The sequence below is a fragment of the Pseudomonas sp. LF020 genome, assembly GCF_053456425.1.
In genome coordinates this window covers 102,310-332,995 of sequence record NZ_JBRFIX010000002.1, presented here as the reverse complement: position 1 = coordinate 332,995, position 230,686 = coordinate 102,310, and the positions used below count along the sequence as shown (strand labels likewise).

General features: G+C 60.4%; 197 protein-coding genes, 3 tRNA genes, 2 pseudogenes and 2 riboswitches (2 of these 204 running past the window's edge). Of the genes and pseudogenes, 110 read left to right on the top strand and 92 right to left on the bottom strand.

What is annotated here, in order from left to right:
- The 3 genes in view from ACU680_RS05630 to ACU680_RS05620 are tightly spaced (each overlapping or abutting the next) and all read right to left on the bottom strand, a layout consistent with a single transcriptional unit that may run on beyond the window.
- Positions 1–111: the 5' end (the start) of a chemotaxis protein CheB gene (locus tag ACU680_RS05630; RefSeq protein WP_400758169.1), read on the bottom strand. The gene continues 483 nt to the left of window position 1, outside the view; the window shows 111 of its 594 coding nt (coding positions 1–111); the start codon lies at positions 109–111; its stop codon lies beyond the left edge, outside the window.
- On the bottom strand, positions 108–941 hold the full coding sequence (locus ACU680_RS05625; RefSeq protein WP_007963561.1) for a CheR family methyltransferase: 834 nt from the start codon (positions 939–941) through the stop codon (positions 108–110). The genes ACU680_RS05630 and ACU680_RS05625 overlap by 4 nt, the downstream gene beginning before the upstream one ends.
- The gene (locus ACU680_RS05620; RefSeq protein WP_367084445.1) at positions 941–4,441 is read right to left on the bottom strand and encodes a response regulator; all 3,501 of its coding nucleotides are present in this window, start codon (positions 4,439–4,441) and stop codon (positions 941–943) included. Before ACU680_RS05620 ends, ACU680_RS05625 begins: the two co-directional genes overlap by 1 nt.
- A gap of 262 nt (positions 4,442–4,703) precedes the next feature.
- Here ACU680_RS05620 and ACU680_RS05615 point away from each other — a divergent pair, with 262 nt between their 5' ends.
- From ACU680_RS05615 to ACU680_RS05560, 12 genes are all read left to right on the top strand, one after another.
- A complete protein-coding gene (locus ACU680_RS05615) occupies positions 4,704–5,066 on the top strand; it encodes a response regulator (RefSeq protein WP_448178879.1) in 363 nt (120 codons plus the stop codon).
- A gap of 82 nt (positions 5,067–5,148) precedes the next feature.
- A complete protein-coding gene (locus ACU680_RS05610; RefSeq protein ID WP_448178878.1) occupies positions 5,149–6,441 on the top strand; it encodes a glycosyltransferase in 1,293 nt (430 codons plus the stop codon).
- Positions 6,442–6,586: 145 nt separating this feature from the next.
- Positions 6,587–7,456, top strand: coding sequence for a phosphatidylinositol-specific phospholipase C domain-containing protein (locus tag ACU680_RS05605; protein WP_448178877.1), 870 nt, complete (start codon positions 6,587–6,589; stop codon positions 7,454–7,456).
- A 68-nt stretch (positions 7,457–7,524) separates the two neighbouring features.
- Positions 7,525–8,430: an AraC family transcriptional regulator gene (locus ACU680_RS05600; protein ID WP_007963566.1), complete on the top strand. Its 906-nt coding sequence runs from the start codon at positions 7,525–7,527 to the stop codon at positions 8,428–8,430.
- A gap of 237 nt (positions 8,431–8,667) precedes the next feature.
- A complete protein-coding gene (locus ACU680_RS05595) occupies positions 8,668–9,978 on the top strand; it encodes an ABC transporter substrate-binding protein (protein WP_007963567.1) in 1,311 nt (436 codons plus the stop codon).
- Positions 9,979–10,164: 186 nt separating this feature from the next.
- Positions 10,165–11,091, top strand: a complete 927-nt coding sequence (locus tag ACU680_RS05590; protein WP_003225141.1) for a carbohydrate ABC transporter permease — start codon at positions 10,165–10,167, stop codon at positions 11,089–11,091.
- An 8-nt stretch (positions 11,092–11,099) separates the two neighbouring features.
- Positions 11,100–11,930, top strand: coding sequence for a carbohydrate ABC transporter permease (locus tag ACU680_RS05585; protein WP_448178876.1), 831 nt, complete (start codon positions 11,100–11,102; stop codon positions 11,928–11,930).
- 165 nt (positions 11,931–12,095) lie between these two features.
- Positions 12,096–13,199, top strand: coding sequence for an ABC transporter ATP-binding protein (locus ACU680_RS05580; protein ID WP_367084439.1), 1,104 nt, complete (start codon positions 12,096–12,098; stop codon positions 13,197–13,199).
- 17 nt (positions 13,200–13,216) lie between these two features.
- On the top strand, positions 13,217–14,689 hold the full coding sequence (locus ACU680_RS05575; protein WP_448178875.1) for a mannitol dehydrogenase family protein: 1,473 nt from the start codon (positions 13,217–13,219) through the stop codon (positions 14,687–14,689).
- Between the two features lie 205 nt (positions 14,690–14,894).
- A complete protein-coding gene (gene xylB, locus ACU680_RS05570) occupies positions 14,895–16,391 on the top strand; it encodes a xylulokinase (protein WP_448178874.1) in 1,497 nt (498 codons plus the stop codon).
- Between the two features lie 13 nt (positions 16,392–16,404).
- Positions 16,405–17,343, top strand: coding sequence for a carbohydrate kinase family protein (locus tag ACU680_RS05565; RefSeq protein WP_448178873.1), 939 nt, complete (start codon positions 16,405–16,407; stop codon positions 17,341–17,343).
- Positions 17,344–17,389: 46 nt separating this feature from the next.
- Positions 17,390–18,007, top strand: a complete 618-nt coding sequence (locus ACU680_RS05560) for a transglycosylase SLT domain-containing protein (protein WP_372241192.1) — start codon at positions 17,390–17,392, stop codon at positions 18,005–18,007.
- 125 nt (positions 18,008–18,132) lie between these two features.
- On the opposite strand, the gene ACU680_RS05555 is transcribed toward ACU680_RS05560, so the two are convergent.
- On the bottom strand, positions 18,133–19,434 hold the full coding sequence (locus tag ACU680_RS05555) for an OprD family porin (protein WP_096796571.1): 1,302 nt from the start codon (positions 19,432–19,434) through the stop codon (positions 18,133–18,135).
- Between the two features lie 374 nt (positions 19,435–19,808).
- Here ACU680_RS05555 and ACU680_RS05550 point away from each other — a divergent pair, with 374 nt between their 5' ends.
- The 5 genes from ACU680_RS05550 (at position 19,809) to ACU680_RS05530 (ending at position 25,687) form a co-directional block, all read left to right on the top strand.
- Entirely contained in the window at positions 19,809–21,902 is a 2,094-nt protein-coding gene (locus ACU680_RS05550; protein WP_448178872.1) for a type VI secretion system Vgr family protein, read from the top strand.
- Positions 21,848–22,741, top strand: a complete 894-nt coding sequence (locus ACU680_RS05545; RefSeq protein WP_448178871.1) for a DUF4123 domain-containing protein — start codon at positions 21,848–21,850, stop codon at positions 22,739–22,741. Before ACU680_RS05550 ends, ACU680_RS05545 begins: the two co-directional genes overlap by 55 nt.
- 91 nt (positions 22,742–22,832) lie before the next feature.
- Positions 22,833–23,321 (top strand): DUF3304 domain-containing protein, encoded by a 489-nt coding sequence (locus ACU680_RS05540; RefSeq protein ID WP_401280367.1) that lies wholly within the window; start codon positions 22,833–22,835, stop codon positions 23,319–23,321.
- A complete protein-coding gene (locus tag ACU680_RS05535) occupies positions 23,318–25,144 on the top strand; it encodes a T6SS phospholipase effector Tle1-like catalytic domain-containing protein (RefSeq protein WP_448178870.1) in 1,827 nt (608 codons plus the stop codon). The genes ACU680_RS05540 and ACU680_RS05535 overlap by 4 nt, the downstream gene beginning before the upstream one ends.
- 135 nt (positions 25,145–25,279) lie before the next feature.
- Positions 25,280–25,687: a DUF3304 domain-containing protein gene (locus tag ACU680_RS05530; RefSeq protein ID WP_448179130.1), complete on the top strand. Its 408-nt coding sequence runs from the start codon at positions 25,280–25,282 to the stop codon at positions 25,685–25,687.
- A gap of 71 nt (positions 25,688–25,758) precedes the next feature.
- On the opposite strand, the gene ACU680_RS05525 is transcribed toward ACU680_RS05530, so the two are convergent.
- Positions 25,759–26,058 (bottom strand): hypothetical protein, encoded by a 300-nt coding sequence (locus tag ACU680_RS05525; RefSeq protein ID WP_448178869.1) that lies wholly within the window; start codon positions 26,056–26,058, stop codon positions 25,759–25,761.
- Between the two features lie 490 nt (positions 26,059–26,548).
- Here ACU680_RS05525 and ACU680_RS05520 point away from each other — a divergent pair, with 490 nt between their 5' ends.
- Complete coding sequence (locus ACU680_RS05520) at positions 26,549–26,818, top strand: DUF2790 domain-containing protein (protein ID WP_258679698.1); 270 nt, start codon at positions 26,549–26,551, stop codon at positions 26,816–26,818.
- Positions 26,819–26,908: 90 nt separating this feature from the next.
- Positions 26,909–27,307, top strand: a complete 399-nt coding sequence (locus ACU680_RS05515) for a hypothetical protein (RefSeq protein WP_448178868.1) — start codon at positions 26,909–26,911, stop codon at positions 27,305–27,307.
- On the opposite strand, the gene ACU680_RS05510 is transcribed toward ACU680_RS05515, so the two are convergent.
- A complete protein-coding gene (locus tag ACU680_RS05510; RefSeq protein ID WP_007964586.1) occupies positions 27,304–27,573 on the bottom strand; it encodes a DUF1652 domain-containing protein in 270 nt (89 codons plus the stop codon). The two genes, ACU680_RS05515 and ACU680_RS05510, sit on opposite strands and share 4 nt — an antisense overlap.
- 370 nt (positions 27,574–27,943) lie before the next feature.
- Between ACU680_RS05510 and eco the strand changes: the two genes are divergently transcribed.
- Positions 27,944–28,429 (top strand): serine protease inhibitor ecotin, encoded by a 486-nt coding sequence (eco, locus tag ACU680_RS05505; RefSeq protein WP_367084426.1) that lies wholly within the window; start codon positions 27,944–27,946, stop codon positions 28,427–28,429.
- 21 nt (positions 28,430–28,450) lie between these two features.
- The gene (locus tag ACU680_RS05500) at positions 28,451–28,756 is read left to right on the top strand and encodes an NIPSNAP family protein (RefSeq protein WP_003225174.1); all 306 of its coding nucleotides are present in this window, start codon (positions 28,451–28,453) and stop codon (positions 28,754–28,756) included.
- Between the two features lie 30 nt (positions 28,757–28,786).
- Here the strand turns inward: ACU680_RS05500 and ilvA are convergent.
- Positions 28,787–29,782, bottom strand: a pseudogene (gene ilvA, locus ACU680_RS05495) (threonine ammonia-lyase, biosynthetic); the annotation flags it as partial.
- Between the two features lie 348 nt (positions 29,783–30,130).
- On the opposite strand from ilvA, the gene ACU680_RS05490 reads away from it, so the two are divergent.
- On the top strand, positions 30,131–30,466 hold the full coding sequence (locus ACU680_RS05490; protein ID WP_448178867.1) for a DUF2834 domain-containing protein: 336 nt from the start codon (positions 30,131–30,133) through the stop codon (positions 30,464–30,466).
- A gap of 138 nt (positions 30,467–30,604) precedes the next feature.
- Here the strand turns inward: ACU680_RS05490 and ACU680_RS05485 are convergent, their stop codons facing one another.
- Both ACU680_RS05485 and ACU680_RS05480 read right to left on the bottom strand, forming a co-directional pair.
- Entirely contained in the window at positions 30,605–31,528 is a 924-nt protein-coding gene (locus ACU680_RS05485; protein ID WP_047597123.1) for a magnesium transporter CorA family protein, read from the bottom strand.
- Between the two features lie 7 nt (positions 31,529–31,535).
- The gene (locus ACU680_RS05480) at positions 31,536–33,110 is read right to left on the bottom strand and encodes a RimK family ATP-grasp domain-containing protein (protein WP_047597122.1); all 1,575 of its coding nucleotides are present in this window, start codon (positions 33,108–33,110) and stop codon (positions 31,536–31,538) included.
- Positions 33,111–33,202: 92 nt separating this feature from the next.
- On the opposite strand from ACU680_RS05480, the gene rimI reads away from it, so the two are divergent.
- Positions 33,203–34,321, top strand: coding sequence for a ribosomal protein S18-alanine N-acetyltransferase (gene rimI / locus ACU680_RS05475; protein WP_448178866.1), 1,119 nt, complete (start codon positions 33,203–33,205; stop codon positions 34,319–34,321).
- Positions 34,322–34,451: 130 nt separating this feature from the next.
- Here rimI and ACU680_RS05470 read toward each other — a convergent pair whose 3' ends face one another.
- A complete protein-coding gene (locus ACU680_RS05470) occupies positions 34,452–35,597 on the bottom strand; it encodes a PQQ-dependent sugar dehydrogenase (RefSeq protein ID WP_367084422.1) in 1,146 nt (381 codons plus the stop codon).
- 52 nt (positions 35,598–35,649) lie between these two features.
- Positions 35,650–35,991 carry a hypothetical protein gene (locus tag ACU680_RS05465; RefSeq protein WP_367084421.1) on the bottom strand — a complete coding sequence of 114 codons (342 nt, stop codon included), beginning with the start codon at positions 35,989–35,991 and terminating at the stop codon, positions 35,650–35,652.
- 189 nt (positions 35,992–36,180) lie between these two features.
- Here ACU680_RS05465 and ku point away from each other — a divergent pair, with 189 nt between their 5' ends.
- On the top strand, positions 36,181–37,053 hold the full coding sequence (ku, locus tag ACU680_RS05460; RefSeq protein WP_400758127.1) for a non-homologous end joining protein Ku: 873 nt from the start codon (positions 36,181–36,183) through the stop codon (positions 37,051–37,053).
- Between the two features lie 157 nt (positions 37,054–37,210).
- On the opposite strand, the gene lpxO is transcribed toward ku, so the two are convergent.
- On the bottom strand, positions 37,211–38,110 hold the full coding sequence (lpxO, locus tag ACU680_RS05455; protein ID WP_400758125.1) for a lipid A hydroxylase LpxO: 900 nt from the start codon (positions 38,108–38,110) through the stop codon (positions 37,211–37,213).
- Positions 38,111–38,500: 390 nt separating this feature from the next.
- Here lpxO and ACU680_RS05450 point away from each other — a divergent pair, with 390 nt between their 5' ends.
- Positions 38,501–40,087: an ABC-F family ATPase gene (locus ACU680_RS05450; protein WP_096796556.1), complete on the top strand. Its 1,587-nt coding sequence runs from the start codon at positions 38,501–38,503 to the stop codon at positions 40,085–40,087.
- A 239-nt stretch (positions 40,088–40,326) separates the two neighbouring features.
- Positions 40,327–41,514: an MFS transporter gene (locus ACU680_RS05445; RefSeq protein ID WP_448178865.1), complete on the top strand. Its 1,188-nt coding sequence runs from the start codon at positions 40,327–40,329 to the stop codon at positions 41,512–41,514.
- A 107-nt stretch (positions 41,515–41,621) separates the two neighbouring features.
- On the opposite strand, the gene ACU680_RS05440 is transcribed toward ACU680_RS05445, so the two are convergent.
- Both ACU680_RS05440 and ACU680_RS05435 read right to left on the bottom strand, forming a co-directional pair.
- Positions 41,622–42,659 (bottom strand): alpha/beta hydrolase family protein, encoded by a 1,038-nt coding sequence (locus ACU680_RS05440; protein ID WP_367084418.1) that lies wholly within the window; start codon positions 42,657–42,659, stop codon positions 41,622–41,624.
- A 238-nt stretch (positions 42,660–42,897) separates the two neighbouring features.
- Positions 42,898–43,509: an FMN-dependent NADH-azoreductase gene (locus tag ACU680_RS05435; protein ID WP_448178864.1), complete on the bottom strand. Its 612-nt coding sequence runs from the start codon at positions 43,507–43,509 to the stop codon at positions 42,898–42,900.
- Positions 43,510–43,634: 125 nt separating this feature from the next.
- On the opposite strand from ACU680_RS05435, the gene ACU680_RS05430 reads away from it, so the two are divergent.
- Together ACU680_RS05430 and ACU680_RS05425 are read left to right on the top strand one after the other, a co-directional pair.
- Positions 43,635–44,543, top strand: a complete 909-nt coding sequence (locus ACU680_RS05430; protein ID WP_448178863.1) for a LysR substrate-binding domain-containing protein — start codon at positions 43,635–43,637, stop codon at positions 44,541–44,543.
- Complete coding sequence (locus ACU680_RS05425) at positions 44,540–44,899, top strand: MmcQ/YjbR family DNA-binding protein (protein ID WP_007964612.1); 360 nt, start codon at positions 44,540–44,542, stop codon at positions 44,897–44,899. The genes ACU680_RS05430 and ACU680_RS05425 overlap by 4 nt, the downstream gene beginning before the upstream one ends.
- 141 nt (positions 44,900–45,040) lie before the next feature.
- Here ACU680_RS05425 and ACU680_RS05420 read toward each other — a convergent pair whose 3' ends face one another.
- Together ACU680_RS05420 and ACU680_RS05415 are read right to left on the bottom strand one after the other, a co-directional pair.
- The gene (locus ACU680_RS05420) at positions 45,041–45,469 is read right to left on the bottom strand and encodes a DUF1294 domain-containing protein (protein WP_448178862.1); all 429 of its coding nucleotides are present in this window, start codon (positions 45,467–45,469) and stop codon (positions 45,041–45,043) included.
- Positions 45,466–46,296: an undecaprenyl-diphosphate phosphatase gene (locus tag ACU680_RS05415; RefSeq protein WP_448178861.1), complete on the bottom strand. Its 831-nt coding sequence runs from the start codon at positions 46,294–46,296 to the stop codon at positions 45,466–45,468. The genes ACU680_RS05420 and ACU680_RS05415 overlap by 4 nt, the downstream gene beginning before the upstream one ends.
- Positions 46,297–46,600: 304 nt before the next feature.
- Here ACU680_RS05415 and ACU680_RS05410 point away from each other — a divergent pair, with 304 nt between their 5' ends.
- From ACU680_RS05410 to fapF, 9 genes are all read left to right on the top strand, one after another.
- Positions 46,601–48,235, top strand: a complete 1,635-nt coding sequence (locus ACU680_RS05410) for a methyl-accepting chemotaxis protein (RefSeq protein ID WP_448178860.1) — start codon at positions 46,601–46,603, stop codon at positions 48,233–48,235.
- A gap of 194 nt (positions 48,236–48,429) precedes the next feature.
- Positions 48,430–48,993 (top strand): nicotinamide riboside transporter PnuC, encoded by a 564-nt coding sequence (gene pnuC, locus ACU680_RS05405; protein WP_448178859.1) that lies wholly within the window; start codon positions 48,430–48,432, stop codon positions 48,991–48,993.
- Positions 48,990–49,514, top strand: coding sequence for an AAA family ATPase (locus ACU680_RS05400; protein ID WP_448179129.1), 525 nt, complete (start codon positions 48,990–48,992; stop codon positions 49,512–49,514). The genes pnuC and ACU680_RS05400 overlap by 4 nt, the downstream gene beginning before the upstream one ends.
- A gap of 335 nt (positions 49,515–49,849) precedes the next feature.
- Positions 49,850–50,299, top strand: a complete 450-nt coding sequence (gene fapA / locus ACU680_RS05395; protein ID WP_098964142.1) for a functional amyloid chaperone FapA — start codon at positions 49,850–49,852, stop codon at positions 50,297–50,299.
- Between the two features lies 1 nt (position 50,300).
- On the top strand, positions 50,301–50,873 hold the full coding sequence (fapB, locus tag ACU680_RS05390; RefSeq protein WP_448178858.1) for a fibril amyloid subunit FapB: 573 nt from the start codon (positions 50,301–50,303) through the stop codon (positions 50,871–50,873).
- 73 nt (positions 50,874–50,946) lie between these two features.
- The gene (fapC, locus tag ACU680_RS05385; protein ID WP_367084412.1) at positions 50,947–51,945 is read left to right on the top strand and encodes an amyloid-like fimbrin subunit FapC; all 999 of its coding nucleotides are present in this window, start codon (positions 50,947–50,949) and stop codon (positions 51,943–51,945) included.
- A gap of 63 nt (positions 51,946–52,008) precedes the next feature.
- Positions 52,009–52,689 (top strand): fibril amyloid maturation endopeptidase FapD, encoded by a 681-nt coding sequence (gene fapD, locus ACU680_RS05380; RefSeq protein ID WP_448178857.1) that lies wholly within the window; start codon positions 52,009–52,011, stop codon positions 52,687–52,689.
- A gap of 44 nt (positions 52,690–52,733) precedes the next feature.
- Positions 52,734–53,480: a fibril amyloid subunit FapE gene (gene fapE / locus ACU680_RS05375; RefSeq protein ID WP_448178856.1), complete on the top strand. Its 747-nt coding sequence runs from the start codon at positions 52,734–52,736 to the stop codon at positions 53,478–53,480.
- 45 nt (positions 53,481–53,525) lie between these two features.
- Positions 53,526–54,848 carry a fibril amyloid transporter FapF gene (fapF, locus tag ACU680_RS05370; protein WP_448178855.1) on the top strand — a complete coding sequence of 441 codons (1,323 nt, stop codon included), beginning with the start codon at positions 53,526–53,528 and terminating at the stop codon, positions 54,846–54,848.
- An 85-nt stretch (positions 54,849–54,933) separates the two neighbouring features.
- Here the strand turns inward: fapF and ACU680_RS05365 are convergent, their stop codons facing one another.
- A complete protein-coding gene (locus ACU680_RS05365) occupies positions 54,934–56,259 on the bottom strand; it encodes a sigma-54 dependent transcriptional regulator (RefSeq protein ID WP_007964636.1) in 1,326 nt (441 codons plus the stop codon).
- Between the two features lie 346 nt (positions 56,260–56,605).
- Between ACU680_RS05365 and ACU680_RS05360 the strand changes: the two genes are divergently transcribed.
- From ACU680_RS05360 to nhaB, 3 genes are all read left to right on the top strand, one after another.
- A complete protein-coding gene (locus ACU680_RS05360; RefSeq protein WP_003225374.1) occupies positions 56,606–56,872 on the top strand; it encodes a hypothetical protein in 267 nt (88 codons plus the stop codon).
- 280 nt (positions 56,873–57,152) lie between these two features.
- Positions 57,153–58,442 carry an NHL repeat-containing protein gene (locus ACU680_RS05355; RefSeq protein ID WP_448178854.1) on the top strand — a complete coding sequence of 430 codons (1,290 nt, stop codon included), beginning with the start codon at positions 57,153–57,155 and terminating at the stop codon, positions 58,440–58,442.
- A 69-nt stretch (positions 58,443–58,511) separates the two neighbouring features.
- On the top strand, positions 58,512–60,014 hold the full coding sequence (gene nhaB / locus ACU680_RS05350; protein ID WP_448178853.1) for a sodium/proton antiporter NhaB: 1,503 nt from the start codon (positions 58,512–58,514) through the stop codon (positions 60,012–60,014).
- A 101-nt stretch (positions 60,015–60,115) separates the two neighbouring features.
- Here the strand turns inward: nhaB and ACU680_RS05345 are convergent, their stop codons facing one another.
- The 3 genes from ACU680_RS05345 to gnd are packed head-to-tail and all read right to left on the bottom strand — an operon-like array spanning position 60,116 to position 63,419.
- Entirely contained in the window at positions 60,116–60,922 is an 807-nt protein-coding gene (locus ACU680_RS05345; RefSeq protein WP_448178852.1) for an HAD family hydrolase, read from the bottom strand.
- Positions 60,919–62,442, bottom strand: coding sequence for a glucose-6-phosphate dehydrogenase (gene zwf, locus ACU680_RS05340; protein ID WP_448178851.1), 1,524 nt, complete (start codon positions 62,440–62,442; stop codon positions 60,919–60,921). The genes ACU680_RS05345 and zwf overlap by 4 nt, the downstream gene beginning before the upstream one ends.
- Positions 62,439–63,419: a phosphogluconate dehydrogenase (NAD(+)-dependent, decarboxylating) gene (gene gnd / locus ACU680_RS05335; protein ID WP_448178850.1), complete on the bottom strand. Its 981-nt coding sequence runs from the start codon at positions 63,417–63,419 to the stop codon at positions 62,439–62,441. Before gnd ends, zwf begins: the two co-directional genes overlap by 4 nt.
- A 274-nt stretch (positions 63,420–63,693) precedes the next feature.
- Between gnd and ACU680_RS05330 the strand changes: the two genes are divergently transcribed.
- Together ACU680_RS05330 and ACU680_RS05325 are read left to right on the top strand one after the other, a co-directional pair.
- Positions 63,694–63,876, top strand: coding sequence for a DUF6026 family protein (locus ACU680_RS05330; RefSeq protein ID WP_007964649.1), 183 nt, complete (start codon positions 63,694–63,696; stop codon positions 63,874–63,876).
- 199 nt (positions 63,877–64,075) lie between these two features.
- Positions 64,076–65,824, top strand: a complete 1,749-nt coding sequence (locus tag ACU680_RS05325; RefSeq protein WP_448178849.1) for a phosphoethanolamine transferase CptA — start codon at positions 64,076–64,078, stop codon at positions 65,822–65,824.
- Between the two features lie 340 nt (positions 65,825–66,164).
- On the opposite strand, the gene galU is transcribed toward ACU680_RS05325, so the two are convergent.
- Positions 66,165–67,004: a UTP--glucose-1-phosphate uridylyltransferase GalU gene (gene galU / locus ACU680_RS05320; protein WP_007912230.1), complete on the bottom strand. Its 840-nt coding sequence runs from the start codon at positions 67,002–67,004 to the stop codon at positions 66,165–66,167.
- A gap of 258 nt (positions 67,005–67,262) precedes the next feature.
- Between galU and ACU680_RS05315 the strand changes: the two genes are divergently transcribed.
- Positions 67,263–67,448 (top strand): hypothetical protein, encoded by a 186-nt coding sequence (locus ACU680_RS05315; protein ID WP_007964653.1) that lies wholly within the window; start codon positions 67,263–67,265, stop codon positions 67,446–67,448.
- A 151-nt stretch (positions 67,449–67,599) separates the two neighbouring features.
- On the top strand, positions 67,600–67,887 hold the full coding sequence (locus ACU680_RS05310) for a hypothetical protein (RefSeq protein WP_367084402.1): 288 nt from the start codon (positions 67,600–67,602) through the stop codon (positions 67,885–67,887).
- Positions 67,888–67,890: 3 nt separating this feature from the next.
- Here ACU680_RS05310 and ACU680_RS05305 read toward each other — a convergent pair whose 3' ends face one another.
- Both ACU680_RS05305 and ACU680_RS05300 read right to left on the bottom strand, forming a co-directional pair.
- Positions 67,891–68,121, bottom strand: coding sequence for a hypothetical protein (locus tag ACU680_RS05305; RefSeq protein WP_007964656.1), 231 nt, complete (start codon positions 68,119–68,121; stop codon positions 67,891–67,893).
- 72 nt (positions 68,122–68,193) lie between these two features.
- Positions 68,194–68,550 carry a hypothetical protein gene (locus ACU680_RS05300; protein WP_027612690.1) on the bottom strand — a complete coding sequence of 119 codons (357 nt, stop codon included), beginning with the start codon at positions 68,548–68,550 and terminating at the stop codon, positions 68,194–68,196.
- Positions 68,551–68,762: 212 nt separating this feature from the next.
- Between ACU680_RS05300 and ACU680_RS05295 the strand changes: the two genes are divergently transcribed.
- The 5 genes from ACU680_RS05295 (at position 68,763) to ada (ending at position 71,902) form a co-directional block, all read left to right on the top strand.
- Positions 68,763–69,065, top strand: coding sequence for a DUF1883 domain-containing protein (locus ACU680_RS05295; protein ID WP_024164475.1), 303 nt, complete (start codon positions 68,763–68,765; stop codon positions 69,063–69,065).
- Between the two features lie 35 nt (positions 69,066–69,100).
- Positions 69,101–69,271: a hypothetical protein gene (locus ACU680_RS05290; protein ID WP_448178848.1), complete on the top strand. Its 171-nt coding sequence runs from the start codon at positions 69,101–69,103 to the stop codon at positions 69,269–69,271.
- Between the two features lie 95 nt (positions 69,272–69,366).
- On the top strand, positions 69,367–70,077 hold the full coding sequence (locus ACU680_RS05285; protein ID WP_448178847.1) for a 2OG-Fe(II) oxygenase: 711 nt from the start codon (positions 69,367–69,369) through the stop codon (positions 70,075–70,077).
- Between the two features lie 5 nt (positions 70,078–70,082).
- Positions 70,083–70,748 carry a DNA oxidative demethylase AlkB gene (gene alkB, locus ACU680_RS05280; RefSeq protein ID WP_448179128.1) on the top strand — a complete coding sequence of 222 codons (666 nt, stop codon included), beginning with the start codon at positions 70,083–70,085 and terminating at the stop codon, positions 70,746–70,748.
- Between the two features lie 86 nt (positions 70,749–70,834).
- Positions 70,835–71,902 (top strand): bifunctional DNA-binding transcriptional regulator/O6-methylguanine-DNA methyltransferase Ada, encoded by a 1,068-nt coding sequence (ada, locus tag ACU680_RS05275; RefSeq protein WP_448178846.1) that lies wholly within the window; start codon positions 70,835–70,837, stop codon positions 71,900–71,902.
- On the opposite strand, the gene ACU680_RS05270 is transcribed toward ada, so the two are convergent.
- Complete coding sequence (locus ACU680_RS05270) at positions 71,899–72,357, bottom strand: GyrI-like domain-containing protein (protein ID WP_448178845.1); 459 nt, start codon at positions 72,355–72,357, stop codon at positions 71,899–71,901. The two genes, ada and ACU680_RS05270, sit on opposite strands and share 4 nt — an antisense overlap.
- Before the next feature lie 61 nt (positions 72,358–72,418).
- Entirely contained in the window at positions 72,419–73,402 is a 984-nt protein-coding gene (gene acuI, locus ACU680_RS05265) for an acrylyl-CoA reductase (NADPH) (protein WP_367084398.1), read from the bottom strand.
- A gap of 188 nt (positions 73,403–73,590) precedes the next feature.
- Here acuI and ACU680_RS05260 point away from each other — a divergent pair, with 188 nt between their 5' ends.
- From ACU680_RS05260 to msrA, 11 genes are all read left to right on the top strand, one after another.
- Positions 73,591–76,044 (top strand): autotransporter, encoded by a 2,454-nt coding sequence (locus ACU680_RS05260; protein WP_448178844.1) that lies wholly within the window; start codon positions 73,591–73,593, stop codon positions 76,042–76,044.
- A gap of 115 nt (positions 76,045–76,159) precedes the next feature.
- Complete coding sequence (locus ACU680_RS05255) at positions 76,160–77,224, top strand: NAD(P)H-dependent flavin oxidoreductase (RefSeq protein ID WP_448178843.1); 1,065 nt, start codon at positions 76,160–76,162, stop codon at positions 77,222–77,224.
- A 169-nt stretch (positions 77,225–77,393) separates the two neighbouring features.
- Positions 77,394–78,161 carry a molybdate ABC transporter substrate-binding protein gene (gene modA, locus ACU680_RS05250; RefSeq protein ID WP_448178842.1) on the top strand — a complete coding sequence of 256 codons (768 nt, stop codon included), beginning with the start codon at positions 77,394–77,396 and terminating at the stop codon, positions 78,159–78,161.
- Positions 78,162–78,842 carry a molybdate ABC transporter permease subunit gene (modB, locus tag ACU680_RS05245; protein WP_003225407.1) on the top strand — a complete coding sequence of 227 codons (681 nt, stop codon included), beginning with the start codon at positions 78,162–78,164 and terminating at the stop codon, positions 78,840–78,842.
- Positions 78,843–78,845: 3 nt separating this feature from the next.
- Positions 78,846–79,925 carry a molybdenum ABC transporter ATP-binding protein gene (gene modC / locus ACU680_RS05240; protein WP_448178841.1) on the top strand — a complete coding sequence of 360 codons (1,080 nt, stop codon included), beginning with the start codon at positions 78,846–78,848 and terminating at the stop codon, positions 79,923–79,925.
- Between the two features lie 69 nt (positions 79,926–79,994).
- The gene (locus tag ACU680_RS05235) at positions 79,995–81,023 is read left to right on the top strand and encodes a DNA topoisomerase IB (RefSeq protein WP_007964936.1); all 1,029 of its coding nucleotides are present in this window, start codon (positions 79,995–79,997) and stop codon (positions 81,021–81,023) included.
- Between the two features lie 145 nt (positions 81,024–81,168).
- Entirely contained in the window at positions 81,169–82,794 is a 1,626-nt protein-coding gene (locus ACU680_RS05230; RefSeq protein WP_448178840.1) for an ABC-F family ATP-binding cassette domain-containing protein, read from the top strand.
- Positions 82,795–82,864: 70 nt separating this feature from the next.
- Complete coding sequence (locus ACU680_RS05225; protein WP_007964938.1) at positions 82,865–83,095, top strand: hypothetical protein; 231 nt, start codon at positions 82,865–82,867, stop codon at positions 83,093–83,095.
- A gap of 122 nt (positions 83,096–83,217) precedes the next feature.
- Positions 83,218–83,448, top strand: a complete 231-nt coding sequence (locus tag ACU680_RS05220) for a hypothetical protein (protein WP_007964939.1) — start codon at positions 83,218–83,220, stop codon at positions 83,446–83,448.
- 107 nt (positions 83,449–83,555) lie between these two features.
- The gene (locus ACU680_RS05215) at positions 83,556–83,840 is read left to right on the top strand and encodes a hypothetical protein (RefSeq protein WP_047598549.1); all 285 of its coding nucleotides are present in this window, start codon (positions 83,556–83,558) and stop codon (positions 83,838–83,840) included.
- 208 nt (positions 83,841–84,048) lie between these two features.
- Positions 84,049–84,555, top strand: coding sequence for a peptide-methionine (S)-S-oxide reductase MsrA (msrA, locus tag ACU680_RS05210; RefSeq protein ID WP_448178839.1), 507 nt, complete (start codon positions 84,049–84,051; stop codon positions 84,553–84,555).
- Positions 84,556–84,977: 422 nt separating this feature from the next.
- Here the strand turns inward: msrA and ACU680_RS05205 are convergent, their stop codons facing one another.
- From ACU680_RS05205 to ACU680_RS05155, 11 genes and pseudogenes are all read right to left on the bottom strand, one after another.
- A complete protein-coding gene (locus ACU680_RS05205; protein ID WP_448178838.1) occupies positions 84,978–85,232 on the bottom strand; it encodes a hypothetical protein in 255 nt (84 codons plus the stop codon).
- Positions 85,233–85,533: 301 nt separating this feature from the next.
- Positions 85,534–85,620, bottom strand: a tRNA-Leu gene (locus ACU680_RS05200).
- 481 nt (positions 85,621–86,101) lie between these two features.
- Positions 86,102–86,224: pseudogene (locus tag ACU680_RS05195) on the bottom strand (transposase); the annotation flags it as partial.
- Positions 86,225–86,360: 136 nt separating this feature from the next.
- Entirely contained in the window at positions 86,361–87,842 is a 1,482-nt protein-coding gene (locus ACU680_RS05190; protein ID WP_448178837.1) for a carbohydrate binding domain-containing protein, read from the bottom strand.
- Between the two features lie 310 nt (positions 87,843–88,152).
- A tRNA-Cys gene (locus ACU680_RS05185) sits at positions 88,153–88,226 on the bottom strand.
- Positions 88,227–88,271: 45 nt separating this feature from the next.
- Positions 88,272–88,347 (bottom strand) — tRNA-Gly (locus ACU680_RS05180).
- A gap of 60 nt (positions 88,348–88,407) precedes the next feature.
- Positions 88,408–88,968, bottom strand: coding sequence for a CDP-diacylglycerol--glycerol-3-phosphate 3-phosphatidyltransferase (gene pgsA, locus ACU680_RS05175; RefSeq protein ID WP_007965084.1), 561 nt, complete (start codon positions 88,966–88,968; stop codon positions 88,408–88,410).
- Between the two features lie 32 nt (positions 88,969–89,000).
- Positions 89,001–90,824: an excinuclease ABC subunit UvrC gene (gene uvrC, locus ACU680_RS05170; protein ID WP_123586495.1), complete on the bottom strand. Its 1,824-nt coding sequence runs from the start codon at positions 90,822–90,824 to the stop codon at positions 89,001–89,003.
- Between the two features lie 2 nt (positions 90,825–90,826).
- On the bottom strand, positions 90,827–91,468 hold the full coding sequence (gene gacA / locus ACU680_RS05165; protein WP_024012761.1) for a response regulator transcription factor GacA: 642 nt from the start codon (positions 91,466–91,468) through the stop codon (positions 90,827–90,829).
- A 127-nt stretch (positions 91,469–91,595) separates the two neighbouring features.
- On the bottom strand, positions 91,596–92,039 hold the full coding sequence (locus ACU680_RS05160; RefSeq protein ID WP_448178836.1) for a GNAT family N-acetyltransferase: 444 nt from the start codon (positions 92,037–92,039) through the stop codon (positions 91,596–91,598).
- Entirely contained in the window at positions 92,036–92,797 is a 762-nt protein-coding gene (locus tag ACU680_RS05155; RefSeq protein ID WP_448178835.1) for a carbon-nitrogen hydrolase family protein, read from the bottom strand. The genes ACU680_RS05160 and ACU680_RS05155 overlap by 4 nt, the downstream gene beginning before the upstream one ends.
- A 616-nt stretch (positions 92,798–93,413) precedes the next feature.
- On the opposite strand from ACU680_RS05155, the gene ACU680_RS05150 reads away from it, so the two are divergent.
- Positions 93,414–94,478 carry a 3-deoxy-7-phosphoheptulonate synthase gene (locus ACU680_RS05150; protein ID WP_448178834.1) on the top strand — a complete coding sequence of 355 codons (1,065 nt, stop codon included), beginning with the start codon at positions 93,414–93,416 and terminating at the stop codon, positions 94,476–94,478.
- Between the two features lie 67 nt (positions 94,479–94,545).
- Here ACU680_RS05150 and ACU680_RS05145 read toward each other — a convergent pair whose 3' ends face one another.
- Positions 94,546–95,724 (bottom strand): hypothetical protein, encoded by a 1,179-nt coding sequence (locus ACU680_RS05145; protein ID WP_448178833.1) that lies wholly within the window; start codon positions 95,722–95,724, stop codon positions 94,546–94,548.
- Between the two features lie 337 nt (positions 95,725–96,061).
- Here ACU680_RS05145 and ACU680_RS05140 point away from each other — a divergent pair, with 337 nt between their 5' ends.
- The 10 genes from ACU680_RS05140 to ACU680_RS05095 all read left to right on the top strand — a co-directional run bounded on the left by ACU680_RS05140 (position 96,062) and on the right by ACU680_RS05095 (position 109,144).
- On the top strand, positions 96,062–96,931 hold the full coding sequence (locus ACU680_RS05140; protein WP_448178832.1) for a lipase family alpha/beta hydrolase: 870 nt from the start codon (positions 96,062–96,064) through the stop codon (positions 96,929–96,931).
- 96 nt (positions 96,932–97,027) lie between these two features.
- Complete coding sequence (locus ACU680_RS05135) at positions 97,028–97,309, top strand: peptidylprolyl isomerase (RefSeq protein ID WP_007912303.1); 282 nt, start codon at positions 97,028–97,030, stop codon at positions 97,307–97,309.
- Between the two features lie 135 nt (positions 97,310–97,444).
- Positions 97,445–99,313 carry an extracellular solute-binding protein gene (locus tag ACU680_RS05130; protein ID WP_007965096.1) on the top strand — a complete coding sequence of 623 codons (1,869 nt, stop codon included), beginning with the start codon at positions 97,445–97,447 and terminating at the stop codon, positions 99,311–99,313.
- Complete coding sequence (locus ACU680_RS05125; RefSeq protein ID WP_007965097.1) at positions 99,313–100,374, top strand: microcin C ABC transporter permease YejB; 1,062 nt, start codon at positions 99,313–99,315, stop codon at positions 100,372–100,374. Before ACU680_RS05130 ends, ACU680_RS05125 begins: the two co-directional genes overlap by 1 nt.
- Complete coding sequence (locus ACU680_RS05120; protein ID WP_448178831.1) at positions 100,374–101,396, top strand: ABC transporter permease; 1,023 nt, start codon at positions 100,374–100,376, stop codon at positions 101,394–101,396. The genes ACU680_RS05125 and ACU680_RS05120 overlap by 1 nt, the downstream gene beginning before the upstream one ends.
- Positions 101,397–101,405: 9 nt before the next feature.
- The gene (locus ACU680_RS05115; RefSeq protein ID WP_448178830.1) at positions 101,406–102,980 is read left to right on the top strand and encodes an ABC transporter ATP-binding protein; all 1,575 of its coding nucleotides are present in this window, start codon (positions 101,406–101,408) and stop codon (positions 102,978–102,980) included.
- Between the two features lie 169 nt (positions 102,981–103,149).
- Entirely contained in the window at positions 103,150–104,565 is a 1,416-nt protein-coding gene (locus ACU680_RS05110) for a sigma-54 interaction domain-containing protein (RefSeq protein WP_448178829.1), read from the top strand.
- A gap of 283 nt (positions 104,566–104,848) precedes the next feature.
- Positions 104,849–106,240, top strand: a complete 1,392-nt coding sequence (locus ACU680_RS05105; RefSeq protein WP_448178828.1) for a GntP family permease — start codon at positions 104,849–104,851, stop codon at positions 106,238–106,240.
- Positions 106,241–106,247: 7 nt separating this feature from the next.
- Entirely contained in the window at positions 106,248–107,021 is a 774-nt protein-coding gene (gene hbdH / locus ACU680_RS05100) for a 3-hydroxybutyrate dehydrogenase (protein WP_027612662.1), read from the top strand.
- Between the two features lie 167 nt (positions 107,022–107,188).
- Positions 107,189–109,144 (top strand): acetoacetate--CoA ligase, encoded by a 1,956-nt coding sequence (locus tag ACU680_RS05095; RefSeq protein WP_448178827.1) that lies wholly within the window; start codon positions 107,189–107,191, stop codon positions 109,142–109,144.
- A 112-nt stretch (positions 109,145–109,256) separates the two neighbouring features.
- On the opposite strand, the gene ACU680_RS05090 is transcribed toward ACU680_RS05095, so the two are convergent.
- Complete coding sequence (locus ACU680_RS05090; protein WP_448178826.1) at positions 109,257–110,369, bottom strand: PilT/PilU family type 4a pilus ATPase; 1,113 nt, start codon at positions 110,367–110,369, stop codon at positions 109,257–109,259.
- A gap of 133 nt (positions 110,370–110,502) precedes the next feature.
- On the opposite strand from ACU680_RS05090, the gene ACU680_RS05085 reads away from it, so the two are divergent.
- Positions 110,503–113,052 carry a hybrid sensor histidine kinase/response regulator gene (locus ACU680_RS05085; RefSeq protein WP_448178825.1) on the top strand — a complete coding sequence of 850 codons (2,550 nt, stop codon included), beginning with the start codon at positions 110,503–110,505 and terminating at the stop codon, positions 113,050–113,052.
- A 39-nt stretch (positions 113,053–113,091) separates the two neighbouring features.
- Positions 113,092–113,367: a peptidylprolyl isomerase gene (locus tag ACU680_RS05080; RefSeq protein WP_003225447.1), complete on the top strand. Its 276-nt coding sequence runs from the start codon at positions 113,092–113,094 to the stop codon at positions 113,365–113,367.
- Between the two features lie 123 nt (positions 113,368–113,490).
- On the opposite strand, the gene ACU680_RS05075 is transcribed toward ACU680_RS05080, so the two are convergent.
- From ACU680_RS05075 to ACU680_RS05040, 8 genes are all read right to left on the bottom strand, one after another.
- The gene (locus tag ACU680_RS05075; protein WP_448178824.1) at positions 113,491–114,426 is read right to left on the bottom strand and encodes a sugar kinase; all 936 of its coding nucleotides are present in this window, start codon (positions 114,424–114,426) and stop codon (positions 113,491–113,493) included.
- A gap of 139 nt (positions 114,427–114,565) precedes the next feature.
- Positions 114,566–115,780 carry an amino acid deaminase gene (locus ACU680_RS05070; protein WP_448178823.1) on the bottom strand — a complete coding sequence of 405 codons (1,215 nt, stop codon included), beginning with the start codon at positions 115,778–115,780 and terminating at the stop codon, positions 114,566–114,568.
- A gap of 40 nt (positions 115,781–115,820) precedes the next feature.
- Positions 115,821–116,585 (bottom strand): IclR family transcriptional regulator, encoded by a 765-nt coding sequence (locus tag ACU680_RS05065; protein WP_007965122.1) that lies wholly within the window; start codon positions 116,583–116,585, stop codon positions 115,821–115,823.
- A 210-nt stretch (positions 116,586–116,795) separates the two neighbouring features.
- Positions 116,796–117,185, bottom strand: a complete 390-nt coding sequence (locus ACU680_RS05060; protein ID WP_016984340.1) for a RidA family protein — start codon at positions 117,183–117,185, stop codon at positions 116,796–116,798.
- 29 nt (positions 117,186–117,214) lie between these two features.
- Positions 117,215–118,012, bottom strand: coding sequence for an amino acid ABC transporter ATP-binding protein (locus ACU680_RS05055; RefSeq protein ID WP_367084371.1), 798 nt, complete (start codon positions 118,010–118,012; stop codon positions 117,215–117,217).
- The gene (locus ACU680_RS05050; protein WP_007965124.1) at positions 118,009–118,671 is read right to left on the bottom strand and encodes an amino acid ABC transporter permease; all 663 of its coding nucleotides are present in this window, start codon (positions 118,669–118,671) and stop codon (positions 118,009–118,011) included. Before ACU680_RS05050 ends, ACU680_RS05055 begins: the two co-directional genes overlap by 4 nt.
- A 9-nt stretch (positions 118,672–118,680) precedes the next feature.
- Positions 118,681–119,343: an amino acid ABC transporter permease gene (locus ACU680_RS05045; protein WP_003225455.1), complete on the bottom strand. Its 663-nt coding sequence runs from the start codon at positions 119,341–119,343 to the stop codon at positions 118,681–118,683.
- Between the two features lie 50 nt (positions 119,344–119,393).
- Positions 119,394–120,242, bottom strand: a complete 849-nt coding sequence (locus tag ACU680_RS05040; RefSeq protein WP_401061931.1) for a transporter substrate-binding protein — start codon at positions 120,240–120,242, stop codon at positions 119,394–119,396.
- A gap of 485 nt (positions 120,243–120,727) precedes the next feature.
- Here ACU680_RS05040 and ACU680_RS05035 point away from each other — a divergent pair, with 485 nt between their 5' ends.
- The 6 genes from ACU680_RS05035 to ACU680_RS05010 all read left to right on the top strand — a co-directional run bounded on the left by ACU680_RS05035 (position 120,728) and on the right by ACU680_RS05010 (position 129,757).
- A complete protein-coding gene (locus ACU680_RS05035) occupies positions 120,728–121,159 on the top strand; it encodes a thioredoxin family protein (protein ID WP_448178822.1) in 432 nt (143 codons plus the stop codon).
- A gap of 176 nt (positions 121,160–121,335) precedes the next feature.
- Positions 121,336–122,490: a non-hydrolyzing UDP-N-acetylglucosamine 2-epimerase gene (wecB, locus tag ACU680_RS05030; RefSeq protein ID WP_448178821.1), complete on the top strand. Its 1,155-nt coding sequence runs from the start codon at positions 121,336–121,338 to the stop codon at positions 122,488–122,490.
- The gene (gene nfrB / locus ACU680_RS05025) at positions 122,487–124,661 is read left to right on the top strand and encodes a cyclic di-3',5'-guanylate-activated glycosyltransferase NfrB (protein ID WP_448178820.1); all 2,175 of its coding nucleotides are present in this window, start codon (positions 122,487–122,489) and stop codon (positions 124,659–124,661) included. Before wecB ends, nfrB begins: the two co-directional genes overlap by 4 nt.
- Positions 124,658–127,819 carry an NfrA family protein gene (locus ACU680_RS05020; RefSeq protein ID WP_448178819.1) on the top strand — a complete coding sequence of 1,054 codons (3,162 nt, stop codon included), beginning with the start codon at positions 124,658–124,660 and terminating at the stop codon, positions 127,817–127,819. The genes nfrB and ACU680_RS05020 overlap by 4 nt, the downstream gene beginning before the upstream one ends.
- On the top strand, positions 127,819–128,697 hold the full coding sequence (locus ACU680_RS05015) for a DUF4434 family protein (RefSeq protein ID WP_448178818.1): 879 nt from the start codon (positions 127,819–127,821) through the stop codon (positions 128,695–128,697). Before ACU680_RS05020 ends, ACU680_RS05015 begins: the two co-directional genes overlap by 1 nt.
- Positions 128,681–129,757, top strand: coding sequence for a GGDEF domain-containing protein (locus tag ACU680_RS05010; protein ID WP_448178817.1), 1,077 nt, complete (start codon positions 128,681–128,683; stop codon positions 129,755–129,757). The genes ACU680_RS05015 and ACU680_RS05010 overlap by 17 nt, the downstream gene beginning before the upstream one ends.
- Before the next feature lie 103 nt (positions 129,758–129,860).
- On the opposite strand, the gene ACU680_RS05005 is transcribed toward ACU680_RS05010, so the two are convergent.
- From ACU680_RS05005 to cobW, 6 genes are all read right to left on the bottom strand, one after another.
- Positions 129,861–131,420, bottom strand: coding sequence for a TerC family protein (locus ACU680_RS05005; protein ID WP_448178816.1), 1,560 nt, complete (start codon positions 131,418–131,420; stop codon positions 129,861–129,863).
- Positions 131,421–131,794: 374 nt separating this feature from the next.
- The gene (locus ACU680_RS05000; protein ID WP_448178815.1) at positions 131,795–133,441 is read right to left on the bottom strand and encodes a phospholipase D-like domain-containing protein; all 1,647 of its coding nucleotides are present in this window, start codon (positions 133,439–133,441) and stop codon (positions 131,795–131,797) included.
- 190 nt (positions 133,442–133,631) lie between these two features.
- The gene (locus tag ACU680_RS04995; RefSeq protein ID WP_448179127.1) at positions 133,632–134,306 is read right to left on the bottom strand and encodes a vWA domain-containing protein; all 675 of its coding nucleotides are present in this window, start codon (positions 134,304–134,306) and stop codon (positions 133,632–133,634) included.
- The gene (locus ACU680_RS04990; protein ID WP_448178814.1) at positions 134,291–135,289 is read right to left on the bottom strand and encodes a magnesium chelatase ATPase subunit I; all 999 of its coding nucleotides are present in this window, start codon (positions 135,287–135,289) and stop codon (positions 134,291–134,293) included. Before ACU680_RS04990 ends, ACU680_RS04995 begins: the two co-directional genes overlap by 16 nt.
- A gap of 143 nt (positions 135,290–135,432) precedes the next feature.
- Positions 135,433–139,296 (bottom strand): cobaltochelatase subunit CobN, encoded by a 3,864-nt coding sequence (cobN, locus tag ACU680_RS04985; RefSeq protein ID WP_448178813.1) that lies wholly within the window; start codon positions 139,294–139,296, stop codon positions 135,433–135,435.
- Positions 139,297–139,299: 3 nt separating this feature from the next.
- Positions 139,300–140,370, bottom strand: coding sequence for a cobalamin biosynthesis protein CobW (cobW, locus tag ACU680_RS04980; protein ID WP_329698231.1), 1,071 nt, complete (start codon positions 140,368–140,370; stop codon positions 139,300–139,302).
- Positions 140,371–140,468: 98 nt separating this feature from the next.
- A riboswitch (cobalamin riboswitch) is annotated at positions 140,469–140,681 on the bottom strand.
- 988 nt (positions 140,682–141,669) lie between these two features.
- A riboswitch (cobalamin riboswitch) is annotated at positions 141,670–141,891 on the top strand.
- A gap of 122 nt (positions 141,892–142,013) precedes the next feature.
- Between cobW and ACU680_RS04975 the strand changes: the two genes are divergently transcribed.
- The 4 genes from ACU680_RS04975 to cobM all read left to right on the top strand — a co-directional run bounded on the left by ACU680_RS04975 (position 142,014) and on the right by cobM (position 144,162).
- Positions 142,014–142,211: a CbtB domain-containing protein gene (locus ACU680_RS04975; RefSeq protein WP_367084357.1), complete on the top strand. Its 198-nt coding sequence runs from the start codon at positions 142,014–142,016 to the stop codon at positions 142,209–142,211.
- An 11-nt stretch (positions 142,212–142,222) separates the two neighbouring features.
- Positions 142,223–142,924, top strand: coding sequence for a CbtA family protein (locus ACU680_RS04970; protein ID WP_367084356.1), 702 nt, complete (start codon positions 142,223–142,225; stop codon positions 142,922–142,924).
- Positions 142,921–143,334: a cobalamin biosynthesis protein gene (locus tag ACU680_RS04965; protein ID WP_003225490.1), complete on the top strand. Its 414-nt coding sequence runs from the start codon at positions 142,921–142,923 to the stop codon at positions 143,332–143,334. Before ACU680_RS04970 ends, ACU680_RS04965 begins: the two co-directional genes overlap by 4 nt.
- Positions 143,335–143,415: 81 nt before the next feature.
- Positions 143,416–144,162, top strand: a complete 747-nt coding sequence (gene cobM, locus ACU680_RS04960; RefSeq protein ID WP_448178812.1) for a precorrin-4 C(11)-methyltransferase — start codon at positions 143,416–143,418, stop codon at positions 144,160–144,162.
- Between the two features lie 187 nt (positions 144,163–144,349).
- Here cobM and nfuA read toward each other — a convergent pair whose 3' ends face one another.
- From nfuA to ACU680_RS04945, 3 genes are all read right to left on the bottom strand, one after another.
- On the bottom strand, positions 144,350–144,934 hold the full coding sequence (gene nfuA, locus ACU680_RS04955; RefSeq protein WP_003225494.1) for a Fe-S biogenesis protein NfuA: 585 nt from the start codon (positions 144,932–144,934) through the stop codon (positions 144,350–144,352).
- A gap of 57 nt (positions 144,935–144,991) precedes the next feature.
- On the bottom strand, positions 144,992–146,017 hold the full coding sequence (locus tag ACU680_RS04950) for an acyltransferase family protein (protein ID WP_448178811.1): 1,026 nt from the start codon (positions 146,015–146,017) through the stop codon (positions 144,992–144,994).
- A 182-nt stretch (positions 146,018–146,199) separates the two neighbouring features.
- A complete protein-coding gene (locus ACU680_RS04945) occupies positions 146,200–148,482 on the bottom strand; it encodes a fatty acid cis/trans isomerase (protein ID WP_448178810.1) in 2,283 nt (760 codons plus the stop codon).
- 155 nt (positions 148,483–148,637) lie between these two features.
- Between ACU680_RS04945 and metH the strand changes: the two genes are divergently transcribed.
- On the top strand, positions 148,638–152,348 hold the full coding sequence (gene metH, locus ACU680_RS04940) for a methionine synthase (RefSeq protein WP_448178809.1): 3,711 nt from the start codon (positions 148,638–148,640) through the stop codon (positions 152,346–152,348).
- Between the two features lie 50 nt (positions 152,349–152,398).
- Here the strand turns inward: metH and ACU680_RS04935 are convergent, their stop codons facing one another.
- Positions 152,399–159,415 carry an NEL-type E3 ubiquitin ligase domain-containing protein gene (locus tag ACU680_RS04935; RefSeq protein WP_448178808.1) on the bottom strand — a complete coding sequence of 2,339 codons (7,017 nt, stop codon included), beginning with the start codon at positions 159,413–159,415 and terminating at the stop codon, positions 152,399–152,401.
- Between the two features lie 177 nt (positions 159,416–159,592).
- On the opposite strand from ACU680_RS04935, the gene ACU680_RS04930 reads away from it, so the two are divergent.
- Positions 159,593–159,811, top strand: coding sequence for a DUF2970 domain-containing protein (locus ACU680_RS04930; RefSeq protein WP_007967863.1), 219 nt, complete (start codon positions 159,593–159,595; stop codon positions 159,809–159,811).
- Positions 159,812–159,817: 6 nt separating this feature from the next.
- Here ACU680_RS04930 and ACU680_RS04925 read toward each other — a convergent pair whose 3' ends face one another.
- Complete coding sequence (locus ACU680_RS04925; protein ID WP_448178807.1) at positions 159,818–160,891, bottom strand: ABC transporter substrate-binding protein; 1,074 nt, start codon at positions 160,889–160,891, stop codon at positions 159,818–159,820.
- Between the two features lie 523 nt (positions 160,892–161,414).
- On the opposite strand from ACU680_RS04925, the gene ACU680_RS04920 reads away from it, so the two are divergent.
- A complete protein-coding gene (locus ACU680_RS04920) occupies positions 161,415–163,073 on the top strand; it encodes a nitrite/sulfite reductase (RefSeq protein ID WP_007967865.1) in 1,659 nt (552 codons plus the stop codon).
- Positions 163,057–163,551, top strand: coding sequence for a DUF934 domain-containing protein (locus ACU680_RS04915; RefSeq protein WP_007967866.1), 495 nt, complete (start codon positions 163,057–163,059; stop codon positions 163,549–163,551). Before ACU680_RS04920 ends, ACU680_RS04915 begins: the two co-directional genes overlap by 17 nt.
- Before the next feature lie 63 nt (positions 163,552–163,614).
- Here the strand turns inward: ACU680_RS04915 and sohB are convergent, their stop codons facing one another.
- Complete coding sequence (sohB, locus tag ACU680_RS04910; protein ID WP_400757948.1) at positions 163,615–164,646, bottom strand: protease SohB; 1,032 nt, start codon at positions 164,644–164,646, stop codon at positions 163,615–163,617.
- A 204-nt stretch (positions 164,647–164,850) separates the two neighbouring features.
- On the opposite strand from sohB, the gene ACU680_RS04905 reads away from it, so the two are divergent.
- Both ACU680_RS04905 and ACU680_RS04900 read left to right on the top strand, forming a co-directional pair.
- A complete protein-coding gene (locus ACU680_RS04905) occupies positions 164,851–165,561 on the top strand; it encodes a histidine phosphatase family protein (protein ID WP_400757947.1) in 711 nt (236 codons plus the stop codon).
- Between the two features lie 64 nt (positions 165,562–165,625).
- A complete protein-coding gene (locus ACU680_RS04900; protein ID WP_027613701.1) occupies positions 165,626–165,943 on the top strand; it encodes an SCP2 sterol-binding domain-containing protein in 318 nt (105 codons plus the stop codon).
- A 135-nt stretch (positions 165,944–166,078) separates the two neighbouring features.
- Here ACU680_RS04900 and ACU680_RS04895 read toward each other — a convergent pair whose 3' ends face one another.
- The 10 genes from ACU680_RS04895 to ACU680_RS04850 form a co-directional block, all read right to left on the bottom strand.
- Positions 166,079–167,674 carry an ABC transporter ATP-binding protein gene (locus tag ACU680_RS04895; RefSeq protein ID WP_448178806.1) on the bottom strand — a complete coding sequence of 532 codons (1,596 nt, stop codon included), beginning with the start codon at positions 167,672–167,674 and terminating at the stop codon, positions 166,079–166,081.
- Position 167,675: 1 nt separating this feature from the next.
- Positions 167,676–168,698 carry an ABC transporter permease gene (locus tag ACU680_RS04890; RefSeq protein WP_448178805.1) on the bottom strand — a complete coding sequence of 341 codons (1,023 nt, stop codon included), beginning with the start codon at positions 168,696–168,698 and terminating at the stop codon, positions 167,676–167,678.
- A complete protein-coding gene (locus ACU680_RS04885; RefSeq protein ID WP_448178804.1) occupies positions 168,698–169,762 on the bottom strand; it encodes a microcin C ABC transporter permease YejB in 1,065 nt (354 codons plus the stop codon). The genes ACU680_RS04890 and ACU680_RS04885 overlap by 1 nt, the downstream gene beginning before the upstream one ends.
- Positions 169,749–171,599, bottom strand: coding sequence for an extracellular solute-binding protein (locus ACU680_RS04880; RefSeq protein ID WP_448178803.1), 1,851 nt, complete (start codon positions 171,597–171,599; stop codon positions 169,749–169,751). Before ACU680_RS04880 ends, ACU680_RS04885 begins: the two co-directional genes overlap by 14 nt.
- Before the next feature lie 334 nt (positions 171,600–171,933).
- A complete protein-coding gene (locus tag ACU680_RS04875) occupies positions 171,934–174,576 on the bottom strand; it encodes a TonB-dependent receptor (protein WP_448178802.1) in 2,643 nt (880 codons plus the stop codon).
- Positions 174,577–174,693: 117 nt separating this feature from the next.
- A complete protein-coding gene (locus tag ACU680_RS04870; RefSeq protein ID WP_007967877.1) occupies positions 174,694–175,197 on the bottom strand; it encodes an RES family NAD+ phosphorylase in 504 nt (167 codons plus the stop codon).
- Entirely contained in the window at positions 175,194–175,670 is a 477-nt protein-coding gene (locus ACU680_RS04865) for an antitoxin Xre/MbcA/ParS toxin-binding domain-containing protein (RefSeq protein WP_448178801.1), read from the bottom strand. Before ACU680_RS04865 ends, ACU680_RS04870 begins: the two co-directional genes overlap by 4 nt.
- Before the next feature lie 269 nt (positions 175,671–175,939).
- Positions 175,940–178,861, bottom strand: a complete 2,922-nt coding sequence (locus ACU680_RS04860) for a TonB-dependent receptor domain-containing protein (protein WP_448178800.1) — start codon at positions 178,859–178,861, stop codon at positions 175,940–175,942.
- Between the two features lie 191 nt (positions 178,862–179,052).
- Positions 179,053–180,015, bottom strand: a complete 963-nt coding sequence (locus tag ACU680_RS04855; protein WP_448178799.1) for a FecR domain-containing protein — start codon at positions 180,013–180,015, stop codon at positions 179,053–179,055.
- Positions 180,012–180,521, bottom strand: a complete 510-nt coding sequence (locus tag ACU680_RS04850; RefSeq protein WP_448178798.1) for a sigma-70 family RNA polymerase sigma factor — start codon at positions 180,519–180,521, stop codon at positions 180,012–180,014. The genes ACU680_RS04855 and ACU680_RS04850 overlap by 4 nt, the downstream gene beginning before the upstream one ends.
- 295 nt (positions 180,522–180,816) lie before the next feature.
- Between ACU680_RS04850 and ACU680_RS04845 the strand changes: the two genes are divergently transcribed.
- The 4 genes from ACU680_RS04845 to ACU680_RS04830 all read left to right on the top strand — a co-directional run bounded on the left by ACU680_RS04845 (position 180,817) and on the right by ACU680_RS04830 (position 186,033).
- The gene (locus tag ACU680_RS04845; RefSeq protein WP_448178797.1) at positions 180,817–182,535 is read left to right on the top strand and encodes a hydrogenase maturation protein; all 1,719 of its coding nucleotides are present in this window, start codon (positions 180,817–180,819) and stop codon (positions 182,533–182,535) included.
- 309 nt (positions 182,536–182,844) lie between these two features.
- Positions 182,845–183,708 carry a LysR family transcriptional regulator gene (locus ACU680_RS04840; RefSeq protein ID WP_448178796.1) on the top strand — a complete coding sequence of 288 codons (864 nt, stop codon included), beginning with the start codon at positions 182,845–182,847 and terminating at the stop codon, positions 183,706–183,708.
- A gap of 112 nt (positions 183,709–183,820) precedes the next feature.
- Entirely contained in the window at positions 183,821–184,966 is a 1,146-nt protein-coding gene (locus ACU680_RS04835) for a sterol desaturase/SRPBCC family protein (protein ID WP_448178795.1), read from the top strand.
- Positions 184,963–186,033, top strand: a complete 1,071-nt coding sequence (locus ACU680_RS04830) for an SMP-30/gluconolactonase/LRE family protein (protein WP_448178794.1) — start codon at positions 184,963–184,965, stop codon at positions 186,031–186,033. The genes ACU680_RS04835 and ACU680_RS04830 overlap by 4 nt, the downstream gene beginning before the upstream one ends.
- Before the next feature lie 133 nt (positions 186,034–186,166).
- Here ACU680_RS04830 and ACU680_RS04825 read toward each other — a convergent pair whose 3' ends face one another.
- Entirely contained in the window at positions 186,167–186,331 is a 165-nt protein-coding gene (locus ACU680_RS04825; protein ID WP_448178793.1) for a hypothetical protein, read from the bottom strand.
- A 108-nt stretch (positions 186,332–186,439) separates the two neighbouring features.
- A complete protein-coding gene (locus ACU680_RS04820) occupies positions 186,440–186,682 on the bottom strand; it encodes an HP1242/YdcH family protein (protein WP_003225561.1) in 243 nt (80 codons plus the stop codon).
- Between the two features lie 205 nt (positions 186,683–186,887).
- On the opposite strand from ACU680_RS04820, the gene ACU680_RS04815 reads away from it, so the two are divergent.
- A complete protein-coding gene (locus tag ACU680_RS04815) occupies positions 186,888–187,409 on the top strand; it encodes a DUF4142 domain-containing protein (RefSeq protein ID WP_367084333.1) in 522 nt (173 codons plus the stop codon).
- 63 nt (positions 187,410–187,472) lie between these two features.
- On the opposite strand, the gene ACU680_RS04810 is transcribed toward ACU680_RS04815, so the two are convergent.
- Complete coding sequence (locus ACU680_RS04810; RefSeq protein ID WP_448178792.1) at positions 187,473–187,742, bottom strand: hypothetical protein; 270 nt, start codon at positions 187,740–187,742, stop codon at positions 187,473–187,475.
- Positions 187,743–187,992: 250 nt separating this feature from the next.
- On the opposite strand from ACU680_RS04810, the gene ACU680_RS04805 reads away from it, so the two are divergent.
- The 6 genes from ACU680_RS04805 to ACU680_RS04780 are packed head-to-tail and all read left to right on the top strand — an operon-like array spanning position 187,993 to position 193,420.
- Complete coding sequence (locus ACU680_RS04805; RefSeq protein ID WP_448178791.1) at positions 187,993–188,844, top strand: STAS domain-containing protein; 852 nt, start codon at positions 187,993–187,995, stop codon at positions 188,842–188,844.
- 4 nt (positions 188,845–188,848) lie between these two features.
- Complete coding sequence (locus tag ACU680_RS04800) at positions 188,849–189,211, top strand: STAS domain-containing protein (RefSeq protein WP_007912539.1); 363 nt, start codon at positions 188,849–188,851, stop codon at positions 189,209–189,211.
- Complete coding sequence (locus tag ACU680_RS04795) at positions 189,208–189,612, top strand: anti-sigma regulatory factor (protein WP_003225570.1); 405 nt, start codon at positions 189,208–189,210, stop codon at positions 189,610–189,612. Before ACU680_RS04800 ends, ACU680_RS04795 begins: the two co-directional genes overlap by 4 nt.
- Positions 189,609–190,619, top strand: a complete 1,011-nt coding sequence (locus tag ACU680_RS04790) for an ATP-binding protein (protein ID WP_448179126.1) — start codon at positions 189,609–189,611, stop codon at positions 190,617–190,619. The genes ACU680_RS04795 and ACU680_RS04790 overlap by 4 nt, the downstream gene beginning before the upstream one ends.
- Complete coding sequence (locus ACU680_RS04785) at positions 190,612–191,487, top strand: sensor histidine kinase (protein ID WP_367084328.1); 876 nt, start codon at positions 190,612–190,614, stop codon at positions 191,485–191,487. Before ACU680_RS04790 ends, ACU680_RS04785 begins: the two co-directional genes overlap by 8 nt.
- Positions 191,477–193,420: a response regulator gene (locus ACU680_RS04780; protein ID WP_448178790.1), complete on the top strand. Its 1,944-nt coding sequence runs from the start codon at positions 191,477–191,479 to the stop codon at positions 193,418–193,420. Before ACU680_RS04785 ends, ACU680_RS04780 begins: the two co-directional genes overlap by 11 nt.
- A 911-nt stretch (positions 193,421–194,331) precedes the next feature.
- Here the strand turns inward: ACU680_RS04780 and ACU680_RS04775 are convergent.
- From ACU680_RS04775 to ACU680_RS04765, 3 genes are all read right to left on the bottom strand, one after another.
- Positions 194,332–196,965 carry an excinuclease ABC subunit UvrA gene (locus tag ACU680_RS04775; protein WP_448178789.1) on the bottom strand — a complete coding sequence of 878 codons (2,634 nt, stop codon included), beginning with the start codon at positions 196,963–196,965 and terminating at the stop codon, positions 194,332–194,334.
- 179 nt (positions 196,966–197,144) lie between these two features.
- On the bottom strand, positions 197,145–199,256 hold the full coding sequence (locus ACU680_RS04770; RefSeq protein ID WP_448178788.1) for a hybrid sensor histidine kinase/response regulator: 2,112 nt from the start codon (positions 199,254–199,256) through the stop codon (positions 197,145–197,147).
- Between the two features lie 133 nt (positions 199,257–199,389).
- Complete coding sequence (locus ACU680_RS04765) at positions 199,390–200,079, bottom strand: GntR family transcriptional regulator (RefSeq protein WP_007969663.1); 690 nt, start codon at positions 200,077–200,079, stop codon at positions 199,390–199,392.
- A 140-nt stretch (positions 200,080–200,219) separates the two neighbouring features.
- Between ACU680_RS04765 and ACU680_RS04760 the strand changes: the two genes are divergently transcribed.
- The 7 genes from ACU680_RS04760 (at position 200,220) to ACU680_RS04730 (ending at position 207,717) form a co-directional block, all read left to right on the top strand.
- Entirely contained in the window at positions 200,220–201,305 is a 1,086-nt protein-coding gene (locus ACU680_RS04760) for an ABC transporter ATP-binding protein (protein ID WP_448178787.1), read from the top strand.
- A 1-nt stretch (position 201,306) separates the two neighbouring features.
- Positions 201,307–202,224, top strand: a complete 918-nt coding sequence (locus tag ACU680_RS04755; protein WP_448178786.1) for an ABC transporter permease — start codon at positions 201,307–201,309, stop codon at positions 202,222–202,224.
- Positions 202,221–203,009 carry an ABC transporter permease gene (locus ACU680_RS04750; RefSeq protein ID WP_007969667.1) on the top strand — a complete coding sequence of 263 codons (789 nt, stop codon included), beginning with the start codon at positions 202,221–202,223 and terminating at the stop codon, positions 203,007–203,009. The genes ACU680_RS04755 and ACU680_RS04750 overlap by 4 nt, the downstream gene beginning before the upstream one ends.
- Positions 203,010–203,024: 15 nt before the next feature.
- Positions 203,025–204,077, top strand: coding sequence for an extracellular solute-binding protein (locus ACU680_RS04745; RefSeq protein ID WP_329697473.1), 1,053 nt, complete (start codon positions 203,025–203,027; stop codon positions 204,075–204,077).
- Positions 204,078–204,362: 285 nt separating this feature from the next.
- Positions 204,363–205,559: an amidohydrolase family protein gene (locus ACU680_RS04740; RefSeq protein WP_448178785.1), complete on the top strand. Its 1,197-nt coding sequence runs from the start codon at positions 204,363–204,365 to the stop codon at positions 205,557–205,559.
- Positions 205,556–207,043, top strand: a complete 1,488-nt coding sequence (locus tag ACU680_RS04735; RefSeq protein ID WP_448178784.1) for an amidohydrolase family protein — start codon at positions 205,556–205,558, stop codon at positions 207,041–207,043. Before ACU680_RS04740 ends, ACU680_RS04735 begins: the two co-directional genes overlap by 4 nt.
- Before the next feature lie 11 nt (positions 207,044–207,054).
- Positions 207,055–207,717 carry a flavin reductase family protein gene (locus tag ACU680_RS04730; RefSeq protein ID WP_448178783.1) on the top strand — a complete coding sequence of 221 codons (663 nt, stop codon included), beginning with the start codon at positions 207,055–207,057 and terminating at the stop codon, positions 207,715–207,717.
- 171 nt (positions 207,718–207,888) lie between these two features.
- Here ACU680_RS04730 and ACU680_RS04725 read toward each other — a convergent pair whose 3' ends face one another.
- The 8 genes from ACU680_RS04725 to ACU680_RS04690 all read right to left on the bottom strand — a co-directional run bounded on the left by ACU680_RS04725 (position 207,889) and on the right by ACU680_RS04690 (position 216,750).
- Positions 207,889–208,548, bottom strand: a complete 660-nt coding sequence (locus ACU680_RS04725) for a DUF799 domain-containing protein (protein WP_131670302.1) — start codon at positions 208,546–208,548, stop codon at positions 207,889–207,891.
- Complete coding sequence (locus ACU680_RS04720) at positions 208,545–208,913, bottom strand: DUF4810 domain-containing protein (protein WP_007969675.1); 369 nt, start codon at positions 208,911–208,913, stop codon at positions 208,545–208,547. The genes ACU680_RS04725 and ACU680_RS04720 overlap by 4 nt, the downstream gene beginning before the upstream one ends.
- Positions 208,914–208,941: 28 nt before the next feature.
- Positions 208,942–209,628 (bottom strand): CsgG/HfaB family protein, encoded by a 687-nt coding sequence (locus ACU680_RS04715; RefSeq protein WP_177325722.1) that lies wholly within the window; start codon positions 209,626–209,628, stop codon positions 208,942–208,944.
- 255 nt (positions 209,629–209,883) lie between these two features.
- Positions 209,884–212,961, bottom strand: coding sequence for an error-prone DNA polymerase (locus ACU680_RS04710; protein WP_448178782.1), 3,078 nt, complete (start codon positions 212,959–212,961; stop codon positions 209,884–209,886).
- Positions 212,958–214,373 (bottom strand): Y-family DNA polymerase, encoded by a 1,416-nt coding sequence (locus tag ACU680_RS04705; protein WP_367084320.1) that lies wholly within the window; start codon positions 214,371–214,373, stop codon positions 212,958–212,960. Before ACU680_RS04705 ends, ACU680_RS04710 begins: the two co-directional genes overlap by 4 nt.
- A 7-nt stretch (positions 214,374–214,380) precedes the next feature.
- Entirely contained in the window at positions 214,381–214,998 is a 618-nt protein-coding gene (gene imuA, locus ACU680_RS04700; protein ID WP_085710132.1) for a translesion DNA synthesis-associated protein ImuA, read from the bottom strand.
- Positions 214,998–215,615, bottom strand: a complete 618-nt coding sequence (lexA, locus tag ACU680_RS04695) for a transcriptional repressor LexA (protein ID WP_448178781.1) — start codon at positions 215,613–215,615, stop codon at positions 214,998–215,000. Before lexA ends, imuA begins: the two co-directional genes overlap by 1 nt.
- Positions 215,616–215,832: 217 nt before the next feature.
- The gene (locus tag ACU680_RS04690) at positions 215,833–216,750 is read right to left on the bottom strand and encodes a LysR family transcriptional regulator (RefSeq protein WP_448178780.1); all 918 of its coding nucleotides are present in this window, start codon (positions 216,748–216,750) and stop codon (positions 215,833–215,835) included.
- Positions 216,751–216,853: 103 nt separating this feature from the next.
- Here ACU680_RS04690 and ACU680_RS04685 point away from each other — a divergent pair, with 103 nt between their 5' ends.
- The 3 genes from ACU680_RS04685 to ACU680_RS04675 all read left to right on the top strand — a co-directional run bounded on the left by ACU680_RS04685 (position 216,854) and on the right by ACU680_RS04675 (position 221,338).
- Positions 216,854–218,596 (top strand): amidohydrolase, encoded by a 1,743-nt coding sequence (locus ACU680_RS04685; protein WP_448178779.1) that lies wholly within the window; start codon positions 216,854–216,856, stop codon positions 218,594–218,596.
- A gap of 143 nt (positions 218,597–218,739) precedes the next feature.
- On the top strand, positions 218,740–219,477 hold the full coding sequence (locus ACU680_RS04680) for a TorF family putative porin (RefSeq protein ID WP_448178778.1): 738 nt from the start codon (positions 218,740–218,742) through the stop codon (positions 219,475–219,477).
- Positions 219,478–219,679: 202 nt separating this feature from the next.
- The gene (locus tag ACU680_RS04675) at positions 219,680–221,338 is read left to right on the top strand and encodes a phosphoethanolamine transferase (protein ID WP_448178777.1); all 1,659 of its coding nucleotides are present in this window, start codon (positions 219,680–219,682) and stop codon (positions 221,336–221,338) included.
- A 131-nt stretch (positions 221,339–221,469) separates the two neighbouring features.
- Here the strand turns inward: ACU680_RS04675 and ACU680_RS04670 are convergent, their stop codons facing one another.
- The 10 genes from ACU680_RS04670 to ACU680_RS04625 form a co-directional block, all read right to left on the bottom strand.
- Positions 221,470–221,748: a DUF971 domain-containing protein gene (locus ACU680_RS04670; protein WP_448178776.1), complete on the bottom strand. Its 279-nt coding sequence runs from the start codon at positions 221,746–221,748 to the stop codon at positions 221,470–221,472.
- Positions 221,745–222,707 (bottom strand): HEAT repeat domain-containing protein, encoded by a 963-nt coding sequence (locus tag ACU680_RS04665; RefSeq protein WP_448178775.1) that lies wholly within the window; start codon positions 222,705–222,707, stop codon positions 221,745–221,747. The genes ACU680_RS04670 and ACU680_RS04665 overlap by 4 nt, the downstream gene beginning before the upstream one ends.
- A complete protein-coding gene (locus ACU680_RS04660; RefSeq protein WP_448178774.1) occupies positions 222,704–223,552 on the bottom strand; it encodes an ABC transporter ATP-binding protein in 849 nt (282 codons plus the stop codon). Before ACU680_RS04660 ends, ACU680_RS04665 begins: the two co-directional genes overlap by 4 nt.
- Positions 223,552–224,334 (bottom strand): ABC transporter permease, encoded by a 783-nt coding sequence (locus tag ACU680_RS04655; protein WP_448178773.1) that lies wholly within the window; start codon positions 224,332–224,334, stop codon positions 223,552–223,554. The genes ACU680_RS04660 and ACU680_RS04655 overlap by 1 nt, the downstream gene beginning before the upstream one ends.
- Before the next feature lie 134 nt (positions 224,335–224,468).
- Positions 224,469–225,872, bottom strand: a complete 1,404-nt coding sequence (locus ACU680_RS04650; RefSeq protein ID WP_448178772.1) for an ABC transporter substrate-binding protein — start codon at positions 225,870–225,872, stop codon at positions 224,469–224,471.
- 240 nt (positions 225,873–226,112) lie between these two features.
- On the bottom strand, positions 226,113–226,358 hold the full coding sequence (locus ACU680_RS04645; RefSeq protein WP_003225615.1) for a 4Fe-4S dicluster domain-containing protein: 246 nt from the start codon (positions 226,356–226,358) through the stop codon (positions 226,113–226,115).
- A gap of 26 nt (positions 226,359–226,384) precedes the next feature.
- Positions 226,385–228,115: a fumarate reductase/succinate dehydrogenase flavoprotein subunit gene (locus ACU680_RS04640; RefSeq protein ID WP_448178771.1), complete on the bottom strand. Its 1,731-nt coding sequence runs from the start codon at positions 228,113–228,115 to the stop codon at positions 226,385–226,387.
- 1 nt (position 228,116) lies between these two features.
- Entirely contained in the window at positions 228,117–228,863 is a 747-nt protein-coding gene (locus ACU680_RS04635) for a GntR family transcriptional regulator (protein WP_448178770.1), read from the bottom strand.
- Between the two features lie 272 nt (positions 228,864–229,135).
- Positions 229,136–230,104, bottom strand: a complete 969-nt coding sequence (locus tag ACU680_RS04630) for a Gfo/Idh/MocA family protein (RefSeq protein ID WP_448178769.1) — start codon at positions 230,102–230,104, stop codon at positions 229,136–229,138.
- Between the two features lie 25 nt (positions 230,105–230,129).
- Positions 230,130–230,686, bottom strand: partial view of a Dyp-type peroxidase gene (locus ACU680_RS04625; protein ID WP_448178768.1) — the 3' portion only. The gene runs 331 nt beyond the window's last position; only the last 557 of its 888 coding nucleotides appear in the window; the start codon falls outside the window, past its right edge; its stop codon occupies positions 230,130–230,132.

Genomic DNA, 230,686 nt, shown 5'->3' with positions numbered 1-230,686 from the left:
CACGTAACCCTGGCGCAGCGGCGCGAGCAGGGTCAGCAGGGCTTCGACCCCACCGGCCGAAGCACCGACCACGATGGCCTCGACGCGAGGCAAATCCACGGCATCGTTCATAATTTGCGATAGATCCGTTCTTGTTTGACCAACGGTTCGAACTGATTCGAGTAGCCGGAAAAATCCAGCGTTTCCTTGCTGCCCAACACCAGAAAGCCACGGTGACACAGCGATTCGTGAAACAGACCGAAGGCACGGTCCTGAAGTTTCTTGTTGAAGTAAATCAATACGTTGCGGCAGGAAATCAGCTGCGTTTCGGAGAACACGCTGTCCGTCGCCAGGCTGTGGTCGGCGAAGGTCACGTTCTCGCACAGGCTCTTGTCGAAGATCGCGTAGCCATAGGCCGCGGTGTAGTAATCGGCAAAGGAGCGCTGGCCGCCGGCCTGCTGGTAATTGGCGGTATAGGCGCGCACGTTCTCCATCGAGAAAATCCCCTGCTTGGCCTTGTCCAGCGAGCGCGGGTTGATGTCGGTGGCGTAGATGATCGTACGGTCGAGCAAGCCTTCTTCGCGCAGCAGAATCGCCATCGAATACACCTCCTCCCCCGTGCTACACCCGGCGATCCAGATCTTCAGCGACGGATAGGTGCGCAGCAGCGGCACCACTTCCTTGCGGATTGCCAGGAAGTGCGACGGATCGCGGAACATCTCGCTGACCGGAATCGTCAGCAACTGCAGCAACTGCATGAACGCGGTGGGATCGTGCAGGACTTTCTCCTGCAACGCCGAAATGGTCGCGCATTCGAACTGGTTCAAGGCGTGCTGCACCCGACGCTTGATCGAAGCGCCCGAGTAATCGCGAAAATCGTAGCTGTACTTGAGGTAGATGGCCTCAATCAACAGGCGTAATTCGATTTCGCTGTTGCGCTCCGCGGAGTGACTGCTATCCACTAAATGCGTTCCATCTTCGGTAACCACACGCGAATCAACGAGAACAGGCGATCCAGATCAATGGGCTTGGCCAGATAATCGTTGGCGCCCGCCTGCAGGCAGCGCTCCTGATCGTCCTTCATGGCCTTGGCCGTCACGGCGATGATCGGCAGTTTGCGCCAGCGCGGATCCTTGCGGATTTCAATGGTGGCTTCAAAACCATCCATCTCCGGCATCATCACGTCCATCAGCACCAGATCGATGTCCTCGACTTCATTCAACTTATCAATCGCTTCGCGACCATTACGGCCGATCACCACGACTGCGCCCTTGTGCTCCAGCGCACTGGTCAGGGCGAAGATGTTGCGCACATCGTCGTCCACCAGCAGCACCTTGCGGCCTTCGAAGACCTTGTCGCGACTGCGCGCAGTCTTGAGCATCTTCTGCCGTTCATGGGACAACTGCGATTCGACTTTGTGCAGAAAGAGTGTCACCTCATCCAGCAGACGTTCCGGCGAGCGCGCGCCCTTGATAATGATCGAGCGTGAATACTTGCGCAGCTCGGCCTCTTCATCGCGGGTCAGGTTGCGTCCGGTATAGACGATCACCGGCGGGAACGAGCAGATGTCCTCGGTCGACATGCGCTTGAGCAGATCGTTGCCGAGCATGTCCGGCAATTTCAGGTCGATCACCATGCAGTCGTAAATCGTCGTGCGCAGTTTCTCCAGCGCGTCTTGCGCCAGACCGACGGCGGTGATTTCGATGTCCTCGTCACCGATCAGGCGGGCAATGCTTTCGCGTTGCAGATCGTCATCTTCGACCAGCAGCACGCGCTTGACCTTTTGGGTCAGCTTGGCTTCGAGACGGGCGAACACGTCCTTGAGTTCTTCGCGGGTGGTCGGCTTGACCGCATAACCGATCGCGCCCATGTGCATCGCCGCTTCGACACGGTCTTCGACCGAGATCACATGCACCGGAATGTGCCGGGTTTCGGCGTGTTCTTTCAGACGTTGCAGCACGGTCAACCCGGAATGGTCCGGCAGACGCATATCGAGCAGGATCGCGTCCGGCACGAACTCGCGGGCCAGGTCGTAACCTTCGTCGGCACCGTGGGCCACCAGGCACTGATAGCCCAGTTCGTGGGCCAGGTCGTAAAGGATGTGGGCGAAGTTCGGCTCGTCTTCCACCACCAGAATGCAGCGCGTGGCGAACGGCGCCTTGCCACGGTCATCGGCAAAACGCGGGATGTGCACCGGCGCCAATGGCGACACCGCGATCGATGGCGGCTGCACCACCGGCGCCGGAGCCGATACCGGCGCAGTGAAGGTCAGCGGGATCGCAGGGCTGTCACCCGGCTCGCTGTATTGCTGTGGCAACACCAGGGTAAACACACTGCCCTGCCCCGGTGCGCTGCTGACACTGATCGAGCCGCCCAGCAAGGCTGCCAGATCGCGCGAGATCGACAGGCCCAGACCGGTGCCACCGTACTTGCGGTTGGTGGTGCCGTCAGCCTGACGGAACGCTTCGAAGATGCTTTCCTGCTGATCTGCGGCGATACCGATCCCCGAATCGCGCACGATGAACGCAATGCGTTCGTTCGGCTGGCCGGCGATGGTCAGGCTGACCGCGCCGTGTTCGGTGAACTTCACGGCGTTGGACAACAGGTTCTTGACCACCTGCTCCAGACGCTGGCGGTCGGTGTACAGCATGATCGGCGCATCCGGCTGCAACTCGACGCTGAACGTCAGTTGCTTGTCCGCCGCCAGCGGTTCGAACACGCTGCGCAGGCCGTCGGCCAGCCGCGCGACACTGGTATTTTCCGGGATCACCTCGAGCTTGCCGGCCTCGACCTTGGAAATGTCGAGAATGTCGTTGATCAGATTCAGCAGATCGTTGCCCGCCGAATAGATCGACTCGGCGAATTTGACCTGCTCGGCCGTCAGATTGTCCTGCGGGTTCTCGGCCAGCAACTTGGCGAGGATCAGCGAACTGTTCAGCGGTGTTCGCAGTTCGTGGGACATGTTGGCGAGGAATTCGGACTTGTACTTGCTCGAACGCTGCAGCTCTTCGGCGCGTTCTTCAAGCTGCACCTGTGCCTGATTGAGTTCGGTGTTCTTCTGGTCCATGGCGTCGCGCTGCTCGGCCAGAGTCTGCGCCTGCTCGGCCAACTGCTCGTTGGTCTGCTCCAGCTCGACTTGCTGGGTTTCCAGATGCGCCTGGGATTCCTTGAGAATCCGCGACTGTTCTTCCAGCTCTTCGTTGGCGGTTTTCAGCTCTTCCTGCTGCACCTGCAACTCTTCGTTGAGCTGCTGGGTTTCGGCCAGCACTTCCTGCAGGCGCTGGCGATAACGTGCCGCTTCGATCGAGGTGCCGATGTTGCCGGCAATCAGTTCCAGCAATTCGACATCGCGCTGAGTCAGCGGGCGCAGGAAGCCCAGTTCGATCACGCCGTTGACCCGGTCATCATCACTGGTCGGCACCACCAGCACACTGTGCGGCAGGCCCGCGCCCAGGCCGGAGCTGACTTTGAAATAGTCGGCGGGTACTGAATCCAGACGAATCAGTTGTCCCTGCTGGGCAACCTGGCCGACGATGCCTTCGCCGCTGTAGATCTGCTGATCTTTTTCTTCCTGTTCACGGGAGAACCCATAGGACGCCACGCGTTTCAGGCCGCCGTGCTCTTCGCGCACGTACAGCGCCGCCACCGCAGTGCCGAGGTATTGCGCGCAGAACTGCAGAATATTGCGCCCCAGCAGGTTCAATGTCAGTTGACCCAGCACCTGCTCTGCCAGCTCGGTCTGGCCGCTGCGCATCCACGCCTGACGCTCCAGACGCTCGGCACTGGCCTGCTGCGCGGCGAGGTTGGCGCTGTAGCTGTCCGACAGGCTGACCAGATCGCGGCGACCGACATAGGCCAGCAAACCGCTGATCCCGGCTATAAACAGCAGGTACAGAGTGATGCTCCAGATCGTCGTGCGGCGCACGTCTTCGTTACGCGTGGTGCGCAACTGCTGCTCCATGTCGATCACGTCTTCGAACTGTTTGCGGATCTCATCGGTCAGGCGCTTGCCGCGCCCGGCCTTGACCGCCGCTCGATAGTCGCCGCTGGAGCGCTGCAGATCGATCATCGATTGCGCGTAGTTGCTCCACTCGGTCTGCAATGCCTGCAAACGACGCAGACGATCGGTCTGCACCGGGTTGTCGGCGGTCAGTTCGAGCAAGGTGTTGAGCGCCACGTTGATCCGCGGCTTGGCAGTCTCGTACGGGTCGAGGAAGTGCTCGTCGCCGCTGAGCAGGAAGCCGCGCATGCCGGTTTCCAGGTCCACGGTGAGTTTCACCGCTTCGTTGGCGTTGTTGATCACCCGGTCGGTGTGTTCCACCCACTGAATCACCGAGAGCAAATAGGTGATCAGCGAAATGAAAAACACCGCACTGATCGCGCCAACGCCCAAGGGCAGACTGATGTTGCGCGTCAGGAGTTTACGGAACCGTGCTTCGTCAACTGTAGACCGAGTGGACATGGGGCAGCCTTGTCGAACTGTCGAAACCCGGGAGTTTGCCCCAAAACGGTACTATGGATCCATTTTTCTCACTGCCATGATGGCAATTTCCTACATTTGCTGCACTTCCCGATCAGGCAACGGTTATCCTTGCCGCCCCGATTTGCGGCTAATCTTTTTGTACCCGCTCGGGAACTTGTGGCCATGCGCCACTTACTCATGCAAGAGCCCGGCATTTTCGACCGGTCGACATCCCCGAATTCTATTCTTGAGAGCCTTCACTATGTCCACCCCAGCGCCCACCATCCTAGTAGTCGAAGACGACAACATCGTGCGCATGCTCATCGTCGATGTGCTGGAGGAGCTGGAGTTCCAAGTGCTGGAGGCTGACGACGGCGAGTCTGCGCTGGAGATTCTCGGGAATCTGAGCAACGCTATCGACTTGATGATGACCGACTACGGCCTGCCGGGCATGACAGGTAAGGAACTGGCCGACAAGGCACGTGAACTGCGCGCCACCCTGCCGGTCCTGTTCGCCAGCGGTTACGCCGAAAACATCGACGTCCCCGCCGGCATGCATGTGATCGGCAAACCCTTCTCGATCGATCAACTGCGTGACAAGGTCAAGGGCATTCTGAACCAGTGATTGGCCTTGATTCGGCAGCGGCTGCAGATGTGCTCTAATTGCGCGCCATTTTCAGCCGCCTGCCTGCAAGGAACACCCGTCAATGACTGCATCACCCGCCACCAAAGTTCTGGTCATCGGTTACGTCTGGCCCGAACCGCGCTCTTCGGCAGCCAGCGGGCATGTGATGCAGATCCTCGATACGTTCCTGCAGCAAGGCTGGGACATCACTTTCAGCAGCCCGGCCGGCCCGGGCGAGCACAAGGCCGATCTGACGGCTCTGGGCATCCGCGAGGTGCCGATCGAACTCAACAACAGCAGCTTCGATAGTTTCATCAGTGAACTGGCCCCCGATATCGTGCTGTTCGACCAGTTCATGATGGAGGAGCAGTTCGGCTGGCGCGTCGAAAAGCAATGCCCGAATGCCTTGCGCGTACTGGAGACGTCCGACCTGCAGAGCCTGCGCCACGCCCGCCACCAACGGCTCAAGGAGCGCTTGAAAGACGACCCGGACAATCAGGATTTCAGCGCCCTGTTCGCACCGGCGCTGCGCGAAGAGTTCGCGTTGATGGCCGATACTGACCTGGCCAAACGGGAAATCGCCGCGTTGTATCGCTGCGATCTGAATCTGATGATTTCCGAAGTGGAAATCCGGTTGCTGGTCGAACAGTTTCAAGTCCCTGTGGATCTGCTGCACTGGTGCCCGCTGATGCTCGAACCACCGCGCGATTCGTTCGTGCCCTTTGAACAGCGCGCGCACTTTCTCAGTATTGGCAACTTCCGTCATGCGCCCAACTGGGACGCCGTCCTGTGGATGAAGACCGCCGTCTGGCCGCTGATCCGCCAGCAATTGCCCGGCGCTCAACTGCATGTCTACGGTGCCTATACGCCGCCCAAGGCCACAGCCCTGCACAACGCGGCGCAGGGGTTTCATGTGATGAACTGGGCAGAAGATGCGCTGCAAGTGATGTCGCAAGCCAGAGTTTGCCTGGCGCCTTTGCGTTTCGGTGCGGGGATCAAGGGCAAGATCGTCGATGCGATGCTCTGCGGCACGCCCAATGTCACGACGCCCATCGGCGCTGAAGGCATGGGCGGCGCAATGCCCTGGCCCGGTGCGGTGGCTCAGTCGGCCCAGGCCTTGGCCGATGCCGCTGTGGCACTGCACGAAGACAGATTGCGCTGGGTTGACGCACAGCAGGCCGGCGTCGCGTTGTTGAATGCGCGCTATCGGCAGGCTGATCACGGCCCGGCGCTGATCAATCGCCTGCAACATTGTCGCGACAACTTGTCAGCATTACGTCGCGCCAACTTTACTGGCAGCATGTTGCGTCACCACTTGCATAAAAGCACCCAATACATGGCGCAGTGGATCGAAGCAAAAAATCAGAAAAGTTGACAACCAAAGTACAAGAGCACATTACCAATACTTTGCAAAGAGTGCTGGCTTGTAGTTTTTCCGTTTGCACCAAAGAATAACTTCCAAACTGACCAAACAACTTGAACGGTCGAAAAATTAAACTTTATCTGCAACGGAATGCACCATGAACAATTACCCTTTCAAAAACTGGATGACGGCTACGCCGGATATGGACCGACTGACCCTTGGCGAAGTGGTCTGGCCCGGCTCGCATAACTCCGGGATGGACTTTGATTTCCCGTACCCGGCTTATCTCCAACCCGCCCAGAATTGGTTTGTCTGTCAGGACGGTCCATTCATTCAGCAACTTAATGAAGGCGTGCGCGCCTTCGACTTGCGTCTGCATGCCGATGAACACTGGCTGGGCATCAGGAAGTTCCATACGTTTCATGGCGTGGAACTGCTCCAGGGACGCTCCTTGAGCGAGCTGGTAAAAAGTCTCAATTTTTTCCTCAACGAGAATCCGAACGAGTTCATCGTGTTGGACTTGCATGAACTCAAGGGCACCAACGATCAGCCATTCGATTACAAGGGTTTTCATGAAGTCATCACCACGGAACTGGCTTCGCGGCTTATACCCCGGAGCAACAGTCACCTGACAATTGAGCAACTTAAAAGGACCAGTTCGCTGCAACGCGTGGTATTGGCAAGCGACTCGCACCCGGACTTCAGCTCACCCCTGTACTGGCCGAAAATCCGTCATGAATGGAGCGGCTCGGATATCACTTCTCCCGAGCAGCTCAAGCAACACATCACCCGAACCCTGGCCAACCCACCGGCATCCGGCAACCTCTGGTCGTTGTCGGCCACCAGCTACGGCGAACTGGCCGGCGTCAAACGGATCACCGACGAGCTCAATCAATGGTTTGGCCCGGACTCGGGATGGGCACCGAAGTGCAGCATCATCAATGCCGACTTCATCGGTGGCACTCCACTGATTGGCCATTGCCAGCAGGTCAACCAGTCCAAAGGTCTCAGAAAGACCCGAGGCTGAGGCGCTGGAACTGTCCTTGGCGCGCGTGCATGATGGGCATCTGAACACCACAACAAGACGCATCGGACATGACCCGGGCCACCAGAATCACTGATCCCTCCTACGAACTGATGGACGACCATAACGGGCTGTCCATCATCTACCGTCAGCATGGTTTTCCGTGCCCGCTGGTGCGTTGGCATTTCCACAAGGAATACGAACTGCATCTGATCGTCGCCAGTTCCGGCAAAGTGTTCATTGGCGACTACATTGGCAACTTTTACCCGCAGACACTGTTCCTCACCGGGCCCAATCTGCCACACAACTGGATCAGCCAGGTGGCCGAAGACGAAGTGGTGGAAAAGCGCGACATGCTGGTGAACTTCACCGATGAGTTGTTTGAAAGCGGCCATCAGGTATTTGCCGAACTCAAGACGCTGACACCGCTGCTGGAACGCGCGCAGTACGGCATCGAATTTCGCGACAAGGACACGATCCGCGAGGCGCTGAAACTGATGCAGCTGATTGCCGACAGTCGCGGCATCACTCGTCTCGGGCACTTTTTCATTCTGATGGAGCTGCTGGCGGCGACTGACGATTATCAACTGTTGTCCGGCGCCACCAACACGCAACTGGCCGACGAACACAACATCGACCGCACCAACCGCGCGGTCGATTACATCTTCAGCCACTACGCCCGCGAACTGACGCTGGAAGAAGTCGCCGAGCATTTGGGCATGAAGCCCACCTATTTCAGCCGCGTATTCAAACAAGCCACCGGGCGCAACTTCATCGAGTTCGTCAATCGCCTGCGCATCAGCAAATCTTGCGAACTGCTGGCCGATGGCGACAAACCGGTGACGGAGGTGTGTTTCGAGTCGGGGTTCAACAATATTTCCAATTTCAATCGACGCTTCCAGCAACTCAAGGGCATGACCCCGTCGCACTATCGACGCCTCGCGGTGCAGCGTCTGACCGAACAGAATCACGCTTAACCGCCACATCAAAAGATCGCAGCCTGCGGCAGCTCCTACAGAAATCGATGTAGGAGCTGCCGCAGGCTGCGATCTTTTGATTTTTAGCCAGTGCAAAAAAGTATCGGTTCAAGTGCGACGGATGATTTGTCAGTCTGTCGATTGAGGGCTGTAATCAACACACATTCTTCCTGCACCGGAAGACACAAAAACAATAACTGTCCTTCTGCCCCCAACGGCGCAGAAAAGGAGTGCACGATGCAACCCACTGCAAAAGCTCTGCTAGCCCTCACCTGCATGACCCTCAGCAGCGTCAGCCTTGGCGCCCAGACCCTGACCATCGCCACCGTCAACAACAGCGACATGATCCGCATGCAAAAGCTCTCGAAAACCTTCGAGTCCGAGCATCCGGAAATCAAGCTCAATTGGGTGGTGCTGGAAGAAAACGTCCTGCGCCAGCGTCTCACTACCGACATCGCCACCCAGGGCGGACAGTTCGATGTGTTGACCATTGGCATGTACGAAGCGGCACTCTGGGGCGCCAAAGGCTGGCTGGAACCGATGAAGGACCTGCCGGCTTCTTACGCCCTCGACGACGTGTTCCCGTCGGTGCGTGAAGGCCTGTCGGTCAAGGGTTCGCTGTACGCCCTGCCGTTCTACGCCGAAAGCTCGATCACCTATTACCGCACCGACCTGTTCAAGGACGCCGGCCTGAGCATGCCCGAGCGCCCGACCTGGGAACAGATCGCCGGCTTCGCGGAAAAACTCACCAACAAGGACAAAGAGCAGTACGGCATCTGCCTGCGCGGCAAGGCCGGCTGGGGCGAGAACATGGCATTGATCACCACCGTCGCCAACGCCTATGGCGCGCGCTGGTTCGATGAAAAATGGCAGCCGGAATTCAATGGCCCCGAGTGGAAAAACGCGCTGAATTTCTACGTCGACACCATGAAGAAATCCGGCCCGCCCGGCGCCTCCAGTAACGGTTTCAACGAAAACCTCGCACTTTTCAACAGCGGCAAATGCGCGATCTGGGTGGATGCGTCCGTCGCCGGCTCGTTCGTCACCGACAAGACCCAGAGCAAGGTTGCCGATCACGTCGGCTTTACCTTCGCCCCGCATCAGGTCACCGACAAAGGTTCGGCGTGGCTGTATTCGTGGGCACTGGCGATTCCCACCAGTTCCAAGGCCAAGGACGCCGCCAAGGCGTTTAGCGCTTGGGCCACGTCCAAGGAATACGGTGAGCTGGTGGCCAAAACCGACGGCATCGCCAACGTGCCACCGGGTACCCGCGCCTCGACCTACAGCGATGCTTACATGAGTGCGGCGCCGTTCGCCAAGGTCACGCTGGAATCGCTGAAAGCCGCAGATCCGAGCAAACCGACGTTGAAACCGGTGCCCTACATCGGCATTCAACTGGTGACCATTCCTGAATTCCAGGGCGTGGGCACCCAGGTCGGCAAACTGTTCTCGGCAGCGCTGATCGGCCAGACCACGGTGGATCAGGCTTTGGCAGCAGCGCAGCAAACCACCGAACGCGAGATGAAGCGCGCCGGTTATCCGAAGTAACCGCTGCCTACTTCAATTGTGGCGAGGGAGCTTGCTCCCGCTGGGCTGCGAAGCAGCCCCAGACACTGCCGACACGGTCAATCAGATAGACCGCGTTTGCCGGGTTCACGACTGCTACGCAGCCGAGCGGGAGCAAGCTCCCTCGCCACAGAGAACTCGCTGTATCTCGAGTAAGTGATCACTGTCATGAATACTTCAACTGCCAAAGCCCACCTCGACCTGTCGCAACCCCAGCGCAAAGTCCGCGTACGCAATCCCGGCTGGTTTCTGGTCAGCCCTTCAGTGGCCCTGTTGCTGCTGTGGATGATTGTGCCGCTGGGCATGACCATTTACTTCTCGATGATTCGTTACAACCTGCTCGATCCGGGAGTAAACGAATTCGTCGGGCTGGAGAACTTCACTTACTTCCTCACCGACTCCGGCTTCCTGCCCGGTGCCACCAACACCCTGTTGCTGGTGGGCAGCGTGCTGTTGATCAGCGTGGTGTTCGGTGTGCTGATCAGTGCGCTGCTCGAGGCCAGCGAATTTCTCGGCCGCGGCATCGTGCGGGTGATGCTGATCTCGCCGTTCTTCATCATGCCCACGGTCGGCGCGCTGATCTGGAAGAACCTGATTTTCCATCCGGTGTCGGGGATCCTCGCCTACGTCTGGCGGCTGTTCGGCGCCGAGCCGGTGGACTGGCTGGCGCACTACCCGCTGCTGTCGATCATCATCATTGTTTCGTGGCAATGGCTGCCCTTCGCGATTCTGATCCTGATGACCGCCATGCAGTCCCTCGACCAGGAGCAGAAAGAAGCCGCGCGTCTCGATGGTGCCGGCCCCGTCGCGATCTTCTGGCACCTGACCCTGCCGCACCTGGCGCGGCCGATTGCCGTGGTGGTGATGATCGAAACGATCTTCCTGCTGTCGGTGTTCGCCGAGATTTTCACCACCACCAACGGCGGCCCCGGCTACGCCTCGACCAACCTCGCCTACCTGATCTACAACCAGGCGCTGGTGCAGTTCGACGTCGGCATGGCTTCGGCGGGCGGCTTGATCGCCGTGGTCATCGCCAACATCGCCGCGATCATTCTGGTGCGGATGATCGGCAAAAACCTGACTGACAAAGCCTGAGGCCCGCCATGACTCTTCAACAATCCCGCCGGCTGCAAAGCCTGCTGCTCGGCACCCTGGCCTGGGCCATCGCGATCGTGATTTTCTTCCCGATCTTCTGGATGGTGATGACCAGTTTCAAGACCGAAATCGACGCCTTCGCCACGCCGCCGCAGTTCATCTTCACGCCAACGCTGGAGAACTACCTGCACATCAACGAGCGCAGCGACTACTTCAGTTTTGCCTGGAACTCGATGGTGATTTCCTTCAGTGCCACGGCCCTGTGCCTGCTGATCGCGGTGCCCGCCGCCTACTCGATGGCGTTCTACGAAACCCAGCGCACCAAGGGCACGCTGCTGTGGATGCTCTCGACCAAGATGCTGCCACCGGTGGGCGTGCTCATGCCGATCTACCTGCTGGCCAAGAGTTTCGGCCTGCTCGACACGCGCATCGCGTTGATCGTGATCTACACCCTGATCAACCTGCCGATCGTGGTCTGGATGATTTACACCTACTTCAAGGACATCCCCAAAGACATCCTCGAGGCCGCCCGCCTCGACGGCGCCACGCTGATGCAGGAAATGCTCCGGGTGCTGCTGCCGATCGCCAAGGGCGGTCTCGCCTCGACCGTGTTGCTGTCGCTGATTCTGTGCTGGAACGAAGCGTTCTGGTCGCTGAACCTGACCTCGTCGAAAGCCGCGCCACTGACCGCGCTGATCGCCTCATATTCCAGCCCCGAAGGCTTGTTCTGGGCCAAGTTGTCGGCGGTCTCGACCCTGGCCTGTGCGCCGATCCTGATTTTCGGCTGGATCAGCCAGAAACAACTGGTGCGCGGCCTCTCGTTCGGCGCCGTGAAATGAATATCTCTGACCCAACACAACCCCCTGTAGGAGTGAGCCTGCTCGCGATGAGGCCATGTCAGTCGACATCATCGCTGAATGACACTCCGCTATCGCGAGCAGGCTCACTCCTACAGAAAAGCTGATCCGGTTCAACTGAATAATTTATCGCGGAGGCCCACCATCATGGCCAACCTGAAAATCAAGAATCTGCAAAAAGGCTTCGAAGGTTTCTCCATCATCAAGGGCATCGACCTTGAGGTGAACGACAAGGAATTCGTGGTCTTCGTCGGCCCGTCCGGCTGCGGCAAATCCACGCTTCTGCGGCTGATCGCCGGTCTGGAAGAAGTCAGCGGCGGCACCATCGAACTCGATGGCCGCGACATCACCGAAGTCAGCCCGGCCAAGCGCGATCTGGCGATGGTGTTCCAGACCTACGCGCTGTACCCGCACATGACCGTGAAGAAGAACATGTCGTTCGCCCTCGATCTGGCGGGCGTGCCGAAAGCCGAAGTCGAGAAAAAGGTCGGCGAAGCGGCGCGGATTCTCGAGCTCGGGCCGATGCTCGAGCGCAAGCCGAAACAACTTTCCGGTGGCCAACGGCAACGGGTCGCCATCGGTCGCGCCATCGTGCGCAACCCGAAAATCTTCCTGTTCGACGAACCGCTGTCCAACCTCGACGCTGCCCTGCGAGTGCAGATGCGCCTGGAATTGCTGCGCCTGCACAAGGACCTGCAAGCGACCATGATCTACGTGACCCACGACCAGGTCGAAGCGATGACCATGGCCGACAAGGTCGTGGTGCTCAACGGCGGCAAAATCGAACAGGTCGGCTCGCCGCTGGACCTCTATCACAACCCGGCCAACCTGTTCGTCGCCGGGTTCCTCGGCACGCCGAAAATGGGCTTCCTCAAAGGCAAGATCGCCCGCGTCGATAGCCAGAGCTGCGAAGTTTCGCTGGACGCCGGCACGCGCATCACCCTGCCGTTCAACGCTGCCAACCTGAGCGTCGGCAGCGCGGTGACCCTGGGCATTCGCCCGGAACATCTGGAACTGGCGCAACCGGGCGACTGCACCCTGCAAGTCACCGCCGACGTCAGCGAACGTCTGGGCAGCGACACCTTCTGCCACGTCACCACCAACGCCGGCGAAGCCCTGACCATGCGCGTACGCGGTGACCTCGCGAGCCGCTACGGCGAACAACTGAACCTGCACCTGGACGCCAGCCATTGCCACCTGTTCGACGCCGATGGCGTGGCGCTGACCCGCCCGCTGCGCGCCGCGGCCTGAATTTCGAGACCTGCCCGATGAAACTGAATGAACAAAACCTGCATCGCCTCGCGCCCGAGGTGCAACTGCCGGCCTACAACCTCAGCGACACCCGTCAGGGCATCGCGCACATTGGCGTCGGCGGCTTCCACCGCGCGCATCAGGCTTACTACACCGATGCGCTGATGAACAGCGGCCAAGCGCTGGACTGGGCAATCTGCGGCGTCGGTCTGCGCGCGGAAGACCGCCGCGCCCGTGAGGACCTCAAGGAACAGGACTACCTGTTCACCCTGTTCGAACTCGGCGACAGCGACGACACCGAAGTGCGGGTGATCGGTGCGATTCGCGACATGCTCCTGGCCGAGGATGGTGCACAGGCGCTGATCGACAAACTCGCCGATCCGCAGATCCGCATCGTCTCGCTGACCATCACCGAGGGTGGCTACTGCATCGACGACAGCAACGGCGAATTCATGGCACATCTGCCGCAGATTCAGCACGATCTGGCCCATCCGCTGGCGCCAAAAACCGTGTTCGGTTTCCTCTGTGCAGCCCTGGAAAAGCGCCGTGACACGGGCACGCCAGCGTTCACGATCATGTCCTGCGATAACTTGCCGCACAATGGCGCGGTGACCCGCAAGGCGTTGCTGGCCTTCGCCACCCTGCGTGACCCAGGGCTGCGTGACTGGATCGAGCACAACGTCAGTTTCCCCAACGCCATGGTCGACCGCATCACGCCGATGACCAGCACCACGCATCGCCTGCAACTGGCCGACAAACACGCGGTCGACGATGCCTGGCCGGTGGTCTGCGAGCCGTTCGTGCAATGGGTGCTGGAAGACAAATTCGTCAACGGTCGCCCGGCCTGGGAACAGGTCGGCGTGCAGTTCACCGACGACGTTTCGCCCTACGAAGAAATGAAGATCAAACTGCTCAACGGCAGCCACCTGGCGCTGACGTATCTGGGCTTTTTGAAGGGCTATCGCTTCGTTCACGAAACCATGAACGATCCGCTGTTCGTGCGTTACATGCGCGCCTACATGGACCTCGACGTCACCCCGCAACTGGCACCAGTGCCGGGCATCGACCTGACCGACTACAAGAACACGCTGGTGGCGCGCTTTTCCAATCAGGCGATTGCCGATCAGCTGGAGCGGGTGTGTTCGGATGGCTCGTCGAAGTTTCCCAAATTCACTGTTCCGACGATCAATCGCTTGATTGCCGATGGTCAGGAGACCAGGCGTGCAGCGTTGGTGGTGGCAGCTTGGGCGTTGTATTTGAAGGGCGTGGACGAGAATGGCGATACCTATTCGATTCCTGATCCACGGGCGGAATTCTGTCAGGGACTGGTGGCCGATGATGCGTTGATCACCCAGCGGTTGTTGGCGGTTGAGGAGATCTTCGGCACGGCGATTCCGCGGTCGGCGGCGTTCGTGGCAGCATTTGAATGGTGCTGCAACAGCTTGCGTGAGGTGGGTGTGACGCGCACCTTGGAGCGGGTTCTGGCCTGAAAAGCCCCTCACCCTAGCCCTCTCCCGGAGGGAGAGGGAACTAACCGAGGTGCCTGCAGGAGAACCTTTGGCCAAAAAAACCGAGTCGAACTCAAGTGTTGGAAAAGTACCCAAATTGGCTCCCTTCCCCCCTCTCCCCCTTGGGGGAGAGGGTTGGGGTGAGGGGGTGGCTTTTGATCTTCAGCGCAAACCGACAGGCTCACACATGACCACCCGACAACTCTTCCTCGGCATCGACTGCGGCACCCAGGGCACCAAGGCGATCATTCTCGATGCCGCCAGCGGTCAGGTGCTCGGCGAAGGCGCTGCCACGCACACGATGATCAGCGGCGCCAACGGCCGTCGCGAGCAGGACACTCAACAATGGCTGGACGCCTTCGCCCTCGCCACCCGCCGCGCCTTGCTCGCAGCCAATGTCGACGGTCAGGCGATCCTCGGCATCGGCGTCTCCGGCCAGCAACACGGGCTGGTGCTGCTCGACGATCAGGGCCAGGTACTGCGCCCGGCCAAGCTGTGGTGCGACACCGAAACCACCGATGAAAACGACCGTTTGCTCAAACACCTCGGCGGCGAAAGAGGATCACTTGAGCGCCTCGGCGTAGTCATCGCGCCGGGCTACACCGTTTCGAAATTACTCTGGACTAAAGAACAGCATCCTGAGGTGTTCTCGCGCGTCGCACGCATCCTGCTGCCCCACGACTACCTGAACTTCTGGCTCACCGGCCGCGCCTGCAGCGAGTACGGCGACGCTTCCGGCACCGGTTATTTCAACGTGCGCAGCCGTCAGTGGGACTTGCAACTGTTGCGCGATATCGACGCCACCGGGCGCCTGCAAGCCGCGTTGCCGGAGCTGATCGACGCTCATCAGCGGGTCGGCACCCTGCTGCCGGCGATTGCCGAACAGCTCGGCCTCAACCCGCATGCGCTGGTCGCCAGCGGTGGTGGCGACAACATGATGGGCGCCATCGGCACCGGCAACATTCAGCCGGGAGCGATCACCATGAGCCTCGGTTCCTCCGGCACGGTGTACGCCTACGCCGAGGCACCGCAGATCAGCGCGGACGCTTCGGTTGCGACGTTCTGCTCGTCCAGTGGCGGCTGGCTGCCGCTGATCTGCACCATGAACCTGACCAACGCCACCGGTGCGATCCGCGAACTGTTCGACCTCGATCTGCAGCAGTTCAATCAACTCGTGGCCGAGGCGCCGATCGGTGCCGAAGGCGTGAGCATGTTGCCTTTCCTCAACGGTGAACGCGTCCCCGCCCTGCCCCATGCCACCGGCAGCCTGCACGGCCTGACCCTGAGCAACCTGACCCAGGCCAACCTGTGTCGTGCGGTGGTCGAAGGCACCACCTTCGGTTTGCGTTATGGACTGGATCTGTTGCGCCACAATGGTTTACAAAGCCGCAGCATTTGCCTGATCGGCGGCGGTTCGAAAAGCGCGGTGTGGCGGCAGATCGTCGCCGACGTCATGAACACCCCGGTGATCTGCACCGAACACAGCGAAGCCGCAGCCCTTGGCGCGGCGATTCAGGCGGCGTGGTGCAAGTCATGGTCGAACGGCCACGAGGACACTTTGGCCGACCTGTGCCAGCGCTGCGTGAAGCTCGATCTGCACAGTGAAACCCTGCCGGTTGCCGCCCATGTCGCGGCGTTCCAGCAGGCCTATGAACGCTATCAACAGCATGTCGCAACCCTATAAAGAGCAAACAATTATGTATCTGGTGTGTGGCGAAGCCCTGTTCGATTTCTTCAGCGAAGACGATGCCAGCGGTCTGGCGTCGAAGGTCAATTTCAAGGCGATTGCCGGCGGTTCGCCGTTCAACGTCGCGGTCGGCTTGCGCCGTTTGGGTGTGGATTCGGCGCTGTTTGCCGGGCTGTCCACCGACTATCTCGGCCGACGTCTGCAGCAGGTGCTGCAGGATGAAGGTGTGCGCCCGGACTTTCTGGTGGACTTCACGGCGCCGACGACTCTGGCGATGGTCGCGGTGGGCGCCAACGGTTCGCCGCATTACAGCTTTCGCGGTGAAGGCTGCGCGGATCGCCAGTTGAGCGATGCGCATCTGCCGCAACTCGGAGATGACGTGCGTGGTCTGCACATCGGCTCGTTCTCGCTGGTGGTGCAGCCGATTGCCGATACCCTGCTGACCCTTGTACAGCGCGAAAGCGGCAAGCGCCTGATCACCCTCGACCCCAACGTGCGCCTCAACCCGGAGCCGAACATCGACCTGTGGCGCGAGCGCGTGGCGACCCTGGTGCAACTGGCCGACATGATCAAGGTCAGCGACGAAGACCTGAGCCTGCTGTATCCCGAACAGGACCCGCAGCGCGTGATCGAAGGCTGGCTACAGCATCGCTGCCAGTTGGTGTTCCTGACCCGTGGCGGCGAAGGTGCGACAGTGTTCAGCCGCGCTCATGGTTCGTGGTCAGTACCGGCGTGCTCGGTGACGATCGCCGATACTGTCGGCGCCGGCGATACCTTTCAAGCGGCACTGATCACCTGGCTGACCGAACAAGGTCTGGACTCGGTTGAGGGCGTGCAACAGCTCAGCCGCGAGCAGATCGACGCGATGCTCAGGTTTGCCGTACAGGCGGCCGCCCTGACGTGCAGCAAGACCGGTCCGGATTTGCCCTATCGTCACCAGTTGAGCTGAGCGCGTAGACTGTCGGCCTTTTTGCGCGCATGGGGATGACGGTTTGATGTCGGGGCGGACGGCGGGACTTTTGATACTGGCGGGATTACTCAGCGGCTGCGGCACCTCGCCGCCGCGTTCGCCGGAAGACATCTGCGCGATCTTCCGCGAGAAAAGCGACTGGTACGACGCGGCGCAAGTCACGCAAAAGCGCTGGGGCGTGCCGATCCAGGTGCCTTTCGCGATCATGTATCAGGAGTCCGGCTACCGCTACGACGCCAAGACGCCGCGCAAATACCTGTTGTGGGTGATCCCGTGGGGCCGGGTCACCACGGCCTCGGGCTACGCCCAGGCCAAGGATGAAGTCTGGTCCGATTACCAGAAAAGCACCGGCCGACACGGCGCCGACCGCGAAGACTTCGACGACGCCATCGACTTCGTCGGCTGGTACATGGACAAGACCACCTCGATCAACGGCGTGTACAAGTACGACGCCTACAACCAGTACCTGAACTACCACGAAGGCTGGGGCGGTTTCCGCAACAAGACCTACGCCAGCAAAGCTTGGCTGATGCCCACCGCCCGCAAGGTGCAGGCGCGCTCCGACGTGTATGCGCGACAGTATGCCGGCTGCAAGGAAGACCTGAATCGCGGCTTTTGGAGCCGGTTCTGGCATTGGTTGTAGCCCACCGAAGCCCCCTGTAGGAGCTGCCGCAGGCTCGGGCCGCGATCGGACGATCTTTTGACCTTGTTTTTTACAATCAAGATCAAAAGATCGCAGCCTGCGGCAGCTCCTACAGGGGGTGAGGTTTAAAGGACGGAGAAGTTGTAACTCACAATCAACCGGGTCTCATCCACATCCCGCGCAAACTTTTCATAGTTGGTGCGGTACGTCGCATTGCGCAGGCGCAGGCTGACATCCTTGAACGTGCCTGTCTGGATCACGTACTTCAACTCGCTGTCGCGTTCCCACTCTTTGCCTTCCTGATCACTGCCCGGCACCTTGATGTGATCACCGTTGACATAACGGGTCAGGAAGCTCAAACCGTTGATGCCGATGGCCTTGAAGTCATAGTCATAACGCAGCTGCCAGGAACGCTCCTGCGCGGCGGCGAAGTCGTTGACCTGCACGTAGTTGACCAGATACGGATTGCTGCCATCGAGGTACGGCATCGAGTTGTCGCCGTTCATGCGCTGCCAGCCGGCGCTGAAAGTGTGGCCGCTGATGCCGTACGAGAGCATGCCGCTCAAGGCGCGGTTGTCGATGGAGCCGGCCTTGGCATCACCGCTGTCGGCGCTTTTCAGCAAACGCAGATCGGCCTTCAGCACACCGTCACCCAGCGGCTGATTGCCGAGCAAACCAATGAAGTGCTGGCGGTAGATGTCTTCCAGTTCCGCGTAGTGATACTGCGCGGTCAGGCGATCGTTGATCTTGTAGTCGAAGCCGTACATGTCGAAATGGTCGGCGGTGGTGTTGCAGGCGTAGCGCTTGTTCTTGCAGTGCACGCGGATGTCTTGCGAATCAGTGGAATCGCGCGCGGTGTACTTGTCCAGACGCGCGGCCATGAAGGTCAGATCCTTCACTTCCTTAGAGGTCAGCATGGCGCCGTTGAACATAGTCGGCAGCAAGCGGCCGTCGTTGTACTTGAGCAACGGCAGATCCGGCAGCAGCGCGCCGTACTTCAACACCGTGTCCGAGACCTTGACCTTGGCGGTCAGGCCCATCTTCGCGTACTGGCCCTTCGAGCCGCGCGGGTTCTCGCCGCTGGACGGCAGCAAGCCGCTGTTGCTGCGATCAGGGCTGGAATCGAGCTGAAAGCCGAGCATGCCCAGCGCATCGATGCCGAAGCCGACCGTGCCCTCGGTGTAACCCGACTGCAGATTGAGAATAAAGCCTTGCGCCGACTCTTCACGCTTGGAAGCGCCCTGGTCGCTGGAGGTGTGCCCATCACGGAAATCGCGGTTGAAATACACCGTGCGCGATTCGATTTTCGCCGTGGTGTCTTCGAGAAAACCGCTGGCCTGAACCTGCGCGGCAAAACCGGCGCACAGCACAACGGCTCCGAAGCCAAACGACTGGCGCGGGGTGATGAGAGGGAATGGGGGACGCATGAAAAACTCCAACAGTACAGCGTTTGCGCCAGAGCGCAGTCAGCCAGAAAAATAGCTCCCGTCCCGGGTCAAAAACAGCCGGGAAGAAGTGGACACGCAGGGGTGAGTTGCAATGATGGCAGATGGCTTTGACGGGCTGAAGGCGACTTTAGTCTGAAACTGACTGGCGATTCTTCGGTTTGCGATGGGCTCAAACCGCGTGCAGCCCTGTGACTCACGGCAGCGAAGCCCCCGTTTTCATTGGGTGTAAACGCTGTCATAGGGGTTTTCCCTATACCCCACGGCCCCCGTCCCTACGGCATTTGCGCCTTGAACGAGGCGGTTTAATCCTCCATCATCCGTCACCTGCTTATTCAATGGACGGAATTCAAGGCATGCTGGACGCCAACGCTACCCACATTACCCTTACCCTCGAAGGCGCTTCCGCCGACCTGCAAGTGCTCAGCTTCACCGGTCGCGAAGCCCTCAACGAGCCTTTCCGTTTCGACCTCGAACTGGTCAGCGCCCGCCCCGACCTGAAACTCGAAGAGCTGCTGCACAAGCCCGGCGTCCTGACCTTCGGCGCCACCGGCGAAGGCAAGATTCATGGCCTGGTGTATCGCATCGAACAAGGCGATTCCGGCAAGACCCTGACCCGCTACAGCATCAGCCTGGTGCCGCAACTGGCCTATCTGCGGCACAACCATGACCAGCAGATTTTCCAGAACCTCACGGTGCCAAAGATCATCGCCCAGGTGCTGGAAGATCGCGGCATCCTCGCCGACGCCTACAGCTTCCAGCTCAACGCCGAGTATCCGCAGCGCGATTACTGCGTGCAGTACGACGAGTCCGACCTGCACTTCATCCAGCGCCTGTGCGAAGAGGAAGGCATTCACTTCCACTTCCAGCACAGCAGCAGCGGGCACAAACTGGTGTTCGGCGACGACCAGACGGTGTTCCGCAAACTCAAGGCCGTGAGCTACCAGCAGGACTCCGGCATGAGCGCCGACAAACCGGTGATCAAGCGCTTCAACCTGCGCCTGGAAACCCGCACCACCCGCGTCAGCCGCCGCGACTACGACTTCGAAAAACCGAAGATCCTGCCCGAAGGCGCAGTCAAATCCGAGTTCGCCCCGGATCTTGAGGACTACGATTACCCCGGTCGTTTCACCACACGCGAGCGCGGCAAATTCCTCTCGACCCGCGCCCTCGAACGCCATCGCAGCGACTACAAACTCGCCGAAGGCAAAGGTGACGAACCGACCCTGACCAGCGGCCACTTCCTGACCCTGGCCGAACACCCGCGCGCTGAATGGAACGACCTGTGGCTGCTGCTGGAAGTCTTCCACGAAGGCAAACAACCGCAAGTGCTCGGTGAAAACGTCACCAGCGACGTCACCGACAACAAAAGCGATTTCCACCAGGGCTACCGCAACAGCTTCCTCGCCACCCCGTGGGACGCGCACTACCGCCCTGCCCTCGAACACCCGAAACCCAAAGTCCTCGGCAGCCAGACCGCGGTCGTCACCGGCCCGGCCGGCGAAGAGATCCACTGCGACCCGTACGGCCGCATCAAAGTCCAGTTCCACTGGGACCGCGACGGCCAGTCCGACGACAAAACCACCTGCTGGCTGCGCGTCGCCAGCGGCTGGGCCGGCGCCGCCTACGGCGGCATCGCCATCCCGCGCATCGGCATGGAAGTCCTCGTCACCTTCCTCGAAGGCGACCCCGACCAGCCACTCGTCACCGGCTGCCTGTACCACAAGGAAAACGTCGTCCCCTACGACCTACCGGCAAACAAGACCCGCAGCACCTTCAAAACCCTCAGCTCCCCGGGCGGCAAGGGCTATAACGAGTTTCGGATTGAAGACAAAAAGGGTGTGGAGCAGATCTACATCCATGCGCAGCGCGACTGGGACGAGAACATCGAGCACGACCAGAAGATCCGCGTGGGCAATGAGCGGCATGACACGGTTGAAGCCAACACCCTGAGCGAGTTCAAGGTTGAAGAACACCGGATAACCCATCTGGATCGTGTCAGTGAAATGCGCGCGGATGATCACCTGACGGTGGGCGTGACACAGCATGTGAAAGTCGGTACGGCGCAGTTTGTCGAGGCCGGGACCGAGATTCACTATCACGCGGGTGACAAGGTGGTGGTTGAGGGAGGTATGGAACTCACGGCCAAGGCGGGTGGGAGCTTTGTGAAAGTCGATGCGGGTGGGGTGACCATCAGCGGGGCTGAGGTCAAAGTGAATACCGGCGGTGCGCCTGGGGCCGGTACCGGCATCCAGATCCTCGCACCGTTCATTCCTGGGCTGGCCGCGATCGATAATGCCGGACGTTTGATGCAAACCCGCATCAATCAGATGATGCAGGCTGAATCGTTAGCGGTAACACCGAAGCTTCAAGCGCCCAAAGGCATTTGCGTTGAATGTTTGAAGAAAGCCATGCGAGAAAAACTGGCGCTGCAGTCGGGGGCCAATTGATGACGAAGAGTGATGCCGCGAACGCCTGGAGCGAAGCGCAAAAGAACGCTCAGTCGCTATTCGCCATCGTTGAAATCGGTCTGCTGGCAGAACCCGCCCGGTTGCAGTTTCTCAATCCCGATCCGTCACGCCGACCGTTGATGGTGCAACCGGAGTTCGCCGAACTGCGCAACTACGGCCCGTGGCTGGTCGACGTCAGCCACATGGAGTTCGAGGCCTTTCTCGCTCACGAATACTTCACCGGCTGTACCGCTATGGCTAGTTGGATTCGCACCGCATGTACCGCTGACAAACTCGCCGCTCATCTGAGTGATGCGTTATTGGCAAAAAATGAGGCGGGCGAAGTGCTGATGATCCGCAGTTACGCACCGGAAGTACTGCCGATGCTGTACGCCCGTGACGATCTTTCCTGGCATGCGTGGCTGTTTGGTCCACTGCAAGAATGGTGGGTGCCCGCAGAAGAGGATCAATGGGAGTGCCTGAAAGGACTCAACCTCGAACAACCCGGCAAATACGATCCGATCTTTCTGGATGGCAAGCTGTGGACGGACATGGAGATTGATCCCCTGCCCTACAGCCTCACCACCGAACTGGAAAAAGAAGCGCCGGAAGTATTCAGCAGCACCTGCCACGGTGCACGGCTGAAACAGGTCAAAGAAGCGTTGGACGCGGGCCGCGAAGAAGGTTTGACCGACCCGGAGGACGTCAGCCTGTTTGCCAGCCTGCAACTGATGGATCGCGAATTCCCAAGAAATTGGCCGATGTGGGAAAAGGCCAAAGCGCGAGCGGTTGGAGAGAAGCTGCCGCTTGGGGTGGTGATGAGAGAGTTGTCGGAGTGAGTTGGATGAGGAACCTGCAGATCAGCAGTTCGGCTTATCCCACATTTTTTTGAATGTTCAAGATGCATTGCTGGATGAAGGATTTTCGTAAATGACCATGGCCATGAATACCAAGCGGCAAAAAATCTGGCGACGCCGCAATCTTGCCATCGGGATATTCGTATTACTGATGCCTTTTATAGGTTCGTATCTTTATAACCAGTTTCGTACACCGGGCGCGATGTTGACGTCTGAAAACTATATGGATAGACCGATTTTCAGTTTTTGGGTGAATGATTTCTGGGGTGGAAATCTCATGGCAATGGGAGGCGGGGGAATCATGTGTTGTGCACGATTCGAAGGAGACACAATAAAAATAAAATGGATCCTGGACATGACTCGCCAACAGCAGCTGCAGGGCGCAGTGGAGGAGCATCATGAAGTAGATCTGACGCTGCCGAAACGTGCATCCGGCGATCAATACTTACACGTAAGATTTGACCCTGAAAACAAGGTGAGAGTGGGGTGGAGCCCCGACTTATATAGCCCCTTTGAGTCTCGCCCAGATCAAAAACTCACCGAACAAGGACGGACCCAATGAGCATGCCTGCTGGTCTAAATCGAGCACAATCGATAAGCGCGAAATCCAACACTTGTAAAGCTGACGCAAAAAATTCTGCTTTACCCTGCGACTCGGCGCTACGAATTGGATTCTTTTTTGATGGCTTTGGGCGAAACCTTAAAGACGATCTTGCAGAGGATCGATTAAGCAATGTCGCCCGCCTTTTTATGGCTTATCCCGACACCGATCTTTCAGCATCCTCCGAACCATTCTTGCAAAACAGGCGTTTTTACATATCTGGCTTGGCATCAGACTTTGATGCAACGCTTGGTGGTGGTGAATTAACCACTGGATCGGGGATGGATGGTGCTACAAGCAGAGCGAAAGACAGCATCATAAAATCTCCAGGAGATACTATTTCCAATAGTCCACTGGATGCAGTAAAGGATGTCATTACCGGAAAAAAATGGTGGGAAAGCTTCGTTAACAACTTTAAAGTCGGTAACGCTATAACTTCAGCCTTGAAGGCTGCAGCGCCTGCCGCATTGGATATTTCCAGCATTACCCGTGATAACCCTATTACAGCAACATTTTTCAAAACAGGCGTAGACACTCGCTTGGAGGCCGCAGTTAAAGCACTGGAAACAGCACTCGCAAAAGCCAAGGAAAAAAGTAAAGCGCCGTTAAAAAAAATGTCGATTTCAATTTTCGGCTTCGATTATGGTGCCAGCCTTGCGCGAGCATTTGCGCACAAGATCCTTGAAGAGTGCGATCCTGCATCGACCATATTCAAAGGGGTTAACATTGAAATAACATTCGTAGGACTTTTCGATGCCGTAGATCGCAGTGGAGAAGACTCAATTATTCTTGAGTACCTTATCCCTTTTGTGAACAAAGTTGACGACGGAGAATGCCTTCCTGGCCCGGTAAAGTCTGCGTTACACTTAGTCGCAGCACATGAATGTCAAGACTCTCGTAGGTCACGACTGATTGGTACTGGACCATCAACTCCTCGCTGGGAAGAACGACTTGTTCCCGGAACCAGTTATGACGTGGGCGGGGGATTAGCTACATCCGATGCTCCACGTAGTCGAGAGCTCCACTTGGCCAGCTTGCATGAAATGTATAATGCAGCTTACCGAGCCGGCGTGCCGTTCTATGCTATGGATGTGCTGCAAGACAAAGCCGTTTTAGTCTCGAAATACTTTCAATTAAACGACCACTTAAACGGTGTCACTGCCATTGGCGCAAGCAAAAACTACATGAGCAAAGCAGGAAATAAAAAAATTTCTGCTGAGGCTTTCCTTGCTCATCGTCGTTTGTATATCCAACGTTTGCGCGGTCTATGGGAACTATACCGGGGCCAACACAAAGCTTACGACGACGAGGAGGAGCGCCTTCAACGTCCCATTCTGGGCAAGCAAGGATCAATCGCCCGCGCGTTCGGGATGAGTAGCGAAAGCGAGGCGCAAGCAGCAAAACGCGATCAAACGCTCAAGCAAACCCAGCAAGGCAAGGCCGCCCTTCGTGCCGAACTCAGTTGGCTTGAAGACGTAGATCGGGAAGCCTGGAGGTTGAAAACCAGCTTTCCTTCCGCCCCGGTAAAAGCGCTATTGGACGAATGGTTCGCTCCCGTCCCCAAAGGCCTCAGCTTTGACGTGGAAGATCTGCTCGAATTTTACGTAAACGATCAATACATGATCCAACAGATACCTCGAGGCACAGGCGTTCCAATACCGAAGTATTTCCGCGTTCGAGAATTCGACATGCCGAGCCTGAATAAAACCAAAGGGATGGCCCCTGACTATCTGGAGCAGATGATGCGCAAACCTTCAGCAGAGTCTTCAGGTGCATCGACCTAAAGCAAGGCAAAACCCATTGCAACCTCAAAGTATGGACATAGCTCTCTTGATTGGGACTTCATTCGCTTGATAGATATTGCTGCGGACGCACGCCGGCGCAGAGCCTGGCGACGAAGACGGATAGTCCTGGCTTTGGTGGCTTTGATATTTATCTACGCCGCCCCGAAAATTCCGGGGTTATTTCGCACACCCGGCGCCATGCTGACATCGGAGAACCACACGGATCGGCCAATTCTTAGTTTTTGGGTCAATGATTTTTGGGGTGGCAATTTGGCTGCAATGGGCGGTGGCGGAATTATGTGCTGCCAGAAAATCGAAGGGAAAACGGTTCAGATCAAGTGGATACTCAGCCGTACAGGCGAACAGCTCAGGCAAGGAGTCAAGAAAGAAAATCATGAAGCAACCGTGCCTCTCCCTCGTCGGGAACGCGGTGATGATTATCTTCACGTCCGTTTTTTGCCCGGAAATGTTGTTGAACTGAAATGGAGCCCTGGCTTGATTAGTCCATTCGATCCTGTCCCAGATGAAGCTCCCCGTCTCTAAAAACCCTCGAATGGCATCCGCCTAATCACGGGCAGATAACGCGCCTGCCCGTGAATACTAAGCCTTATAAATCAGCATACCGGCGCCTTCCAATCCAGCATCTGCTGCTGAGCCACCTGCAGCAAATCATTGCCATCCTGCGCCAGCAGGTACAGCGCATGGGTAATGTGCGAAATGTCCTGAACATCGCCATGCCGGAAGCACATGCAGTGCAGGGTTTCGAGCAGGTCGCTGCAGGCGCGGATGCGCTGGACGGCGGACTCGAGGATGTCTTGGGGGTTGGCTTGGGTGTCGATGACCATTGGCGCGCTGCCGGTGACGCCGCTGTTGAGCGGGTGATAACGGCTTGGGAGCGGATTTGGTGTAAGCATATTGATTACTCGATTGTTTCGAAAGTAACCCGCCAGCACCGTGACCAAACGATGGGAGGCGGACCGTGTACAGGCTTGGTCAACCGAGAACAATCAACTCAGCTCGCCCGAAGGCGTCCTGCACACGGCCACCACAGCAATGCACTACACGGTCAAAGAACTCCGCGGTGCAAATGATGGCACATATGCAATCGATTATTCTCAGGTGACCAAACCCGAATCGCTGGATTTTGCAGCGACGCCAAACCATAACCGCCCCACTCCAAGCGCCGAAAGCAGACAAAGCATCCATCCTTGTAGGAATCGGCACCGCATTCCCGAGAAATCATCCCACTGCCAGACAGCCGGCGTTCAGCGAGGTTAACCATCGCTTAACGCCGCAGTCCAAGACTGTACTGAACCGCACACTTCAGCCCCTGGCTGACGCCGAGTGCGGCAGGTTCGGCCGTGTCGCGCCGAACGCTTATTCCGTCGCACGGGAGTCCGATTCATGAACATTCGCACGCTGCTGCTCACCTCCGCCCTCGCCTGCACCGCATTCGCCGGACTGGCTCAGGCCAATGACACCTCAACCACGTCCAAGGCCGTTCCCTATCAGTACGGCATGCCGTTGCATGTGAACAAAGTGATTTCCATGACCGAGCAACCCACGCGACAGTGCAAGGTCGTGAGCGCTGACATGAAGTACATCGACAATGCCGGCAAGCCAGCGGAAATCACCTACCGGAAAATGTCTGACGCTTGCAGCGAGCAGAACTGACAGAAGGCTCTGATTTGCGGCTTTGCGGTAGGCGGTGAAGGGCTCGCGGGTTATGCTCGGGATCACTTCTCACTGCCGCAAGGACTCGCCATGCAGTTGTCGTTTCGCACGTTGTCGATCATCACGTCTTTGTTGTGTTTCGTGCTGGCGCTGGCTTGGGGCTTTTTCCCGCAGGTGTTGCTGGCGATCTGGAGCATTGAGTATTCGAGCGCGGTGGGGTTTGTTGCGCAGCGCAGTGCGGTGCTGTTTGCGGCGTTGGGGGTGATGTTTTATCTGGTGCGCAGCGCACCGCCGTCGCTGGGTCGCAATGCCCTGAGCAACGGGTTTATCGTCGGTTGTTTTGGTCTGGCGGTACTGGGTTTTGGCGAATGGCTGAACGGCCATGCCGGCCCCGGGATTCTGCTCGCGGTGCTGGTCGAGTTCGCGCTGGGCCTTGGCTTTGTGCAGGCCCGGCGCGTGACGGTCGAACTGGGTGAAACGGTGAGTTAAAGCGCTCTGGAGCGAGGACTGTAATGCTGTGGTGTGGTTTGTTGCGCCAGATCCGAACGCAGGCCGGCAATCAGTTCATTGATCTCGCGACAGCCGTTGAGATGGCTGGCGTCGATTCCGCTGACGTGCAGATCAACCTGGTCAGTCTGGTGGTCGCCGAAGACCTTGACGGTCATCGACAGGTCTGGCGACAGCGTGCACTGGCAGCGTTTAGGCAGAAAACTGCTTTCAATGATATTGCGTAGTTCCAAGGCAGACAGAAACATGGTGAACCTCTCCTTATTGATGAAACTGCCAATCAACTCTTCACGTTGACCGCTTTTGCTGCCCCTGCACGGGTGTGTCCCCGCTGGTTCCCTGGTGCGGCAAACGGTTGTACTGCGAAATGCCCATTGGAGTGTAGGCGCCCGAAGCCGGTGCGCTGCACCAAAGCGACGCATAAAACGTGCCTTTCATCGGGTCATTTCGACCCTCATGAAATCAAGCACTTGGCGCGGTGGCCAGTAGTTGGCCAGTTGCAAAATGCAAGATCGACCCTCCTGGGCACTGCAATTTGCAAGTCGACGCCGGTTTGCATTCATCGCTGATGACAGTGAGAATGCCCGACATCCACCCTACACCCGCCAGGAGGCTTTCATGGGTTCTTTACGCGCTCGCGCGACAATCGGTCTGCTCGTTGCCGGCCTGTCCACCCTCGCCCACGCGGCCAGACTCGAAGACGTCGCGCCGTATCCCAAGGCGGAAAACGGCTTCACCCGCCAAGTCATCTACCTGCCCAAACAGGATCAGGAAGAGAACTTCCAGGTCGAAGTCCTCGCCGGCAAAACCCTGGAAGTCGACTGCAATCGCCAGCGTCTGGGCGGCGCTCTGGACGAGAAAAACCTCGAAGGCTGGGGCTATCCCTTCTACCGCCTGGAAAAAGTCATTGGCCCGATGAGCACGCTGATGGCCTGCCCACCCGGCACCGCCAAGAAACGCGCCTTTGTCCCGGTCGTCGGTGACGGCTTCATGCTGCGCTACAACAGCAAGCTGCCGCTGGTGATCTACGCCCCGAAAGATGTCGAGGTGCGCTATCGCATCTGGTCGGCTTCGGACAAGGTCGGCACCGCCATTGCGGAATGACCTGAACAGGGAGCGCCAAACGTGATTACCTGCCATGTGCGATACGTGATCGATCCATACCAATTGACCGAGTTCGAGGCCTACGCCAAGGCCTGGCTGGGCATTGTCGAGCGCTTGGGCGGCACGCATCACGGCTATTTCCTGCCCTCCGAGGGCGCGAGCAACATCGCTTATTGCCTGTTCAGCTTTCCTTCGCTGGCCGATTACGAAAGCTACCGGCACATCGCGCTGACCGACCCGGAAAGCACGGCGCTGGTGGAATCACTGGTGCAGAAGAAATTCATCGTCAGCTACGAGCGCAGTTTCCTGCGCCCGTTGCTGCCCTGAGCGGTATCACGCCGGGACGCCGCACACCGCGGCGCGCTCGGCGACGTGGCGCAGGCTGTCGAAGTTGATATTGGCGCCGGAGTCGATCGCGACGAAGGTCTGCTCGCGAACACCACTGCGCGCCACGTACTGCTTGATGCCGGCCACCGCCAACGCCCCGGAAGGCTCGGTGATCGAGCGGGTATCGTCGTAGATGTTCTTGATCGCCGCGCACAGTTCGTCATTGCTGACGGTGACCACCTCGTCCACACAAAACCGGCACACCTCAAAACCATAAGCGCCGATCTGCGCCACCGCCACGCCATCGGCGAACGTTCCTACACTGGGCAGCACCACTCGTGCGTCCGCTTGCAGCGCCGCCTTCAGGCAGGCCGAGTGCTCCGATTCGACACCGATGATCCGTACCTCCGGCCGCAGGAATTTGACATACGCTGCGATGCCGGCGATCAGGCCGCCACCGCCCACCGGAACGAAGATCGCATCCAGCGAGCCCTGATGCTGACGCAGGATTTCAATGGCCACCGTGCCTTGGCCGGCGATCACGTCCGGGTCGTCGAACGGAGAGACAAAGGTGCACCCGGTTTGCTCCGCGAGTTGCAGCGCATGGGCCAGGGCAAACGGAAAACTCCCGCCGTGCAGCAGCGCCTCGGCACCCCGACTTCGTACCCCAAGCACCTTGAGTTCGGGCGTGGTCGAGGGCATGACGATGGTCGCCGCGATTCCCAGCTCCCGCGCCGCCAGCGCTACGCCTTGGGCATGATTGCCCGCCGAAGCGGTGATCACCCCGCGCGATTTCTGCGCATCGCTCAGTTGCACCAGCTTGTTGTAGGCGCCACGAATCTTGAAGGAGAACGTCGGTTGCAGGTCTTCGCGCTTGAGCAGGATCCGGTTGCCCAGCGCTTCGGACAGCGCCGGCGCCGCTTGCAATGGCGTACGCACGGCAATGTCGTAGACCGGCGCGGCGAGGATCTTTTTCACGTACTGCTCAAGCAGGGCTTGCTGGTCGGGGCTGTATTTCATCGTCATCTCCGGGCGCTGTGTAGGAGCTGCCGAAGGCTGCGATCTCTTGATCTTGTTTTTGATTCGAGTAAAACAAAGTCAAAAAATCGCAGCCTTCGGCAGCTCCTACAGGGAGCCATCGTTGTTAAAACCCTGGAGACAGAAAATGAAAACCCGCCTCTAGGGCGGGTTGGGTGCTGCAGTCGTGAGCTAGCCCGCCAAATGAGGAATGGCGGTAATAATGCTTGGCTGGCAGCGCAATACAGTGGAAGTCATGGGCCTGAAATTAGCCCGGCGGCGACCGGCGAGTCAATGGCTTATTTGCGGACGCCAAGGTAGGCTGGCGATTCTGCTCATCACCCAAGGAAGGAATGCATGATGTCTGTCGCCCTGCCCCTCACTGCGTTGATCGCGTTTACCGGCTACACCGTATCGGTGATGCTCCAGGCCGAACAGTCGCTGATCGACTTCGGTATCAGCCTGATGTCGCGTCCGGACACGGCGCAGGTGGTGATTGATCTGTATCTGCTGGCGACGCTGGCCGGGGTATGGATGGTCAAGGATGCCCGCTCGCGAGGGATGTCGGTCTGGTCGGTGGTGCCGTATCTGTTGCTGACGGCGGTGTTTGTGTCGATCGGGCCGTTGTTGTATCTGGTGGTGCGTGGGGTTCGGGAAAAGAGGAAGTCTGCTGAGGAGGCTCAAGCGAGCTAAGCCGGATTTTGCTGCTGAAATAGCTATCGCTGGCAAGCCAGCTCCCACAAAGTCTGGAGTTGCCCGCGAGGTTTGCGGCACGCCCAAAACCTGTGGGAGCTGGCTTGCCAGCGATGGCGTCGGCCAAGTCACCACTGATTATTTGGCCAACCGCCGCAACCCGAACAACATCCCCCCTGCCCCCAACAACATCACCAGCAGAAACACCGGGTAGGAAATCCACCACGGCGTACCCGCCGTCATCATGCTGAATTCCGACATCCCGCCAATGCTCGCAATCAGGTTCAACGGCAGAAACACCACGTTGATCAACGTCAGTTTGCGCAGCAGGTTGTTCATGCTGTTATTCATCAAGTTGCCGCGCGCATCGATCAGCCCCGAGAACACCGTGGAGTAGATCTCCGCCTGCTTGTAGCACTGGTTATTTTCGATGATCAGGTCGTCGATCAGCCCGATCGCCTCACTGCCGAAATGCTGCTTTTCCGCATGATTGCGCAGCCGCGTCAGCACCGCGCCGTTGCTGTGCAGGGCATTGATGTAATAGATCAGGCTTTCGCTGAGGTTGAACATCTGCACCAGATGCTGGTTCTGCATCGAGGCGTTGAACTTCTGTTGCAGCTCGCGGGCCACCAGTTTGATCACCTTCAGATGGCCAAGGTAATGGTGGATGTTGTTGAACAGCAGATCGAGCAACACATCAAGCGGTGCGTTGAGCGGCTGCCGGGTGCCGATGCCGTGCAGCGGCGTGTCGTCGGTGGCGATCACCAGCAATTGGCCGGGCGCAAACAGCAGGCCGCAAGACGACACTTCAAACGCCAGGCTGCCACCGCCGGAATAGTTTTCCGGACGTTTCCAGATCAGGAACAAGTGATCGGGGTGAAACTCGATTCGCGAGACCTCGTCCGGGTCCAGCGCCGAGGCCAGCGCGTGTTCGTCGACCTTGTAGTGGCTGTGGAGCAAATCGCGCTCGGCGGCATCGGGATTGCTGAACAGCATCACCTCGGCGTCCAGGCGCTCGACCCGCTGCAACGCGCCATGACTCAATGCGAAACTGCTGATCATCGGCGCGTCACCAGGCCTGGCCGCGACGCTTGAGCTCCAGCCGTCGCACGAACTCCTCCAGCACCAGTGAATACAGATCGTCCTGCAAGTAGGCATCTTCGATGCCGGCGTCGAGGTTCGGGTTGTCGTTGACCTCAATTACCACCACTTTGTCGCCGGCCTGTTTCAAGTCCACGCCGTAGAGGCCGTCGCCGATCAGGTTTGCGGTTTTTACCGCCAGTTCGACCACCGCTCGCGGCGCCTCATGAACGGCCAGGGTACGGCACTCGCCGTTGATGTCCTGGCCCTTGGCTTTGTGGTTGTAGATTTGCCAATGGCCCTTGGACATGAAGTACTGGCAGGCGAAGATCGGTTTGCGGTTGAGCACGCCGATGCGCCAGTCGTACTCGGTATAGAAAAACTCCTGAGCCAATAGCAATACCGAATGTTCGAACAGTTCAGCGGTGGCCTCCAGCAACGCCTGCTGACTTTCGACTTTGATCACTCCGCGAGAAAAACAACCGTCAGGGATCTTCAGCACCAGCGGAAAACCGAGGCGTTCGCCGACCCGTTCGAAGTCTTCCGGTCGTTCCTTGTAGAGAATTTCGGTGGCGGGCATGCCCAGTTGGTGGCTGTTGAGCAGGTCGGTCAGATACACCTTGTTGGTGCAGCGCAGGATCGACGTCGGATCATCCATGACCACCAGCCCTTCGCTTTCGGCTTTTTTTGCAAAGCGATAGGTGTGGTTGTCGACGCTGGTGGTCTCGCGGATCAGCAAGCCGTCGTACTCGGCGATCCGCGCGTAGTCCTTGCGCTCGATCAGTTCGACGTCGATGCCCATGCGTTTGCCTACCCGGACGAAATTCTCCAGTGCCTTGGCGTTGGATGGCGGCAAGGCTTCCTGCGGATCGTGCAGGATCGCCAGGTCGTAACGCGCCACTTGTGGCGAGCGTGGCGCCCGCCAGACTTTACGGCTGAAGCCATCCAGCGCATTGGCGAACTGATCTTCCTGATCGTCGCGCAACTTATGCAGCGCACCGGATTTTATGCCTTCGATGTGCCAACCGTTAGTGCGACGAAACTCAACTAACAGAATCGGACACGGAAACACTTCGAACAACTGTCGAGCCAGGTCCTGCAGCGGCTCGATATGCGTCTTGCCGAAATAAAGTGTCAGGGTAAAACCTTCGGTATCGCTGTACAGATGATGACTGAGGGCCTTTTCCAGGGTTTTATCGAGATCGTCCAGTGCCAGACCGTAAAGCGATTTTTTCGTCAGCTCGCTGATCGTGCGCACCGAGGGAATCACTTTGTGGCCGCGGGCTTCAGCCAGTAGTGAGCAGTAGTAACCGTGGCCCAGGTACTTGTAGCTGCGGCACAGATTGATCACCTGCACCCGCTTGCCCGGCTCGCTGTCACGGGTTTGCTCGAGGTATTCCTGAGCCGTGACGATGTCCTCGCTGGGAAAGTACGAAGCCCAGTCTTCCTTGCGTTCGACGATAATCAACACTTGACTGGAAGTTCTGATGGCTGGATTTAAAAAAGTTGCTGCCGGCAAACTTTGCTCGGATACTTCGCGCCAATGACCCTGTACCGCTGACATAGAGATTGATCCGTTGGAGAACAAGACCATTTCTATTAAGCACGAAGTTTTTCGAAAGTCCCGTTTCGTTACGCAACTTTTACGGTGGTCATATGAATGCTGTTTTTCGTTTGGCGGTAGTTGAAGATCTGCCAGCGCTGCTGGCCCTGGAAATGCAATGTTTCACCACCGACCGGCTCACCAGCCGCAGCTTTCAATGGATGATCACCCGCGCCCATGCGCAGTTGCTGGTCGCCGAGCTTGACGGTCGATTGCTCGGCTACGCACTGGTGCTGTTTCATCGCGGCACCTCGCTGGCGCGCCTGTACTCGATCGCCATTGCCGGGGAAGCTCGCGGCAGCGGTTTGGGCAAACAGTTGCTGCAACGTATCGAGGCCTGCGCCGTCGAGCATGACTGCGCGTACCTGCGCCTGGAAGTGCGTATCGACAACCCCACCGCCATCGCGCTGTACGAGCGCAACGGCTACCGACGCTTTGCGTTGATTCACGATTACTACGAAGACCATGCCGATGCGTTGCGTCTGGAAAAACGCATTGTTCAGCACCGTGATTCGCGCAACATCAAGGTGCCCTATTACCCGCAAACCACTGAGTTCACCTGTGGCCCGGCTTGCCTGCTGATGGCCATGGGCGCGCTGCAACCTGAGCGCTTGCTGGAGCGGCGTGAGGAATTGCAGATCTGGCGTGAAGCGACCACGGTGTTCATGACTTCCGGCCATGGTGGCTGCAGCCCTCAAGGCTTGGCACTGGCGGCCTGGCGGCGGGGTTTCCGGGTGCGTTTGCAACTGAGTATGGCCGGGCCATTGTTTCTCGATGGCGTGCGCGATGAGCATAAAAAAGACGTCATGCGCCTGGTGCACGAGGAGTTCAGCGCCCAAATGCAAGAGACCGATATCGAGCGCAAGATTGGTACCCACCTGGATTTGCCGCGCCTGCTGCAGGCTGGCGGTCAGCCTCTGGTGCTGATCAGCAGCTATCGCCTGACCCGCTCCAAATCACCGCATTGGGTCATGGTGACCGACTGCGATGAAGATTTTGTGTATCTGCACGATCCGGATGTCGATCACAGCCAGCATCGCCAGCCGATGGACTGCCAGCATGTGCCGGTCAGCCATGGCGAGTTTGAGAAGATGAGCCGGTTTGGGCGTGAGAAATTGCGCGCGGCGGTGGTTTTGTATGCCCGCACTACGCCAACTGTCGTTACGTTCTAGAGGTTTTTTTGTGGCGAGGGAGCTTGCTCCCGCATGAGTGCGTAGCGCTCACAAGATTTTGGGGCTGCTGCGCAACTCAGCGGGAGCAAGCTCCCTCACCACAGGGCATCTTTGAACATTTGAAGTGAAGTTACTTCAGGCCGATCTTGTAGAGCGCACCGTTCTGCTCATCCGTCAGCACGTACAGATAGCCATCCGGCCCCTGCCGCACATCCCGAATCCGCTGTTTCAGCTCACCCAACAGCCGCTCTTCGTGCACCACCTTGTCCCCGTCAAACTGCAAGCGAATGAGCTCTTGACTGACCAGCGCGCCGATAAACAGGTTCTGCTGCCAAGGCTTGAAACGATCAGCGTCATAGAACGCCATACCGCTGACACCGGGTGATTTCTCCCAGACATGATAGGGGTCAACCGCACCTTCGACACTCTTGCCCTTGGCTTCGGGGATCGGTTGCAGCGAATAGTTGATGCCGTGGGTCGCCAGCGGCCAGCCATAGTTTTTTCCGCGCTCGATGATGTTCACCTCATCGCCGCCACGGGGGCCGTGTTCGTTCTCCCAAATCGTCCCGTTCCATGGATTGAGCGCCGCGCCCTGCGGATTGCGCTGGCCGTACGACCAGATTTCCGGACGCACGCCGGATTGGCCCACGAACGGGTTGTCATCCGGCACCTTGCCGTCGGGGAAGATCCGCACGACCTTGCCCTGCAGCTTGTCGAGATCCTGCGCGGTCGGCCGGTCGTTGTTTTCGCCCAGGGTGATAAACAGGTAACCGTCGCGGTCGAACACCAGCCGTGAGCCGAAGTGGTTACCGGTCGAGAGTTTCGGCTCCTGACGGAAGATCACTTTGAAATCACTGATTGTCTTCAAGTCGTCTGACAGCCGGCCGCGCCCCACCGCCGTTCCTGCCTTGTCCCCGGCGCCACCGCCCTCGGCGTAGGACAGGTAGACCAATCGATCCTGTTTGAAGTCTGGCGACAGCACCACATCGAGCAAACCACCCTGGCCCTTGGCCCAGACCTTGGGCACGCCGCTGATGGGCTCGGAACGCTTGCCGTCGGCTGTAATCACCCGCAGGTTGCCCGGGCGCTCGGTCACCAGCATCCCCTGACGATCCGGTAGAAACGCCAGCGCCCAGGGATGCTCAAGGCCTTGGGTGATCGTGGTGACTTCAAGGGTGCCCTGCTCGCTTTGCAGCGCTTGGGGGGCAGCGGCGAACGCGGGAGCGCTGATCAGCGCGCCAGCACACAACGTGGCTAGAAGGGGTTTACGCAACATGCACGATTCCTTTTGTTCATTTCAAAGGCTGACAGGAACGCAGTCCCGCCGTTCAACGGTTGCTGTCTCCATCGCGTGGCGGTGGGTTGGGAATGAATCTGGGCGGCGTACTCGGTACCGAGCGTTGCTGCTGACCGTTGCCGATGCCGCCATTGCCAACGGTGGGCGTACTGGGCACCGGCACTGTATTCGGCCCGCGAATCACCGGCGCGCTGGGCTGCGTGCCCTGCATGCTGTTGGGATTGGCCCGGCGGATCGGGCTGTTGTAGGGATTGTTGTTGGTACCGGCTGGGTTCTGCGCCAGTAACAGCGGAGCGGACGGTGCCGCGACGTCGGCATGCGCCAGACCGGCCCCAAGGAGCAGAACAATAATGCCTGGCAGTATTCGGTTCATGGGGTGGCCTCTCGATGCACAGGTGATAGAGCCTTCGAGTCCACGCTACGCCCCGGGTTCGGATTTGTTAACCCGTCGCCCTTAAACAAGATGTAACACGGCTTGACCGGCAACGCTGCGCGCCACGCAAATGCCGGAAACTTTCGCACGGCGCCACAGGTCACCTGAACATCACTTGGAGGACTCACCATGGCTCGGGCAATCTGGAAAGGCGCGATCAGTTTCGGACTGGTACACATCCCTGTCGCGCTGGTGTCGGCAACCTCTTCGCACGGCGTGGACTTTGACTGGCTCGACAACCGCAGCATGGATCCGGTGGGTTATAAACGGGTAAACAAGGTCACCGGCAAGGAAGTCACCAAGGAGCACATCGTCAAAGGTGTGGCCTATGAAAAAGGCCGCTACGTCGTGCTCAGTGAAGAAGAGATCCGTTCGGCGCACCCGGTGTCGACGCAAACCATCGACATTTTCTCCTTCGTCGATGCCGAGCAGATCCCGCTGCAGAACATCGACACGCCTTATTACCTGGCCCCGGACAAACGCGGCGGCAAGGTCTACGCCTTGTTGCGTGAAACATTGAGCAAAACCAACAAGGTCGCCCTCGCCCGCGTCGTCCTGCACACTCGGCAATACTTGGCGGCACTGATGCCGCTGGAATCGGCGCTGGTGCTGGTCAAACTGCGCTGGCCGCAAGAGGTGCGCGGCCTCGACGAACTGGAACTGGGCAGCGAAGTGACCAAACCGCAACTGGCCAAGGGCGAGTTGGACATGGCTAAACGTCTGGTGCAGGACATGAGTGGCGACTGGAGTCCGGAAGACTACAAGGACGAGTTTGAAGACAAGATCATGGCCCTGGTCGAGAAAAAGGCCCATGAAGGCAAGATCGAGGATGTCGAGACCGTGGGTGGCGAGGAAGAGCGCAAGTCTGCCGATGTCATCGACTTGACCGAGTTGCTTAAACGCAGCCTGGGCGGTAAAGCGCCGGCCAAACCGAAGGCAAAAGACAAGCCTGCCAGCAAGGCAGCTCCGGCGAGAAAGACCAAAAAGGCTTCGGGGGCGTAATCAGATGCGGTTCCTGTCAGGAAGCTGACAGGTTGGCTTTGAGAGACTCATCGCCAGCAGGTGGCTCCAAACAGTTGGAATTCGTTCTATGCCGAACACACATTCCACTGCAGGAGCCAGCCTGCTGGCGATGCCATAAACAGGCGCGAAACAGCAGTCAGATCAGAATGAAGATCGCCAGCAGACCGCCGAAGATCGCCCACTTTTCCATGTAGTAACGCGCGCGATTACGTTTTTTCAGCTCTTTACCGCGCAGGCGAACCTTGTAGATTTTGGTAAATAGGCGGTTGATCCCGCCAGTACGGTCGCCAGCATCGTTTGGCGCACCTGCAGCGGACATCACGGTGCGGCTGAACCAGCGGTTGAACGCCGCCGCCCAGCGATATTTCATCGGGCGCTCGATGTCGCAGAACAGGATGATGCGGTTCTTGTCGGTGGTGTTTTCGGCATAGTGGATGTATGTCTCATCGAACATCACCGCTTCACCGTCGCGCCAGTGGTAGCTCTCGCCGTCGACATTGATGTAGCAACCGGCATCGTTCGGCGTGTCGAGACCCAGGTGGTAGCGGTACGAACCGGCATACGGGTCACGGTGGCGAACCAGTTTCGACCCCGGTGGCAGCTCGGCGAACATCGCGGCCTTGATCGAACCGATGCTCTGCACCAGTTCGGTGGTGCGCGGGCACAGCTTCATCGCCGACGGATGGCTCTCGCCGTACCACTTGAGGTAGAAACGCTTCCAGCCGCTTTTGAAGAACGAGTTGAAACCGACGTCATCGTACTGATTCGAGCGCTTGATCTCACCGGCACGCAGCAGATCCTGCCCTTCCTGGCGAATTTCTTCCCAGTGCGTCTGCAACGGGCTCAGGTCCGGAAACTCGGACGGATCGAGATACGGTTTGTTCGGCTTCTTCGAAAACAGATAAAGGAAGCAGTTGATCGGGGCCAGAAACGTCGAGTGATCGCTCAGTTGACGGCCCAGTTTGTGACGCACACGGCCACGAAGGTGAACGTATGCAATCGAAATGACATAAATAGCGGCAATGATGAGTTTCACGGAAATCGTCACACGTCAAAAGTGAACAAACTGCGCGCCTGCCGGCCAGAGGCCCAGGGTCTGATGCAGTGGCATGAATACAAATACTATCCCGGTGGCACTTCCTTGAGCCCATGCCGTTAGCGGCTATTGGGTAATCGGATGGCATTTTAGCCATACTTTGTAACCAATAGTGAACCTGATCTGTGAAAAACTGTCCGCTGAATCTGCCAAACGGCGGGCGCGACGTCATCGCCCTATCGTTTAAAGAGCCAGACCAGTACAATCGCCGCCAAACTTTACGCGCCCCCCTTGGTTGATGACGGGACTGTCCCGACTCAGCGCACTTTGACTCGGGCCAAGCGCTCCAGCCGCACCCTCGCTACTCAGCATGCTTCGCAGGAAAAACCTTTGATTTCTACAGCTAACATCACGATGCAGTTCGGCGCCAAGCCGCTCTTCGAAAACGTTTCGGTCAAATTCGGCGCGGGTAACCGCTACGGCCTGATCGGCGCCAACGGTTGCGGCAAGTCGACCTTCATGAAAATCCTCGGCGGCGACCTCGATCCGTCCGGCGGTCAGGTCATGCTCGAGCCGAACGTGCGTCTGGGTAAATTGCGCCAGGACCAGTTCGCCTACGAAGAATTTACCGTGATCGATACCGTGATCATGGGTCACGAAGAGCTGTGGAAGGTCAAGGCCGAGCGCGATCGCATCTACTCGCTGGCGGAAATGAGCGAAGAAGACGGCATGGCCGTGGCCGAGCTGGAGACCGAGTTCGCCGAGATGGACGGCTACACCGCCGAATCCCGCGCCGGTGAACTGCTGCTGGGTCTGGGTATTCCGCTGGAACAGCATTTCGGCCCGATGAGCGAAGTCTCGCCAGGCTGGAAACTGCGCGTATTGCTGGCGCAGGCGCTGTTCTCCGATCCGGAAGTGCTGTTGCTCGACGAACCGACCAACCACCTGGACATCAACACCATTCGCTGGCTGGAAAACGTTCTGACCCAGCGTAACAGCCTGATGATCATCATCTCTCACGACCGTCACTTCCTGAACAGCGTGTGCACGCACATGGCTGACCTGGATTACGGCGAGCTGCGCCTGTTCCCGGGCAACTACGACGAGTACATGACCGTGGCGACCCAGTCCCGCGAGCAACTGCTGTCGGACAACGCCAAGAAGAAAGCACAGATTTCCGAGCTGCAATCGTTCGTCAGCCGCTTCTCGGCCAACGCCTCGAAAGCCAAACAGGCCACTTCCCGCGCCAAGGCGATCGACAAGATCCAGCTGGCCGAGGTCAAGCCTTCCAGCCGCGTCAGCCCGTTCATCCGCTTCGAGCAGAACAAAAAGCTGCACCGCCAGGCGGTCATGGTCGAAAAAATGGCCAAAGGCTTCGATGACAAGCCACTGTTCAAAGACTTCAGCTTCCAGGTTGAAGCGGGCGAGCGCGTAGCGATCATCGGCCCGAACGGTATTGGCAAAACCACCCTGCTGCGCACCCTGGTCAACGAACTGACCCCGGATGCCGGCAGCGTCAAGTGGACCGACGCCGCGGAACTGGGCTACTACGCTCAGGACCATGCGCACGACTTCGAAGACGACGTCACGCTGTTCGACTGGATGGGTCAGTGGACGCAGGGCGAGCAGATGATTCGCGGTACCTTGGGCCGCATGCTGTTCTCCAACGACGAGATCCTCAAGTCGGTCAAAGTGATTTCCGGTGGTGAGCAAGGCCGCATGCTGTTCGGCAAGCTGATCCTGCAAAAGCCGAACGTGCTGATCATGGACGAACCGACCAACCACCTGGACATGGAATCGATCGAGGCGCTGAACCTGGCGCTGGAAAACTACCCGGGCACGCTGATCTTCGTCAGCCACGACCGTGAGTTCGTATCGTCCCTGGCCACGCGCATCATCGAGCTGAGCGCCAATGGCGTGACTGACTTCAGCGGCACTTACGATGACTACCTGCGTAGTCAGGGTGTGGTGTTCTAAATTGTTCCAGTTTTGAAGAAAGCCCTGTCCATGTGACGGGGCTTTTGCATTTCAGAGGCTGAAGATCAAAAGATCGCAGCCTTCGGCAGCTCCTACATGGTCAGCTTTTGAACTGTACAGGAGCTGCCGGAGGCTCGGGCTGCGAACGGACGATCGTTTTAATAGTTAGCCTGCTTCCTTTTATTTCAATGCCAAGCCATGATGCCGACTCTCCCACCGCCGCCCGCGAACGAGTCCACATGTCTGCGCAGCAACCGCCTCCGCAAAGCTCCCTGGCGATCACCCTGCAGATCGTCTCCATCGTCTTCTACACTTTTGTCGCCTTCCTGTGCATCGGCCTGCCGATCGCGGTGTTGCCCGGTTATGTGCATGAGCAGCTGGGTTTCAGTGCCGTTATTGCCGGGCTGGTGATCGGCTCGCAGTATCTGGCCACCCTGCTCAGTCGGCCGATGGCCGGGCGCATGTCGGATACGCTGGGCACCAAACGGGCGATTGTTTATGGCTTGTCGGGGATTGTGCTCAGCGGGCTGCTGACGCTGACTTCGACGCTGTTGCAGGACTTCCCGTTGCCGAGCCTGATCATTCTGATCATCGGTCGGCTGCTGCTCGGCGTCGCACAAGGCTTGATCGGCGTCGGCACCATCAGCTGGTGCATGGGCCAGGTCGGCGTCGAACACACGGCAAGGTCGATCGGCTGGAACGGCATTGCCTCCTATGGCGCGATTGCGATTGGCGCGCCACTGGGCGTGGTCATGGTCGCCGACTACGGCTTTGCCAGCCTGGGCATCGCCTTGTCGGTATTGGCCGCGGGCGCCCTGGTGTTGATCCGCAATAAACCTTCGGTACCGGTGGTGCGTGGCGAACGGCTACCTTTTTGGGCGGTGTTCGGACGGATTGCACCGTATGGGGCCAGTTTGAGTCTGGCGTCGATCGGTTACGGCACGCTGACCACCTTCATCACCCTTTATTACCTCAACCGAGGCTGGAGCGGCGCCGCGTATTGCCTGACGGTATTCGGCGTGTGTTTCATCGTGTCGCGACTGCTGTTCATTTCGGCGATCAGCCGTTTTGGCGGCTTCAATTCGGCGATTGCCTGCATGAGCATCGAGACCGTCGGCTTGGTGTTGCTGTGGCTGGCACCCTCCACCGCGTTCGCGTTGATCGGCGCGGGACTGGCGGGGTTTGGCTTGTCGCTGGTGTATCCGGCGCTGGGGGTCGAGGCGATCAAGCAGGTGCCCAGTTCCAGCCGTGGCTCGGGGTTGGGGGCTTATGCGGTGTTCTTTGATTTGGCGCTGGCAATTGCCGGGCCGCTGATGGGCGCGGTGGCATTGAATCTGGGGTATGCGTGGATATTCTTCAGCGCGGCGCTGTTGTCGGTGCTCGGGCTGGGTTTGACTTTGTTGCTCAAGCGTCGGGCGATGAGCTGAAAGACCAGATCAAAAGATCAAAAGATCGCAGCCTTCGGCAGCTCCTACATTGGAATGCAATCCCCTGTAGGAGCTGCCGAAGGCTGCGATCTTTTGATCTTTGATCTTTATTGATCCGCGGTCTGCATCCCCGCCCGGCTCGGCTTGCCCAGCGTGCGCGAGAAGAACTGCCCGGCTTCGGAAATCAGGTTGCGATGGATGTCTTCGCGGTCCACCCCGTCAGCGTCGGTGCACAGGGCCGGCATGGCGCGGATCTGCTCTTCATTGCATGGCGCCATGAACACGAAGTGCCCTGCCCCGGCCAATAACTTGAAGTCCGGCGCGGTCGGCAGTTTGCGCGCCAGAGCGGCGGCGTTTTTGTCGAAGGCCACCAGTTTGTCGCCATCGCCGCTGTACAGCAGCACCGGCACATGCACATCCGCCAGAGTGCTACGGCCGAATTTCAGGCTCAGCGGCGCCATCAGCAGCAACGCATGCACGCGCGGATCGGCCACTGGCTGCAAATCATCGCGATCGACGATCAGTTCACCCTGGGTATTGCAGGCATCATGGTCGTCCGGACGCTCCTGGCAGTAACGACGCAGACGATCCAGATCCGGCTGCGCCCCGGAGAGGATCAACGCGGTTTCGCCACCGGCCGAATAACCAATGACCCCGACCTGATCAGCGTTGACGAACGGCGAGAGCATCGGGTCGCCCAGGGTCGCGGTGATCGCTTCGGAAATCTGGATTGGCCGGCCATACAGATTGCTCAGGGTGCCGAGGCGGCTGTGGTCCTTGGAGTTGTCGCCGGGATGAATTACTGCGACCACCACAAAGCCCTTGCGTGCCAGCGAGGTGGCGAGGTCATGCAGTGCCAGCGGCGTGCCGGTGTTGCCGTGAGACAGCATCAGCATCGGGAAGCGGCCGATGGCCACCTTGGTGTCGGCGCCCGCCTCGACGGTGTAGCCCTCAAGCAGGCTGGTGTGTTCGCGATCGCTGGAGGGATAGAAGGCGATGGCGCGCATCGGCTGCAGATCCAGCGGATCGAGGAAGGTCATCTCGTGGTAACCGACACTCCAGACAGGGTGTCGCCCGGGCGCGGCATGCACTGAACCGAGGCTGCCAAGCAGGCAAATCAGTAACGTTGCACAAAGACGCATCATCGGATGGCCCACCCTGTGTTACTCAATCGAAAGATCCTTTGTGTTCCGACACGCCCCAAATCCCGAGGTTCGGAGATTCGGCACAGCGGTGCACTCAGACGTTGATCGTTTGACTGCATAACCCGGGCCAGATTATGCAACAGTCAGAAACAAAAAACTCTGCATCCGGCCCTTGCAGAACCAGAATACAGAGTTTTTTGAGGCGCTACCTGAACGGCAGCTGGTCTTTACGCAATGCTTACGCAGCGGCGAACAGCTGCTCGCTGATCTTCGCCTGAGCAGCGCTCAACGCGTTGTTGCGCACTTCTTCGCCATAAGCCAGGCCTTCGGCGCGGACGATTTCGATGTCGGTGATGCCGAGGAAGCCCAGTACCAGCTTCAGGTATTCTTCGTGAGCGATGCCGCTCGCCTGACCGGCATGAATGCCGCCGGAGGTGGAGACGATCACCACTTTCTTGCCACCGCACAGGCCTTCAGGGCCGGCTTCGGTGTAGCGGAAAGTCTGGCCGGCAACGGCGACGCGATCGATCCAGGCCTTGAGCTGGGTCGGTACGGTGAAGTTGTACATCGGCGCGGCGATGACGATGGCGTCGGCGGCGATGAATTCAGCCAGGGTCGAAGCGCTCAGCTCGGCTTCGTGCTGTTGTGCGGCGTTGCGCAGTTCAGCGGTAGTGCCGGCAGCCACCAGGGTGGTCGACGAGAAGTGGCTGATGGCGTCGGCAGCCAGGTCGCTGTAAGTCACCACGGCGGTTGGCTCGGCGGCTTGCCAGGCTTTGACGACTTGGCTGCTCAACTGACGGGAAGCGGAGTTGTCGCCCAGAATGCTCGAATCGATGTGCAGCAGTTTCATGTGGAATCTCCTGTAAAGAATCGCCGGCGGCGACGGAATGGAGACAATCCTACGGAAGAAACCAATAGCTGATTAGCTGCTGACAATGCGATAGTTCGTCCCACTGATAGAACGGTGGATTTTTGATGCAGGATCTCAACGATCTCTACTATTTTGCAAAGGTGGTCGAGGCCGGTGGATTCGCCGCAGCCGGGCGTTTGCTGGGCATTCCCAAGTCGCGCCTGTCACGACGCATTGCCGAACTCGAAGAACGCCTCGGCGCCCGTCTGCTACAACGCACCACGCGCCAGTTGAACCTGACCGCTGTTGGCGAGCGCTACCTGCGTCACTGTCAGGCGATGTTGCTGGAAGCGGAGATGGCCGACGAAGCGGTCGCCAGCATGTCCAGCGAGCCACGCGGCCGCTTGCGGGTGTCCTGCCCGACCGGTCTGGCGCGGGAAATGTTGCCGTGGGTGATCAGCGAATTCCTCGGCAAATTTCCTCAGGTGCAACTGGAGGTGGTGCTGCTCAATCGCCGGGTGGATCTGGTGGCCGAAGGCTTCGACGTGGCCCTGCGTGTACGCGAGCTGGGCGATGAAGATCCGTTGCTGGTGACTCGACGTCTGCGCCAGGCACAAATGGTTGTCGTCGCCAGCCCGGCCTTTGTCGAGGGCAAAACCATCAATCATCCACAGGATTTGAAGAACCTGCCGGTGCTCGGCGCGCTGGAGGCCGATCGCATGGTGCATGTGCGCTTGCTGGATGAGCAAGGCAACAGCGTCGAACTGAACATGGAGGCGCGGCTGGGCATCGATGACTTTATCGTGCGCAAAGCCTGTGTGCTGGCCGGCCAGGGTTTCACTCTGCTGCCGATGATGTATTGCGAAGCCGACCTTGAGAGCGGCGCGCTGGTACAACTGTTGCCCGAGTGGTCGTTGCCCGGCGGCTGGTTGCAGGCGGTGTATCCGCATCGGCGCGGGGTAATGCCGGCGGTGCGGGCGTGGATCGATCATCTGGTCGAATCGTTCAATGCGTGCGGGGAGCGGTTGTTATGAACAAGGGAAAAATGAACGAAGCGGACGTCGCCGCCTTTTGCCTGGCCTTGCCGGGCGCGCGGGAGGATTACAAATGGGGCGGCGTGCGGGTGTTCTCGATTGCCGGCAACAAGATGTTCGCCCTGCAAGGGTTGCGCGGGGACTCACTGGCGTTCAAGGTCGACAAGGATCTGTTTCTCGGCCATTGCGACCGCCCGGGTATTCACCCGGCCCCTTATCTGGCGCGGGCGCAGTGGATCATCATGCACCCGCCCTACCCGCTGGGCGCCGAGGAACTGCAGGGATTGCTGACGCGTTCGCACCAGTTGGTGGTGAGCAAGTTGCCGAAGAAAACCCAAATCGGATTACTGCTGTAAACCCGCCCCCTGTAGGAGCTGCCGCAGGCTCGGGCCGCGTTCGGACGATCTTTTGAATTTGATCTTTGAAAAAGCAAGATCAAAAGATCGTCCGAACGCGGCCCGAGCCTTCGGCAGCTCCTACAGGGGATTTTTGGTGATTCAGAACAGTGACAGCAGGTTCGAACCGAGAAACAACTGGTCGATCCAGAACACCTGATGCAGCGCCACAATCATCCAGAACAGAATCTGAAACGACACCTTGCGCGTCTTGTGCCGGAATACCTGTTGGGCGATCAGCGCACCGGGCCAGCCGCCGGCCAGTTCCAGCGCATGCAGGATGTTCTCCGGCGTGCGCCACGCATCGGCGCGGGCCTTGCGCTTGTCTGCCCAGTACATGAAAAACGCCAGCACGCTGACCACGCCATAAGCCGTCAACGGCACTAGCGAGATGCCGCGCAGCCACATCGACAGAGAGCCGAACAGTGGCAGCGCGCAGACGATCAGCAGCACTGCGAGTTTCAGTTTCAGATGCTGAACGCCGCCACCGGATGGGCGTCCATCCGGGCGGCGCGCGCGGGAATCACTCATGGTTTGGCCGCCGACCAGTCGACCCAGCCGAACTGCCAGGTCGCCAGAATCACCAGACCAAAAACAATCCGGTACCAGGCGAATGCCGCGTAACTGTGGCTGGCGATGAACTTGAGCAGACCGCGCACAGCAATCATGGCGAAGATGAACGCGGTGATGAAACCGATGGCGAACACCGGGAAGTCCGCCGGCACGAACAGCTGGCGATACTTGTAACCGGAGTACACTGCCGCACCGACCATGGTCGGCATCGCCAGGAAGAACGAGAACTCGGTCGCGGTCTTGCGCGACAGGCCGAACAACAGGCCGCCGATGATCGTCGAGCCGGAACGCGAGGTGCCGGGAATCATCGCCAAACACTGGGCGAAACCGACTTTCAGCGCGTCCTTCCAGGTGATCTCGTCCACGGTTTCGGCGTGCACTTCATGCTGGCGGCGTTCGGCCCACAACATGATCACGCCACCCACCACCAGCGCGGTCGCAACGGTGATCGGATTGAACAGGTATTGGTGGATCAGGTCGGCAAAAATCACCCCCAGCACCACCGCCGGCAGAAACGCGATCAGCAGGTTGGCGGTAAAACGCCGCGCACTCGGCTGGGTCGGCAAGCCGATCACCACGTCGAGAATCTTGCGGCGAAACTCCCAGACCACCGCGAGGATCGCGCCGAGCTGAATAATGATGTTGAACGCCATGGCCCGTTCGCCGCCGAAGTCGAGCAAGTCGGCAACAATGATCTGGTGTCCGGTACTGGAAATGGGCAAAAACTCCGTCAACCCCTCTACAACTCCAAGAATCAGTGCCTGCAAGGCGGTCCAAAGATCCATCAGTCCCCCAAAGAGCGATACACGGTGGCATGCCCCGATAATATTTTTTACGTTCACTGCGATCAGCGTAGCTGTTTGTTGCTGTACCGATTCCGCGCGCACAGCATCCACACGAAACGGTCAAAATTCCGTGAAATATCAATTCGGATTCAGGTTTTCACGCGCGGGGCCGAAATCCTAACAGACAAGCCTTAATAGTGCTGCGGCGTTATTCGACTTGGGTCGCGTATGCCTGACCACTGCAAACGTGGTTGGATGCTGGCGTTGATTTATTACAAGAAAAAGAAATCGGAGTGACAGCGTTATGAACAGCTTGCGCAGTGTGTCGATCAGCCGACGCTTGTGGCTCATTTTGATTGTGGCCATGGTCATGTTGTTGACCTTGGGCGTGTTGATGCTCAAGCAGATCCACGACGACCTGTACCACGCCAAGGCGCAGAAAACCCAGCATGTGGTGCAGACCGCCAGCGGCCTGCTGACCTATTACCACGACCTCGAAACCGCCGGCACCCTGACCCGCGACGCCGCGCAGAAACAGGCACTGACCGCGATTCGCGGCCTGCGCTACGACCAGAGCGACTATTTCTGGATCAACGACCTCACCCCCGTGATGGTCATGCACCCGACCAACCCCAAACTCGAAGGCCAGAACCTTTCGGCGATCCGCGATCCGGACGGTTTCGCGGTGTTCAACGAGATGGTTGCGATCGCCAAAAGCAAAGGCGCCGGCATGGTCGATTACCGCTGGCCCAAGCCCGGCGCCAGCGAGCCGGTGGCGAAAACCTCCTACGTGAAACTGTTCGAGCCGTGGGGCTGGGTGCTTGGATCGGGCGTTTACGTCGATGATGTGCAGAGCGAGTTCCGGGGGCAGTTGATCAAGGCTTCGGTGATTGGTTTGGTGATCGCCGTGATCATGGCCCTGCTGGTGATTTTGATTGCCCGCAGCATCGTCCGACCGTTGCAGGAAACCGTGAACGCCATGGCCAACATCGCCAGCGGCGAAAGCGACCTGACTCGCAGCCTCGATACCCATGGCCAGGACGAAGTCACGCAACTGGCGCATCACTTCAACGCCTTCACCGCCAAGTTGCGCCGGGTCATCGGTGACCTGCAGATTTCGGCCAGCGCGCTGGGCCAGTCGTCCAGTGAACTGGGCAACGATGCGACCCAGGCCCAGCAGCGCAGCCAACAGCAATCGCAGCAGATGGAACTGGTCGCAACCGCAATCAACGAAGTGACCTATGGCGTGCAGGATGTGGCGAAGAACGCCGAACATGCTGCTGCGGAAATGCGCGATGCCGAAGCTCAGGCGCAGCAGGGTCAGATCAACATCGACGGCAGCCTGCAACAGATCGACAAATTGTCTGGAACCATTGATCAGGCGGTCGAAGTGATTCGCACCCTGGCAGCCGAAAGCACGCAGATCGGCAGTGTGCTGGAAGTGATCCGTTCGATTGCCGAGCAAACCAACCTGCTGGCACTCAACGCGGCCATCGAAGCGGCCCGCGCCGGGGAACAGGGCCGGGGCTTTGCGGTGGTGGCCGATGAAGTACGGTTGCTGGCGCAGCGCACGCAAAAGTCGACGGCGGAAATCCAGAGCATGATCGAACGCCTGCAGAATCATTCCGAAGCGGCGGTGAAAGTCATTGGCGACAGCAGCAAGGCCTCGCAACTCACCATCGAACAGGCGGGATTGGCCGGCGCGAGCTTGAATGCCATCGGCCAGGCCCTGCGCAATCTCAATGGCCTGAACGCCTCGATTGCCAGCGCCACGCTGCAACAGGCGCATGTGGTCGAGGACATCAATCAGAACGTCACGCAGGCGGCCGGCCTGTCTCACAGCACGGCACTGGCGGCGGAGCAGTCGAGTGTGGCGAGCGTCAAGCTTGGGCAGTTGAGTGAACAGCTGAACCAATTGCTGCGCCAGTTCCGCGTCTGACCCCTCACCCTTGTGGGAGCGAGCTTGCTCGCGAAGGCTTGGTGTCAGTCGATAGAGTCGTTACTGATAAAACGCTTTCGCGAGCAAGCTCGCTCCCACGGGTGGACCAAGTGCTCCGTCAAAATCGGCAAGGCTCACTCCTGCAGGTTTTTCGGTACAATCCGCTCCCTCGTCAATTCCCCCAAGGAACCCCCATGTCCGGGCTTGAACTGTTTGCCGCCGCCCTCGGTGTGATCGCCGTCTGGCTGACGGTCAAACAGAATCCGTGGTGCTGGCCGGTCGGTCTGGTCATGGTGTTGCTGTACAGCTGGATCTTCTACGACGTGAAGCTGTACTCGGACATGTTGCTGCAAGTGATTTACGCCGCGCTGCAAGTCTACGGCTGGTGGCAATGGACCCGCGCCGGGACGATGCACGACGGGCGCGACGTCACGCGTCTGGACCGGCGCTCGATCCTGCTCGGCCTGAGCGTAGGCGCCCTCGGCAGCCTGCTGCTGGGCGCGGCCATGGCGCACTGGACCGACGCGGCGCAGCCGTGGCTCGATGCCGCACTGACGGCGTTCAGCCTGGTTGCGCAATTGTGGATGGCGCAGAAACGCCTGCAATGCTGGGCGCTGTGGTTCGTGCTGGATGTGATTTTCGTCGGCCTGTTCCTTTATAAGGGCCTGTACCTCACCGCCGCGCTGTATGCCTTGTTCACCCTGATTGCGCTGCAAGGCTGGCGCGAATGGCGCGCCGATCCGGCGTTGCAGCGATGAAGGTGGTTGTCCTCACCGGCCCGGAATCCACCGGCAAAAGCTGGCTGGCCGCTGGCCTTCAGGAGCGCTTTGGCGGCCTGCGGGTGGACGAATACGTGCGCTGGTTCATCGAGCAGAATCCACGCGATACCTGCCTCAACGACATCCCCGACATCGCCCGTGGGCAGTTGCAGTGGGAAGATCAGGCTCGGGCGCAGCAACCGCCATTGCTGATTCTCGACACCCATTTGCTGAGCAACATTCTGTGGAGCCAGACCCTGTTTGGCGATTGCCCGGCGTGGCTGGAAACCGAATTGCTGGCCCGGCATTACGACCTGCACCTGCTGTTGTCGCCGGAGCAGATCGACTGGACTGACGACGGCCAACGCTGCCAGCCGCAGCTCAGCGAACGCATGGCATTCTTTCAGGCCACCCGCGACTGGCTGGAACAGCACGGGCAACCGTTGCAGATCATTCAGGGCAACTGGGATGACCGGCGGTTTCAGGCTTTCGAAGCAGTCGCGCGTTTGATGGCTGATTGACCTGGCAAACAGCTCCTTTCGGGACCCAAGTGTCCATTCCTGAAACACCCGATCCCGCGCAAAGCAGCCGTTTAAATGGCCTTCATCATTCTGCAAGGGCATCTGTTACGCCAGTGAAACAGTCCCCGGCAAACCCTTGTTCCAGAGCTTTGCGCCGCCATTGACCCTGTGGGTGTCCGGGTGACTGTTTCAGCGCTGAAACAGCATTTGTATCAGCGCTGCACGGCCCATCGCCAACCCGTTGAAAACCAACAACAACTCAAAAGCGGCACAGCTTTCGCTCTCTCCTTCCCAACGCTGACAAGAGCCAGCCCACTGAAGAAGGAATTGCCGCCGTGGGGAATATCAATAAAGGCCTGACCTGCCTTCTGCTGATTGGATCAGCCGCCAGCACATTCATCAGTTTCAACGTTCAGGCCGAAGGCAATGGCGTGATCGTTCTCAACCGCGACGTCCAGCCCATTGCAATCGGGCGCAGCGGTGGCAAAGACCCGTATCCAACCACGGTCAACGCCAACCCTTCCGATCGAATCCATCAAGCGATGACCAGCACCGAACTCAGTGACGGTGACTTTGCCAGTGTAGCCAGCGGCGCTTCGATCCGCAGCAACATGATCACGCCTAACTCGGACATGCCCGGCATGAACGTCCTGACCAACCCCAACGGCCTGCCTGGCATGAGTGCCGGTCATGGCGGCGGCGGTGGCGGCACGATCTCCAACACGATCAATCGCTCGCTGAGCACCGGTCTCGCGCCATTGACCCGCATGGCTGGAGGTCAATGAGATGAATCGTTTCCTTCTGCTGTTTGCCCTCTTCAGCTGTGCCCGCGTCATGGCCGATCCGAGTTCCGTGAACAACGCGGACATTCAGGATACCGGTGTGCAGTACCGCGGCAACTTCAACGTCAACCAGGCCGCCGGCGACCAGATGCAACAGACCAACACCAAAGCGATCGCCATTGGCACCAATGCCAGTGCCACAACCATCGTCAGGCAAAAGCTGGACACCCCTGCCAACCCGTCGATGAACGCCAGCGCCACCATTGGCGGCACCTCTTTCAGTAACGGCAACGGGATCCTGGGCGTGAACCAGGGGGCCGGGGCCAACAACCAGATGGCCAACGTGACGCGCGTCAGCATCAGTGCTGCCCCGCAAAGCGTTGACGACAGCGCCCTGTCGCAACAGAACGTGGCGCTTTTACCGAGCTCAGGAGCAACTGGCACCTCACCCGGCAGTCGCCAGGTCACGACAAGTGATCAGGCCTTCACCGGCAGCCGAGGGGTGATTCAGGTGAACCAGAGTGCCGGGGTGGGGAACCGTATGGCTAACACCCTGAGCATCCGGGTCGCTGACTGACCCAAACAACAAAAGCAGTGCAATTAGAAAGTACCAACACTTAACCAACTAATAAGCACGATGGAGAAACACCATGAAAACTACAATGGCTCTCAAACCACTGGTTTTCGCACTTGCAGCAGTAATGGCAATGGCGGCTCAAGCAGGCGGCAACGATCATGGTAACAATGGTGGTCACGGTCACAACCCTCCTCCACCAAAAGGCCCTACCCTGGAAGAACTGCTGCAAATCGGCGCAGGTGCCGGTGCTGCGGTACTCGACGTGCAAAACAACGGCGGTAACACCGTCCTCAACCAGGGCACCCAGAACAACGCCGGCATCAGTGGCTCGCTTAATGGCGCCAACGGTAACGTCGGTGCCAACAACGTGGCCGGTGACGGCAACCAGCAAGACAACGCCGCGGCTCTGGCTACCGCCGACGAAAGCTTCATCTTCGGCTCTGCGGTGTCCGCTTCCAGCGCCACTCAAGTCAACAGCAACAACACCGTTGGCAACTACTCCAGCAACAACAACGCCAACATGAACAACGTTGGCAACAGTGGCTCGGGTAACATCGGCGTGAACAACGCTGCCGGCAACTTCAACCAACAGAAAAACAACCTGGCAATCGCTGTGTCCGGTGGTCGTGTAGCGCAAGCCGCTGCTGCTGCCAACCAAAGCACTACCGGTCTGCAAGTCGGCAACAACGGCACTCAGACCTACAAAAAAGACACCCTCACTGGCACTGTCGCCGCCGTCGGCGTATTCGGCGCCGTGGGCGAAGCTACCATCAAAGGTGACAGCCACGGCGGTGGCGGTTATGGCAACGACGACAAAGGCCATGGCGGCAATGGCGGCAGCAAAGATCAGAAAGCTACCTTCGAAGCCGTGGGTGCCTTCGGTCTTGCTGGTGTAACCACGCAACAAGTGCTGACCCCAGACGGCTGGAAAAACCCTGTCACCAACACTGCCAGCATGACCAACGTAGGCAACAACTGGTCGGGTAACGGTGGCTTCAACAACGCTTCCGGCGTTGGCAACCAACAAAGCAACTCGCTGTCCATCGCTGCAGGTTGCAAAGCCTGCATGTAATCGCGATCGAAACGAAAGCCCCGGAAACGGGGCTTTTCCTCAGTCCGCAAAGGCGTATCGATCATGTGTAAGACTGCCTTTATCGCCCTGCTTTGCCTGTCCGGCCTGACCCAGGCTGCCCAGATGCCTGTCGCTGCCCTGCCCGGCGGCGTACTCGTCTACAAGAACGTGCAAAGCATCCGTGAACGCAAGTTTGCCGACATCGTCGAACAGAAAACCGATTTCAGCTGCGGCGCCGCCGCACTGGCCACGGTATTGCGCCAGGCTTATTGGCTCGACGTCGATGAAGAGCACATCATCAAAGGCATGCTGGTCAACGCTGACCAGGACCTTGTGCGTACGCAAGGTTTTTCCATGCTGGACATGAAACGCTATATAGAAAGCATCGGCATGCGCGCCAGGGGCTACAAGATTCCACCGGAAAAACTCGACGACGTAACAATCCCGGTGGTGGTACTGATGGAAATTCGCGGCTACAAGCATTTCGTGGTGCTGCAGCGTTCGGACAAGGATTGGGTTTATATCGGAGATCCCGTCTTAGGCCACAAACGCTACGCCCATGATGACTTTGTCAAAGGTTGGAACGGCATCGTCTTCGCCATCGTCGGCCCCGGTTATGACAAAACCAATGCATTGCGCATGCCACCGACCCCGCTGACCGCGAAGAACAAGCTGGATAACTTCAACCCTGTCAGAGATGCTGAATTGATGGACTTCGGGTTCATACAGAGCGACTTCTTTTAATCGCCGATTATAAAGAATGGGACTGGATGTCCCGGGAGCAGCAGATGAAAACCTCATACTGGCTGGCCGCCGCCTGCCTGGCAGCGAGCGTGTCAGGCTATGCCAATGCAGGATTCAAACCCATCGAAGTTCAGGATCAGGAGCTGTCCCAGCTTCGTGGTCGTTACGTCATGCCGGGGCGGATCATCAGCTTCGGCATTGTCATGAGCAGTACCTGGCGCAACGCCAGTGGTGATCTGATCGGCGCTGCGACGTCGATGCAAATCCAGGCCGCCACGATCAAACCGGAATTCTATGTCTCGACCATCAAGGAACAGGGCAACGGCAGCACCCCGACGCCGGGCACTGGCAATGTCATTGGTGGCGCGGCACTCAACAGCAGCCAGGGCGTGACCCAAAGCGTACGCGCCGCCGGCGACGGCAACACCGCCAGCAACAACGTGGCAATCAACGTAAAAGAAGCCAATACCCCTCCGCCACTGGCCCCCGCCCAAGGCCAGGCGCTGATGGCCGGGCAGAGCATCGGGGCCAGCAATGCCGCCGGCAGCGTCGCCGTTTCGGCCAGCAACAGTGGCGTGCAAATGGCGATTCAGGCCTCGGGCAATCAGGGCACTGCCCTGCAACAAGTGGCCCAGGGTGGCCTGCTGCAGAACACTCGCCTGCTGGGCAGCGCCAACGTGGTCAATAACATGACCCAACTCAATGTTGTGCTTAACAATAACGGTATCAGCCCCGGCGCACTGGACTGCAACCTGACTCAACTCAGGGCACTACGCAATATCGGATATTGAACTACGCTGAGTCTCGATCATTGGGCTTAAAGGGACGGCTTATTCATGTATCGATCAGTATCACTGCGTGCCGCTGTATGTTTGAGCACTCTTCTACCCGCAGCCATGCTGCAAGCGGCACCGGACGCCGACGTAGAAGCCCTGAAACAGGAGCTTCTGGAGCTGAAGCAACGCTACGAAGTACAACAAAAGGCCCTGGCGGTGCTCGAACAACGGGTCCGTCAGGTCGAAGATCAACCGGCAGCCCCGCAACCCAAACGCCTGGCCAAGTCACCGTCTGACATGAAGGGCAATCCAAAAGTCGCGACCAGTACCGGGGCTCCCGGAGTTGGCGCGGCGGCAGCGTCGGGGGGCGCAGCCGGGGGCAGCGGCGCGTCCTACGGCCAATCGCTGGCCGATGATTCGCAACCGGCGCAGAGTGTGTCCAACCTCTACGACGAAGCCAGCGGCTTCTTCGGCGGCGGTAAATTCAGCTTTGAAACCGGTGTGACCTACTCGCGTTACGACACCCGGCAGTTGATTCTCAACGGCTTCCTCGCGCTGGACTCGATCTTTCTGGGCAACATCAACCTCGACCGGATCAAGGCCGACACCTGGACGCTGGACCTGACCGGGCGCTACAACTTCGACAATCGCTGGCAGTTCGACGTGAACGTGCCGGTGGTTTACCGCGAATCGACCTATCAGTCCGGCGGCGGCAACGGTGGTGCATCGAACGTCACGACGGAACAGGATGTTTCGCGCGACCCGACCATCGGCGACGTCAACTTCGGCATCGCCTACAAATTCCTCGACGAGTCGGTCAACACGCCGGACGCGGTGGTCACCCTGCGGGTCAAGGCACCCACCGGCAAGGATCCGTTCGGTATCAAACTGCGCCAGACCGACGCCAACTCCAACCTGTTCGTGCCTGACACGCTGCCAACCGGTAACGGCGTCTGGTCGATCACCCCCGGCGTCTCGCTGGTCAAGACCTTCGACCCGGCTGTGCTGTTCGGCAGCTTGTCCTACACCCACAACCTGGAAGAGTCGTTCGACGACATCAGTTCGACCGTCAACCAGAAAACCCCGGGCAAGGTCAGTATTGGCGACAGCTTCCAGATCGGCGCCGGTATTGCATTTGCACTGAACGAAAAGATGAGTATGTCGTTTTCAATGTCTGATCTGGTGCAACGCAGGAGCAAACTCAAACCCGATGGCGGGGATTGGCAATCTGTGGTGTCCAGTGACGCCAACGCAGGTTACTTCAACGTCGGCATGACCATTGCTGCCACGGACAACCTGACTATCGTGCCCAACCTGTCGATCGGCATGACCCCGGATGCCCCCGACTTTTCCTTCAGCCTGAAATTCCCGTACTACTTCTAAAGCAAAAGATCGCAGCCTGCGGCAGCTCCTACAGGGTTACAAATGTAGGAGCTGCCGCAGGCTGCGATCTTTTGAGCTTTGGTCTCTAGCGAATCTGATGTTTGTGCAGCAGCCGATAAAACGTCGGCCGCGACACTCCCAGCACCTTCGCCGCCACACTGAGGTTGTCGCTGTGGCGGTTCAATACATCGCACAGCGCCTGGCGTTCGGCGCGGGTCTTGTAGTCTTCCAGCGTACCCATCGGCGTAGAAATCGTGTGCTGGCTGAGCAATCCCAGATCGCGGGCTTCGATCTGTCGACCTTCGGCCAGAACCAGACCCCGTCGCACGCGGTTGGCCAGCTCGCGCACATTGCCCGGCCAGTCGTGCTTGCCCATGGCGATCAACGCATCCTCACTGAAGCTGCGCGGACGGCGGCCGGTTTCGTGGCTGTAGAAGTGCGAGAAATGGTTGGCCAGCATCGACAGATCACCATGGCGCTCGCGCAATGGCGCGGTCACCACCTGCAGCACATTGAGCCGGTAATACAGGTCTTCGCGAAAACGCTTTTTCTCGATGGCGGCTTCGAGGTCGACGTGGGTGGCCGCCAGCACGCGAACATCAACCGGAATCGGCTGACTGCCACCGACGCGCTCGATGTGTTTTTCCTGCAGAAAGCGCAGCAGATTGGCCTGCAATTCCAGCGGCAGATCGCCGATTTCATCGAGAAACAGCGTGCCGCCATTGGCGGCCTCGATGCGCCCGACCTTGCGCTGATGGGCACCGGTAAAGGCACCTTTCTCGTGGCCAAACAGTTCGGACTGAATCAAGTGTTCGGGAATCGCCCCGCAATTGATCGCCACAAACGGCTTGCTGTGGCGCTGGGACTGGCGGTGCAGCGTGCGCGCCACCAGTTCTTTACCGGTGCCACTTTCACCGCGGATCAGCACCGGGGATTCGGTCGGCGCCAGTTTGCTCAATAACTTGCGCAGCTCGCGGATCGGCTTGCTGTCGCCGAGCAGTTCATGTTCCGGCTGATCGACGTGAATCGTGCCTTGCCCGCGCAGACGCGCCATGCCGAATGCGCGCCCCAGGGTCACCTGGACCCGCGAGACATCGAATGGCAAGGTGTGAAAATCGAAAAACCATTCGCAGACGAAGTCACCGACGTTCTGCAACCGCAGGACTTCCTGGTTCAACACGGCGATCCACTCGGTGCCGCTGCGACTGATCAGTTCCTTGACCGCTTCGGGACGTTCAAGGTGAAAAGGTTGCAGTCGCAGCAGCCCGACATCGCATGTCCGATCGGCGGCATTTTCCAGGGTACAGCTGTCGACATCCCAACCTACCGTGCGCAATCCGGGTAACAGGCGATGGCAGTCGTCACAGGGGTCGACTACCAATAAACGTCGTAACGCTGGCGCTTCGATCATGACTGTTCCTTGGCGCCAAATTTAAGGAAATTATTGTAAAAACAGTCATTTGGCAGACCCGACTGTAACATTAGCAAGAAATTGACAGGGCCTTGTATCGATTGCTTATAGGTGTACAAGCTAACGAGTTATAAGAAGCGAGTTTATTAGTCAGCTATCGAGTTGCTATCTTTCACCAGGCTTTCAAAAACGTTCGGAATGTTGAGCCTGAGCAATTAAGTTGAAATTTCTTTGTTTCGTGTGTGACCTGCCACGGGGTTGCGTGCATCAGTACAAGTAACCAGCCGAACGGTAAGCCCAACCGACGGCACATCACTTGATTGGGCACGACAGAGAGAAGACCCCAATGACCGCCCCGCTCCGTATCAACGAAGCTCTTTTGATTGCCAACCACGCGTTCAAACCCTTTCAGTGCGTGGCCTGGGCCCCACAAGACGGCAACGGCGAACTGAACCTGACCGTCATCGATCGCACCAACTCGCACATTGGTCGCCAGCAGATCCCGAGCAGCGCCTACTCCGATCCGGCGCAACTGGAACTGCTGTTGCAACAGGCCCGCGCCGAATTGAGCAAAGAAGGTTACCTGCTGCAATCGTGGTCGATGCCACATTGATCAGAGGATCATGCGGATGACGCTCAGGTCATCCGCCCTCTGTTCTTTTAGTTACCTGCGGTAGTTCGTCTCCAGTACTTTTGTACAACTTTCCTTAAAGCATCAGGCGCCACTGCTTGGCATGCTTTCATTTGGTTCAAAAAGACACTGTTATGGCACAGTGCGACCCTCCACCTGTTAGTTCTGTCAGTTGAACTTGCGTGTATTCAGGGATTGAATGTTCCGCTCATGCAGTTACCCGCCCGATTCGGGCCTGGTCAACTTGCAAGGAGAAGCATGCATGTCCTCCGAGAACGCCTTTGCGCGACCGGCACTACTCAATCGCTGCGGACAACTGGACAGACAATTCGCCAAGACTGGCGTTGCTCAGGTCTATTTCGCTGGCAGTGTTTCCAGCATGACCCAGGGTGTTGCGCTCGATCGAGAGGGGCGCGTGCTGGTCGCGGCCAAGATCGGTACTGCCCGAGGCAGCCGGTTTGGTCTGGCGCGAATACTCGCTGACGGTTCGGCCGACCTCGCGTTCGGCCAGCAAGGCAGCGTCATCGGCGAATTCGAACCTGGCTTCGAAGCCACCGCCGGCAAAATCCAGGTGTTACCCGACGGACGTATCCTGCTGGCCGGTCTGCATTATCAAACCGCCCACCGCACCCTGCCCGCGCTTGCCTTGTTCAGCGCCGACGGCATCCCGGACCCGCGCTTTGGTGAAAATGGCCGTAAAGTGGTGCGCCTGCCCGGCGACTTGTCCATCGGCTCCCGCGATGCCTGGCTGCCGCCCGGCGTGCCTGGCGCCGAAGCCTGCGACATTGCCGTGCAGGACGACGGGCACATTCTGCTGATCGCCAATCATCATTTCGAACTCGCCGACCATGCCGGCATGCTGATTCGCCTGATGCCAGACGGTGCGCTTGATCCGAGCTTCAATGGCCGCGGCTTCGTGATGATTCGTCATTTGCTGCTCAACACCTGGCTCAGCAGCCTTGCACTGCAGCAGGACGGGCGGATCCTCGTCGCCGGCTCCATCGACTTCCCCCAAGAGGGGCTGGTGGCGCGCTATCTGCCTGACGGGCGTCTGGATGAGCGCTTCGCGGTGGATGGTTTCCTCGCCTTCAAGGCCCACGGCCAAAGCGCCATGGTCAGTCAGGTCATCGAGTCGCAGGAGCATCTGCACTGCTTTGGCAGCAGCCGCGATCCGATCCGCTGTCTGGCACTGAGCCTGCACAACAACGGCCGACCGGAGTTGCGCAACAACGCCGGTCATCCGCATCTGCTGGAAATCGGCCCCAGTGGTTGCCAGTGGAGCGCCGCCCAGTGCATGGCCGATGGCCGCATCATCGCGGTGGGCGCGACCATTGGCGGAATCGAGGCGGATTTCATCGTCGCGCGCTATTTGCCTGATGGCCAACTTGACCACGAGTTTGGCAACGGCCACGGCTGGCTGCGCACGCGGCTGGGACGCAGCCTCGACACCGCCAATTCCCTCGCGGTGCAGGCGGACGGACACATATTGGTCGGCGGCTATTCACTGGACGGCAACTACCGCGCCATGGTCGCGCGCTATCTGAATCAATAACTCCCCCCAGACTTGAACTTGCCATGCACTTGCGGCAACTTGCGCGCTTCTTAATACAAGGAGCAAACGATGTCCGGTTCACTGGCCCAGGCGTTCGCGCATAACTTCCTCGGGCATTCGCCCCGCTGGTACAAGGCGTGCATCGTCGGGTTCCTGATCCTCAACGCCGTGGTGCTGTTCACTGTCGGCCCGGTCGCCGCCGGCTGGTTGTTGGTGATCGAGTTCATTTTCACCCTGGCCATGGCCCTCAAGTGCTATCCGCTGATGCCCGGCGGCTTGTTGCTGATCGAAGCCCTGCTGCTGAAGATGACCACTCCGCAGGCGTTGTACGACGAATTGCTGCACAACTTCCCGGTGATCCTGCTGTTGATGTTCATGGTCGCAGGCATCTACTTCATGAAGGATCTGCTGCTGTTTCTGTTCTCACGGTTGCTGCTGGGCATGCGCTCCAAGGCGCTGCTGGCGTTGATGTTCTGCTTCCTCTCGGCCTTTCTGTCGGCGTTTCTCGATGCCCTGACCGTCACTGCGGTGATCATCAGCGCGGCGGTCGGCTTCTATTCGGTCTATCACCGCGTGGCCTCGGGCAATGATCCGCGTCAGGACAGCGAGTTCAGCGACGACCGCCATCTGCCCGCGCTGCACCACGAAGACCTGGAGCAATTCCGCGCATTCCTGCGCAGCTTGCTGATGCACGGCGCGGTCGGTACTGCACTCGGTGGAGTCTGCACCCTGGTCGGCGAGCCACAAAACCTGCTGATCGGTCATGAAATGGGCTGGCACTTCGCAGAGTTCTTCCAGAAAGTCGCGCCGGTTTCGCTGCCGGTACTGGTGGCGGGTCTGGTGACCTGCGTGCTGCTGGAAAAACTGCGCTGGTTTGGCTACGGCACCCTGCTGCCGGACAACGTCCGCGCCGTGCTGGCCAATTACGCCGCCGAAGACAACGCCGAACGCACCCCGCGTCAGCGTGCCGCCCTGCTGGTGCAAGGCGCTGCCGCGTTGATTCTGATTGGCTGCCTGGCGTTTCATGTTGCCGAAGTCGGCTTGATCGGCCTGATGGTGATCGTGTTGATCACCGCGTTTACCGGCATCACCGACGAGCATCGCCTCGGCGGCGCGTTCAAGGACGCCATGCCGTTCACTGCATTGCTGGTGGTGTTTTTTGCCGTGGTCGCGGTGATTCACGATCAACAACTGTTCGCCCCACTGATCCAGTGGGTGCTGGCGCTGCCGGCGGAGCAACAGCCGGGCATGCTGTTCATCGCCAACGGGCTGCTCTCGGCGATCAGCGACAACGTGTTCGTCGCCACGATCTACATCACCGAAGTGAAACAGGCCTTCCTGTCCGGGCACATGAGTCGCGAGCACTTCGAGACCCTGGCGATCGCGATCAACACCGGTACCAATCTGCCAAGCGTGGCGACCCCGAATGGTCAGGCGGCGTTCCTGTTCCTGCTGACCTCGGCGATTGCGCCGCTGGTGCGCCTGTCGTACGGGCGGATGGTGTGGATGGCGTTGCCGTACACCGTAGTGATGGGGTTACTGGGCTGGTACGCCGTCAGCTACTGGCTCTGACAACAACCACGTGTAGGAGCTGCCGAAGGCTGCGATCTGTTGATCTTGCTGCATAAAAAACAAGATCAAAAGATCGCAGCCTGCGGCAGCTCCTACAGGTGTTACCGGAGGATGTACTTCTCGATTGCCTGCGCCACGCCGTCTTCGGTGTTTGGCGCAGTCACCACATCAGCCTGACGCTTCACCGCCTCCTCCGCCTGCCCCATGGCAATCGACAATCCCGCGCAATGGAACATCGCCGGGTCGTTGCCGCCATCGCCAATCGCTGCGGTCTGTTGCAGCGGAATGCCAAGGTGCGCGGCAATCGTCGTCAGTGCGGTGCCCTTGTTGGCTTCCAGCGCTGTCACGTCCAGATACACCGGTTGCGAGCGCGAAACCTGCGCCATGCCGTTGACCCTGGGCAACAGACGCGCCTCAAGCTCGATCAGCAAATCCGTGTTGTTACTGGTGGCGACGATCTTGTCGATGCGTTCCAGGTACGGCTCGAAGCTATCGACCACCACCGGCGGATAACCGAGGCCGTGCTGCTCGCGCGGCACCATCGGCCCGTGCGGATCCTTGAGCAACCAGTCGCCACCGCTGAACACCCAGATCTCCACATCCGGCTGGTCAGCAAACAACGCCAGGGCAATCAGCGCCGTCGGCACCGGCAGGTAATGCGCCACCAACAGACTGCCATCCGGATTGACGATGGTGCCGCCATTGAAGGCGGCGGTCGGCAGATCGACACCCAAGGCTTCGATCTGCTGCAACATGGCTTTGGGCGGGCGCCCGGTGGCCAGACTGAACAACACGCCGGCCTCGCGCAGCGAACGCACGGCGTCGATGGTGCGCTGGCTCAGGCTGTGATCGGGCAGCAACAGCGTGCCGTCCATGTCACTCAGTAAAAAGCGGATCGAGTCACTCATCCCAGACCATGCCAGACGCGACCGTCGCGAGTCAGCAGATCATTGGCGGCTTGCGGGCCGTCTTCCCCGGCAGCGTAAGTCTCCACGCTAGCATCCTGTTGCCAGGCATCGAGGAACGGTTGCACCGCACGCCAGCCGTTCTCGATGTTGTCGGCGCGCTGGAACAGCGTCTGGTCGCCGGTCAGGCAGTCGTAGATCAGCGTTTCGTAGCCGGTGGACGGCTGCATTTCGAAGAAGTCCTTGTAGGCAAAACCCAGCTCGATGTTGGCCATGTTCAGCGCCGGCCCCGGCCGCTTGGCCAGCAGGTCGAACCACATGCCTTCGTTGGGCTGGATCTGGATGCGCAGATAAGTCGGCTGCAACTCATCGACTTCGGTGTCGCGGAATTGTGCGTACGGCGCCGGTTTGAAGCAGATGACGATTTCGGTGTCGCGCACGCTCATGCGCTTGCCGGTGCGCAGATAAAACGGCACGCCGACCCAGCGCCAGTTGTCGATCATGACTTTCAGTGCGACGTAGGTTTCGGTGTTGCTGTCAGGCGCCACGTTGGCTTCCTGACGATAGCCATTCAACGCTTTGCCACCGACCTCGCCGGCGCGGTACTGACCGCGTACAGAGTTGGCTCGCGCCTCTTCAACGCTCCACGGGCGGATCGCGCCGACCACTTTGGCCTTCTCGCCGCGCACGGCGTCAGCGCCGAATGCGGCCGGCGGTTCCATGGCGACCATCGCCAGCAACTGGAACAGGTGATTGGGCACCATGTCACGCAGCGCACCGGTGTGCTCGTAAAAACTGCCGCGGGTTTCAACACCGACGGTTTCGGCGGCGGTGATTTGCACGTGGTCGATGTAATGGTTGTTCCAGAACGCCTCGAACAGGCTGTTGGAGAACCGGCTGACCAGAATGTTCTGCACGGTTTCCTTGCCCAGGTAATGGTCGATCCGATAGATCTGTTTCTCGGACATGACCTTGAGCAGACAGGCGTTCAACGCTTCGGCGGTTTGCAGATCGGAGCCGAACGGCTTCTCGATCACCACCCTTCTGAATGCTTCGGGAGTTTCCTCGAGCAACTTGGCCGCGCCGAGACGGCGTACCACTTCACTGAAGAAACGTGGCGCGGTGGCCAGGTAGAACACCGCATTGCCAGTGCCGCTATCGGCAATTTTTGCCGCCAGCGCGGAATAAGTGCTGTCGTCCAGGAAGTCGCCCTGGACGTAGCTGATACCTTTGGCGAGCTTGGCCCACAAGGCCGGATCAAGCATCTGATCGCCCTTGCCGACTTTTGCCGCCACTTCGGTACGGATGAAGTCTTCGAGCTTTTGCGCGAAGGCTTCATCGGTAATGGCGTTGTGATCAACGCCAACGATCCGCAAATTTTCGTCAAGCAAGCCGTCGCGACTGAGGTTGTACAGCGCCGGCATCAGCAAGCGCTTGACCAGGTCGCCGTGGGCACCGAACAGAAACAGCGTGGTCGGTGGTGCGGGTTCTGCCTTGGATTTTCTGCGGATCGTATGGGTCATTTCTTCGGAGTCTCCACGTGGCCGCCAAAGCCGAAGCGCTGGGCCGAAAGAATCTTGTCGCCAAAAGTGCCCTGACCGCGCGAGCGATAGCGCGAGAACAGCGAGTTGGACAGCACCGGAACCGGCACAGCCTGCTCCATCGCCGCCTCGATGGTCCATTGACCTTCACCGCTGTCAGCCACCGAACCGGAGAAACCGTCGAGTTTCGGATCGCTGGCCAGTGCATCGGCAGTCAGATCGAGCAACCACGAGGAAACGACGCTGCCACGACGCCAGACCTCGGCGATGTCGGCCACGTTCAGGTCGAAACGCTGATCTTCCGGCAGACGCTCGCTGGACTTGGTCTTGAGGATGTCGAAGCCCTCGGCGAACGCGGCCATCATGCCGTACTCGATACCGTTGTGAATCATCTTCACGAAGTGCCCGGCACCGGCAGGACCGGCGTGAATGTAGCCGTGCTCGGCGCGGTGATCCTCGGACTTGCGATCCTTGGTGCGCGGAATGTCACCCATGCCCGGCGCCAGAGCGGCGAACAGCGGATCAAGGCGCTGCACGGTCCCGGCATCACCGCCGATCATCATGCAATAACCGCGTTCCAGTCCCCAGACGCCGCCGGAGGTACCGACGTCGATGTAGTGCAGGCCCTTCTCCGACAGAGTCTTGGCGCGGCGGATGTCATCCTTGTAGTTGGTGTTGCCGCCGTCGATGATGGTGTCACCGGCTTCCAGCAAGTCGCTCAGAGTGTTGATGGTGTCTTCGGTCGGTGCGCCGGCCGGCAACATGACCCATACCGCACGCGGCTTGGCCAGGCCTGCCACCAGGGCCGGCAAGTCGGCAACGCCGGTGGAGCCCTCGGCGACCAGGTTATCGATGAAAGCGGTATTGCGGTCGTAAACAACGGTGGTGTGACCGTTGAGCATCAGACGTCGCGCAATATTGCCGCCCATGCGGCCCAGTCCAATAATCCCGAGTTGCATGTGCTGATGCTCCTTACTACAAATAAATGTGTGTCATTGGTTATAGCCCAACGCGACTGATGGAGGTTAGTCCAGAGCGTTGCGATGAAGTTTCCGGGCATTGTGCCCGATCCAGACTGATAACGCCCCGAATCCTGCCGAAGACACACCGACCATGAAAAATAAAAAAGTTCCATTCATGGGCAAAAGAAATCAAAATTGGCGCCGATAGCAAGTCAGTAGCCCCGACGCGGGGACGATTTGCAGTTGAGACACGCCATTTGCGAGGTGAGCAATGGGCACAGTACACACAGCAATGCCGCCACAAACCCTGTACGTCACGATCCGTCGCGATGAATTGCGCCAGTTGAAAGACGAGCGCGACCAGTTGAAGCAGGAGCTGGCGCAGCTGCGCTCGCTGACCCAGGGCGCTCAGCCCAAACCTCTGCCGGTGGTCCAGCGCCATCCGCACGCCTGACCTGCCCCGCCAGCTTCGGGAACGGCACCTGTCGTTCCCGACATGATGCTCCCCTGCCCCTGATCAGCAACTAACGAAGTTTTCACATTGCCTTGGTGATACTCCGGCCCATTCTGGCCGTGCGTTTGCGCGCGGCTTCCGTTCGTCGGTTTGATGTAGCGCTCCGACGGTGGTTAGTGACGATGAGCTGGAGTGCTGAATGGCATTGTTCAAACGCAGCAAAACGACTGCGACAGGTTTCGACTGGGCCGGGGTTCTCTGGCTGTTCGCGTTCTTCTGGTATTTCTCGGGTATCACCCAACTGTTGATCCAGCTGACCGGCACCTCCGGTTTCAGCGGTTTCCGTCAGGCTTTCGTGATGAGTGCGCTGTGGCTCGCCCCGATGCTGGCGTTCCCCAAACGCACCAAACTGCTGGCCGCGCTGATCGGCGTAGTCCTGTGGGCCTGCTCCATGGCCAGCCTGGGCTACTTCTTCATCTATCAGCAGGAGTTCTCGCAAAGCGTCATCTTCATCATGTTCGAGTCGAACATTTCTGAAGCCGGCGAATACATGACGCAGTACTTCGCCTGGTGGATGATCCCGGCGTTCCTCGCCCATACCGCTTTCGCCTATTTCCTGTGGACCCGCCTGCGCCCGGTGTACATGCCCCGAGGCCGTGCGTTCGTGGCCGCAATCGCGATCGTCTTCGCCGTGGTCGGTTACCCGCTGATCAAACAGACCCAGCGTACCGGCAGTTTCGCCGGCGGTTTCGAGAAGTTCGAAGACCGCATCGAGCCAGCCGTGCCCTGGCAGATGGCAGTGGCTTACCACCGTTACCTCGACACCCTGGCCGGCATGCAGGACATGCTGCACAGCACCAGCAAGGTGCCGCCGCTGCATAACCTGAAAGCTGCCGACGCCGATAAACCGTCGACCCTGGTGCTGGTGATCGGCGAGTCGACCAACCGTCAGCGCATGAGCCTGTACGGCTATGGACGCAAGACCACTCCTGAGCTGGACAAGCTCAAGGATCAGCTCGCGGTGTTCGACAACGTCATCACCCCACGCCCCTACACCATTGAAGCGCTGCAGCAGGTCCTGACCTTCGCCGATGAAGAAAACCCTGATCTGTACCTGTCCACGCCGTCGCTGGTCAGCATGATGAAACAGGCCGGTTACAAGACGTTCTGGATCACCAACCAACAGACCATGACCAAGCGCAACACCATGCTCACGACCTTCTCCGAGCAGGCCGACGAGCAGGTGTACCTGAACAACAACCGCAACCAGAACGCCGCGCAATACGACGGTGACGTGATCGAGCCGTTCAACAAGGCGCTGACCGACCCGGCGCAGCGCAAGCTGATCGTCGTGCACTTGCTCGGTACTCACATGAGCTACCAGTACCGCTATCCGCCGACCTTCGACAAGTTCCAGGACCGTACCGGCGTGCCGGCCGGCGTGCGTGACGATCAGGTGCCGACCTACAACAGCTACGACAACGCCGTGCTGTACAACGATTTCGTGGTGTCGAGCCTGATCAAGGACTACGCCAAGTCCGATCCGAATGGCTTCCTGCTGTATCTCTCCGACCACGGTGAAGACGTGTTTGACTCCGCCGGCCACAACACCCTCGGCCGTAACGAAAACAAACCGACCGCGCCGATGTACACCATTCCGTTCATGGCCTGGGCTTCGCCGAAATGGCGCGAGACCCACGACTGGAACTTCGCCGCCGACCTGGGCCGGCCGTACAGCAGCTCGCACCTGATCCACACCTGGGCGGACTTGGCCGGTTTGAGTTTCGATGAACTGGACCGCAGCAAGAGCCTGGTCAGCGACAGCTTCAAACCGCGCCCGCTGATGATCGGCAACCCGTACGAACGCGAGCAGCGCGCCTTGATCGACTTCAGCCTGATGAAGCCGAAAAAGGTTGACCCTGCCGCTGCGAATGTCGTCCAGCAGTAACAGCGTAAAAGCACCGGTTCCGAGAGATCGAAATCGGCGTAACGCATAAAGAAAAAGCTCCGTATCGCAAGATACGGAGCTTTTTTGTTCCAGACGGACAGGTTGCCCGCTTGTGCAAGCCTCCACTGTGCCGCCTGAAGGGAATCGGCGCAACGAGCATGCTCGCACGCGCGCTCCCCCTTGAAAAAAGCAGCCAGCGCGCTCAGAGGGCGTCAGTGAATCGCGCCACCGGGGTCAAGGATTTTTCCAGCACAAAAACAAACGCCCCGAACAGGTCGGGGCGTTTGTGGGTGCATTCGCTTGGGTGCTTTCACACCCTTCACGCTACAGATCCGCGCTATCAGTAAGCCTTGCCGGTCTTGTAGAAGTTCTCGAAGCAGAAGTTGGTCGCTTCGATGTAGCCTTCAGCGCCACCGCAGTCAAAACGCTTGCCCTTGAACTTGTAGGCCATGACGCAGCCGTTCTGGGCCTGCTTCATCAGGGCGTCGGTGATCTGGATTTCACCACCCTTGCCTGGCTCGGTCTGCTCGATCAGGTCGAAGATGTCCGGGGTCAGGATGTAACGACCGATGATCGCCAGGTTCGACGGCGCGTCTTCCGGCTTTGGCTTCTCGACCATGCTGTGTACGCGGTAGATGTCGTCGCGGATCATCTCGCCGGCGATCACGCCGTACTTGCTGGTTTCCTGCGGATCAACTTCCTGAATGGCGATGATCGAGCAGCGGAACTGCTTGTACAGCTTGACCATCTGGGTCAGAACGCCGTCGCCTTCGAGGTTGACGCACAGGTCGTCCGCCAGTACCACGGCAAACGGTTCGTCACCGATCAGCGGGCGACCGGTGAGAATCGCGTGGCCCAGACCTTTCATTTCGGTCTGACGGGTGTAGGAGAACGAGCACTCATCCAGCAGTTTGCGGATGCCGACCAGGTATTTCTCTTTGTCGGTGCCTTTGATCTGGTTTTCCAGCTCATAGCTGATGTCGAAGTGGTCTTCCAGAGCGCGCTTGCCACGACCGGTCACGATCGAGATTTCAGTCAGGCCAGCGTCCAGAGCTTCTTCAACGCCGTACTGGATCAGTGGCTTGTTTACCACCGGCAGCATTTCTTTGGGCATGGCTTTAGTCGCTGGCAGGAAGCGAGTACCGTAACCGGCTGCTGGGAACAAGCATTTCTTGATCATATAAGTCCTTGAAAGGGCTGTGTGTACGAGTTTCGGCGCAGTCTAATCAGGCGGCGCGCACCTTACAATGCCCCGCACTGGCTAACCGATGCCAACATAGAGAAATATTCTCGCCGATAGTTCCGTTGGCGACTTTGCCCAGCGGAAACAGAGTAGCTCAAACACGCAAATGCGCTGCATCACCATACGCTCATCATCCCCCAATGTGAGGATTTGTCGGTATCATGGCGCCTTTGATCCAGCGAACGAGACAGATAGATGGCCGCGGTAAAAATCATCAACGGGTATGTGATCGACAAGAAAGACGGCAAGTGGAACCTGACCACTACCAATGGCGAACACATCGCCGGTCCTTTCGACAGCGAGCAGTTGGCGACTGATGTAGCGTCGGTGTTCACTGACACCCCTGCATCGTCCAAGCGCCGTGGCAAAGATCAGGACTGATCGGTTGCGACACACGCCGAGCCCTGCCCTTGTGCAGGGCTTTTTTGTGGCCGCTCGCAGCGCGATGAAAACAAGTGGCCAATCGCTATAACCTTTTCATGCTGGCGCTGTCAGAGCGTTTAGCCCCTCCCTCGCTGAAGACGACACACTTATGAACATGAACAGAATGCTGCCGCTGCTCGCGGTATTGGCCCTCGGTGGCTGTGCCACCTCGGAAACCACCTACCTGAACAACGGCGAACAGGGCTTGAGCATCGACTGCTCCGGGGAAGCCAACTCCTGGGCCACCTGCTACGAAAAGGCTGACGCCTCCTGCGCCGGCACCGGTTACCGCATCGTCGGTACCGACGGCACGCCGGCGCCCAAGGAAAGCGACAAGACCCTCGGGGTCGATGTCGGCAACTACAAGAACCGCAGCGTGGTGGTGGTCTGCAAATAGACCCTACATGTGGATCTCGGCGAATTTGATCCCGAGCCCGCGCACGACCTCGATCAGGTCGTCGAGCCGGGCGAAGGATTCGACTTCGTCGTTATCGTCCACCAGAAAATAGCTGCGACCGGCGCTCTTCTTGAAAAACACGATCCACTCGCCCGAGTTCGCCGGATTTTGAATCACATGCGTGGCAGAGATAAGGCCCTCTGCATGCCGTTCCCGTACTTGCTCTCGCTTCATGCGCGACTCCAGAAATGAAAATGCCGTCACAGCATCACTGTGACGGCATCGGTGCTGATGGACGCTATTCTATCAGCCGGAAATACAGGCATTGGCGGCGTTTTGCACGTCACGGGGACGAACCGGCACATTGGACATCCGCTCATGCAGCTTGATGCTGCTGCCGCCGGAACGGTCTTCGATATCAAACACCGCGGCCGCGCCGGTGGAAAATTTCCCGGGAACAATCACTCGCACGCCATCCTTGTGCGGCTGCATCTGCAGCGCGCCGCGGCTGTTGGCAAGCTTGTCGGCCAGGCACTGAGCATACTCATGGGGTTTCTTGCCGGAAATCACGCTCATGGTGGGCAAGGTTTCGTTGATTTCGGAAACACTCGCGCAACCACCCACGACTAACATCAACGGCAGACACACCACACCCCACTTCATACAAATACCTCCCATAAAGACCCTCGGACAGCAGTAATGCCATTTTTCTCCGAGGCTTACTCCATTAAACCCGCATGGAATCGCGAATAACTGTTTTTAATTGTCAAAGCAGCGCTCGACGGCGGGATAATAACCCGTTCGGGCTGATAAACTGCGCCAATCGCACATGCTATCGTTTTGATTTAGTAGAAAAAGCCCTTCTGGAGGCGCCCATGAAATTCATTCACCAGCGCGAGCACCTCAACGAAGACGACATCGTCGTCATCCAATGCTCGCAAACCTGCAACATCCGCTTGATGAACGACGCCAACTTCCGCGCGTTCAAGAACGGCGGCCGCCACACCTACCACGGCGGCGCTTTCGACACGTTTCCTGCGCGCATCACCGCACCGAGCACCGGTTTCTGGAACATCACCATCGATACCGTCAACCGTCGCGCCATCAGCGTCACGCGCAAACCGACCCTGACCCACTCGATCAAGATCATCCGCCGCTCCAGCTCCAAGCTGAGCTGAGCTGAGTCGCCTCTAACGCAAAGGTAAGCACGACCGTGGCCCAAACGACCAAATACGTCATCAAATACAAGCTCAACGGCGAACGCCGCTTCGAATTCGCACAACTGGAAAACGGCACCGTCGAAGAGGCCAAGGCTGCACTGGATGCCATCCACGGCCAGACTGATGATGTAATCAGCGACATCGCCGTCAGCAAAGCCCTGTAACGCAACATCCGGGGATTCGACCGCAAGCGGCGGAGTGTTCTGCCGCCGGGATTTACCCAGACTGACAGCCTCGACCAAAGGGTTCAGGAGTCAGCATGTCAATGTCCCCGTCTCGGCTGGATGCGCTCGATTGGGCAAGCCTCGAACAGCATCTGGATCAATATGGCTATGCCATCGTCCGCTCGCTGCTGTCGGCGCAGACCTGTGAACGCTTGAGCGCCCTGTATCCGCAGACCGAACCGTTTCGCTCGCAGGTCATCATGGCCCGCCACGGTTTCGGTCGCGGGGAATACAAGTACTTCAGCTATCCCCTGCCGACCACTATCGAACGTCTGCGCACTGCGCTTTACCCACGCCTGGTGCCACTGGCCAATCGTTGGTACGAACGCATGAATCTGCCCGCACGCTTTCCCGCCACCCATACCGAGTTTGTGCAGCGCTGTCAGGCTGCCGGACAACTGCGGCCGACACCCTTGCTGTTGCGATACGGTCCGGAGGACTACAACTGCCTGCATCAGGATCTGTACGGAGAACTGGTTTTCCCACTGCAAGTGGCGATTCTTCTGTCGGAGCCCGGAGAGGATTTTACCGGTGGCGAGTTCATCCTGACCGAGCAGCGCCCACGCATGCAGTCGCGCCCGCACGTTGTGGATCTGCACAAGGGTGACGCGGTTATATTCGCGGTCAACCAGCGCCCGGTCAGCGGCACACGCGGTGATTATCGAGTGACCATGCGTCACGGCGTCAGTCGCCTGCACAGCGGAAATCGGCATACTCTGGGCATCATCTTTCACGACGCATCATGAACGCCATGCACCCGACCACCTTCGACCTGTTCGCCGACCACGAACCCGAGCAACAACCCCGCGCCGAGCAGATCGGCGAACAATCGTGGGTGTTGCGCGGCTTCGCTTTGCCGGTGATCGATCAACTATTGCCAGCGTTGGAAGCCATTCTCGCCGTAGCACCGTTGCGCCACATGATGACCCCGGGCGGTTTCAGCATGTCGGTGGGCACCAGCAGTTGCGGAACCCTGGGCTGGATCACCGACCGTAGCGGTTATCGCTACAGCTCGGTGGATCCGCTGACCGGCAAGCCCTGGCCGGCGATGCCAGAAGTACTGTCAGAACTGGCGCGCCAAGCAGCAGAGCGCGCAGGATTTGCCGACTTTCATCCAGACTCCTGCCTGATTAACCAATATGTCCCCGGGGCCAAAATGTCTTTGCATCAGGACAAAGACGAAAATGCCTACGCGGCGCCGATCGTGTCGCTGTCATTGGGATTGCCGGCGATGTTCCTGTTCGGTGGTTTTGCCCGCAGCGACAAGAGCCAGCGCATTCCTCTGCTGCACGGCGACATGGTGGTCTGGGGCGGAGTCGATCGCCTGCGTTTTCACGGCGTATTGCCGATCAAGCCCGGCCAGCATCCGCGTCTGGGCGAGCGGCGGATCAACCTGACCTTGCGTGTCGCCGGGTGAACTGAAAAGTTTGACCGCAAGGCCCGGAGTGTTACCAACATCGCCGCTGGTTAACCTGAATCAAACAGGTCAACGGACTACTCGCCATGAAAAAGCTTTCACCCCTCATCAACGTTGAAACCGATCCACGCTGGGCCGCCGTCGTTGCACGGGACCCGCGGGCCGACGGACAGTTTGTCTATGCGGTGAAAACCACCGGCATCTACTGCCGCCCCAGCAGTCTTTCACGTTTGCCCAAGCCGCAGAACGTCGAGTTCTTCGACAACGCCGAAGCCGCCGAAGCGGCGGGTTACCGTCCGAGCAAACGCACGAGCAAGGATCAGACTGAAGTCGCCAGCCAGCACGCCGCGACCGTGGCGATGGCCTGTCGGCAGATCGAGTCGAGTGAAACAGTGCCCGCGCTCAATGAACTCGCCGAGGCCGCCGGCCTCAGCCCGTTCCATTTTCATCGCGTGTTCAAGGCGGCTACCGGCCTGACGCCCAAAGGCTACGCAGCGGCGCATCGTTCGCGCCGGGTGCGTGAACGGCTTGCAGACGGCGGCTCGGTGACCGATGCGCTGTACGACGCGGGTTTCAATTCCAACAGCCGCTTTTATGAGTCGGCCGACAAGCTGCTGGGCATGAAACCCGGCGACTACCGCGCGGCCGGACGCAACAACGACATTCACTTTGCCGTCGGCCAATGTTCGCTCGGCGCGATTCTGGTGGCGCAAAGCGAGCGCGGTGTGTGCGCGATTCTGTTGGGCGACGATCCGCACCAACTGGTGTGCGATCTGCAGGATCAGTTCCGTCAGGCCAACCTGATTGGCGCCGATGCCGGCTTCGAGCAGTTGATTGCCAAGGTGGTGGGTTTCATCGAAGCGCCAGCGCTGGGCCTCGATTTGCCACTGGACGTGCGCGGCACGGCGTTTCAGGAACGGGTATGGCAGGCACTGCGGGAAATCCCCGCCGGACGCACCGTCAGCTACGCCGAAATCGCCCAGCGCATTGGCGCGCCGACGTCCATGCGCGCCGTGGCGCAGGCCTGCGGCGCCAACCGTCTGGCTGTGGCGATTCCCTGCCACCGCGTGGTGCGCAGCGATGGCAATCTGTCGGGGTACCGCTGGGGCGTGGAGCGTAAGCGCCAGTTGCTGGAGCGCGAAACGCAGCCTTAGCGCACGCCGATGTAGACCGCAACGGACTCGGGGCCGGTATAGGCCTCGAAGTCGGTGGCGTAACGACGCTGAATCTGCGGATTCTCCTCAAAGAACTTCCAGATCTTTCCCCAGGTCGAGATGACCGCGTCAGGCAACAAGCCCTGCGCCTCGAACACCAGATACTCGCCCGCTTCGATCCGCACGGACTCGAAGTCTTTGACCGAAGCATTCACGGCAACGCCAGCGGTAACGTCAAACGCACCCGAAGCATCCGACTCGTAAGCCGAATACACGCCATAAATCGGCGAATGGACTGATTTGCCGGGAATGGTTTCGGCCAGTTCCTCGCCGAAAAACCGACCCCACATCGGGCCGATTTTCGCGGTTTCAGGTTGGTGCTCTGCGGCGTTGGTGGTGCGAACGCGCAGGCCAGCAACGGTAAAGGCGTCGATTTGCTGTCGTTTCAAATCCATCGAAATTGCGGCTCCCTGAATAGAAGTGCGGCCACAAAGGGCCGCAATGCCGCCTACTTTGTCAGCGATTGACGTCGACCACAACCCTGCCGCGCAGTTGTCCGGCGAGCAGTTTCGGCGCCGCGTCGATGGCTTCGCTCAAGGCGATTTCATGGCTGATCAAGGGCAACAGGGCGAAGTCCAGATCTTTGGCCAGGCGCGCCCAGGCCTCAATCCGCCGTGCCTTGGGCTGAGTCACGCTGTTGATCCCGGCCAACGTCACGCCGCGCAGAATAAATGGCGCCACCGACGCCGGAAAATCCATGCCCTGGGCCAGACCGCAGGCCGCCACCGTGCCTTCGGCGCGGGTGCTGGCACAGGCGTTGGCCAAGGTGTGACTGCCGACCGAATCGATCACTGCGGCCCAGCGTTCCTTGGCCAGCGGTTTGCCTGGTTCCGACAAGGTTGCGCGGTCGATGATCTCGCTGGCGCCCAATTGCTTGAGGTACTCATGCTCCGACACCCGGCCGGTGGACGCCACCACGCGATAACCAAGCTGGCTGAGCAAGGCGATGGCGAAACTGCCCACTCCGCCATTGGCGCCGGTCACCAGCACTTCGCCCTGATCCGGCGTCACGCCGTTACGCTCCAGCGCCAGAATGCACAGCATCGCCGTGTAGCCGGCGGTACCGATGGCCATCGCCTGCGCTGCGGTAAATGCCTTGGGCAGAGGAATCAGCCAGTCGCCATTGAGTCGCGCCTTCTGCGCCAGCCCGCCCCAGTGACTTTCGCCCACACCCCAGCCATTGAGCAGCACCTGATCACCAACTTTATAGTCGGGATGCGAACTGGCTTCGACCGTACCCGCCAGATCGATCCCCGGCACCATCGGGAACTTGCGCACCACCGGGCTGCTGCCAGTAATCGCCAGACCGTCCTTGAAGTTCAGCGTGCTGTACGCGACCTTCACCGTCACGTCGCCTTCAGGCAACTGCGCTTCGTTGATCTGCTGCAGGCTGGCGCGATATCCGCTGTCGTCTTTGTCGATCAAAATGCCGTTGAACATGGCTGCCTCTCAATCAATGGGTTCAAGTCCTCGTGCCCTGAAATAACACAAAGCAACACATTGCCCCACCCGACTTTGCGCTAATTCGCAAATCCATCCAGTAATTCCGGAGCGGGCGGCTATGCTTTTTCGACGGTCGAACTTTCGCTGCCATCCTGCTGAAAGCGGCCCTGTCGATGGAGCTGACAATGTCTTACCCGCGCTCGTTGCTTGCGATACTGATGCTGTGCCTGCTGACCGTTGGCGATGCCTGGGCAGCGTCCACCCCGGCGACCAAAGCCACTGCGGCCGACACCGCCCCTAGCGCGCCGGCGTGGCCGCAAGTGATCAGCAGCGGCAAGGCCAAACTGACCGTGTACCAGCCGCAACTCGACAGCTGGGATGGCTACACCCTCAATGCCCGGGCTGCCGTCGAAGCCACCGGCGCCGACGGCAAACCCACTTTCGGCATCGTCCAGTTCAGCGCGCACACCCTGGTCGACAAAGCCACGCGCTGGGTCGGACTGGATCAGTACAAGATTATCAAGGCCGATTTCCCCGCCGACGCCAGTCAGGCAAACGTCTGGCTCAGCGCATTGCAAAAAGATGCCGAAAGCCGCAAGAAAACCATTTCCCTCGATCAACTCGAAGCCGCTGTCGGCGTGCTGTCGGCCGAGCAGAAAGCCGACAGCGCACCACTGGAAAATACCCCGCCGGCGATCATCAGTTCCGACGTCCCGGCCCTGCTCGTCTACATCGATGGTGACGCCGTGTACCGTGCGGTCGACGGCACCGCGTTGCAGCGGGTGATCAACACCCGCCCGCTATTGCTCAAGGACGCCGAGGGCAAGCACTACCTGCATGTGTTCGATGGCTGGATGGTCGCTGACAGCCTCAGCGGCGAATACACTCGTCTGACCTCGCCGCCAGCCGATCTGGAGAAAGCCAAACAGGCGGCGATCCAGAGCCGTCAGGTCGACCTGCTGACCGGGCAGAGTGATCCGAAAGACAAAATTCCAAATCTGGCCAAACCGCCGCAGCCGAAAATCTTCATCGCCACCACGCCCACTGAGCTGATCGTCACCGACGGCGCAGCGCAGTGGCTACCGATTCAGGGCACCAGCCTGCTCTACGTGAGCAACACCACCGGGCACATCTTCAAGGAAATCGGTGACCAGAACAGTTACGTGCTGATCTCCGGGCGCTGGTTTCGCGCTGCCGACATGCGCGGCCCATGGACGTTTACCCCGGCGGACAAACTGCCGGCAGATTTCGCCAACATCCCGGACGACAGCCCGAAAGAGAACGTCAAGGCCTCGGTCGCCGGCACGCCACAGGCCAGGGAAGCCGCGATCGCGGCGACCATCCCGCAAACCTCGGCGATCAAGAAGAGCGCTGTGAAAATGACCGCGCCGCAGTTCGATGGCGAGCCGCAGTTGAAGGCGATCAACAGCACGCCGTTGCAGTACGTGGTCAACAGTGCCACCCCGATCATCCGCGTCGACAACGACAGTTGGTATGCGGTGGAAAACGCTATCTGGTTCACCGCCACTTCGGTGAACGGGCCATGGGCCGTGGCCAGTTCGGTGCCGGCGGTGATCTATTCGATCCCGCCGAGTTCACCGATGCATTACCTCACCTACGTCAAAGTCTATGAATCCAGCGGCGACACTGTGGTGGTCGGCTACACCCCGGGTTATCAGGGTTCGACGCTGGATCCGGCCACCGGTGTGGTGGTCTACGGCACCGGTTATCCGTACACGCCGTGGGTCGGCAGCGTCTGGTACGGGCCACCGGTGACCTACGGTTTCGGCGTCGCCATGCGCTACACGCCGTGGACTGGCTGGACCTTCGGCTTCGGTTTCGGCTGGAGCTGGGGCGGCAACACCGTAGCGATGGGTTGGGGCTGGGGTGCTTATCCGTGGTGGGGCAATTATGGCTGGGGTTACGCCTGGGGGCCGCGCCTGTATCCGGCGCCACTGGCCTGGGGCGGCGCCGCTTATGGTTATCGCGGCGGTGCTGTGGCCTGGGGCCCCGGTGGCTGGGCCGGCACCACCGGCAACATTTATCGGCAGTGGGGCGATCGCGCGACGGTGAGTCGTTATGGCGCCGGCTACAACGCCTGGACCGGCAATCGCTGGGCCGGTCAGGTCGGTTCTTCCTACAACTCGCGCACCGGCATTGCGGCGGCGGGCCAGCGCGGTGCCGTACACAATGTCTATAACGGCAATTATGCGGCCGGGCGCAGCGGTGAAGTGGTCGGGCCAAACGGTGGCGCCATCGCCGGTGGACGGGTGACCGCAGGCAACGCTCGCAATGGCACCCAGGTCAGCGCCAATCGTGGCGCGATATACAACCCCAACACCGACAAGACCACACAATATGGTGGCGTCAAGGGACGCAACGGCGGCGCCGCACGAGTGGGTGACAACGTCTACGCCGGGCACGACGGCAACGTCTACAAGAAGACCGACAATGGTTGGCAATCGATGGTCAAGGGCAGCCCGAACCGCACGGCACCGGTCAACAACAACGCGCAGTTGCAAAACCTCAATCGCGAATCCGCTGCACGCAACTTCGGCAATCAGCGAACCAACATCTTTCACGATTCCTCGCGATTGATGAACCACTCCTTTGGCGGCGGGGGATTTCATCGACGTTGAGGCCGCGCGATTGTCCTTGATCTGAAAAATTCGCACTGGCCCTGGGTCCGGTTTTGCTGTTAAAAAACCGGCTCTGCCGTCCCTGCCCCGTTTCATCGTTCGGAGAAGCGCTTCCATGAGCCAATGGCCTGACACTCGCATTCTTGACCTGCTCGGCATCGAGTTGCCGATCATCCAGGCCCCGATGGCCGGTGCCACGAACTCGTCCATGGTGATTGCCGTGTGCAACGCCGGTGGCTTGGGTTCGATGCCGGCCGCAATGCTGAGCATCGAGCAGTTGCGCGAAGAGCTGAAGACCATTCGCGAGCACACCCGCAATCCGTTCAACGTCAATTTTTTCTGCCACCAGCCACCGGCCGCCGATGAACAGCGCGCGCGAGACTGGAAAAACCTGCTGGAGCCGTATTACCGCGAGCTGGGCGTCGATTTCGACGCACCGACCCCGGTTTCCAATCGGGCGCCATTCGATGCGGCAGCGTGCGCCGTGCTCGAAGAGTTTCGTCCTGAGGTGGTGAGCTTTCACTTTGGCCTGCCGGAAAAATCCCTGCTGGATCGGGTCAAGGCCACAGGTGCGAAAATCCTCTCGTCCTCCACCACCGTCGATGAAGCGCTGTGGCTTGAGCAAAACGGTTGCGACGCGATCATCGCCATGGGTTACGAGGCTGGCGGGCATCGCGGGATGTTTCTCAGTGATGACCTGAGCAGCCAGGTCGGCACCTTTGCGCTGGTGCCGCAGATCGTCGATGCGGTGAAAGTGCCGGTAATCGCTGCCGGCGCCATTGCCGATGCGCGCGGAGTGGCTGCAGCATTGGTCCTGGGTGCGTCAGCGGCGCAGGTCGGTACCGCGTATCTGTTCACCCCGGAAGCGAAAGTCAGCGCTTCCCATCACCAGGCGCTACGCACCGCCAAGGAAAGCGAAACCGCGATTACCAACCTGTTCACCGGGCGCCCGGCTCGCGGCATTCTCAATCGGGTGATGCGCGATATCGGCCCGATGTCAGCGAAAGCCCCGGCCTTCCCGCTGGCCGGCGGGGCGCTGATGCCCTTGCGCACCAAAAACGAAGCGCAGTTCAGTAACCTCTGGGCCGGTCAGGCGTTCCCGCTGGGCAAGGAACTGAGCAGCGCCGATCTGACCCGGGAACTGGCGCAAGGCGCGCTGGCAAAACTGGTCCGGCGCTGATCCGATCCAGGATGAGGTACGGCGCAGCCTCATCCTGTATACAACAGCACTTCCTGTTTAGCGGCATTTCGCTATATATTTCGCTATATAGCGTTTCACCCCCTCGCATCGGTGCAGTCCACCCCCAACAATAACTGCCCTCTGCACACGCCAACAACGGAGCTGTTACATGACCATTCGTGCCTCACGTTTTGCCCCAACCTGCCTGGCCACCCTGCTTGCGGTATTCGCCTTCGGCGCCGCTCAGGCTGATGAAGTGCAAGTGGCTGTTGCCGCCAACTTCACTGCGCCGATCCAGGTAATTGCTGCCGATTTCGAAAAAGACACCGGGCACAAACTGGTCGCCGCTTACGGTGCCACCGGCCAGTTCTACACCCAGATCAAGAACGGCGCGCCGTTTGAAGTGTTCCTCTCGGCAGACGACACCACCCCGGAAAAACTGGAAAAAGAAGGCGACACCGTCAAGGGCTCGCGCTTCACCTACGCCATCGGCACCCTGGCCCTGTGGTCGGCGAAAGAAGGTTATGTCGACGCCAAAGGTGAAGTCCTGAAGAAGAACGAATACCAGCACCTGTCCATCGCCAATCCGAAAGCCGCGCCGTACGGTCTGGCCGCCACTCAAGTGCTGGAAAAACTCAAACTGACTGAAGCAACCAAAGCCAAGATCGTCGAAGGCCAGAACATCACCCAGGCCTACCAGTTTGTGTCCACCGGCAATGCCGAACTGGGCTTCGTCGCGCTGTCGCAGATCTACAAGGACGGCAAGGTCACCAGCGGTTCGGCGTGGATCGTTCCAGCGAGTATGCACGACCCGATCAAACAGGACGCAGTGATTCTGAACAAGGGCAAGGACAGCGCCGCTGCCAAGGCTCTGGTTGAATACCTCAAAGGCCCGAAAGCCGCTGCGGTGATCAAGTCCTACGGCTATCAGCTCTAAATGTCGCTGACGAGTGCCGATTTCGCGGCGATCTGGCTGACCCTGAAACTGGCGTCCCTGACCACCGCTATCCTGCTGGTCGTCGGCACTCCGATTGCCCTGTGGTTGTCGCGCAGCCGTTCCTGGCTGCGCGGCCCCATCGGCGCAATCGTCGCCCTGCCCCTCGTGCTGCCGCCGACCGTGATCGGCTTCTATCTGCTGCTGGCAATGGGACCCAATGGCTTTCTCGGCCACTTTACGCAATGGCTGGGCCTGGGCACTCTGACCTTCAGCTTTACCGGGCTGGTGATCGGTTCGGTGATTTATTCCATGCCGTTTGTGGTGCAACCGTTGCAGAACGCGTTCTCCGCCATCGGTACCCGCCCACTGGAGGTGGCCGCAACCTTGCGCGCCAATCCCTGGGACACTTTTTTTAGCGTGATCCTGCCGTTGGCCCGCCCCGGTTTTGTGACGGCGGCGATCCTCGGGTTCGCGCATACCGTCGGTGAATTCGGCGTGGTGCTGATGATCGGCGGCAACATTCCCGACAAAACCCGCGTGGTCTCGGTGCAGATCTATGACCATGTCGAGGCGATGGAATATGCCCAGGCCCATTGGCTGGCCGGGGCGATGCTGGTGTTTTCGTTTCTGGTGTTGCTGGCGCTCTACTCCAGCCGCAAGACCCGCGCGGGTTGGAGCTGATCGATGATTGATGCACGTCTGAAAATCGCTTATTCGGGTTTCAGCCTGGATGTCGATCTGCACTTGCCGGGGCGCGGTGTGACCGCGCTGTATGGCCATTCCGGTTCGGGCAAAACCACTTGCCTGCGCTGTATCGCCGGGCTTGAGCGCGCCGAGCAGGGTTTCATCCAGGTCAACGACGAAGTCTGGCAGGACAGCGAACGACGGATTTTTGTCCCGCCGCACAAACGTGCGCTGGGTTATGTATTCCAGGAGGCCAGCCTGTTCCCGCATCTGTCAGTGCTGGCCAACCTGCAGTTTGGTCTCAAGCGCATTGCCAGGGCCCAGCGCCGGGTCGACATGGCGCAAGCCACCGAACTGCTGGGCATCGGTCATTTGCTGGAGCGTCATCCGCAGCATCTGTCCGGCGGCGAACGCCAACGTGTCGGCATCGCCCGCGCACTGCTGACCAGCCCGAAACTGCTGCTGATGGATGAGCCGTTGGCTGCCCTCGACAGTCAGCGTAAAAACGAAATCCTGCCGTACCTGCAACGGCTGCATGATGAACTGGACATTCCGGTGCTCTATGTCAGCCACGCTCAGGATGAGGTCGCGCGACTGGCCGATCATCTGGTGTTGCTCAGCGACGGCAAGGCCCTGGCCAGCGGCTCGATTGGCGAAACCCTCGCGCGCCTTGATCTGCCAATGGCGATGGGCGACGACGCCGGGGTGATCATCGAAGGTCAGGTCAGTGCCTACGACGCCGATTATCAGTTGCTCAGCCTGCAACTGCCGGCCACCGAAATGAATATCCGCGTGACCCACGCACCCATGGCCGTGGGCCAGGCTTTGCGCGCCAAGGTGCACGCCCGTGACATCAGCCTGAGCCTCCACGACAGTGTGGCCAGCAGCATCCTCAATCGGTTGCCGGTCACTGTGATCAGCGAGCAGACGGCGGACAATACCGCGCATGTGCTGATTCGTCTGGACGCTGGTGGCACACCGCTGTTGGCACGGATCACGCGGTTTTCCCGGGATCAGCTTGGCATCCACCCGGGCCAGCATTTGTGGGCGCAGATCAAGGCCGTCGCCGTGCTGGCCTGAATTGGTTGGCACGACGGCCACGGCGCGCGGTCAATCGCTGTAACAGAGCGATTCGCCAAGGACACCGCCATGCCCGACACCGCACTAGCCGACGTCTTACCGCCCGACCTGCATTACGTCGACGATACCCAACCCGGCCTCACCCGTAAAAAGCTGCGTGGCAAGTTCGCCTATTTCGATCCGGCCGGGCAGCGCATCACCGACCCTGATGAGATCAAACGGATCAATTCGCTGGCAGTGCCGCCGGCCTACACCGATGTCTGGATCTGCGCCGATCCGCGTGGCCATTTGCAGGCCACCGGCCGCGATGCCCGGGGCCGCAAGCAGTATCGCTATCACCCGCGCTGGCGTGAGGTGCGTGATGCCGACAAGTACTCGCGCTTGCGTGAGTTCGGCCTGGCGCTGCCGAAGTTGCGCAAACAGCTCGAAACTCTGCTGGACGCACCCGGCTTCAGCCGTGACAAGGTCATGGCCACGGTCATCACGCTGCTCGACGCCACGCTGATCCGCGTCGGCAACACCCAATACGCGCGGGACAACCGCTCCTATGGCCTGACCACCCTGCGCAGCCGGCATGTCGAGGTCAACGGCAGCGCGATCCTGTTCCAGTTTCGCGGCAAAAGCGGCATCGAACACCAGATCACCGTCAAGGATCGTCGCCTGGCGCGCATCATCAAGCGCTGCCTGGAAATTCCCGGGCAGAATCTGTTCCAGTATCTGGACGAAAACGGCGAGCGACATACCGTCAGTTCACACGACGTCAACAGCTACCTGCAAACCCTCACCGGTGCCGATTTCACCGCCAAGGACTACCGCACCTGGGCCGGCAGCGCACTGGCCCTGGCGGTATTGCGCGAACTGCAATGGGAGTCGGAAGCCGAGGCGAAACGGCACGTGGTGGAGATGGTCAAGAACGTGTCCAAACAGCTGGGCAACACCCCGGCGGTGTGCCGCAAGTGCTACATCCATCCGGCCGTGGTTGAGCGCTTCCTGCTCGGTGCACTGGCCGAACTGCCTCGTCCGCGAGTGCGCAAGGGCTTGCGCTCCGAGGAAGTGGCGCTGGCGATGTTTCTCGAGCAAATGATGGATGCGCCTTGATCGCGGCGGACGGGTGATCTAGGCTAGCCACCTCTCCTCCTTCTGGACGACCGCAGACAGTGAACAATCAAGCCTTCTGAAAATGTAATCGCGACAAGCGCTGAATAGCGCCTGTCAGTCTTCACGACATTTTTCGGAGGTGCCGATGACTCACGTCTCGCGTACGCCTGCCCTCGTCTCCCTGAATCAAACCAGTTTTCAGTTCGCCAATGGCGAGGCGATTTTCAACGACCTGAATCTGCATTTCGATCACATCCACACTGCCATCGTCGGACGCAACGGCGTCGGCAAGAGCGTGCTGGCCAAGCTGATTGCCGGACATTTGCACCCGACTGCCGGCAGCGTGACGTGCTCGGTTCCATTGGCCTATGTAGCGCAAACATTCACCGCTGATGCGGGGCAGACCGTGGCCGATGCCACCGGCACCGCTGCCGCTCTTCGCGCATTGCAACGGCTGCAGTGTGGCGCGACGGCGGCGGAAGACTTCGACATCCTCGGCGAGCGCTGGGATCTGCCCGAACGTCTGCGCCAATCGCTGGATAACGCCGGTCTGCCAGACATTGCCGCCACGGATTTGACCCAACCACTGAGCGGCGGCCAGCAGGCGCGGCTGGCGTTGATCAGAGCGTTTCTGAGTCCGGCGCGCCTGTTGGTGCTGGATGAGCCGACCAATCATCTGGACGGCCCCGGCCGCGACTGGTTGATGAACCAACTGGAACGCTGGCGCGGCGGATTGATCGTCGTCAGTCACGACCGGCAATTGCTTGAGCGCATGCAACGTATCGTCGAGCTGACGCCGCTGGGTGTCACGGTGTACGGTGGCAATTTTTCCGCTTACCAGCAGCAACGACAGATCCATCAGGCAGCGGCGCAAGCGACGCTGGATCAGAGCCGAACCGAGCGCCGGCGCGAGCGGCAGCGTTTGCAAAACGAGCACGACACCATCCAGCGGCATGCCGCCCGCTCACTGCGCAATGCCAAAACCGCCAACGTCTCCGGTTTCGAGCGCGCCGGCCTGAAAGGTGCTGCGAGGCAGATCATGGGCCAGGTGCGTCATGGTCATCAACAGCGCAAATCCGAACTCGATGCACGGGTGCGCGATGCCTACGCCAAATTGCTCGCGGACGAGACGGTGTTGATGAACCTGCCCGGCAGCGCAGTGCCCGCTGCGCGCAGGGTCTGCTCGTTGATTGATGCGCGCCTGCCATGGCTGCCGGCGCAACCGTTCAATCTCGCGCTGAGCGGTCCTGTGCGCGTCGCAGTCAATGGTCCGAATGGCTGCGGCAAATCGACGTTGCTCAGAGTCCTCGCAGGTCAACTGCAGCCCGACAGTGGCGAGTGCATCACCCATGTTCCCGTGGCTTATCTGGACCAGCATCTGAAGCTGCTGGATGAACGTCTCAGCGTCATCGAGCAACTGTTGGCGCTGCAGAGTCCGTTGAGTGAAAGTACATTGCGCGGCCATCTGGCTCATCTGCAACTGGACGCGCAACGGGTCACCCGACCGAGCGCTTCACTGAGCGGCGGCGAACGCTTGAAAGCCGCGCTGGCGGTAGCCTTGTGGGGCAAGACACCTGCGCAATTGTTGCTGCTCGATGAACCGAGCAATCATCTGGATCTGGCATCGGTTCAGGCTTTCGAACAGGCATTGCAGACGTTTCCCGGCGCCATTGTCGCGGTTTCCCACGATTCTGAGTTTCTACAAGCATTGAAACCGACGCATCATCTGGATTGGCATGCCACAGAATGGCGGTTGCAACCGACGAACTGACTGGCTATTTTTTGCACGATCGGCCAAGGCTTCTATAGTTGATCTGACACCCATTTGCTGTGGTGACGCCATGGAAGACATCTTTGTCGTGAAGCGCTGCAACAAGATCATCATTCACGGCCGCCGCGCCGGTGAAAGCCAGCACGAGCCCGCCGAGGCCAGCAGTTGGTTTCGGATCAACGACACGCGCACCGGCGGCTTCATCGGCGATGGCTACGATCTTGAGGAGGATGCCCGACGCGAATGCCGACGGCTCAATGCGGCCAGCTCGCCGCTGCCGGCGCGACAATCGGCCGGCTGATGCAATTGACAGGCGGGGTCTATACTCAAAGCAGCTGACGGACCAGCGCCCCAACGGCAGAGAGCTCGCAGCCCGCGGGCTCTTTGCTGCCTCTCAACGGTTTTTCTGAACGGAGGTGTTCCATGTCCGAAAAAGAGTCCATCACCACCCTCCTCACTCTGCTCGACTCCCGTCAGGCTCGCCTGGCTGCGGCCTGCAAGGAAATCGCCGACTGGGTCGATCATCAAGGCGGCCATCCGACCGCCCTGCGCATCCGCGATCGTCTGAACGATATCGAAAAAGACACACCGCTGATCCGCAGCACCCTGTCGTCGCTACAACCGGTCGAGCGGCCACTGCCACGTTTCAGATGACTGCGCAGCGATAAACGACAGTCTCCGGGCGCGCCACTGGGCCGATCCGGCGAACGCCTGCGGTCGTGGGAGGTCAAAACCTGTACACGTCACCCAGGAGACTGTTCATGGTTATCCATTTCAAAACAGACGGACATCTGGCTTGTGGTCACAAGGGCAACAACCTGGCCTCCAGCCTGGAACTCAATCGCGTCAAATGCCGCAGCTGCCGCAACACCGACGCCTACAAAGAAGCACGCAAGACCCAGCGCAATGCCGCACGCCGCGCGGCGCGCCACACCAAGGCTGATCACGGCGCATCGAACTGGCGTTCGGAGTGGATCGAACGCCTGACCGCACTGGCCGGGCCGCAGCGCCTGCCACGGGGCTTTTTCGGGCAAGCGTTTGTATAACCGCTTGTGTCGTGTTTTTAGTCCATCACTCGATGTGAACTGCCCCGAATTCAGCGCTCGAACCCATCAATGCCCTGGCCTGAGCGTCAGGGCTTTTTGTTGAAAATACCGGATCGAGCCGTCCTTATCCCTGAGTCAAGCTTGCAAATAGCCAACGCGCCCTCATAACCAGCACCGTACCCACAGTCACCGAGAGGCAAAAAAGATCATGACCGGACAAACCGAAACCGCGATTCTCGCCGGCGGCTGCTTCTGGGGCATGCAGGACCTGCTGCGGCGCTATCCCGGCGTGCTGAAAACCCGCGTCGGTTACACCGGCGGCGAGGTCCCGAATGCCACCTACCGCAACCACGGCAACCACGCCGAAGCCATCGAGATCATTTTCGACCCGGCGGTGATCAGCTACCGGCAGATCCTCGAGTTCTTCTTCCAGATCCACGATCCGAGTACGCCTAACCGTCAAGGCAACGACCGTGGCCCCAGCTACCGTTCGGCGATCTATTACCTCAGCGAAGAGCAACGCGACATTGCCGAGGATACCGCCGCCGACGTTGACGCTTCCGGTCTCTGGCCGGGCCGAGTAGTCACCGAAATCGAACCTGCCGGGCCGTTCTGGGAAGCGGAACCTGAACATCAGGACTACCTGGAACGGATACCGAATGGCTACACCTGCCATTTCATCCGCCCGAACTGGAAGCTGCCCAAGCGCAGCTGAAACACACCTGCGTAATCACTCCACGCACGGCGCCGGCCTTAACGGAAGACCGGCGCTCGCGCACCTCTGGAATCGATCATTTTGGTGAGCCCTCCGTAGCACAGTTCAAGCGCCCGAGGATGAACATACGTTCATCGCAAGCATGGCTCAAAGCGTCTAGCCTGCGGGTTCCAACATAGTGCCTACAGGAGTACCCCACCATGTTCTCGCACGAAAGCCTCCCGCTGATTGCCATTTTCATCATCTTGCTGCTGTGCGTACTTGCGGCGTTTTTACACCCGGTTCACGCTTTCTATAGCTGGGTTCGCCGGCGAAGGGAAAGAGCGTCGACGCGGACTCAGGAAGAAGTAAATTCGCGCTGAGGTTTGCCCTGAGAAGCCCGGATACGTCCGGGCTTTTTGTTGTCCGCCAAAAACATAAGATTATTCAAGATGGTGAAGCAGGCTTGGTTCCGTAGCCACTTCGACCCGAGTGATTCCCATCACTTCCGCCTGCTGGAGAATCTCTTCAACGGTGGAGTCCGCAGTCGGCATGATCAAGCTGTTCTCACCATCGCCAAAATGTAGCTCGAGCAGATGCATTGCAGCATCCGCGACCGAAAGCTCCGACTGATTCAGCTGGAGCTGATGCGTACGGGGTGCGTCTTTGAATAAATATTGGATCGTGTAGTTACGCATGGATGACCTCTGAATGAAGGGACGACTCATTATCCCGACTTACCGGTCAACTTTTAGTTCAAGGAATCGGTGTCTGGCAGACGACGTGCGCTTGGTCGAATGGCGGGCACAAAAAAACCCGGAGCTCAGCCGGGTTTTCAATTGGTGTGTGATTCACGTTATCCATGCTCCCGCTCTGATGCGCTATGCATCTTCCCTTGAGATCGTTTCGACCCAGTGAATTGCATAGAGCGCCCAACAATTACAGGGTACAAATGATAAAGGCCTGCATGAGAAATCTCATGCAGGCCTTTGATATTCATGGTGCCCGAAGCCGGAATCGAACCGGCACGCCCTTACGAGCGGGGGATTTTAAGTCCCATGCGTCTACCAGTTTCGCCATTCGGGCGGTAGCGCTGTTGTAGTGCTCAAATCAGTCGACCAGAGAATCTGTCTGTGTTGAGCCTTTGAAGCAGAGCGGGAAATATATACATCACGTCCCGGTGAAGCAAGTTCACAGTGGCTGATTTCAAGACTAAATCTTGCAGCGCACTGAAAATAAAAAAGCTCAGTAAATCATGGATCTACGGAGCTTGTTTATAGTGGAGGCCGAGGTCGGAATCGAACCTGCGTAGACGGATTTGCGATCCACGCTACAAAGCTAAGTAGATCAATAGGTTAGCACGCATTTTGTTCCGCAAGCTACTGATTTCTGAAGCCCTCTAGGGTACGTCCCATCCAAAGGGGAATATCGTTGCGGAAATCTTTTCACGCCCCACCAATCGCGAGACAGGTAAACTCCTGGCTCGGTTGATAGCTATCTACCTGGTAGCTTGAACCCATTTTCAACCCTGTTTCCTGATGACCCAGCGGCGCAATGCGGACTCGACAACTGGACGACTCGACAACCCCGAGCGAACGGCTGGCTTCGACGTGGCTATAGCCCTGATCAAGCACGAGGCCTGCGGCCTCGCGTTGAATTCAGCGGAAAAGGAACGACGTTGCTTGGTCATCAGACACCTCTATCTGGCGAGCACTCTCGCCTAAATGGGTGTCCGGTTTCATTAGAGCACTACACAGTACGTGCGATTTACTGGCGATCAGGGTGGGAGGCAAGACAGAAGAGGCCACAGATCTGTGGCCCCATATTCAAATGTCTAAAGCCGGGTTTCCAGGATTGGCAATCACCAGGCGTCCCACATGGTAATCATTGCCATTGCTGTCATTTTCATGACTGATCACCTCCAGATTTGTCGGCCCCGCTCCCGCGGTGAAGTTCCCTGTTATTGTCACCCATTCATCTGTAGTTATCAGCTCTACCACGCCACTGATGTCTTTACCGTCAACGCTCAATGAGAGCTTTGGTGTACTAAACTTCCCGATCACCCGCTTGGCGCGGATCAGAAACGAATACTCTTGCCCTGGTTCCAATCCAACCAGAGTTTTCTTCAGGATAGTGCCGGCATGCGCTTTGTTCGCAGCTGTTTTAAAATAAAGACCTTTAGTTTTTTGCTTCGCGTAATCGACAAGTTGACAGTCATGTCCGACGGGCCCGGCTTCCCAGTGGTTCCAGTCGCCATCAGTAAACATCGTTTTATCGACGAATTCGGATACCTGGGGCTGCTCTTCCACTCCGGAGTTACTATTCCCAGGTTGCTCAGCACTGTTATTCCCAGTGTCTTTTTTCGCATCATGTTCATGACAACGACAAGCGTGTTTTTCTCCTTTGCTGCTCGGTGCGCAGGACTCAACCAGACCTTTCAGTACGTCGGCCAACGTATTAACCGCTTTGACAATCTCGGGGAGTTGCTCGCAGAGATTACTATTTCCTGAAGCGGTTTTATCTGGCTTATCGACAGGATCTTTACCTTCCAACTTATCGGCCTCTTCTTTCTTCTCTTCTACACTTTCCTGATGGGGTACCTTGCTGGCGCAGATAGCGTTTTTCAGTACTTGGGAGAAATCAGCAATGCCTTTGGTGTAAATATAATGTTCACCGCCGGTGCGTAATGCAAGACGCTTGTACTCCTTAACCATGGCCTCTTCATCAGCAGGTGTAGGGTAAGGCAGAGTATGGTGCGGAGTTCCCAGATAGGAGTGAACCTTGACAGTATGGGCCAGTGCGGTGTCGATGGCATCATCACAGGCTTTAATGCGCTCTGCATTCAGTACCATCTCTCCGCCGTACAGGCTTTCATCTCCCAATACGAAGAGATTTCTTTCCGCCCCTTTGCGCCAGTCAAAATATTTGATGATGTCTTCGGCAGCCGGCGCTACATCCTCCTGTGCCGGATTACCGACGGCACTGGCTTTTCGGCCTTTGATCTTACCGTCGTCGACCCCAAGCGTCCCGGTAAGATAGCTACGTGCGCTCTTATCAAATTTTGAATTGCCAAAAGTACCCTCAATTCCAAGAAACTCAACACGTAAATCCGAAGGACAAGCTTTACTTGCCTCCTCGATTGCCGCATTGAGCCTTGCACTGAGCGCGGATGCTTCATCCTTCATTGAGTTACTAGAGTCAATTAAAAAGACTAGGTCGACCTTTTTCGTATTATCAGTGGCGGTCACTTGCACGCTCCTTGAAAAATTAAAATTTCCTTCCTCTTCCGGGCTATCGATCAGCTGCATCACTATGAACCCGAACGCGCAAATTAGATTAGGCCAGCGACGTAGTTGCACAACCCTTTAATTGAAATTGTTAAATAACGTCAGGTTCAAGGGCTCACTTGTAGCAGCAACATATTTCTTCTGAAATCGTTTCTTGACAGCCACCTGACGTCAACTCAGCAGCACCACCACGAAAAAAACCTAAAGCCCCAATAAAACCACGTAGCCAGCACGATAGGTTGCGGAACACCCTCAAGAATTGCGGAACACCCCACTTTTTCGCAGGCAATAAAAAACCCCGTAGATCATTGATCTACGGGGTTTTTAATAGTGGAGGCCGAGGTCGGAATCGAACCGGCGTAGGTGGATTTGCAATCCACTGCATAACCATTTTGCTACTCGGCCTCAAACGATCGCTGTTTAGTAGCACAACAACAACCGCGTACAAACTGGAGCGGGAAACGAGACTCGAACTCGCGACCCCGACCTTGGCAAGGTCGTGCTCTACCAACTGAGCTATTCCCGCTTGGTGTGGCGCATTCTATAGATTTCAGATGCCCCGTCAACCCTTTGATTCAAAAAAGTTTTATTTCTTTTCAACGTCGGTTTTCAGATGCGGCCAGGCGGCCCGCAGGTATTGAACCATCGACCACAATGTCAGGCCTGCCGAGATCATCAGCAAGGAGTAACCCAGCAAGACCCAGAAGCTGAAGTCGCGGGGATTGGCCAGCAGGATCACCAGCGCCAGCATCTGCGCTGCGGTTTTCCACTTGCCGAGATTGGACACTGCTACATGAGCGCGGGCACCCAGTTCGGCCATCCATTCACGCAAGGCCGACACGACAATCTCGCGGCCGATGATGACGGCTGCGGGAAGTGTCAGCCACAAGTTACCGTGTTCCTGCACCAGCAATACCAGGGCGACCGCCACCATCAGCTTGTCGGCAACCGGATCGAGGAATGCGCCAAACGGCGTACTTTGTTCCAGGCGGCGGGCCAGATAGCCATCCAGCCAGTCAGTTGCCGCCGCAAAGGCGAATACCGAGGCGGAGGCCATGTAGCTCCACTGGTAAGGCAGGTAAAACAACAAAATGAAGATCGGGATGAGCAGGACGCGGAGAACGGTAATCAGATTAGGGATATTCATCGGCACAACTGGCTACGAGGTGAGTTGGCATTCTACTCGCTATGCAGGTTTGCATAAATCGACTCTGCGAGCTTTTTACTGATCCCCGGTGCTTTGGCGATCTCTTCGATGCTTGCACGAGACAGCTCCTGCAATCCACCAAAATGTTTCAACAAGTCCCGACGCCGGGTCGGCCCGACACCCGCAACGCCTTCCAGCGTCGAGGTGCGGCGGGTCTTGCCGCGCCGCGCACGGTGGCCGGTAATTGCGAAGCGGTGAGCTTCGTCACGTATCTGCTGAATCAGGTGCAGTGCCGGTGAGTCACCGCGCAGGGTGAACTCATGGGCGGCATCATTAAGATACAAAGTTTCGAAGCCGGCCTTGCGTGTTGCGCCCTTGGCCACACCCAGCAGGATCAGATCCGGCACCGCCAATTCATTGAGCACGTCACGGGCCATCGACAACTGACCTTTGCCGCCGTCGACCAGCAGAATGTCCGGCAGCTTGCCCTCCCCGTCCTTCAGTTTGCTGAAGCGCCGAGTCAACGCCTGATGCATGGCCGCATAGTCATCGCCCGCCGTGACGCCTTCAATGTTGTAGCGACGATAGTCGGACTTGATTGCGCCTTCCGGGCCGAACACGACACAGGAAGCGACGGTGGCCTCACCACTGGAATGACTGATGTCATAACACTCAAGACGCTGTGGCGGCTCATCCAGATTCAGCACTTCAGCCAGCGCATCGAAGCGCGCTGCCGTGTGTTGACGGTTGGCCAGGCGCGCGCCCAGCGCTTGCTCGGCATTGGTGACCGCCAACTGCTGCCAGCGCGCCCGTGTGCCACGCACCCGAAGGCTGATGGTCAGTTCACGACCGCGCAACTCGTGGATGGCTTCGATCAGGGCTGTGGCGTCTTCCGGTACCACATTGACGATCAACTCGCTGGGCAGGTCGCGCTCCGGACTGCTGATGTAGTACTGACCGAGAAACGCCGCCATGACTTCGGCAACTTCCTCTTCGATACCAACCTGCGGAAAGAAGTTCTTGCTGCCCAATACACGACCGCCACGCACGCTGATCAGATGGACACAAGCGCCGCCCGGGTTGACGAAGGCTGCAATGACATCAATGTCGCCCGTGCCGCCTTCCATGCTTTGCTGATCCTGGACCCGGCGCAGCAAGGCAATCTGGTCACGCAACTCGGCGGCGCGCTCGAATTCCAGATTGATCGCCGCCTCTTCCATAGCGGTTGACAGCTCATTGGTCAGGGCGTGACTGCGCCCCTCGAGAAACATCACCGAATGGCGCACATCCTCGGCGTAGACCTCGGGTTCGACCAGGCCGACACAAGGCGCCTTGCAACGCTTGATCTGATATTGAAGACACGGGCGCGTGCGATTCTTGTAGTAACTGTCTTCGCACTGACGGACGAAAAAGGTCTTCTGCAAGAGGCTGAGACTTTCGCGAATCGCCCCGGCGCTCGGGTAGGGGCCGAAATACTTGCCCTTGGCCTTCTTCGCGCCACGGTGGATGCTCAGACGAGGGAATTGGCCGTCAGACAGAAAGACATAGGGATAGGACTTATCGTCGCGCAACAGAATGTTGTACGGCGGCCGCCACTCCTTGATCAGCGTCTGCTCAAGCAGCAACGCCTCGGTTTCGTTGGCGGTGATGGTCGTTTCGACCTGCGCGATACGCCCGACCAGCGCAGCGGTTTTCGGCGCCAGCCCGGTCTTGCGAAAATAGCTGGCAAGGCGTTTCTTGAGGTTCTTGGCCTTGCCGACATACAGCAGGCGCGCCTCGCTGTCGAACATGCGATAGACGCCGGGACGCCCACTGACTGTCGCCAGAAAGGCGCCGGAATCGAATGCTTCAGTCATGATCAGGCGCTGGCATCAACCATGCCGTGGCGTACTGCCAACAGCGTCAGCTCTACGTCGCTGCTGATCGACAGTTTTTCGAAGATCCGGTAGCGGTAAGTGTTCACCGTTTTCGGCGACAGACAAAGTTTGTCGGAGATGATCTGCACTTTCTGGCAGCCGACAATCATCAAGGCTATCTGGATTTCCCGTTCGGACAAGGCATCGAAAGGTGAATCGTTGGTTGGCTGGAACGATTTGATCGCCAGTTGCTGGGCAATCTGCGGGCTGATGTAACGCTGCCCGGCAAATACCAGCCGGATCGCCTGAACCATTTCCGGCAATCCAGCGCCCTTGGTCAGGTAGCCGGCGGCGCCTGCCTGCAACAGACGTGTAGGAAACGGATCCTCCTCACACACCGTGACAGCGACAACCTTGATATCCGGATGACTGCGCAACAGTTTGCGCGTGGCCTCGAGACCACCGATACCGGGCATCTTGACGTCCATCAGAACCACATCGGGTTTCAACTCACGAGCCTTGATCAGGGATTCTTCCCCGGACTCGGCCTGTCCAACCACCTGCAAGCCATCGATATCGGCCAGCATACGTGTAATGCCTGTACGAACGAGATCATGGTCATCGACCACTAGCACCCTAATCAAGCAGACACCTCGCGATATGGTCTTATTGGGATGCCGGACACCTTAGCAAAAAGTGCCGGACAGACCTAGCGGCAAGCGTCATTTAAAAAGTTTCAATTCATCATCGAGGGCTTGCCGGCCGTGGGTTTCAGAGCACAGGTGTACCGAAATCGAGCTGCATCCTCAGGAAACACTCGTCCTCGCCACACACCTTGAAGCCTTTTCTCTTATACAGACTTTGCGCCGGATTATTTTTGAATACTGTCAAACGCAGTGCCTGGAGTTTTTCGCCACAAGCCAGGGCGACAACCTGATCAATCGCCCAGGATCCCGCACCCTGCCTGCGAGAGGTCTCGGCTATCTGCAGCTCGCGTATGTACAAGGCTCGGCGATCGCGACTGAGACTGAAAAATCCCACAGGAATTTCACCAAGAAGGATCAGCCAGTTGTCCCGGCCATCCCAGGCAACGTCGAATGCTTCGTCCTGCCACAGCAGATCATGGGCAATGTAATAGCGCAGCATGTTCTGACACGTCAGCTCTCGGGCAAATACCCGATCAGCCGGTTCGGCGCGACGCAAACGGTAAGTCATTGCCCCACCACCACGGGTACTACCCGTCCCTGCCATTCGCCGGCATCACGTCGCGCGACGACCAACAGTTCACCAGGGCCTGGCGCGGCGGCGACCAGCGTGCCATTTTCAGACCAGACTGCACTGCGACCCGCCGATTGCCATCCACCCGTGAGCCCGGCGTGATTGGCCATCAGCACCGCCATTGAGTGGTTTTGGGCATAGCCCTGCAGTATTGCGCTATCTACGCCATAACCTTTCTCGCCAATCAGCACGCCTGCTGCGTACAGGTCGGCGCCAACCTCGGCGGCCGCTGCCGTGTGACTGGCGTGGGAAAAATCAGCACAGACCGCCAGCGCGACGGTATCGCTGGCTATCCGCAAGGTAGAACCACCAGCCCCAGAGGCATAAAAGAGTTCTTCGCCACTGTGCAAATGTTGTTTGCTGTAAACCTTGAGAGAACCGTCCCCGGCTAACGTCAGCGCGCCGATCAATACCTGCGCACTGTCCTCGTGGCGAATCGGCATGCCGACGACAGCGGTGAGGCCCAGTTCGCGAGCGCAATCGCGCAAGGGTTGCAGCACCGTGTCCTGCGGATCGATTGCCAGGTCGGCGGCCATCTGGCCTTCGTAGCCTGTCAGCGACAGCTCCGGGAACACCAGCAGCTCGACGCCCTGCTCAGCCGCCACGGCCATGAAGCGCAAATGACGGGCGATGTTCGCCGCCAGATCACCGGCAACGGAAAACGATTGGGCTGCAGCAATGCTGAACCTCGACATTATTCATCCTTGGGCTTGCGCAAAATCTCAGTGTGTCACAACGTCCGAGGCACCAGAACGATAGGTAACGCCTTTAATGAGCGATAGCAATTTCTGATTGCTCAGGCGTACGGGCCTCTAGTAAGCTCGGCGCATTCATCGGAGACAAATCATGTTCAACGCCCTCTCACAGCTTCGTTCCGCCAGCGCCCTGCGCTCGGTTGCGGCTGCCCGGGCGAATGACGTGTGCGCTCCAGAGAGCTTTTATTTTGGGTATTGGTTTAGCCACTGGCGCGCCTGATACCCACACGGCGCCCATGAAAACGGGTCGCCTACCAGAGAATTCTCAACCCCCGGTCGGCCTCCCGACCGGGGGTTTTGTTTTTTCAGGCCCGAAATTTTTCAGCAACACACCAGACACTTTGAGGAATCACCACATGAACTACTCCACTTATTACCGTTACGACACTTTTACCGCCTGGCGATTTAGCAGCCTCCGCTCGGGACAGCCTGCCGCCTCCGATCGGTCACCCACAGGTGGCAAGCACTCACACGCAGCCAATACGGCCAATTGTCGAACACCCCAGTAGGGCCGAGTGAGCGGGAAGCACCCGCCGCCAGCCCAGGAATCCCGAATATGAACTCGTCTGTTTCTGCTCTGCCACTGACCACCCTGAACTCTGCCAACGAAGCACTGACCCTGCGTCTGCCCAGCTCGTTACAGCTCAAACAGCAATTGCCCCTGAGCAATGCCCTCGCCCAGCAAGTCGCAGCCCACCGCCAGGCGGTCCGCGCGATTCTCAATGGCGAAGACCATCGTCTGCTGGTCGTTGTCGGCCCTTGCTCGATTCATGACCCGCGCTCCGCACTCGAATACGCCGAAAAACTTTCCCGCCTGGCCCATGAAGTCAGCGACGAGATGTTGCTGGTGATGCGCGCCTACATCGAAAAACCACGCACCACCGTCGGCTGGAAAGGCCTGGCGTACGACCCGCACCTCGATGGCAGCGATGACATGGCCACCGGCCTGACCCTGTCGCGTGAATTGATGCTTGAGATGATCCGCCTGGGACTGCCCATCGCGACCGAGCTGCTGCAACCAATGGCCGCCGGCTACTTCGACGACCTGCTCAGTTGGGTTGCCATCGGTGCACGCACCACCGAGTCGCAGATCCATCGGGAAATGGCCAGCGGCCTGAGCATGCCCGTTGGCTTCAAGAACGGCACCGACGGTGGCGTAACCGTGGCGGTCGATGCCATGCGTTCGGCAGCCCACCCGCATCGACACTTCGGCGTCGACAGCCAAGGGCACCCGGCAATCACTCAGACACCCGGCAATCCCGATACGCACCTGGTACTGCGCGGTGGTCATCAAGGCCCGAACTACGATCGCGAAAGCGTCGCCCGGGTACATGCCGACCTGAACCGCCTGAAGATACCGAGCCGTATCATGGTCGACTGCAGCCACGCGAACAGCGGCAAGGATCCACTGCGCCAGCCTGACGTGTTCAACGAGGTGCTCGAACAACGCCTGCAAGGTGATCGCACCTTGATCGGCATGATGATCGAATCCCATCTGTTCGAGGGCTGTCAGCCTTTGAGCCCTACCCTGCGCTATGGCGTATCGGTCACCGATGGTTGCCTGGGGTTCAGTGCAACGGAGCAGTTGTTGTCGAACGCAGCCAAACGGCTTAAAACCTGACGGTCAGAACCGCCTTTGCGGGTCGAATCAAAAACCCGCAAAGGTCGAACCATCGCTCAATCCAGGGTTACGCCCGCACCCGAATGCGGGTAATACCGGAAGCCTGACTGGCATCATCCAGTCGCTCCACCAAATACGATACCTGCACTACGGTTTCCCGATGCTCGCGCCAGAAGCGGTACGGCACGATGAATACCAGAGGTTGCCCGGCGTTTTCCCGAGTGATGTCCCGGTCATCGCGATGACTGAAGTACTCGCCATCGCATTTCAGGTACACCAACTCTCCTTCCTCGGCCTGGGCATCGCCAATCACCACGGTAACCCCGTCCACGGTGTCTGCGGCCTCCAGCTCACCGTCTTGTGCTTCCAGCACCTGGGGTGCCGCAAGATCTCCTCGAATCAACGGTGCGATCAGAACTCGCGAGTTCACGGAGTTCCTCACCTGCACCGCTGCTGATTCAACCCGGTAACTGACGCTCACCTCTTGTGTGGAATGAGCCGAGATGCGATCGGCGGTTATCCAGAAAGACAGCGCCTGACCAACGGTAAACGGTTCTACGATCAGCACATCATTGAACACCGGCATCCCCTCGGCGCCCTGCCAGGACAGGCTGATGCGGTCACCGGCAGCCATCCGGGCATAGGGCCGGACGATGACACTTGTCCCCTGCGGAACACGGGATGGGTCGAGCGTTCCACCGACTGTTTCTTCAATGATTGGTGCAAGCAGCCCAGGCTCGGGATCGCCCACATCCAGCTGCAGGCGACGGGATGACACCGGTTGGGACAGTGCAACGCTGTGCAGCGTCCAGTAAACCTCCAGTGAGCCACGCTCCAGCGCCGCAACGTGCTGACCTTTTATGACAAAGACGATTTCCGCGCCCACCTGACCTTCGCTTACCGAGCGAGTGGCTTCATGACTATAAGCCAGTCCTTCATCGTCGAGCCCTTGCCAGCTCAGCACCAGTTTGTCGCCGCAGAGCATGTTCGGATATGGCGCAATCCTGACGAAGGCGTTGCTCAGAGAAGGATCAAGCATCCCGCCCTCCAACACTTCGATCACCGGGGCAGACAGGTACAAGGCTGGCGATGACGCCGGTGCAGGTATCGGCCGATAGCTGAATTCGAGATTTTCACCGTCCACCTTCAGGCTCAGATGGCCAGCCCCCTCGGTGGCAAACGACAAGGGGAAGGCATTTGCTGCCGGCATTGCACAAGACTCGCTAGTGACTTCGTAGATAGACATTCGCAGCTCCATTCCTTGGATAGAACGCCACCATCGAGGCAGCGTCGAACGAATTCCATTGAACATCATCCAGCGAATGGGCGAAGTCAGCCCGAAGCCCTGCACCCCCGAGGTAAACACGCCGCACGACGTAGGCAGACGGCAGCGAATCGGTCCATACGCGGCAAAAGATTGCCAAATGTTCCGACTAGCCCCTCAAGCAGAAACGAAAATTCGCACCATTTTTAGTCCAGATTCCCCTCCACTCCGAGGATTTTTCAGACATCGCCAACCCGCAGGCCTGTTTTACAGTGGCACGCACCAACCACTGACCAGCATCAGCAAAAGAGGCAGGAACATGCAACGGAATGCGACAACTCGCTACCCCATCCTTTTGGTCCATGGCCTGTTCGGGTTTGACCGTATCGGCCGTTTCGAGCTTTTTCATGATGTCAAGCAAGCGCTGAGAGCGGCTGGCGGACAAGTGTTTGTGCCGCAGCTGTCTGCGACCCATGACAACGAAGTACGCGGCCAGCAATTGATGTCGCAGATCGAACGCGTTCTGCAAGGAACAGGCGCCGGCAAGGTCAACCTGATCGGACATAGCCAGGGCGCGTTGGCCTGTCGTTACGCCGCTGCGCTGGCGCCGGAAAAAATCGCTTCGGTCACCTCGGTCAGCGGCCCCAACCACGGCTCGGAACTCGCTGATGCATTGCGCCGCGCATTGATTCCGGGGAGCCTGCCGGAGCAGGTGGCGGAACAACTGGCAAGCCGATTCGCGGACCTCCTGTCGCTGCTCAGCGGTCAACATGCCCTGCCACAGCAAGCCGTGGCGGCACTCAACGCTCTGACGACCACAGGTGTCGGCCAATTCAACAGAAAGTACCCGCAAGGTCTGCCTGCGACATGGGGCGGTCAAGGTGCGGAGCAGGTCAACGGCGTTCACTACTATTCCTGGAGCGGTACGCTGCAAGACGATTTGTTACAGACAATGGATCCGGTACATGCCGTCTGCCGGGCACTGGCGGGCCATTTTGTCATCGAGGCCGGACAGAACGATGGTTTCGTCGGCCGCTACAGCTCGCATCTGGGCCGGGTCATCCGCTCCGACTACCCCCTCAATCATCTCGCCAGCCTGCGTCGTCCAGACGGTTTGCGCAAACCCGGTCTTGATTCCATCGGACTCTATGTCGAGCACGCGATGCGCCTGCAGGCAGCGCAACTGTAGATGTACGTCAATGTACCGAGTGGAACTTTGCCGAGAAATCGCTTACTGAATCCGGTAGGCTCCACACTTTACTGAAATAGATTGGAGATTTTCCCCATGGCTAAAGCCACTGCCCGCCACATCCTGGTTTCCAGCGAAGACAAGTGCAACGAACTCAAGGCCCAGATCGAAGGCGGTGCTGATTTCGCCGAAGTCGCCAAGGCCAATTCCACCTGCCCGTCCAGCCGTCAGGGCGGCGACCTGGGTTCGTTCGGTCCTGGCCAGATGGTCAAGGAATTCGACACCGTGGTCTTCAGCGCGCCGATCAACGTCGTGCAAGGCCCGGTGAAGACCCAGTTCGGTTATCACCTGCTCGAAGTCACCAGCCGCCAGGACTGATCCCGCGTCCGGTCTGCTGTGCAACGGCCCGCCTTTTGGTGGGCCGTTGTGTTTTGGTTACAGGATACGGCTGGCGACTGACGCGCCGCTCGCGTACAAATTGCGCTTATCGATCACCCGGCTTTAAGGCTGACAATGCGACTGGCTTTCCCGACTTTGCTGTTCACTGCCGTGGCCCTGCTGTTGGGCGCCGCTGGTGTGGACGCTGCCCCGCAACACGCGTTGACCGTCTATGGCGAACCTGCCAAATACCCGGCCGGTTTCAGCCACTTCGACTACACCAATCCGCAGGCGCCCAAGGGTGGCACCCTGCGCCGTTCGGCGATAGAGATCGGGCATTTCGATCACATCCTGCCTTATATAGACAAAGGCATCGGCGTCACCCAGATCGACGGCATGCTCTATTCGCCGCTGGCCCAGCGTTCGATGGACGAGCCTTACACCGTCTACGGTCTGGTGGCGCAGAAGATGGAGCGCTCGGAAGATGGCCTGTCGCTGCGCTTCTTCATCGATCCCAAGGCACGCTTCGCTGACGGCAAGCCGATCACTGCCGAAGACGTGCGCTACACCTATGACCTGCTGATGACCCAGGGCAGCCTGCGCTATCGCACGCAGTTCGCCGACGTCAAAGGCGTGGAAGTGGAAGCGCCGCTGACCGTGCGCTTCGACTTCAAAAGCAACGAGAACCGCACCTTGCCGCTGGACATCGCCACCCTGCCGGTATTTCCCGAGCACTGGTGGAAAACCCGCGACTTCGCTGGCGGCGGTGGCTATGAACCTCCACTGGGCAGCGGCCCGTATCGGGTTGGCAAGGTTGACTCCGGGCGCAGCATCACCTTTGAGCGCAACCCGGACTGGTGGGGCAAGGATCTGCCGGTCAGTCGTGGCCTGTACAACTTCGATCACTTCAGCATCGAGTATTTCGGCGACACCGATGTCGCACGCCAGGTGTTGCGCGGCGGTGCCTATGACTACAACCGCGAGTTTTCCGCCACCGGCTATTCGATCGGTTACGACAGCCCTGCGCTGAGTGACGGTCGTTTGCAGAAGGCCCATCTGGCCACCGAGGCTCCGCAATCGGCTCAGGGTTTCGTGTTCAATCTGCAGAAACCGATGTTTCAGGATCGTCGGGTACGCCAGGCGCTGGCGATGCTCTGGGATTTTGAGTGGAGCAACCGGCAGATGATGCGCAACATGTACATCCGCCAGCAAAGCTATTTCTCCAACACCGCACTGGCAGCCCGCGAGCTGCCGGATGCCGCCGAACTGAAAATCCTCGAGCCGTTGCGCGGGCAGGTTCCCGACGAGGTCTTCACCCAGGTCTTCGAGGCGCCGAAAACCGATGGCAGCGGCCTGATCCGCGACAAACAGCTGCAAGCGCTGCAGTTGCTCGAACAGGCCGGCTGGAAACCTGATGGCGATCAACTGGTCAACGCCGAGGGCGAGCCGCTGAGCTTTACCTTTCTGGTCAGCCAGAACGGCATGGATCGCCTGCTGCTGCCTTACAAACGCACGCTGAAACAGATCGGTATCGACCTGAATATCCGTCGCATCGACTCCTCGCAATACGTCAATCGCCTGATGAGCCGTGACTACGACATGATTGTCACCGGCTACCCGGTCAGCACGTCTCCGGGTGGCGAGTTGCTCAACTACTTCGGTTCGATATCGGCTAACGATCCCGGCGCCAATAACTACATGGTGCTGAAAAATCCGGCAGTCGACACATTGATCAACGGCCTGATCCGCGCCTCCACCCAGAGCGACATGTTGCACTACGCCCATGCGCTGGATCGGGTGCTGCAATGGAACTACTACTGGATTCCCAATTATTACCCGCCGGGCACCTCCACCGTGTGGTGGAACCGTTTCGGCATGCCGGCGATCCAGGCCAGCAATGACGAAGCCATCGAGAGCTGGTGGGAAATCAGCAGCACGCCGTTGACCAACCAGCAGATGACCGCCGAAAAAATCGGCCGTGGCAGACCCGGAGGACCGCACTGATGTGGGCATACATTCTGCGGCGCCTGCTGCTGATCATTCCGACGCTGGTGATCATCCTGCTGGTCAATTTCGTGATCATTCAGGCGGCGCCCGGTGGACCGGTCGAACAGGCCATCGCCCATCTGCAAGGGATCGGCGGTGCGAGTGTCGGTGGCAGTGCCAGCGAAACCATGAGCAACACTTCGCGTGCCAGCCGTGGCCTCGATCCGCAACTGATCAAGGACATCGAAAAGCAATACGGTTTCGACAAGCCGGCGCATGAACGCCTGTGGCTGATGCTCAAGAATTACGCACAGCTGGACTTCGGCAAAAGCTTTTTCCGCGGCGCGACGGTCACCGATCTGATTCTGGAAAAAATGCCGGTGACCATTTCCCTCGGCTTGTGGGCGACGCTGATCACCTATCTGGTGTCGATCCCGCTGGGCATCCGCAAAGCGGTGCATCACGGTAGCCATTTCGACATCTGGAGCAGCACCGCGATCATCATCGGCTACGCGATGCCGGCGTTTCTGTTCGCGATGTTTCTGATCGTGGTGTTTGCCGGTGGCACGTCATTGAACTGGTTCCCGGTGCGCGGACTGGTATCCGACAACTTCGAATCGCTGTCGACCCTGGGCAAGATCGCCGATTACTTCTGGCATCTGGTGCTGCCAGTGACGGCGCTGGTGATCGGCGGCTTTGCCACGCTGACGATCCTCACCAAGAACTCTTTCCTCAATGAAATCACCCGCCAGTATGTGGTCACCGCGCGCGCCAAAGGCCTGAGCGAACGCCGCGTGCTTTACGGCCATGTGTTCCGCAACGCGATGCTGCTGGTGGTCTCGGGGATTCCGCAGGCGTTCATCAGTGTGTTCTTTGCCGGCTCACTGTTGATCGAAGTGATCTTCTCCCTCGATGGTCTCGGCCGCATGAGCTACGAAGCGGCGGTTTCCCGAGACTATCCGGTGGTGTTCGGTTCACTGTTCATCTTCACGCTGTTTGGCCTCTTGATAAAACTGATCGGCGACCTGTGCTACACCCTGGTCGATCCGCGTATCGACTTCGCCGCGAGGAATGCCTGATGTTCAAGCTCTCGCCTCTGGGCCGTCGCCGTTTTGCCCGATTCAAGAAGAACCGCCGTGGCTGGTGGTCGCTATGGCTGTTCATCGGACTGTTCGTGGTAACGCTGGGCGGTGAACTGATTGCCAACGACAAACCACTGCTGGTCAGCTATCAGAACCAGCTGTACTTCCCGGTCTTCAAGCGCTACACCGAACAGGAATTTGGCGGGCAACTGCCGTTCCAGGCCGATTACCGCAGTGATTATGTGCAGAACCTGATCCGCAAGGACGGCGGCTGGCTGCTGTTCCCGCCGATCCCGTTCAGCGATGACACGCCCAATTACGACCTCAACCAACCTGCGCCGAGCCCGCCCTCAAAGGTCAACTGGCTGGGCACCGACGATCAGGCGCGTGATGTGTTGGCGCGGGTGATTTTCGGTGCCCGGGTATCGATCCTGTTTGCCCTGATGCTGACCGCCGTCAGCGCGCTGATCGGCATCGCGGCCGGCGCCCTGCAAGGCTATTACGGCGGTTGGGTCGATCTGCTCGGGCAGCGTTTGCTGGAGGTCTGGAGCGGATTGCCGGTGCTGTACCTGCTGATCATCCTGTCCGGTTTCGTCGAGCCGAATTTCTGGTGGCTGCTGGGGATCATGGCGCTGTTTTCATGGCTGGCGCTGGTGGATGTGGTGCGCGCCGAATTCCTGCGCGGGCGTAATCTGGAATACGTCAAAGCCGCTCGCGCGTTGGGTCTGAGCGACCGTAAGGTGATTGTCCGCCACATCCTGCCGAATGCGATGAACGCGACGCTGAGTTACCTGCCGTTCATTCTGACCGGGGCGATTTCCACCCTCACCGCTCTCGACTTCCTCGGTTTCGGCATGCCCGCCGGCAGTGCCTCGCTGGGCGAGCTGATCGGCCAGGGCAAACAGAACCTGCAAGCGCCGTGGCTCGGGCTGACCGCATTTTTCACCCTGGCGCTGATTCTTTCTTTACTGGTGTTCATCGGCGAAGCGTTACGTGACGCGTTCGACCCTCGATCCTGAAGTGTGACCATGACTGATAACCTGATCGAAATCCGTGACCTGAACGTCGCCTTCCATGGCCAGCCGGCGGTGCGCGACCTGTGCTTGGACATCCGGCCCGGCGAGTGCCTGGCGCTGGTCGGCGAGTCGGGCTCGGGCAAATCGGTGACTGCGCATTCGATTCTGCAGTTGCTCCCCGAAGGCGATGCGCAAACCAGCGGCAGCATTCGCTATCGCGGTCAGGAGCTGCTCGGCGCCGATCCGAAGGTCCTGCGTGAACTGCGCGGCAACCGGATCGCGATGATCTTCCAGGAGCCGATGACCTCGCTCAATCCGCTGCACACCATCGAAAAGCAGATCGGCGAAACGCTGCTGGTGCATCGCGGTCTGGGCGGTAAAGCGGCGCAACAGCGCATCCTTGAACTGCTGGAACTGGTGGGCATTCAAAAGCCCAAAGAGCGCCTCAAGGCCTATCCGCATCAACTTTCCGGCGGCCAGCGGCAACGAGTAATGATTGCCATGGCGCTGGCTTGTGAGCCGGAACTGCTGATCGCTGACGAGCCGACCACCGCGCTGGATGTGACGGTGCAGCGCAAGATCCTGCTGCTGCTCAAATCCTTGCAACAACGCCTGGGCATGTCGCTGCTGCTGATCAGTCACGACCTCAATCTGGTGCGCAGCATTGCGCAACGTGTGTGTGTGATGAAGGCTGGCGAAATCGTCGAGCAGGCGCCGTGCGAATCCCTGTTTACCGAACCGAAGCACCCTTACAGCTGCGTGCTGCTGAATGCCGAACCGGAGGGCGAAGCCCTGCCCCGGGACGAGCGCGAGAACGTGCTGGAGGTGGATGATCTGCGCGTCGAGTTCATCGTCGGCGGCGGTCTGTTCCAGCGCAAACAGTATTTGCGCGCGGTGGACGGCATCAGCCTGAATATCCAGCGCGGCAAAACCCTGGGCATTGTCGGTGAGTCCGGTTCGGGCAAGTCGACCCTGGGCCAGGCGATTCTGCGGTTGCTCGACTCCGAGGGCAGTATCCGTTTTCAGGGCACCGCCCTCGACGGCCTCGATCAGAAGCAATTGCGACCGTGGCGTCGGCAGATGCAGGTGGTGTTTCAGGATCCGTTCGGCAGCCTCAGTCCACGGATGTCCGTGGCGCAGATCATCAGCGAAGGACTGGAGGTGCATTGTCAGTCCAGCGCCGAAGAGTGCGATGCTCAGGTGATCCGTGTACTCAAGGAAGTTGGCCTGGATCCGGAAAGCCGTCATCGCTACCCGCACGAATTTTCCGGCGGTCAGCGCCAGCGTATCGCCATCGCCCGGGCACTGGTGCTGAAACCGGCGCTGATCCTGCTCGACGAGCCGACGTCGGCCCTCGACCGTACAGTGCAGAAACAAGTGGTCGCCCTGCTCCGCGACCTTCAGGAAAAACATGGCCTGACCTACCTGTTCATCAGCCACGACCTGGCGGTGGTGCGGGCTCTGGCACATGACATGATCGTGATCAAGGATGGCAAGGTGGTCGAGCGCGGTGCCAGCCACGAGGTGTTCGACTCGCCGCAGCATCCTTACACCAAAGAGCTGTTGGCCGCGGCGCATCCGGGGTAGGCATAATCGGCGCTAGCCTTGATACCGAGTCGCGACTTTCGCTGGCAAGCCAGCTCCCACAGGGATTTGGGTTGTATCCAAATATGGGGTACACCAAAGAAACCTGTGGGAGCTGGCTTGCTCGCGAAGAGGCCCGAACAGACAACCCAATCTCCGGATCCGCCAACCCATGAACACCACCGAAAGCCTCAAGGACTACCAACGCGTTCGCACGCTGGCAATCCGCTCGCTGTTCGAGATCATCGAGCAGTCCAGCGAAGGCACGGTGATTGTCGATCGTGATGCGAACATCGTCTGGATGAACGAGCGCTATGCCCGGCGTTTTGGGCTGGAGTCGGCGAAAAAAGCCATCGGCAAACCCTGCGAAAGCGTGATCCCCGGCAGCCTGCTGCGTGAAGTGGTGCGCACCGGCCGGCCAATCCTTCTGGACATGCAGGACACACCGAAAGAGCCGCTGGTGGTGATGCGCCTGCCAATCCACGACGACGCCGGGGCGGTGATTGGCGCCATCGGGTTTGCCCTGTTCGATGAATTGCGCAGCCTGTCGCCGATGCTCAAGCGCTACCTGAGCATGCAGGAAGAACTGGCCTCGACCCGCTCGCTGCTGCGGGCCCGGCAGACCAAATACAACTTTGCCCATTTCATCGGTACCAGCAGCGCCAGCCTCGAAGTCAAACGCCGCGCCCGCCGTAGTGCAAGCGCCGAATCCCCGGTGTTGCTGCTCGGCGAAACCGGCACCGGCAAGGAGTTGCTGGCTCAGGCGATTCACAGCGCTTCACCCCGGGCGCACAAAGCCTTCGTCAGCATCAACAGCGCGGCAATCCCGGAGGCGTTGCTCGAAGCCGAATTCTTCGGCACCGCGCCCGGTGCGTTTACCGGCGCTGACCGCAAGGGTCGTACCGGCAAGTTGCAGATTGCTCAGGGTGGGACGCTGTTTCTCGATGAGATCGGCGACATGCCGTTGCCGCTGCAGAGCAAACTGCTGCGGGTGCTGCAGGAAAAGGAGTTCGAACCGGTGGGCTCCAACGACGTGATCCAGAGCGATGTGCGAGTGATCGCGGCGACCTCGACCGATCTGCAAGCTGCGATCAAACGCGGTGAGTTCCGCGCCGACCTGTATTACCGACTTAACGTGCTGCCAATCCAGGTCCCGCCACTGCGCGAACGCCTCGACGATCTACCGGCGCTCAGCGAAGCGATCCTTGAAGAGCTGCGCAGCCAGCATGAGCTGAGTCGCGCAGCGCTGGAATTGCTCGGACAACATGCGTGGCCGGGGAACATCCGTGAGTTGCGCAACGTGCTGGAACGCGCGGCGCTGCTCAGCGATGACCTGATCCTCACCGAAGAGGATATTCACGCTGCGATCGGCACCTTTACCCCGGTTGAGCGCCCGTCGGTAACGGCGCTGGAGCCGTTGGCGGAAGAAACTTTTGCCCAGGCGCGGCAGCGGTATGACCGGCAGTTGATCGAATCTGCTCTCGCGCAATGTGCGGGCAAGGTGCCGGAGGCGGCTGTTCGGCTGGGGTTGGGGCGGTCGACGTTGTACAAGAAAATGGTGGCCTTGGGGATCGCCGAGTCTCAATAAAGAGATTTAGTCTCGCTAGCGAGACATTAACTTTCAGATCAAAAGATCGCAGCCTTCGGCAGCTCCTACGGGGTAGATACGGACATTCCATGTAGGAGCTGCCGAAGGCTGCGATCTTTTCGCTTCAAAGCAGTCTCACTATCGAGACAAATCTTCGAACAGTTCAACGCAAAAACAAATAAAACCTATATATTTCAACGCGTTACAAAGCTGGCACACATCTCGCTATAGCTCCCACCTACCTGGCAACACCCACAAAAATAACAATCCCTGGAGACACTCCATGAGTGTGATCATCGCCTTGGCAGCCCTCGCGCTGCTGATGCTTGCCGCCTACCGTGGCTACAGCGTCATCCTCTTCGCCCCGATTGCCGCCCTCGGCGCCGTTTTGCTTACTGACCCCTCCGCCGTCGCTCCAGCCTTTACCGGGGTGTTCATGGAGAAAATGGTCGGTTTCATCAAACTGTATTTCCCGGTATTCCTGCTCGGCGCCGTGTTCGGCAAGTTGATCGAGTTATCGGGGTTCTCCCGTTCGATCGTGGCCGCAGCGATTCGCTTGCTCGGCACTCGCCAGGCTATGCTGGTGATCGTGCTGGTCTGTGCCCTGCTCACCTACGGCGGCGTGTCGTTGTTCGTGGTGGTGTTTGCGGTGTATCCGTTTGCCGCCGAAATGTTCCGCCAGAGCAATATCCCCAAGCGCCTGATCCCGGCAACCATCGCCCTCGGCGCATTCTCGTTCACCATGGACGCCCTTCCCGGCACGCCGCAGATTCAGAACATCATCCCCAGCACCTTCTTCAACACCACCGCGTGGGCCGCGCCGTGGCTGGGGGTGATCGGCACGATTTTCGTGTTCTGCGCCGGCATGCTGTTCCTGCAGCGCCAACGCAACAAGGCCCAGCGCGCCGGCGAAGGTTATGGCACCGAGCTGCGTAACGAGCCGGAAACTGCCGAAGACCTGCAGCTGCCAAACCCATGGATCGCCCTGTCGCCACTGCTGGCAGTGGGCATCATGAACCTGCTGTTCACCCAGTGGATTCCGCAGTGGTACGGCAAGACCCACAGCCTCGCGTTGCCGGGGATGGCCACGCCGGTGACAACGGAAATCGCCAAGCTCACGGCGATCTGGGCGGTGCAGGCGGCATTGCTGATCGGCATCCTGATGGTGCTGGTGTTCGGCTTCAAAGCGATCCGCAGCAAACTCGCCGAAGGCAGCAAAAGCGCGGTCAGCGGCGCACTGCTGGCGGCGATGAACACCGCCTCGGAATACGGCTTCGGCGCGGTGATTGCTTCGCTGCCGGGTTTCCTGGTGCTGGCCGACTGGCTCAAGCAAATCCCCAATCCATTGGTCAACGAAGCGATTACCGTGACCCTGCTGGCGGGTATCACCGGTTCGGCGTCGGGCGGCATGAGCATCGCGCTGGCGGCGATGTCCGAGCAGTTCATCACGGCGGCACACGCGGCGAACATTCCGCTGGAAGTGCTGCACCGCGTGGCGGCGATGGCCAGCGGCGGCATGGACACCCTGCCGCACAACGGTGCGGTGATCACCCTGCTGGCGGTCACTGGCCTGACCCATCGCGAAGCCTATAAAGACATTTTCTGTATTACGCTGATCAAGACCCTGGCGGTCTTCGTAGTGATCGGCACTTTCTACGCCACTGGCATTGTGTGAGGTATTCATGACGACTCTTTCGGGCAAGACCGCACTGGTTACCGGTTCCACCAGCGGCATCGGTCTGGGCATCGCCCTGAGCCTGGCCAAGGCCGGCGCCAACCTGATTCTCAACGGTTTCGGTGATGCTTCCAGCGTGATCGCCGAAGTCGGCCAGTTCGGCGGCAAGGTCGGTCACCACCCCGCAGATGTCAGCGATCCGGCGCAGATTGCCGAGATGATCGCTTACGCCGAACGCGAATTCGGCGGCGTCGACATTCTGGTCAACAACGCCGGGATTCAGCACGTGGCCGCCGTTGAGGAGTTTCCGGTAGAACGCTGGGATTCGATCATCGCGATCAACCTGTCGTCGGTGTTTCACAGCACCCGGCTGAGCCTGCCGGGCATGCGCGCCAAGGGCTGGGGGCGGATCGTCAACATTGCCTCGGTGCATGGTCAGGTGGGATCGACCGGTAAAGCCGCGTATGTCGCGGCCAAGCATGGGGTGATCGGTTTGACCAAAGTGGTCGGGCTGGAAACGGCTACCAGCAATGTGACCTGCAACGCGATCTGCCCGGGCTGGGTATTGACGCCGCTGGTGCAGAAACAGATCGATGATCGTGCCGCCAAAGGCGTCGATCCGCAGCAGGCGCAGCATGATTTGCTGGCGGAGAAGCAGCCGTCGCTGGAGTTCGTTACGCCGCAGCATCTGGGGGAATTGGTGTTGTTCCTGTGCAGCGAGGCTGGCAGCCAGGTGCGGGGGGCGGCGTGGAATATTGATGGGGGCTGGTTGGCGCAATAAGCGACGCGAAACCGCTGTGGCGAGGGAGCTTGCTCCCGCTGGGTGGCGAAGCCGCCCCCGGCACTTTACGACTGCTGCGCAGCCGATCGGGAGCAAGCTCCCTCGCCACAGAATTAAGTCCTACACCCTGGCCTGCGTGCTTGCACAACACAACAAGAGGCAAACCAATGTCCGACCTCCTCTGGCAACCCGATGCCAAGCGTATCGCCCAATCGCGCATGGATCAGTTCCGCCGCGATCTCAATCAGCGTCATGGTCTGGCGCTGAGCAGCTACACCGATCTGCACCGCTGGAGCGTGGATCAGCGCGAAGCGTTCTGGCAGGCGATCGTCGATTGCTTCGACATCCGCTTTCACACCCAGCCCGACGCCGTCCTGCGTGAAGGCGCGCAGATGCCCAGTGCCGAATGGTTTCCCGGCGCGACCCTGAACTTTGCAGAACACCTGCTGCGCCGTCGTGACGATGCCGTTGCAGTGATCGCCGTGGCGGAAAACGGTCAGCGCGAACAGCTGACCTGGGCCGAACTGGCCGAGCACGTCGCCGGTTTTCAGGCCAGCCTGCAAGCCGCCGGTGTCGGCCTCGGCGACCGCGTGGCCGCGTGCATGCCCAACACCTGGCAGACTCTGGTGGCGATGTTCGCGACCACCAGCCTCGGGGCGATCTGGTCGTGCTCGTCGCCGGACTTCGGCACCCACGGCGTGATCGACCGTTTCGGCCAGATCGAACCCAAAGTGTTGATCACCTGCGCCGGCTACCGTTACGCCGGCAAAGACATCGACCAGACCACCAAGATCAACGAAATCCTCGCGCAACTGCCATCGCTGCAGCAGTTGATCATCGTGCCCTATGCCCGCGCGCAGGCCCGTACCGGGGATTACCAAACCCACGCCAACGTGACGTTGTGGGACGATTTCTACCAACCTGGCGGCGAACTGCGTTTTGTCCCGGTGCCGTTCAATCATCCGTTGTACGTGCTGTATTCCAGCGGCACCACCGGCGTACCCAAATGCATCGTGCACAGTACCGGCGGCGTACTGCTGCAGCATGCCAAGGAGCATGGCCTGCACGTCGATCTTGGCCCCGGTGACCGGTTGTTCTACTACACCACTTGCGGCTGGATGATGTGGAACTGGCTGGTCTCGGCCCTCGCGGTCGGCAGCGCAGTAGTGCTGTATGACGGTTCGCCGTTTCACCCCGGCCATGAACGACTGCTGGATCTGATCGACGACGAGCGCATCAGCGTGTTCGGCACCAGCCCGAAGTTTCTCGCGACGCTGGAAAGCAGCGGTTTGAAGCCTGCGCACAGCCATGATCTGAGTAGCCTGAAGACCTTGCTGTGTACCGGTTCCGCGCTGTCGCCGCAGAGCTACGACTTCGTCTACCGCGACTTCAAGCGCGATGTGTGCCTGGCGTCGATGTCCGGCGGCACCGATGTGGTGTCGTGCTTCGTAAACGGCAACCCGCTGTCGCCCGTGCGCCGAGGCGAGATCATGGGCAAGAGCCTGGGCATGGCGGTTGAAGTGTGGAACGACGCCGGCGTTGCCGTGATAGGCGAAAAAGGCGAACTGGTTTGCACTCGGCACTTCCCGGCGATGCCCGTCGGTCTGTGGCACGACCCTGACGGCGAAAAGCTGCGCAAATCCTATTTCAGCCTGTTCCCCGGTGTCTGGGCTCAGGGCGATTACGCCGAGCAATTGCCCCACGGCGGGATGCTGATCCACGGCCGCTCCGACGCGGTGCTCAACCCCGGCGGCGTGCGCATCGGCACGGCGGAAATCTATCGTCAGGTCGAGAAAGTCCCGCAGGTGCTGGACAGCGTGGCGATCGGACAGCAATGGCAGGACGATGTGCGCGTGGTGCTGTTTGTCCGTCTGCAGGATGGCTTGACGCTGGATGACCACCTGCAACAGCAGATCCGCCAAGTGATCCGCGCCAACACCACACCGCGCCATGTCCCGGCGAAGATCGTCGCGGTGACCGATATTCCGCGCACCATCAGCGGCAAGGTGGTGGAACTCGCGGTGCGCAATGTGGTGCATGGCGAGCCGGTGAAAAATACCGATGCGTTGGCCAATCCTGAGGCGCTGGAGCAGTTTCGCAGTCGCCCGGAGCTGTCGGACTAACACCGTTCCCCTGTAGGAGCCAGCCTGCTGGCGATAGCGAAGTGTCATCCATACAAATATCAACTGATACGCCGCCATCGCCAGCAGGCTGGCTCCTACAGGGGAACGGTGTTCAGTCCATCAAGCCCCAATCGCCTGATGATGAAGGCGCGGGCGCCGGGCCCGCCTCGGCGTGCAGTTTCAAACGCAGGCGCAGATTGTTCTGCGAATCGGCATGTTTGAGCGCTTCGTCTTCACTGATCACGCCCTCCACCACCAGCCCGTACAGCGCCGCGTCGAAGGTCTGCATGCCGACCTCGCCGGACTTATCCATGATGCCCTTGAGTTCGCCCAATTCGTTGCGGCGGATCAGGTCGGCGATGGTCGGGGTGCCGAGCATCACCTCGACCGCTGCCCGGCGCTGCCCATCAACAGTGCGCACCAGCCGTTGCGAGACGAACGCCTTGAGATTGTTGCCCAGTGCATGCAACAGCTGCGGGCGGCGCTCTTCGGGGAACAGATTGACGATACGGTCCAGTGCCTGATTGGCGTTGTGCGCATGCAGCGTCGACAGCACCAGGTGCCCGGTGTCGGCAAACGTCAGCGCATGCTCCATGGTTTCGCGGTCGCGGATCTCGCCGATCAGCACCACGTCCGGGGCCTGGCGCAGGGTGTTTTTCAGCGCCGCATGGAAACTGCGGGTATCGACGCCGACTTCGCGTTGATTGATGATCGAGCGCTGGTGCCGATGGATATACTCCACCGGGTCTTCGATGGTGACGATATGCCCGCTGCTGTGGCGATTGCGGTGATCGATCAGCGCGGCCAGCGAGGTGGATTTACCGGAGTCGGTGGCACCAACGAACAGGATCAGCCCTTGTTTGAGCATTACCGTTTCCAGCAGTACCGGCGGCAGTTTCAGGTCTTCGAATCGCGGGATATCGAGTTTGACGTTGCGGATCACGATTGACACATCATTGCGTTGCTTGAAGATGTTCACCCGAAAACGCCCGACGCCCGTACGGGAAATCGCCAGGTTCATTTCCAGATCCCGATCGAACTCGCGCCGCTGCTCGGCGTCCATCAAGGAGTTGGCGATGGCCTCGACCTCACCGGGCTTGAACGGCCGCTCGCTGAACGGCGTCAGCACGCCATCAATGCGCGCACTGGGTGGCGCTCCCGTGGACAGGAACAGGTCAGAGCCGTGCTGGCTCGACAGACGGAGCAACAGTGCATCGATTTCCATGGCAAAAAGCACCCGCGAAGCATTCAATTAACAGAAATGACCCAGTGTCGTGACGTAACGGGTCATACAGCGTCTACCGCAAGTGCAAGAATAGTAGATGCCAACGCACTGACCGACGCTCAGGATACATGTGATGAACGCAGCACCCTCCCCCGATGACGCCCAAGCCCTGATCGCCCGGACCGACTGGAGCCGCACGCCGTTGGGCGCAGCGGGCACCTGGCCGCAGAGCCTGCGCACCGCGGTGGACATCGTGATTCACTCGCCGATGCCGATGCTGCTGTTGTGGGGGCCGCAGCTCACGCAGATCTACAACAATGGCTTTGCGATGCTCGCCGGGAGCAAGCATCCGCACGCTTTCGGACAGCCGGCGCACCTTATATGGCCAGAACTTCAGGACTTTACCGACCCGATTTATCGAGCCGTCCTACAAGGCCAGGTGCGTACCTACAGCGAACGGCGATTTACCCTGCAACGTGAAGGCAAGGAATCCGACTTCTGGCTGGACCTGACCTACAGCCCCATCCGCGATGAAAATACGCAAGTGGCGGGGATTCTGGTGACGGCCATCGAAACCAACGAACGCCGGCGCATCGCCCTCGAACTGCAACGCCGCTCCGAAGAAAGCCTCAAGGCCCAGCGCGACACTGAAGAACGCCTGCAACTGGCGCTGGCCGCCACCGATGCGGTTGGCACCTGGGATTGGGACATCGGCGAAGACCGCTTCATCGCCGACGCGCATTTCGCCCAATTGCACGGCATCGACCCGGCGCTGGCCAGCCTGTTGCCAATCAGCGATTACCTGCAAGGCGTGCACCCCGAGGACCGCGCCCTGATCGCCCGCAGCATCAAGCATTGCATCACCCACGGCACCGAGTACGCCGAGGAATATCGCCTGCTGAAAGCCGACGGTGAACTGCGCTGGGTGTTTGCCCGGGGTCGCTGTTACAAGGATCACCACGGGCGACCGGTGCGCTTCCTCGGCGCCGCGCTGGACCTGACCGAGCGCAAGCACACCGAACAGGCGCTGCGCCAGAGCCAGACGGAATTGCAGCTGATCATCAATGCAATGCCAATCCTCATCAGTTACGTCGACCACGAAGAACGCTTCCGCCTGAACAACGCCGCCTATCTGGACTGGTACGGCCTCACGCCGCAGGAACTGTATGGCCGTACCATTCGCGAAGTGATTGGCGAAGAAGCCTACTTCCTGCGCGCGCCGTACATTGCCGAGGCCCTCGCCGGGCGGCCCTGCTCGTTCAGCCTGTACACCCCGCATCGCGACGGCAGCAACCGCCATGCGCTGATGAATTACCTGCCGCGCCACGGCGCCGACGGCTCAGTCAACGGTTTCTATATTTTCGTGATCGACGAATCCGAACGAAAAAAAACCGAAGAAGCCTTGCGCAATCTCAACGAAACCCTGGAAGAACGGGTCAGCGCCCGCACCGAACAACTGGCCCAGGCCAATCAACGCCTGCAGAACGAAATGTTCGAACGCGAGCGCGCCGAAGACGCGTTGCGCCATGCGCAAAAGATGGAGGCGGTCGGCCAGCTCACCGGCGGTATCGCCCACGACTTCAACAACATGCTCACCGGAATCATCGGCAGTCTGGACCTGATGCAGCGTTACATCGCCGACGGCCGCGCCGATGAAATCGGCCGTTTCACCGAAGCGGCGGTGTCGTCGGCCAACCGAGCGGCGGCGCTGACCCATCGGCTGCTGGCGTTCTCGCGCCGGCAGTCGCTGGACCGCAAGACCCTCAACGTCAACGAACTGATTCATTCGCTGGAGGATTTGATCCGCCGCACCAAGGGCGATCCGATCGAACTCATACTGAATCTGGCCGACGATGTCTGGCCGATCAGCACCGACGTCAGCCAACTGGAAAATGCCCTGCTCAACCTGGTGATCAACGCCCGCGACGCCATGCCCGAGGGCGGCGAGCTGCTGATCGAAACCGCCAACGTCTACCTCGACGGCAACGACATCACCACCCTCGAACCGGTCAAGGCCGGCGACTACCTGATGCTGGCGGTCAGCGACAACGGCACCGGCATGACGCCGTCGGTGCGCGCCAAGGCGTTCGATCCGTTCTTCACCACAAAACCGATCGGCCAGGGCACCGGGCTGGGGCTGTCGATGATTTATGGCTTCGCCCAGCAGTCGGGCGGGCATGTCAGCCTCGACAGCCTGCCGAATCAGGGCACCTGTGTGCGCTTGTACTTGCCGCGCCTGAACCTGCTGGAGCCGGAACGGCCAGTCGTGGAAACCCTCAGTGCGGCGCCGACGGCCACCTGTGGCGAAACCGTGGTGGTGGTTGAAGATGACCCGGCAGTGCGCATGCTGGTGCTCGATCTGCTCAAGGAGCTGGGTTACCTCGCCCACGAAGCCGCCGACGCCAGCGCCGCCCTGCCGCTGCTGGAATCGGAGCTGCGCGTGGATCTGCTGGTGACCGACGTCGGCCTGCCGGGGATGAATGGCCGGCAACTGGCGGAAATCGCCCGCCAGCATCGTCCGGGCCTGAAAGTGCTGTTCATGACCGGTTATGCGCAGAAGGCCGCCGAGCGTCAGGGCTTTCTGGAGGATGGCATGGACATGGTGGCCAAGCCGTTTTCGATTGAAGTGCTGGCCAACAAGATCCGCGAGATGATCAACCAAACGCCGTCACTTGAGGCATAATCCCGCGCCCCGCCGTCACCCCGTTACAGGTATCGCACGATGAAAGCCCAAGCCCGCCACATTCTGGTGAAAACCGCCGAAGAGGCCGAACAGCTCAAACAACGCATTGCCAAGGGCGAAGCGTTCGATGTGCTGGCGAAGAAGTACTCGACCTGCCCGTCCGGAAAGCGCGGCGGTGATCTGGGTGAAGTGCGGCCGGGGCAGATGGTCGGCGCGATTGATGCGGTGATCTTCAAGAAACCGCTGCGCACGGTGCATGGGCCGATCAAGAGCAAGTTCGGCTATCACCTGGTGCAGGTGTTTTTCCGCGATTGAAGGCTTTGCTTTCGGGCGTTTGTGGCGAGGGAGCTTGCTCCCGCTGGGTGGCGGAGCCGCCCCAATAAGGCTTGCGCCTGCTGCGCAGTCGAGCGGGAGCAAGCTCCCTCGCCACAAGAACACTCATTCTTTAGGGATCAGGGCTCCCGGGAACTGGATGACCCGACTCGCCAGCCAATGCCCCGCATCAGCCGCCTCCACCGGACTGCCCCCCAGCAAGCGGCTCGCCAGATACGCCGCACTGAACGAATCCCCCGCCGCCGTCGTATCCACCACCTTCTCGACCTTCTGCGCTGGCACTTCAAACGCCTCGCCATCACAACGAATCAGACACGCCTCGGCGCCGCGCTTGAGCACCACTTCCGGCGTGCCGATCTGCGCGTACGCCTCGAACACCGCGTCGCAATCGACAAAATGGAACAGCGCCTGCTCGTCATCCACGGTCAGCAATGCCAGATCGACATGCGGCAACACGCTGCGATAGGCCGCCCGCGCCTCTTCCTGTGAGGCCCACAAACGTGGCCGATAGTTGTTGTCGAAGACGATCCGCGCATCGCGCTGGCGGGCTTCGATCAGGGTCTGGATCAAGCGCTCGCGACCCTTGGCCCCCAGTACTGCGAGGGTGATGCCGCTGAAATACAACACGTCGTAGTCCGGCAGCGCCGCCAGAATCGGTTCGGCCGCTGGGGTGGTGAAGCAATCGCGCACCGCCGCTTCATTGCGCCAGTAAAGGAAACGCCGCTCACCGTTGGCGTCGGTCTGAATGCAGTACAAGCCGGGCAAGCGACCGGGTAATCGCTGCACAAGATCCAGGCCAATGCCTTCATCGGCCCAGGTCTGGCACATGGCGTCGCTGAAGCTGTCGTCGCCGAGCGCGGTAACGTAATCGACCTGGGCTTTCTCGCCGAGGGCGCGGGACAGATAGACCGCCGTGTTCAAGGTGTCACCGCCGAAGCTTTGCTGCAGGCTGCTATCGGCGCGGTGCTGGAGTTCGATCATGCACTCGCCGATCAGGGCAATGCGCGGGGTGTTCGGGCCCAGGGGGCTGAGGGTGGTCATTGGGTGGCGTCTCTGCTGATTCGGTGGTGTTTGATCCGGCCTCATCGCTGGCAAGCCAGCTCCCACACAATCTTCACAGTTCATGAGATCCCTGTGGGAGCTGGCTTGCCAGCGATTGGCCGCAACGCGGTTCCAAGCCTTAGAAACAAGTCTCCATGCTCTCGACCACCACCAACTGCTCATCCACCAGCAACCCCACCCGCCACTTGTCGAAGGTCAGGCACGGATGCGAGGTGCCGAAGGAAATGATATCGCCCACCCGCAACTCAACCCCCGGCGCCACGTTCATGAACGCGTGCTGGTCCATCACCGCTGTCACCTTGCATGCGCCAACGTCATCGCCGACCGCCGGCAACACACCGGCCTTGTAGCGCAGCAGCGGCACCGGCAGTCCGGCATCGAATGCCACATCACGTTTGCCGAGGGCGATCACCGCGAAACCCGGCTCCGGCAGCGATTGCACGTGGGCCCAGACTTCCAGCGCCGGGCGCAAGCCTTCGTGCAGATCGCTACGACGATCCAGCACGCAGCATTGCGCTTCCTTGTAGATGCCATGGTCGTGGGCGACATAACTGCCCGGGCGCAGCACGCTGAGGAAGCGTCCGCTCGCATTCTGCGCCTCGAACGACTCGGCGATCAGGTCGTACCACGCCGAACCCGAGGCGGTGATGATCGGCTTGGCAATGGCAAACGCACCACTGTCCTGCAGTTGTACCGCCAGTCGCACCAGCGACGCGGCGAATTCGCGAATGCCGCTGACCGCGTGATCGCCGTGGATCACTCCTTCGTAACCTTCGATGCCGGTCAGGGCCAGCGCCGGTTGCGCATTGATCGCCTGGGCCAGTGCGATGACTTCCTGTTCGCTGCGGCAACCGCAACGGCCGCCGACCACGCCGTACTCGATCATCACGTTCAACTTGACCCCGCGCGAAGCGAAGTAGGCGCCGAGATCGGCGACGTTGTCCGGGTGGTCAACCATGCAGTAGAAGTCGAAATCCGGGTCTGCCAGCAGATCGGCAATCAGCGCCATGTTCGGCGTGCCGACCAGTTGGTTGGCCATCAGCACCCGACGTACACCGTGGGCATAAGCAGCGCGGGTCTGGGTGGCGCTGGCGAGGGTGATGCCCCACGCTCCGGCATCGAGCTGACGCTGGAACAGTGCCGGGGTCATGCTGGTCTTGCCGTGGGGCGCGAGCTCGGCGCCGCTGTCGCTGACAAACTTCTGCATCCAGCGAATGTTGTGCTCCAGCGCCTCGCGGTGCAGCACCAGCGCCGGCAGGCTGACGTCACGCACAAGCTGCGCGCCAATGGCAGCGTCGCCCTTTTCCACAGCGGTATTGATGGCAGTCGTCATGCTTGAACTCCTCACTGTCGCGGCCGGCAGGCAGCCGCGGTTATTCGTTGATGCGCCGGGCGAGGCTGTTGGCGCTCTCGATCAGCACCCGGCGATAGTCGTCGTAATTGTTCTTCGCATCGGCCCGTGGGGCGACGATGCACAGGGTGCAGATGGCGATGCCACTGGGGTCTTTGACCGGAGCAGCAAAGCAATGGGTGAAGGTGTCGGCCACGCTGTCGAAGGAGAAGAAACCGTCGATGCCGGCCTGCCGGATCTCTGCCAGAAAGCGCTCCAGCGGCAGGCGCTCGCCGTCGGGCAGGATGTAGTCGTCTTCGTCGATCAGGTCGATGATCTGCTGGTCGCTCAAATGCGCCAGCAGCAGGCGTCCGGACGCGGTCCACGGGATCGGCGCGTTTTCGCCGATGTCGGAGGAAATGCGGAAATGCCGCTCGCCCTCCTTCATCAATGCCACCGTGTATTTGCGCCCGTTGAGCAGGCACATCTGCGCGGTTTCCCGGGTCTGGCTGACGATTTCCTGCAAGGCGTGATCGGCCTCGCGGCTGAGGTCGAAATGGCGCAGATGCGCCTGCCCGAGGAAGTACAACTGGCGACCGAGATAGACGTGACCGTCCTTGCCCACCGGCTCCAGAATCCGTCGCTCAAGCAGCGACGCCACCAGTTCGTAGACCGTGGATTTCGGGCTGCCGATGCCATTGGCAATGTCGTTCGGACGCAGCGGCTGGCCAATCTCCTTGAGGAAATCGAGGATATCGAACGCCCGGTCCAGACCACGGGCCCGGCGTTTGATGGTGTCTTCGGTCATGTCAGTGGTTCCCATAAAAAGTGCCGGGATGGTAACTGGCCTGAGGTGTTGTGTCAGTTGGATCGAGGCCCTCACCCCCCGCCCTCTCCCGGAGGTAGAGGGAGCCTGACCGTATCGATGTAAATGTAAGCGTCATACGCAAAATTCGCATCGATACAGATCAGTCCCCTCTCCCTCCGGGAGAGGGTTAGGGTGAGGGGTAGCCATCACTCAAACCTTTTTCTTGTAAGCGATGCAATCGATCTCGACCTTGCAATCGACCATCATGCTCGCCTGTACACAGGCCCGCGCCGGGGCGTGCTCGGGTTTGAAGTACTCGCCGAAAACCTTGTTGAAACTGCTGAAATCCCGTGGATCGTCCAGCCATACGCCGGCCCGCACCACATCTTCCAGGCCATAACCGGCCTCTTCGAGAATCGCGATCAGGTTCTTCATGGTCTGGTGGGTCTGTTCGACGATGCCGCCAACGATGATCTCGCCATCCACCGCCGGCACCTGGCCGGACACGTGCAGCCAGCCGTCCGCTTCGACGGCGCGCGCGAAGGGACGTGGCTGACCGCCAGCGGCCGTGCTGCCGGTGCCGTATCGAGTAATGCTCATGGGTACTTCTCCTGGTTACAAAACAAAGATTAGAACCGCGTGCTCTTGAGAAACTCAGCCAGACGCGGTGATTGCGGGCGTTCAAACAGCTCCTTGGGAGGCCCCTGCTCTTCGATGCGCCCCTGATTCATGAACACGATCTTGTCCGAGACCTCGAAGGCGAAACGCATCTCGTGGGTCACCAGCAACATGGTCATGCCGTCTTCGGCCAGACCCTTGATCACGTTGAGTACCTCACCGACCAGCTCCGGGTCGAGCGCCGAGGTGACTTCGTCGAACAGCATCAGGCTCGGGTTCATCGCAATCGCCCGGGCAATCGCCACGCGCTGTTGCTGCCCGCCGGACAACTGCCCGGGAAAGTGATTGCGCCGTTCCAGCAGGCCGACCCGCTCCAGCCATTTCTCGGCCAGCACCACGGCTTCGTCCTTGTGCATTTTCTTTACCTTGAGCAGACCCAGGGTGACGTTCTGCAGGGCTGTCAGATGCGGGAACAGGTTGAATTGCTGGAAGGCCATGCCGGTCATGGCGCGATGGCGGGCGATGACTTTTTCCGCATGACGCACGCGTTTACCGCCGACCTCGTCATAGCCGATGGACTCGCCATCAAGCAGGATCTGCCCGCCCTGAAACTCTTCGAGCATGTTCACGCAGCGCAGCAAGGTGGTCTTGCCCGAACCGCTGGAGCCGATCAGCGTCACGACGTTACCGCGCTGCATGCTCAGGTCGACGCCCTTGAGCACTTCGACTGCGCCGTACTGCTTGTGCAGGCCACGGATGTCCAGCAGCGGCTGAGCGTGCTGAACGTTGGAAACTTGAGCTTGAGTCATGGCAGGGCCACCCGCTTTTCAATGTGCCGGCCGAGTAATTCGATGCCGTAGTTGATGACGAAGAACAGAAAACCGGCGAACAGGTAGAACTCCAGAGTCATGAAGGTTCGGGCGATGATCTGTTGTGTACTGAGCAGCAGTTCTGCCACGCCGATCACCGAGAGCAGGGTCGAAGCCTTGACGATTTCGGTGGACGAGTTGACCCACGTTGGCAGGATTTGCCGCAACGCCTGGGGCAGCAGCACATAGCCGAGAGACTGATAAAACGTCAGGCCGATCGCCTTGCTCGCCTCCATCTGCCCCCGTGGCAACGCCTGCAAGGCACCGCGCACGATCTCGGCAACGTGCGAGCCGCAGAACAGCGTCAGACCCAGCGCACCGGCCTGAAACGCGCTGATCTGCCAGCCCAGCGCCGGCGCCATGTAGAAGCAGGCCAGCACCAGTACAAACACCGGCGTGCCGCGAATAATGTCGACATAAAAACGGAATGGCGCGCGCATCCAGAACTTGCCGTAAGTCAGCACCAGACCGGTAACAACCCCGAGCAGCGTGCCGAACAGTATCGCCAGCGCCGACACCTGCACGCTGGTCAGAAAGCCTTGCAGCAACGTCTCGCGTGCCACCCACAATTCATGCAACCAACTGGGAGATTCGTACATCGCAGCCTCCTATCGGCGGATCGCCAGACGCTGCTCGAGGTAACGCAGCAGCATGGCAATGAGGTAACAGGCCGCGACATACAACGCCGTGGTCACCAGCCAGGTTTCGATCACCCGGTAGCTCTCGACGTTGATCTTGCGCGCGTAATAGGTCAGCTCCGGCACCGCAATCGCAGCGGCCAGCGAGGTGTCCTTGAACAGCGAGATGAAGTTGTTCGACAGCGCCGGCAACACGTTGCGCAGCATGACCGGCACGGTGACGTAGGCCTTGACCTGCCACTCACCGAGTCCGATCGCCAGCCCGGCTTCACGCTGGCCTTTGGGAATGCTCAGCAAACCGCCACGGAACACTTCGGTCAGATAAGCACCCGCATACAGCGACAGCGTGATGATGAACGACGGGATCTTGTCCAGACGAATGCCCAGGCTTGGCAAGGCAAAGTAGATCAACAGAATCAACACCAGAATCGGCGTGTTACGCACCACCGTGACGTACACCGAGGCCAGCACCCGCAAGGCGCGATGCTTCGACAGCAAGGCAAACGCCATCAGCAGGCCGATCACGCAGCCGATGGCGATCGACACCAGCGCGAGCTCAAGGCCCAGACCGAGCCCTGCCAGCAAGGTGTCGAAATCGCGCCATACGGCGGCAAAGTTCAACTGATAGTTCATGGTCAGCAGTACCTTGAGCGGGGCGATTCAGGCGCCCCGCTCTCACGGGATCATTTGAATTCGACTGGGAAACCGATGGCCGGCGACGGCAGATCGACACCGAACCATTGCTTGAAGGAGGCCGCGTAAGTCGGGAACTCAACGCCGGTCATGGCTTCATGCAGGGCGGTGTTGACGAAATTCAGCCAGTCCTGATCGCCGCGTTTGACTGCGCAAGCGTAGGTCTGCGGGCTCCAGGCGTAGGTCGGGCTGCGGTAGCGCCCAGGGTTCTGCACCATCAGGTATTTGACCGACGACTGATCAGTGGCGGCGGTGTCGGCGCGGCCGGAGTTCACCGCCTGATACATCAGGTCGACGCTGTCGTACTGATCGACCTTGGCCTTGGGCAGCGCCTGATGCACCAATTCTTCGGCGTAGACGTTTTGCAGCACGGCCACGGTGACGCTGTCGCCAGCGGCCTGCAGGTCTTCGATTTCCTTGTACTTGCTGTTGGCCGGCAGCAGCAGGCCGACACCTTCACGGTAGTACGGCAGGGTAAATGCCACTTGCTGCGCACGGCTGGCAGTGACGGTGATGAACTGGCAGCTCATGTCGACCTTGTCGGTCAGCAGATTGGGAATCCGCGCATCGGAGGACTGCACAACGAACTCGACCTTGTTCGGGTCATTGAACAGCCCTTTGGCCACCATCCTGGCGATATCAATGTCAAAACCCTGCAACTTGCCATCCGCCCCCTGGAAGTGCCACGGCGCATTGGTGCTGCCGGTGCCCACGATCAACTTGCCACGGGCCAGAACACTGTCGAGCTTGCTATCGGCTGCCTGGGCCATGCCCATCACAGCGGACGAAGCCGCAAGAACAAAAACACACGCTTTGAACAACGAAGGACGGCGATGCATGGCAAGCACTCCAGATGATGATTATTCCGCTATACCGGAACACGGTTTGTTACTACGGAATAGACAGCAGAAAGTGTGCCACAGGAATCACAGGGAATCTGTAGAGGGGTTAAATGTTTTTGGAATCAACGGGATGCAGGAAATGCGAAAAATGGAATCAGGTGCGGGTACCGATGGGCTGCGCTACCTTAGGCTACAAATAGCGAGTAGCAGGTTCCCAGATGGAGCACGGATGGGCGGATTCGGTGCAATGCGATTGAAGTTCGGATTTGCGATATAAATCCCACCTCCGTTTTCGGAGGAGTGAAAAAGGTATCACGTCCCCACATTCCACATTTCCGGGTTTTGTGTCGGGTCGGTCCTTCAAAAAAGTGGGAAAAATCTCGCGAATCCACGGGCCACCTGTAATTTCTGACAGTAGACCTGTTCTGCCCCCCTCCTTTAACGTCTTTGAACCTTCGAGGTCATTGAAAAAGGAGTTCTCAATGAGTGCTACCAATCCCCTTTCCAGTTTGGCCCCGGTCTACCGCAAAGCCCTGAAAACCTGGCGTCCGGTGATCCTGTACTTCGCCAACGAACACTGCCCCGCCTGCGAATGGGCCGGGCCGGTGTTTCGCGAGGTCGCCGAGCCGTATCGGCTGCGGGCCAACATCTACATGCTCAATACCCGTGAGTCGCCGCGTCATCCGCTGGTTACCGGCACGCCGACTGTGCTGTTCTACAAGAACGGCAAACTCATGAAGAAGCTCAAAGGCATCGGCACGGCAGAAACATTAAGTGAAGATTTCGCCCGACACATCGGCAGAACCAAAGCGCCTGCCCTCGCCCGCCAGCCACAGCATGATCTGCTCTGGCTGCGTCATACCCTGCGTACCCTCTGCACCCTCCCTCGCCAACGTCAGCGGAACTTTTGCTGAAAGTGCCACCTAAGTGCCATTCAATCGATGGCACTTTCGTTCCAAATCATCGGTAACACACAAGCCTCCGGCCGGATTGGACAAGCTCCCATCCGGCTGCTTTTCTTTATTTCTCAGCAAGAGAACACACGCTCGCGGCGTTAGCGCCCAGCGTTGCCATGTCCCAGGAGGGGTCAATGTCTTTCAAAGTCATGATGGTTTTCGGTACTCGTCCGGAGGCCATCAAAATGGCCCCGCTGGCCCGGGTTCTGCGTCAGTGGCCTGACATCCAACTGAACATCTGTTCCACCGGCCAGCATCGGGAGATGCTCACCCAGGTGCTCGACGCCTTTGAACTGACGGTCGACGAAGACCTGCAAGTGATGACTCAGGGCCAGACCATCAACGGCCTCTCGCAGAACCTGCTCGGACAGCTCGACCAGGCCTACGAACGCATCAAACCGGACATCGTGCTGGTACACGGTGACACCACTACCAGCTTCATCGCCGCCCTCGCCGCGTTCAACCGCCAATTGCCGATCGGCCACGTCGAAGCGGGCCTGCGTACCGGCAACCTGCGCGCCCCCTGGCCGGAGGAAGCCAACCGGCGTCTGACCGGGGTGATCGCCGACCTGCATTTCCCGCCGACCTCAAAGACAGCCGCCAATCTCCTGCGCGAAGGCGTGCCCGAGGACAACATCGAGATCACCGGCAATACCGTGATCGATGCCTTGCTGTGGATGCGCGATCACCAGCAACAAACCCACTGGCAGCCCGCCGCCGACTCGCCGCTGGCTGTACTCGATGATCAGCGCCGGATGATCCTGATCACCAGCCATCGCCGGGAAAACATCGGCGATGGCTTTCGCAACATCTGTCAGGCGCTGGCCGAACTCGCCGAGCGTTACCCGGACGTCCAGTTCGTCTACCCGGTACACCTCAACCCGCTGGTGCAAGAAGTGGTGTATGGCACCCTCTCGGACAAACCCAACATCTACCTGATCGCCCCGCAGGACTACCCGAACTTTGTCTGGTTGATGGGGCGGGCGCATTTCATCCTCACCGATTCCGGCGGAGTGCAGGAGGAAGCCCCGGCCATCGGCAAACCGCTACTGGTGCTGCGCGATGTGACCGAACGGCCATCCGTCTTGGAAAGCGGCACCATGCTGCTGGTCGGGACCGACAAGTCCCGTATCGTCGAAGAGTCCAGCCGTTTACTGGACGACAAGGACACCTACACCCGCATGAGCCGCGTGCACTTTCCCTACGGCGACGGCCACGCCAGCGAACTGATCGCCACCCGCCTCCACGCCTGGCTGAGCGCTCGCTCGGCGGCGGGTACCGACGTATGAGTCTGGGTTGGGTCGACTTCTTTGCGTACGTGCTGTTTGCTCTTAAATATGTGGCGATTGGCCTCGCCCTGTTGATGTTCATCCTCGGTCTGGATGACCTGTTCATCGACCTGGTCTACTGGTTCCGCAAGCTGATCCGACGCTGGCGTATCTACGAAAAATTCGAGCGCGCCGACGAACAGCGGCTCTACACCATTCCCGAAAAGCCCCTGGCAATCATGGTGCCGGCGTGGAATGAAGTCGGTGTGGTTGGCGAAATGGCACGTCTGGCCGCCTCGACCATCGATTACGAGAATTATCAGATTTTCGTTGGCACCTACCCCAACGACGCCGAAACCCAGGCCGACGTCGACGCGGTCTGCCAGCACTACCCCAACGTGCACAAAGTGGTCTGCGCCCGCCCCGGCCCCACTAGCAAGGCCGACTGCCTGAACAACATCATCGACGCGATCCTGCGCTTTGAAAGCGAGGCGAAAATCCAGTTCGCCGGCTTCATCCTGCACGACGCCGAAGACGTGATTTCGCCGATGGAATTACGCCTGTTCAATTATTTGCTGCCGAACAAGGACCTGATCCAGATCCCGGTCTACCCCTACGCCCCCGAATGGAAAGGTTTTACCGCCGGGCACTATGTCGACGAGTTCGCCGAGAACCACGGCAAGGACGTCATCGTCCGCGAAGCGCTGACCGGCCAGGTGCCGAGCGCCGGGGTCGGCACCTGCTTCAGTCGCAAGGCGATCAGCGCCCTGCTCGAAGACGGCGACGGCATCGCCTTCGATGTGCAGAGTCTCACCGAGGACTACGACATCGGTTTCCGCCTCAAGCAAAAAGGCATGAAGTGCATCTTTGCCCGTTACTCGGTCAGTGATCCGAAACTGGCACTGGAGCAACCGTGGGTGCTCGGCATGAACCGCGAGTTCTCCCAAGTGATCTGCGTGCGCGAGCATTTTCCTCGCGATCTGCAACATGCGATCCGGCAGAAATCGCGCTGGATCGTTGGCATCGTCTTTCAGGGCACCAAGAACCTCGGCTGGAGCCGCAAGGGCCTGCTCAACTACTTCCTGTGGCGTGACCGGCGCGGGCTGATTGCCTACATGTTGAGTTTTCTGGTCAACCTGCTGTTCGTGGTGCTGATCGCGATGTGGCTGATTACGGTGATTTCGCCCGACTCGTGGCGCTATCCATCGATTCTCTCCGACAGCTCGCTGCTTTCGGTATTGCTCTGGCTCAACGGCTTCATGCTGCTCAACCGGCTGTTTCAGCGTGGCTGGTTCGTCACCCGCTATTACGGGCTGGTCGAAGGCCTGCTCTCGGCACCCCGCATGATGTGGAGCAACTTCGTCAACTTCTTCGCCAACCTGCGCGCACTGCGTCAGGTCATGGAGATGGGCGATTCGCGGCGCGTAGCCTGGGACAAGACAACCCACGAATTTCCGGCATTGACCAAGGCCCAGCGTACCCCCTTGGGTCACCGACTGGTGGATAAAGGCCTGCTCACCGAAGAGCAACTCGAAGCCGCGATCACCAGCCCGGTACGTCGCCGTCTGGGCCGTGAACTGCTGCTGCGTGAGTACATCAACAGCACCCAACTGGTGCAAGAACTGGCCGAACAGCTCGAATTGGAATGGGCACCGCTCAATCCGTTCAAGCTCGATAAACGTCTGATCGAAGCCGTGCCGCGCCGGGTTGCGACCCACTACGGCGTGCTGCCGGTCGCCGAGGAAGGCGAGACTCTGGTGCTGGCCTCCGAAGGCCCGGTCAGCCAGGTTTCGCTCGGCGCAATCAGTCGCCAGTTGAAACGCCCGGTGCGCTGCCGACTGGCCCCACAGGGTCGCGTGACGCTGGGGATTCGCTACTGGTACGCCAGCCACCGGCAAAGTGAGGAAGTGCGTCATATGCTGCAAGTGCTCGAGCGCCATCAGGACGACGAAGCCCTGCTGGAACGCGTCAGCCGCCATCAGGTGTTGCTTGGCAACCTGCTGCAGGTGCGCGGCATGGTGCCGCCGACCCTGTTCAATCAGGCGCTGATCGACTTCGACGCGGACAAGATGTCCCTCGGCGAACACCTGATTTCCCGCGGCATGATCACGGAGCAAGTACTCCAGCAAGCCCTGGCCGATCAGGCCAGTGAACAACAAGCGGCTTACCGCATCGTCCGGGAGGTCGCATGAAACCCGTACATCGTCACACCTTGCTGATGGGCAGCCTGTTGCTCGTCCTGAGCAGCGCCTACCCGCTGCACGCCGCGCCCCTGAGCGACTTTGAACAGTTCCGCAGCTATCCCTACATGGATCGCAGCTACCGCGAAGCCAAAAAAGGCAACTGGAAAGAAGTCGAACGGCTGATGCGCCATCTGCTGGAAAAGGTCCCGAAGAACGACGAAGCGCGGGCGTTGCTGGTGGAATCGCTGGCTAAACAGCGGCGTTACAAGGACGCCGTCGAAGCCTTACCGGCCAATGACAGCGAAGCCACGCTGGACTTGCGTCTGACCTGGATCGAACAGGATCCGCCGAACAGCACCCAGGTCGAGCAATGGATGGCGACCAGCGACCTCAATGACCGCGTGCGCCTGTGGCAGGCCTACAGCCTGAGCCTGGCCAAATTCGGCGGCGCAGCCAAGGCCCACGACTGGCTGGCGCAACTGGCGCCCAAGGGCGACGACAATATTTTGCGTCTGGCCCGCGCCAACTGGTCCGAGCAACTGCGCGACTGGAGCGGCACCATCGAGCAACTGGCACCGCTCGCGGCGCGCAAGCAACTGGATTCCGAGGGTTGGCTACGTCTGGCCAACGCCTATGTGCAGCGCCTGGACGAAAAACCGCTGCAACAACTGCTGCAACAGGCCCCAAGTCCTGCAGCCGCGCGCAAGGTGCGTCTGGCGATGGTCGATCGCGCCATCGCCATGGGCCACGATCAACAGGCTCAGCGCTGGCTGCAGTCGCTGCCTGCAGAGGATCTGGCGGATCCGGCGCAACGCCAGCGGCTGTGGGAACTGGCACGCCAGACCGACGATGTGCCCAGCGTTCAACGCCTGAGCAACGACCTGCAGCGCCCCTGCCTGGAAACCGCCGACTGGTTGTCGCGTCACGACCCGGAAGCAGCACTGACGCAATTGCGCAGTTGCCAGCCAAGCGATGATCCACAAGCGTGGCTGGTGCTCGCCCAGCGCTTGCAGGCCACCGATCTGCTGCAGAGCACAACCTTGCCGCTACCGTGGGAGAGTCGGCGACAGGCGCAACTGCTTGATGTCTGGCAGGAACAGGGCCAGAGCAGCAAGGTCATGGTCTGGCTCGCCGGGCAGCAACAGACCCCGGCGGTGGTCAAACGCCGCGCGCAACTGGCCCAAACCATGGGGCGTCGTACAGAGGAACAAACCCTGTGGGAATACCACTACCGTCAGACCGGCAATCTGGCGTCGCTGAATCAGGCCAGTTTCCTCGCACTCGACAGCGGCGATCGAGCCCACGCGCAGGAACTGCTGGAAAACGCCTATGACCGCTTCGGCGCACGCCTGCCAGGCACCGCGCTGCAGCGTCTGGCCGGAATCTACGCGTCAGCCAAACAGACCACGCCCGCACAGCAGCAGCGGATGGCATCACTGATCCGTCATATCGACGGTGCCACTCGCGGCCAATTGCTTGCGCAACTGGCGGAAAACGGTCAGTGCAATGCTGTTCAGCAAGCGCTTGGCAATCACCCGCAAGCCGCTGGCGATTATCGTGCGCTCGGCCGTTGCGCCATGCCGGATCGCCCCGGTGAAGCGGTGGTTTATTACCAGCAAGCGGAAAAACTCGGTGACCGCAGCAGCCGTTTGCCATTGGCCTACGCACTGGAAGCTGCGGGCGATTCCGCAGGTGCCTTGGCGATCTGGCGCAGCATTCCTGCCGCCGAACTCAGCGACAACGCCCGCCTGACCGCCAGCCGTAGCGCGCTGAATGCCGGTGACAGCCAGGCTGCCGAGGGTTACTGGCAACAAAGCAGGACTCGCGGTGCCAACGAATGGGCGCTCGGCGCAGCGATTGCCGATGCCCGTGGCGATCATGCCCAAGCCTTGCAGCGCCAGCGTCAGGCCTTGCAGCAAACGCCGGATGCCGGGCATTTCTATGCCGCGTCTGTCACTGCACAAAAGGCCGGCGACCTGACGCAAAGCAATGCGTGGCTGGCGGAGGCGGTACGCCGTGAGCCGGACAACCCGCGTTACCGCGCCGATTACGGTATGCGCCTGTCCGGCGCGCCGACTCGCGAAGAACGCGCCCGGGCGATTCCGTACCTGCAGCAAGCCACCCGGGATTTCCCTGAGGATTACCGTCTCGGCGAAACCCTGGCGTGGCGTTATGACGAAGTCGAAGACAGCGCCTCGGCCCGCGAGGAACTGCGTCGGGTCATTGATCTGGAGCAGAACCCGGTTGCCGCCGACGACGAAGACGGCAGCATGGAAGCCCGGCGCTACCGCCAGCGTCGCGCCCACGAAACCCTGTCGCGTCGTGACAGCTTCACCCTCGCCAGCACCTGGTCGCCGGCAGGGGTCTCGACCAACGATTTCCTGCGCGACGACAACAGCAAAGGTACACGCCGTAGTGCCAGCTCGCAGAACGTGCAAGTGGCGATGTGGGACCACGCGCTGGGCGAAGAACCGAGTCGCGCGGGCAGCACGCTGTCAGTCTACGGGCGGGTTCTGCTCGGTGGTCAGAGCCGCTCCAGCTACGCTGAATCCGCTGCGGCGGGGGTCGGCCTGCGCTACAAGCCGTGGGGCACGCAAAACATCAACCTCTACGCTGAAATCTACAAGCAGAGCCAGTTCGATGAGCAGGACAATCACGGCCTGAGCCTTGGGCAGATGATCAATCCGCACAAGCTCTCCGATCAGCTCGACGATCATCGTCAGGACGGCCACACCACCACCGACTACCTGCTGCGCGCCACGGCCTCGTTCCTCGATCAGGGCCAGTACCGCAATGACTGGCGCGTCGATGAAAGCGACTGGGATGAGCGTTTTCTCTATCTGGATGCCGCGTGGTGGACCAAGGCTGGCGACCATCAGTGGCTGTCGCGTTTCCAGCAAGGGCATGCGTGGAAGCTGCCGTCCAACGCCGCACAGACGATCATGCCGTATGGCTTTCTCGAATTCGCCAGTCAGGACCCGAGCAACGACTGGCGCCAGGATCTGCGCACCGGGGTCGGTCTGCGCTGGCAATGGTGGTACGACGATGATCGCTACAACGCTTACCGCTCGAAACTGACGGTGCGCACCGAGTACCAGCAATCGCTGGGCGGCAATCTGTATGACGGTGGCAACGGTGTGTTACTGGGCGTGGAGTGGAATTTCTGATGGCGCGCTGGATGATGTTTTTCTGTCTGCTGCTTGGCGCAGTCTTTGTGCGTGCCGACGAGCGCGTGTTTTACCAGCCGCTGAATGTCGATGCCAGCCTCAGTCAGGCTCAGTGGCAGCAAATCTGGCAAGACACTGCGCGTCAGGGTGCCCGCACCGTGATCGTGCAGTGGACAGCCTATGGCGATTCGGACTTTGGCGGCGCCAGTGGCTGGCTCGCCAACAGTCTGAAACTGGCGCAACAACATGGCTTGCAACTGGTGCTCGGGTTGAAGATGGATCCGGCCTATTACCAGCGCATCGACGAACTCGACAGTGCCGGCCTCGGCACCTACTGGCAGGCACAGTTGGGCCAGTCACTGGCGCAACAGCAAACATTGCGCGAGGACTGGAAGCTGCCAGTCAGTGGCTGGTATCTGCCACTGGAGCTGGACGACTTGCACTTCCTGGCGACAGATCGCCGAGCCACATTGCAACGCCAGCTCAAGGATTTCGCCAGCAAGCTCGATGCACCGTTGCACATCAGTGCATTCAGCGCCGGCAAACTCGCGCCGGGGGTAAACGGGCAATGGCTGGGCGAACTGAGCGCCGGCGGGATTCAGGTGTGGTGGCAGGATGGCGCTGGCACCAAGAAACTGTCACCGGTGGTACGCAGCGGTTACGCCAATGCACTGCCCTGCTCCGTGGGCATCGTGCGCGAGGCATTTCGGCAGGTCAGTGCCGAGGGGCAGGCCTTTCGTGCCGAACCTGCGCCGCCCGATGCGACCTCCACAGGCTGCCACGCCAGCGCGGTATTTTCCCTGCGTTACCGCCCGTGGGGCCGGGTGATCCTCGACAACCAGCGCAAACAGCAAAGCAGCAATGTACAAACTCATTGAAGAGCAGGTACTGAAAAAAACCGCGCCCGCCGAGTTGCGGGCCGAGTTCATCCAGCATGAATTCGAACGGCTGCACACGTTCAGCCTGCTGATCTACGCCGCCAGTATTGCGATCTGGCTGGTGTTCGATCTGGTCGTCAGTTTCCTCGGTGAACAGGGCTTCACCTGGCGCTCGATGGCCTTCGTCACGTTCTTTGCAACGCTGACCGTGGTGCTGGGCTTCACCCGCAAGGCCCGGTATTTTGACGTGATCACGCTGCTGTTCGTACTCGGCCTTACCGTTGGCGTGCGATTGATCGTCACCGGCATCCCGCCTGCCGTTCATAGCTCCTGGCTGGTACTCGCTGCGGCCAGCATGCTGTATAGCGTCTCGGTGTTGCCACTGAGTCGCTGGGCGTTCTTTGCGACGCAAGCCATCATCTGGCTGGTACTCAATCCGTTCATCAACACCCCCACCACCCTGATTGAGCTGCGTGGCGTGATGACCGCCTGCTACAGCGTGTTTCTCTGCTCGTTGACGATCTACACCTTTCTCAAACTGCGTGAGGCCAAGCTCTACAACTACATCATGTCCCGGCTGCTGCTGGATCAGGCCTATAACGACACGCTGACCGAAATCCCTAACCGTCGATCGTTCATGACCGTCGCGCAAAAACACCTGCAAGCGGTCCCTCGCGAGCACGACCATTACCTGGCGATGATCGACATCGACAACTTCAAGAAAGTGAATGATGTGTACGGTCACGACATCGGTGATGAAGTGCTGAAACGTGTGGCAGCCGATATCAAGACGGTGATGGTGCGCCACGATTTCGCGCGTCTGGGCGGCGAAGAGTTTGCGATCTACCTGACGGGTGTGCGGCGCGAAGATGTCGAGGCGCTGGCTGGCGAATTGTGCCGGGTGGTTCGCGAGCAACCGACGCAGCATCCGGTCACGATCAGCATGGGTGTGACCCGGGTAGAGGATGGCGATACCTTGAATCGGGCGCTGGTCAAGGCGGACGACGCGTTGTATGAGTCAAAGCATACGGGCAAGGATCGCTTCACTTTTCATCAGTGATTTTGTGGCGCAGGACAGATTGCATTCGCGAGCAAGCTCGCTCCTACTCTGGGACACATTCCACAGTGAGAGCGAGCCTGCTCGCGAAAGAAGCACTCAAGGATTACGCGACGTCACGCACCAGCAACACCCGCGTCACCCGCCGCTCTTCAACGGCCACCACGGTCATTTGCCAGCCTTGGTACTGCAGGCGATCCCCCTTCATTGGCAAGCGGTCCAGCAGGCTCATCACCAGTCCGGCCAAGGTCTGATAGTCCTCGGTCGGTTCGGCGCCAAACCCGGTGCGCTGGCGAACACGGGTCAGGTTCAATGCGCCGCTAACGACAAACCCGCCCTGCTCCTCGATCACGTCCGGACCTTCGATTTCGCTGGCATCTGGCAGCTCGCCGGCAATCGACTCAAGGATGTCGGTCATGGTCAACACGCCGACAAAGTCACCGAATTCGTTGACCACGAAGGCGATGTGGGTCGACGCCGTGCGCATCTGCTCCAGCGCATTGAGGATCGAATAACTGTCGAGCAGGTTGATGGTCTTGCGCGCCAGGTGCTCCAGATTCGGCTCGGTACCGGCCAGGTATTCCTTGAGCAGTTCCTTCTTGTGCACGAAGCCCAGCGGCTCATCCACCGCGCCGTAGCGAATCAGCGGCAGACGCGAATACGACGAGTGCATCAATTTTGTGCGAATCGTTTCGGCGTCGTCGGCCAGATCGATGGTGTCGACGTCGGCGCGCACGGTCATCAGGTTGCGAATCGGCCGCTCGGCCAGTTGCAGTACACCGCTGATCATCACTCGCTCACGACGGTCGAACAGCTCCGAACTCGGGGTTTCGCCGTCATCCAGCAGGTCAGATATCTCCTCGCCGACCTCCTCCGCCTCCAGCTTGCGCCCGCCCAGCAGACGCATCACCGCATGGGCCGTGCGTTCACGTATGGGGCGCAGGCCTTGCATCGATCGTTTGCGACGGGCCCGGGCGATCTGGTTGAACACCTCGATCAGGATCGAGAAACCAATCGCCGCATACAGATAGCCTTTCGGGATGTGGAAGCCCAGGCCTTCGGCCGTCAGGGCAAAACCGATCATCATCAGGAAGCCCAGACACAGCATGATCACCGTCGGGTGCGCATTGACGAAACGGGTCAGCGGCTTGCTGGCGACGATCATCAGGCCGATGGAAATGATCACCGCGATCATCATCACCGCCAGTTCATCCACCATACCGACTGCAGTGATTACCGCGTCCAAAGAGAACACCGCGTCGAGCACCACAATCTGCGCGACGATCGGCCAGAACAATGCGTAAGCGGCATTGGTCGAGCGCTGGCCGACGTGCCCCTCAAGTCGTTCGTGCAACTCCATCGTCGCCTTGAACAGCAGGAACACACCACCGAACAGCATGATCAGGTCACGACCGGAGAAGCTCTTGTCGAACACCTCGAACAACGGCTGTGTGAGAGTCACCAGCCAGGAAATACTCGCCAACAGGCCCAAGCGCATGATCAGCGCCAACGACAGGCCGATGATCCGCGCACGATCGCGCTGATGCGGTGGCAGCTTGTCTGCCAGGATGGCGATGAACACCAGGTTGTCGATACCCAGCACCAGTTCCAGCACGATCAGAGTCAACAAGCCTAACCAGGCCGTGGGATCCGCTAACCATTCCATAAAATGTCTCGATCTCTCTTCAGTGAATTCAGGCTGCCGGGCACGGCAAAGTGCAACGCGAAGGCTCTGAAGCCGCGTTGTCAACGATAGTCGGGAGTCGGAAAACCGGATACTGCGAGTGCGTCAAGACCGCGCCATGGCGCGAGGAGAAGGTACGACTGGGAGGCTCCAAGAGGGTGTTCATGCAAATCCTGAATTAAAAATGGCCTTGGAGCGTACAGGCTCAAGGCACATTTTCTACAGCGGCAAATCATTTCAAAATCTGTATCAACAGCCCATCGCCCCCCTGTAGGAGCTGCCGAAGGCTGCGATCTTTTGACTTTGTTGTTCAAGATCAAAAGATCGCAGCCTGCGGCAGCTCCTACAGTTGGCTGTCATCGTCCGGCAAAGCGCAACCGCGACAACTGTCGCAAATCCCCCTCGACGTAATAATCGTGGGTCCAGCTGTCATCCACCGCCAACGGACTCACCTGCTTCAGCTCAAGTTTTTTCGCGAAATATCGAAAACGGTAATGCTCATAGAAGCGCAGCAATTCCAGGCCATAGCGGTCCGCCAGGTCGGTATCGCCTCGAATGATCAGGTAATTTTCGTCATTGCCGTTACTGGCCGAGGTGCTGAGGTTGTGGCTGCCGCTGATGATGGTCGGCGCGTCGGTAGTGAAGTCGGTGACCACCGCTTTGGTGTGCACCAGCAGGTTGCCCTTCTGGCCCTTCATGTTTTCTTTCAGCCAGCCTTCCAGCCCGGTGTTGAGCAAAGCTGTGGCAGCGAATTCGGCGGTGCGGTCGGCATGAAATCCGGTGATGCTGCTCGCGGTATTTTGCAGGCCGTAGCGCAAGATATCGTCATGCGGTTTGCCGAGCAGCGCGTTGAGGATCACGTCCGGCAGGCTGAACGCGGTGACGAACAACACGTCCTTTTTCGCCGCCTCGATGATCTCGACGAACTCACGCAAATCGCCGCCACCGCTGCGTGGCGAGAACCCGGCGAACAGCGGCTGCGTCGGGTCCATCGGGTTGTGCTCGGTGATCCAGCTGCGCGTCGCAGCGACATCGGCGGGGTTGGCCCAGACCTCATCGAACGTTTGCAGATAGGCAGTGGCAATCGTCACATCGTCGAGCGTATGCACCACATTGGCCTGGCGATACACGCCATTGGCAGTGAAATTGGTGCTGCCGCACAGCACGGCCTGCGGTTGCCGCTGACCGGTGCCATCGACTCGGCTGAGGACGATGAATTTGTCGTGAAAAATATTGTGAGTGACCCGGCCCCGCTTGTTTGCCGCCGGCAATTGGGCGAGGTTCGCTTCGTTGAGGGTTGTATCCGGGTCCTCAGGCTGGGCGTGATACAGCACCCGCACCTGCACCCCTCGGGCGAACGCCGCGTTCACGGCATCGATGATCGCCTGCAACTGATACTCGTAAATCGCGATATCCAGCGCCCAATTGGCGTCCACGGCACGCTCGATGTACCCGAGCAATCGCTCCAGCAGTCCGTTCTCCAGCCACAGTCGTGCCGCGTCGGGCCAGGCTTCGATGGGCATGTTCTTGTTGGCGCTGATCTGCGCGTCGAGGTCGGGAAACTTGCGCTGGAAGGCCTGACTAGCGGCCACGGCACGGTTGAAGATCACGCTCTGGTTGGCTGGGTGGCCGTCGTCACTGGTGATGCTCAGCTCCAGTGATTCGCCCAGTTGCGGCGCATCCGCCGTGCCGTAGGCCAGATGCACGCGATAGTGCATCGTCGTGCCCGGATTGACCGCGTAATCGGCCCAGCGGAATTTCTGCAGCGGCGCCTTATCGCTGGGTGTGGCGTGATACTGGGGGAACGTGTGCGCCTTGCCGGGAAACGTCAGGCTGTTGAACAGGAACAACCACGGTTTGTCGCCCTGCTGCTTCTCGATGGCAAACCCGAGCAGGCCTTTGCGCCGGGGTTCGGCCAGGTCCATGGCGAGTAATACGCCGTTGGTGCCGGCGTAGGCTTTGACACGAAAATCGTCCTGAGGATTGGCGACCAGTACCCGCATGATTCACTCCTTGTGATTGGGCTGGGGTGGAGCATAGAGGGTCGGAGTCTGATTGCCATGTTCACCTGAAACCGAGTCGGGGCCATCGCCAGCAGGCTGGCTCCCACAGGGTTTTGTGTCGCACACAATATTCGTGAACACCACTCACACTGTGGGAACCAGCCCGCTGGCGATGAGGCCCGCACGGGCATCACACATCATCAATATGCCGATAATCCACATTCAGCGCCATCGCCAATTCCCGCGCCCGTGCCAGGCGGATCGGTCCACGCTCGATGTCGATCAACAGCCCCGGACACTCCAGTGGCGACAGCGGCGGCAAGACTTTCAAACGCCCATCCGTCACCACCAGCAAGCGCTGCTGCTCGGCGGGAAAGCGCTTCTGTCGCTGCACCAGCCATTGCTGCGCCTGCATCAACGCTGCCACCAACGGCGTGCCACCGCCAGCACCCAACGCCTCCAGCCAGGCGCGCAAGCCACTCGACGCCTTCAATCCTTGCACCTGCCATTTCGGCGCGCTGCCGCTGGCGGTCAGCAATGCCAGGCGGGCGCGCTGACGATAAGCATCATCGAACAATTGCGCGAGCAAGCCCTTGGCATCGCTCAGTGCCTGATGCCGACGCGTCGAGGCCGAGGCGTCGACGATCACCAGCCACAATTCATGGGCAGAACGAGTGCGCAGCTGAAATTGCAGATCTGCGCGTGTCTGCGGCCGACCGTTGAGCAACGTCCCCGGCCAGTTCACCAGACCGCCGCGCGCGGCGTGGCGCTGGCCCTGACGTCCGTGGTCGAGTTGTCCGGCGCGGGGTCTGGCATTCGCCCCCGCGTCGGATCGGGGACGAATGCCGGTTACTTTTTTGGCCAGCTCGGCACTTCGCGACGAGCACCCGTGGCCAGTGCCGGGGCGGGCATATCACCCCACTGGCCCTGCCCCTCGCTTGGTTCAGCCTGGGATTTGGCCGAGCTCTGTGCGGGCGATTGCGGACTCGACGAAGATGGCTCGCGACGGCGATGACGCAGGGCAAATTCAGCTACGGCGTCGATGTCCTGCTCGGCAATCGCTGCCGCGCCGCGCCATGCCGCGTGCGCACGGGCCGCACGCAGCCAGACCAGATCGGCGCGCAAGCCATCGACACCCGACGCAAAGCAACGCTCGGTGATGCTCGCCAACGCGTCGTCATCCAGCGCAATGCTCGCCAACAGGATGCGCGCCTGTTCGCAGCGCTCACGCAGTGCTTGCTGCCGGGCTTCCCACTGCGCGCAGAACGCCTGTGGATCGCTGTCGAAATCCAGTCGACGACGGATGATCTGCCCGCGTTCAGTTGGCGCGGTGTGGCCGCTGAGGGCGACGTTCAGGCCGAAACGGTCGAGCAGTTGCGGGCGCAGTTCGCCCTCTTCCGGGTTCATCGTGCCGATCAACACGAACCGCGCCGAATGCCGATGGGAAATCCCGTCGCGTTCGATCAGGTTGGTGCCACTGGCCGCCACATCTAGCAGCAGATCCACCAGATGATCGGGCAGCAGGTTCACTTCATCGACGTACAGCACGCCGCCGTCAGCCTTGGCCAGCACGCCGGGGGAAAACTGCGCGCGCCCTTCACTCAGCGCGGCGTCGAGATCGAGGGTACCGACCAGACGTTCTTCGGTGGCGCCCAATGGCAGGGTGACGAATTGACCGCTGGCGAGCAGATCAGCCAAGCCACGGGCCAGGGTGGATTTGGCCATGCCGCGCGGGCCTTCGATCAGCACGCCACCGATTTTCGGGTCGATGGCGGTGAGGCACAGGGCGAGTTTCAGGTCATCGGCGCCGACCACGGCGGAGAGCGGGAAATGCGGGGTGTCGGTCATCTTCAATACTCGGTCATGGTCGGTGTGAATTCATTTCAATGTAGGAGTGAGCCTGCTCGCGATAGCGGTGGGTCAGCAACAAACAGGTTGGCTGATACACCGCTATCGCGAGCAGGCTCACTCCTACAAAATGTTGCGGTGTGTCAGGTATCTTCTTCTATATCCAGCAGCAGGTTTTCCAGGGCTTCTTTATACACGCCGGGTTCCTGCCACATCCCACGTTGTTGTGCTTCGAGCATGCGCTCGGTCATATCACGCAGCGCATGCGGATTGTGCTCGCGGACAAAATCGCGGGTCGCAGGATCGAGCAGATAGGCATCGGCCAGCAACGCGTACTGATGATCGTCAATCAGCTGCGTGGTGGCATCAAAAGCAAACAGGTTGTCGACCGTCGCCGCCAGTTCGAAGGCGCCTTTATAGCCATGACGCTTGACCCCGTCGATCCATTTCGGATTGGCCGCCCGCGAGCGGATCACCCGGTTCAGTTCTTCTTTCAGGGTGCGGATTTTCGGCAGATCCGGCTGGCTGTGATCGCCGTGATAACTGGCCGCCGCTTCACCGCGAAGGGTTTCCACCGCCGCGAGCATGCCGCCCTGAAACTGGTAATAGTCGTTGGAATCGAGCAAATCGTGCTCGCGATTGTCCTGATTCTGCAACACCGCCTGCACCTGACTCAGGCGCTGGACGAACTGTTCACGGGCGGCGGTGCCTTCGTCCGCCCCGCCGTAAGCGTAAGCGCCCCAGTTCAGGTAGACCTCGGCCAGATCTTCGCGGCTCTGCCACAGGCGACCGTCGATCGCGCCCTGTACACCCGCGCCATAGGCACCGGGTTTGGCGCCGAAGATCCGCCAGCCGGCCTGGCGCCGCGCCGCGTCGGCATCCAGCCCCGATTGCAAAAGCGCCTCGCGTTCAGCGCGCACCTTCGCGGCCAGCGGATTGAGGTCATCCGGTTCGTCCAGCGCTGCCACCGCTTGCACGGCGGCGTCGAACAGGCGAATCAGATTGGCAAAGGCATCGCGAAAGAAGCCCGAGACCCGCAGCGTGACATCGACCCGTGGCCGGTCGAGCAGGCTCAGCGGCAGAATCTCGAAATCATCGACGCGCTGACTGCCGGTGGCCCACACCGGACGCACGCCCATCAGCGCCATGGCCTGAGCGATGTCGTCACCGCCAGTGCGCATGGTCGCCGTACCCCACACCGACAGACCGAGCTGACGCAGGTGATCACCGTGATCCTGCAAATGCCGCTCGAGAATCAACGTGGCGGACTGGAAACCGATGCGCCACGCGGTGGTGGTCGGCAGGTTGCGCACGTCCACCGAGTAGAAATTGCGCCCGGTGGGCAATACGTCGAGACGGCCACGACTGGGTGCGCCGCTTGGGCCGGCGGGGACGAAGCGGCCGTTCAGCGCGTCGAGCAGGCCACGCATTTCGGCGGGGCCGCAGGCGTCGAGGCGTGGGGCGACGACTTCGCGCAGGTTGTCCAGAATCGCGTTGACTTCGATCCATCCTGCCCCTTGTGGGAGCGACGGTGCGACGATTCGACTTGCTCGCGAAAGCGTCGTGTCAGTCGACATTGATGTACCTGACCCACCGCTTTCGCGAGCAAGCTCGCTCCCACAGGGGATTTGTAGTGCTTGGGAGATCAGTTGAGTGGCGAATAGCTCCAGGCGTTCGCGGGTGTCGCCGGCGGTGCGCCAGATTTCGTCGCTGACGTTTTGCAGCTCCGGCGGGCGCGGGCCATTCCACGGATCGGCCAACGCACAGTCCAGCGGATCAAAGCCCAACTCAAACGCCTTGGCCAACGCCCGTAGCAGACTCGACTGCGCGCCCTTGCCGTCGCCACGCGGGATGCGCAGCAAGGCCAGCAAGGTATCGATGCGTAAACGCCCGCTCGGTGACTCGCCGAAAATGTGCAGGCCATCGCGGATCTGCGATTCCTTCAGATCACACAGATAGGTGTCCAGGCGCGGCAGCCAGATTGCTGCGTCAGCGTCGCTGTCCAGACCGGCATCAAGCTGCAGTTCGCGATCGATCTGCGTCTCGCGCACCAGTTGCAGGATGTCGCGCTGCAGCTCCCGCGCACGACGCGGATCGAGCAGTTGCGCCTCGTAATATTCGTCGGCCAGCAGCTCCAGATTGCGCAGCGGGCCGTAGGTTTCGGCGCGGGTCAGCGGCGGCATCAGGTGGTCGATGATCACCGCTTGCGTACGCCGTTTGGCCTGGGCGCCCTCGCCCGGATCGTTGACGATAAATGGATAGATATTGGGCAGCGGCCCGAGCAATGCATCCGGCCAGCAATTCTCCGAAAGGCCGACACCCTTGCCTGGCAACCATTCGAGGTTGCCGTGCTTGCCGACGTGAATCACCGCGTGCGCGCCGTAGGTGTTGCGCAGCCAGAAATAGAACGCCAGATAGCCATGGGGCGGCACCAGATCCGGGTCGTGATACACCGCGCTCGGATCGACCTGATAACCGCGCGCCGGCTGAATGCCGACGAAGGTCAGACCCAAACGCAGCCCGGCGATCATCATCCGGCCGTCGCGACACATCGGATCGTTTTGCGGCGCGCCCCAGCGTTCCAGCACGGCGGTGCGATTGGCCTGCGGCAGCGCATTGAACATCGCCAGATAGGCGTCCATCGCCAGACTTTGCTGGCACGGACGCAAGTCGATGCTGTCGAGGTCGTTGCTCACGCCGCCGAGCAATTGCTGGATCAACGCGGTGCCGCTGTCCGGCAACTGCGCCGCCAGCGGAAAGCCTTCGGCCTGCAACGCCCGCAGGATATTCAACGCGGCCGCCGGCGTATCGAGACCGACGCCATTGCCGATGCGACCGTCGCGAGTCGGGTAATTGGCGAGAATCAGCGCGATGCGTTTTTCAGCGTTCGGCAGTTGCGCCAGATCGCTCCAGCGCCGGGCCAGTTCGGCGACAAAATCCATGCGCTCGGGTTGCGCCCGATAGCAGACCACGTCGGACTGGCTGCGCTCACTGCGCCAGGCCAGATCCTTGAAGCTGATCGGCCGGCTGATGATGCGCCCGTCGAGTTCCGGCAAGGCGATGTGCATCGCCAGATCCCGTGGCCCCAGACCCTGCTCGCTGTCGCGCCAACCGGGTTCGTTGTCCTGGGCGCAGATCGCTTGAATCACCGGAATATTGCGCCGGAACGGCCGCAGATGCGGCGCTTCCGGGCTGGATTGCGCGAAGCCGGTGGTGTTGAGAATCACCGCCGCCTCGACCTCATCCAGCCAGTCCTCGACCACACTCAGACAGCCGGGTTCTTTCAGGCTGGCGACGGCGATCGGCAACGGATTGAGCCCCGCTGCCTGCAAGCGCTGGCAAAACACGTCAATGAACGCGGTGTTCGCCGCTTGCAAATGCGAGCGATAAAACAACACCGCCGCAACCGGTTGACCGGGCAGCCATTCGGCTTGCCAGTCGCACAGTGCGGCGGTGTTTTTCTGGGGGTGGTAAATCACCGTACGCGGCAGCGCTTGCGGCTCGCCCCAGACGTAGTCGCGCGCCAACCAGCGGTTGGCCAGGCAATGGAAGAAGTCCAGCGCATTGCCCATGCCGCCCTGACGCAGGAACTGCCAGAGGCGGTCGCGATCTTCGGCGGGCACAGTGCTCAGGTCGCTGAGCTCCGGGTCGGGACGGTCATCGCCCGGCACCAGAATCACCTGCACGCCGCGTTCGGACAACTCCACCAGACGCTCGACGCCATAACGCCAGTAAGCGATGCCGCCGTGCAGCGAAATCAGAATGACCTTGGCGTGACGCAGTACCTCATCGACATACAGATCGACCGAGGCATGATTCTGCACCTGCATGGGGTTGGCCAGACGCAGGCTCGGATAATCCTCGGGCAACTGCTGCGCAGCTTCGGCGAGCAGCGCCAGGCTGGAATCGCCGCTGCACAGGATCACCAGTTCGGCGGGGGTTTGTCCAAGGTCGGCAATGTTGTCATCCGACACGAAACCGCCGGGCTGGGTCCTGAGCAGGTGCATGGCTTAAACGCTGAGCGCGGCGCGCAGTTGCGCTTCGAGTTGCGCGGCGTCGAGTTCCTGACCGATCAGCACCAGACGGGTGACGCGCGCTTCGTCAGCGCCCCACTGGCGGTCGAAATGCTTGTCGAAACGCGTGCCCACGCCTTGGATCAACAGACGCATCGGCTTGTTCGGAATCGCCGCGAAGCCCTTCACGCGCAGAATGCCGTGCTGGACCACCAGTTGCGTCAGCGCGTCGAGCAGCAGGCTTTCATCGGCTTGCGGCAGTTCAATGGAGATCGAGTCGAAGGCGTCGTGATCATGGTCATCGTGATCGTCATCACCGTCGTGGTGGTGATCGTGATGACTGTGGCGGCTGTCGATGTGTTCTTCGGAACCGGCACCGAGACCGATCAGCACGTCCAGTGGCAGGCGACCGTTGCTGGCTTCGATGATTTTTACCGCTGGCGGCAGTTCTTCAGCGACTTCCAGACGTACGCGAGCGAGGTCTTCAGGGCTGGTCTGGTCGGCCTTGTTGAGGATCACCAGATCGGCGCTGGCCAGTTGGTCGGCGAACAGTTCGTGCAGCGGCGATTCGTGATCCAGGTTCGGGTCAAGTTTGCGCTGGGCGTCGACCTGATCCGGGAACGCGGCGAAGGTGCCGGCGGCCACGGCCGGGCTGTCGACCACGGTGATCACCGCGTCAACCGTGCAGGCGCTGCGGATTTCCGGCCACTGGAAGGCTTGTACCAGCGGTTTTGGCAGGGCCAGACCGGACGTCTCGATCAGTATGTGATCGAGGTCACCGCGACGGGCGACCAGTTCGCGCATCACCGGGAAGAACTCTTCCTGAACCGTGCAGCACAGGCAGCCGTTGGCCAGTTCGTAGACGCGACCGGTGGCTTCTTCTTCGGTGCAACCGATGGTGCATTGCTTGAGGATTTCACCGTCGATACCCAGCTCGCCGAATTCGTTGACGATCACCGCGATGCGGCGGCCCTGAGCGTTGTCGAGCATATGACGCAGCAAGGTGGTTTTGCCCGAGCCGAGAAAACCGGTGACGATGGTGACGGGGAGTTTGGCCAGTGTTTTCATCGGATGCCCTTTGGCAAGGTGGCGGGCATACGGGACGAGATCCGCTGCGAGCGTGCGCGCGGAAGAATTCGCCACCGGATCACCCCGCCCGGTTGTAGTGAGAAATCTGTGACGAGGCAGGTCTCCTGGCTGACGGTGTTCAGGCGCGGGGCCCGGCATTCGCTGCGCCTTCCCGCGGGCTCTGTGGATTGAGCTGGCAGTGGCGTGGCAACGAACTTCACCGTTCACAGTTGCGGGGGCAGCCGCGGCTTTGACCGCGTTCCCTTCTTAGCTTCGGCGTGGGCCGAAGAACCTCGAAGGTGCAAGGCTACGCATCGGGTGGTGACCGGTCAATGGTTGGATTGGGGGCATATCCGTTGCTGCGGTAACGGCCTCCCTAGAGTTCCGCCCTTACGGCGGGTCACTTTTGCCAGTCACCGGGTTACGGGGTTTGGTTGTTTTGGATTGGGGGCATATCCGTTGCTGCGGGGGTTGCTGATTACGGTTCCGCCCTTACGGCGGGTCACTTTTTCCAAACGCCGAAAAAGTAACCAAAAAGGCTTCCCCCGGCGTACGGCACTTCGCTGAGGCTCAGTGTTCCCTCGCTACGGTGTCCATCCGGGGGCATCGCCTCCGGTTTGCTTCGCTGCACCTCCTCTCGATGTATGCGGCTTCGCCGCATGGCGCTGCGCGCCTTCCCCCCTGATGGACACCTACGCTCGGCCTGCCGAAGGGGCTGAAGATCAAAAGCCACATCAAGAGCCAAAGCCAAAGCCAAAGCCAAAGCCAAAGCCAAAGCCAAAGCCAAAGCCAAAGCCAAAGCAAATCAAAAGATCGCAGCCTTCGGCAGCTCCTACAGGGGATTGGGTGTATTCAGATAGAGATTGGTCGGCTGTCAGGCCGCCATCGCCAGCAGGCTGGCTCCTACAGTTTAGAAAACGCACAACCCATGCGGCAAAGCCGCCCCACTCAACACGATGAGCGTTAGCTCGAGTAAAGCTTTTGATCTCAAGGCCCGTCGGCAGGCTGAGTGGAGGGGTTTATCCGGGGGTGGGAGCGCAGCGACCGTTTGGCGCAGCCAAACACAGCGAGAGGAGGTGCAGCGAAGCAAACCGTAGGCGCTGCCCCCCGGATGAATCCCGCAGCGAAGGAACCCGAGCCTAGGCGAGGGCCGAACGTCAGGGCACAGACCTTTTGGTTACTTTTGGGGCGTTTGCCAAAAGTGACCCGCCGTAAGGGCGGAACCATAGGAAGCCGTTACCGCAGCAACGGATATACCCCCATACCCATTCAATTGACTCAAATCCCCACCCATGCTCTCCTACACAACTTGTTACGGGTGCCCTTCACAGGGTGAAACGGGAAACCGGTGAATCATGTGCTTTACTCAAAGCCATGTCAGTCCGGTGCTGCCCCCGCAACGGTAAGCGAGCGAAGCGTCAGATCCACTGTGCCAATGCGGCATGGGAAGGTGATGCTTGCAGGTCGGCCAGACGCCAACCCCTCGTGAGCCCGGAGACCGGCCCGCAACACACAGCACGCATGCTGCGTCGCTGAACATAACAAACCCGCGGTGGGCGGGCGCTGTTCGAACCTCTGCGTGCCTGACCCGCAGGGGTTTTCATGCGCTCTATTCACCCGCTGACACTCCAGAGGGAAGCGCCATGTCGATCATCAGCAGCACCGGCAGCAACACCGACAAAATCTCCAGCACCGCCACCTTGAGCCAACGCCTGACCGCCGCGATTGTCGCGTCGATCCTCGGCGCCAGCCTGGTTTACTTCGCCGGTTTCTCGCACATCGAAGCGGTGCACAACGCCGCCCACGATACCCGCCACAGCGCCGCGTTCCCGTGCCACTGAGACCTGCCGCCATGATCAAGCGTATTGCGCAAACCGCAGGTTTCACCGGGCTGCTGGCCGCCCTGTTGCTGACCTTGCTGCAAAGTTTCTGGGTCTCGCCACTGATTCTGCAGGCCGAAACCTTCGAGAAATCCGAACCGGTGGCCGTTCACCAACATGCCGACGGCGCCATGGCCGGGCACACTCACGACGCCGAAGCCTGGGAACCGGAAGACGGCTGGCAACGCGTGGTCTCGACCACCGGTGGCAATCTGGTGGTGGCGGTCGGTTTCGCCCTGATGCTCGCCGGCCTGTACACCCTGCGGGCACCGACCAAAACCTCACAAGGTCTGCTCTGGGGTCTGGCCGGTTACGCAACTTTCGTGCTCGCGCCGACCTTGGGCCTGCCGCCTGAACTGCCGGGCACAGCCGCAGCCGATCTGGCGTCGCGGCAGATGTGGTGGATCGGCACCGCCGCATCCACCGCTGTTGGTCTGGCCCTGATCGTGTTCAGCCGTCATTGGTTGATGAAGCTGCTGGGCGTGGCGATTCTGGCTATGCCGCACGTGATCGGCGCACCACAACCGGAAGTGCATTCGATGCTCGCTCCGGAAGCGCTGGAAGCCCAGTTCAAAATCGCTTCGCAGTTGACCAACGTGGCGTTCTGGCTGGCCCTGGGCCTGATCAGCGCCTGGTTGTTCCGCCGCAAAAGCGATGGTCAATACCACGCATGACCGATGACCGCGCAGCGCCGACCTTCGTGGTCGGCCTGGGCTGCCAGCGCGGCTGCCCGGCCAGCACGCTGCGCGCGTTACTCGATCAGGCATTGCAGGCGCATCGCATCGAGCTGGAAGCGGTCAAGGCCCTGGCCAGCATCGATTTGAAGCGCGATGAACCGGGCTTGCAGGAACTGGCCGCACAACTTGCGTTACCACTGTTGTATTTCAGCAGCGACGAACTGGCCAGTTACCAGCAGCGACTCAGCCACCATTCGCAGATCGCCTATGAGCGCACCGGCTGCTACGGCGTGGCGGAAAGTGCCGCCCTGGCCCTTGCCGAGCAGTTGATTCAGGCACCGGCAAAATTGCTGATTTCCCGGCAAAAATACGCTCAGGCGACCCTGGCATTGGCCGGCGCTGCGTAAAATCCGGATAATCCCCCTGTTTGATCATGAGCAATCTTCATCTGAAGCGTTGCCCTGCCCCGTTTTTCACAGGATTTCTGCATGACTGTCTACTTCATCGGCGCCGGCCCCGGCGACCCGGAATTGATCACCGTCAAAGGCCAGCGGCTGATCCGCAGCTGCCCGGTAATCATCTACGCAGGCTCGCTGGTACCGGCTGCGGTGCTGGAGGGGCATCAGGCCGAAACCGTGGTCAACAGCGCCGAATTGCATCTGGAACAGATCATCGAACTGATCAAAACCGCGCATGCCAACGGCCAGGATGTGGCGCGGGTGCATTCCGGCGATCCGAGTCTGTATGGCGCGATTGGCGAGCAGATTCGTTATCTGCGTGAGCTGAACATTCCGTTCGAAATCATCCCCGGCGTCACCGCGACCGCAGCGTGTGCGGCGTTGCTCGGCGCCGAGCTGACACTGCCGGACGTTTCGCAGAGCGTGATTCTGACCCGCTACGCCGATAAAACTGCCATGCCGGCGGGTGAGGAGTTGAGCAGTCTGGCGCAGCATGGCGCGACCATGGCGATTCATCTGGGGGTCAATCATCTGCAGAAGATCATCGCCGAATTGCTGCCGCATTACGGCGCCGATTGCCCGATTGCGGTGATCCACCGGGCGACATGGCCGGATCAGGATTGGGTGGTGGGGACACTGGAGGATATTGCCGCGAAGGTGGAGGCCAAGGGGTTTCGGCGCACGGCGTTGATTCTGGTGGGACGGGTGCTGGGCAGTGAGGTGTTTAGCGAGTCATCGTTGTATCGCGCGGGGCATGCGCACCTTTACAGACCCTGAGTCAGATGACTTTTGTGGCTGGGTTCAAAACCTGTGGTGAGGGGATTTATCCCCGATGGGGTGCGAAGCAGCCCAAAAAAATGGAACTGCTGCGCAGTTCATCGGGGATAAATCCCCTCACCACAAAGTACGGGCATAAAAAAACGGCGCTCACGGGGCGCCGTTTTTCGTGTTCGCAGCGAACACCTTAGTAATAGGCGTTTTCTTTCTGCGTGTGGTCAGTCACGTCGCGCACACCTTTGAGCTCTGGAATGCGCTCGAGCAAGGTGCGCTCGATGCCTTCCTTCAGGGTCACGTCGGCCTGGCCGCAGCCCTGGCAGCCGCCGCCGAACTGCAGCACGGCAATGCCGTCCTCAACCACATCGATCAGGCTGACCTGACCGCCGTGGCTGGCCAGCCCCGGGTTGATTTCGGTTTGCAGGTAGTAGTTGATGCGCTCGTTGACCGGGCTGTCGGCGTTGACCATCGGTACTTTGGCGTTTGGCGCCTTGATGGTCAGCTGGCCGCCCATGCGGTCGGTGGCGTAGTCGACGACGGCATCGTCGAGGAACGCTTCGCTGAACGAGTCGATGTAGGCGGTGAAGCTTTTCAGCCCTAGCGCGGTATCTTCAGGTTTTTCTTCGCCCGGCTTGCAGTAGGCAATGCAGGTTTCGGCGTACTGGGTGCCAGGCTGGGTGATGAAGACGCGGATGCCGATGCCCGGGGTGTTCTGCTTGGAGAGCAGATCGGCCAGGTAATCGTGGGCGGCGTCGGTAATGGTAATAGCGGTCATGGAAACTCCTCGCAGGCTTGGGCGCAGTTTACGCCAATCATTGCGCCGGACAAAGTCCTAGTATTTTTGTCGGGAAAGATTCTCGACAGGCTCGCGAACCGATTCGCCGTCGATCCGCGCTTTAAGCCACTGATAACTGCGTTTTTCCACCCATTCGTAGCTTAGCCACGAACCCACTGCGATAGCCAGGGCGCAAACAGCGAACATCAGATACGGATTGATTCCATAGCGCCGGGCAATAAAACCACCGGCAGACAGCACCAGCACGTGCATCAGGTACACCGAATAAGAACAATCACCGAGCAACTTCATCAGCCGATTACGCTCGACGTAGCGCTCAAGTGATATGCAGGCCATCACCAGCACCGCGCTCGGCACGCCCCAGTTCAACAGCCTTGGCGCCGGCGTCAGGTGATAGATCGCCAACAACGCGGCGCCCATCGCCAACAGTGGCAGCCACAGACCCGCACCGATCCAGCCCCGGCGATAGAGCACGCCAATGCCGATCCCCAGCAAAAATTCGTAGACGATGTCCGAACGGTAAAACTCGTTGAGCCAGCCGAACGCCCGACACACCGAAAACAGCAACGCGCCAACCACCAGCAAGCGCACCTGCCAACGAAACACCAGCGCACAGGCAAACAGCACATAAAAAAGCATTTCGTAATTGAGCGTCCAGCCGACATTCAGTGTCGGGTAGATCCCGTAGCCGCCGGGGTTTTGCGCCGGAATGAATAGCAGCGATGCGATGAAATGCGCCCAATCCACCGTCTGATCCGGCAACATCGGCCGGGCGAACACCACCAGCAACGCCATCAGCAGCGTGTACAGCCAGTACGCCGGCACGATGCGAAACAGCCGAAACAGCAGAAATCGCGCCGGAGGCAACGACTTGCTTTCGGTAGACAGGAAAATCACCAGACCGCTGATGACGAAAAAGACATCGACGCCGACTGCGCCTTTGTCGATGAAGAACTGCCCGACCGGGCCGCTCGCCTTGAAGTCGAAAAAAATCTGCATGAAGTGGTGACAGACCACCGTCCACGCGGCAAGCGCCCGCAGGGCCTGCACTGAAATCAACATGATCGGCTCCCGCCCACGATTCCTGAATCCCCACCGCCCCCCCTGTAGGAGCTGCGGCACGCTGCGATCTTTTGATCTTTGTTGTTAAAGAATCAAAAGATCGCAGCCTCGTTGCACTCGACAGCTCCTACAGGGGTTTTGCGGTGTTGCTTGGAATTGTGACAGCAGGTCGATCTCAACGATCAAAGATTCTCGTAGCGGTTCATGTCCAGCACGCCCTCTTCCACCGGATCGGTTTCATGGAGGTATTGGCTCAGGTCGTGGAAATAGAACCAGAATTGCGGATGACTGCGACGGATGCCCCAACGTTCGACGATTTTCTCGAAACGGTTGGCATCCTTGGCATTCTCCATGGCATCGACAAACTCCGGCACTTGCTCGGCCGGAATGTTGAAGATGAAGTTCGGATAGCTGCTCAGTACGCCCGGATAGATAGTCAAGGTGTCCAGCCCCGGTTGATAACGCAACGATTCGCCCAGCAGAAACGCCACGTTGCTGTGCGCGCGGTTGCGAAGCAGGCTGTAGACCTCGCGTTTGCCGCTGCGGGTTTCGATGCGCAGCATGGTCGCTTCCGGCAGTTGATCGATAACCTTCAGACCGGCCGCCGGGCGCGACGTCAGGCGACTGAGTGCCTGCTCGGCGTTCTGCAGCGCCGGGTCGATATTCGGCCGCGAGCAGTAGGCGCCGTCACAACGATTGATCGGGTCGGGCCGCGCATTGAGGTCGCCGTAACGCGCCAGCAACTGCATGGCGAAGTCGTATTTCGGGTCTTTCTCATCGAGTTTCAGCGCGGTCGGCTTGTCGTCGTCGATGGCTTCGTAGTCGAGCCACATCTTGAACTGGCCGCTGCTCTGATACCAATCGTCGAGGTAGTCCTCGCGGGAGTCGGCCGGCATCAGGCGCAGGAAGTTCTGCTCGGCGCCGTTGCGGATCAGGTCGAAATACAGGCGGGTCTGCGCCTGATGGGAGACGTTGCCGAACACATCGAAGTTGACCGCCAACTGGTAATAGGTGCGCTCCAGCAGCGGATAGTCGAACAGCCACATGGTCTGTGGCACTTCGCCGATCAGGCCTTTGGTCACCGATGCACTGTCGAAGTGGCGGAAAATGCTCAGCAGCGCGTTGTCGTTCCCGGCCCACAGGGTCGACCAGCTCGGCGGCGGTTGGTCGGCGTAGCTGTCGCGGCGCAGGGCCTCGTATTCATTGCGCTTGTTGCGATAGTTGTGCCACAGGCTTAGGACACTGCCGACGTCATCGTTCTGCCCCGGCATCGCCAGCAACGGCGTGGCCTGGCCGCGATAGTTCGGATCGGTGATGTACAGGTCATGTTCCGGGGCCTGGAACAGCGCCCAGAAGTTGTCGCGAATCACGTCCGTCGCAATCTGCCCACGGCACACCGGCCCGCGAATGAAGGTGCGCACGAAGTATTCGGCGTTATCGAGCATGAACTGATAACGCGCCTGCGCCGGAATCGCCTCGAAGGTGGCGAACGGGTTGGCCCGGCTCTGCGGCCCGTAACCCGGCAACGCATTGACCTGCCAGTTGCCGCTGTAGAACAGACTCTTGACCCGCGCCATCTTCGCCGCGCTCAGCGGATAGGTGATGTGGGTCTTGTGCACGATCACCCCTTGCACCGGCCACAAGCGGTAGTAAACCTGGGTGCCCGGGTCGTCATTCGGGCGACGGGTGGCGATCAGGTCAATTGGCTGCCCTGTCGGTGTGCGCGAACGCACCCACTGGAAGTAGTGCCCCGGCTCGCCGTCCTTGAAGTAGATATGTGCCAGGAACCAGTGCTCGAACAACCAGCGCCCGACCAGGCTCTGCCGCGCCCCCGGAGTGTTGAGCAGATTTTCCCACTGGACGATTTGCAGCGCTTCTTTGGCGCTCGGCGCCAGGCCTTGCTCGTCGATTGGTGCACCGGACGCCAGCCAGCGTTGCAGGGTTTGGTATTGCTGATCGGTGAGGCCAGTCACCGCCAGCGGCATGCCTTCTTTCGGGTGGGCGCCGGCGTAGCCGTCAAACTCGGCGGGCATCGCGCACATGTTTTCCCGTTGCAGGCCGAGGACGATGTCTTCCGGCAGCTTGGCATTCGGGGTCAGCGGGGTTTTGTGTCCCAGCTCCAGCATCCGCGCCATCAACGCGGCCTGGCTGCCCTGGGCATCGAGTACCGAATAAAAGCCTTTCTGCTGCCAGGCGCGTTTGCCGAAGGCGTCGTAGAACAGCCGCGTGGTCGGCGCCGCTTGCGTGCGCTCACCATCGTAGACCGGCATCTTGCTCGCGCCCCGCCCTGCGCCTTCGCCGCTGCCCAGATTGAGCTGGCAGGCAGAGTCGTAGCAGGCATGGCAGGCCACGCATTTCTCGGTGAAGATCGGCTGAATATCTCGGGTATAAGAGATCGCAGGCTCTTGCGCAACGGCGCCCCAGCTTAAGAACAGCAAGAAAATGCTGATGACGCGGTACGACATGCCCTTGATCCCGATCCTGAAAAAAACGCCGCGATTCTACAGTATGACGCTCGTACCAACATGAGCGATATTCATGCAAATAGCCTGCATGCTCCAAAAGCGCACAGGTTTGTTATGATCCCGGCCCTTCGTCATGGTCTTTTCGAGTAGTCCCAATGTCCGATCGCAGCGTCCGCCTTCAAGCTCTCAAGCAAGCCCTCAAAGAGCGCATCCTGATACTCGACGGCGGCATGGGCACGATGATCCAGAGCTACAAGCTCGAAGAGCAGGATTATCGCGGCAATCGCTTCGCCGACTGGCCAAGTGACGTCAAGGGCAACAACGACCTGCTGGTGATCACCCGTCCGGACGTGATCGGCGGCATCGAAAAGGCTTATCTGGATGCCGGCGCCGACATTCTGGAAACCAACACCTTCAACGCCACGCGCATTTCCATGGCCGATTACGGCATGGAAGAGCTGGCGTACGAATTAAACGTAGAAGGCGCACGACTGGCGCGCAAGATCGCCGACGCCAAGACCGCCGAGAACCCGGACAAGCCGCGTTTCGTCGCCGGCGTGCTCGGCCCGACCAGCCGCACCTGCTCGCTGTCGCCTGACGTCAACAACCCCGGCTACCGCAACGTCACCTTCGACGAATTGGTGGAAAACTACACCGAAGCCACCAAAGGCCTGATCGAGGGCGGCGTCGACCTGATCCTGATCGAAACCATTTTCGATACGCTCAACGCCAAAGCGGCGATCTTCGCCGTGCAAGGGGTGTTCGAAGAGCTGCACATCGAATTGCCGATCATGATTTCCGGGACCATCACCGATGCGTCCGGCCGTACCCTGTCGGGCCAGACCACTGAAGCGTTCTGGAACTCCGTGGCCCACGCCAAGCCAATCTCGGTCGGCCTCAACTGCGCGCTCGGCGCCAGTGAACTGCGTCCGTACCTGGAAGAGCTGTCGAACAAGGCCAGCACCCACGTCTCGGCGCACCCGAACGCCGGTTTGCCGAACGAATTCGGCGAGTACGACGAACTGCCGGCGCAAACCGCCAAGGTCATCGAAGAATTCGCCCAGAGCGGTTTCCTCAACATCGTCGGCGGTTGCTGCGGCACCACACCTGGCCACATCGAAGCCATCGCCAAAGCCGTGGCCGGTTATGCGCCGCGACAGATTCCGGACATTCCCAAGGCTTGCCGTTTGTCCGGTCTGGAGCCGTTCACCATCGATCGCAGCTCGTTGTTCGTCAACGTCGGCGAGCGCACCAACATCACCGGTTCCGCCAAGTTCGCCCGTCTGATCCGTGAAGACAACTACACCGAAGCCCTGGAAGTCGCCCTGCAGCAGGTCGAGGCCGGCGCGCAGGTGATCGACATCAACATGGACGAAGGCATGCTCGATTCGAAGAAGGCCATGGTGACCTTCCTCAATCTGATTGCCGGCGAGCCGGACATCTCCCGCGTGCCGATCATGATCGACTCCTCGAAATGGGAAGTTATCGAAGCGGGTCTGAAGTGCATTCAGGGCAAGGGCATCGTCAACTCGATCAGCATGAAAGAAGGCGTCGAGCAGTTCATCCATCACGCCAGACTGTGCAAACGCTACGGCGCGGCGGTGGTGGTGATGGCGTTCGACGAAGCCGGCCAGGCCGACACCGAAGCGCGCAAGAAAGAAATCTGCAAACGCTCCTACGACATTCTGGTCAACGAAGTCGGCTTCCCGCCGGAAGACATCATCTTCGACCCGAACATCTTCGCCGTGGCCACCGGCATCGAAGAACACAACAACTACGCTGTGGACTTCATCAACGCCTGTGCCTACATCCGCGACGAGCTGCCGTATGCGCTGAGTTCCGGCGGCGTGTCCAACGTGTCGTTCTCGTTCCGTGGCAACAACCCGGTGCGTGAAGCGATTCACTCGGTGTTCCTGCTGTACGCGATCCGCGCCGGCCTGACCATGGGCATCGTCAACGCCGGTCAGCTGGAAATCTACGACCAGATCCCGCAGGAGCTGCGCGACGCCGTCGAGGACGTGATCCTCAACCGCACGCCGGAAGGCACCGACGCCCTCCTCGCCATCGCCGACAAGTACAAGGGCGACGGCAGCGTCAAGGAAGCCGAGACCGAAGAGTGGCGCAGCTGGGACGTCAACAAGCGTCTGGAGCATGCGCTGGTCAAGGGCATCACCACCCACATCGTTGAAGACACCGAAGAGTCGCGCCAGTCGTTCGCGCGCCCGATCGAAGTCATCGAAGGCCCGCTGATGTCGGGCATGAACATCGTCGGCGACCTGTTCGGCGCCGGCAAAATGTTCCTGCCGCAGGTGGTGAAATCCGCCCGCGTCATGAAACAGGCCGTGGCGCACCTGATCCCGTTCATCGAGCTGGAAAAAGGCGACAAGCCGGAAGCCAAGGGCAAGATCCTCATGGCCACGGTCAAAGGCGACGTACACGACATCGGCAAGAACATCGTCGGCGTGGTGCTGGGTTGCAACGGCTACGACATCGTCGACCTCGGCGTGATGGTCCCGGCGGAGAAAATCCTCCAGGTCGCCAAGGAAGAAAAGTGCGACATCATCGGTCTGTCCGGACTGATCACCCCGTCGCTGGACGAAATGGTCCACGTGGCTCGTGAAATGCAGCGTCAGGATTTCCATCTGCCGCTGATGATCGGTGGAGCGACCACCTCCAAGGCACACACCGCGGTGAAGATCGAACCGAAGTACAGCAACGATGCGGTGGTCTACGTCACTGACGCCTCGCGCGCGGTGGGTGTGGCGACGCAGTTGCTGTCCAAGGAACTCAAGGCCGGTTTCGTCGAGAAGACCCGTCTGGAATACGTCGATGTGCGTGAGCGCACCGCCAACCGCAGCGCCCGTACCGAGCGCCTGAGCTACGCGGCGGCGATCGCCAAGAAGCCACAGTTCGACTGGGCCAACTACACGCCGGTCAAACCGACCTTCACCGGCACCCGCGTGCTGGACAACATCGACCTCAACGTTCTGGCCGAGTACATCGACTGGACACCGTTCTTCATTTCCTGGGATCTGGCCGGCAAATTCCCGCGCATCCTTGAAGATGAAGTGGTCGGTGAAGCCGCCACCGCACTGTACAAGGATGCGCGCGAGATGCTTACCAAACTGATCGACGAGAAGCTGATCAGCGCCCGTGCGGTGTTCGGCTTCTGGCCGGCCAACCAGGTGCATGACGACGACATCGAGCTGTACGGCGATGACGGCAAGCCGATGGCGCGGCTGCATCACCTGCGTCAGCAGATCATCAAGACCGACGGCAAACCGAACTTCTCGCTGGCCGACTTCGTTGCACCGAAAGACAGCGAAGTGACCGACTACGTCGGCGGGTTCATCACCACCGCCGGCATCGGCGCCGAAGAAGTCGCCAAGGCCTACCAGGACGCTGGTGACGACTACAACTCGATCATGGTCAAGGCCCTCGCCGACCGCCTGGCCGAGGCTTGCGCCGAATGGCTGCACCAGCAAGTGCGTAAAGAACACTGGGGTTATGCCAAGGACGAGGTGCTGGATAACGAAGCACTGATCAAAGAACAGTACTCCGGCATCCGCCCTGCCCCGGGCTACCCGGCTTGCCCGGATCACACCGAGAAAGCCACGCTGTTCACCCTGCTCGACCCCGAGGCCAGCGAGATGCGTGCTGGCCGCAGCGGCGTGTTCCTCACCGAGCATTACGCGATGTTCCCGGCAGCAGCGGTCAGCGGCTGGTACTTCGCCCATCCGCAGGCGCAATATTTTGCCGTGGGCAAGGTCGACAAGGATCAGGTGCAGAGCTACACCTCGCGCAAAGGTCAGGACCTGAGCGTGACCGAGCGCTGGCTGGCGCCGAACCTCGGTTACGACGAATAAGCGCAACGGTCAGTCCCCGGAGCTGCCGGGGATTGACCATTCACCGGGCTTTACCCGCCTGACAATTGCCCGGAGGAACCGGGCATTTGTGCGTTGCCGGCAGACAAGCCGATTTGTTCGATCTCCCGTCGCGACAATTCGATGAGCCTGGCATTTCGCGCGGCCGCCTGATCGAACAGCCTGCTCAGATACAGCGGATCGTCAGCACTCAACGCTTCGTCCTCGCCTTCCTCCATCAACTGCACTTCATCCATTTGCCTGAACGCTTCAGGCTGCTGCTCCTTGAGATAGTCCAGCCAGTAGTCGCGCTGGATCAGGTCCTCCAGAAATCTGTCGGAGCGTTCCGCGTTAACCACCTCGGCGCGCGCATTGACCAACTGCTGCGGGGTGACACCGGAGGCAAATTTCATGTTTTTCGGCTGCCCGGGCAATTCCAGTCCATCGTCCCAGCCCCCGGTCAGACCGATCCGGTAACCGAGACGGACCTCGGCTTCGTCGAAACCACTGCGCGCAGCCGCGGCTTTTGCCAGTTCATCGACCTTGTCCAGCCGGAACAGCTGCCGCGACAGGGACAACAAGGCCTCGCCGCGGATTCCCGGGCGGCCGGCCGGTAAATCGAGCAAGGCGTTGTAGGTGAAGACCTTGCTCTCCAGACCACTGAACGTAAGGATGCGCCCATCCACGCAAGTCCCGTGTGTGGCCGAGCCGGCGAAAATCACCTCGCGCAGCTCACTGTTGGCGGCCGCCGCTTCCATGACCATCCACACCCGTCGGGTCAGATCGGCGTTGGCCACCCGAAACTCCTGGGTGTCTTGCAATCGGTCAAGCAAATGGAAGAATGCCGCGCTATCCGGTTCCGCCGCGAGTTGATCCCAGAGTATGTCTCGCGCAGACGCCTGCTCCGCCGGCAGATTCGCCAGCCACGGCGCCTTCTGTTGCGCATGGGCCTGTTCGCCCGGGAGGGTTTCGTCGGACTCGATACTGTCAGTGGTTTCACTGAGCCCGCCGGCAACGTCGTCAGCCATTTCCTCCAGATCGGATCGCGAGAAACCGAGCACTCGCTGACGCTGACCCGCAGCCTGATAGGTTCTGAGCCTGTCTAGAGAGTCCTCCGACAGGTTGTAGTTGTCAGTCAGGTCGGTGCCGTCCATCAGCTCATCGTGCTGACCGTCCAACGCCTCTTCGGGGACGGCGGTGATGTCGTTGCGACTCAGGTTCAGTGTCCGCAGGTGTTGCGCATCCAACGCCCCAGCCGGCCACTCGGCGAGGTTATTGTTGCGCAGATCCAGACTTCGCAAATGTTCGAAATAGCTGACGTCGAACGCCTCGAGGTGGTTGTAGCTCAGGTCCAGGGTCTGCAGATGCTCCAGGCCGGACAGCGCATCATACAGATGCTCGCTGTCACTGAAGTTGTTGCTGGAAAGTTCAAGCCGCTCAAGTTCCGGCATTTGCCGGACGCCATCAGGCAGCGCTGTGAGTTCATTGCCATTGAGGGTCAGATTACGCAGATGAGAGAAAGATTTGAGAAACCCGTTACTGCCCTCGGCCGTCACTCGTGTGCCTGTCAGGTTCAAGCTGCCGACATGCCCGAAGTCCTCGGGCACTGGCGGTAAATCGCCCAATTGCAGACCGTTGAGATCGAGAACCGCATCAACCCCGGGAACCGATAACCTTGCGCGCCAGCAGGTGAGGATGCGCCACGCCGCCAGGCTGCGCGATTGCGAGGAGATGACCCAGTCGACACCACGGGTTTCCCGGGTATACAGCCAGCCATTGAGGCGGCGGACGAGGGTTTCAAACGTCTGGCTCCAGCCCGTGATCCGCTCGCCGATCTGCACATCGGTCGCACCCTCGTTACGCAGCGCCTCGATCATCTGCATGGCGTGTTCGTCGGTAAAGGCCGGTTGCAACCGCTGCAGGTTCTGGCGCATGCATGTCAGCCCGGAACTGACCGGTGCCGGCGTCAGCGGCAGCAACTGGCGGGCCACAGACACACCGTTCTCCACCGGCGGAAAAGTCGCCGGTACCGGTTGCCGGGCAAACGCATCCAGCGCGCCCTCAGGCAGGCCGATGGTGTGCTCGAGCCGCCGTTGCGCCACACGCAGGTCGGCCGACGCTGCGGCGGTCAGAGGGGCACCGCTCAGGTTGGAATTGAGCAGTGCGGTGCTCTCGAGCACGGCAGGCGGCAGCGTGCCGATACGGGTGTCGCGCAGATCCAGCCACGACAGTTGTGGCAGACTTTCGGCCCCTGCCGGCCACTGCTGCAAGTGTGTTCCGTGCAGGTCGAGAGCCTTCAATCGCTGCAGGCTGTCGACGTTCAGTTCGCTTAACGGATTGTTGCGCAGATTCAGCTGTTCGAGCGCCGGCAATGCGCTCAATCCGCTCTGCAGGCGTGAAGTATCGGTCAACAGATTGTCGGCGAGGTCGAGGTGGACCAGGCGCGAAAGCCCCTGCGACTCGATCGGCCATTCGTGCAAGGCATTGTCACTCAGATCAAGGGTGCGCACTTCGCTGAATGCGCTGACAAAACCGCGCACCTGCGCGGCGGCAACGCGCTGGCCGCTGAGCAGCAGCGTGCGCACATGCGCAAACGCGTCAGCGGGCAATACCGGCAGTTCGCTGAGCATCAACCCCGACAAATCCACGGTCGAAGCGCTGAGCGTCGCGCCATAGCGCTTGAACATGCCCTTGCGCCAACTGGTTTTGAGGACTTGGGCCAGGTTTGATCGCGCGATGAGTTCGCGCAGCGATTCTGCCGACACCACCACGCGCTGCTGCCACTGATTGAGTTCACTCGCCAGCGCAGCGAATTGATCACTCAAGGCATTGATCGCGGTGAAACGCTGCTGCTCATCCGGCCATTGCTCGAAGAAACGATTGAACACCCCCTCCGGCGATTGATTCACGCCCTCGCCCAGGCGCCGCAATTCACCACGGCAATAATCCCTGACCATCGTCTCTCGATCGATCAGGTGTTCTGGATGGGTCTTGACGTATTCGTACACACCCGCGAAATTTTCCCGGGAGAATCTTGACCAGTCCAGCGACAGCCCCGGCCAGAGTTTTCCATGCCCCTGCAACAATGTCGGCGGCACGCTGCTGATCCCCGTGTCTCTGAGATTCAGACGCTCCAGGGCTGGTAATTCCAGGACACCCGCAGGCCAGTCGAACAATGAATAGGCGACGATGTCGAGCGTGCGCAGGTTACGCATGCCGCTGACGTCGAAGGCCAGTGGCTGATAGCTCGACGTGCTGACACTCAATGCTTCAAGGCGGGTCAACTGAGCCAGCCGTGCAGGCATGTCGGCGGCATAGGGCATTGCACAGTAGAGCGTCAGGTCAGTGAACTCCGGCAGGTTCTGCAACACCGCCGGCACGTTGGTGAACGTTTCTGCGGTGGCGTTGATGCGCAGCGCCCTGAGCCCGGGGAAACTGCCCAACAACTCATCGACGTTGGCATCGGTGATGCATCGCCCCCGGATTCGCAGATCGCGCACATGCGAGAAATCCGCCGTCAGTACCGGCAACGGGTCGTCGCACGTCAGATCGAGGCGTGCGGCGGTGGCCTGGCTATCAGCTAGCGGCGATTTGCGCCAGCTCTGCTTGAGGCTGCGCACCACGCTGGATCGGCCGCCGATCATCGATTGCAGCGTCGGCTCCGGGGCTGGCACACCTTCCCATTGCGCCAGCGTCGATTCGAGCGCCTGCCATTCACGCAGGCGCCTTTGCAACAGCTCGTAAATCTGCGCGTCAGTCCGCCCGGCAGCCAACTGTTTGAGGATGAACCCGCCCGCCTGCTGATCCGTCAGCGCCGGATACACGTCCTGCACGCGCGTCACCAGCAGCGGGTTGACGCCTTCGCCGCGACCGCTGGCGTAATAACCCAGCCCGTGCTGGCGTACCCGCACTGGCGCCTTGAAGCGCTTCTTGTGGCCCTGGCGTTTGCTCGCCAGACGAGCCATTTCGCTACGGTGGCGGGCCACATACCGGATCAGCGCCCGACGCAGTCCGGCGCTGCGCGTAACCTGGGCGAACCCCAGGGCCTGTCGCGACTGGTCGGGCAACGCGTGGAGGATTGAGGCGAGGAAGTTGTCGCCGTGACGCGGAACACTGTTGAGCTCTTCGCCGCGCTCGTTGTACGCCTGATAGACCGGCCCGCGCTTGACCAGGTACTTGGTCTGGACGGCACTTTCGCTGCCGATACTGTCGATCAACGGCCCGTCGAAACTGCCTTCGCGCACCTCCAGACGCACCTCGTCCGACCAGCCCGGCAGCCGTTCCAGGGCGCGCAAGGCCAGCCATTGGCTTTCGCTGCCGCCCGGATTCTCCCTGTGCAGGCCAGCGACCGCGTGGTTGAAGCGGCGCTGCCGGGCATATTCACGGGAGAGCTCCAGCAGCCGCAACGGAACCCGCTCAGCGTTTTGCAGGCGTGCCAATTCCTCGGCATTCGCCTCCAGCAGCACACGGATAGCCGCCGAGCTGCCCAACCCCGGTGTGGCGTCTTGTAGCCTGGCGATTCGCGGGTCGTTCAACGCGAGTTCGTCATAGAGCCTGTCGAACATTGCGGGTTGCCGGGTGCGCAGGTAATCGGCGATCTGTTTGCGCAGTTCCAAAGGCCGGGATTCGACGACACGCGCCGGCTCGGCACCCAGCAGCCAACGTGTTTGCGACTCATCCAGCGCTGCCAGAATACGCTCAGGCAATTGGCCGTCGAGCACTTCGGCGCGGGTCACCTGGATCGGCGTGTGCACCTGGCCCTCGATAGAGCCTGATTCCGCGCCGAACAGCCGGCTGGGGCCGGACAACTGCGCTGCGTCGAAGATTTGCAGGATCTGCCCGCTCGGCCAGCGCGGCATTTGCGTGAGCATTGGCAGCGTCAGCAGATACGAATCGTCCAGGGCAGTTCCTCGTTCGACCTGATCGATCAGCCGCCCGACCTGCTGATCCGCCTCATACAGACGCAGGGTGTCGGCCAGGGCCAGTGGCGCCGGCTGATGATCGAGGTGCATCTGACGCAGGGCATCATCACCGACCCCACTGACATCGGCGATTTCGAGCAGTTGCGCATCCGAAAACGCCTCAGTCGAGTGACCGATGCGCCGCAGCAGGGTCAGTCGATCCCAGCTCAGCGGTCGCTCCAGGTTGTGGCGCCAGGCGCCCAGTCGGTAGTGCTCAAGGATCGGTTGATACGCCGCAGGATCATGCGGGTGGCGGATGCGCCAGCTTTTCAAGGGCTCGTCGTAGTGCGTCTGGTAGACCTTGCCCTGCTGGCGAATGAAGGTCTTGCCGTCGAATCGATACACGCCCTGCGCATCGGGCACGGCAGTCGCAGGCAGGACACTATCGCTGACGTAGGCATCGAGATCAGGTTTCCACAGGCGAACCGAGCCGTCGGGCCGTTCGACCGGGTGCAGATGCTCGATCACCGGCTCGGCGGAGGCCGCACGCAGTCGCCCTGCGCCCTTGCCGACTGCGCCCATCACGCCAATCAGCGCGAGGTTCTGCGCCACATCGACCAGATGCGCCTTGGCAGCCTGGCGATCGCCTTCCGACCATTCGATGGCGCCTTCGAACGACTCATAGAGCAGCTGCCCGGCCATCACGGTCATCATGATTTCGCCCAGGACCGGGACAAACATCGACACCATGTTCAACGCCAGCATGCCGAACTCGAGCAGATGACTGAGCTTTTCTGCCCGTACCCTGGCATCGACGTCCGCCGTGGGGACGGCGTGGGCGCGCGCGTCGGCGATGAATTTGGCCTGGTGCTCTTCGTAGAGGTATTGCCACAGATCCGTGTTGTCGGCCCAGATTCCGGCAACGCCTTTGCGCGTGATGCCAAACGGGTCGAGATACGGGTCAGGCTGCGGCTCGCGCTTGCCGGGGGCTTCAGGTGGCAGCTCCTTGATACGCGCGATGGTGGACAGTGGCGGCATCAGCTGTGCGACCTTGACCCAGATCGAATGCAACGGGTCACTCGGGGAATCTGCTGCCTTTTGGGTGAACTGACTGAAATAGTAAGGACGGTCGGCATAAGCGACGAACTGACTGAAAAACTGCTGGTAAGCGGTCGGTCCTGGCCCGGTAGCTGCAGGGTCGGTGGCCGTGAACTTGCGTTTGAACACCTCACGCATCTGCGCACTGCTGTAACGCTTGAGCGGGTGTTGCGGGTCATGGGGGATGTAGACGATGAACTCGTTGGTATAGCGGTAGCGCTCGCTGATGCTGAACACCACGCAACCGGTCATCCGCCGCTTCATCAGGCTCAGATCACGAAACCAGACAGCCTTGCCGCCGAGCTGCGGATGGATCTGGCCGTCCACCACCGACAAAATCATCTGGTAGTCGGCGGGCTCGATGTCCTTTTTCAGTAGCGCCCATTCAGCGGCGGCACGCAGCGCGGTTTTCTGGCTGGTAATGAATTGTTGGCGCAAGGCGTCGGTTTTTTCGAAAAACCCTTTGATCCGTGCCTGATAACGGGCACCGACGTCCAGCGAACGACACAGGGTCAGAAACTGACTGACCGTGATGCCGATTTCTGCTGCCTGAAACTCGCCTGGGGTCGCTGTCTCGACCACGAAACCGGACTTGGGGTGATAGGCACCCGCTTCGCATTCCGCGGCCTCGAAGTTGTGCAACACCGCTTGCAGCAAGGGCAGCTTCAGCACTTCGAACGTGGAAACCTCCACCTCCAGCACCCCGAGTTCGAGGGGCCGTCTGAGACACAGCAAGGTCTTGCCGAGATCGACCGTGACGTTGAACTGATCCTTGAGTGCCTTGCCGAGCAGCGCCTGGGCAAATGCATCGACGCTTTCAAGGCCGGCCATGGTCTTGTCGAGTCGGGTCTGGGCGACAAAGGCCGCCGTGACCCAGTCTTTCAAGGCTTGCTGCTGATCATTCGGGAATTCGTGATAACCGTGCGCTGGCCGGCTATTGACTGCTTTCATCGCGGCTCGCCGGGCGGGCGTGGCGGCAATCAGCCAATCGGGGATCATCTGCTCAAGCAGCTTGCCGTGAAGGCTGGCGCTGACCGGTGCGCGGGGCAATGTCGGGGGATGAGTGGACATCCTGTCTCTCCTGAAAAATGGGAGGACAGGACACCATGTCCGCCGCAGTGACCTGCGGTACATAGTTATCGTTTTGGCGTGGACGTGTTACCGGACAATTCAGCAACCCGCGTGCGACCACGGCACAACCCGCTGGATTGGCTATGCTGTCGGGACAGCCTTTCGGACGGGGGATTTATGGACGATCCAGTCGACAACAAGCCACCGAGCTTCTGGCAGATGCTGCACAGCGTGATGGCTGCGGCATTCGGCGTGCAAAGCGGGAAAAACCGGGCAAGGGATTTCACCCATGGCAAGCCCAGCCATTTCGTGATCCTGGGGATCGGCTTCACTGCGGTATTCGCCCTGACGCTGTTTGTCATCGTCAAACTGGTGCTGCATTTCGCCGGGGTCTGACGGCACTCAGTGCATCAGGATCTGCAGGCCGAACGGATAGCGATAGGACGTGGGGCGGCCCTTGGCTGACAGTTTGCGAAAACTCACGCCGTAATCCGGCGAGGCGCCCATGGCCAGCATTTGCTGGGCTTGATGCTTGTCGATCAGTTGCAGCAGCGACAATTGCCGGTCACGTCCGCCATACCGATCCAGATCGACGCCCTGATCGTAATCGTGCAACTCCACCAGCGCCCAGCCGCCGAGGGTGAAGTGACCGCCCACCAGCGCGCTCAGGCGTCCAACGACCACCGCCTGCAACGCCTCGGGTGAGGTGTTGACCGCGCTGAACAGCACATCCTTGCCGGGGATCTTGCCGGCTTCGGCAAACCCACGCATCGCACCGAAAGCCATTTCATCATTGGCCGCCCACACCAGCGACACCTTCGGATAACGGCCGACCAGTTGCCGCGCCTGCTCGTAGGCACGCTGCCGCGTCCAGCCGCTGTACACCAGTTGCCGCAGTCGCACTTGTGGATGTTCGGCGAGGGCGCGCTGCATGCCCTGCTCGCGCAACTGCGCTGACGGGGTGATCTTCAGACCGGAAAACGCCAGTACTTCAATCTGCTCGCCCCGCGCCACCGGAGGATGCAGGCGAATCAGCTCCTTCATCATCAGGTAGCCGCCCTCCTCGTCATTCGGCACCAGGCTGCCGATGCGATCGGCACGCTCGCCGACCAGCGCCTCCTGATCAGCGGTAAGCACCGCATTGACCATGAACAGCTTGACCCCGCTGCCTTGCGCCAGACGCAGGATCTGCGGCGCCACGTACTGCTCGTTGACGAACACCAGATAGTCGGGACGATTCGGCCCCTGCAAGGCAACTCTGGCCTGAGCCAGGGTGAGTTCCGGCTGGCGCTGGGAATAGAGAATCTGCAAGTCGACGCCCAAGTCGCGGGCCGCCGCCTGCATGAATTGCGAATAGCTGACCCAGAAGGCTTCCTGCGTCGATCCCGGATTGAGGAACAGCACCGACTCGGCCCGGGCCGCAGAACCGAAAACCGCACCGAACAGCAGGAGGCTGAGGTGGAAAAACTTCAACATGAATGATCCGGGCCCAGGGAAAAATGGCCGCGCATTATAGCCCTCTAATCAGCGGCTATTGACGCGTGATCCCGTTTTTGTCCGACAATCGTCGGAAGCAGGCCCGAATCGGTCGTTTACTGATGACTGACCCAGAATACTGCTGTCCCAACGACCAGAATGATCAGGAACAGAATGGCCCACGCATCGACACTGCTATCGCTCTTTCTTGCCTTGGTCGGATTGCTCATTGCATCGCCTCTTGTCGGTTTTATCGGTGATTGCAGAAAGACTCGATCACAGTTAAGACGATGATTGTCCCCGCGACAAATGTGGGTTAATCAACAACCATTCTCGTTAGGCGATTTGGTTCTTTACATATACTCAAACATCACTTTTGCGCATAACTGCAAACGGGTATATTGCCCCGGCTCCGTTAGGGAGTGCGCGGCCGTGCGCGCGTAATTGCCGAGGCACCATCGGACTCCAGCAAGCGAAAACGCAGCGTTTTCCGAGTAGCCCAAAGCCTGAGAACAGGACTTATATGTACGTATACGACGAGTACGATCAGCGGATCATCGAGGACCGCGTCAAGCAGTTCCGTGATCAGACCCGACGCTATCTGGCAGGTGAGCTGAGCGAAGAAGAATTCCGCCCCCTGCGCCTGCAAAATGGCCTCTACATCCAGCGTTTTGCGCCGATGTTGCGCGTGGCGGTGCCGTACGGCCAGCTGACTTCGCGTCAGGTGCGCATGATGGCCAAGATTGCCCGCGACTACGACAAGGGCTACGCCCACATCAGTACCCGGCAAAACGTGCAGTTCAACTGGCCGGCGGTGGAAGACATCCCGGACATCCTCGCGGAACTGGCCACCGTGCAGATGCACGCGATCCAGACCAGCGGCAACTGCCTGCGCAACGTCACCACCGACCAGTTCGCCGGTGTCGCCGCCGATGAACTGATCGACCCGCGCCCGTGGTGTGAAATCGTCCGTCAATGGACTACATTCCACCCGGAATTCGCCTACCTGCCGCGCAAGTTCAAGATCGCCGTCAACGGTTCGACCGCTGACCGTGCGGCCATCGAAGTTCACGACATCGGCCTGGAGCCGGTACACAACGCCGCCGGCGAGCTGGGCTTCCGTGTCCTGGTCGGCGGTGGCCTGGGCCGTACCCCGGTGGTCGGCGCCTTCATCAACGAATTCCTGCCGTGGCAGGACCTGTTGAGCTACCTCGACGCCATCCTGCGGGTGTACAACCGCTATGGCCGTCGCGACAACAAATACAAGGCGCGGATCAAGATCCTCGTCAAGGCGCTGACCCCTGAAGTGTTCGCGCAGAAAGTCGATGCCGAAATGGAACACTTGCGCGGCGGCCAGACCACACTGACCGAAGCCGAACTGCATCGCGTCGCCAAACACTTCGTCGATCCGGACTACAAGGCGCTGGAGAACCAGACTGCCGCCCTGGCCGAACTCGACAAGGAGCATCCGGGTTTCGCCCGCTGGCGTTCGCGCAACACCCTGGCGCACAAGAAACCGGGTTATGTCGCCGTGACCCTGTCGCTGAAACCGACCGGCGTGGCGCCGGGCGACATCACCGACAAGCAGCTCGATGCCGTCGCCGATCTGGCCGAACGCTACAGCTTCGGTCAACTGCGCACTTCCCACGAGCAGAACATCATTCTCGCCGACGTCGAGCAGAGCCAGTTGTTCACCCTGTGGGGCGAGTTGCGTGAAGGTGGTTTCGCCACGCCGAACATCGGCCTGCTGACCGACATCATCTGCTGCCCGGGCGGTGATTTCTGCTCGCTGGCCAACGCCAAGTCGATCCCGATCGCCGAATCGATCCAGCGCCGTTTCGACGACCTGGACTATCTGTTCGACATTGGTGAGCTGGACCTGAACATCTCCGGTTGCATGAACGCCTGCGGTCACCACCACGTCGGCCACATCGGCATCCTCGGGGTGGACAAAAAAGGTGAAGAATTCTATCAGGTGTCCCTCGGCGGCAGCGCAAGCCGTGACGCAAGCCTGGGCAAGATCCTCGGCCCGTCCTTCGCCCAGGACGACATGCCGGACGTGATCTCGAAGCTGATCGACGTGTACGTTGAACAACGTACCGAAGACGAGCGCTTCATCGACACCTACCAGCGTATTGGCATCGACCTCTTCAAGGAACGCGTCTATGCAGCGAATCATTAAGAACAACGAAGTCGTCGACGAAACCTGGCACCTGCTGCCGAAAGATTTCAACATCGACGACATCAGCAATTGCGACGATCTGATCGTTCCATTGCAGCTGTGGCGTGAACACAGTCGCATGCTCAAGGCCCGCGACGGCGGCCTGGGCGTGTGGCTGGACGCCGACGAAGAAGCCGAAGAAATCGGTGACGACGTGGATCAGTTCCAAGTCATCGCGCTGAATTTCCCGGCCTTCACCGACGGCCGCAACTACTCCAACGCCCGCCTGCTGCGCGACCGTTACGGGTTCAAAGGCGAACTGCGGGCGATTGGCGATGTGCTGCGCGATCAGCTGTTCTACATGCACCGCTGCGGTTTCGACGCGTTTGCCGTTCGTGCGGACAAAGATCCGTACGAAGCGCTGGAAGGCCTGAAAGATTTTTCCGTGACCTATCAGGCCGCCACCGACGAACCGCTGCCGCTGTTCCGTCGCCGCTAAGCTTCAAAGTTATGCGCACAAAAAAACGCCGGTCATTGACCGGCGTTTTCTGTGGCTGACTGTTTACCAGAAGCGCTGTTGTGTCAGGCGACTCCACCAGCTCAGCAGCACGCGATCCACCGAACCGCTGGCGGCCATGCCGATGCGCTCCTGCAGGCTTTTGCGCTCGGCGTAATGCAGGTGGTAGACCTCGGCTTTCTTCGCCCGGTCTGCCAGGTATTCGTCGCTGGTCTTGAGTTCGTCGACCAGTTGCTTGTCCAGCGCCGCAACACCAAGCCAGACCTCACCGGTGGCCACTTCGTCGATGGCCAGTTGCGGGCGATAGCGCGAAACGAAGTTCTTGAACAACTGATGGGTGATGTCCAGGTCTTCCTGGAACTTCTCCCGGCCCTTTTCGGTGTTTTCGCCAAACACGGTCAGGGTGCGTTTGTACTCACCGGCGGTCAGCACTTCAAAATCGATGTCGTGCTTTTTCAGCAGGCGATTGACGTTGGGCAACTGCGCCACCACGCCGATCGAGCCGAGAATTGCAAACGGCGCGCTGATGATCTTCTCGCCGATGCACGCCATCATGTAGCCGCCGCTGGCCGCGACCTTGTCGATGCACACGGTCAATGGCACGCCGGCCTCACGGATTCGCGCCAGTTGCGAGGACGCCAGACCATAGCTGTGAACCATGCCGCCGCCGCTTTCCAGACGCAGTACCACTTCGTCCTTGGGCGTGGCGAGGGTCAGCAGCGCGGTGATTTCGTGGCGCAGGCTCTCGGTGGCCGAGGCCTTGATGTCGCCGTCGAAATCGAGCACGAACACCCGCGATTTGCTCTCGGATTTGTTCTTCTGCTTCTTCTCGGACTTTTCCGACTTGGCCTGGCCCTTGCGCAGGGCCTTGAGCTGATCCTTGTCGAGCAGGGTCTGCTCCAGGCGCTCACGCAGCCCTTTATAGAAATCGTTGAGCCTGCTGACCTGCAACTGCCCTGCCGACTTGCGCCGGCCCTTGCTGCGCAATGCAGCAAAACTGGCGAGCACCACCAGGATGGCGACCACCAGCGTTACGGTCTTGGCCAGGAAACTGGCGTATTCGGTGAAAAACTCCACAGAGACTCCTTAAAACAATGCGCGGATGCAAAACACGCGCGGGATGGTTCCAGCATACCCATGCGCCGCCTCGTCGGCCAGCCGTGAAACCTCTGGCAACAGGCCTGTAACGGGCATTTCAAACAAGCGTATGTTTTTTCATTGACAGCACTCCGTCATCCTCATAACCTCGCCAAACCTTCAACGTACCGGGATGACGCGGACGTGGGCAGCATCTATCTGATTCGACATGGCCAGGCCTCCTTTGGTGCAGACGACTATGACGTCCTGTCGCCCATCGGTGTGCGCCAGGCAGAAATCCTCGGCCAGCACCTCGCTGATCTGGGGATCAGCTTCGATCGCTGTCTGGCCGGCGACCTGCGCCGTCAGCAACACACGGCCACCAGCGCTCTTGAGCAATTCAGTGCCAAGGGCCTGGCGGTACCGACGCTGGAAACCGACTCCGCATTCAACGAATTCAATGCCGACGCGGTGATTCGCGCCCTGATCCCCGCCATGATCGAGGACGAGCCTGAAGCCATCGACATCCTGCGCAACGCCGCGCAGAACCGCAGCGAATTCCAGCGCATCTTCGCCCTGGTCATCGAGCGCTGGCTGGCGGGTACCTACGACACCCCCGGGCTGGAGAGCTGGCTGGGTTTCGTCGAGCGGGTCCAGGGCGGATTGCAGCGGATCCTCGAACAGGCCGACGGCAACCAGAAAATCGCCGTGTTCACCTCCGGCGGCACCATCACCGCCCTGCTCCACCTGATTACCCGAATGCCTGCCAAACAGGCCTTTGAACTGAATTGGCAAATCGTCAACACCTCGCTCAACCAGCTGAAGTTCCGCGGTCGCGAGGTGGCTTTGGCTTCCTTCAACAGTCACGCACACCTGCAACTGCTGAAGGCTCCGGAACTCATCACTTTCCGCTGAGTCCGGATAACTGTGACCCGTGCTGTAATCAACCAGCGCTTATTACCCAAGAAAGGATCGAACCATGACCTCCGTAGCTGATGCCGTAAAAGCGATGCAAGCCAAGTTCAACCCAGCCGCTGCTGCCGGTCTGGATCTGGTCTTCGGTTTCAACATCACCGACGAAGACAAGCACTACGCGCTGATCGTCAAAGACGGTACTTGCGACATCCAGGAAGGTGAAAACCCGGACGCCAACTGCACCCTGGTACTCGACAGTGCAACCCTGAAAGACATCGTCAGCGGTGAAACCGACGGCATGCAAGCGTTCATGGGCGGCAAGCTGCGCGTTGAAGGCGACATGATGCTGTCGATGAAACTGTCCGAGCTGTTCCCGTCGTAAGACCTGCGACCGGCTTAAAGAAAATCCCGCCCCTGTGGCGGGATTTTTGCGTCTGGCCCCTGTAGGAGCTGCGGCACGCTGCGATCTTTTGATCTTGCCTTTAAAAGATCGCAGCCTCGTTTCACTCGACAGCTCCTACAGGATTTGCGCCAGCCTCGCCTCCACATTGGATGCCGCCAGCAACTCCTGCGTGTATGGATGCTGCGCCGAGCTGAACAGCTTGCCGGTCTCTCCGCGCTCCAGTACTTCACCCTCCTTCATCACAATCAAGTCATGAGCCAACGCCCGCACCACCGCCAGATCATGACTGATGAACAGGTAAGTCAGCCCGTGCTCTTCCTGCAGTCGCCGCAATAAAGCAACGATCTGTTTTTGCACCGTGCGATCCAGCGCCGATGTCGGCTCATCCAGCAAGATCAGCTCCGGCTTGAGCACCAGCGCCCGGGCGATGGCAATCCGTTGCCGCTGGCCACCGGAAAATTCGTGGGGGTAGCGATGCCGAGTCGCCGGATCGAGACCGACCTCGCGCAGCACATCAATCACCGCCTGTTCACGCTCGGCAGCATTCAGATCGCTGTGCACCTGCAAGCCCTCGGCAATGATCTGCTCCACACACAGGCGTGGGCTGAGGCTGCCGAACGGATCCTGAAACACCACTTGCAGGCGTTTGCGCAGTGGCCGCAGCTGCTTGCCGCTCAGTTGCTCCAACGCCTCACCGGCAAAGCGAATGCTGCCCTCGGCGTCGATCAGGCGCAAAATCGCCTGGCCCAACGTCGACTTGCCCGAGCCCGACTCGCCGACAATCCCCAGTGTCTTGCCGCGCTGCAAATTCAGATCGATGCCCTTGACCGCCGCAAGGTACGTTTTCGGCCGCAGCCAACCGCCGCCGAGACGAAAACGCACATTCAGATCGCGCACCTGCAACAAGTCTTGCGCATCGTCCCGGCACAGCGCTTCGCCCCCCGGCTCGGCGTTGAGCAATTCGATGCTGTAGGGATGCTGCGGCGCACGGAACAGTTGCTCGCACGACGCCTGCTCGACGATCCGCCCACCGCGCATCACCGCCACCCGCTGCGCAATGGTGCGCACCAGATTCAGGTCATGGCTGATGATCAGCAGCGCCATGCCCAGGCGCTGTTGCAGCTCTTTAAGCAGCAACAGAATCCTGCGCTGCACCGTCACATCCAGTGCGGTGGTCGGCTCGTCGGCAATGAGCAATTGCGGCTCGCAGGCCAGCGCCATGGCGATCATCACCCGCTGGCGCTGGCCGCCGGAGAGCTGATGCGGATAGGCCTTGAGCCGTTCGCGCGGCTTCTGAATGCCGACCAGCTCCAGCAGCTCAAGAATGCGCTCACGGGCTTGCGCGCCGGCCAGACCTTTGTGCAGCGCCAGGCTCTCACCGAGTTGCCGTTCGATGGTGTGCAGCGGATTCAGCGAGCTCATCGGCTCCTGAAAAATCATCGCGATACGGTTGCCCCGTAACTGGCGCAGATAGCGCTCGTGCACGCCGAGCAGCTCTTCCCCGCCATAACGAATGCTGCCGTCGATCCGCGTGATATTCGGGTCGAGCAATTGCAGGATGCTGTGGGCGGTCACCGATTTGCCCGAGCCAGACTCGCCGACCAACGCCAGGCACTCGCCCGGACGAATATCGAGGTCGATGCCATGCACCACTGACTGGCCGTTGAAGGCCACACGCAGGTCGCGTATTTCGATCAGGTTATCGCTCATCTCAAGCCCTCGGATCATAAGCATCTCGGCAGGCCTCACCGATGAACACCAACAGAGAAAGAATCAGCGCCAGGGCAAAAAACGCCGTCAGCCCCAACCACGGCGCTTGCAGATTGCTCTTGCCCTGGCCGATCAGCTCGCCCAGCGAAGCGCTGCCGGCGGGCATGCCGAAACCGAGAAAATCCAGCGCCGACAAAGTCGCAATCGCCCCGGTGAGAATGAACGGCAGATACGTCAGGGTCGCGCTCATCGCATTGGGCAGGATGTGCCGGCTGATCACCTGCCCATCACCAACTCCGAGCGCCCGCGCCGCTTTCACGTATTCCAGGCCACGGCTGCGCAGAAACTCGGCGCGCACCACATCCACCAGACTCAGCCAGGAAAACAGCGCCATGATCCCCAGCAGCCACCAGAAATTCGGCTCGACGAACCCGGACAGAATGATCAGCAGATACAACACCGGCAGCCCCGACCACACCTCCAGCAGCCGCTGCCCGAGCAGATCGATCCAGCCACCGTAATAGCCTTGCAAGGCACCGGCAGCGATGCCGATCAGCGCACTGGCGGCGGTCAGCGCCAAGGCAAACAGCAGCGACACCCGCGTACCGAAGATCACCCGCGCCAGCACATCCCGCGCCTGATCGTCGGTGCCCAGCCAGTTCTCAGCGCTCGGTGGACTCGGTGCCGGCTCGGTCAGGTCGTAATTCACCGTGTCGAAACCGAACGGGATCGGCGCAAACCAAAGGCGCCCGCCCTGCCCCTCGATCAACTGCCGCACCTGCGCGCTGCGATAGTCCGGCTGAAACGGCAGCTCACCGCCGAAATCCTGCTCGGTGTAGCGCTTGAACGCCGGGAAATACCACTGACCCTGATACTCGACCAGCAGCGGTTTGTCATTGGCGATCAATTCGCCGCCCAGGCTCAGGCCGAACAACAGCAGAAACAGCCACAACGACCACCAGCCACGCCGATGTGCCTTGAACCGCGCCCAACGGCGCTGTCCGATGGGAGATAAGGTCAGCATCAGGCGGTCCTCGCGGTGAAGTCGATGCGCGGGTCGACCAGCGTGTAGCACAAGTCGCCGAGGAGTTTTATCAGCAGGCCGAACAGGGTGAAGATGAACAGCGAACCGAACACCACCGGGTAATCCCGTGACACCGCTGCTTCATAGCTGAGTCGGCCGAGACCATCGAGGGAGAAGATCACTTCGATCAACAGCGAGCCGCCGAAGAACACCGTCACCAGTGCCTGAGGTAATCCGGCGACCACCAGCAGCATCGCGTTGCGGAACACGTGGCCGTATAAAACCTGACGCTGGCTGAGGCCCTTGGCTCGTGCCGTCACCACGTACAGGCGCGAGATCTCGTTGAGAAAGCTGTTCTTGGTGAGGATCGTCAACGTGGCGAATCCGCCGATGACCAGCGCGGTGACCGGCAACACCAAGTGCCAGAAGTAATCGGCCACTTTGCCCCACGGCGACAGCTCGGCGAAGTTGTCCGAGACCAGCCCGCGCACCGGAAACCAGTCCAGCGCGCTGCCGCCGGCAAACACGATGATCAGCAGCAGCGCGAACAGAAACCCCGGCATCGCGTAGCCGATGATGATCGCCACGCTGCTCCAGACATCGAACGCCGAACCGTTGTGCACCGCTTTGCGGATGCCCAGCGGAATCGAAACCAGATAGGTGATCAACGTCGCCCACAAACCCAGCGACAAGGTCACCGGCAGCTTCTGCCAGATCAGTTCGGTGACGCTGGCGCCACGGAAAAAGCTCTGGCCGAAATCCAGTTGCGCGTAGCTTTTGAGCATCAGCCACAGGCGCTCACCGGCGGGTTTGTCGAAGCCGTACTGACGCTCGATATCGGCCACCAGTTTCGGGTCCAGGCCTCGGGTGGCGCGGGATTCACCGCCGACGGTTTCGACATGACCGCCGCCCACCGCCGCACCGACCCCGATGCCCTGCAAGCGCGCAATCGCCTGCTCGACCGGGCCACCCGGCGCGGCCTGCACGATGACGAAATTGACCAGCAGAATGGCGAGCAACGTCGGCACGATCAGCAGCAGACGCCGCAGACTATAACCCCACATGCGCATACTCCTTCTGCTGTTGCTGCATCTGCGCGGCGGTCAGCGCGGTGGGGCTGATTTCCCACCAGGTATCGAGCCCGGCGTCATACAGCGGCGCCGTCGCCGGTCGCCCGAAACGGTTCCACCACACCGTGGAAATCCCCGGTGGGTAATAGTTGGGAATCCAGTAATAGCCCCATTGCAGCACCCGATCCAAAGCGTGAGCATGGCGCAACAGACTTTCGCGGTTGTCGGCCTGCACCAGCCCTTCGAGCAAGGCGTCGACCGCAGGATCACGCAGCACCATGTAGTTGTTGGAGCCGGGATCGTCGGCGCCGTCGGAGCCGAAGTAATTGAACATCTCGCGCCCCGGCGCCTGACTCACCGGGTAGCCGACCACGATCATGTCGTAGTCGCGATTGCGCACGCGGTTGGTGTATTGCGCGGTGTCGACCTGACGAATATCGAAGCCGATGCCGATCTGCGCCAGGTTGCGCTTGAATGGCAGCAGCAGCCGTTCAAAGCCCTTCTGCCCGTTGAGAAAGGTGAACTGCAGCGGCTCGCCATTGGCGTTCACCAGTTGATCACCACGGGGTTTCCAGCCGGCGGCTTCCAGCAGTTTCAAGGCCTGCAACTGCTCGGCGCGGATATTGCCGCTGCCGTCGGTTTTCGGCGCTTCGAAGACCTCGGTGAACACCTCGTCGGGGATCTTGCCGCGCCACGGCTCGAGGATTTTCAGTTCCTCCGCGTCCGGCAACTCGGTGGCCGCCAATGCGCTGTGCGAGAAGTAACTGCGCTGACGCAGGTACATGCTGCGCATCATTTGCCGGTTGCTCCATTCGAAATCCCAGAGCATGGCGATTGCCTGCCGTACCCGGCGATCCTGAAACATGGGCTTCTGCAGGTTGAACACAAAGCCCTGCGAGCCCTGCGCGGCACCCGGTGCCAGATGTTCGCGAAGCAATTTACCCTGCTCCAGCGCCGCGCCGGCATAGCCGATGGTGTAACTGGTCGCGGAAAACTCGCGGTTGTAATCGAAGCCACCAGCCTTGAGCACTTGCCGGGAAACATCGGTGTCGGCGAAGAACTCCACGCTCAGGTGATCGAAGTTATAAAGACCACGAGTGATCGGCAGGTCCTTGGCCCACCAGTCGGCAACGCGCTGAAATTTCACGCTGCGCCCGGCATCCACCGCGCTGATGCGATACGGGCCGCTGCCCGGCGGGATCTCGAAACCGCCACCCTCGGCGAAGTTGCGTGTGCGCCACCAGTGTTCGGGCAGCACTGGCAGCGTCGCCAGATCCAGCGGCAAGGTGCGGCTGTCGTTGTTCTTGAAATTGAAGCGCACTTGCGTCGGCGACTCCACCACCACGTCGGCGACGTCACGAAACTGTTGGCGATATTTGAGGCTGCCCTGAGTGGTGAACAGTTCGAAGGTGTAACGCACGTCCTCGGCGGTGATCGGCGTGCCGTCTGCGAAGCGCGCCTTGGGATTGAGGTAGAAGCGCAGCCAGCGGCGATCCGCATCCAGTTCCATCTGCTGCGCCACCAGGCCGTAGACGCTATAGGGTTCGTCCTTGCTGCGATAGGCCAGCGGTGCATAGAGCCAGCCATCGATGTCGGCGACACCGGTGCCTTTGTCGATGTACGGAATCAGGTGATCGAACGGGCCGCTTTCCAGCGAGGAACGGCGTAGGGTGCCGCCTTTGGGAGCATTGGGGTTGGCGTAGGCCAGGTGCTGGAAGTCCGGGGCGTATTTGGGGGCTTCGCCGTAGACCGTGAGTGCGGGTTGTGGGGTCGCCCAAATGATTGGGCTTAGCAGCGCAAAAGCGCTGAACAGAATGAGCCTGGAGAGCATTGGCAGATCCTTTTTTGCACGGTGCTGCTATTGGCCTTATCGCTGGCAAGCCAGCTCCCACAGTGACTTGTGAACGCCACTAACCGTGTGGGAGCTGGCTTGCCAGCGATGGGGCCTTAGCAATCAATACACATCCCGCCTACCTGTGATGTGCAACAGGCCGGCAATTTTTATAGGGCAGGCTTAGATCAATAAGTGACTAAAACCCGCCCCCTCCCTGTAACTCGATCCCTGTAGGAGCTGCCGCAGGCTCGGGCCGCGATCGGACGATCTGTTGATCTTTAACGTCAAAAGATCGCAGCCCGAGCCTGCGGCAGCTCCTACACTGGTCGGGTCAGAACTTGTAATTGACCCGCGTGTACAGCGTTCGCCCGAACGGGTCGCCGTATTTCGGGTCGTAACCGCTCTGGAAGGTGTAGGTCTGGTTGCTGAACGGTGGCTCGCGATCGAACAGGTTCTTCGCGCCGAGGGTCACGCTGAGGGTTTTACGCCAGGTGTAGGTGCCGGCCAAGTCCCAGACGTTGTACGAGCCAACGTAATCGTGGGTCTCGCGGTCGGAGTCGTGGTAACCGCTGGTGTAGCGGTTGGTCAGCGCCACACCGTAGGGGCCGTAGTTCCAGCTGCCGGTCAGGCTGTGGCGCCAGCGAGCCACGGCACCGGCCGAGGAAAAGTCGCCGCCACGAAAATCGCCGAGCTTGTCGATGTAGTCGCCCTTGAGCTGCTGCTGGTACTCGTAGCGGCTGACATAGGTGCCTTGCAGGCCGATGCCGAAATTGCCGTACGGGGTACTCGGCAAGCGGTAATCGAAGCTGACGTCGACGCCATTGGTCTTGATCTTGCCGAGGTTGGCCAGGCCGGTGACGATGTGATCAATGGAGCCGTCCGGCTTGCGCACCAGGCGATCCGGGTACAGTTCAGGGTTCTCGAACACCGCCGACTCCGGGAATTCGGCGATCTGGTTGGCGATGTTGATCCACCAGAAATCCAGCCCGGTGCTCAGGCGCTCGAACGGCTGATAGACGAAACCGAGGGTGACGTTGCGCGCGGTTTCCGGGCTGAGGTCAGTATTGCCACCGGTGCGGCTGTAGAACTGCTGGGCGCAGTCGCGGTTGGCGATCCCGCCGTTGCTCGGGTTGCCGCCGGCGCACAGCCGCGGGTCGTTGTAGTTGGCGACGGTGAACGAGGTGAAGTTCGGGTTGTACAGCTCGTACAACGACGGCGCGCGGAAACCTTCACTGTAGGCGCCACGCACCACCAGCTCCTTGAACGGCTGGAAGCGGAACGAGTATTTCGGGTTGGTGGTGCTGCCGAAGTCGCTGTATTTGTCGTGGCGCACGGCGGCGGACAGTTCCAGGCTGTCGAGCACCGGCACGTTGACCTCGGCGTACTGCGCCGAGACGCTGCGATCCCCGGCAACGCTGGCATTCGGGTCGACGCCCAGGCTCTGCACGTCGGCGGCGAACTGCGCAAAGTCCTGATGGAAATCTTCCTTGCGGTATTCGCCACCCAGCGCCAGTGCCGACGGTCCGGCACCAAACCAGTCACCGATTTCGCGACTGACGCGCCCGTCAATCGCCTTCACCCGCCCGACCGCCGTCGAGTAATCGCCGTCCACCGCGTTGGCTGCCAGCAACGCCTGCCCGGCAGCGGTCTGCGGACCAAACGGGTTGATGATACCGTTGGCAATACCGGCGCTGACGGCGCGGTCATTGACGTAACCGGCCTCGATCGCATTGACCACCTTGTTCTGGTTGTACGACGCGCCGACGTTGTAGTCCCAGCCGACGACGCTGCCATCGAAGCTCAACAGCAAACGCTGACCGGTGTTGTCGTCTTCGTGCTGGCGCGCGCCGACGGCGGTTTCGCGCCAGTTCACATCCACCGGTTGCGTCGGGTCGAGGGCAAAACCATTGGGGCCGGGGGTAATGCCGTTGCCGGGATAAAACGCCGTGCCGGGATTGACCTGATTGCCCATCAAGGTGCCGGGACCGATCTGCGTGCGGTTTTCGTTACGTGCCCAGAAATATTCGAGGCTGACATTGTGATCGTCCGCAAGCTTGCCGGTGGCTTTGGCGAACGCCGAGGTCTTCTCGGTTTCCGGGACCAGATCAAGATAGCTCCACAGGCTCTGACGGCAGATGCCATTGCGCGCCAGCAGGCCCGGCGCGTTGCAGCCGGAACCGGCCAGCGGATTGGTGGCGTTGCTGCCCTGGCTCCAGTTGGCCGGCGATGCGGTGCCGGAGGTGTAATCGAGGCCGCGTCCGGGCTGATAGTTGTAGGTGTAACCGCGATCCTCGGCAGCCAGCCGCTGCTGCTTGTCATGACTGACCACGCCGAACACATTGAAGCGGTCATCCTGCAGATCGCCGAAGCCCCAGCTGCCGCTGAAATTGCGACTCTCACCACCGCCGGCATGGGTCGGTGTGTCGTAGTTGGTGCTCAGTTGACCTTCAGTCAGGTTGGTCTTGGTGATGAAGTTGATCACCCCGCCGATCGCATCGGTGCCGTACAGCGCCGAAGCACCGTCACGCAGCACCTCGACACGGTCGATGGCAGCGAACGGAATGGTGTTCAGGTCGACCCCGGAACCATTGATCGCGTTGGTCGCGTTGTTGCTCAGCCGCCGGCCGTTGAGCAGCACCAACGTCTTGTTCGGGCCGATACCACGCAGATCGGCATACGACGCCCCGCCGCTGCTCGAACCCACCGAACGACCGGAGCCGACCGATGACTGGTTGGCGGAAATCCGGCTCACCAGTTCTTCGGTGGTGCTCACGCCCTGCTCGCGCAGTTCTTCAACTCGCAGAATGGTGACCGGCACCGCGGTTTCCGCATCGACCCGGCGAATTGCCGTACCGGTGACTTCCACCCGTTGCAATTGGGTGGTCGGCTCGTCGGCAGCGACCGCCGGCAAGGTATTGATCGCCAGCAGCAAGGCCAGGCTCAAACGGGATCTAACGGGTGAAAAATGGATCATGAACAGCCATCCCTGCGTTTTGGTTTATGCAGGGATGTGCAATGGACAGCAGGGTTTTATAGAGCCCGATTTAGACCGTTGGGTGATGAGGTTATGCAAAAAAATGGCACGTGTGGATCAAGCCAGCTCCATCTCTCTCAGCAACCGGGTATCCAGCCCAAACCGCTCCTGGGAAACCATCCTGAACTGCCCCTCCGCCAAGTCGCAGCTCACCAGCAGATTCCACGAGTGCCGGGTTGCCGCCGAGGGGATCAGTACAAACGGATGCTCTGCCAATAACGCATCGGCGAACAGTTGTTGATTGGGTGAAGGCTTGGCGGGGCTCAACCAGTAAGGGTTCGGCACATCCTCCGGCTGCACGATTTTCACTTTTGCTTCGCTGATGACCTCAAAACACGTGAGCACATAAGGTTCACTGTCCAGCGCATCAAAGCTGTGATGGGCTGCCACCTCCAGAATGGCCGATGACGGATCGACTGATGCATAAACGACTCGCCGCCCGGGTTTGTTCCATCGGCCACCATTGAGATTTGACCCCATCCCGCTGTTCCACGTCCCTCCGTAAACCTCGGCATCCAGCCGCCAGGCGTACCACTGCTCGTCCCAGGGCAAGGGATTCATGTGTAAACCCCATATATCAGCTGCCCCAGATACTGCTCCACCATCTGAAACCCGAGTGAATGCCGGATAAACTCCACGGGGACGCGACCGTTCAGGTAGGTGCACGGTTTGCGCAGCCACTCCTCGGCCCGTGACTGCCTCCCGAAGGCGCAAATGGCCTTTTCCAGCACCAACGCATATTGGTAGGCGACGACGCTCTGCTGCGGGTCAAGCCGTACCGTTTTACCTTCCTTCAGTAATCGTCGTACGGTTCTGACCGACTTGCCGGTGATACGTTTGACCATATCGTCTTGCAGATAAAGTTCAGAGGTTGAAAGCATGTTGACGACATCATTCAGCTCAAAACCTTCGTCGGTAAGGTCAACGATCAGAAAGGCGTCGTCACCTATGTTCTGGCCATTTACGAGCAAGTCGACAGGTCGGCCCTCGGCCTTCTTCACCCCCGTCAATCGGGGTACCTTGACGCTGGGCATCGCGACATCCTCCATGGGGCATCTGGCACGATCGGTGCGCCACTGAAGGCGATGGGAATAAGCAGGCGTTTCGTATTCGAGGTGGGGAGTTCGCATAATCCATCCGTTATCAGAGGCCTGAGCGTCCAAGCCGTTTACGACTTCAATGTCATGTCCGATGCTATAGATCATGCTTCCGACGACCAACCTGAGAATGTCGTCGGAAATATCCCCGTTTCTGCGAAAAAATCTCCCGTTTCCGTAGGACGTTACACACGCATACCGTGTGCTCAACTGCCGAAGTGATAACTCACATCCAGCCACCACTGCCGCCCGTACGGGTCATAGTTGCCGGTCGGGTAATACGGCCAGCCGGCCGAGTCATCGTGTTTGATCTGGTTGAGCACGTTGTTCACGGTCAGGCCGACACTGGCACGGTCGTTGAGCTTGTAGCGGGCGCTGGCGTTGAACACCGTCCATGGCGATAGACGCCCGTCACCCGCGCCGTTGGTCACGGAGCCGTAACGAATGCCCATCAGCGTCGCCGTGGCTTTCTGGTAATCCCAGGTCAGGCTGGCGTTGACCTTGCTGCGCCAGTCGTAATTGGTCCGCGATGTGCGCCAGTCCTGGGTCGGCGCCTCGTCCGACTCTTTATAGAAATGCGAAAGCACCAGGGTATAGCCCAGCGCCGAACTGAACGCGCCGTACTGGCCGGCGCCCCAGCGGATGTTGCTCTTGAAGTCCAGACCACTGACCCGCTCGCTGGCGGCGTTGATCGCATTGACCCGCACTCGCTGCAACTGATTGGGATCAATCGCGGCATTGCCCGAATTGCGGTCGATGCGCGCCAGGGTCGACTGGCAGTTGGCCGAGTTGATGTCCTGGGTGCCGTTGCGGCATTCGTTCTCTTGCTGCAACAGGCGGTTTTCGTCGACGGTGGTCAGCAGGTCGTCGATCTCGACCCGCCAGAAATCCGTGGAGAAATCGAAGTTGCGCGACGGCGACCAGACAAAACCATAGGTCCAGGATTTGCCGCGTTCGGACTCAAGATCCGGGGTGCCGCTCTGGGTGTAGTCGACCCGCCCGCGATCACACGCGCCCTGCACACCCTGGCTGCAACCGTAGTAGTCGATCTGCGCCGGGTAGTAACCGTTGCTGTCAGACTGGTAGATGTAATTCAGATCCGGCGCGCGGAAACTGGTGCCGTAACTGCCGCGCAGCAACAGGCTGGTGATCGGGCGCCACTCCAGGCCCAGATTGTAGGTCTTCTGTTGCTCGCTGCGCCCGCTGAATTTGTACTGATCCCAACGCCCGGCGGCGGTGGCCAGTACGGTGTCGGTGACCGGAATGCTGAACTCGCCACCCGCCGCGTAGCGCTTGCGCGAACCACCGGAGCTTTGCGCCGGGCTCATGCCATAAAAAGTGCCGTCATTCAGACCGTCATCCGGGTCGACGCGATACTCCTGTTTGCCCGCTTCCAGCACGCCGGCGAATCCGACCGGGCCGGCCGGCAGGTCAAACAGGTCGCCGTTGATCGAGGCGTTGTAGCTGGTCGAGACCGACTTGCTGCGCTGGGTCAGGTTGCTGCGAAACTGATCCCATTCCTGTGGCGTCAACGGGCGGTCGAGACGCGAGGCATCAGGTGCGAATACCGGGTAGCCGTCGCGTGTGCCCAATTGCGGGCCAAGGTAGAAATCCTGAATCGATGAAAGCGGCGTGTAGCGCGAGGTTCTGACGCTGCGATACTCAGAGCGGTTGGCCGCCAGATCGTAGCTCCAGCCGGTGTCGGCGATCTTGTCCGAGAGGCCGAGGGTGCCAGTCCACGACGTGTCGGTCCACTTGCTGTTGTTGCTGGTGCGCCCGCCGATTTCCTCTTCACCGTAACGCCGATACCAGCGTTCAAGATTGCCGCTGTTCTGGTTGATGAAATCCGGTGAAGTGAAGGTCGGGCCACGGGTGTTGTTCTGGATGTGATCGAGGCCATACATCAAGTCGGCAAACACCTGGCCGCTGTCGCTGAAGTGCCAGGTGCCGCGGGTGTAGCCGTCGTAGTTTTCCTTTTGCGTCTGGATCGTCCAGTAATCGTTGTACATCTGATCGGTGCGGCAACGACCCGCGTTGTTCAGCAACTTGTTGTCGAAGGTGCCTTGATAGGCGCCGCAACCTGGGCCGAGGTAGCGGTTGTTGCTCAGGTCGCGACGGTAACCGACATCCGCCAGCGGGCCGCTCTGCATGAAGCCGCGATCGTCGGCCCAGATCGGATCACGGTTGGTCAGCTCCAGGCCGAACAAGCCGTCGAAGTCGCCCCAACTGCCGCCGCCGCTGATTTGCAGTCGTTGATTATCGCCACCGCCACGCTCGCTGGTGCCGCCCTTGAGATTGACGTCGATGCCATTGATCTGCTTCTTGAGGATGATGTTGACCACCCCCGCAATCGCGTCCGAACCGTAGATCGCCGAGGCGCCGCTGCTGAGAATTTCGATGCGTTCGATGACCGCCGAGGGAATGTTCGCCAGGTTGGTGAAGTTGACCTTGCCGTCATAGGGCGTCGGGTAATCGGCGACACGCCGGCCGTTGATCAGCACCAGCGTGTGATTGGGGCCAAGGCCACGCAGGTTGATCGCACTGGCTGCCGGTTGCCAGGTGTTGCCGTAATCCTCGCCCTGGGTCATGCCAGTGTTTTGCGTCTGTGTCGCCAGAGCGTCATAGACGTTCTTGTAACCGCGCGCTTCCATCTCTTCGTGGGTGATGACGTTGACCGGGGTTGCGCCATCGCTCTGCGCGCGGGCGATTCGCGAACCGGTGACGGTGACTTTTTCCATGCGGTAATCGGCACTGGTGACTGGGGCCACAGCGCTGACTTTGGCCGCCACCGGTGTGCTCGCCTCGCCTTCACGCACGCTCAGGCCCTGAGCGCTTTGCTCGACTTGCAGGCCGCTGCCGAGCAAGGCTTTTTCAACGGCCTGACGCCCGCCCAAGGCACCGCGCACCGCACTGCTGCGTTTGCCTTGCACCAGATTCTGGCTGAAGGAAATCGGTACGCCGGTCTGGCGTGAGATGTCCAGCAAGACCTCGTCGAGCGGGCCACTGGCGATGTCGAAGGTGAACACTTGCACGGCAGGATCCGCAGCGAAAACCAACTGCGGCACCAGCCCCATCGCCAATGCGGCAGCGAGGGTTAAGCGCGGTAATTGTTGTTTGAATGAAATCATCAAGGGCTTCCCTGTTGAAGGCGTCTGCAGGGAATGAGCAGCGGGCCGGCGCTTTTTATAGGGCGGTGATTAGGCCAAGAAGTCATAAACCTATAACCGGACTCCACACACATCTGTGTAGGAGCTGCCGCAGGCTGCGATCTTTTGATCTTGCTTTTAAAAGATCAAAAGATCGCAGCCTGCGGCAGCTCCTACAGGGTATTAGGTGGAATTGAGGGTTCGATGCTGACCCAGTACGGGTTGTGCCAGGTGACGCGGATCGGCAGCGAACGCTCCAGCAGTTGCAGCGTGCGGTCGCTGTCATCGAGCGGATAGAGGCCGCTCAGGCGCAGATCGGCCACTTCGGGACTCAGGTGCAGAATGCCCCGGCGGTAGCGGCGCAGGCTGTCGATCACTTCGCTCAGTGGCCGGTCACGCACTTCCAGGCGACCTTGCAGCCAGGCGCTTTCCTGGCCGTTGCTGCGCTCGAGCGCCAGAATGTCCTGGGCGTTGAACAGCAGGCTCTCCCCCGCCTCCACCACTTGCCGGGCACCGCCGGCGGTGATCACTTCGACCTGCGAATGCAGCATCACCAGCCGGGTAGAATCGTTGCCCTGTTGCACCAGAAATTTCGTCCCCAGCGCACGCATTCGGCCGTGCTCGGTTTCAACCACGAACGGCCGCGCTGGATCCTTCGCCACTTCCACCAACAGCTCGCCGGTGCGCAACGCCAGCAAGCGTTGAACCGCATCGAATTGCGCCACCACCCGCGTCTGCGCATTCAGACTCAGCGCGCTGCCGTCCTCGAGAACGAAATCGCGCCGCTCGCCGGTGCCGGTCGCCAACTCCCCCGCTTCCGGCAGCCAGCCATAGCGGCGCCCGAGCAACCCGGCCAGCACAGCGATGCCGAGCACGCTCAAGCTGCCACTGACAAAGCGCCGCCGACTCGAGGGTGAGTTCAGGCTGTGCAGCAGACTGCTGCGCGGCAGCCCGCGCAAGCTCGGATTGCGCAGCAGGTTCAGGCCGCCGCCCATTTGTTCGATGATCCGCTGATGACGCGGGTCAGCCGCGCGCCACGCTTCGAATGCCGCGCGCTCGCCAGCACTGGCTTCGCCGGACTGCAACAGCGCCATCCACTGCGCCGCCTCATCGATCACCGCGTCGTCCGGCCTCATGCCTGCATCGCCTGATAGCAGCGCTTGAAGGCCTCGACCATGTATTGCTGCACCCGACTGGTGGAAACTCCGAGCCGTTCGCCGATTTCACTGTAGGTCAAACCGTCGAGTTGATGGTAGAGAAACGCGGCTTTGGCCTTGGCCGACAAGCCATTGAGCAAGCGATCGACTGCCAGCAGTGCTTCGATCACCAGCGCGCGTTCTTCCGGCGATGGATGCACCGGTTCCGGCGCCAGCGCCAGGCTTTCCAGATAGGCGCGCTCCAGGTCCTGGCGGCGCCAGCCTTCATAGACCAGGCGCCGGGCGATGGTGGTCAGCAGCGCCCGTGGCTCACGAATGGCGCTCGGGTCCGGCAGGGCCAGCACCCGTAAAAAGGTTTCCGAGGCGATGTCCTGTGCGCTGTGCGGGCAACCCAGCGTGCGGCCAACGGCAGCGCACAGCCAGCGATAGTCCTTTTGGAACATGTGCCCAATCAACCGGTAATGCGGGTTCTGAACATCCCCCATGCGTTGCTCCCTGAAACGGGTCCCACCCGCTGCGAAAATCCATGGTTCTGCCGGGATCGTCCGGCTCTTGATCAGGCGCGACTGTGCAATAGCGCTGCGGACATTTGAAGTAATAAAAAATCAGGATAAGCAAACCTTTGAGAATAAGACGTTCCGTCGCCGCAGAAATATTGACTGACACAACGTTGACCCCGGTCAGTTGCCCGCCCTGAAGCACTCTCTAATCTGCGCGCTCCATCGAACGCCAAGGACGGCTCACCAGGAGCCCGCGGCTATCCCTTCAAGGAAGAACACCATGCGATCACTGAAGATTATTCTGCTGTCCTCGGCCTTCAACGGCCTGACCCAACGTGCCTGGCTGGAACTGCGTCAGGCCGGGCACTCGCCCAGCGTTGTGGTGTTCACCGACGAGGCGTCGGTGTGCGAACAGATCGAACACAGCGGCGCCGATCTGGTGATCTGCCCCTTCCTCAAGGATCGCGTGCCGCATGCGCTGTGGAGCAATGCGCGGCGCCCGGTGGTGATCATTCATCCGGGCATCGTCGGCGACCGTGGCGCCAGTGCGCTGGACTGGGCAATCACCAACGAACTGACACGCTGGGGCGTGACTGCTCTGCAAGCGGTGGAAGAAATGGACGCCGGCCCGGTCTGGGCCACTTGCGAATTCAATCTGCCGTCGGGCTTGCGCAAGTCCGAGCTGTACAACGGTCGGGTCAGCGATGCGGCGATTCGCTGCATTCGCGAAGTGGTCGAGAAATTCATCGACGGCGTGCAACCAGTCGCACTGGATTACACCGACCCGAAAGTTCGCGGCCGCTTGCAACCGAACATGAAGCAGGACGACCGCACCTTCAGCTGGCACGACTGCTCGCGCTTCATCAAACGCTGCATCGATGCTGCTGATGGTCAGCCCGGGGTTCTGGCGAGTCTGGCTGGCGGGCAGTATTACGTGTACGACGCGCACCTTGATCAACGCACCGGCATTCCCGGCAAGATCCTCGCGGTGCATGACGACGCGGTGCTGGTGGCGACCGGCGATCACAGCCTGTGGATCGGCTCGCTGCGGCGCAAACCACTGCCCGGCGAAGAGACCTTCAAGCAACCGGCGCGGCATGTGCTGGCCGGACAATTGGCCGATGTGCCGACTCTCGACTGGTCGATCGCCAGCGAGCCATTCAACGACGAGGCGTATCAGCCGATCCGCTACCGCGAATCCGGGCATGTCGGCGAGCTGACCTTCGAGTTCTACAACGGTGCGATGAGCACCGAACAGTGCCAGCGCATGGTCGAAGCGCTGCGCTGGGCCAAGTCTCGGGACACCCGCGTGTTGCTGATCAAGGGCGGACGCGGCAGTTTTTCCAACGGTGTGCACCTGAACGTGATCCAGGCGGCGCAGGACCCGGGCGCCGAAGCGTGGGCGAATATTCAGGCGATCGACGATGTCTGCGCCGAACTGCTCAGCGCCCGGCAACTGGTGGTCAGCGGCGTGACCGGCAATGCCGGGGCTGGCGGCGTGATGCTCGCACTGGCTGCCGACATCGTGTTTGCCCGGGCCGACATCGTGCTCAATCCGCATTACAAGAGCATGGGCCTGTATGGCTCGGAATACTGGACCTACAGCTTGCCGCGTGCGGTGGGCCCGGCGATGGCCGAGCAACTGACTCAGGCTTGTCTGCCGGTCAGCGCGACGCAAGCGCTGCAACTGGGCATGGTCCAGGAAATCGGCCCACGCTGCCCGGATGAGTTTTCGCTGTGGCTGCTGCAACGGGCCAACGCAGTCCTGACTGATCCGACCTACGCCGCCGTGCGTGAACGCAAATTGCGCGTGGATCAGGTGCTGATCGAGCAATGCCGCGAAAACGAACTGCAGGAAATGCAGGAAGACATGCTCTACAACCGCAACCAGTTTGCCGAGAAATGCAGCCACTTCGTCTACAAGCGCAAAGCCTGCGGCACTCCGGCGCGGCTGGTGGAAGACTGGGCGCGGGTGCGCAAGGTCGAGTTGGCGGGTTGAGCTTCACCGCCCACTACGGCCTCATCGCTGGCAAGCCAGACTCCCACAGGTTACTGCGGCGTTCACAGAACTTGTGAACGACATAAAACCTGTGGGAGCCGGGCTTGCCAGCGATGGCGGTGGGTCAGGCATTGCTGGTTTGGCAGGCAGACCGCCATCGCGAGCAGGCTCACTCCTACAGGGTTCTGTGTCGTTCGGGAAGTCGATGGCCAGCGCAGAACCGTGTAGGAGTGAGCCTGCTCGCGATGAACGATGACGCGGTAGCGAGCCGGCACTTACAATGCGCACACCTCAGACTCCGGCCCGCCCATGGACATCGACCTCGCCCGCACTTTTCTGGAAATCGTCCGTCACGGCAGCCTGGCTGCGGCGGCGCAGAAGTTGTTCGTCACGCAGACGGCGATCACCGCCCGGGTGCAGAAACTCGAAAGTCAGCTGGGCAGTACGCTGTTTGTGCGCAACCGCGCCGGGGCGAAACTGACCGCCAATGGTGAGGCCTTCGTGGTCTACGCCAATCAACTGGTGCAGACCTGGGAAGCCGCGCGGCGCGACCTGCCGTTGCTGGACGGTTATCACAACGTGCTGCACATCGGCGGCGAGGTCAGCCTGTGCAACCCATTGATGCTCAGCTGGGCCGCCGAACTGCGCGAGAACATCCCCGGGCATGCCCTGCGTATGGAAATCCGTGACGGCGAAAATCTGTTGCGCCAGCTCGAACTCGGCGTACTCGATGCCGCGCTGGTCTATCAGCCGGAATACTGGCCCGGCCTGCAAGTCGAGCAGGTGCTGGAAGAGAAACTGATTCTGGTGCGCGCACCGAACCGCCCGGAGCCCTACGTCTACATCGACTGGGGGCCGGATTTCCGTCGTCAGCACGACGCCGCCCTGCCGGACAAGGCCAAAGCCGCGCTGAGCTTCAACCTCGGTCCGCTGGCCCTGCAATACATCCTCGAACATGGCGGCAGCGGCTACTTCCGTACCCGCGTGGTGCGCAGCTATCTGGAAAGCGGCGCGCTGGAAGCAGTGACCAAAGCCCCGGAATTCGGCTATCCAACCTATCTGGTGTACGCCCGCGAACGCGACTCGGCGACGCTGCAACAGGCCTTCGACCTCCTGCGGCAAGTGATCGAGACCGATGACGACTGGTCGCAACGCTGGAACCCGTTGAGCTGAGTCGGCCGCTTTACACCGGAGCATGGCGCAACTGACCTCAAGGTGCGGCCTGCACAAACGAGCGGATCGGCTAATCTGCCGGGTATAACAACAATACCCGCAGGTGAACGCAGTGAGGCAGACCACCGAGGCATTCCGCAGCCGCTACCGCGCGGCCATTCATCCGCTGTACAACCCGTGGCTGCACGGCGCTTTCGTGCTGCTGTTCGGCGTGCTGGCGATCGGCGCTTTCTGGAGCAGTACGCATCAGGTGCAGCCGCTGGAATGGCTGAGCGTGCCGCTGACCCTGCTGTTCTTCAACTTTGGCGTGTACATGGTTCATCGCCATCTCGGCCATCACAAAAAGACTTTCGCCAAGCTGTTCTATGCGCGGCATGCCGGCGACCATCACAGCTTTTTCACCCCCGGCCACATGACTTACGACGGCGCCCGCGACTGGCGGGTGATTCTGTTTCCGGCCTGGCTGATTATCGTGCATACGCTGGTTTTCACCCTGCCACTGTGGTGGCTGCTCGCGCAGTTCAACGCCAATGTCGCCGGGCTGTTCGGCGGCTGCATGGTCTTGGGTTATCTGACCTACGAGGTGTTTCATGCCTGCGAGCATTTGCCACCGCACAACCCGCTGACCCGCCTGCCGTGGATCCGCCAGATGCGGCATCTGCACGAATTGCATCACCGCCGCGAACGCATGCAGGAGCGCAATTTCAATATCGTCTTTCCGCTGATGGATTACCTGTTCGGCACCCTGTACTGGGAGCCACCACCCGCCCCGTTGCGCTATTCGAGATCGCCCATGACCCGCATGCAGCACCAGATCGATATCGCCGGCGAACCGATCGCCGTGCTCCGCTACGCCGCCAGCGTCAACCACTGGCCCGAGTGGCACCCGTCGTCGCTGAAAATCGACGGCCCGCAAGGCCCGCTGCATGCCGGCGCGCGTTTCGAAGAAGACATTCACGCCGGCGGGCGCGCCGGCCATTTGCGCTGGGAGGTCACTGAGTATCTGCCCGGTCGCCGCTGGTGCGCCCAGGCGCGGGGCGATCATGGCCTGTCGCTGCTGCTGACCTATGAATGCGCGGCGCAGGGCGACGGCACGCGTTTCGTGCGCACCCTGGATTATCAGTTCGACGGGCTGGGCATGCGCCTGGCCAATCTGTTGCTGCTCAAGCGCCGTATTGAGCGGGAATCGGCGACCTCGATGCAGGCGCTGCGTGACATGGCGCTCAGGCACCTGACGCTGACGGGGCACGTTTCATGAAGCGCCTGCTGTTACTGCTGGCGATCCTCATCATCGCGTTTCTGCTGCTGATGCCGACCAAGGTGCAGCCGGTGGCCTGGAAGCCACCAGTGGCACCGTCGCTGAGTGCCGGGCCGTACGCGGAAAACCAGCGCCTGAAAACCGCGGAACAGGTTGGCCCGGGGGACATCGATGGCCCGGAAGCATTACTTCTAGAAGGTGACTTTCTGATCACCGGCCTGCATGACGGGCGACTGATCCGCACCAGCCTCGATGGCAAACAACGTCAGGTGCTGAGCGACACTGGCGGCCGGCCGCTCGGCCTGGCCCGACATCCCAACGGTTTGCTGGTGGTTGCCGACGCGGTCAAGGGTCTGCTCTCGCTCGACGCCCAGGGTCAGCTGATTCCGCTGACCACCGAGGCCAATGGCCTGCCCTTTGGATTTACCGACGATGTGGCCATCGACAAGTCCGGTCACTATGCCTATTTCAGCGATGCCAGCAGCCGCTGGGGCTACGGCCATGACGGCGAAGCGATCATCGAGCATGGTGGCGACGGACGTCTGCTGCGCTATGACTTCCAGACTGGCAAGACCAGCGTACTGCTGGACAAACTGCAGTTTGCCAACGGCGTGACCCTCGGCCCTGATGACGCCTATGTGCTGGTCAACGAAACCGGCGCCTACCGCATCAGCCGTTACTGGCTGACGGGGCCCAAGGCCGGCACCCATGACCTGTTCATCGACAACCTGCCCGGCCTGCCGGACAACCTCGCTTTCAATGGCAGCAATCGCTTCTGGGTCGCCCTCTACGCGCCGCGCAGTGCCTTGCTCGATGGCACTGCCGGACATCCGTGGCTGCGCAAGATGATCGTGCGCGCCCTGACGGTTTTGCCCAAACCGGTGGAAAAACGCGGGTTCGTGCTGGGGCTCGATCTTGAGGGCAAGGTGATCGCCAATCTGCAGGACGCCAGCAGCGGCAATTACTCGCCGATCACCACGGCGCGGGAGTATGGGGACTGGTTGTATCTGGGGTCGCTGAAGGCTACGCACATGGCGCGGTTGCCGTTGGCGGAGGCGTTGAAGTGAGCCTGCTGGATGTGTGCAGGAATGACTGACGCCATCGCTGGCAAGCCAGCTCCCACAGGGATTTGCGGGTATCCGTTATCTGTCGGCTCACCCAAAACCTTGTGGGAGCTGGCTTGCCAGCGATAGCGGACTGTCAGTTACCGGATCTATCGAACTTGTCCGGATCTTCGTCTTCAGGCAGATCCTCATCCGGTTCTTCGGGAAAAGTGGTGGTGTGCGCCGGGCTGTTGGGTTGCGGGTGCGTGGGCACCGGGTCGAAGCCGCCCTGCTCTTCACTGGGGAATCTGGGTGTGTTCATGAGGCACCTCGCAAAGAGTCATTGAATGAAGGCTCTTACATTCGAGGTGCCGTTGGTGGCTGTCGTTCCAGTCAATTCACCAACCAGGGTCGGTGAAGCGACTGACGGTCAGGATCGCGCCTGCAACTGCGCGACGATCTTGTCTTTGACCTGCAAGCGTTTCTCTTTGAGTTTCTTCAGGGTGTCATCGCTGGGTGCATCCGAGGTCGCCGTCTCGGCCTTGACTACTTCGGCGTCCGCCTGGGAATACTTGTTGATCAGTGCATCCAGAAATGGATCCTCGGTGCGTTTTTGCTGGATCTCTTCCTTCGTAAGCTTCAAATCCTGATACAGGTCATGAGTCACCGGCATGGAACACCTCCGTCAGTTGATCGGCAGCCAACGCGACCGATTGCGCTGGCCCGTTATCAGAATGGCCTTGGTCGGGCCGTTCTGTCGACCTCCTGTCAGACCAGCGGTGGCCGTTCGTCGCCCTGTCGCAAATACGATAAAACCTTTGGTCGTCGCCTTCCCTCCATTGAATAACGCTCACAAAAACCTGCGTGGAGAAAAACCAATGGACGGATTCAACCTGCGTCATCTCGTTCTGGCTGTCGCCCTGAGTGCCGGCATGGGCAGTGCTTTCGCTGCCACTTCCAACAGTTTCGTCGACAACGCCGCAGCGGGCGGCATTGCGGAGATCGAAACCAGCCGCCTGGCCCTGGAAAAAAGCCAGTCCGCTGACATCAAGGCTTTTGCCAACATGATGATCACCGACCACAGCAAGGCCAACGATGAGCTGGCCAGCATTGCCAAGGCCAATGACATCGAAGTCCCGGACTCCACCACCCTGGTCAAGCAGGCCAAGGAAAAGATCCTCGACATGCGCGATGAATCCTTCGACGCGGCCTACGCCAACAACCAGGTCAAGGCCCACGAAGAAACCATCGAACTGTTCAAGAAAGAAGCCAACACCGTGACCGACGACAAGACCAAGGGCGCTACAGAGCTGAAAGCCTTCGCGCAGAAAATGCTCCCGGCGCTGGAAAAACACCTGACTGCCGCCAAAGAGCTTCAAGCCAAACACCCGAGCAAATAATCCGGGTGCTGTACAGCAAAAGGCCGCATTCATTGAATGCGGCCTTTTGTCGTTTCAGCGCGATCAACCGCCGTCGGTGTCGATGTCGGCATCGGTTTCTTCACCGGGCTTCGGACGATCGGGCTCAGGTTCAAACCCCGGACTGAACTCGTTGTCGTTGTCAGTGTGTTTGTTCTTCTGATCCACTGCCGGATCGGCGCTTGGCGCTTGCTCGGTGCCACCCGTGGGTTGCGTTGGCGGGCTCTGGCCCGGCACTTGCGGGTCGATGGCCGGGTCGTTGCGATTGATCGGTTCGGCATCCGGTCTCTGCTGCTGTTGCGATTGCTCGTTCATAGCCACCTCGTTTTTCAATGCTGGCGCGACTCAAACCCGCCGGCCTTGTATATTCGAAGCCGCTACGGTGCCAACGTTCAAAACATCGCTGGTTCGAGGGGCGCCGACTAGAGTTACCGGGGCATTCCTTGCGCCGGATCAAAAATATCCTTGCGCACCTGAACAACTATTTTGAACGGCAAAGGTCACTGACTTCGCACCGGTCATTTTTTACAGAACCGGCCCCAATACGCTACGGAGCAACAGGCACATGGCAGCACTGCAGAACAGCACACTCGATGCGATGAAGAACAAACAACCACAACTGCTGAGCGAATGGATCAACGGCCTGGAAGCCAGCGGCGCCACCCGTAACCTCAAAGACCATGACCTGCAACAGCAGACCAGCGAATTCCTGCAGTTGGTGATCAACGGCCTGCAGGGTGACAACGGCAGCAACATCAACGCGCCGGGTTGGGAAGCCACCCGCCAGTTCCTCGAAAAGCTCTCGCATAGCCGCGCTCAGCTCGGTCAGGACTCGCAACAGACTGCCAGTTTCATCTTCGCCCTGAAGGGCCCGCTGTTTGCCCTGCTGCAAGCGCACTATAAAGAACAGCCTGCGCTGCTCGCCGAACAACTCTGGGAAATTTCCGAACTGTTCGACGCCTTCGGCATGCACACCATCCGCACTTTCCAGAAGTCCCGTGAAGCGGTGATCAAGCGTCAGCAGGAAGAACTGCTGGAATTGTCCACGCCGGTGGTCAAGCTGTGGGACGGTGTGCTGGCGCTGCCGATGATCGGCACCCTCGACTCGCAACGTACTCAAGTGGTGATGGAGTCCTTGCTGCAACGCATCGTCGACACCGGTTCGGAAATCGCCATCATCGACATCACCGGCGTGCCGACCGTCGACACCCTGGTCGCCCAGCACCTGCTGAAAACCGTGACCGCGATTCGCCTGATGGGCGCCGACTGCATCATCAGCGGCGTGCGTCCGCAAATCGCCCAGACCATCGTGCACCTGGGCCTCGACCTGCAAGGCGTGGTGACCAAGGCCAACCTGGCCGATGCCCTGAAACTCGCCCTCACCCGCCTGGGCATCAGCCTCGGCAAAGCGGTCTGAGCCGATGGAACGTATCCCGATTCTTCAAATGGGCAAGTTCCTGCTGGTCACCATTCAGGTCGACATGCATGACCAGCTCGCCCTCACGTTGCAGGACGACTTGTCCGAGCGCATCAGCAAGACCTCGGCGCGTGGCGTGCTGATCGACATCTCGGCGCTGGATATGGTCGACTCGTTCATTGGCCGGATGATCAGCACCATCTCCGGCCTGTCGAAAATCATGGACGCCGAAACCATGCTGGTCGGCATGCAGCCGGCGGTGGCGATCACCCTGGTCGAACTCGGCCTGACCCTGCCGGGTGTCAGCACCGCACTGAACGTCGAGCGCGGGATGAAACTGCTGCAGGAACGAGTAGACCGGCAATGACCGTACGCAGCAGCGGTACTCAACCCATCCATATCGAGCAGGATGTCGTGCTTGCACGCCAGACCGCACGCAAACTGGCCACCGAATGCGGGATGCGCCTGATCGACCTGACCAAAATGGTCACGGCGGTCAGCGAACTGGCCCGCAATACCATGGTTTACGGTGGCGGCGGCGACATGGACTGGCAGATTCTCGATGAAGATCACAAGGTCGGTCTGCGCCTGACGTTCCGTGACGAAGGCCCCGGTATTGCCGATATCAAACTGGCGATGACCGACGGCTGGACTTCCGGCAGCGGTATGGGCCTGGGCCTGACCGGGGCAAAACGCCTGGTCGAAGAGTTCGAACTGGACACCGAGCCCGGCAAGGGCACCCGAATAACGATCACCCGATGGACATGAATATCGCGGGGTCGCTGACCCAGGTGCTGCTGATCGAAGACAGCAGCCAGATCGGCCATGCCCGGCGTACCGCGCAACGGCTCGCCGAGCAACATGGCTTTGATGCAACCGATGCCGGACGTGTGGCGCTGGTCGCCACCGAACTGGCGAGCAACATACTCAAGCATGCCAGTCGCGGCGAGTTTCACCTGCGTCTGTTGCCGCGTCCCGGTGGATTCGGCATCGAAATGCTCGCGATCGATCGCGCCCTGGGCTTTGATCTGGACGCCTGCCTGACCGACGGCTTTTCTACCGGCGGCACTCAGGGCATCGGTCTGGGTGCGGTGGCACGCCAGACCGAAGTGTTCGACGTGCACGCCGACGCCCGTGGCGCGGTGCTGCTGGCGCGTTTGTATCCACGCAGCGACCGGCAGCCCGATTTGCGTTACGGCGTCAGCCAGCATTCGCTGCACAACGATCCGGCGTGTGGCGACACCTGGCACTTGGCGTACAACGGCGCCAGCGTCAGCGCACTGGTGATCGACGGTCTCGGCCACGGTGAAGATGCCGAGCGCGCGGCCAAGGCCGGCGAGCAAGTGTTCGCCCAGACGCCGTTCGCCAGCCCGGTGCTGCTGATGGAGGACATGCACCGCGACATGATCGGCAGCCGTGGCGGCGCCGCCGCATTCGCGCAGTTCAATGCCGCCCGCGACAGCCTGACCTTTACCGGCGTCGGCAATATCGGTGCCTGCCTGATCGCCGCCGACAAATCGCGAGGCCTGGCTTCGCATCCGGGCATCGTCGGCGGCCAGTACCGGAAAGCCCAGCCCTTTGACTATGCTCACGTGAACGGACATCTATTGATCATGTACAGCGACGGCTTGCAGTCCCGTTGGAACCTTCAAGACTACCCCGGTCTGGTGCATCGCCATCCCGCCGTGATAGCCAGCGTCCTGCATCGCGACTTCTGTCGCGGGCGCGACGATGTAACGGTGCTGGTCGTTGCCCTGGAGGCCGCCCATGGCTGAGTCGCCACCCCTGAATGCCGCCGAACAGGCTGCGCTGATCGCCCGATTGCAGAGCGAGACCGCGGCCCTGCGCGAGGAACTCGACGAGACCAACCAGGGCGTGCTGGCGCTCTACGCCGAACTCGACACCCAGGCCGAAGAGCTGAGGCAGGCCTCGGACCTGAAAAGCCGCTTCCTGTCGTACATGAGCCATGAGTTCCGCACCCCGCTGGGCTCGATCCTGAGCATCAACAGCCTGCTCGCCGACGAACTCGACGGCCCGCTCAGCCCCGAGCAGCACAAGCAGGTGGCGTTCGTCAGCAGCGCCGCGCGTGAACTCAGCGACATGGTCGATGACTTGCTCGATCTGGCGAAGATCGAAGCCGGGCGGATCACCATTTCTCCGGCATGGTTCGACATGTTCGACCTGTTCTCCGCCCTGCGCGGGATGTTCCGGCCGATTGTCGACGCTTCGGCAGTGGACCTGATCTTCGAAGAACCGGTCGGCCTGCCGCGCCTGTACACCGACGACAAGAAACTCGCGCAGATCCTGCGCAACTTCATTTCCAACTCGCTGAAGTTCACCACCCGTGGTGAAGTGCGGGTCTCAGCGCGCCTGGAAGGCTCGGACAAAGTCCGCTTCGCCGTCAGCGACACCGGTATCGGTATCGCGCCGGAGCTGCATGGTGCATTGTTCGAGGACTTCTCGCAGGTCGACTCGCCATTGCAGAAACGCCTGCGCGGCACCGGTCTCGGCCTGTCGCTGTGCAAGCGCTTCGCCGCCCTGCTCGGCGGCGAGGTCGGGATGGACAGCGCCCCTGGGGTCGGCTCGACCTTTTTCGTGATCATTCCACTGGCGCTCGCCTTGGAGAACGTCGATGAAACGTGACATCCGTCTATTGATCGTCGACGACAACGCCGCCACCCGCTACGCCTTGCGCCGGCGTCTGGAGCGTCATGATTACGAGGTGCTGGAAGCCGGTACTGGCAGCGAGGGCCTGGCGCTGATCGCGAGCGAGGTTCTCGATGCACTGATCCTCGACGTCAACCTGCCGGACATGAGCGGCTTCGATATCGTGCGCATCCTGCGCGCCGATGCACGCACCGCATTGCTGCCGGTGATCCACGTGTCCGCCGCGTCGATCCAGACCGGCGACATCATCACCGGCCTCGACGCCGGCGCCGATGCCTACCTGATTCACCCAGTGGACCCGGACGTGCTGCTGGCGACCCTGCGCACCCTGCTGCGGGTGCGTGATACTGAAAACGCGCTGCGCGAGAGCGAGGCCCGGTTCCGCGAGATTTACGTCAATGTCTCGGCGCCGATTGCCGTGCTGGATGCCAACCTCAAAGTGCACGAGTGCAACCACGCCTTTGCGCAGATGATTCAGGACAACCGCGCCCTGGACACCCTCAGCGAATGCTTTGACCAGAACCAGAGCGCAATCCTCAATGAGCTGCGCCTGCGACTGGTCGATGGCGAACGCTGGAAAGGCACGCTGAACATGCGCGTGCAGGGCGAGATCCGCGAAACCGAATGGCAGATTTCGCCGTACCGCACGCCGCAGCTGAGTCTGGTATTCGTCGAAGATGTCACCGAACATCGTCATCGCGAACGCTCGCACCTGGCACAGCTGGACGACACCACCACGCAACTGGCCAAGGAAGTCGCCGAGCGCGCGCGCGCCGAGTCGCAGTTGCTGCAAGTGCAGAAGATGGACGCACTGGGCAAGCTCACCGGCGGCATCGCCCACGACTTCAATAACCTGTTGACCGGGATCATCACCAGCCTCGAACTGATCCAGAAACGCATGGCCGATGCGCGTCCGGACAAGGTGCAGTTCTACGCCGAAGCCGCACTCAATTCGGCGATGAGTGCAGCGTCCCTCACCCATCGCCTGCTGGCCTTCGCCCGTCAGCAGCCGCTGGACACGCGACCGGTGGACATCAACGAGCAGGTGCGCTCGCTGGAAGAATTGCTGATGCGCACCATCGGCGAACGCATCACCCTCAAACTTGAGCTGACCAACAAACCGGCGATCGCCCTGGTCGATCCGGTGCAACTGGAAAGCGCGGTGCTGAATCTGGTGATCAACGCCCGCGATGCGCTGCCCAAGGGCGGCAATATCTGGGTCAACACCTATGCCGCGTATTCCCATGGCGATCCGAACATGGCCGATGGCGCGTATGTCGCGTTGTCGGTACGCGACGATGGCACTGGCATCGAGCACAGTGTGATCGACAAGGTCTTCGACCCGTTCTTCACCACCAAGCCGCTGGGTCAGGGCACCGGGTTAGGGCTGTCGACCATCTACGGTTTCGCCCGCCAGTCCGGTGGCGATGCACATATCCGCAGCGTGGCAAGGCGCGGTACGGAAGTGACGATCATGCTGCCGGCCACCAGCGACCCGACCGGAGCGGATATCGCGCCGGTGGTTGTCGATCCGCAGGGTTCGGGCGAGCACGTGCTGATCGTCGAGGACATGCCGGCGGTGCGCATGTTCGTCACCGAAGTGCTGGAGGATGCCGGTTATCGCTGCACCCAGGCGGCGGATATCGAAACCGCGCTGGAGCGTTTGCAGAATGACCCGACGATCGACCTGCTGCTGAGCGACGTCGGTCTGCCGCGCATGAGCGGCCGGGAACTGGCGGACGTGGCGCGGGGCTGGCGTGAAAGCCTGCCAATTCTGTTCATGACCGGTTACGCCGAGACCGCGATCAATCGTCAGGTGTTTCTGGGCAGCGGCATGGAAATGCTGGTCAAACCCTTCCAGATCAGCGAACTGCTGGACAAGGTCCGCCGCACGCTTGATGGTGCCTGACACACCGCCATCGCCAGCAGGTTGGCTCCCACAGGACTGAGGCAAACCTCAGATGTTGTGAACACCACAAAAAACCTGTGGGAGCGAGCTTGCTCGCGAAGGCGTCGGTACATCCAGCCTCTTCATTGCCTGACCCACCGCTTTCGCGAGCAAGCTCGCTCCCACACTGGATCTGTGTTCATCACCCACCGTGTGCACACCACAAAACCTGTGGGAGCCGGGCTTGCCCGCGATGACGGTGGTACTTCCAGCAACTTCATTGCCTGACACACCGCTTTCGCTGGCAAGCCAGCTCCCACACTGGATCTGGTTGATCACCCATCCTGTGCACACCACAAAATCCTGTGGGAGCGAGCCTGCTCGCGATGGCATCGATACATCTGGCATCTTCATTGCCTGACACACCGCTTTCGCTGGCAAGCCAGCTCCCACACTGGATCTGGTTGATCACCCATCCTGTGCACACCACAAAACCTGTGGGAGCCGGGCTTGCCCGCGAAGGCGTCGGTACATCCAGCATCTTCATTGCCTGACCCACCGCTTTCGCGAGCAGGCTCGCTACCACACTGGATCTGTGTTCATCACCCACCCTGTGCACACCACAAAATCCTGTGGGAGCGAGCTTGCTCGCGAAGGCGTCGGTACATCCAGCCTCTTCATTGCCTGACCCACCGCTTTCGCGAGCAAGCTCGCTCCCACACTGGATCTGTGTTCATCACCCACCGTGTGCACACCACAAAACCTGTGGGAGCCGGGCTTGCCCGCGAAGGCGTCGGTATATCCGACATCTTCATTGCCTGACACACCGCTTTCGCTGGCAAGCCAGCTCCCACACTGGATCTGGTTGATCACCCATCCTGTGCACACCACAAAATCCTGTGGGAGCGAGCCTGCTCGCGATGGGGCCGGTGCTATCGGCTCAAAGCCCGCGCCAGAAATGGTGCGGTGCGGCTCTTCTTGCTCGCTGCGACTTTCTGTGGGGTGCCGACGGCGACGATTTTGCCGCCCTGATCTCCGGCCCCCGGGCCGATGTCGATTACCCAGTCACTCTGCGCCACCACGCGCATTTCATGCTCGACCACGATCACCGTGTGTCCCGCCGTGACCAGTGTATCCAGTTGTTCCAGCAGCCGATCGACGTCCCGTGGATGCAGCCCGGTGGTCGGTTCATCCAGCACATACAGGGTCGCGCCGCGCTGATTGCGCTGCAGTTCAGTCGCCAGTTTGATCCGTTGCGCCTCGCCGCCGGACAGTTCGGTGGCCGGTTGGCCCAGCCGCAGGTAACCGAGGCCGATGTCACGCAGCACCTCCAGCGAGCGACGAATGCCCGGTTGCTCGCCGAACACTGCGACCGCCTCTTCAACGGTCAGTTGCAGCACCTGCGCAATGCTCAGACCTTGCCACTCAATCGCCAGGGTCTGCGGGTTGTAGCGCGCGCCATGACAGGTCGGGCACGGCGCATACACGCTCGGCATGAACAGCAACTCGACACTGACAAAACCTTCACCCTCGCAGGTCGGGCAGCGGCCCTTGGCGACGTTGAAGGAAAACTGCCCGGCGTCATACCCCGCCGCCCGCGCCTCGGGTGTGGCGGCGAACAGTTTGCGCACGTTGTCGAACAACCCGGTGTAGGTCGCCAGGTTCGAACGCGGCGTGCGGCCAATGGGTTTCTGATCAACCTGCACCAGCCGCTTGATCGACTCCAGCCCCGCCGTCACCTGACCACTGCTGGCCTGCGGCGCGTCGTCTTCAAGACTGAGTTCTTCCGGCTCCTCCTCAACCACCGGCCGCCCCAACTGCGCGCCGACCAGTTCGAGCAACGCCTGACTGACCAGGCTCGACTTGCCCGAACCGGACACACCGGTCACCGAGGTGAAACAGCCCAGCGGAAATTCAGCGCTGAGGTTGTGCAGGTTATTGCGGCTGATCCCGTCAAGTCTCAGCCACCCTGTGGGCTTGCGCGCGATGCGGGTCTGCCGCTGGCTCTCGGCAAACAGATAGGCGCGGGTCTGCGATTCGTCGATCTCGGCCAGCCCGGCCGGCGGGCCGCTGTACAACACCCGCCCACCCTTCTCGCCCGCCGCCGGGCCGACATCGATCAGCCAGTCGGCACGGCGCATGGTCTCCAGATCATGCTCGACCACAAACAGCGTATTGCCGTCGGCCTTCAAGCGCTGCAAGGCCTCGAACAACGCCTCGCCATCGGCCGGATGCAAACCGGCGGACGGCTCGTCGAGCACGTAGATCACACCGAACAGTTGCGAACCCAGTTGCGTCGCCAGGCGCAAACGCTGCAGCTCGCCGGACGACAGCGTCGGGGTGCTGCGCTCCAGCGCCAGATAACCCAGGCCCAGATCGGTCAGGGTGCTGACCCGTTCCAGCAGATCCTCGGCAATCCGTTGCGCCGCCAGGCGTTTTTCCAGCGACAGGTTCGGCGTGTGGCGTAAGTCCGGCGCACTGGCGTGACCGCTGGCACCGTGGGCCACGCGTTGCTGGCGGGCTTCGCGGGTTTGCGCATGGCTGAGGGTTTCGCCGCTTTCTTCGGCCTGCTGCAGATACGTCGCCGCGGCCACTGGCCGCAGTACCTCGGCCACTTGCAGCAACGGCATCTGCGACAGTTCACCGATGTCGTACCCGGCAAAGGTCACCGACAACGCTTCACGCTTGAGGCGTTTTCCGTCACACAACGGGCACGGGCTGCCGAGCATGAACTGCGAAACGCGCTTCTTCATCAGCGCACTTTGCGAGTGGGTGAAGGTGTGCAGGATGTAACGCCGGGCGCCGGTGAAAGTGCCCTGATAACTCGGCTCCATCTTGCGCTTGAGGGCGACCCGGGTTTCTCCCGGGGTCAGCCCGGCGTACACCGGCACGGTCGGGGTTTCTTCGGTGAACAGAATCCAGTCACGCTGCTTTTTCGGCAGTTTCTTCCAGGGAATATCGACGTCGATGCCCATGGTCACGAGGATGTCGCGCAGGTTCTGCCCCTGCCACGCCAGCGGCCAGGAGGCCACGGCGCGTTGGCGGATGGTCAGGTTCGGATCAGGCACCATCAGCGCCTCCGTCACCTCGTAGACCCGGCCCAGACCGTGGCACTCCGGGCACGCGCCTTGCGGGGTGTTCGGCGAGAAGTCCTCGGCATAGAGCATCGGCTGCCCCGGCGGATAACTGCCGGCACGGGAATAGAGCATGCGAATCAGGCTCGACAAGGTGGTCACGCTGCCCACCGACGAACGCGTGCTCGGCGTACCGCGCTGCTGTTGCAGGGCCACGGCGGGCGGCAGGCCTTCGATGGAATCGACGTCCGGCACCCCGACCTGATCGATCAGCCGCCGCGCATACGGCGCCACCGACTCGAAATAACGCCGCTGGGCTTCGGCGTACAACGTTGAAAAGGCCAGCGACGACTTGCCCGAACCCGAAACCCCGGTGAACACCACCAGCGCGTCGCGAGGGATATCGATGTCGACATTCTTCAGATTGTGTTCGCGGGCGCCACGCACCCGAACCATGCCGGCGGGTGCTTTGGAATTACGCTTGGTAGTCATTGGCGGGCCTTGATCGGAAAATGTAAGTCGAACCCAAAACCTGTGGCGAGGGAGCTTGCTCCCGCTGGGCTGCGAAGCGGCCCCAAATCCAGACGAATCAACCCGGCAAGTAAACCGCGGTTTCCGGGTTTACGACTGCTGCGCAGCCGAGCGGGAGCAAGCTCCCTCGCCACAGGGAATCAGGCACTGAGCACCGAGCGAATCATCTGCAACAAAGCCTCCGGACCATACGGTTTGCCGAGCAAGTGCGTGTCCGGACTCAACTGGTGGTTGCGTGAAATGATGTCGCGGGTGTGGCCGGAGGTGAACAGCACCGCCACCGGCGGCGTCTGCACTTTGGCCCAGGCTGCCAAATCGGAGCTCTTGATCAACCCTGGCATCACCACGTCGGTGAAAATCAGATCCACCTCGATACCTTCCAACAACATTTGCATCGCCACGTCGCCGTTGCCGGCGGTCAGTACGCGATAACCTTCTTCGCGCAGTAACTCTACCGCCGAGGCGCGCACGGCGTCGTTGTCCTCGACCACCAGAATGGTCTCGTGGCCGCCCCCCTGTTGCGGGTCGACGCTCGGCGTCTCATCGAGAACCGGACGCAGGCTGCGCGGAAAGTACAGTTGCACCCGTGTGCCCTCGCCCACGGTACTGTCGATCTCGACGTGGCCGCCGCTCTGTTTGACGAAACCGAACACCATGCTCAAACCGAGCCCGGTGCCCTGGCCGTCGGCCTTGGTGGTGAAGAACGGCTCGAACACCTGCTCGAGCATTTGTGGCGCAATGCCAACGCCGGAATCGCTGACCATCACTCGCACGAAATCGCCGGCAACGATGCCTTTGCCCGCGCAGAAATTGCTGTCCAGCCGAGTATTGAGGGCGCTGAGGACAATCGTGCCCTCGCCCTTCATCGCATCCCGGGCGTTGATCGCCAGATTGAGAATGGCGTTTTCCAGTTGATTGCGGTCGACGTTGATGTGCCACGGTTCCTGCGGCAACTGCACATCGATCTGAATGGTCTCGCCCAACGCACGCTGGAGCAATTCGCCGACACCATCGAAGATCTGCCGTGGATCGCACACCGCCGGCGACAAGGGCTGACGTCGGGCGAAAGCAAGCAATTGCGACGACAGCTTGGCCCCGCGCTCGACCGCCGCCAGCGACGCGCTGACCCGGCGTTGCACGTTGGCGTTGTCCGGCTCATGCCGCGCCAGCAAGTGCAGATTGCCGGCGATCACCTGCAGCAGGTTGTTGAAGTCGTGGGCCACGCCGCCAGTGAGGCCGCCGATGGCTTCAAGCTTCTGCGACTGGCGCAGTTGCTCTTCCGCCGCCAGCCGCGCGCCCACTTCATCAGCCACCCGTTGTTCAAGGTTGCGGGTGAATTTGAGCAGGGATTCTTCAGCGTTCTTGCGCTCGTGGATGTCGATCAACACGCCGGGGAAACGAAACGCTGCGCCGTGTTCGTCGAACTCGCAGGCACCGCTGGCCAGCACCCACAGGTAGCTGCCGTCCGCGCGTCGCACGCGGTACTCGGCGTTGTACGGCTCGCCGGTCTGCACCGAATGGCTGACCCGATCATGCACCCACGCCAGATCGTCCGGGTGGATCCGCGCTTCGCAGTAGGACTGCGGCAGATTGCTCAAGTCCTGATCCGGTGGATACGAAAACGTGCGGGCGAAACGCTCATCCGCCGACAGCACATTGTGCTTCACGTCCCAGACAAACGAGCCAAGCAAGGCCCCGGCATTCAGCGCCAGCCGCACCCGCTCATTGTCAGCGCGATAGGCATCTTCAGCGGCCTGACGCAAACGTTCCGAATGCATGAACTCGGTAGTCTCGACCACCATCGCCATCACCCCGGCGGGCACGCCGTCATCGTTGGCCACCGGGCTGTAATACAGATCCATCCAGACGTCTTCGGGCACGCCATCGCGCAGCAGCACCAGTTCCTTGTTGCGGTACGACAAGGTGCCGCCCGCCAGACAGGTGTCCACCACATGCCGGTTGAAATCGGCGACTTCCGGCCAGCCCAGTTCCACCGGCGAACCCAGCAGATACGGGTGGCGGCCACCGGCAAACTGCGAGTAGGCATCGTTGTAGATCATGTAGCCGGCACGGCCCCAGAGCATGACCATCGGCAACGGCGACGCCAGCATCAATTGCACCGCGCTGCACAGGCTCGCAGGCCAGTTCTGCAGCGGACCGAGTTCGGTGTCGCTCCAGTCGAACGCACGAATACGCCCGGCCATCTCGCCTTTCCAGCCGTCACACCCGTGACTTTCGGATAAAAACTGCATCGATTGACTCGGTGTCCTGTGGTGTCTGCCCGATAAATCGCAACGCTGACGAACGCGGCGCCCGTCTGTTTCGAGCGCCGCCGACCGCATTGGTTTCATTGAAGGTATAGCCGATTTCACACCGCGGCCGGGGTCAGACCCCGATCAGGTGTTTGAGCGGATGGTAGCCAGTTTTCATCTTCGCTGCGACGTCGAGAATGGCCTTTTCAATGCCGTTCAGGTGCATGCAGGTCAATTCGATGGCGGCACTCTGGTTGCCCGCTTCGATGTACTCGATCAGCCGCAGGTGCTCGTCGTCCCGGCAGGCTTCGTGGCTGTCGTCATCCAGCGCGGCGGCGTACAGCGAAGCACGGGAAATCAGTTTCTGGAACCAGTCGAGCAGCACCGGGTTATTGAGGCTGCGCGCCAGTTTGATGTGGAACTCGCCGAGCAGATGGATCAGCCGTTCATGGTCGCCAGCGGCGTGGGCCTCGTCTTCCAGCAACAGATGCTCGCGCAGGTCTTGCATCGCGGCGGTGTCCTTGCGCCGGCACAGCTCGGTGACGATGCCGATCTCGATCAGGCGCCGGGTTTCGAACAGCGAACGGATCTCTTCATTGCTCGGCAATGACACCGATGCACCTTTATTGGGCTCGGTGGTGACCAGTCCGTCGGCCTCCAGTTGCTTGAGCGCGGCACGCACCGACGTACGGCTGACATTGAACAATTCGGCCAATGAGGCCTCGCCCAGCTTCATCCCCGGACGCAGCGAACGCTTGCTGATCGCCTCGTAAACCCCTTGGTAGACGCGGTCGACCGTGGTTTCCAGTTTTTTCTCGGTCATTGCAACACTCCTTTAGCGTCAGGCAACCGGCCCCTGGCGATGACTGGCCATGGAAAAAGGGGGTTGCACACGCAGATTAATCCGGGTATTTCTAAATTGCATTCAGATATTGCATACAATAATTAGAGGATTGCACCATTATGGGTCAACCAATAGCAATTGAAGTGCGCAACGTCTCCAAACGGTACTCCGAGGACCCTGGCCTCGCACCGGCCCTGGACAATGTCTCGGTGAATATCGCCGATAACGAGTTCTTCACCCTGCTCGGCCCTTCGGGCTGCGGCAAAACCACCCTGCTGCGCACCATCGCCGGTTTCGAACACGTCAGTGAAGGCGAGATTCGCCTGGCTGGCGAGCCGGTCAATGATCTGCCGCCGTTCAAGCGCCGGGTCAACACGGTGTTCCAGAGTTACGCGCTGTTTCCGCACATGAGTGTCGCGCAGAATATCGCCTTCGGCCTCGAGATGCAGGGTCTTGAACGCAAGTTGATTCCGGATCGGGTCAACGAAATGCTCGCATTGGTGCAGATGGAGCACCTGGCCGGGCGCAAACCGGCCGAACTGTCCGGTGGTCAGCAACAGCGCGTGGCTCTGGCCCGGGCGTTGGCGCCGAAACCCAAAGTCCTGCTGCTGGATGAGCCGCTGTCGGCGCTGGACTTGAAGCTGCGCAAGGAAATGCAGGTCGAACTCAAGCGCGTACAGAAGGAAGCCGGGATCACCTTCATTTTCGTCACCCACGATCAGGAAGAAGCGTTGACCCTGTCCGATCGCATCGCGGTGATGTCCGCCGGCAAGATCCTGCAGATCGGCACCCCGACCGACATCTACGAACAGCCCAGACACCGTTTCGTCGCGCAATTCATCGGCGACATCAACTTCCTTCCCGGTCAGCTCAAGCACGGCGCGCACAACGAAAAACTCTTCGTGCCCAACGGCATGCCGATCGAAATTCCGTGTCAGCAACAGAGCTTTGCCGGCAGCAGCGTGCAACTGGCGTTCCGTCCGGAGCGTTCGCAACTGGTGGATGCCAGCCAGCCGCATCACCTGCGCGGCGTCATCGAGGCGGTGCTGTATGTCGGCACCGCCACGCTGTACCAGTGCCGGTTGAACAACGACGTCAAAGTCATGCTGCGCGAAAACAACGAAGGCCTGAACCGTGGTCGTGCCGTCGGCGAGCGTGTCGCCGTGCACCTGCCGCCGCACGCCTGCCTGTTGATGGAGGCCTGAGATGAGCGTCAGCAGCACTTCCCCCGCTCTGAACCGGGCGCTGTTGCTCAGCCCGGTGGTGTTGACCCTGCTCGCCCTGATCGCCATCCCACTGGGGATCATGGGTTACATCAGCCTGCTGCCGCGCAACACCTACGGCGGCGTTGACTGGCAGGCGCAATGGCAATTGCAAAGTTACGTGCAGCTGTTTTTTCAGGAGGGCTTCGACGGTGAACTGGAGCTGAACTGGGTCTACGCCCAGGCGCTGTTGCGCTCGGTGTTGCAGGCCGGTGGCACCACGGTGTTGTGTTTCTTGTTCGGCTTTCCGGTGGCGTTGTGGATGTCGAGCCTGACTCCGCGTCGGCGCAATCTGATGGTGCTGCTGATCACCATCCCGTTCTGGACCAACCTGCTGATCCGCAACTACGCGTGGCTGATCATCCTGCGCGAACAGGGCAGGGTCGCCCAGAGCCTCAACGCACTGTTCCCGAGCGCCGGCGGCATCACCCTGCTCTACAACGACTTCGCGGTGAGTGTCGGGCTGGTCTACAGCTTTCTGCCGTTCATGATTCTGCCGATCTACTCGACCCTGGAAAAACTCGACTGGCGTCTGGTGGAAGCCGCGTATGACCTGGGCGCCAACCGCTGGCACGCACTGCGGCGGATCATCCTGCCGCTGTCGATGCCCGGAGTGATCGCCGGAGCGCTTCTGGTGTTTGTGCCGAGCCTCGGCGCGTTCATCACCCCGGCGATTCTCGGTGGCGGCAAGACGCTGATGATCGGCAATCTGATCCAGCAGCAGTTCGGCACCGCGCGCAACTGGCCGCTGGGCAGTTCGCTGTCGTTCCTGCTGCTGGGGATCTTGCTGTTGTCACTGGTGCTCTACGCCCTCTATAGCCGCAGCGCGGCGAAAACCCTCAATCGAGGAGCGAAAGCATGATCTCTCTGCACCTGAAAAAACTTCCGGCGACCCGGGAAATCAGCCTGTTGATCCTCGCCTATCTGTACCTGCCGATCCTGGTGCTGATCGTCTACAGCTTCAACGCCAACCGCTCGGCGACGGTCTGGACCGAGTTCTCCTTCGCCTGGTACGGACGGATTCTGGCCAACCCGTCGATCCAGACCGCAGCGCTGAATTCGATCATTGTCGCCACCCTCGCCACCGTGTGCGCCACGGCGATTGCCCTGCTCGCGGCACTGGCGACCTACCGACCGTTCTACGGGCAGAAAATGGTCGAAGGCGGGATCAACCTGCCGCTGATCCTGCCGGAGATCGTCACCGCCGTAGCGACCTTGCTGCTGTTCATGGCGCTGGGGATCAAGCTCGGGTTGCTGACGGTGATCGTCGCGCACATCGGCTTCTGCATTCCCTTCGCTTACCTGCCGATCCGTGCCCGCCTCAACGATCTGGACAAGAGCCTGCTGGAGGCGGCCAACGATCTATACGCCAATCCGTGGCAGGTGTTCCGCCGCGTGACCTTGCCGCTGCTGTGGCCGGCGGTGTTGTCCGGTTCGGTGCTGGCGTTCGTGGTCAGCCTCGACGATTTCATCATGACCTTCTTCGTCGCCGGGCCCGGTTCGACCACGTTGCCGGTGTACATCTTTTCGGCGATCAAGGCCGGGGTAACGCCCGAGATCAACGCGATCTCGACCCTGATGCTGGTGATTTCCATCGTCCTCGTGGTGCTGGCCTTCTGGCTGGGGCAACGCGGCAAACAACCATAAACCTGGAGCGCTCTCATGAAAGTCAAAAGCCTGCGTCTGGCCGTATCCGGTCTGGCCCTGAGTTGTTTCGCCGCGTTCGGCGCCCACGCCGCTGAACCCAAGGAATTGTTTTTCTATAACTGGACCGATTATTACCCGGTGGATCTGCTGGCCAAGTTCGAAAAGGAGACCGGGATCAAGGTCACCATGGACGGCTACGACAGCAACGAAACCCTGCTCGCTAAATTGCAGGCCGGCGGCGCCGCGTACGACGTGATCGTGCCGTCGCAGTCGATCATGCAAACCCTGATCAAGCAGGATCTGTTGCTGGAAATCGACACGCCGACCCTGAGCAATTTCCAGTACGTCAAAGGCCCGTTCCGCGACCCGAGCTTCGACCCTGGCCGCAAGTTTTCGGCACCGTACCTGTGGGGCACCACCGGTTTCTCCTACGACAGTGCGCGGGTGCCCGGCGGCAAACTGGATGATTCGTGGAAAGAGTTCTTCGAACCGCGCAAGGAACTGCAAGGCCAGCTCGCCGCCCTCGATACCTCCAGCAGCGTGATCAACGCCGCCAGCCATTACCTGAACGTCGACGAGTGCACAGAAAACCCGCAGGACGCCAAGCGCATCCTCGAACTGCTGCAAAAGCAGAAACCGTTCCTGAAGATGTACAGCTCCGACAACACCGTCGACCGCATGGCCTCGGGCGAGGTGATCATGATGCAGAACTGGAACGGCTCCACTGCCCGCGCGACCTTGCAGAAGAACACCATCAAGTACGTCTATCCGCGTGAAGGCGTGGCGATGTTTCAGGACAACTTCGCCGTGCCGAAAAGCGCGCCGCACCCGGGCAACGCGAAGATCTTCATCGACTGGATGATGAAACCGGAAAACGCTGCCGCCGTGTCCAACGCCATCGCCTATGCCAACGGCATCCAGAGCGACCAGTTGCTCGACCCGAAGTGGAAGGTCATGGACGCCATCAACATGCCCGAGGAATACGCCTCGCGCCTGCGCCCGGAAAAGGAATGCAGCAACAAGTCGCGCGAGTTGCAGGACCGGATCTGGTCGAAGCTCAAGGGCTGACTTATTTCGCTTGAGACCGCAGCGCGGCCTTCGCTGGCAAGCCAGCTCCCACAAGGACCTGTGTCGTTCACAGAAATTGAGCACACCCTTGAACCTGTGGGAGCTGGCTTGCCAGCGAAGAGGCCCGACCAGACACCACTGAAACCGAGGTGCAGCCATCGCTGGCAAGCCAGCTCCCACAAGAACCTGTGTCGTTCACAGAAATTGAGCACTCCCTTGAACCTGTGGGAGCTGGCTTGCCAGCGAAGAGGCCCGACCAGACACCACTGAAACCGAGGTAAACCAATGACCCAGCCACAATGGCTCAGAAACATCCGTCCCTACGGCGCCCCCGCCGAAGACCTGCTGATCGAAAACGGCCGGTTCGCCCAACGCCGTCCGGCCTCGAACAGCCCGTTGGCCGCCACCGACATCAATGGTCAGAACCAGTTGCTCACCGCACCACTGGTGGAAAGCCACGTCCACCTCGACAAGACCCTCTACGGCCAGCCATGGCGCCCGAACAGCGCCGGTCCGACGCTCAAGGACTACATCAGCAACGAACGCCGCGTGCTGCGCGAAGTCCAGGCACCGATTGCCGAACGCGCCGGTGCCCTGCTGGAAAACTGCATCGCCCGCGGCTCGCTGACGATGCGCTGTCACGTCGACATCGATCCCGAATTCGGCCTGCGCCACGTCGAAGCCATGCTGCATCTACGCGAACGCTACAAGGACCTGATCGACCTGCAACTGGTGGTGTTCCCGCAGACCGGGCTGATCAGCCGCCCCGGCACCGCCGAACTGATGCGCGAAGCCATGGCCCTGGGTGTGGAGAACGTCGGCGGTCTCGACCCGTGCGGCATCGATAACGACCCGATTGCGCAGCTGGATTTCGTGTTCAGACTCGCCGCCGAGTTCGGCCGTGGCGTCGACATTCACCTGCACGACAAAGGTGAACTGGGCCTGTGGCAAATCGCGCGAATCGCCGAATACACCGAGCGATTCAACCTGCAGCACCGGGTGATGATCAGCCACGCCTACTGCCTGGGCATGCTGCCGTGGAGCCAGGTCAAACCGGTGGCGGAACGCCTTGCGACTCTGGGCATTTCGCTGATGAGTTCGGCGCCGGCCGACACCGCCGTGCCCCCGTTTCTGGCGTTACGCGAAGCCGGCGTCAACGTGTGTCTCGGCTCCGACGGCATTCGTGATGCGTGGTCGCCAATGGGCAACGGCGACATGCTCGAGCGGGCGATGCTGCTGGCGTTTCGTTTCGATCTGGCCAAGGACGATGAACTGGCGGCGGCGTTCGAAGCGGCCACGGTCAATGGCGCTGTTGCGCTGGGGATCAACGATTACGGCTTCGACCTCGGGCGACCAGCAGACTTTCTGCTGTTGCCGGTCGAGACCCTTGGCGAGGCCGTGGTGGCGCGGCCGGTGCGTCAGGTTTATCGCAGCGGTGTGTTGATCGCCAGCGGTGGTCGTCTGCTGGACAGTCGCCTGTGAAACGCATCGGCTTGCGTGCCAGTTGCGTGGTCGGCTTCGACGGCAGGCAGCACGTGCTGTGGCGTGACGGCGAAGTGGTGTTCGCCGGCTCGCGGATCGAATTCGTCGGGCGCGGCTATCAGGGGCCGGTGGATCAGTGGATCGACTACGGCAATGCGCTGATCGGCCCCGGTTTCATTGATCTGGACGCCCTCGGCGATCTCGACTCCACCGTGCTGACTCTCGACAACGGCGACGAGCGCAGCATGGGCCGCATGTGGTCCGCCGAGTATCTGGCTGCTGGCTCGCGTGAGACCTACAGCCCCGAAGAAGAAATCTTCAAATACCGCTACGCCTTCACTCAGTTGATCCGCAACGGCATCACCACGGCGATGCCGATCACCTCGATGTACTACCGCGAGTGGGCCGAGACCTACGCCGAGTTTGCCGCCGTCGCAGGCGTTGCCGGCGAACTCGGCCTACGTACCTACCTCGGGCCTTGCTACATGAGCGGCATGAGCTACTGGCGCGCCGACGGCACACTCGCCCATCACTGGGATGAAGAACGAGGATTGGCCGGGCTTGCGGCGGCTGAATGCTTCTTCAAGGATTTCGACGGTGCGCACAACGGCTTGATTCGCGGCGCGCTGTTGCCCGATCGCATTCAGACCTGCACCCCGGCGCTGCTGCAACGCACCTCGGCGTTGAGTCGCGAGCTGCATGCGCCAGTGCGCCTGCATTGCTGCCAGGCGCAGAGCGAAGTGGCGATGGTCGAGCAGTTGCGCGGCGTTTCACCACTGGGCTGGCTGCAGCAGCTGGACTTGCTGACGCCGCGCAGCCTGTTGCCCCACGGCATCTACACCCGTGGTGACGACGATCTGCAACGGGTGATCGACGGTGGCGCCAGCCTGGTGCATTGCCCGCTGGTGTTCGCCCGGGATGGCGAGGCGCTGAACTCGTTCGGGCGCTATCGGGCCAAGGGCATCAACTTCGCCCTCGGCACCGACACCTGGCCGGCGGATTTGCTGGACAACATGCGTCATGGTTTGAGCATCGCCCGGCTGATGGAAGGTGATGCTTCGCTGACCAGCAGCCTCGATCTGTACAACGCCGCCACCCTTGGCGGCGCCAGGGCTTTGAGCCGCGATGACCTCGGACGTCTGGCCCCCGGCGCCAAGGCGGACATCACCGTGTTCAGCCTGCGCGGCCTGCATTTGGGGCCGCTGTTCGACCCACTGAAAAACCTGCTGCTGGCCGGGCGCGGCGACGATTGCATCGCCAGTTACATCGACGGTCGCTGCGTGATGCACGACGGTCAGGTCAATGGCGTCGACTACCCCGCCCTGCAACGCCAGGCCCAGCGCCAATACGAAAAACTCATGCGCAGCCACAGCGAGCGGGCCTTTGCTCGCCCGGACTGGAAGACCCTGTTCCAGCCAGCCATCCCGTTCGCTGACGACTACAGCGCCGAAGCGCCATTGAGCGCAATCGATCCACTTCTTTAGAGATATCTGCCATGCACAGCTTCGACTTCAGCCAGCTCAGCCCCCGGGAAAAATACAAGATCCTGATCGGCAGCGTGGTGCCACGCCCGATTGCCCTGGTCACCACCATCGACGGTGAGGGCCGGGTCAATGCCGCACCGTTCAGCTTCTTCAACGCGCTGTCCGCCGACCCGCCGATCCTTGCCCTCGGCGTGGAAAACTACGGCGACCAAAGCCCCAAGGACACCACGCGCAATATCCAGCTCAATCAGGAATTCACGGTGAACATCGTCAGCGATGCGCTGGTGGAAGCGATGAACGTCTGCGCCGTGCCGTTCGCTCCGGGCTTTGATGAACTCACCGCCGCCGGACTGACGGCGATCCCCGGCACGGCAGTCAAATGCCCGCGCATCGGCGAAGCGCCGGTGGCGCTGGAGTGTCGACGGATGATGGCGCTGAACATCGGTCAGTCGCGGGAGATCATTTTTGGCGAGGTATTGATGGCGCATGTGCGCGACGAGTTGATCGATCCACAGACGCTATACATCGATCAATTGGGCCTGGATGCGATCGGGCGCATGGGCGGACATGGTTATGCACGGACCCGGGATTACTTCGATTTGCCGACCCGCTCGTTGCAAGCGTGGACGGAGGCGCCGGGGGGTGGCGAACGGTTTTGGCCTGCCCCGAAATAACCCGGTATTGCGAAACCTGTGGCGAGGGAGCTTGCTCCCGCTCGGCTGCGCAGCAGTCGTAAACCCAAACGACGCGGTGAGTCAGACTCATCGCGCTGTCGGATTTGGGGCCGCTGCGCATCCCAGCGGGAGCAAGCTCCCTCGCCACAGAGGCATCACTGCCTCAAGGGTTTAGTCCGTACCGTATTTCGGCGAACGCGGGCCATACAACAGGCCGGCGTGCTGCCCCGCCGACAACAGGCGATTGCTCGCCACACCGGCAATCGGGTATCCGGCGTCGGTGGAACTGTTGATCACCTGCTTCACCGCTGCAGTGATCAGCATGCCGATCAGGCCGCCACCGCTGTTGTTGCCGCCCTCTTCGCTCGACGCCCGCGCCGAACCGGTCCACAGCGTGGTGCCGGATTTCAGATCCACCAGTTTGGCGGTGGCGGTTACCGCGGTTTCGCTGCTGATCACCATGTAGCGCGTACCGTACTCGGTCACGGTGATGTACAGCGCAGCGTCGGCGCCGAAGATTTCCTTGAGCTTGTTGGCCGGAGCCTGATGAATGTCATCCGGGGTGGTCAGGCCGTTCTGGCGGAAGGTTTCGTCCACCAGGGTGATCGGCAGCACGTAGTAGCCGGCCTCGGCCAGTGGGAACGTCACTTGCGACAACAGGCTGTACGACGCTTTCACGTCCGGCGAGGTATTGAGCGGCGGCAGCACCAGAATGGTCTTCGGCCGTGCCTGTTTGTACGCCGAATAGTCGACGGTTTTCGGCGCGACGCAGCCACCGAGTACGGTCAGGGCCAGACCGGCGGCCAGCAGTTTCAGGGTGCGCGAGATCATTGGGCGTCTCCGGTCTTGGCGTTTTTAAGCAGAAAATCCATGTACGGCCCGGACTCGGGGAACAGCGCTTTCTCGGTGCGGAACTGCTGCACCATCTGATCGTCCTTGCCCATGCTCAGGTACAGCAGACCCAGGTGCGCGTGGTAGCCCGGCGGCACAGCCTTGCCGGTGGAACGGATCTTCTGCAGGTCGCGCTCCAGCACTTCAGCCTGGGCTTCTTTCGGCTCTTCGCCTTTGAAGTATTCGTAGACCTGCGGTTGGTAGTCTTCCCACTGGTACAGGGTTTTCGGGCTGCTGCAACCGGCCAGCAAAGCGCTGGCGGCCAGCGTCAGGGCCAGCAGCGACCGCGACAAAGTCAGATTCATGGGTGTTGCTCCTTGCAATGAATAGCGATCAGTTCGCCGGTTTCCAGGCACCGGCGTTCATGCCATCGACCAGACGATTGATCGCCTCGCGCATGGCCAGATCGAGGACTTTGCCGTTGAGGGTGGAGTCGTAGGCAGCGGTGCCGCCGAAGCCGATGATTTCGCGGTTGGACAAGGCGTATTCGCCAGCGCCTTGAGTCGAATACACCACTTCGGAAGTGCTGATGTTGACGATGTTCAGGTTGACCTTGGCGTAGGCGACCTGGGTCTTGCCCCGACCGAGAATGCCGAACAGCTGATGGTCGCCGGTTTCTTTGCGGCCGAACTCGGTGACGTCACCGGTGACCACGTAATCGGCACCCTTGAGGCGCTGGGCCTGGCCCTTGATCGCGGCTTCCTGCTGGATCTCGCCCATGTTGTCGCGATCCAGTACCGAGAAACGGTTGGTCTGCTGCAAGTGAGTGATCAGGATGGTCTTGGCCTGGCCGCCGAGACGATCAACGCCGTCGGAGAAGATCCCGCGCATGTAGCTGGAGCGGTTATCGAACTTGCCCACCGCCATCGGCACACGAGCGCCGGTCCAGACTTGCGTGGCGCTCTCGACCTTGGCCACCGGCAGCGCGCGGGAGCTTTCGGTGGCGCACCCGGCAAGGGAGCTGGCGAGGGTGCCGAGCACGGCAATCGCAACGCCTGAGACCAACATCCGGGAGATCATTCTCACTGTGCATTCCTTCTGAAAAAAACGGTGTGTCCCGGCACGGCAAGGCAGTGGGGAGCGGAAAAGGGGCGGCATTATGACAAAGTGCCATCATTCGCGACAGATTTTTTTGACGCCAATGGATTGGCTGATCTGAACACCATAAATCCCCCCGTGTAGGAGCTGCCGAAGGCTGCGATCTTTTGATCTTGCTTTTAAAAATCCAAGTCAAAAGATCGCAGCCTTCGGCAGCTCCTACAGGGGGGATCGGTGTTAGTGAAAGTCGCGGCTCTGCACGCGGATGCCATCGAGCAGCGGACTCAGGTCGCTCAATCGCCCGGCGATCAGGTGCCGGACTTCGCCTTCGCGCTCCCAGCGGCCATCGACCTTGAGCAGTTGCGAACCGACCAGCACCTGGCGCTGACGCTCGGCCAGATCGCGCCAGACCACCACGTTGACGTTGCCGAACTCGTCTTCGAGGGTGACGAAGGTCACGCCGCTGGCGGTGCCCGGTCGCTGACGCCCGGTGACCAGCCCGGCGATGCTCACTGGCCGGCCGTGTTCGACGTCCAGCAATTCCTGCGAGCTGCGGCAACGCCGTGCCTTGAGCTCGCCACGCAACAGCGCCAGCGGATGCGGCCCCAGCGTGGTGCCGATGGTCGCGTAATCGGCCTGCAGGTCCTCGCCGACGCTCGGTTTGGGCAGCAGCACATCGGCTTCTTCCTGACTTGGCAACCCGGCAAACAGGCCCAGCTGTTTCTGCACCCCGGCCACTTCCCAGTGCGCACGATGCCGATGCCCGGCCATCCCGCGCAACGCTCCGGAGTCAGCCAGCAGCGCCTGAGCGCGGCTGTCGAGCGCAGCCCGTTCACCCAGGTCGGCGACATCGGCAAAGGCCCCGCGCGCCCGCGCCGCTTCGATGCGCCGGGCATCGTCCTCGCGAAACCCCTTGATCATCCGCAAACCCATGCGGATCGCCGGTTGCGCGCCGCTGATCGGTTCCAGGCTGCAATCCCAGTCGCTGGCGCGCACGTCCACCGGACGGATCTGCAATTGATGGCGGCGCGCGTCCTGCAGAATCTGATCCGGGCTGTAGAAACCCATCGGCCAACTGTTGATCAGCGCACAGGCGAACGCCGCCGGTTCGTGGCACTTGAGCCAGCAACTGGCATAAGTCAGCAAGGCGAAACTGGCGGCGTGGGATTCGGGAAAACCGTAACTGCCAAAGCCCTTGATCTGCTCGAAGATCTGCGCGGCGAATTCCTCGCTGTAGCCGTTTTTCTTCATGCCGGCGGCCAGCCGTGCCTTGTGCGGTTCCAGCCCGCCGTGGCGTTTCCACGCGGCCATCGAGCGGCGCAACTGATCGGCCTCGCCGGGGCTGTAGTCGGCGGCGACAATGGCGATCTGCATCACCTGCTCCTGAAACAGCGGCACGCCGAGGGTGCGTTTGAGCACCACTTCCAGCTCCGGCGAGGGATAGGTTTCCGGCTCTTCCTTGTTGCGGCGGCGCAGGTACGGATGGACCATCCCGCCCTGAATCGGCCCCGGGCGGACGATCGCCACCTCGATCACCAGATCGTAGAACTTCGCCGGTTTCAGCCGCGGCAGCATTGACATCTGCGCCCGGGATTCGATCTGGAACACGCCGATAGTGTCGGCGCGGCTGATCATCTCGTAGGTCGGTTTGTCTTCGGCGGGAATCGTCGCCAGGCTCAGATCCTGATGCCGATGACGGCGCAGCAAGTCGAAGCAGCGACGGATCGCACTGAGCATGCCGAGGGCGAGGATATCGACCTTGAGCAGCCCGACCGCATCGAGGTCGTCCTTGTCCCACTGAATGATCGTGCGCTCGGCCATGGCCGCGTTTTCCACTGGCACCAGGGTGTCCAGCGGCTGCTCGGAAATCACGAAACCGCCGGGGTGCTGCGACAGATGCCGGGGGAAGCCGATCAGTTGCCCGGTCAGGCTCAGCACCCGACGCAGCAGCGGGCTGTCGGGGTCGAAGCCGCCTTCGAGCAAGCGCGCCAGCGGTGGCGTTTCATCGCTCCAGTGGCCGCAGCAATCGGCCAGCGCATTGATCTGATCCGGCGGCAGCCCAAGGGCCTTGGCCACGTCACGCACCGCACCGGCGGCATGGTAGGTGCTGACCACCGCCGTCAGCGCCGCCCGGTGGCGGCCATACCGGCGAAACACGTATTGCAGGACTTCTTCGCGGCGTTCGTGCTCGAAGTCGACGTCGATGTCCGGCGGCTCGTTGCGCTCCTTCGACATGAAACGCTCGAACAGCAGCGTGGTGCGGTCCGGGTCGATCTCGGTGATGCCCAGGGCAAAACACACCGCCGAGTTGGCCGCCGAACCACGGCCCTGACAAAGGATTTTTTGTTCGCGGGCGAAGCGCACCACATCGTGCACAGTGAGGAAGTAGCTTTCGTAGCCGAGTTCGGCGATCAGCTTCAGTTCGTCGTCGATTTGCTTGAGCACTTTGGCCTGTGGCCCTTTCGGCCAGCGCCAGGCAATGCCTTCTTCAGTCAGTTGGCGCAACCAGGAGCTGCCGGTGTGCCCCTCTGGCACCAGCTCTTTCGGATACTGATAGCGCAACTCGCTCAGCTCGAAAGTGCAGCGCCGCGCCAGCTGCACCGAGGCGTCGAGCAACGCTTGCGGATACAGCTCGCGTAACACGTCGAGGCTGCGCAGATGCCGTTCGCCGTTGGGGTGCAGACGCAACCCGGCCTCGGCCACCGGGACGTGATGGCGGATCGCGGTCATGGTGTCCTGCAGGGCGCGCCGGCCACGGGCGTGCATGTGCACATCGCCGCTGGCCACGGCGACAATCTGCAACTGCTCGGCCAGACTCGACAGGGCCGTCAGCCGCCGCCGGTCGTCCTGCCCGCGATGCAGCTGCACCGCCAGATACAGGCGCTCGCCGAAGGTCTGCTTCAGCCAGCGCCCCTCCTCCACGTCATCCACGCTGTCCGGCACCCATACGGTGAACAATCCCGGCAGCGGCTCGCTGAAGTCCTCGCGCAGCACCTGGTACTGGCCCTTCTGCGTACGCCGCCGGGCCTGAGTGATCAAACCGCACAAGGCCTGATACCCCGCCAGGTTCTCCACCAGCAGTATCAGTTTCGGGCCGTTATCGATGCGGACTTCGCTGCCGATGATCAGCGGCAGTTCAACCGATTTCGCCGCTTGCCAGGCGCGGACGATCCCGGCCAGGGTGCATTCATCAGTGATCGCCAGCGCCTGATAACCGTGTTTTTTTGCCCGCTGGAACAGCTCCAGGGCACTGGAGGCACCGCGCTGGAAACTGAAGTTCGACAGGCAATGCAACTCGGCATAACCCTCGCTCATGCAAACCAGCCCTGCAGCCACAACGGACCGCCCTCGCCCACGGCCCGATAGGCCCAGCCCTGCTGACCGGCGCGGTTCTGGATCAGGTAGTAATCGCGGCGCACATCGTCACCGTCCCACCAGCCGGACTCGATACGTTCCGGACCCATGAGGATTCGCGCCGAACCTTCCGGCACACTTTGCGGTTCGCCGAGCAGCCAGCCCGGACGCTGCACGCTCGGCAATCCGCTGCAACGCTGCTTGTCGACGCCGTTCTGCCAGGCACATTCGGGGCGATGGTCGGCCTGAAAGCGCAGGCCCTGCACCGCGTCATCGCCGAGCCGTGCGCGCAGGCGTTCGCGCAATTGCTCCCAGGGCAAGGTCTGTTGCGGACGGTCATCGAACAGTTCCTGAAACTGCGGCACGAAACTCGGCAGGTCTTCGGCGCGCAGGCGAAAACCACGCACCGGGGCCTCGACCTGGACTTGTTCCAGTCGCCCGCGGGCCAATTCGAAGAGCATCGCCGGATCGCGCTCGGCGCTGAGCAGGCCGACCTTGATCACCGTGTCCGGCAGCCCGGCGTGCTCCAGATGCAGGTCGAAACGCTGCACGCCGCTGTCACGTCCGCAGAGGAACGCCGAGAGGTCAGCGGTCAAGCGGCGTAACGGGAACAACAGCGCCTGATGGGATTGCACGTCGAAATTCAGTTCGATGCGCACATCGAAACGATCCGGCGGCAGATAGAAGGCCAAGGCCAGCGGCCGTGCCCCGAACAAGGTATCGAGATGCTTGAGCATTGAGGCTTCGAAACGTCGGGCCAGGGCCTGACGGGGCAGGCTCTGCAGTTGGTTCAGGTTGCGCAGGCCCATGCGCGTCAGTGCGGTGGCGACCTGCGGCTCCAGCCCGACACGGTCGACGGGCAACTGCCCGAGATGATGTTGCAGGGCTTCGCCGTCCGGTACTACGAGACCGTCGTAGGCGTTGGCCAGCACCCGCGCCGCCACCGGATTCGGTGCGGCGACGATGCGATGGCGGAAGCCCAGCTCGGTCAGCTCTTTGCGCAGCCGCGCTTCGAACTGCGCCCAGGAGCCGAACAGACCCAGGCTCGACTCGATCTCGAACACCACGGTACGCGGGTAATGCACGCTGACCTGCGCGCTGAAGCGATAGGCCCACGCGGCGAGAAACTGTTGCCAGTGTTCGACCTCGGCCAGGTCGTAATCGGCGGTGGCGAAACCTTTGCTCAGGGCTTGAGCGGCGGTCATCGACTGGCCGGCGCGCAGGCCGAGCTGACGCGCCGCGGCATTCACCGCTTGCAGCACCCGGCGCTGGGCCGGGCCGCTGAGCAGCACCAACGGCTCAGCGGGATCGGCACGCTGACGCAGCACCGCGTCGAGGGCCAATTGCGGGAACAGAATACACACCCAGCGCATGATGACCTCAGTGCCCCACGGCAAACGCAATCGGCGCCGTGCGCGCCAGTCCGCCACGGCACTTGAGCACGCGCAACTGGGCCGGTCTGGCGTCGATGGCAATGCGCAACGCGGCCGGCGAAGGGTTGACCGCCTCGCTCAGCGGGCGCCAGGCAAACGCCAGGGTCTGGCCGGTTTCCGCTGCCACCTGCAAACGTCGCAACGCGCGGTCATCGGCCTTGTGCGGCCAGCACAGCACCGCGCCGCAACTGCCGGAACGCAGGCATTGTTCTGCCGCCCACAAGGCATCGCGTTCGCTGGCCTGGATTACCGACAACTGGCGCAGATCGACCCCGGCGTTCGCCCACGCCTGCGGGTACGGCACGAACGGTGGCGCCACCAGCACGATGCGCTCGCCCGCCGCCGACAACCGCGCCAGGGTCGGCCACACCAGTTGCAGCTCGCCGACCCCGGGGCCGGCCAGGAGGATTTCGCTCAACGCCGCTTCCGGCCAGCCGCCGCTGGGCAACGCCGCATCGAGCGCGGCATGCCCGGTGGGTTGCGGGCTGGCGGCCGGTGGCGCAGGCCGGCCCTTCCAGACCTGGCCGCCATTGAACAGCGTATCAAGTGCAACGACGGCGCCCATCAGCCTTGCCTCACCAGACCGCAGAACACCCCTTCGATGGCCAGGTCCTGATCATCGCGCACGACAATCGGCTGGTACGCCGGGTTGCGCGGCAGCAGGCGCACTGTAGTGCCGACACGTTCGAAGCGTTTGATCGTCACTTCACCGTCGAGCCGCGCTACCACGATCTGGCCGTTGAGCGCCTCCGGATTGCGCTTCACTCCCACCAGATCACCGTCGAGAATGCCGTCCTCGATCATCGAGTCGCCCTGCACCCGCAGCATGTAATCGGGGGTGCGGGAGAACAGCGCCGGGTCGAGCATCAGGCGGTTATGGATGTCGGCATCGGCGCCAATCGGCGCACCGGCGGCGACCCGGCCGAGCACGGGAATATCCAGCAGCTCGGGTCGCGGCGGTTGTCCGAGCAGGCGAATGCCCCGGGCCTGATGCGGGTTGACCTCGATAAACCCGGCTTCGGTGAGCGCCAGCACATGCTTGCGCGCCACGCTGCGCGAGGCAAAACCAAAAGCCTCGCTGATTTCAGCGAGGCTTGGGGGCTGACCGTGTTCGGCGATGCGTTCGCGGATAAAGGTCAGGATGGCGGTACGGCGGGGAGTCAGGTTCGTCATGGAGTACATTTGTACTCCTGTGGGATTTTACTGACAAGCACCGCCAGTCGGCCCAAGTCGACCATCCACAAAAATCAAAAGATCGCAGCCTCGTTTCACTCGTCAGCTCCTACAAAGGAGGCGACTCGGGGACTGTGTAGGAGCTGCCGCAGGCTGCGATCTTTTGATTTTAAAAAGCAAGATCAAAAGATCGCAGCCTTCGGCAGCTCCTACAGGGAACGGGGTGTCAGTTCAGGCCGCGTTCGGCGAGGAAGGCGGCGATGTAATCGATGAACGCCACGACCTTGGCCGTGGCCCGTCGATGGCTCGGGTACACCGCGAGGATGTGCGGGCCGAAGGTGTCGGGGTCGATTTCGTAGTCAGCCATGACCCGCACCAGACGCCCGTCGGCAATGTACGGCGCGGCGCTCCACAGCGGCGTGTGTAGCAAACCGCGTCCGGCCAATGCGCTGGCCAGCAACAGGTCGTAATTGTCGCTGCGCAAGCGCGGCGCCGATGGCTGTGCCAGGCTCAGGCGCTGGCCGTCGCGCTCGGCCCACCAGAACTCGCGGCTGAGCAACGGGTGCTGATACAGCAGCCATTCATGCTGCTCAAGGGTTTGCGGATTCACCGGCAAACCCTTGCGCGCCAGATACTCCGGGCTGCCGCACAAGGCCAGGCGATTGCTGCCGACCACCCGCGCAATCAGCCCCGGCAGGTCGTCATGGCCCTCGCGCAAGGCCAGGTCGTAGCCGCTTTCCAGCAGATTGACGAACGCGTCGCACAAATCCACTTGCAGGCTGATCTGCGGGTACTGCTGCAAGAAGCCGTCGCACACCTGATCGAGAAACGCCCGCCCGTACGCCAGCGGTGCGGTGATTTTCAAGCTACCGCGCAGACCATGCTGCAACTGCTCGATTTCCTCACTGGCCTCCTCCAGTCGCTGCAACACCAGCTGCGCGGTTTCCAGATAAACGCGGCCGATTTCGGTCAGCAGAATCCGCCGCGTACTGCGTTCGAACAACCGCGCGCCAAGTTCCGACTCCAGATGATTGACCGCTTTGGTCAGGGCCGACGGGGTCTTGCCCAATTGCTCGGCCGCGCGGCTGAAACTGCCGAGTTGCGCGGTGACCACGAACATTTTCAATGCACCCAACTTGTCCATGCTTTTTCCATTCAGGCAAAAACGTTTTTCGTGAGGGAGGCGTTCTGTCGGCCAGTGTCAGCCACTAATCTGGCCATCAGACGCAATAACAAGGAAATCTTCAATGAAAAGATTCATCCCGAGCCTGCTGGTTAGCGCTGTAAGTTTTGCCTCGATGGAAGCCATGGCCGCCACCGATCTGGTGCTGGTCAACGGCAAGATTTTCACCGCCGATCGCACGCAACCGAAGGTACAGGCGCTGGCCGTGGAAAACGGCAAGGTGCTGAAAGTCGGCACCGATGCGCAGATCAAGGCGCTGATCGAACCCGGTACGCAGGTCATCGACCTCGGCGGCAAGACGCTGATGCCGGGTTTGATCGACAGCCATTCCCACGCGATTTTCGGCGGCCTGGAAATGGTCTCGGCCAACATGGAAGACGAAGTCGTCGTCCTCGATGAATTGCAAAAGCGTCTGCGCGCCTGGCGTGATGACGGCAAGGCCAGACATGGCGACGTGCTGAGCATTGCCGGCATGAGTTCGGCGTACTGGGCGCAGGCCGAGGCGCTGGGCAAGACCTTCAACCAAGGCGAATGGGCCGACGTGCCGGTGGTGTTCATCGGCAGCGATCACCACACCGCGTGGGCCAACAACGTGATGCTCAAGCGCGCCGGCATCGACGCGGCGTTGCTCAGGAACCTGCCCAACGCGGAAAAAGACACCATCGGCAAACTGCCAAGCGGCGAGCCCAATGGCTTTGTGGTCGACGCCGGGTGGGATCGGGTCGCCGCGAAAATGCCGGTGCCGAGCCCGGCCGATATGCTTAACGCGGCAAAATCCGCCGTGCGTTTCAACAACAGCCTCGGCATCACCGCGTGGATGGACCCCGCCGCCAACGCCGCGCCGGGCGAGGCCGTGTTCGCGCTCAAACCCACCGAGAAAACCGTCGGCGTGCTGCCGGCCTACAAAGCGCTGTCGGCCAGTGGCGACATGAGCGTGCACGTCGCGGCGCTGTTGGTGGCCAACCCGAAAAGCCTGCCCGCCGACCTCGACACCCTGGATAAGGTGCGCCAGCAGTTTCAGGGCATCCCCAACCTGAGCCTGCCCGGAATCAAGATCTTCGCCGACGGCGTGATCGAGTACCCGGCGCAGAGCGCAGCGATGATCGACCCATACAGCAATTCGCACAAACAGGGCGAACTGCTGATCGATCCAGAGCATTTCGGCGAACTGGTCAGCGCCATCGACCAGCGCGGCTGGCTGGTGCACATCCACGCCATTGGCGACCGCGCGGTGCGTGAATCGCTGAACGGTATCGAGCGCGCGCGCAAGGATCGGCACAGCGGCATCACGCACTCGATCACCCACCTGCAGATGGTCAACCCGAAAGAGTTCGCCCGCTTCAAGCCGCTGAACGTGATCGCCTCGATGCAATTGCTGTGGGCCAGTGCCGACGACTACACCACCGACATGATCAAGCCTTACGTCAGCGCCCTCGCCTTCCGCTATCAATACCCGGCGCACTCGCTGCTGAAACAGGGCGCGACGATTGCCGGTGCCAGCGACTGGCCGGTGTCGTCGCCCAATCCGTTCAACGCCATGGCCCAGGCCATCACCCGCGTCGGCCCGCTGGGGGTATTGAATGCCGACGAGCGTCTGGATCGCGAAACCATGTTCTACGCCTACACCGCCAACGCGGCGCGGACCATTGGCCTGGACAAACAGATCGGCTCACTGACGCCGGGTAAACAGGCTGACTTCATCGTGGTCGATCGCGACGTGTTCAGCGTCGACGAAAAAGCCCTGCATGACACCCAGGTGCTGCAGACCTGGTTTGCTGGCCGCCAGGTCTACACCGCCACCCCATAACAACTCGTTCCCCTGTAGGAGCTGCCGAAGGCTGCGATCTTTTGATCTAGATTTTAAAAACAAGATCAAAAGATCGCAGCCTTCGGCAGCTCCTACAGGTTTTGCGTCCAGCCCCTAAAACAATCACAACATCGGGACTTCACATGAAAGCCTTGCCCTTGCTCGCCCTGAGTTCCTTGAGCCTGCTGCCCTTGAGCAGTTACGCGATCCCCCTGAACGACGATTTCGCCTTGCTGGTCGACCTGACCCTCGCCAGCGACTACCGCACCCGCGGCATCTCGCAAACCCAGAATGACCCGGCCGTGCAGGCCGGTCTGACCCTGGCCCACAGCAGCGGTTTGTACGTGGGGGCCTGGAGTTCCAACGTCGATTTCGGCGGTGGTCTGAAAACCCGGCAGGAAGTCGATTACTACGCCGGCTGGCTGTGGCAGGCCACCGAGGATGTCAGCCTCGATCTGGGCTACATCAAGTACGCCTACCCCAGGGAAAGCCAGTTCAACCAGAGCGAGGTCTACGGGATTCTCGGCGTCTATGGGGTGAAGCTGGCGGCGTATTACTCCAGCGATGCGCCGGGAATCGACAGCAAGCAGAGTTCGCTCTACACCTATGTCGGTTATGAAACCGAGCTGCCGTTCGATTCCGGCCTGAAGCTGCGTTACGGCAACATGGACTTCAAGGACCCGCACCTGTACTCGGCGTCCGGGCATGGCGAGGACAGTTACCGTGAATGGGAGGTCAAGCTGACCCACAACGTGGCCGGGGTGATGTTGGGCCTCAGCTACATCGACACCGATCTGTCGCAGAGCCAATGCCTGAGCAACTGGGGATTCAAGGATGTTTGCACCGCAACGGTGGTCGCGAGCGTCAGTAAATCGTTCTGACACCCGCCTTGTGTAGGAGCTGCCGCAGGCTGCGATCTTTTGATCTTGATCGTAAAAAACAAAATCAAAAGATCGCAGCCTGCGGCAGCTCCTACAGGGAATGAGGTGTTTGTTACAGGATGTTTACGAAATTTTTACTATTGTTCTTCTACAGTTACGCGCGTTTCCGCGCGTGTTCTATTCGAGTAGAGGAATGTCTGTAATGGCTTTGGGCAAAGGACTGCGTTTACCGTCCATCACTTCAACCCGTCTGGTGCTGCTGTTTTCCCTGGCACTGGTGGCGCTGTACAACCTGGCGACCTGGAAGGCGCTGGGTAATCTGATCACCCTGCAGGGCGCGCACAAACTGGCGTTTTTCGCCTCGTTCGGGCTGTTCCTGTGGGCGGCGATCACGCTGTTGCTGACCCTCATTTCGTTTCGCTGGACGCTGAAACCGGCGCTGAGCGTAGTCGCCCTGCTCTCGGCCTGCGCGGCGTATTTCATGAACGAATACGGGATCACCATCGATACGGTGATGATTCAGAACGTGTTCGAAACCAACCCGGCCGAGGCTGCGGCGCTGTTCAACGGCAAGCTGTTGGCCTACGTGTTGTTGCTCGGCGTGCTGCCAGCGGTGCTGATCTGGCGCTGGCCGGTGAGTTATCGACCGTTCTTTCGCGGCCTGCTCAACAAGATGCTGGTGATTGCCGCTTGCGTGCTGGTGATCGCTGCCTCGGTGGGCGCGTTCTATTCGACCTACGCGCCGATCTTCCGTGAAGAAGACAAGCTCACCCACTTCATCAACCCGACCAACTACATCTACGCCATCAGCAAGTACACCAAGCAGCGCCTGGGCATAAAAAAGCACTTTGTGGTGCAGGCCATCGGTGAAGACGCGGTGGTGAGCGCCAACGCCGCCAGCCGCGAGAAGAAGTCGCTGATGGTGTTTGTGGTCGGCGAAACCGCCCGCGCCGACCATTTCTCGCTGAACGGCTATGCGCGCGAGACCAACCCCGAGCTGAGCAAACTGGACATCCTCAACTTCACTCAGGTGCATTCCTGCGGCACGTCCACGGCGGTGTCGGTGCCGTGCATGTTCTCGATGTTCCCCCGTGAGGATTACAGCGACAAGAAAGGCAAAACCTACGAAGGCCTGCTGGATATCCTGCAACGGGCCGGCGTGCAGGTGCTGTGGCTGGACAACAACAGCGACTGCAAAGGCACCTGCCTGCGCGTGCCGCACCGCGACATCGCGAAAAACCAGCCGGGGCCATTCTGCGACGGCAACAACTGCCTGGATGAAGCGCTGCTGGCTGATCTGCAAAGCTACATCGACAGCCTCAAGGGCCACGCGATCATTGTCCTGCACGCCGACGGCAGCCACGGCCCGGAATACTACGAGCGCTACCCGAAAAGCATGGAGCGCTTCACCCCGATCTGCCACACCAACCAGTTGGGCAGTTGCAGCCGTGATGAACTGGTCAACGTGTACGACAACACCATCCTCTACACCGACCACTTCCTCGCCAAGGTCATCGAGTTGCTCAAACGCAATCAGGACTCACTGGACACCTCGATGGTGTATGTCTCCGATCACGGCGAATCGCTGGGCGAAAACGGCCTGTACCTGCACGCGGCACCATATGCGTTGGCGCCCGAGGCGCAGATCCATGTGCCGATGGTGATGTGGTTTGGCAACAACACCCTGGCGCAGCTGGGGATCGATCGCGATTGCCTGCAAGGCAAGACCGGGCAGCCGGATCTGAGCCATGACAACCTGTTTCATTCGGTGCTGGGCTTGTTCGAGGTGAAGACCGCGCTGTATCAGCCGGGGCTGGATGTGTTTCGGGGTTGCCGGCCAGCCATGACGGCTGGGCAGTAACCCAAATTCCGAAACCCCTAAAATCCCTGTGGGAGCTGGCTTGCCAGCGATGGCGGTGTGTCAGTCACATAGATGCCTGATGTGCCGGCCTCATCGCTGGCAAGCCAGCTCCCACAGGGAAAGCAGTGTTCTCAAGAACTGAGCTGGGCCAGATAGTCCCACGGGTAAATTCCGCGCTGATGGCCGTCACTGAACACCAGTTGCACGCCATAGCCCTGCGGGTTGATCTCGATCAGCCGGACGCGCTCATCGACCAGCGGAGTCAGGCCCTTCAGGCGAAACGCGCGGCACTGCGAGCACGGGCACTGGCGGCGCAGTTCGGCGTGGTTGAGCTGCGATTCACGGCCGTCCGGCCAGCTCAGGCGCAGTGTCCGTTCGCTTTGCGAATTGCCCACTGACAGCGGGTTCATTGCAGCTGACTCAAGGCAATCCGTACGGCTTTGCGCACTTCCGGATCACCGTCATCCTGCGCCGCCTGTAACGCCGCCACCGCGCCGCGATCATGCAACTCACCGAGGGCCAGCGCGGCTTCCTTGCGCAGGTTGCTGATGCGATGGCCGAGGGTTTCGATCAGGGCGTCCAGCGCCGGCGCAAAACGCAAGCGACCGAGGCTGCGGGTAGCACGCAGGCGCACTTGCCAATAGTCATCGCCGAGGGCTGCGATCAACGCCGGCCCGGCGTCGCTGTGTCCGACCTTGCCCAGCGTCGTGGCCGCTTCTTCGCGCACTTGCCAGGCATCGTCCTGCAGCGCTTGACGCAGGGCTGGCAGCACGTCGGCGCCGGACGCCAGACCGAGGGCGCCGGTGGCGGCGCGGCGCACTTCGGTGTCCGGGTCGGCGCTGGCCAGTCGCGCCAATGCCGGCAGTGCGTCGAGCTGCTTGAGCCAGCCGAGCACACCGACGGCTTCGCGGCGTACGTTGGCGTCGGCATCGCTCAATGCAGTGATAGCCGCTGGTGCGGCCTCGGCAAAACGCAACTCGCGCAGAGCCCTGAACGCGGCGATTCGCACACTGACTTGCGCATGGCCGGTCCACGGCAGAATCACCCGGCCGGCGGCTTCAGTTTTAAGCAGGCTCAGACTTTGCGCAGCGGTCGCCTGCACTGCCGCAGATGGATCGGTCAGCGCCTGGCACAGCGCAGCCACCACTGGTTCGTCTTCCCACGCTTCCAGCAGCCGCGCGGCTTCGGCGCGGACTTCTTCGGCGGGATCCTGCCCCAGGCGATCAACCAGCCACAGCAGGCCATCCGGTTCTTCCAGATCTGCCAGATCAATCAGCGCAATGCGGCGCACACCGGCATCGTCAGCGGTCAGACGCGGTTGCAGGGCGAGGATGTCATCGTTATCGGTCACAGCAAAAAATGAGGTCATAGGGCAAATCGCGGCAAGGGGTTTTCGGGAGGCAGGCCGAGCGGATTGAGGCGCGGCAGCGGTCGGTCGTTGTCGTGGCGCAGCAGGTCGAGGCAATGGCGCTTGAGGCGGGAGAACTCGGCGCTGGTCACCAGCTCAGTGGTACGCGGGCGTGGGAAGTCCAGGCGCAGGTCTTCGATGATTCGCCCGGGGCGCGCACTCATCACCAGCAAGCGGTCGGCGAGGAACAGTGCCTCGTCGATGTCGTGGGTGACGAACACCACGGTGGTGCGAATCCGCGTCCAGATGTCCAGCAGCAGTTCCTGCATGTTCAGGCGGGTCAAGGCATCCAGCGCGCCGAACGGCTCGTCCATCAGCAGCAGCCGTGGACGGTTGACCAGCACCCGGGCGATCTCCACCCGTTGCTGCATGCCGCCGGAAAGCTGATCGGGCCAGCGCTCGGCGAAGCCGTCGAGGCCCACCAGTTTGAGCATTTCATCGGCCTCACGCTGGCGTTCGGTTTTGCCGATTCCGCGCATCTTCAGGCCGAAGGCGACGTTGTCGCGCACCGTGCGCCACGGGAACAGCGTGTGATGCTGGAACACCATGCCGCGTTGCGGCGACGGCCCGCTGACCTCGCCGCCATCGACTTTGAGGCTGCCGGTATGGGCGTTCAAGTGTCCGGCGAGTGCGCCGAGCAAGGTCGATTTACCGCAGCCGGACGGGCCGAGAATGCACACGAACTGGCCCGGTTCGATCTGGCAATCCAGACCGTGCACGGCTTCGAAAGCGTATTGGCCCTCGCCGAGCACGATCGACAACTGGCGAATATCGATCCGCCCTTCCGGGGTTTGCATTGCGCTCATCAGGCTTTTCCTCGTGGCCGGTGCCAAGGTGTGAACAGCCCGCCCAGACGTTTGATCAACAGGCTGCTGCCCATGCCCAGCACACCGATCAGCAGCATGCCAACGACGATGTCGGCGTAGTTCTGAATGGTGTAGGACTCCCAGGTGTAGTAACCGATGCCGAACTGGCCGGAGATCATTTCCGCCGTCACCAGGCAGAACCACGAGGTGCCCATACCGATGGCGAGGCCGGTGATGACGCTCGGCGCGGCGCCGGGCAAAATCACTTCCAGCAGAATCGCCCGGCGCCCTGCCCCGAGGCTTTTTGCCGAAGCGATCAGCCGTGGGTCGACGCCTTCGACGCCGTGCACGGTGTTGAGCAGGATCGGGAACAGCGCGCCGGTGAAGGTGATGAACACCATCGACAGCTCCGACGACGGAAACATCAGGATCGCCAACGGAATCCACGCCACTGCCGGAATCGGCCGCAGCACTTCCAGCGGTGGCAACAGCAGGTCTTCGGCCCATTTCGAACGACCAATGGCCAGGCCCAAGGCGATACCGATGATCAATGCCGCGAGGTAGCCGGCGAACACGCGGCTGAGGCTGGCGCTCAGGTGCTGCAGCAGCTTGCCGGAATCGCCCAGACCCAACGCCGCTTCGATCACCGCCAATGGGGTTGGCACGTTGGCGAAGGTGACCAGGCCGAGGTTCCAGTGGTGGCTGGCGGCGAGCTGCCAGAACAGCAAGCAGAGCAGCAAAGACGCAGCCCTTGGAACCCAGCGTAAATAGGATCGGTACACAATTCTTCCTCTCAATCGAGATCCCCTGTAGGAGCTGCCGAAGGCTGCGATCTTTTGATCTTGTTTTTTTAAAATCAAAGTCAAAAGATCGCAGCCTTCGGCAGCTCCTACAGAGGGGCGTGGCGTTCTCCGGGTTAGCGGCTGGCCACGGCCTGGGTTGTGGCATCGGTAAAGTCGAAGACCTTGCCGCCCTGCGCCGCCGCGAACTGCTGTGCCTGGCCCTTGAGCAGGAACGCACTCAAGCGGCCCTTGGCGTCGCTGGCGAACCACGCTTGATCGGCGAGCAATTTGATCCCGCTGTCACTGGCCTGGGCATACACCGCGCGGATGTTTTTGCCTTCCTGCTTCAGCGCGGCCAGCGCGGTGAAGGCCGATTCGGCCGAGGCGTACTGGCGCACCTTGTCTTCACCGCGCACCCAGATTTCGGCGACATGGCTAACGTCGGTGATGGCTTTGCCGGTCGCCGCATCCACGGCTTTCAACGGCGTCTGCGCGTAGTTGCCGAGCTGCGCGCTGTAGTCCAGGTTCGACGCCTTGAACGCGGCGCGGATGTATTGATCGTCGATGAAGGTGTTGAGGTCGAGGCCGCGATCGGCCTTCTTCAGCAGTTTCAGGGTGTCGATCGCCGTGCCCACGGCCTGACGGTATTCCGGCTTCCAGCTCAGGTCGCGGGTCTGCACGCCGAGCGGGCCGTGGAACAGGTAGTTGACCTCGGCATCGACGCCGGTGACTTTGGCGATCAGCTCGCTGTACTGCTCAGGCTCGGCGGCCAGCAACTGGTTGGCCTCGATGCTCGCCCGCAGGTAGGCGACGACGATTTCCGGGTACTGTTTCGCGTAGGCCTGATCCACCAGCGCACCATGGAACGTCGGCGCGTTGGCCTGGGCGCCGTCGTAGATCTTGCGGGCGAAACCACGGCTCGGGAACAGTTCGGCGAACGGCACGAAATCGGCGTGGGCGTCGATCTTGCCGGCCTGCAGCGCGGAACCGGCGACTTCCGGCGGCTGGGCGATGATGTTCACGTCCTTGAGCGGGTCCCACCCCTGCTCCGCCACCGCGCGCAGCAACATGCCGTGGGCGGTCGAGGCGAATGGTACCGAGATAGTCTTGCCCTTGAGTTCACTCAACGCCTGCACCCCGGACGCGCTCGGCACCACGATGCCATTGCCACTGCCCTTGATGCTGCCCGACAACACGCTGATGAACAGGCTGTGCTTGCCGGCAGTTTCGAACGCCACCCCGTTGAACGCGCCGGGGAAATCGGCCATGGCGCCGAAATCGAGTTTGCCGGCGACCATCTCGTTGGTCAGCGGCGCACCACTGGTGAAGTTCTTCCACTGCACGTCGTACTTGGCGTCTTTGTAAGCGCCGTCGTGTGGCAGGTATTTGTCGAGCAGACCGAGTTCACGAATCAACAGCCCGCCAGCGGCGCAGTTGATGGTGGTGTCCTGGGTGCCGATGGCGATGCGGATGGTTTCGGCCGAGGCCGACAGGGTCAATGAAGCCAGTACCAGACCGGCGAGTGCTGCACGCAACATGGTGTGTTTCCCCTCGAATCGTTTATTGGATGTTCGTCTCCGCCGCGATCAGGGCGCGGTGGGAAACGAGGGGTGCTTGGTGAATCCAGCGTCCGGGGTATGCCGGATGGCTTTTGTGTTGTCCATGCGGGCCTCATCGCTGGCAAGCCAGCTCCCACAAGTTTCTCGGGTGTTCGCGAAATCCATCTCTCACTACAAATCCTTGTGGGAGCTGGCTTGCCAGCGATGGCGTGAGTCCAGTCACCGCAGGAGATAGGGGATGTCGACCTTTACGGCGCCAGTCGGGCAATCCTTTTCGCACGGCATGCAGTACCAGCATTCATCGAACGCCATGTAGGCCTTTTGGGTGGCCGGGTTGATCGCCAGCAGGTCCATCGGGCAGACGTCGACGCACACGGTGCAGCCCTTCTCGGCGATGCATTTGTCCTCGTCCACGGTGACCGGGGCGTTGGAGCGGAAGAAGATTTCCTGGGCTTGATAGGCCATGGTTCGGACTCTCTTTTTGTGGTGTATCAAGCGGCAAATGCGCCGACCCGCAAACGGTCGTAAGCCTGCATTTCTTCGGCATCGAGCGGGATGATGTACGGCTCGACGGGCTTCTTGAAACTGGTCATGCGGCCGTCCTCGCCCTTCTTCAGGTGGCAGTGGCAGAACCATTCGCTGTCGTTGCGCTGCGGGTGATCGACGCGGTAGTGGTACAGGCCCCAGCGGCTTTCGGCGCGAAACAGTGAGGCGCGCGCGGCCATTTCCGCGCAGTCGCGGATCACGCTGGTTTCCATGGCACGCATCAGTTCGTGGGCGTTGTTGGCTTTCATCTGCTCGAGATCGCGTTCGATGTCGCTGAAACGCTGCAAGCCGATCTGCATTTTCTTGGTCACTTTCGGCGGTTGCAGGTAGTCGTTGACGAAGCGCCGCAGCTTGTACTCGACCTGCGCCGGCGGCAGACCGTGTTCACGATCCAGTGGCGCGTAGACCCGCGCTTTCTCTGTTTCGATCTGCGCGGCATCCAGCGCAGAAAACTCGCGCCCGGCGACAAAATCCGCCGCGTTCTGGCCCGCGAACCAGCCGTAAGTGAACGCGCCGAGCATGTAGTTGTGCGGCACAGCGGCCATGTCACCCGCCGAATACAAACCTTTTACCGAGGTCTCGGCCCGCTCGTTGACCCACACCCCGGACGCCGAATGGCCGCTGCAAAAACCGATCTCCGAGATGTGCATCTCGACCATCTGCGTGCGGTAATCAGTGCCGCGATTGGCGTGGAACTGACCACGACTCGGGCGCTCGTTGCTGTGCAGAATTTCCTCGATGTTCTGGATGGTTTCCTCGGCCAGGTGATCGAGTTTGAGGAACACCGGGCCGTTGCCACTTTCCAGTTCCTGGTGGAACTCCCACATCATCTGCCCGCTCCAGTAGTCGCACTCGATGAAGCGTTCGCCCTTGTTGTTGGCGGTGTAGCCGCCCAGCGGGCCGGTAACGTAGGCGCAGGCCGGGCCGTTGTAATCCTTGATCAACGGGTTGATCTGGAAGCATTCGAGGTTCGCGAGTTCGGCCCCGGCGTGATAGGCCATGGCGTAGCCGTCGCCGGCATTGGTCGGGTTTTCGTAGGTGCCCATCAGGTAACCGGAGGACGGGAGACCCAGGCGACCGGCCGCGCCGCAGGCGAGGATCACCGCTTTGGCCTTGATCACATGGAAATCGGCGGTGCGGCAATCGAAACCCATCACGCCGTTGACCGCGCCCTCCTCGTCGGTGAGCAACCGCGTGCAAACGAGGCGATTGGTGATGCTCACCCGTGCGCGTTTCAACTGGCGATAAAGGACTTTCTTGATGTCGTGACCTTCCGGCATCGGCAGCACGTAGGCGCCCATGTGGTGGACTTTTTTCACCGCGTAATCGCCGGTCTCGTCCTTCTCGAACTTCACGCCCCAGCGATCCAGTTGCTCGATGGTCTCGAAGCTGTGGGTGGCATAGGCATACACCGCGGCCTGATTGACGATGCCGTCGTTGGCAATGGTGATTTCCTTGGTGTACTGCTCCGGCGTCGAGTGGCCGGGGATGATCGCGTTGTTCAGGCCGTCCATGCCCATGCTGATCGCGCCGCTGCGTTTGACGTTGGCCTTGTCCACCAGCAGCACGCGTAAGTCGCGGTTCTTCTCTTTGGCCTTGATCGCCGCCATCGGCCCGGCGGTGCCGCCGCCGATCACGACGATGTCGTATTCCTGTTCCAAGGTCTTGCGGGTCATGTCACGCCCCTTTTTGCCGGTCGATCCGCAGGCGGTACTGGAACGCATCGCCACGGTAGTAAAGGTGTTCGAAGTCCAGCGGCTGGCCGTTGGCGTCGTGGGTCAGACGCTCGATGCGCATGATCGGCGAGCCGGCCTCGACATTCAGTGCCTGGGTCAGGTCGCTGTCGGCCAGTACCGCGTCGATGGCCAGGTCAGCGTGGCCGAGGGCGATGCCGCAGTCGTTTTCCAGAATCAGGAAGATGTCGCGAGTCACCAGATCCGCCTTCTCCAGCCGTTCGCCGATGGCTTTGGGCAGGTAGGTGATTTCCAGCGAGATCGGCTCGCGGTTGATCAACCGGACGCGTTTGATCTGCGCCACGGTCTCGCCTTCGGCCACATGCAGGCGCTCGGCGACTCGTTTGTCGGCAGGGATGAATTTGAAACTGCGCAGACGGTTGATCACCTCGTAGCCGCGCCCGGTCATGGACTCGGCGAGGCCTTGCAGGCTGCTGACGTTTTGAAAGGTTTTCGGTTTGGCGACAAAGGTGCCCTTGCCGTGGATCTTGAAGATCAACCCTTCCTTCTGCAGATCGCCCAGCGCCTGGCGCACGGTGATGCGGCTGACTTTGAACAGCGTGCCGAGTTCGCTTTCGGACGGCATCTGGCTGTCTTGCGGGTATTCGCCGTCAAGAATGCGTGCGCGCAGGACGTCGCGCAGCTGGGTGTGCAAGGGGACGCTACTGAGGGACAGGACGTTATCGGTCATCAGGGATCACTTGTTATAACGAGTTATGACGTGATCTTAGAGACGTTATGACAAGCTTGAGAAATATTGTTTGGGTATAACCTTAGAGCTGGAGCAGTTCCTGAGTGCTCCCGTCTCCTGTGGCGAGGGAGCTCGCTCCCGCTCGGCTGCGCAGCAGTCGTAAACCCGGCTGAGGTGATTTACCTGGAATACCTCGTTGCCAGTATTTGGGGCCGCTGCGCGACCCAGCGGGAGCAAGCTCCCTCGCCACAGGGTTGGTTTTAAGACGTAAATCAATGGCGTTTCAGAATCTGATCCATCACCCAATCGGTCTTGACCGCTTGTTCGGCGACGGCCGGATGCTGCGAATCGCCACGAATATGCGCGTTCATGCCCAGCACGTGATGCCACTGAATGTGCTCGTGATGCGCGATTTCCAGGCTGATCTGCTCATCGGCGAACAGCTGCACCGGATGCTCGTCAAACACGGAGAACGCGATCCGACCCTGACTGCCGATAATCTCCACCCGGTCCTCACGCCGATCCGCAACAAAGCTCCAGCAACCCATGCCCAGCGCTCCAGAGGCGAACCGCCAACTGGCGCTGACCGCATCTTCCGCCGCATACAACCCAGCCTGCCGCGCGGTGAAACCGGCGACTTCGACGATGTTGCCGAGCAGGTACTGGAACAGGTCGAAACCATGGCTGGCCAGATCGGCAAAGTAGCCGCCGCCGGCCACGTTCGGGTCGGTGCGCCAGTTGGCGCTGCCGTCCAGATCCGCCGGCGATGGGGCCTTGGTCAGCGTCCAGCTCAGGTGCCGCACCTCGCCGATGCGGCCCTGCTCAAGCCATTGCCGCACTTGAGCAAAGCGCGGCAACGAACGACGATAGTAAGAAACGAACAGGTGCAGACCGGCGCGTGCAAACACCCGCTGCATCTCGCGGCTTTGCCCGGCGTTGAGCGCCATCGGTTTCTCGACGCAGCAATGCTTGCCGGCGGCGGCGACTTTCAGGCTGTAGGCGTGGTGGCTGTCGGGTGGCGTGGCGATGTACACCGCGTCCACCTCGGGGTCGTTGATCAGCGCATCGACATCGGTGTAGACCCGGGCGATGCCGTGGCGCACAGCGTAATCGCTCACCGCTTCAAGGCGCCGGCCCATCACCGCCACCAGCGCCGAACCGGGCGCCTTGTAGAAGGCCGGCCCGCTCTTGCGCTCGGCGACACTGCCGCAACCGATCATGCCCCAACGCACCACGTCCATGTCTAACTCCCTTTGTTCGAGAAACTCAGCCGATGCGCAACGCGCGCAGATCGAGGTGGCCGTCCTGGATGGGCGGGCACCAGTAGTAGCCGCCGGTGATCGGCCGGCTGATGCGATACAGACCATCAGTGATGCCGTCTTCCAGACCGCTCATGCGCCGCAATTGGGCTTCGAAGGCGTCCAGCGAAACACCGAAGGCGAGGAACATCAGGCCGGCGCGATCACCGTCGATCCACGGCATCGAACGCCGCACGACGAAGGCTTCGGGGGCGAAGCTTTCCTGGGCGGTGCGTTTGACGTGGGCGGAGACTGGCGCGTCGTCGATTTCCTCGTTGTCGCTGAGGCGACGGCCCATGATGTTGTCCTTGTCTTCGGCAGACAATTTATGGAAGCCCTTGAGATCGTGCTGCCACTGCTGGATCGCGGCAAAGCTGCCACCGACCAGACCATCAGCGCCCTCGCCCAGCAACGCGGCGGCGATCGCGGCGTCATCGTGCGGGTTTTCAGTGCCGTCTTCGTAGCCCGTCAGGTCATGGCCGTCCTTGTGGCGGAAGGCTTCCTGCATGTCTACCAGGCGCAGCG

Coding starts and splice junctions, on each gene's coding strand:
- ACU680_RS05620 (WP_367084445.1), bottom strand. CDS start 4,441: ATGTCCACTCGGTCTACAGTTGACGAAGCACGGTTCCGTAAACTCCTG.
- ACU680_RS05615 (WP_448178879.1), top strand. CDS start 4,704: ATGTCCACCCCAGCGCCCACCATCCTAGTAGTCGAAGACGACAACATC.
- ACU680_RS05610 (WP_448178878.1), top strand. CDS start 5,149: ATGACTGCATCACCCGCCACCAAAGTTCTGGTCATCGGTTACGTCTGG.
- ACU680_RS05605 (WP_448178877.1), top strand. CDS start 6,587: ATGAACAATTACCCTTTCAAAAACTGGATGACGGCTACGCCGGATATG.
- ACU680_RS05600 (WP_007963566.1), top strand. CDS start 7,525: ATGACCCGGGCCACCAGAATCACTGATCCCTCCTACGAACTGATGGAC.
- ACU680_RS05595 (WP_007963567.1), top strand. CDS start 8,668: ATGCAACCCACTGCAAAAGCTCTGCTAGCCCTCACCTGCATGACCCTC.
- ACU680_RS05590 (WP_003225141.1), top strand. CDS start 10,165: ATGAATACTTCAACTGCCAAAGCCCACCTCGACCTGTCGCAACCCCAG.
- ACU680_RS05585 (WP_448178876.1), top strand. CDS start 11,100: ATGACTCTTCAACAATCCCGCCGGCTGCAAAGCCTGCTGCTCGGCACC.
- ACU680_RS05580 (WP_367084439.1), top strand. CDS start 12,096: ATGGCCAACCTGAAAATCAAGAATCTGCAAAAAGGCTTCGAAGGTTTC.
- ACU680_RS05575 (WP_448178875.1), top strand. CDS start 13,217: ATGAAACTGAATGAACAAAACCTGCATCGCCTCGCGCCCGAGGTGCAA.
- xylB (WP_448178874.1), top strand. CDS start 14,895: ATGACCACCCGACAACTCTTCCTCGGCATCGACTGCGGCACCCAGGGC.
- ACU680_RS05565 (WP_448178873.1), top strand. CDS start 16,405: ATGTATCTGGTGTGTGGCGAAGCCCTGTTCGATTTCTTCAGCGAAGAC.
- ACU680_RS05560 (WP_372241192.1), top strand. CDS start 17,390: ATGTCGGGGCGGACGGCGGGACTTTTGATACTGGCGGGATTACTCAGC.
- ACU680_RS05555 (WP_096796571.1), bottom strand. CDS start 19,434: ATGCGTCCCCCATTCCCTCTCATCACCCCGCGCCAGTCGTTTGGCTTC.
- ACU680_RS05550 (WP_448178872.1), top strand. CDS start 19,809: ATGCTGGACGCCAACGCTACCCACATTACCCTTACCCTCGAAGGCGCT.
- ACU680_RS05545 (WP_448178871.1), top strand. CDS start 21,848: ATGTTTGAAGAAAGCCATGCGAGAAAAACTGGCGCTGCAGTCGGGGGC.
- ACU680_RS05540 (WP_401280367.1), top strand. CDS start 22,833: ATGACCATGGCCATGAATACCAAGCGGCAAAAAATCTGGCGACGCCGC.
- ACU680_RS05535 (WP_448178870.1), top strand. CDS start 23,318: ATGAGCATGCCTGCTGGTCTAAATCGAGCACAATCGATAAGCGCGAAA.
- ACU680_RS05525 (WP_448178869.1), bottom strand. CDS start 26,058: ATGCTTACACCAAATCCGCTCCCAAGCCGTTATCACCCGCTCAACAGC.
- ACU680_RS05520 (WP_258679698.1), top strand. CDS start 26,549: ATGAACATTCGCACGCTGCTGCTCACCTCCGCCCTCGCCTGCACCGCA.
- ACU680_RS05515 (WP_448178868.1), top strand. CDS start 26,909: ATGCAGTTGTCGTTTCGCACGTTGTCGATCATCACGTCTTTGTTGTGT.
- ACU680_RS05510 (WP_007964586.1), bottom strand. CDS start 27,573: ATGTTTCTGTCTGCCTTGGAACTACGCAATATCATTGAAAGCAGTTTT.
- eco (WP_367084426.1), top strand. CDS start 27,944: ATGGGTTCTTTACGCGCTCGCGCGACAATCGGTCTGCTCGTTGCCGGC.
- ACU680_RS05490 (WP_448178867.1), top strand. CDS start 30,131: ATGATGTCTGTCGCCCTGCCCCTCACTGCGTTGATCGCGTTTACCGGC.
- ACU680_RS05485 (WP_047597123.1), bottom strand. CDS start 31,528: ATGATCAGCAGTTTCGCATTGAGTCATGGCGCGTTGCAGCGGGTCGAG.
- ACU680_RS05480 (WP_047597122.1), bottom strand. CDS start 33,110: ATGTCAGCGGTACAGGGTCATTGGCGCGAAGTATCCGAGCAAAGTTTG.
- rimI (WP_448178866.1), top strand. CDS start 33,203: ATGAATGCTGTTTTTCGTTTGGCGGTAGTTGAAGATCTGCCAGCGCTG.
- ACU680_RS05470 (WP_367084422.1), bottom strand. CDS start 35,597: ATGTTGCGTAAACCCCTTCTAGCCACGTTGTGTGCTGGCGCGCTGATC.
- ACU680_RS05465 (WP_367084421.1), bottom strand. CDS start 35,991: ATGAACCGAATACTGCCAGGCATTATTGTTCTGCTCCTTGGGGCCGGT.
- ku (WP_400758127.1), top strand. CDS start 36,181: ATGGCTCGGGCAATCTGGAAAGGCGCGATCAGTTTCGGACTGGTACAC.
- ACU680_RS05445 (WP_448178865.1), top strand. CDS start 40,327: ATGTCTGCGCAGCAACCGCCTCCGCAAAGCTCCCTGGCGATCACCCTG.
- ACU680_RS05440 (WP_367084418.1), bottom strand. CDS start 42,659: ATGATGCGTCTTTGTGCAACGTTACTGATTTGCCTGCTTGGCAGCCTC.
- ACU680_RS05435 (WP_448178864.1), bottom strand. CDS start 43,509: ATGAAACTGCTGCACATCGATTCGAGCATTCTGGGCGACAACTCCGCT.
- ACU680_RS05430 (WP_448178863.1), top strand. CDS start 43,635: ATGCAGGATCTCAACGATCTCTACTATTTTGCAAAGGTGGTCGAGGCC.
- ACU680_RS05425 (WP_007964612.1), top strand. CDS start 44,540: ATGAACAAGGGAAAAATGAACGAAGCGGACGTCGCCGCCTTTTGCCTG.
- ACU680_RS05420 (WP_448178862.1), bottom strand. CDS start 45,469: ATGAGTGATTCCCGCGCGCGCCGCCCGGATGGACGCCCATCCGGTGGC.
- ACU680_RS05415 (WP_448178861.1), bottom strand. CDS start 46,296: ATGGATCTTTGGACCGCCTTGCAGGCACTGATTCTTGGAGTTGTAGAG.
- ACU680_RS05410 (WP_448178860.1), top strand. CDS start 46,601: ATGAACAGCTTGCGCAGTGTGTCGATCAGCCGACGCTTGTGGCTCATT.
- pnuC (WP_448178859.1), top strand. CDS start 48,430: ATGTCCGGGCTTGAACTGTTTGCCGCCGCCCTCGGTGTGATCGCCGTC.
- ACU680_RS05400 (WP_448179129.1), top strand. CDS start 48,990: ATGAAGGTGGTTGTCCTCACCGGCCCGGAATCCACCGGCAAAAGCTGG.
- fapB (WP_448178858.1), top strand. CDS start 50,301: ATGAATCGTTTCCTTCTGCTGTTTGCCCTCTTCAGCTGTGCCCGCGTC.
- fapC (WP_367084412.1), top strand. CDS start 50,947: ATGAAAACTACAATGGCTCTCAAACCACTGGTTTTCGCACTTGCAGCA.
- fapD (WP_448178857.1), top strand. CDS start 52,009: ATGTGTAAGACTGCCTTTATCGCCCTGCTTTGCCTGTCCGGCCTGACC.
- fapE (WP_448178856.1), top strand. CDS start 52,734: ATGAAAACCTCATACTGGCTGGCCGCCGCCTGCCTGGCAGCGAGCGTG.
- fapF (WP_448178855.1), top strand. CDS start 53,526: ATGTATCGATCAGTATCACTGCGTGCCGCTGTATGTTTGAGCACTCTT.
- ACU680_RS05365 (WP_007964636.1), bottom strand. CDS start 56,259: ATGATCGAAGCGCCAGCGTTACGACGTTTATTGGTAGTCGACCCCTGT.
- ACU680_RS05360 (WP_003225374.1), top strand. CDS start 56,606: ATGACCGCCCCGCTCCGTATCAACGAAGCTCTTTTGATTGCCAACCAC.
- ACU680_RS05355 (WP_448178854.1), top strand. CDS start 57,153: ATGTCCTCCGAGAACGCCTTTGCGCGACCGGCACTACTCAATCGCTGC.
- nhaB (WP_448178853.1), top strand. CDS start 58,512: ATGTCCGGTTCACTGGCCCAGGCGTTCGCGCATAACTTCCTCGGGCAT.
- ACU680_RS05345 (WP_448178852.1), bottom strand. CDS start 60,922: ATGAGTGACTCGATCCGCTTTTTACTGAGTGACATGGACGGCACGCTG.
- zwf (WP_448178851.1), bottom strand. CDS start 62,442: ATGACCCATACGATCCGCAGAAAATCCAAGGCAGAACCCGCACCACCG.
- gnd (WP_448178850.1), bottom strand. CDS start 63,419: ATGCAACTCGGGATTATTGGACTGGGCCGCATGGGCGGCAATATTGCG.
- ACU680_RS05330 (WP_007964649.1), top strand. CDS start 63,694: ATGGGCACAGTACACACAGCAATGCCGCCACAAACCCTGTACGTCACG.
- ACU680_RS05325 (WP_448178849.1), top strand. CDS start 64,076: ATGGCATTGTTCAAACGCAGCAAAACGACTGCGACAGGTTTCGACTGG.
- galU (WP_007912230.1), bottom strand. CDS start 67,004: ATGATCAAGAAATGCTTGTTCCCAGCAGCCGGTTACGGTACTCGCTTC.
- ACU680_RS05315 (WP_007964653.1), top strand. CDS start 67,263: ATGGCCGCGGTAAAAATCATCAACGGGTATGTGATCGACAAGAAAGAC.
- ACU680_RS05310 (WP_367084402.1), top strand. CDS start 67,600: ATGAACATGAACAGAATGCTGCCGCTGCTCGCGGTATTGGCCCTCGGT.
- ACU680_RS05305 (WP_007964656.1), bottom strand. CDS start 68,121: ATGAAGCGAGAGCAAGTACGGGAACGGCATGCAGAGGGCCTTATCTCT.
- ACU680_RS05300 (WP_027612690.1), bottom strand. CDS start 68,550: ATGAAGTGGGGTGTGGTGTGTCTGCCGTTGATGTTAGTCGTGGGTGGT.
- ACU680_RS05295 (WP_024164475.1), top strand. CDS start 68,763: ATGAAATTCATTCACCAGCGCGAGCACCTCAACGAAGACGACATCGTC.
- ACU680_RS05285 (WP_448178847.1), top strand. CDS start 69,367: ATGTCAATGTCCCCGTCTCGGCTGGATGCGCTCGATTGGGCAAGCCTC.
- alkB (WP_448179128.1), top strand. CDS start 70,083: ATGCACCCGACCACCTTCGACCTGTTCGCCGACCACGAACCCGAGCAA.
- ada (WP_448178846.1), top strand. CDS start 70,835: ATGAAAAAGCTTTCACCCCTCATCAACGTTGAAACCGATCCACGCTGG.
- ACU680_RS05270 (WP_448178845.1), bottom strand. CDS start 72,357: ATGGATTTGAAACGACAGCAAATCGACGCCTTTACCGTTGCTGGCCTG.
- acuI (WP_367084398.1), bottom strand. CDS start 73,402: ATGTTCAACGGCATTTTGATCGACAAAGACGACAGCGGATATCGCGCC.
- ACU680_RS05260 (WP_448178844.1), top strand. CDS start 73,591: ATGTCTTACCCGCGCTCGTTGCTTGCGATACTGATGCTGTGCCTGCTG.
- ACU680_RS05255 (WP_448178843.1), top strand. CDS start 76,160: ATGAGCCAATGGCCTGACACTCGCATTCTTGACCTGCTCGGCATCGAG.
- modA (WP_448178842.1), top strand. CDS start 77,394: ATGACCATTCGTGCCTCACGTTTTGCCCCAACCTGCCTGGCCACCCTG.
- modB (WP_003225407.1), top strand. CDS start 78,162: ATGTCGCTGACGAGTGCCGATTTCGCGGCGATCTGGCTGACCCTGAAA.
- modC (WP_448178841.1), top strand. CDS start 78,846: ATGATTGATGCACGTCTGAAAATCGCTTATTCGGGTTTCAGCCTGGAT.
- ACU680_RS05235 (WP_007964936.1), top strand. CDS start 79,995: ATGCCCGACACCGCACTAGCCGACGTCTTACCGCCCGACCTGCATTAC.
- ACU680_RS05230 (WP_448178840.1), top strand. CDS start 81,169: ATGACTCACGTCTCGCGTACGCCTGCCCTCGTCTCCCTGAATCAAACC.
- ACU680_RS05225 (WP_007964938.1), top strand. CDS start 82,865: ATGGAAGACATCTTTGTCGTGAAGCGCTGCAACAAGATCATCATTCAC.
- ACU680_RS05220 (WP_007964939.1), top strand. CDS start 83,218: ATGTCCGAAAAAGAGTCCATCACCACCCTCCTCACTCTGCTCGACTCC.
- ACU680_RS05215 (WP_047598549.1), top strand. CDS start 83,556: ATGGTTATCCATTTCAAAACAGACGGACATCTGGCTTGTGGTCACAAG.
- msrA (WP_448178839.1), top strand. CDS start 84,049: ATGACCGGACAAACCGAAACCGCGATTCTCGCCGGCGGCTGCTTCTGG.
- ACU680_RS05205 (WP_448178838.1), bottom strand. CDS start 85,232: ATGCGTAACTACACGATCCAATATTTATTCAAAGACGCACCCCGTACG.
- ACU680_RS05190 (WP_448178837.1), bottom strand. CDS start 87,842: ATGCAGCTGATCGATAGCCCGGAAGAGGAAGGAAATTTTAATTTTTCA.
- pgsA (WP_007965084.1), bottom strand. CDS start 88,968: ATGAATATCCCTAATCTGATTACCGTTCTCCGCGTCCTGCTCATCCCG.
- uvrC (WP_123586495.1), bottom strand. CDS start 90,824: ATGACTGAAGCATTCGATTCCGGCGCCTTTCTGGCGACAGTCAGTGGG.
- ACU680_RS05160 (WP_448178836.1), bottom strand. CDS start 92,039: ATGACTTACCGTTTGCGTCGCGCCGAACCGGCTGATCGGGTATTTGCC.
- ACU680_RS05155 (WP_448178835.1), bottom strand. CDS start 92,797: ATGTCGAGGTTCAGCATTGCTGCAGCCCAATCGTTTTCCGTTGCCGGT.
- ACU680_RS05150 (WP_448178834.1), top strand. CDS start 93,414: ATGAACTCGTCTGTTTCTGCTCTGCCACTGACCACCCTGAACTCTGCC.
- ACU680_RS05145 (WP_448178833.1), bottom strand. CDS start 95,724: ATGTCTATCTACGAAGTCACTAGCGAGTCTTGTGCAATGCCGGCAGCA.
- ACU680_RS05140 (WP_448178832.1), top strand. CDS start 96,062: ATGCAACGGAATGCGACAACTCGCTACCCCATCCTTTTGGTCCATGGC.
- ACU680_RS05135 (WP_007912303.1), top strand. CDS start 97,028: ATGGCTAAAGCCACTGCCCGCCACATCCTGGTTTCCAGCGAAGACAAG.
- ACU680_RS05130 (WP_007965096.1), top strand. CDS start 97,445: ATGCGACTGGCTTTCCCGACTTTGCTGTTCACTGCCGTGGCCCTGCTG.
- ACU680_RS05125 (WP_007965097.1), top strand. CDS start 99,313: ATGTGGGCATACATTCTGCGGCGCCTGCTGCTGATCATTCCGACGCTG.
- ACU680_RS05120 (WP_448178831.1), top strand. CDS start 100,374: ATGTTCAAGCTCTCGCCTCTGGGCCGTCGCCGTTTTGCCCGATTCAAG.
- ACU680_RS05115 (WP_448178830.1), top strand. CDS start 101,406: ATGACTGATAACCTGATCGAAATCCGTGACCTGAACGTCGCCTTCCAT.
- ACU680_RS05110 (WP_448178829.1), top strand. CDS start 103,150: ATGAACACCACCGAAAGCCTCAAGGACTACCAACGCGTTCGCACGCTG.
- ACU680_RS05105 (WP_448178828.1), top strand. CDS start 104,849: ATGAGTGTGATCATCGCCTTGGCAGCCCTCGCGCTGCTGATGCTTGCC.
- hbdH (WP_027612662.1), top strand. CDS start 106,248: ATGACGACTCTTTCGGGCAAGACCGCACTGGTTACCGGTTCCACCAGC.
- ACU680_RS05095 (WP_448178827.1), top strand. CDS start 107,189: ATGTCCGACCTCCTCTGGCAACCCGATGCCAAGCGTATCGCCCAATCG.
- ACU680_RS05090 (WP_448178826.1), bottom strand. CDS start 110,369: ATGGAAATCGATGCACTGTTGCTCCGTCTGTCGAGCCAGCACGGCTCT.
- ACU680_RS05085 (WP_448178825.1), top strand. CDS start 110,503: ATGAACGCAGCACCCTCCCCCGATGACGCCCAAGCCCTGATCGCCCGG.
- ACU680_RS05080 (WP_003225447.1), top strand. CDS start 113,092: ATGAAAGCCCAAGCCCGCCACATTCTGGTGAAAACCGCCGAAGAGGCC.
- ACU680_RS05075 (WP_448178824.1), bottom strand. CDS start 114,426: ATGACCACCCTCAGCCCCCTGGGCCCGAACACCCCGCGCATTGCCCTG.
- ACU680_RS05070 (WP_448178823.1), bottom strand. CDS start 115,780: ATGACGACTGCCATCAATACCGCTGTGGAAAAGGGCGACGCTGCCATT.
- ACU680_RS05065 (WP_007965122.1), bottom strand. CDS start 116,585: ATGACCGAAGACACCATCAAACGCCGGGCCCGTGGTCTGGACCGGGCG.
- ACU680_RS05060 (WP_016984340.1), bottom strand. CDS start 117,185: ATGAGCATTACTCGATACGGCACCGGCAGCACGGCCGCTGGCGGTCAG.
- ACU680_RS05055 (WP_367084371.1), bottom strand. CDS start 118,012: ATGACTCAAGCTCAAGTTTCCAACGTTCAGCACGCTCAGCCGCTGCTG.
- ACU680_RS05050 (WP_007965124.1), bottom strand. CDS start 118,671: ATGTACGAATCTCCCAGTTGGTTGCATGAATTGTGGGTGGCACGCGAG.
- ACU680_RS05045 (WP_003225455.1), bottom strand. CDS start 119,343: ATGAACTATCAGTTGAACTTTGCCGCCGTATGGCGCGATTTCGACACC.
- ACU680_RS05040 (WP_401061931.1), bottom strand. CDS start 120,242: ATGCATCGCCGTCCTTCGTTGTTCAAAGCGTGTGTTTTTGTTCTTGCG.
- ACU680_RS05035 (WP_448178822.1), top strand. CDS start 120,728: ATGAGTGCTACCAATCCCCTTTCCAGTTTGGCCCCGGTCTACCGCAAA.
- wecB (WP_448178821.1), top strand. CDS start 121,336: ATGTCTTTCAAAGTCATGATGGTTTTCGGTACTCGTCCGGAGGCCATC.
- nfrB (WP_448178820.1), top strand. CDS start 122,487: ATGAGTCTGGGTTGGGTCGACTTCTTTGCGTACGTGCTGTTTGCTCTT.
- ACU680_RS05020 (WP_448178819.1), top strand. CDS start 124,658: ATGAAACCCGTACATCGTCACACCTTGCTGATGGGCAGCCTGTTGCTC.
- ACU680_RS05015 (WP_448178818.1), top strand. CDS start 127,819: ATGGCGCGCTGGATGATGTTTTTCTGTCTGCTGCTTGGCGCAGTCTTT.
- ACU680_RS05010 (WP_448178817.1), top strand. CDS start 128,681: ATGTACAAACTCATTGAAGAGCAGGTACTGAAAAAAACCGCGCCCGCC.
- ACU680_RS05005 (WP_448178816.1), bottom strand. CDS start 131,420: ATGGAATGGTTAGCGGATCCCACGGCCTGGTTAGGCTTGTTGACTCTG.
- ACU680_RS05000 (WP_448178815.1), bottom strand. CDS start 133,441: ATGCGGGTACTGGTCGCCAATCCTCAGGACGATTTTCGTGTCAAAGCC.
- ACU680_RS04990 (WP_448178814.1), bottom strand. CDS start 135,289: ATGACCGACACCCCGCATTTCCCGCTCTCCGCCGTGGTCGGCGCCGAT.
- cobN (WP_448178813.1), bottom strand. CDS start 139,296: ATGCACCTGCTCAGGACCCAGCCCGGCGGTTTCGTGTCGGATGACAAC.
- cobW (WP_329698231.1), bottom strand. CDS start 140,370: ATGAAAACACTGGCCAAACTCCCCGTCACCATCGTCACCGGTTTTCTC.
- ACU680_RS04975 (WP_367084357.1), top strand. CDS start 142,014: ATGTCGATCATCAGCAGCACCGGCAGCAACACCGACAAAATCTCCAGC.
- ACU680_RS04970 (WP_367084356.1), top strand. CDS start 142,223: ATGATCAAGCGTATTGCGCAAACCGCAGGTTTCACCGGGCTGCTGGCC.
- ACU680_RS04965 (WP_003225490.1), top strand. CDS start 142,921: ATGACCGATGACCGCGCAGCGCCGACCTTCGTGGTCGGCCTGGGCTGC.
- cobM (WP_448178812.1), top strand. CDS start 143,416: ATGACTGTCTACTTCATCGGCGCCGGCCCCGGCGACCCGGAATTGATC.
- nfuA (WP_003225494.1), bottom strand. CDS start 144,934: ATGACCGCTATTACCATTACCGACGCCGCCCACGATTACCTGGCCGAT.
- ACU680_RS04950 (WP_448178811.1), bottom strand. CDS start 146,017: ATGTTGATTTCAGTGCAGGCCCTGCGGGCGCTTGCCGCGTGGACGGTG.
- ACU680_RS04945 (WP_448178810.1), bottom strand. CDS start 148,482: ATGTCGTACCGCGTCATCAGCATTTTCTTGCTGTTCTTAAGCTGGGGC.
- metH (WP_448178809.1), top strand. CDS start 148,638: ATGTCCGATCGCAGCGTCCGCCTTCAAGCTCTCAAGCAAGCCCTCAAA.
- ACU680_RS04935 (WP_448178808.1), bottom strand. CDS start 159,415: ATGTCCACTCATCCCCCGACATTGCCCCGCGCACCGGTCAGCGCCAGC.
- ACU680_RS04930 (WP_007967863.1), top strand. CDS start 159,593: ATGGACGATCCAGTCGACAACAAGCCACCGAGCTTCTGGCAGATGCTG.
- ACU680_RS04925 (WP_448178807.1), bottom strand. CDS start 160,891: ATGTTGAAGTTTTTCCACCTCAGCCTCCTGCTGTTCGGTGCGGTTTTC.
- ACU680_RS04920 (WP_007967865.1), top strand. CDS start 161,415: ATGTACGTATACGACGAGTACGATCAGCGGATCATCGAGGACCGCGTC.
- ACU680_RS04915 (WP_007967866.1), top strand. CDS start 163,057: ATGCAGCGAATCATTAAGAACAACGAAGTCGTCGACGAAACCTGGCAC.
- ACU680_RS04900 (WP_027613701.1), top strand. CDS start 165,626: ATGACCTCCGTAGCTGATGCCGTAAAAGCGATGCAAGCCAAGTTCAAC.
- ACU680_RS04895 (WP_448178806.1), bottom strand. CDS start 167,674: ATGAGCGATAACCTGATCGAAATACGCGACCTGCGTGTGGCCTTCAAC.
- ACU680_RS04890 (WP_448178805.1), bottom strand. CDS start 168,698: ATGCTGACCTTATCTCCCATCGGACAGCGCCGTTGGGCGCGGTTCAAG.
- ACU680_RS04885 (WP_448178804.1), bottom strand. CDS start 169,762: ATGTGGGGTTATAGTCTGCGGCGTCTGCTGCTGATCGTGCCGACGTTG.
- ACU680_RS04880 (WP_448178803.1), bottom strand. CDS start 171,599: ATGCTCTCCAGGCTCATTCTGTTCAGCGCTTTTGCGCTGCTAAGCCCA.
- ACU680_RS04875 (WP_448178802.1), bottom strand. CDS start 174,576: ATGATCCATTTTTCACCCGTTAGATCCCGTTTGAGCCTGGCCTTGCTG.
- ACU680_RS04870 (WP_007967877.1), bottom strand. CDS start 175,197: ATGAATCCCTTGCCCTGGGACGAGCAGTGGTACGCCTGGCGGCTGGAT.
- ACU680_RS04865 (WP_448178801.1), bottom strand. CDS start 175,670: ATGCCCAGCGTCAAGGTACCCCGATTGACGGGGGTGAAGAAGGCCGAG.
- ACU680_RS04860 (WP_448178800.1), bottom strand. CDS start 178,861: ATGATTTCATTCAAACAACAATTACCGCGCTTAACCCTCGCTGCCGCA.
- ACU680_RS04855 (WP_448178799.1), bottom strand. CDS start 180,015: ATGAGGCCGGACGACGCGGTGATCGATGAGGCGGCGCAGTGGATGGCG.
- ACU680_RS04850 (WP_448178798.1), bottom strand. CDS start 180,521: ATGGGGGATGTTCAGAACCCGCATTACCGGTTGATTGGGCACATGTTC.
- ACU680_RS04845 (WP_448178797.1), top strand. CDS start 180,817: ATGCGATCACTGAAGATTATTCTGCTGTCCTCGGCCTTCAACGGCCTG.
- ACU680_RS04840 (WP_448178796.1), top strand. CDS start 182,845: ATGGACATCGACCTCGCCCGCACTTTTCTGGAAATCGTCCGTCACGGC.
- ACU680_RS04830 (WP_448178794.1), top strand. CDS start 184,963: ATGAAGCGCCTGCTGTTACTGCTGGCGATCCTCATCATCGCGTTTCTG.
- ACU680_RS04825 (WP_448178793.1), bottom strand. CDS start 186,331: ATGAACACACCCAGATTCCCCAGTGAAGAGCAGGGCGGCTTCGACCCG.
- ACU680_RS04820 (WP_003225561.1), bottom strand. CDS start 186,682: ATGCCGGTGACTCATGACCTGTATCAGGATTTGAAGCTTACGAAGGAA.
- ACU680_RS04815 (WP_367084333.1), top strand. CDS start 186,888: ATGGACGGATTCAACCTGCGTCATCTCGTTCTGGCTGTCGCCCTGAGT.
- ACU680_RS04810 (WP_448178792.1), bottom strand. CDS start 187,742: ATGAACGAGCAATCGCAACAGCAGCAGAGACCGGATGCCGAACCGATC.
- ACU680_RS04805 (WP_448178791.1), top strand. CDS start 187,993: ATGGCAGCACTGCAGAACAGCACACTCGATGCGATGAAGAACAAACAA.
- ACU680_RS04800 (WP_007912539.1), top strand. CDS start 188,849: ATGGAACGTATCCCGATTCTTCAAATGGGCAAGTTCCTGCTGGTCACC.
- ACU680_RS04795 (WP_003225570.1), top strand. CDS start 189,208: ATGACCGTACGCAGCAGCGGTACTCAACCCATCCATATCGAGCAGGAT.
- ACU680_RS04790 (WP_448179126.1), top strand. CDS start 189,609: ATGAATATCGCGGGGTCGCTGACCCAGGTGCTGCTGATCGAAGACAGC.
- ACU680_RS04785 (WP_367084328.1), top strand. CDS start 190,612: ATGGCTGAGTCGCCACCCCTGAATGCCGCCGAACAGGCTGCGCTGATC.
- ACU680_RS04780 (WP_448178790.1), top strand. CDS start 191,477: ATGAAACGTGACATCCGTCTATTGATCGTCGACGACAACGCCGCCACC.
- ACU680_RS04775 (WP_448178789.1), bottom strand. CDS start 196,965: ATGACTACCAAGCGTAATTCCAAAGCACCCGCCGGCATGGTTCGGGTG.
- ACU680_RS04770 (WP_448178788.1), bottom strand. CDS start 199,256: ATGCAGTTTTTATCCGAAAGTCACGGGTGTGACGGCTGGAAAGGCGAG.
- ACU680_RS04765 (WP_007969663.1), bottom strand. CDS start 200,079: ATGACCGAGAAAAAACTGGAAACCACGGTCGACCGCGTCTACCAAGGG.
- ACU680_RS04760 (WP_448178787.1), top strand. CDS start 200,220: ATGGGTCAACCAATAGCAATTGAAGTGCGCAACGTCTCCAAACGGTAC.
- ACU680_RS04755 (WP_448178786.1), top strand. CDS start 201,307: ATGAGCGTCAGCAGCACTTCCCCCGCTCTGAACCGGGCGCTGTTGCTC.
- ACU680_RS04750 (WP_007969667.1), top strand. CDS start 202,221: ATGATCTCTCTGCACCTGAAAAAACTTCCGGCGACCCGGGAAATCAGC.
- ACU680_RS04745 (WP_329697473.1), top strand. CDS start 203,025: ATGAAAGTCAAAAGCCTGCGTCTGGCCGTATCCGGTCTGGCCCTGAGT.
- ACU680_RS04740 (WP_448178785.1), top strand. CDS start 204,363: ATGACCCAGCCACAATGGCTCAGAAACATCCGTCCCTACGGCGCCCCC.
- ACU680_RS04730 (WP_448178783.1), top strand. CDS start 207,055: ATGCACAGCTTCGACTTCAGCCAGCTCAGCCCCCGGGAAAAATACAAG.
- ACU680_RS04725 (WP_131670302.1), bottom strand. CDS start 208,548: ATGATCTCGCGCACCCTGAAACTGCTGGCCGCCGGTCTGGCCCTGACC.
- ACU680_RS04720 (WP_007969675.1), bottom strand. CDS start 208,913: ATGAATCTGACTTTGTCGCGGTCGCTGCTGGCCCTGACGCTGGCCGCC.
- ACU680_RS04715 (WP_177325722.1), bottom strand. CDS start 209,628: ATGATCTCCCGGATGTTGGTCTCAGGCGTTGCGATTGCCGTGCTCGGC.
- ACU680_RS04710 (WP_448178782.1), bottom strand. CDS start 212,961: ATGAGCGAGGGTTATGCCGAGTTGCATTGCCTGTCGAACTTCAGTTTC.
- ACU680_RS04705 (WP_367084320.1), bottom strand. CDS start 214,373: ATGCGCTGGGTGTGTATTCTGTTCCCGCAATTGGCCCTCGACGCGGTG.
- imuA (WP_085710132.1), bottom strand. CDS start 214,998: ATGGGCGCCGTCGTTGCACTTGATACGCTGTTCAATGGCGGCCAGGTC.
- lexA (WP_448178781.1), bottom strand. CDS start 215,615: ATGTACTCCATGACGAACCTGACTCCCCGCCGTACCGCCATCCTGACC.
- ACU680_RS04690 (WP_448178780.1), bottom strand. CDS start 216,750: ATGGACAAGTTGGGTGCATTGAAAATGTTCGTGGTCACCGCGCAACTC.
- ACU680_RS04685 (WP_448178779.1), top strand. CDS start 216,854: ATGAAAAGATTCATCCCGAGCCTGCTGGTTAGCGCTGTAAGTTTTGCC.
- ACU680_RS04680 (WP_448178778.1), top strand. CDS start 218,740: ATGAAAGCCTTGCCCTTGCTCGCCCTGAGTTCCTTGAGCCTGCTGCCC.
- ACU680_RS04675 (WP_448178777.1), top strand. CDS start 219,680: ATGGCTTTGGGCAAAGGACTGCGTTTACCGTCCATCACTTCAACCCGT.
- ACU680_RS04670 (WP_448178776.1), bottom strand. CDS start 221,748: ATGAACCCGCTGTCAGTGGGCAATTCGCAAAGCGAACGGACACTGCGC.
- ACU680_RS04665 (WP_448178775.1), bottom strand. CDS start 222,707: ATGACCTCATTTTTTGCTGTGACCGATAACGATGACATCCTCGCCCTG.
- ACU680_RS04660 (WP_448178774.1), bottom strand. CDS start 223,552: ATGAGCGCAATGCAAACCCCGGAAGGGCGGATCGATATTCGCCAGTTG.
- ACU680_RS04650 (WP_448178772.1), bottom strand. CDS start 225,872: ATGTTGCGTGCAGCACTCGCCGGTCTGGTACTGGCTTCATTGACCCTG.
- ACU680_RS04645 (WP_003225615.1), bottom strand. CDS start 226,358: ATGGCCTATCAAGCCCAGGAAATCTTCTTCCGCTCCAACGCCCCGGTC.
- ACU680_RS04640 (WP_448178771.1), bottom strand. CDS start 228,115: ATGACCCGCAAGACCTTGGAACAGGAATACGACATCGTCGTGATCGGC.
- ACU680_RS04635 (WP_448178770.1), bottom strand. CDS start 228,863: ATGACCGATAACGTCCTGTCCCTCAGTAGCGTCCCCTTGCACACCCAG.
- ACU680_RS04630 (WP_448178769.1), bottom strand. CDS start 230,104: ATGGACGTGGTGCGTTGGGGCATGATCGGTTGCGGCAGTGTCGCCGAG.